Source organism: Candidatus Thiodictyon syntrophicum, assembly GCF_002813775.1.
GTDB classification, from domain to species: domain Bacteria; phylum Pseudomonadota; class Gammaproteobacteria; order Chromatiales; family Chromatiaceae; genus Thiodictyon; species Thiodictyon syntrophicum.
The window spans coordinates 229,778-458,654 of the sequence record NZ_CP020370.1; the positions used below are offsets into that span (position 1 = coordinate 229,778).

The 228,877-nt window shown below is 66.3% G+C and carries 198 protein-coding genes, 2 tRNA genes, 1 other RNA gene and 7 pseudogenes (2 of these 208 cut by a window edge); 103 read left to right on the top strand and 105 right to left on the bottom strand.

Features of this window, described 5'->3' with window-relative positions; all coding sequences use genetic code 11:
* Window positions 1–403 carry the 5' end (the start) of a 2-hydroxy-3-oxopropionate reductase gene (locus THSYN_RS00970; RefSeq protein WP_100917485.1) on the bottom strand. The gene continues 473 nt to the left of window position 1, outside the view, so 403 of the gene's 876 nt are visible here — the first part of the coding sequence; it begins with the start codon at window positions 401–403; its stop codon lies off the left edge, out of view.
* A 123-nt stretch (window positions 404–526) separates the two neighbouring features.
* Window positions 527–1,186 carry a ribose-5-phosphate isomerase RpiA gene (gene rpiA / locus THSYN_RS00975; RefSeq protein WP_100917486.1) on the bottom strand — a complete coding sequence of 220 codons (660 nt, stop codon included), beginning with the start codon at window positions 1,184–1,186 and terminating at the stop codon, window positions 527–529.
* A 356-nt stretch (window positions 1,187–1,542) separates the two neighbouring features.
* On the opposite strand from rpiA, the gene ilvA reads away from it, so the two are divergent.
* Window positions 1,543–3,078, top strand: coding sequence for a threonine ammonia-lyase, biosynthetic (gene ilvA, locus THSYN_RS00980; RefSeq protein ID WP_100917487.1), 1,536 nt, complete (start codon window positions 1,543–1,545; stop codon window positions 3,076–3,078).
* 179 nt (window positions 3,079–3,257) lie between these two features.
* On the opposite strand, the gene THSYN_RS00985 is transcribed toward ilvA, so the two are convergent.
* The 4 genes from THSYN_RS00985 to THSYN_RS01000 all read right to left on the bottom strand — a co-directional run bounded on the left by THSYN_RS00985 (window position 3,258) and on the right by THSYN_RS01000 (window position 4,748).
* Window positions 3,258–3,947 carry a 5-formyltetrahydrofolate cyclo-ligase gene (locus THSYN_RS00985; protein WP_100917488.1) on the bottom strand — a complete coding sequence of 230 codons (690 nt, stop codon included), beginning with the start codon at window positions 3,945–3,947 and terminating at the stop codon, window positions 3,258–3,260.
* 65 nt (window positions 3,948–4,012) lie between these two features.
* Window positions 4,013–4,198: non-coding RNA, 6S RNA (ssrS, locus tag THSYN_RS00990), on the bottom strand.
* Window positions 4,199–4,212: 14 nt separating this feature from the next.
* A complete protein-coding gene (locus tag THSYN_RS00995) occupies window positions 4,213–4,542 on the bottom strand; it encodes a cell division protein ZapA (RefSeq protein ID WP_100917489.1) in 330 nt (109 codons plus the stop codon).
* Window positions 4,539–4,748, bottom strand: a complete 210-nt coding sequence (locus tag THSYN_RS01000) for a TIGR02449 family protein (protein WP_100917490.1) — start codon at window positions 4,746–4,748, stop codon at window positions 4,539–4,541. The genes THSYN_RS00995 and THSYN_RS01000 overlap by 4 nt, the downstream gene beginning before the upstream one ends.
* 71 nt (window positions 4,749–4,819) lie before the next feature.
* On the opposite strand from THSYN_RS01000, the gene THSYN_RS01005 reads away from it, so the two are divergent.
* The 3 genes and pseudogenes from THSYN_RS01005 to THSYN_RS37120 all read left to right on the top strand — a co-directional run.
* Complete coding sequence (locus THSYN_RS01005) at window positions 4,820–5,446, top strand: UPF0149 family protein (protein WP_216644657.1); 627 nt, start codon at window positions 4,820–4,822, stop codon at window positions 5,444–5,446.
* Window positions 5,443–6,747, top strand: coding sequence for an aminopeptidase P N-terminal domain-containing protein (locus THSYN_RS01010; RefSeq protein WP_100917491.1), 1,305 nt, complete (start codon window positions 5,443–5,445; stop codon window positions 6,745–6,747). The genes THSYN_RS01005 and THSYN_RS01010 overlap by 4 nt, the downstream gene beginning before the upstream one ends.
* Before the next feature lie 234 nt (window positions 6,748–6,981).
* Window positions 6,982–7,281 (top strand): annotated as a pseudogene (locus THSYN_RS37120) (Rpn family recombination-promoting nuclease/putative transposase); the annotation flags it as partial.
* A 50-nt stretch (window positions 7,282–7,331) separates the two neighbouring features.
* On the opposite strand, the pseudogene THSYN_RS35595 reads toward THSYN_RS37120, so the two are convergent.
* The 4 genes and pseudogenes from THSYN_RS35595 to THSYN_RS01030 form a co-directional block, all read right to left on the bottom strand.
* A pseudogene (locus tag THSYN_RS35595) lies at window positions 7,332–7,538 on the bottom strand (IS4 family transposase); the annotation flags it as partial.
* A 15-nt stretch (window positions 7,539–7,553) separates the two neighbouring features.
* On the bottom strand, window positions 7,554–10,877 hold the full coding sequence (locus THSYN_RS01020) for a DEAD/DEAH box helicase (protein ID WP_216644658.1): 3,324 nt from the start codon (window positions 10,875–10,877) through the stop codon (window positions 7,554–7,556).
* Window positions 10,878–10,967: 90 nt separating this feature from the next.
* Entirely contained in the window at window positions 10,968–12,113 is a 1,146-nt protein-coding gene (locus THSYN_RS01025; RefSeq protein ID WP_100917493.1) for an SPOR domain-containing protein, read from the bottom strand.
* An 83-nt stretch (window positions 12,114–12,196) separates the two neighbouring features.
* Entirely contained in the window at window positions 12,197–12,610 is a 414-nt protein-coding gene (locus THSYN_RS01030; protein WP_100917494.1) for a DUF2177 family protein, read from the bottom strand.
* A gap of 155 nt (window positions 12,611–12,765) precedes the next feature.
* On the opposite strand from THSYN_RS01030, the gene THSYN_RS01035 reads away from it, so the two are divergent.
* The 5 genes from THSYN_RS01035 (at window position 12,766) to THSYN_RS01055 (ending at window position 16,780) form a co-directional block, all read left to right on the top strand.
* Window positions 12,766–12,842 (top strand) — tRNA-Arg (locus THSYN_RS01035).
* Window positions 12,843–12,909: 67 nt separating this feature from the next.
* Entirely contained in the window at window positions 12,910–13,962 is a 1,053-nt protein-coding gene (locus THSYN_RS01040; protein WP_236848762.1) for a type I restriction-modification system subunit M N-terminal domain-containing protein, read from the top strand.
* 119 nt (window positions 13,963–14,081) lie between these two features.
* Window positions 14,082–14,507 carry a hypothetical protein gene (locus THSYN_RS01045; RefSeq protein WP_157817383.1) on the top strand — a complete coding sequence of 142 codons (426 nt, stop codon included), beginning with the start codon at window positions 14,082–14,084 and terminating at the stop codon, window positions 14,505–14,507.
* 771 nt (window positions 14,508–15,278) lie between these two features.
* The gene (locus THSYN_RS01050) at window positions 15,279–15,521 is read left to right on the top strand and encodes a restriction endonuclease subunit S (protein WP_100917496.1); all 243 of its coding nucleotides are present in this window, start codon (window positions 15,279–15,281) and stop codon (window positions 15,519–15,521) included.
* Window positions 15,518–16,780 carry a type I restriction endonuclease gene (locus THSYN_RS01055; protein ID WP_100917497.1) on the top strand — a complete coding sequence of 421 codons (1,263 nt, stop codon included), beginning with the start codon at window positions 15,518–15,520 and terminating at the stop codon, window positions 16,778–16,780. Before THSYN_RS01050 ends, THSYN_RS01055 begins: the two co-directional genes overlap by 4 nt.
* Window positions 16,781–16,820: 40 nt before the next feature.
* Here THSYN_RS01055 and queE read toward each other — a convergent pair whose 3' ends face one another.
* The 5 genes from queE to THSYN_RS01080 form a co-directional block, all read right to left on the bottom strand.
* Window positions 16,821–17,462: a 7-carboxy-7-deazaguanine synthase gene (gene queE / locus THSYN_RS01060; protein ID WP_100917498.1), complete on the bottom strand. Its 642-nt coding sequence runs from the start codon at window positions 17,460–17,462 to the stop codon at window positions 16,821–16,823.
* Window positions 17,459–18,553 (bottom strand): 6-carboxytetrahydropterin synthase, encoded by a 1,095-nt coding sequence (locus tag THSYN_RS01065; protein ID WP_100917499.1) that lies wholly within the window; start codon window positions 18,551–18,553, stop codon window positions 17,459–17,461. The genes queE and THSYN_RS01065 overlap by 4 nt, the downstream gene beginning before the upstream one ends.
* A 1-nt stretch (window position 18,554) precedes the next feature.
* Window positions 18,555–19,250 (bottom strand): 7-cyano-7-deazaguanine synthase QueC, encoded by a 696-nt coding sequence (gene queC / locus THSYN_RS01070; RefSeq protein ID WP_100917500.1) that lies wholly within the window; start codon window positions 19,248–19,250, stop codon window positions 18,555–18,557.
* Between the two features lie 511 nt (window positions 19,251–19,761).
* Window positions 19,762–20,121: a hypothetical protein gene (locus THSYN_RS01075; protein WP_100917501.1), complete on the bottom strand. Its 360-nt coding sequence runs from the start codon at window positions 20,119–20,121 to the stop codon at window positions 19,762–19,764.
* Complete coding sequence (locus tag THSYN_RS01080; RefSeq protein ID WP_100917502.1) at window positions 20,118–20,849, bottom strand: hypothetical protein; 732 nt, start codon at window positions 20,847–20,849, stop codon at window positions 20,118–20,120. Before THSYN_RS01080 ends, THSYN_RS01075 begins: the two co-directional genes overlap by 4 nt.
* A 284-nt stretch (window positions 20,850–21,133) precedes the next feature.
* Between THSYN_RS01080 and THSYN_RS35600 the strand changes: the two are divergent.
* A pseudogene (locus THSYN_RS35600) lies at window positions 21,134–21,247 on the top strand (hypothetical protein); the annotation flags it as partial.
* 311 nt (window positions 21,248–21,558) lie between these two features.
* On the opposite strand, the gene THSYN_RS01090 reads toward THSYN_RS35600, so the two are convergent.
* The gene (locus THSYN_RS01090; RefSeq protein WP_100917503.1) at window positions 21,559–22,176 is read right to left on the bottom strand and encodes a 3'-5' exonuclease; all 618 of its coding nucleotides are present in this window, start codon (window positions 22,174–22,176) and stop codon (window positions 21,559–21,561) included.
* Between the two features lie 428 nt (window positions 22,177–22,604).
* On the opposite strand from THSYN_RS01090, the gene THSYN_RS01095 reads away from it, so the two are divergent.
* From THSYN_RS01095 to THSYN_RS01120, 6 genes are all read left to right on the top strand, one after another.
* On the top strand, window positions 22,605–23,384 hold the full coding sequence (locus THSYN_RS01095; RefSeq protein ID WP_100917504.1) for a zinc ribbon domain-containing protein: 780 nt from the start codon (window positions 22,605–22,607) through the stop codon (window positions 23,382–23,384).
* A 51-nt stretch (window positions 23,385–23,435) separates the two neighbouring features.
* On the top strand, window positions 23,436–23,648 hold the full coding sequence (locus tag THSYN_RS01100) for a hypothetical protein (RefSeq protein ID WP_100917505.1): 213 nt from the start codon (window positions 23,436–23,438) through the stop codon (window positions 23,646–23,648).
* Between the two features lie 524 nt (window positions 23,649–24,172).
* Window positions 24,173–27,586 carry a bifunctional diguanylate cyclase/phosphodiesterase gene (locus tag THSYN_RS01105; RefSeq protein WP_100917506.1) on the top strand — a complete coding sequence of 1,138 codons (3,414 nt, stop codon included), beginning with the start codon at window positions 24,173–24,175 and terminating at the stop codon, window positions 27,584–27,586.
* 230 nt (window positions 27,587–27,816) lie between these two features.
* Window positions 27,817–28,305 carry a ribonuclease E activity regulator RraA gene (rraA, locus tag THSYN_RS01110; protein ID WP_100917507.1) on the top strand — a complete coding sequence of 163 codons (489 nt, stop codon included), beginning with the start codon at window positions 27,817–27,819 and terminating at the stop codon, window positions 28,303–28,305.
* A gap of 9 nt (window positions 28,306–28,314) precedes the next feature.
* The gene (gene aceK, locus THSYN_RS01115; protein WP_100917508.1) at window positions 28,315–30,063 is read left to right on the top strand and encodes a bifunctional isocitrate dehydrogenase kinase/phosphatase; all 1,749 of its coding nucleotides are present in this window, start codon (window positions 28,315–28,317) and stop codon (window positions 30,061–30,063) included.
* A gap of 394 nt (window positions 30,064–30,457) precedes the next feature.
* On the top strand, window positions 30,458–31,717 hold the full coding sequence (locus THSYN_RS01120; protein ID WP_100917509.1) for an RNA-binding domain-containing protein: 1,260 nt from the start codon (window positions 30,458–30,460) through the stop codon (window positions 31,715–31,717).
* A gap of 177 nt (window positions 31,718–31,894) precedes the next feature.
* Here the strand turns inward: THSYN_RS01120 and THSYN_RS01125 are convergent, their stop codons facing one another.
* Entirely contained in the window at window positions 31,895–32,185 is a 291-nt protein-coding gene (locus THSYN_RS01125; RefSeq protein ID WP_100922254.1) for an encapsulin-associated ferritin-like protein, read from the bottom strand.
* A 272-nt stretch (window positions 32,186–32,457) separates the two neighbouring features.
* Here THSYN_RS01125 and THSYN_RS01130 point away from each other — a divergent pair, with 272 nt between their 5' ends.
* Entirely contained in the window at window positions 32,458–34,716 is a 2,259-nt protein-coding gene (locus THSYN_RS01130; protein ID WP_100917510.1) for a TCAD7 domain-containing protein, read from the top strand.
* A gap of 25 nt (window positions 34,717–34,741) precedes the next feature.
* Complete coding sequence (locus tag THSYN_RS01135) at window positions 34,742–36,265, top strand: esterase/lipase family protein (protein ID WP_100917511.1); 1,524 nt, start codon at window positions 34,742–34,744, stop codon at window positions 36,263–36,265.
* Here the strand turns inward: THSYN_RS01135 and THSYN_RS01140 are convergent.
* Window positions 36,217–39,447 (bottom strand): CHAT domain-containing protein, encoded by a 3,231-nt coding sequence (locus THSYN_RS01140; protein WP_100917512.1) that lies wholly within the window; start codon window positions 39,445–39,447, stop codon window positions 36,217–36,219. The two genes, THSYN_RS01135 and THSYN_RS01140, sit on opposite strands and share 49 nt — an antisense overlap.
* 270 nt (window positions 39,448–39,717) lie before the next feature.
* Complete coding sequence (locus THSYN_RS01145) at window positions 39,718–40,173, bottom strand: DNA polymerase III subunit chi (RefSeq protein WP_100917513.1); 456 nt, start codon at window positions 40,171–40,173, stop codon at window positions 39,718–39,720.
* 307 nt (window positions 40,174–40,480) lie between these two features.
* Between THSYN_RS01145 and THSYN_RS01150 the strand changes: the two genes are divergently transcribed.
* The 5 genes from THSYN_RS01150 to THSYN_RS01170 all read left to right on the top strand — a co-directional run bounded on the left by THSYN_RS01150 (window position 40,481) and on the right by THSYN_RS01170 (window position 45,937).
* Window positions 40,481–41,827: a paraquat-inducible protein A gene (locus THSYN_RS01150; RefSeq protein WP_100917514.1), complete on the top strand. Its 1,347-nt coding sequence runs from the start codon at window positions 40,481–40,483 to the stop codon at window positions 41,825–41,827.
* Complete coding sequence (locus tag THSYN_RS01155) at window positions 41,748–43,484, top strand: PqiB family protein (protein ID WP_100917515.1); 1,737 nt, start codon at window positions 41,748–41,750, stop codon at window positions 43,482–43,484. The genes THSYN_RS01150 and THSYN_RS01155 overlap by 80 nt, the downstream gene beginning before the upstream one ends.
* Complete coding sequence (locus tag THSYN_RS01160; protein ID WP_236848763.1) at window positions 43,484–44,173, top strand: PqiC family protein; 690 nt, start codon at window positions 43,484–43,486, stop codon at window positions 44,171–44,173. The genes THSYN_RS01155 and THSYN_RS01160 overlap by 1 nt, the downstream gene beginning before the upstream one ends.
* 462 nt (window positions 44,174–44,635) lie before the next feature.
* Window positions 44,636–45,085, top strand: a complete 450-nt coding sequence (locus THSYN_RS01165; RefSeq protein ID WP_100917517.1) for a hypothetical protein — start codon at window positions 44,636–44,638, stop codon at window positions 45,083–45,085.
* A 114-nt stretch (window positions 45,086–45,199) separates the two neighbouring features.
* Window positions 45,200–45,937, top strand: a complete 738-nt coding sequence (locus THSYN_RS01170; protein WP_100917518.1) for a hypothetical protein — start codon at window positions 45,200–45,202, stop codon at window positions 45,935–45,937.
* Window positions 45,938–46,236: 299 nt separating this feature from the next.
* On the opposite strand, the gene aceF is transcribed toward THSYN_RS01170, so the two are convergent.
* The 3 genes from aceF to THSYN_RS01185 form a co-directional block, all read right to left on the bottom strand.
* Window positions 46,237–47,895: a dihydrolipoyllysine-residue acetyltransferase gene (gene aceF / locus THSYN_RS01175; protein WP_100917519.1), complete on the bottom strand. Its 1,659-nt coding sequence runs from the start codon at window positions 47,893–47,895 to the stop codon at window positions 46,237–46,239.
* A 34-nt stretch (window positions 47,896–47,929) separates the two neighbouring features.
* Complete coding sequence (aceE, locus tag THSYN_RS01180) at window positions 47,930–50,596, bottom strand: pyruvate dehydrogenase (acetyl-transferring), homodimeric type (protein WP_100917520.1); 2,667 nt, start codon at window positions 50,594–50,596, stop codon at window positions 47,930–47,932.
* Between the two features lie 136 nt (window positions 50,597–50,732).
* Window positions 50,733–52,871, bottom strand: coding sequence for a PAS domain-containing hybrid sensor histidine kinase/response regulator (locus tag THSYN_RS01185; RefSeq protein ID WP_100917521.1), 2,139 nt, complete (start codon window positions 52,869–52,871; stop codon window positions 50,733–50,735).
* Window positions 52,872–53,052: 181 nt separating this feature from the next.
* On the opposite strand from THSYN_RS01185, the gene THSYN_RS01190 reads away from it, so the two are divergent.
* The 8 genes and pseudogenes from THSYN_RS01190 (at window position 53,053) to rsmA (ending at window position 59,201) form a co-directional block, all read left to right on the top strand.
* Complete coding sequence (locus THSYN_RS01190) at window positions 53,053–54,051, top strand: zinc-binding dehydrogenase (protein ID WP_100917522.1); 999 nt, start codon at window positions 53,053–53,055, stop codon at window positions 54,049–54,051.
* A 60-nt stretch (window positions 54,052–54,111) separates the two neighbouring features.
* Entirely contained in the window at window positions 54,112–54,708 is a 597-nt protein-coding gene (locus tag THSYN_RS01195; RefSeq protein WP_236848764.1) for a metallophosphoesterase family protein, read from the top strand.
* 48 nt (window positions 54,709–54,756) lie between these two features.
* A pseudogene (locus THSYN_RS35130) lies at window positions 54,757–55,497 on the top strand (tRNA 2-thiocytidine biosynthesis TtcA family protein); the annotation flags it as partial.
* Window positions 55,498–55,608: 111 nt separating this feature from the next.
* Window positions 55,609–55,923, top strand: coding sequence for a nucleotidyltransferase domain-containing protein (locus tag THSYN_RS35605; protein ID WP_236848907.1), 315 nt, complete (start codon window positions 55,609–55,611; stop codon window positions 55,921–55,923).
* Complete coding sequence (gene hepT, locus THSYN_RS01205; protein WP_100917524.1) at window positions 55,904–56,350, top strand: type VII toxin-antitoxin system HepT family RNase toxin; 447 nt, start codon at window positions 55,904–55,906, stop codon at window positions 56,348–56,350. The genes THSYN_RS35605 and hepT overlap by 20 nt, the downstream gene beginning before the upstream one ends.
* 428 nt (window positions 56,351–56,778) lie before the next feature.
* Window positions 56,779–57,417, top strand: a complete 639-nt coding sequence (locus tag THSYN_RS01210; RefSeq protein WP_100917525.1) for a hypothetical protein — start codon at window positions 56,779–56,781, stop codon at window positions 57,415–57,417.
* 142 nt (window positions 57,418–57,559) lie between these two features.
* A complete protein-coding gene (locus tag THSYN_RS01215; protein ID WP_100917526.1) occupies window positions 57,560–58,075 on the top strand; it encodes a methyltransferase family protein in 516 nt (171 codons plus the stop codon).
* Window positions 58,076–58,361: 286 nt separating this feature from the next.
* Window positions 58,362–59,201 carry a 16S rRNA (adenine(1518)-N(6)/adenine(1519)-N(6))-dimethyltransferase RsmA gene (rsmA, locus tag THSYN_RS01220; RefSeq protein WP_100917527.1) on the top strand — a complete coding sequence of 280 codons (840 nt, stop codon included), beginning with the start codon at window positions 58,362–58,364 and terminating at the stop codon, window positions 59,199–59,201.
* A gap of 98 nt (window positions 59,202–59,299) precedes the next feature.
* Here the strand turns inward: rsmA and THSYN_RS01225 are convergent, their stop codons facing one another.
* On the bottom strand, window positions 59,300–60,280 hold the full coding sequence (locus tag THSYN_RS01225; RefSeq protein WP_100917528.1) for a hypothetical protein: 981 nt from the start codon (window positions 60,278–60,280) through the stop codon (window positions 59,300–59,302).
* Window positions 60,281–60,308: 28 nt separating this feature from the next.
* Window positions 60,309–61,442 (bottom strand): aminotransferase class III-fold pyridoxal phosphate-dependent enzyme, encoded by a 1,134-nt coding sequence (locus tag THSYN_RS01230; protein ID WP_100917529.1) that lies wholly within the window; start codon window positions 61,440–61,442, stop codon window positions 60,309–60,311.
* A gap of 284 nt (window positions 61,443–61,726) precedes the next feature.
* On the opposite strand from THSYN_RS01230, the gene THSYN_RS01235 reads away from it, so the two are divergent.
* The 6 genes from THSYN_RS01235 to THSYN_RS01255 all read left to right on the top strand — a co-directional run bounded on the left by THSYN_RS01235 (window position 61,727) and on the right by THSYN_RS01255 (window position 69,177).
* Entirely contained in the window at window positions 61,727–63,001 is a 1,275-nt protein-coding gene (locus tag THSYN_RS01235; protein ID WP_100917530.1) for a hypothetical protein, read from the top strand.
* Window positions 63,002–63,054: 53 nt separating this feature from the next.
* On the top strand, window positions 63,055–63,858 hold the full coding sequence (locus THSYN_RS33305; protein ID WP_157817384.1) for a hypothetical protein: 804 nt from the start codon (window positions 63,055–63,057) through the stop codon (window positions 63,856–63,858).
* Window positions 63,859–63,937: 79 nt separating this feature from the next.
* A complete protein-coding gene (locus tag THSYN_RS01240) occupies window positions 63,938–65,413 on the top strand; it encodes an oligosaccharide flippase family protein (protein WP_157817385.1) in 1,476 nt (491 codons plus the stop codon).
* A gap of 214 nt (window positions 65,414–65,627) precedes the next feature.
* Window positions 65,628–66,476, top strand: coding sequence for a tyrosine-type recombinase/integrase (locus THSYN_RS01245; protein ID WP_100917453.1), 849 nt, complete (start codon window positions 65,628–65,630; stop codon window positions 66,474–66,476).
* A complete protein-coding gene (locus tag THSYN_RS01250) occupies window positions 66,469–67,626 on the top strand; it encodes an IS91 family transposase (RefSeq protein ID WP_100917452.1) in 1,158 nt (385 codons plus the stop codon). Before THSYN_RS01245 ends, THSYN_RS01250 begins: the two co-directional genes overlap by 8 nt.
* A gap of 462 nt (window positions 67,627–68,088) precedes the next feature.
* Entirely contained in the window at window positions 68,089–69,177 is a 1,089-nt protein-coding gene (locus THSYN_RS01255; RefSeq protein WP_100917532.1) for a sulfotransferase, read from the top strand.
* A gap of 15 nt (window positions 69,178–69,192) precedes the next feature.
* Here THSYN_RS01255 and THSYN_RS01260 read toward each other — a convergent pair whose 3' ends face one another.
* Window positions 69,193–70,653, bottom strand: a complete 1,461-nt coding sequence (locus tag THSYN_RS01260; protein WP_236848908.1) for a hypothetical protein — start codon at window positions 70,651–70,653, stop codon at window positions 69,193–69,195.
* Between the two features lie 657 nt (window positions 70,654–71,310).
* Between THSYN_RS01260 and lon the strand changes: the two genes are divergently transcribed.
* Window positions 71,311–73,710 carry an endopeptidase La gene (lon, locus tag THSYN_RS01265; protein ID WP_100917534.1) on the top strand — a complete coding sequence of 800 codons (2,400 nt, stop codon included), beginning with the start codon at window positions 71,311–71,313 and terminating at the stop codon, window positions 73,708–73,710.
* Window positions 73,711–74,254: 544 nt separating this feature from the next.
* On the opposite strand, the gene THSYN_RS35135 is transcribed toward lon, so the two are convergent.
* Window positions 74,255–74,623, bottom strand: a complete 369-nt coding sequence (locus THSYN_RS35135) for an AAA family ATPase (protein WP_216644659.1) — start codon at window positions 74,621–74,623, stop codon at window positions 74,255–74,257.
* Window positions 74,560–74,958: an ATP-binding cassette domain-containing protein gene (locus THSYN_RS35140; protein ID WP_216644660.1), complete on the bottom strand. Its 399-nt coding sequence runs from the start codon at window positions 74,956–74,958 to the stop codon at window positions 74,560–74,562. Before THSYN_RS35140 ends, THSYN_RS35135 begins: the two co-directional genes overlap by 64 nt.
* Window positions 74,959–74,987: 29 nt before the next feature.
* Here THSYN_RS35140 and THSYN_RS01275 point away from each other — a divergent pair, with 29 nt between their 5' ends.
* Window positions 74,988–75,308, top strand: coding sequence for a type II toxin-antitoxin system RelE/ParE family toxin (locus THSYN_RS01275; protein WP_100917535.1), 321 nt, complete (start codon window positions 74,988–74,990; stop codon window positions 75,306–75,308).
* The gene (locus THSYN_RS01280) at window positions 75,295–75,579 is read left to right on the top strand and encodes a helix-turn-helix domain-containing protein (protein WP_100917536.1); all 285 of its coding nucleotides are present in this window, start codon (window positions 75,295–75,297) and stop codon (window positions 75,577–75,579) included. Before THSYN_RS01275 ends, THSYN_RS01280 begins: the two co-directional genes overlap by 14 nt.
* A gap of 508 nt (window positions 75,580–76,087) precedes the next feature.
* Here THSYN_RS01280 and THSYN_RS01285 read toward each other — a convergent pair.
* Together THSYN_RS01285 and THSYN_RS01290 are read right to left on the bottom strand one after the other, a co-directional pair.
* Entirely contained in the window at window positions 76,088–76,618 is a 531-nt protein-coding gene (locus THSYN_RS01285) for a hypothetical protein (protein ID WP_100917537.1), read from the bottom strand.
* Window positions 76,611–77,381, bottom strand: a complete 771-nt coding sequence (locus THSYN_RS01290) for an AAA family ATPase (RefSeq protein WP_100917538.1) — start codon at window positions 77,379–77,381, stop codon at window positions 76,611–76,613. The genes THSYN_RS01285 and THSYN_RS01290 overlap by 8 nt, the downstream gene beginning before the upstream one ends.
* 1,146 nt (window positions 77,382–78,527) lie before the next feature.
* On the opposite strand from THSYN_RS01290, the gene THSYN_RS33310 reads away from it, so the two are divergent.
* Together THSYN_RS33310 and THSYN_RS01305 are read left to right on the top strand one after the other, a co-directional pair.
* Window positions 78,528–79,049 carry a hypothetical protein gene (locus tag THSYN_RS33310; protein WP_157817388.1) on the top strand — a complete coding sequence of 174 codons (522 nt, stop codon included), beginning with the start codon at window positions 78,528–78,530 and terminating at the stop codon, window positions 79,047–79,049.
* 587 nt (window positions 79,050–79,636) lie between these two features.
* Window positions 79,637–80,584, top strand: coding sequence for a hypothetical protein (locus THSYN_RS01305; RefSeq protein WP_100917540.1), 948 nt, complete (start codon window positions 79,637–79,639; stop codon window positions 80,582–80,584).
* Between the two features lie 555 nt (window positions 80,585–81,139).
* Here the strand turns inward: THSYN_RS01305 and THSYN_RS01310 are convergent.
* The 5 genes and pseudogenes from THSYN_RS01310 to THSYN_RS01330 all read right to left on the bottom strand — a co-directional run bounded on the left by THSYN_RS01310 (window position 81,140) and on the right by THSYN_RS01330 (window position 86,496).
* Window positions 81,140–82,816: a DUF6399 domain-containing protein gene (locus THSYN_RS01310; RefSeq protein ID WP_100917541.1), complete on the bottom strand. Its 1,677-nt coding sequence runs from the start codon at window positions 82,814–82,816 to the stop codon at window positions 81,140–81,142.
* A 679-nt stretch (window positions 82,817–83,495) separates the two neighbouring features.
* A pseudogene (locus THSYN_RS37125) lies at window positions 83,496–83,744 on the bottom strand (lysozyme inhibitor LprI family protein); the annotation flags it as partial.
* A 226-nt stretch (window positions 83,745–83,970) separates the two neighbouring features.
* Window positions 83,971–84,186, bottom strand: a complete 216-nt coding sequence (locus THSYN_RS01320; RefSeq protein WP_100917543.1) for a hypothetical protein — start codon at window positions 84,184–84,186, stop codon at window positions 83,971–83,973.
* Window positions 84,187–84,189: 3 nt separating this feature from the next.
* Window positions 84,190–84,666 carry a type II toxin-antitoxin system VapC family toxin gene (locus THSYN_RS01325; protein ID WP_100917544.1) on the bottom strand — a complete coding sequence of 159 codons (477 nt, stop codon included), beginning with the start codon at window positions 84,664–84,666 and terminating at the stop codon, window positions 84,190–84,192.
* A 354-nt stretch (window positions 84,667–85,020) separates the two neighbouring features.
* Window positions 85,021–86,496: a 2Fe-2S iron-sulfur cluster-binding protein gene (locus THSYN_RS01330; RefSeq protein WP_100917545.1), complete on the bottom strand. Its 1,476-nt coding sequence runs from the start codon at window positions 86,494–86,496 to the stop codon at window positions 85,021–85,023.
* Between the two features lie 331 nt (window positions 86,497–86,827).
* On the opposite strand from THSYN_RS01330, the gene THSYN_RS01335 reads away from it, so the two are divergent.
* Window positions 86,828–87,400: an ATP-dependent zinc protease family protein gene (locus tag THSYN_RS01335; protein ID WP_100917546.1), complete on the top strand. Its 573-nt coding sequence runs from the start codon at window positions 86,828–86,830 to the stop codon at window positions 87,398–87,400.
* 957 nt (window positions 87,401–88,357) lie between these two features.
* Here the strand turns inward: THSYN_RS01335 and THSYN_RS01345 are convergent.
* From THSYN_RS01345 to THSYN_RS01355, 3 genes and pseudogenes are all read right to left on the bottom strand, one after another.
* Entirely contained in the window at window positions 88,358–88,780 is a 423-nt protein-coding gene (locus THSYN_RS01345) for a hypothetical protein (RefSeq protein WP_100917548.1), read from the bottom strand.
* A 404-nt stretch (window positions 88,781–89,184) separates the two neighbouring features.
* Window positions 89,185–90,129 (bottom strand): annotated as a pseudogene (locus THSYN_RS01350) (PDC sensor domain-containing protein); the annotation flags it as partial.
* A gap of 295 nt (window positions 90,130–90,424) precedes the next feature.
* Complete coding sequence (locus THSYN_RS01355; protein WP_100917549.1) at window positions 90,425–91,444, bottom strand: acetyltransferase domain-containing protein; 1,020 nt, start codon at window positions 91,442–91,444, stop codon at window positions 90,425–90,427.
* 368 nt (window positions 91,445–91,812) lie between these two features.
* Here THSYN_RS01355 and THSYN_RS01360 point away from each other — a divergent pair, with 368 nt between their 5' ends.
* Window positions 91,813–93,294 carry a transposase gene (locus THSYN_RS01360; RefSeq protein ID WP_100917550.1) on the top strand — a complete coding sequence of 494 codons (1,482 nt, stop codon included), beginning with the start codon at window positions 91,813–91,815 and terminating at the stop codon, window positions 93,292–93,294.
* A 146-nt stretch (window positions 93,295–93,440) separates the two neighbouring features.
* Here THSYN_RS01360 and THSYN_RS01365 read toward each other — a convergent pair whose 3' ends face one another.
* Window positions 93,441–93,674, bottom strand: coding sequence for a hypothetical protein (locus tag THSYN_RS01365; protein ID WP_172965198.1), 234 nt, complete (start codon window positions 93,672–93,674; stop codon window positions 93,441–93,443).
* Between the two features lie 571 nt (window positions 93,675–94,245).
* Here THSYN_RS01365 and THSYN_RS01370 point away from each other — a divergent pair.
* From THSYN_RS01370 to hybE, 5 genes are all read left to right on the top strand, one after another.
* On the top strand, window positions 94,246–94,869 hold the full coding sequence (locus THSYN_RS01370) for a HyaD/HybD family hydrogenase maturation endopeptidase (RefSeq protein WP_100917552.1): 624 nt from the start codon (window positions 94,246–94,248) through the stop codon (window positions 94,867–94,869).
* Complete coding sequence (locus THSYN_RS01375; RefSeq protein WP_100917553.1) at window positions 94,869–95,165, top strand: HypC/HybG/HupF family hydrogenase formation chaperone; 297 nt, start codon at window positions 94,869–94,871, stop codon at window positions 95,163–95,165. The genes THSYN_RS01370 and THSYN_RS01375 overlap by 1 nt, the downstream gene beginning before the upstream one ends.
* 126 nt (window positions 95,166–95,291) lie before the next feature.
* The gene (locus tag THSYN_RS01380) at window positions 95,292–95,561 is read left to right on the top strand and encodes a CopG family ribbon-helix-helix protein (protein WP_100917554.1); all 270 of its coding nucleotides are present in this window, start codon (window positions 95,292–95,294) and stop codon (window positions 95,559–95,561) included.
* A gap of 341 nt (window positions 95,562–95,902) precedes the next feature.
* Window positions 95,903–96,760, top strand: coding sequence for a hydrogenase expression/formation protein (locus tag THSYN_RS01385; protein WP_100917555.1), 858 nt, complete (start codon window positions 95,903–95,905; stop codon window positions 96,758–96,760).
* Window positions 96,760–97,251, top strand: coding sequence for a [NiFe]-hydrogenase assembly chaperone HybE (gene hybE / locus THSYN_RS01390; protein WP_100917556.1), 492 nt, complete (start codon window positions 96,760–96,762; stop codon window positions 97,249–97,251). The genes THSYN_RS01385 and hybE overlap by 1 nt, the downstream gene beginning before the upstream one ends.
* A 42-nt stretch (window positions 97,252–97,293) precedes the next feature.
* On the opposite strand, the gene THSYN_RS01395 is transcribed toward hybE, so the two are convergent.
* The gene (locus THSYN_RS01395) at window positions 97,294–97,533 is read right to left on the bottom strand and encodes a hypothetical protein (RefSeq protein WP_100917557.1); all 240 of its coding nucleotides are present in this window, start codon (window positions 97,531–97,533) and stop codon (window positions 97,294–97,296) included.
* A 76-nt stretch (window positions 97,534–97,609) separates the two neighbouring features.
* Between THSYN_RS01395 and THSYN_RS01400 the strand changes: the two genes are divergently transcribed.
* The 4 genes from THSYN_RS01400 (at window position 97,610) to THSYN_RS33315 (ending at window position 100,014) form a co-directional block, all read left to right on the top strand.
* The gene (locus THSYN_RS01400) at window positions 97,610–99,088 is read left to right on the top strand and encodes a sigma-54-dependent transcriptional regulator (protein WP_236848766.1); all 1,479 of its coding nucleotides are present in this window, start codon (window positions 97,610–97,612) and stop codon (window positions 99,086–99,088) included.
* 156 nt (window positions 99,089–99,244) lie between these two features.
* A complete protein-coding gene (locus THSYN_RS01405; protein ID WP_100917559.1) occupies window positions 99,245–99,604 on the top strand; it encodes a nucleotidyltransferase family protein in 360 nt (119 codons plus the stop codon).
* On the top strand, window positions 99,601–99,765 hold the full coding sequence (locus tag THSYN_RS34705; protein WP_172965216.1) for a hypothetical protein: 165 nt from the start codon (window positions 99,601–99,603) through the stop codon (window positions 99,763–99,765). Before THSYN_RS01405 ends, THSYN_RS34705 begins: the two co-directional genes overlap by 4 nt.
* Window positions 99,766–99,852: 87 nt before the next feature.
* A complete protein-coding gene (locus THSYN_RS33315) occupies window positions 99,853–100,014 on the top strand; it encodes a hypothetical protein (protein WP_157817389.1) in 162 nt (53 codons plus the stop codon).
* A gap of 26 nt (window positions 100,015–100,040) precedes the next feature.
* On the opposite strand, the gene THSYN_RS01415 is transcribed toward THSYN_RS33315, so the two are convergent.
* The 3 genes from THSYN_RS01415 to tsaC form a co-directional block, all read right to left on the bottom strand.
* Entirely contained in the window at window positions 100,041–100,637 is a 597-nt protein-coding gene (locus THSYN_RS01415; protein ID WP_100917560.1) for a hypothetical protein, read from the bottom strand.
* A 65-nt stretch (window positions 100,638–100,702) separates the two neighbouring features.
* The gene (locus tag THSYN_RS01420; RefSeq protein WP_172965217.1) at window positions 100,703–100,915 is read right to left on the bottom strand and encodes a Trm112 family protein; all 213 of its coding nucleotides are present in this window, start codon (window positions 100,913–100,915) and stop codon (window positions 100,703–100,705) included.
* Window positions 100,916–101,080: 165 nt separating this feature from the next.
* The gene (tsaC, locus tag THSYN_RS01425; RefSeq protein ID WP_100917561.1) at window positions 101,081–101,647 is read right to left on the bottom strand and encodes an L-threonylcarbamoyladenylate synthase type 1 TsaC; all 567 of its coding nucleotides are present in this window, start codon (window positions 101,645–101,647) and stop codon (window positions 101,081–101,083) included.
* Between the two features lie 408 nt (window positions 101,648–102,055).
* Between tsaC and THSYN_RS01430 the strand changes: the two genes are divergently transcribed.
* The 7 genes from THSYN_RS01430 to THSYN_RS01455 all read left to right on the top strand — a co-directional run bounded on the left by THSYN_RS01430 (window position 102,056) and on the right by THSYN_RS01455 (window position 113,124).
* The gene (locus THSYN_RS01430; RefSeq protein ID WP_100917562.1) at window positions 102,056–103,375 is read left to right on the top strand and encodes an extracellular solute-binding protein; all 1,320 of its coding nucleotides are present in this window, start codon (window positions 102,056–102,058) and stop codon (window positions 103,373–103,375) included.
* Window positions 103,376–103,426: 51 nt separating this feature from the next.
* A complete protein-coding gene (locus tag THSYN_RS34710; RefSeq protein WP_172965218.1) occupies window positions 103,427–103,594 on the top strand; it encodes a hypothetical protein in 168 nt (55 codons plus the stop codon).
* A 71-nt stretch (window positions 103,595–103,665) separates the two neighbouring features.
* Entirely contained in the window at window positions 103,666–106,587 is a 2,922-nt protein-coding gene (locus tag THSYN_RS01435; protein WP_172965219.1) for an ATP-binding protein, read from the top strand.
* 284 nt (window positions 106,588–106,871) lie between these two features.
* Window positions 106,872–108,086 carry an ATP-binding response regulator gene (locus THSYN_RS01440; RefSeq protein WP_236848767.1) on the top strand — a complete coding sequence of 405 codons (1,215 nt, stop codon included), beginning with the start codon at window positions 106,872–106,874 and terminating at the stop codon, window positions 108,084–108,086.
* A gap of 32 nt (window positions 108,087–108,118) precedes the next feature.
* Complete coding sequence (locus tag THSYN_RS01445) at window positions 108,119–111,574, top strand: CHASE domain-containing protein (RefSeq protein WP_100917565.1); 3,456 nt, start codon at window positions 108,119–108,121, stop codon at window positions 111,572–111,574.
* Window positions 111,575–111,658: 84 nt separating this feature from the next.
* Window positions 111,659–112,630 (top strand): two-component system response regulator, encoded by a 972-nt coding sequence (locus tag THSYN_RS01450; RefSeq protein WP_100917566.1) that lies wholly within the window; start codon window positions 111,659–111,661, stop codon window positions 112,628–112,630.
* A 41-nt stretch (window positions 112,631–112,671) separates the two neighbouring features.
* Window positions 112,672–113,124, top strand: a complete 453-nt coding sequence (locus THSYN_RS01455; RefSeq protein ID WP_216644661.1) for a hypothetical protein — start codon at window positions 112,672–112,674, stop codon at window positions 113,122–113,124.
* Between the two features lie 655 nt (window positions 113,125–113,779).
* On the opposite strand, the gene THSYN_RS01460 is transcribed toward THSYN_RS01455, so the two are convergent.
* The 7 genes from THSYN_RS01460 to tfpB all read right to left on the bottom strand — a co-directional run bounded on the left by THSYN_RS01460 (window position 113,780) and on the right by tfpB (window position 125,488).
* Window positions 113,780–115,381 (bottom strand): adenosine deaminase family protein, encoded by a 1,602-nt coding sequence (locus THSYN_RS01460; protein ID WP_100917567.1) that lies wholly within the window; start codon window positions 115,379–115,381, stop codon window positions 113,780–113,782.
* Between the two features lie 625 nt (window positions 115,382–116,006).
* The gene (locus THSYN_RS01465; protein ID WP_100917568.1) at window positions 116,007–120,974 is read right to left on the bottom strand and encodes a tetratricopeptide repeat protein; all 4,968 of its coding nucleotides are present in this window, start codon (window positions 120,972–120,974) and stop codon (window positions 116,007–116,009) included.
* Between the two features lie 8 nt (window positions 120,975–120,982).
* Complete coding sequence (locus tag THSYN_RS37130) at window positions 120,983–121,249, bottom strand: toxin-antitoxin system TumE family protein (RefSeq protein ID WP_418219925.1); 267 nt, start codon at window positions 121,247–121,249, stop codon at window positions 120,983–120,985.
* Window positions 121,242–121,511 (bottom strand): hypothetical protein, encoded by a 270-nt coding sequence (locus tag THSYN_RS01470; RefSeq protein WP_100917569.1) that lies wholly within the window; start codon window positions 121,509–121,511, stop codon window positions 121,242–121,244. The genes THSYN_RS37130 and THSYN_RS01470 overlap by 8 nt, the downstream gene beginning before the upstream one ends.
* 244 nt (window positions 121,512–121,755) lie before the next feature.
* A complete protein-coding gene (locus tag THSYN_RS01475; protein WP_100917570.1) occupies window positions 121,756–121,956 on the bottom strand; it encodes a DUF2281 domain-containing protein in 201 nt (66 codons plus the stop codon).
* A gap of 338 nt (window positions 121,957–122,294) precedes the next feature.
* Window positions 122,295–123,605, bottom strand: coding sequence for a hemolysin family protein (locus THSYN_RS01480; protein ID WP_100917571.1), 1,311 nt, complete (start codon window positions 123,603–123,605; stop codon window positions 122,295–122,297).
* A 95-nt stretch (window positions 123,606–123,700) separates the two neighbouring features.
* Entirely contained in the window at window positions 123,701–125,488 is a 1,788-nt protein-coding gene (gene tfpB, locus THSYN_RS01485; protein WP_172965220.1) for a type IV pilus assembly ATPase TfpB, read from the bottom strand.
* 331 nt (window positions 125,489–125,819) lie between these two features.
* On the opposite strand from tfpB, the gene THSYN_RS01490 reads away from it, so the two are divergent.
* Complete coding sequence (locus THSYN_RS01490; protein WP_100917573.1) at window positions 125,820–126,209, top strand: hypothetical protein; 390 nt, start codon at window positions 125,820–125,822, stop codon at window positions 126,207–126,209.
* Here THSYN_RS01490 and THSYN_RS01495 read toward each other — a convergent pair.
* The 4 genes from THSYN_RS01495 to THSYN_RS01510 all read right to left on the bottom strand — a co-directional run bounded on the left by THSYN_RS01495 (window position 126,206) and on the right by THSYN_RS01510 (window position 129,934).
* Window positions 126,206–127,582 carry an FAD-binding oxidoreductase gene (locus tag THSYN_RS01495; protein ID WP_236848768.1) on the bottom strand — a complete coding sequence of 459 codons (1,377 nt, stop codon included), beginning with the start codon at window positions 127,580–127,582 and terminating at the stop codon, window positions 126,206–126,208. The two genes, THSYN_RS01490 and THSYN_RS01495, sit on opposite strands and share 4 nt — an antisense overlap.
* A gap of 1 nt (window position 127,583) precedes the next feature.
* A complete protein-coding gene (locus THSYN_RS01500) occupies window positions 127,584–128,162 on the bottom strand; it encodes a BON domain-containing protein (protein ID WP_100917575.1) in 579 nt (192 codons plus the stop codon).
* A 99-nt stretch (window positions 128,163–128,261) separates the two neighbouring features.
* Entirely contained in the window at window positions 128,262–128,639 is a 378-nt protein-coding gene (locus THSYN_RS01505; RefSeq protein ID WP_100917576.1) for a YraN family protein, read from the bottom strand.
* The gene (locus tag THSYN_RS01510) at window positions 128,636–129,934 is read right to left on the bottom strand and encodes a penicillin-binding protein activator (RefSeq protein ID WP_100917577.1); all 1,299 of its coding nucleotides are present in this window, start codon (window positions 129,932–129,934) and stop codon (window positions 128,636–128,638) included. The genes THSYN_RS01505 and THSYN_RS01510 overlap by 4 nt, the downstream gene beginning before the upstream one ends.
* A gap of 65 nt (window positions 129,935–129,999) precedes the next feature.
* On the opposite strand from THSYN_RS01510, the gene rsmI reads away from it, so the two are divergent.
* Window positions 130,000–130,836, top strand: a complete 837-nt coding sequence (gene rsmI, locus THSYN_RS01515) for a 16S rRNA (cytidine(1402)-2'-O)-methyltransferase (RefSeq protein ID WP_418219926.1) — start codon at window positions 130,000–130,002, stop codon at window positions 130,834–130,836.
* Window positions 130,837–131,066: 230 nt separating this feature from the next.
* On the opposite strand, the gene THSYN_RS01520 is transcribed toward rsmI, so the two are convergent.
* Genes THSYN_RS01520 through ubiE form a run of 4 tightly spaced genes read right to left on the bottom strand, consistent with a single transcriptional unit; the run spans window position 131,067 to window position 134,700 of the window.
* Window positions 131,067–131,624, bottom strand: a complete 558-nt coding sequence (locus THSYN_RS01520) for a Uma2 family endonuclease (RefSeq protein WP_100917579.1) — start codon at window positions 131,622–131,624, stop codon at window positions 131,067–131,069.
* Window positions 131,625–131,627: 3 nt separating this feature from the next.
* Entirely contained in the window at window positions 131,628–133,274 is a 1,647-nt protein-coding gene (gene ubiB / locus THSYN_RS01525; RefSeq protein ID WP_100917580.1) for a ubiquinone biosynthesis regulatory protein kinase UbiB, read from the bottom strand.
* Complete coding sequence (locus tag THSYN_RS01530; protein ID WP_100917581.1) at window positions 133,271–133,951, bottom strand: ubiquinone biosynthesis accessory factor UbiJ; 681 nt, start codon at window positions 133,949–133,951, stop codon at window positions 133,271–133,273. The genes ubiB and THSYN_RS01530 overlap by 4 nt, the downstream gene beginning before the upstream one ends.
* Entirely contained in the window at window positions 133,951–134,700 is a 750-nt protein-coding gene (ubiE, locus tag THSYN_RS01535) for a bifunctional demethylmenaquinone methyltransferase/2-methoxy-6-polyprenyl-1,4-benzoquinol methylase UbiE (protein ID WP_100917582.1), read from the bottom strand. The genes THSYN_RS01530 and ubiE overlap by 1 nt, the downstream gene beginning before the upstream one ends.
* Window positions 134,701–135,126: 426 nt before the next feature.
* Between ubiE and THSYN_RS01545 the strand changes: the two genes are divergently transcribed.
* Window positions 135,127–136,020 carry a MipA/OmpV family protein gene (locus THSYN_RS01545; protein WP_100917584.1) on the top strand — a complete coding sequence of 298 codons (894 nt, stop codon included), beginning with the start codon at window positions 135,127–135,129 and terminating at the stop codon, window positions 136,018–136,020.
* A 52-nt stretch (window positions 136,021–136,072) separates the two neighbouring features.
* Here THSYN_RS01545 and THSYN_RS01550 read toward each other — a convergent pair whose 3' ends face one another.
* The 11 genes from THSYN_RS01550 to THSYN_RS01595 form a co-directional block, all read right to left on the bottom strand.
* The gene (locus tag THSYN_RS01550; protein ID WP_100917585.1) at window positions 136,073–136,876 is read right to left on the bottom strand and encodes an HNH endonuclease family protein; all 804 of its coding nucleotides are present in this window, start codon (window positions 136,874–136,876) and stop codon (window positions 136,073–136,075) included.
* On the bottom strand, window positions 136,873–138,459 hold the full coding sequence (locus THSYN_RS01555; protein WP_100917586.1) for an AAA family ATPase: 1,587 nt from the start codon (window positions 138,457–138,459) through the stop codon (window positions 136,873–136,875). The genes THSYN_RS01550 and THSYN_RS01555 overlap by 4 nt, the downstream gene beginning before the upstream one ends.
* Window positions 138,456–138,665, bottom strand: coding sequence for a hypothetical protein (locus tag THSYN_RS01560; RefSeq protein WP_100917587.1), 210 nt, complete (start codon window positions 138,663–138,665; stop codon window positions 138,456–138,458). The genes THSYN_RS01555 and THSYN_RS01560 overlap by 4 nt, the downstream gene beginning before the upstream one ends.
* A complete protein-coding gene (locus THSYN_RS01565) occupies window positions 138,659–139,333 on the bottom strand; it encodes a restriction endonuclease subunit S (protein WP_100917588.1) in 675 nt (224 codons plus the stop codon). Before THSYN_RS01565 ends, THSYN_RS01560 begins: the two co-directional genes overlap by 7 nt.
* A complete protein-coding gene (locus THSYN_RS01570) occupies window positions 139,330–140,373 on the bottom strand; it encodes a PDDEXK nuclease domain-containing protein (RefSeq protein ID WP_100917589.1) in 1,044 nt (347 codons plus the stop codon). The genes THSYN_RS01565 and THSYN_RS01570 overlap by 4 nt, the downstream gene beginning before the upstream one ends.
* 85 nt (window positions 140,374–140,458) lie before the next feature.
* Window positions 140,459–141,928, bottom strand: a complete 1,470-nt coding sequence (locus THSYN_RS01575; RefSeq protein WP_100917590.1) for a class I SAM-dependent DNA methyltransferase — start codon at window positions 141,926–141,928, stop codon at window positions 140,459–140,461.
* Window positions 141,925–142,365: a putative toxin-antitoxin system toxin component, PIN family gene (locus THSYN_RS01580; protein ID WP_100917591.1), complete on the bottom strand. Its 441-nt coding sequence runs from the start codon at window positions 142,363–142,365 to the stop codon at window positions 141,925–141,927. The genes THSYN_RS01575 and THSYN_RS01580 overlap by 4 nt, the downstream gene beginning before the upstream one ends.
* A gap of 11 nt (window positions 142,366–142,376) precedes the next feature.
* On the bottom strand, window positions 142,377–142,607 hold the full coding sequence (locus THSYN_RS01585) for an AbrB/MazE/SpoVT family DNA-binding domain-containing protein (RefSeq protein WP_100917592.1): 231 nt from the start codon (window positions 142,605–142,607) through the stop codon (window positions 142,377–142,379).
* A 105-nt stretch (window positions 142,608–142,712) separates the two neighbouring features.
* A complete protein-coding gene (gene rimO, locus THSYN_RS01590; RefSeq protein WP_236848769.1) occupies window positions 142,713–144,059 on the bottom strand; it encodes a 30S ribosomal protein S12 methylthiotransferase RimO in 1,347 nt (448 codons plus the stop codon).
* Entirely contained in the window at window positions 144,046–144,273 is a 228-nt protein-coding gene (locus THSYN_RS34715) for a hypothetical protein (protein WP_172965199.1), read from the bottom strand. Before THSYN_RS34715 ends, rimO begins: the two co-directional genes overlap by 14 nt.
* Before the next feature lie 148 nt (window positions 144,274–144,421).
* Entirely contained in the window at window positions 144,422–145,432 is a 1,011-nt protein-coding gene (locus tag THSYN_RS01595; protein WP_100917404.1) for an IS1 family transposase, read from the bottom strand.
* 117 nt (window positions 145,433–145,549) lie between these two features.
* On the opposite strand from THSYN_RS01595, the gene truC reads away from it, so the two are divergent.
* The 4 genes from truC (at window position 145,550) to THSYN_RS01615 (ending at window position 149,120) form a co-directional block, all read left to right on the top strand.
* Window positions 145,550–146,290 carry a tRNA pseudouridine(65) synthase TruC gene (gene truC, locus THSYN_RS01600; protein WP_100917594.1) on the top strand — a complete coding sequence of 247 codons (741 nt, stop codon included), beginning with the start codon at window positions 145,550–145,552 and terminating at the stop codon, window positions 146,288–146,290.
* 113 nt (window positions 146,291–146,403) lie between these two features.
* Window positions 146,404–147,309, top strand: a complete 906-nt coding sequence (locus THSYN_RS01605) for a DsbA family oxidoreductase (RefSeq protein ID WP_100917595.1) — start codon at window positions 146,404–146,406, stop codon at window positions 147,307–147,309.
* A 147-nt stretch (window positions 147,310–147,456) separates the two neighbouring features.
* On the top strand, window positions 147,457–148,533 hold the full coding sequence (locus tag THSYN_RS01610) for an alkene reductase (RefSeq protein ID WP_100917596.1): 1,077 nt from the start codon (window positions 147,457–147,459) through the stop codon (window positions 148,531–148,533).
* Window positions 148,534–148,637: 104 nt separating this feature from the next.
* Window positions 148,638–149,120 (top strand): hypothetical protein, encoded by a 483-nt coding sequence (locus tag THSYN_RS01615; RefSeq protein WP_100917597.1) that lies wholly within the window; start codon window positions 148,638–148,640, stop codon window positions 149,118–149,120.
* A 76-nt stretch (window positions 149,121–149,196) separates the two neighbouring features.
* On the opposite strand, the gene THSYN_RS01620 is transcribed toward THSYN_RS01615, so the two are convergent.
* Both THSYN_RS01620 and THSYN_RS01625 read right to left on the bottom strand, forming a co-directional pair.
* Window positions 149,197–150,582 carry a hypothetical protein gene (locus tag THSYN_RS01620; RefSeq protein ID WP_100917598.1) on the bottom strand — a complete coding sequence of 462 codons (1,386 nt, stop codon included), beginning with the start codon at window positions 150,580–150,582 and terminating at the stop codon, window positions 149,197–149,199.
* A 91-nt stretch (window positions 150,583–150,673) separates the two neighbouring features.
* The gene (locus tag THSYN_RS01625) at window positions 150,674–153,289 is read right to left on the bottom strand and encodes an NACHT domain-containing protein (protein WP_100917599.1); all 2,616 of its coding nucleotides are present in this window, start codon (window positions 153,287–153,289) and stop codon (window positions 150,674–150,676) included.
* A gap of 356 nt (window positions 153,290–153,645) precedes the next feature.
* On the opposite strand from THSYN_RS01625, the gene THSYN_RS01630 reads away from it, so the two are divergent.
* From THSYN_RS01630 to THSYN_RS01640, 3 genes are all read left to right on the top strand, one after another.
* Window positions 153,646–153,915: a type II toxin-antitoxin system Phd/YefM family antitoxin gene (locus THSYN_RS01630; RefSeq protein ID WP_100917600.1), complete on the top strand. Its 270-nt coding sequence runs from the start codon at window positions 153,646–153,648 to the stop codon at window positions 153,913–153,915.
* Window positions 153,912–154,343 (top strand): type II toxin-antitoxin system VapC family toxin, encoded by a 432-nt coding sequence (locus THSYN_RS01635; RefSeq protein ID WP_100917601.1) that lies wholly within the window; start codon window positions 153,912–153,914, stop codon window positions 154,341–154,343. The genes THSYN_RS01630 and THSYN_RS01635 overlap by 4 nt, the downstream gene beginning before the upstream one ends.
* Before the next feature lie 235 nt (window positions 154,344–154,578).
* A complete protein-coding gene (locus tag THSYN_RS01640; RefSeq protein WP_100917602.1) occupies window positions 154,579–155,427 on the top strand; it encodes a hypothetical protein in 849 nt (282 codons plus the stop codon).
* Between the two features lie 120 nt (window positions 155,428–155,547).
* Here the strand turns inward: THSYN_RS01640 and THSYN_RS01650 are convergent, their stop codons facing one another.
* The 3 genes from THSYN_RS01650 to THSYN_RS01660 form a co-directional block, all read right to left on the bottom strand.
* Entirely contained in the window at window positions 155,548–158,499 is a 2,952-nt protein-coding gene (locus tag THSYN_RS01650) for a COR domain-containing protein (RefSeq protein WP_100917604.1), read from the bottom strand.
* Window positions 158,500–158,814: 315 nt separating this feature from the next.
* A complete protein-coding gene (locus THSYN_RS01655) occupies window positions 158,815–159,210 on the bottom strand; it encodes a type II toxin-antitoxin system VapC family toxin (RefSeq protein WP_100917605.1) in 396 nt (131 codons plus the stop codon).
* On the bottom strand, window positions 159,207–159,422 hold the full coding sequence (locus THSYN_RS01660) for an AbrB/MazE/SpoVT family DNA-binding domain-containing protein (protein WP_100917606.1): 216 nt from the start codon (window positions 159,420–159,422) through the stop codon (window positions 159,207–159,209). The genes THSYN_RS01655 and THSYN_RS01660 overlap by 4 nt, the downstream gene beginning before the upstream one ends.
* Before the next feature lie 108 nt (window positions 159,423–159,530).
* Between THSYN_RS01660 and THSYN_RS37135 the strand changes: the two genes are divergently transcribed.
* A complete protein-coding gene (locus THSYN_RS37135) occupies window positions 159,531–159,722 on the top strand; it encodes a 50S ribosomal protein L11 methyltransferase (RefSeq protein ID WP_418219901.1) in 192 nt (63 codons plus the stop codon).
* 280 nt (window positions 159,723–160,002) lie between these two features.
* Here THSYN_RS37135 and THSYN_RS01670 read toward each other — a convergent pair whose 3' ends face one another.
* Window positions 160,003–160,488 (bottom strand): MarR family winged helix-turn-helix transcriptional regulator, encoded by a 486-nt coding sequence (locus THSYN_RS01670; RefSeq protein ID WP_236848770.1) that lies wholly within the window; start codon window positions 160,486–160,488, stop codon window positions 160,003–160,005.
* Window positions 160,489–160,547: 59 nt separating this feature from the next.
* On the opposite strand from THSYN_RS01670, the gene THSYN_RS01675 reads away from it, so the two are divergent.
* From THSYN_RS01675 to THSYN_RS01715, 9 genes are all read left to right on the top strand, one after another.
* On the top strand, window positions 160,548–160,982 hold the full coding sequence (locus THSYN_RS01675; RefSeq protein ID WP_100917608.1) for a hypothetical protein: 435 nt from the start codon (window positions 160,548–160,550) through the stop codon (window positions 160,980–160,982).
* 182 nt (window positions 160,983–161,164) lie between these two features.
* Window positions 161,165–162,070 (top strand): 50S ribosomal protein L11 methyltransferase, encoded by a 906-nt coding sequence (gene prmA / locus THSYN_RS01680; RefSeq protein WP_100917609.1) that lies wholly within the window; start codon window positions 161,165–161,167, stop codon window positions 162,068–162,070.
* A 228-nt stretch (window positions 162,071–162,298) separates the two neighbouring features.
* Window positions 162,299–163,321: a tRNA dihydrouridine synthase DusB gene (dusB, locus tag THSYN_RS01685; RefSeq protein WP_100917610.1), complete on the top strand. Its 1,023-nt coding sequence runs from the start codon at window positions 162,299–162,301 to the stop codon at window positions 163,319–163,321.
* A complete protein-coding gene (locus tag THSYN_RS01690) occupies window positions 163,318–163,650 on the top strand; it encodes a helix-turn-helix domain-containing protein (RefSeq protein WP_100917611.1) in 333 nt (110 codons plus the stop codon). Before dusB ends, THSYN_RS01690 begins: the two co-directional genes overlap by 4 nt.
* Before the next feature lie 77 nt (window positions 163,651–163,727).
* Window positions 163,728–165,293 carry a bifunctional phosphoribosylaminoimidazolecarboxamide formyltransferase/IMP cyclohydrolase gene (gene purH, locus THSYN_RS01695; protein WP_100917612.1) on the top strand — a complete coding sequence of 522 codons (1,566 nt, stop codon included), beginning with the start codon at window positions 163,728–163,730 and terminating at the stop codon, window positions 165,291–165,293.
* Window positions 165,290–166,099 carry an acyl-ACP--UDP-N-acetylglucosamine O-acyltransferase gene (gene lpxA / locus THSYN_RS01700; protein ID WP_100917613.1) on the top strand — a complete coding sequence of 270 codons (810 nt, stop codon included), beginning with the start codon at window positions 165,290–165,292 and terminating at the stop codon, window positions 166,097–166,099. The genes purH and lpxA overlap by 4 nt, the downstream gene beginning before the upstream one ends.
* 24 nt (window positions 166,100–166,123) lie before the next feature.
* Window positions 166,124–167,407, top strand: a complete 1,284-nt coding sequence (purD, locus tag THSYN_RS01705) for a phosphoribosylamine--glycine ligase (protein WP_100917614.1) — start codon at window positions 166,124–166,126, stop codon at window positions 167,405–167,407.
* 258 nt (window positions 167,408–167,665) lie between these two features.
* Window positions 167,666–168,712, top strand: a complete 1,047-nt coding sequence (locus THSYN_RS01710; protein WP_100917615.1) for a quinone-dependent dihydroorotate dehydrogenase — start codon at window positions 167,666–167,668, stop codon at window positions 168,710–168,712.
* 531 nt (window positions 168,713–169,243) lie between these two features.
* Window positions 169,244–169,813, top strand: a complete 570-nt coding sequence (locus THSYN_RS01715; RefSeq protein ID WP_216644662.1) for a formylglycine-generating enzyme family protein — start codon at window positions 169,244–169,246, stop codon at window positions 169,811–169,813.
* A gap of 348 nt (window positions 169,814–170,161) precedes the next feature.
* Here THSYN_RS01715 and THSYN_RS01720 read toward each other — a convergent pair whose 3' ends face one another.
* The 4 genes from THSYN_RS01720 to THSYN_RS01735 all read right to left on the bottom strand — a co-directional run bounded on the left by THSYN_RS01720 (window position 170,162) and on the right by THSYN_RS01735 (window position 174,464).
* Window positions 170,162–171,031 carry an alpha/beta hydrolase gene (locus tag THSYN_RS01720; RefSeq protein ID WP_100917617.1) on the bottom strand — a complete coding sequence of 290 codons (870 nt, stop codon included), beginning with the start codon at window positions 171,029–171,031 and terminating at the stop codon, window positions 170,162–170,164.
* Complete coding sequence (locus THSYN_RS01725; RefSeq protein ID WP_100917618.1) at window positions 171,028–172,761, bottom strand: caspase family protein; 1,734 nt, start codon at window positions 172,759–172,761, stop codon at window positions 171,028–171,030. Before THSYN_RS01725 ends, THSYN_RS01720 begins: the two co-directional genes overlap by 4 nt.
* Window positions 172,762–172,924: 163 nt before the next feature.
* The gene (purT, locus tag THSYN_RS01730) at window positions 172,925–174,109 is read right to left on the bottom strand and encodes a formate-dependent phosphoribosylglycinamide formyltransferase (RefSeq protein ID WP_100917619.1); all 1,185 of its coding nucleotides are present in this window, start codon (window positions 174,107–174,109) and stop codon (window positions 172,925–172,927) included.
* A gap of 73 nt (window positions 174,110–174,182) precedes the next feature.
* Entirely contained in the window at window positions 174,183–174,464 is a 282-nt protein-coding gene (locus tag THSYN_RS01735; RefSeq protein WP_100917620.1) for a cupin domain-containing protein, read from the bottom strand.
* 666 nt (window positions 174,465–175,130) lie between these two features.
* On the opposite strand from THSYN_RS01735, the gene glcE reads away from it, so the two are divergent.
* A complete protein-coding gene (glcE, locus tag THSYN_RS01740; protein ID WP_100917621.1) occupies window positions 175,131–176,225 on the top strand; it encodes a glycolate oxidase subunit GlcE in 1,095 nt (364 codons plus the stop codon).
* A gap of 1 nt (window position 176,226) precedes the next feature.
* On the top strand, window positions 176,227–177,438 hold the full coding sequence (gene glcF / locus THSYN_RS01745) for a glycolate oxidase subunit GlcF (RefSeq protein WP_100917622.1): 1,212 nt from the start codon (window positions 176,227–176,229) through the stop codon (window positions 177,436–177,438).
* Between the two features lie 346 nt (window positions 177,439–177,784).
* Here the strand turns inward: glcF and THSYN_RS01750 are convergent, their stop codons facing one another.
* From THSYN_RS01750 to THSYN_RS01760, 3 genes are all read right to left on the bottom strand, one after another.
* Window positions 177,785–178,354, bottom strand: coding sequence for a Uma2 family endonuclease (locus THSYN_RS01750; protein ID WP_100917623.1), 570 nt, complete (start codon window positions 178,352–178,354; stop codon window positions 177,785–177,787).
* A 247-nt stretch (window positions 178,355–178,601) separates the two neighbouring features.
* A complete protein-coding gene (locus THSYN_RS01755) occupies window positions 178,602–179,729 on the bottom strand; it encodes an inorganic phosphate transporter (RefSeq protein ID WP_100917624.1) in 1,128 nt (375 codons plus the stop codon).
* Between the two features lie 10 nt (window positions 179,730–179,739).
* Complete coding sequence (locus THSYN_RS01760) at window positions 179,740–180,366, bottom strand: DUF47 domain-containing protein (protein ID WP_100917625.1); 627 nt, start codon at window positions 180,364–180,366, stop codon at window positions 179,740–179,742.
* 217 nt (window positions 180,367–180,583) lie between these two features.
* Here THSYN_RS01760 and THSYN_RS01765 point away from each other — a divergent pair, with 217 nt between their 5' ends.
* The 6 genes from THSYN_RS01765 (at window position 180,584) to THSYN_RS01795 (ending at window position 184,176) form a co-directional block, all read left to right on the top strand.
* The gene (locus tag THSYN_RS01765; RefSeq protein ID WP_100917626.1) at window positions 180,584–180,760 is read left to right on the top strand and encodes an AbrB family transcriptional regulator; all 177 of its coding nucleotides are present in this window, start codon (window positions 180,584–180,586) and stop codon (window positions 180,758–180,760) included.
* Window positions 180,761–180,782: 22 nt separating this feature from the next.
* Window positions 180,783–181,406 carry a class I SAM-dependent methyltransferase gene (locus THSYN_RS01770; protein ID WP_100917627.1) on the top strand — a complete coding sequence of 208 codons (624 nt, stop codon included), beginning with the start codon at window positions 180,783–180,785 and terminating at the stop codon, window positions 181,404–181,406.
* A 120-nt stretch (window positions 181,407–181,526) separates the two neighbouring features.
* Window positions 181,527–181,811: a DUF433 domain-containing protein gene (locus THSYN_RS01775; protein ID WP_236848771.1), complete on the top strand. Its 285-nt coding sequence runs from the start codon at window positions 181,527–181,529 to the stop codon at window positions 181,809–181,811.
* The gene (locus THSYN_RS01780) at window positions 181,808–182,038 is read left to right on the top strand and encodes a DUF5615 family PIN-like protein (protein WP_157817392.1); all 231 of its coding nucleotides are present in this window, start codon (window positions 181,808–181,810) and stop codon (window positions 182,036–182,038) included. The genes THSYN_RS01775 and THSYN_RS01780 overlap by 4 nt, the downstream gene beginning before the upstream one ends.
* Window positions 182,039–182,042: 4 nt before the next feature.
* A complete protein-coding gene (locus tag THSYN_RS01785; RefSeq protein ID WP_100917629.1) occupies window positions 182,043–182,315 on the top strand; it encodes a helix-turn-helix domain-containing protein in 273 nt (90 codons plus the stop codon).
* Window positions 182,316–183,078: 763 nt separating this feature from the next.
* Entirely contained in the window at window positions 183,079–184,176 is a 1,098-nt protein-coding gene (locus THSYN_RS01795) for a tetratricopeptide repeat protein (protein ID WP_100917630.1), read from the top strand.
* A gap of 293 nt (window positions 184,177–184,469) precedes the next feature.
* Here THSYN_RS01795 and THSYN_RS01805 read toward each other — a convergent pair whose 3' ends face one another.
* The gene (locus tag THSYN_RS01805) at window positions 184,470–184,661 is read right to left on the bottom strand and encodes a type II toxin-antitoxin system HicB family antitoxin (RefSeq protein ID WP_100917631.1); all 192 of its coding nucleotides are present in this window, start codon (window positions 184,659–184,661) and stop codon (window positions 184,470–184,472) included.
* Between the two features lie 170 nt (window positions 184,662–184,831).
* Between THSYN_RS01805 and THSYN_RS37140 the strand changes: the two genes are divergently transcribed.
* The 4 genes and pseudogenes from THSYN_RS37140 to THSYN_RS01820 all read left to right on the top strand — a co-directional run.
* On the top strand, window positions 184,832–185,125 hold the full coding sequence (locus THSYN_RS37140) for a hypothetical protein (protein WP_418219902.1): 294 nt from the start codon (window positions 184,832–184,834) through the stop codon (window positions 185,123–185,125).
* Entirely contained in the window at window positions 185,076–186,062 is a 987-nt protein-coding gene (locus THSYN_RS01810; protein WP_418219903.1) for an IS4 family transposase, read from the top strand. The genes THSYN_RS37140 and THSYN_RS01810 overlap by 50 nt, the downstream gene beginning before the upstream one ends.
* A 179-nt stretch (window positions 186,063–186,241) precedes the next feature.
* Complete coding sequence (locus THSYN_RS33325; RefSeq protein WP_100918590.1) at window positions 186,242–187,918, top strand: DUF6399 domain-containing protein; 1,677 nt, start codon at window positions 186,242–186,244, stop codon at window positions 187,916–187,918.
* An 89-nt stretch (window positions 187,919–188,007) separates the two neighbouring features.
* Window positions 188,008–188,178: pseudogene (locus THSYN_RS01820) on the top strand (IS4 family transposase); the annotation flags it as partial.
* Window positions 188,179–188,452: 274 nt separating this feature from the next.
* Here the strand turns inward: THSYN_RS01820 and THSYN_RS01825 are convergent.
* The 9 genes from THSYN_RS01825 to thiS all read right to left on the bottom strand — a co-directional run bounded on the left by THSYN_RS01825 (window position 188,453) and on the right by thiS (window position 197,580).
* Window positions 188,453–189,799 carry an IS1380 family transposase gene (locus THSYN_RS01825; RefSeq protein WP_100922257.1) on the bottom strand — a complete coding sequence of 449 codons (1,347 nt, stop codon included), beginning with the start codon at window positions 189,797–189,799 and terminating at the stop codon, window positions 188,453–188,455.
* Between the two features lie 218 nt (window positions 189,800–190,017).
* Window positions 190,018–190,509, bottom strand: a complete 492-nt coding sequence (locus tag THSYN_RS01830) for a PIN domain-containing protein (RefSeq protein ID WP_100917632.1) — start codon at window positions 190,507–190,509, stop codon at window positions 190,018–190,020.
* Entirely contained in the window at window positions 190,506–190,829 is a 324-nt protein-coding gene (locus THSYN_RS01835; RefSeq protein ID WP_100917633.1) for a UPF0175 family protein, read from the bottom strand. The genes THSYN_RS01830 and THSYN_RS01835 overlap by 4 nt, the downstream gene beginning before the upstream one ends.
* A gap of 805 nt (window positions 190,830–191,634) precedes the next feature.
* A complete protein-coding gene (locus THSYN_RS01845) occupies window positions 191,635–192,654 on the bottom strand; it encodes an IS1 family transposase (RefSeq protein ID WP_100917635.1) in 1,020 nt (339 codons plus the stop codon).
* Between the two features lie 311 nt (window positions 192,655–192,965).
* Window positions 192,966–193,292 (bottom strand): short-chain dehydrogenase, encoded by a 327-nt coding sequence (locus THSYN_RS01850; RefSeq protein ID WP_100917636.1) that lies wholly within the window; start codon window positions 193,290–193,292, stop codon window positions 192,966–192,968.
* 750 nt (window positions 193,293–194,042) lie between these two features.
* Complete coding sequence (locus tag THSYN_RS01855; RefSeq protein ID WP_100917404.1) at window positions 194,043–195,053, bottom strand: IS1 family transposase; 1,011 nt, start codon at window positions 195,051–195,053, stop codon at window positions 194,043–194,045.
* 415 nt (window positions 195,054–195,468) lie between these two features.
* Window positions 195,469–195,933 carry a hypothetical protein gene (locus THSYN_RS01860; RefSeq protein WP_100917637.1) on the bottom strand — a complete coding sequence of 155 codons (465 nt, stop codon included), beginning with the start codon at window positions 195,931–195,933 and terminating at the stop codon, window positions 195,469–195,471.
* 545 nt (window positions 195,934–196,478) lie between these two features.
* Window positions 196,479–197,276 carry a thiazole synthase gene (locus tag THSYN_RS01865; RefSeq protein WP_100917638.1) on the bottom strand — a complete coding sequence of 266 codons (798 nt, stop codon included), beginning with the start codon at window positions 197,274–197,276 and terminating at the stop codon, window positions 196,479–196,481.
* Between the two features lie 103 nt (window positions 197,277–197,379).
* Window positions 197,380–197,580: a sulfur carrier protein ThiS gene (thiS, locus tag THSYN_RS01870; RefSeq protein ID WP_100917639.1), complete on the bottom strand. Its 201-nt coding sequence runs from the start codon at window positions 197,578–197,580 to the stop codon at window positions 197,380–197,382.
* 329 nt (window positions 197,581–197,909) lie between these two features.
* On the opposite strand from thiS, the gene THSYN_RS01875 reads away from it, so the two are divergent.
* From THSYN_RS01875 to THSYN_RS01895, 5 genes are all read left to right on the top strand, one after another.
* Window positions 197,910–199,727, top strand: coding sequence for an AMP-dependent synthetase/ligase (locus THSYN_RS01875; RefSeq protein WP_100917640.1), 1,818 nt, complete (start codon window positions 197,910–197,912; stop codon window positions 199,725–199,727).
* Window positions 199,728–199,991: 264 nt separating this feature from the next.
* Window positions 199,992–200,065, top strand: a tRNA-Gly gene (locus tag THSYN_RS01880).
* Window positions 200,066–200,109: 44 nt separating this feature from the next.
* On the top strand, window positions 200,110–200,430 hold the full coding sequence (locus tag THSYN_RS01885; protein WP_100917641.1) for a putative signal transducing protein: 321 nt from the start codon (window positions 200,110–200,112) through the stop codon (window positions 200,428–200,430).
* Between the two features lie 165 nt (window positions 200,431–200,595).
* The gene (gene mutY / locus THSYN_RS01890) at window positions 200,596–201,675 is read left to right on the top strand and encodes an A/G-specific adenine glycosylase (protein WP_100917642.1); all 1,080 of its coding nucleotides are present in this window, start codon (window positions 200,596–200,598) and stop codon (window positions 201,673–201,675) included.
* Between the two features lie 272 nt (window positions 201,676–201,947).
* Window positions 201,948–202,220 (top strand): oxidative damage protection protein, encoded by a 273-nt coding sequence (locus THSYN_RS01895; RefSeq protein ID WP_100917643.1) that lies wholly within the window; start codon window positions 201,948–201,950, stop codon window positions 202,218–202,220.
* 365 nt (window positions 202,221–202,585) lie between these two features.
* Here the strand turns inward: THSYN_RS01895 and THSYN_RS01900 are convergent, their stop codons facing one another.
* The 4 genes from THSYN_RS01900 to THSYN_RS01915 form a co-directional block, all read right to left on the bottom strand.
* Window positions 202,586–203,800: a serine hydrolase domain-containing protein gene (locus THSYN_RS01900; RefSeq protein ID WP_100917644.1), complete on the bottom strand. Its 1,215-nt coding sequence runs from the start codon at window positions 203,798–203,800 to the stop codon at window positions 202,586–202,588.
* A gap of 49 nt (window positions 203,801–203,849) precedes the next feature.
* On the bottom strand, window positions 203,850–204,500 hold the full coding sequence (gene ampD / locus THSYN_RS01905; RefSeq protein ID WP_100922258.1) for a 1,6-anhydro-N-acetylmuramyl-L-alanine amidase AmpD: 651 nt from the start codon (window positions 204,498–204,500) through the stop codon (window positions 203,850–203,852).
* A 276-nt stretch (window positions 204,501–204,776) separates the two neighbouring features.
* Window positions 204,777–205,184, bottom strand: a complete 408-nt coding sequence (locus THSYN_RS01910; protein WP_100917645.1) for a CBS domain-containing protein — start codon at window positions 205,182–205,184, stop codon at window positions 204,777–204,779.
* 2 nt (window positions 205,185–205,186) lie between these two features.
* Complete coding sequence (locus THSYN_RS01915; RefSeq protein ID WP_100917646.1) at window positions 205,187–205,537, bottom strand: P-II family nitrogen regulator; 351 nt, start codon at window positions 205,535–205,537, stop codon at window positions 205,187–205,189.
* 43 nt (window positions 205,538–205,580) lie between these two features.
* On the opposite strand from THSYN_RS01915, the gene THSYN_RS33330 reads away from it, so the two are divergent.
* A complete protein-coding gene (locus THSYN_RS33330; RefSeq protein WP_157817393.1) occupies window positions 205,581–205,754 on the top strand; it encodes a hypothetical protein in 174 nt (57 codons plus the stop codon).
* Between the two features lie 19 nt (window positions 205,755–205,773).
* Here the strand turns inward: THSYN_RS33330 and THSYN_RS36930 are convergent, their stop codons facing one another.
* Both THSYN_RS36930 and THSYN_RS36935 read right to left on the bottom strand, forming a co-directional pair.
* Window positions 205,774–206,574 carry a DUF1538 domain-containing protein gene (locus tag THSYN_RS36930; protein ID WP_335582486.1) on the bottom strand — a complete coding sequence of 267 codons (801 nt, stop codon included), beginning with the start codon at window positions 206,572–206,574 and terminating at the stop codon, window positions 205,774–205,776.
* A complete protein-coding gene (locus THSYN_RS36935) occupies window positions 206,571–207,305 on the bottom strand; it encodes a DUF1538 domain-containing protein (protein ID WP_100917648.1) in 735 nt (244 codons plus the stop codon). Before THSYN_RS36935 ends, THSYN_RS36930 begins: the two co-directional genes overlap by 4 nt.
* A 325-nt stretch (window positions 207,306–207,630) precedes the next feature.
* Between THSYN_RS36935 and THSYN_RS01930 the strand changes: the two genes are divergently transcribed.
* The 3 genes from THSYN_RS01930 (at window position 207,631) to THSYN_RS01940 (ending at window position 211,533) form a co-directional block, all read left to right on the top strand.
* Window positions 207,631–209,796 carry a DUF1631 family protein gene (locus THSYN_RS01930; protein WP_157817394.1) on the top strand — a complete coding sequence of 722 codons (2,166 nt, stop codon included), beginning with the start codon at window positions 207,631–207,633 and terminating at the stop codon, window positions 209,794–209,796.
* 61 nt (window positions 209,797–209,857) lie between these two features.
* Window positions 209,858–210,742, top strand: a complete 885-nt coding sequence (gene nadC, locus THSYN_RS01935; RefSeq protein WP_100922259.1) for a carboxylating nicotinate-nucleotide diphosphorylase — start codon at window positions 209,858–209,860, stop codon at window positions 210,740–210,742.
* A 236-nt stretch (window positions 210,743–210,978) separates the two neighbouring features.
* The gene (locus tag THSYN_RS01940; RefSeq protein WP_100917650.1) at window positions 210,979–211,533 is read left to right on the top strand and encodes a DUF6812 domain-containing protein; all 555 of its coding nucleotides are present in this window, start codon (window positions 210,979–210,981) and stop codon (window positions 211,531–211,533) included.
* A 297-nt stretch (window positions 211,534–211,830) separates the two neighbouring features.
* Here THSYN_RS01940 and prsT read toward each other — a convergent pair whose 3' ends face one another.
* Genes prsT through THSYN_RS01960 form a run of 4 tightly spaced genes read right to left on the bottom strand, consistent with a single transcriptional unit; the run spans window position 211,831 to window position 219,486 of the window.
* Window positions 211,831–214,605, bottom strand: a complete 2,775-nt coding sequence (gene prsT, locus THSYN_RS01945) for an XrtA/PEP-CTERM system TPR-repeat protein PrsT (RefSeq protein WP_100917651.1) — start codon at window positions 214,603–214,605, stop codon at window positions 211,831–211,833.
* Between the two features lie 14 nt (window positions 214,606–214,619).
* Window positions 214,620–215,975, bottom strand: a complete 1,356-nt coding sequence (gene prsR / locus THSYN_RS01950) for a PEP-CTERM-box response regulator transcription factor (RefSeq protein ID WP_100917652.1) — start codon at window positions 215,973–215,975, stop codon at window positions 214,620–214,622.
* Window positions 215,976–215,980: 5 nt separating this feature from the next.
* Window positions 215,981–218,107, bottom strand: coding sequence for an XrtA/PEP-CTERM system histidine kinase PrsK (gene prsK, locus THSYN_RS01955; RefSeq protein ID WP_100917653.1), 2,127 nt, complete (start codon window positions 218,105–218,107; stop codon window positions 215,981–215,983).
* Window positions 218,108–218,112: 5 nt separating this feature from the next.
* Complete coding sequence (locus tag THSYN_RS01960) at window positions 218,113–219,486, bottom strand: TIGR03013 family XrtA/PEP-CTERM system glycosyltransferase (protein ID WP_100917654.1); 1,374 nt, start codon at window positions 219,484–219,486, stop codon at window positions 218,113–218,115.
* 438 nt (window positions 219,487–219,924) lie between these two features.
* On the opposite strand from THSYN_RS01960, the gene tviB reads away from it, so the two are divergent.
* A complete protein-coding gene (gene tviB, locus THSYN_RS01965) occupies window positions 219,925–221,211 on the top strand; it encodes a Vi polysaccharide biosynthesis UDP-N-acetylglucosamine C-6 dehydrogenase TviB (protein WP_100917655.1) in 1,287 nt (428 codons plus the stop codon).
* 21 nt (window positions 221,212–221,232) lie between these two features.
* Window positions 221,233–222,240: an NAD-dependent epimerase gene (locus THSYN_RS01970; protein WP_100917656.1), complete on the top strand. Its 1,008-nt coding sequence runs from the start codon at window positions 221,233–221,235 to the stop codon at window positions 222,238–222,240.
* Window positions 222,241–222,896: 656 nt separating this feature from the next.
* Here the strand turns inward: THSYN_RS01970 and THSYN_RS01975 are convergent.
* From THSYN_RS01975 to THSYN_RS01990, 4 genes are all read right to left on the bottom strand, one after another.
* Entirely contained in the window at window positions 222,897–224,846 is a 1,950-nt protein-coding gene (locus tag THSYN_RS01975; RefSeq protein WP_100917657.1) for a diguanylate cyclase, read from the bottom strand.
* On the bottom strand, window positions 224,843–225,751 hold the full coding sequence (locus THSYN_RS01980) for a PAS domain-containing protein (protein WP_100917658.1): 909 nt from the start codon (window positions 225,749–225,751) through the stop codon (window positions 224,843–224,845). The genes THSYN_RS01975 and THSYN_RS01980 overlap by 4 nt, the downstream gene beginning before the upstream one ends.
* Window positions 225,751–226,935 carry an ISAs1 family transposase gene (locus THSYN_RS01985; RefSeq protein WP_100917659.1) on the bottom strand — a complete coding sequence of 395 codons (1,185 nt, stop codon included), beginning with the start codon at window positions 226,933–226,935 and terminating at the stop codon, window positions 225,751–225,753. Before THSYN_RS01985 ends, THSYN_RS01980 begins: the two co-directional genes overlap by 1 nt.
* Window positions 226,936–227,011: 76 nt before the next feature.
* Window positions 227,012–228,877: the 3' portion of a chemotaxis protein CheB gene (locus THSYN_RS01990; RefSeq protein ID WP_100917660.1), read on the bottom strand. 69 nt of this gene lie beyond the right edge of the window; 1,866 of the gene's 1,935 nt are visible here — the last part of the coding sequence; its start codon lies beyond the right edge, outside the window; the stop codon is at window positions 227,012–227,014.

Here is a 228,877-nt window from a genome sequence, read left to right on the forward strand (position 1 = left end):
AGAGGGTCCCCGCGATCGCCCCGGACTCCCCGCCCGAGACCGGTGCGTCCAGCATGGCCACCCCTTGGCCCTCCAGACGCCCCGCGATCACCCGGGTGGCCGCGGCCGAGATGGTGCTCATATCGACCACGACGGCGCCCGGGGCCGCCCCCTCCAGCACCCCGCCCGGCCCCAGGATCACCTGCTCCACGTCCGGCGTGTCGGCCACCATGGTGAAGATCACCTCGGCCTGGGCGGCGGCCTGCGCGGGGCTGCGCCAGGTCATGGCGCCGGCCGCCGCCAGCGGCTCCATGGACTCCGGGCGGCGGGCATAGACCGCCAGGTCGTACCCGGCGCGCCGCAGGTTGAGGGCCATGGGGCGGCCCATGATGCCGAGTCCGATGAAGGCGATGCGATCAGGCATGTATAAGGTCTCTGTGGCAGGCTGACAGATGCAGTTGTCGTGAGGCTCAGGCGCCGCTCCTGGTGGGAGCGGCTTCAGTCGCGACGAGGCCACGGCTGCTTGCCCCGTCTCCAAGGCGATGACTTACTCGGGCATCAGCGTTTTTGGGCCCTGCGGGGTGCCCAGGATCAGGACATCGGCGGGCCTCAGGGCGAAGATGCCGACCGTGACCACGCCAGGGATGTTGTTGATTTGTTGCTCCAGACTGACCGGCTCCAGGATCTCCAGGCCCTGGACGTCCAGGATCAGGTTGCCGTTGTCGGTGACGAAGCCCTCGCGCCACACCGGGGTGCCGCCGGCCCGGACCAGTTGCCGGGCGACGAAACTGCGGGCCATGGGGACGACCTCTACCGGCAGGGGAAAGCGGCCGAGCAGCTCCACCAACTTGGTCTCATCGGCAATGCAGACGAAGCGAGCGCTCGCCCCCGCGACGATTTTCTCCCGGGTCAGGGCCCCGCCGCCGCCCTTGATCAACTGCAATTGGCGGTTGGACTCGTCCGCCCCGTCCACGTAGAGTGCGAGGTCACCGACCGCGTTCAGGTCGTAGACCGGGATGCCGTGGGCCTTCAAGCGGGCGCTGGACACCTCTGAACTGGACACGGCGCCCTCGATGCGACCCTTGATGGTCGCGAGCGCGTCAATGAAGTGATTGACCGTGGAGCCGGTGCCCACGCCGATGATCCCGCCCTCGACATAGGCCAGGGCCGCGTGGGCGGCCTGTTTTTTCTGCTCGTCCTGGTTCATGGGGTGCCTCGCTGAATTGGTCTCTTAAGGGCTTGGTATCATAGCGCAAGTGATGGGTTTCGCTGCGCTCTACCCACCCCACAATCTACCATCTCGGCGCCTGGTAACCTGGGGCGTCTGGCCCCCGGGGGTGCAATCAGAACTGATGTTTTAACGCACATGTCGTAGGGTACGCATTGCGTACCCGCCAAGAGCTACCGGACGTTCTCGCGGACCGGGCATCGTTGTCGTTGTCGTGGTCGGATTATTCGATTACGACAACGACAACGACAACGACAGCGTACCCGGGATCTCGGTTACCACATCAGTTCTGATCGCACCCGGCCCCCGGCCCCTTGTCTCACTGAGGTTTTCCAATGCCCGACAGCTACATCGAGCGCATCCTGAAGGCCCGTGTCTACGAGGTTGCCCAGGAGACCCCCCTGACCCTGGCGGCGGCCCTCTCGGCCCGCCTGGGCAATCAGGTCCTGCTCAAGCGCGAGGACCTCCAACCGGTCTTTTCATTCAAGCTGCGCGGCGCCTACAACAAGCTGGTGAGTCTGAGCCCGCAGGTGCGCGCCCGTGGGGTCATCGCGGCCAGCGCAGGCAATCACGCCCAGGGCGTCGCGCTGGGCGCGGCGCGTCTGGGGGTGGCGGCCACCATCGTGATGCCGCGCACCACCCCGGGCATCAAGGTCCGGGCGGTGCGGGCCCTGGGCGGGACCGCGGTGCTGTGCGGCGACTCCTACGACGAGGCCTATGCCCATGCCATGGGACTGGTCGCGGAGTTGGGTCTGACCTTCGTGCACCCCTTCGACGACCCGCAGGTGATCGCCGGTCAGGGGACCATCGGCATGGAGATCCTGCGCCAGCACCCGGAGCCCCCCCATGCCATCTTTGTCCCCGTGGGCGGTGGTGGGCTCATCGCCGGCATCGCCGCCTATGTGAAGTGGCTGGCGCCCCAGGTGCGCATCATCGGCGTGGAGCCGGAGGACGCGCCGACCCTGCACGCGGCCCTGGCGGCGGGGCGGCCGGTGGAACTCGCGCAGGTCGGCCTGTTCGCCGACGGGGTGGCGGTGCGCCGCATCGGCACTGAGACCTTTCGGGTCGCCGCCCAGCGGGTGGACGAGGTGATACTGGTCGGTACCGACGAGATCTGCGCCGCCATCAAGGACATCTACGAAGACACCCGCGGTATCGCCGAACCCGCCGGGGCCCTGGCCGTGGCTGGCCTGAAGCGCTATGTGGCGCGCACCGGCTGCCGCGGTGAACACCTGGTGGCGATCGAGAGCGGTGCCAACATGAACTTCGACCGGCTGCGCCATGTGGCCGAGCGGGCGGATTTGGGTGAGCGGCGCGAGGCCCTGCTGGCGGTCGCGATCCCCGAACGGCCCGGGAGCTTCCTGGCCTTCTGCCGGGCGCTCGGCGAGCACCAGATCACCGAGTTCAACTACCGTTTCGCCGACCCCGATCAGGCCCAGGTCTTCGTGGGGGTGGAACTGGGCGGCGGCGACGCCCAGCGCGCCCGGTTGATCGGGCAACTGCGCGACCAGGGGTTGGGGGTGCTCGATATGACGGACAACGAGACCGCGAAGTTGCATGTGCGCTACATGGTCGGGGGGCACGCCCCGGGGGCGGGCGAGACCCCCGGAGAGACCGTGGTCCGATTCGAGTTTCCGGAGCGCCCCGGGGCCCTGCTGGACCTGCTCGGCGGGCTCGGCAAGCGTTGGAACATCACCCTCTTCCACTACCGCAACCATGGGGCCGCCTATGGCCGGGTACTGATGGGGGCGACGGTCCCGCAGGCAGAGCGCGCCGACTTCCGCCGCTCCCTGGACGCCCTGGGTTACCCCCATTGGGATGAAACCGACAACCCGGCCTATCGCATCTTTGCCGGCGGGCTGGCTAACTAGCGCGTCGCCCAAGGTTCGAGAGGAAGAAGAATGCTTGTCGCATCGTTGTCGTTGTCGTAATCGTAATCGGAGAAGCGATGCAACTTGGCGTGCGAGAGAATCCGCTACGATAACCTCGACAACGACAACGACAACGACAACGACAACGACAACGACAATCGAGGCTGGCCGCCAACCTGTTATCTTGTGCGCCGATAGATGCGGCTTTCGGTCGCCACGGCGTCGAGCGGCACGTCCCAGGGGCGGGGCACCAGGCGCGTGACGCGCTGGCATTCGTGGGCGATGCCGATCAGGCGCGGCCGCAGCCAGTGTCGGCGCTGCCGCAGGAAGGCCAGGGTGCGGTCGTAGTAGCCGCCGCCCATGCCGAGGCGGTTGCAGTCCATGTCGAATCCGACCAGCGGGACCAGGATCAGGTCGAGTGCCCAGGCTGGCGGCCGCCCCTGGCGACCGTGCCGGGGCTCGGGTATCCCGAAGCGATTAGTAGTCAGGGCGTCACCCGGTGCGTAGCGGACAAACCACAGTCGGCGCTGCCGCCCCGGACGCAACACGGGCAGAAAGGTGCTTGCAGTGCCGCGGCGGGCCGCCGCCGCGAGCAGGGGTCGCGGGTCCAGTTCGCCGTTCGCCGGCCAGAACGCGGCGATCCGGCGGGCGCATCGGAAGGCGGGCTCCCGCCCCAGCACCCGGGTGAGTGCCGCCGCGTGACGTCGCTGATCGTTGCGGGAAAGCAGGCGCCGTGCCGCGCGGAGTCGGCGACGCAGGCCGCGGAGCGCCGGGCACCCGTTCGGCGCGTGCCGTCCCCACGGCACCTCAGGGTCAGCGCAAACAGCAGAAGTACCGAGTGCCGTGGTGGGGGCGAGGGGAGATTGCATTGGAAGCGAATCGAACACAGGGGCTTGGTACCCGCGGCCCTTTCGCAAGCGACGATAAAGGGGCGACACCCCCCGTCTGTGCCGTCGCTAACCTTTGTTCTTGAACCGTGAGGTTCAAGTGGGGTCAGTCGCGTCGGCTTCAGGCTTTCCGCTCGGGGGCGGACTTGCGCAACGGCCTCGTGGTCATGTCCCCAGGGTACAAAATAGGCTCAAGAAAATACCCAGCCAGCGGTCGAACACTACAGGGGGTGTCTGGGGAAAGAGGCTATACCCTTTCGGCCGACGAGTCCAGGGCCGGTTGCGCGGACAGGGCCTCGCCGATGCGCTCCTGCAGCCGACCGAGCCGCCGGGTGACGGCGGTCTCCCCGCCGCCCTGCGCCTTTTGCAGTTGCAGCAACTCATTGGCGATATTGAGCGCCGCCAGCACCGCGATGCGGTCCGAGCCGATCACCCGCCCGGTCTGACGGATCTCGCGCATCCGCCCGTCGAGCAGCCGCGCCGAGGCGATCAGGTCCTCCTGCTCGGCGGCCGGGCAGGCGATGCGATAGTCCTTGTCCAGGACTTTGATATTGACCCCAATGGGCTCGTCGGTCATAGACTCTCCTCCATCGCACGCAGCCGCGACAGCATGGCCTCGACGCGGCTGCGTGCCTGCTCGGTCTTCTCGATCAGGTCGCCGCGCTCGGCCGCCAGGGCCTCCTGGCGGGCGCGCAGGGAGGCGTTTTCCTCTTGGAGACGTTGACACAGGTGCAGCAGATGCTCCACGCCGCGCTCGAACTGGTCGATGTCGAAACTGGCCAAGATCAGGGCCTCTTTGAGAATTCTTCGCACTATAGAAGGGGCGGCAGGCAGGGTCAATCGGGTCGGTGCCCATGGTATGCTCAAGAGCCGCAACCAGACGGGCATCGACCGCGCCAGGCGCCCCGGAGACCACCACGGACATCGACTACGATCAGATCGGGAACCTGCTCCAGGCAAGCCCGCTCGCCCCGACCCCGAGCGAGGCCCAGGGGATGCTCTGCGGCCTGATCTGCGGCGGGTCCGCGGCCCCGGAGTCGGCCTGGCTCGACCTGTTGTTGCCGATCCCGCCCCTGAACCCGGACGGGGACGCAACCCTGGACCAGGAGGTGCAGCCGGCACGGGCCGTCCTGGGTGCGCTCGCGCGCCGAACTCAGGAGCGGATTGCAGGTCCCGGGCTCGATTTCCCCCTGTTGCTCCCGGACGACTCCCACGCCCTGGCCGAGCGCGCCACCGCCCTCTACGACTGGGTGCGCGGCTTCCTGTTTTCAATCGGTGTCCTGGGCCTCGCCGAGCGCGACCTGTCCGCTCAGGCACAAGAGGTCTTGCGCGACTTCGCGGACATCACCCGCCTGGATCTCAACCAGTTGCGGCAGGACGAGGAGAACGAGGCGGCCCTGACCGAGCTGACCGAGTTCGTCTGGGTGGCCGCCATGCTGATCTACGAGGAGCGGGCGGCCCCCCGCCCGGGATCGCGATGACCATGGCCGAGTATGGACGGCGCCGCCGCGCCCTGCTCAAGGCCATCGGCGCGGATGGGCTCGCCATCCTGCCGGCCGCCCATGAGACGATTCGCAACCGCGACGTCCACTACCCCTTCCGGCAGGCGAGCGACTTCACCTATCTCACCGGGTTCCCGGAACCCGAGGCCCTGGCGGTCTTCGCCCCCGGGCGCAAGAAGGGGGAGTTCATCCTGTTCTGCCGCCCCCGCGACCCGGAGCGCGAGCAGTGGGACGGCTATCGGGCCGGGGTCGAGGGGGCCACGGCGACCTACAAGGCCGACGAGGCGCACCCCTTGAGCGAACTCGACGCCCTCATGCCGGGACTGATCGACGGACGCGCCCGACTCCTGTTCCCCATCGGCGCCGATGCCGCCTTCGACGCCCGCGTCTTCGGTTGGGTCAACCAGGTGCGGGCCAATGTGCGCAAGGGCGCGCTCCCGCCGGAGACCTTCGTCACCATCGAGGCGCTCCTGCACGAGCAGCGCCTGCGCAAGGGCGAGGCCGAGGTCAAGCTCATGCGCCGGGCGGCGCGCATCTCCGCCGCCGGCCATCGCGGGCTGATGCGTCTGTGCCGCCCGGGCCGCGGCGAGGCGGAACTGGAGACCGAGTTCCTGCGCCACTGTGCCGCCGCGGGGGCGCGCTTCCAGGCTTATCCGCCCATCGTCGCCGGCGGGGCCCGCGCCTGCGTCCTACACTACGTCGACAATTGCGCGACCCTCAAGGACGGCGACCTGGTGTTGGTCGACGCGGGCTGCGAATTGCACGGCTACGCCTCGGACATCACCCGCACCTTCCCGGTCAACGGCCGGTTCAGCCCGCCCCAGCGTGAGCTCTACGAACTCGTCCTGGCGGCCCAGCTTGCCGCGATTGCGAAGGCCCGCCCCGGCAACCGCTGGATCGAGCCCCACGAGGCGGCGCTCAAGGTCCTGACCAAGGGCCTGATCCGTCTCGGCATACTCGAAGGCAAGACAGCCAAGCTGATCAAGGACGAGGCCTATAAGCCCTATTACATGCACCGCACCGGTCACTGGCTCGGCATGGACGTGCACGACGTGGGTCACTACAAGGAGCGCGGTGAGTGGCGGCGTCTGGAGCCGGGCATGGTACTGACGGTGGAGCCGGGGCTCTACATGCCGGCCACCGAGGCGGTCCCCGCGCCCTATCAGGGCATCGGCATCCGGATCGAGGACGACGTGCTGATCACGCCGGACGGCAACGAGATCCTCTCCGCCGCGGCGCCCAAGGACCCGGAGGCGATCGAGGCCTTGATGGCCAGCTAGCCAAAGGAAGCATCTTCATACGCCTGGCGCTCCTGATGGCGAGTGATCCGAGTCACCTTTGGCGCTTGCAGCGCCAAGTGAGCCTGCGACCCCACGGACATCGCGAAGGACTTCCTGCGCGTTTATCTGCCGCAAGAGGTGCTCACCGAGGTCGATCTGGACAGCGTGGAGATCAGTAAGGATACCTAGGCGTCGTCCGACCTGCGCACGATCTACTCGGACCTGGTCTATCGCGTGCGCTGGCGGGGCCAGCCCCTGCCGGTCTGCGTCTTGTTCGAGCACAAGAGCCGGCCTGAGCACTGGACCCAACTGCAACTGCTGCGGTACTTCGCGGTCGAGGGCGACGCCTACCGCAAGCAGCACCCGCGGGCACGGCTGCTGCCGCCGGTCATGCCGCTGGTGGTTTATCACGGCAAACGGCGTTGGCGGGTTCCCCGGAACTTCCACGACCTGATCTCCCCGCTTTCGCCCGCGCTGGCACCTTACATACCGAGCTTCACTTACGTCTTGGTGGACATCTCGCCGCAGAGCGACCCTGAGGTCAAGGGTAAGGTCCTGACCCGGCTGGTGCAGCTCGCGATGCGTTCGATGCGGCCCGGACGCAGACCGACACGCAGCTGCGCCATCATGGCCAGCAAGGCCGCCAGGTCGGCCGCCGTGGCGAGGGCGTCGCGGTACTGTTGCCACAGGGTCCACAGTTGCACGGCATGCTTGAAGCTGAGTTGGCGGGGGATCTGGTCGGCCAGCAGTGCCGACTGCGCCATCAGGAGACGGATCAGATTGTAGGCGAGCCGATTAAAGTGGACCTAGGTCTGCGCCAACGGCGCAAACAATGCCTGCAGGTCCGCCCCGCTGAAGCCCAAATCCGGCTCCCCCGCCGCCTCCTGATAGACCCCGGCAGCGAGCGCGCGTTTGCGCTCCTGCATGGAGAGGATGCGCTCCTCCACCGTCTGCTCGGTCACGAGCTTATAGACGAAGACCGGCTTGTCCTGGCCGATCCGATGCGCCCGGTCCGCCGCCTGGGACTCGACCGCCGGGTTCCACCAGGGGTCATAGAGGATCACGGTGTCGGCCTCGGTGAGGTTGAGTCCCACGCCGCCGGCCTTGAGGCTGATGAGGAACAGGCTCACCGCGCCGGAGCGAAAGGCGTCGATGGCCTCGTCGCGCTTGCGCGTCTGGCCGGTGAGCTTGGCATAGGGGATGCCGCGGTCCTCGAGTTCGGTCTCGATCAGGGCGAGCATACTGGTGAATTGGGAGAAGAGCAGGATGCGTCGGCCCTCTTCCAATTGCTCCGGCAGCAGGTCCATCAGCAGTTCCAGCTTGGCGGACTCCTTGACCCGGGCGGCGGCCGGGATCCGCAGCAGGCGCGGGTCGCAACAGGTCTGGCGGAGCTTCAGCAGCGCATCCAGGATCGTGATGTGACTGCGTGCCAGTCCCTGGGCGGCGATCGCCTCGCGCACCCGCTTCTCCATCGACAGGCGAATGCCCTCGTAGAGTGCCGCCTGGGCCTCACCGAGCGTGACGCTCTTGATGATCTCGGTCTTGGGCGGCAGTTCGGTCGCCACGTCCTGCTTGCGGCGGCGCAGCATGAAGGGGGCGATGCGCTGCGCCAGGCGGCCGTGGCGCTCATGGTCGTGGTGCTGTTCGATGGGGGTGCGCCAGAGCCGTTTGAAGCTGCCCTGATCCCCCAGGAAGCCGGGCATCAGAAAGTCGAACTGGGTCCACAACTCGCCCAAGTGGTTCTCCATAGGGGTGCCGGTGAGACAGAGCCGGTGATCGGCCTTGAGCGCCCGGACCACGGCGGCGGCCTGGGACTTGGGGTTTTTGACGGACTGCGCCTCATCGAGGATCAGGCTGTGGAAGGATTGCTCGGCCAGGCGCTCCTGGTCGCGCGACAGCAGGGGGTAGGTGGTCAGCACCAGGTCATGATCGGGCATCCGATCGAAGAGTTGGTGCCGGTCGGAGCCGTGCAGGACCAGGGTGCGCAGGGCCGGGGTGAAGCGCGCCGCCTCGCGGCGCCAGTTGCCCATCAGGCTGGTGGGGGCGACCACCAGGGCGGGGCGGTCGAGCCGCCCGGCCTCCTTTTCCACCAACAGGTGGGCCAGGGCCTGGACGGTCTTGCCGAGCCCCATGTCGTCGGCCAGGATGCCGGCCAGGTTCCAGGCGCGCAGGAACTGGAGCCAGTCGAGCCCGCGCCGCTGGTAGGGGCGCAGTTCCACGGTGAGCCCGGCCGGGGGCTCGACCGACTCGATGCCGGTGAAGTCCTTGAGGCGCCGGGCCAGTTCGCGCAGCCGCTCGGCCCCGCGGATGGCATAGCCCTGGGCCTCGAGTTCGGCTAAGGCCCCCGCGTCGAAGCGCGAGATCCGCAGTTGCCCGTCCGCCCCCGGCGCGGCGCGGTCGAAGAGGTCGCGCAGGATCGCGATGAAGGGTTTGAGACGGGCCGCCGGCAGATCGACATAGCGGTGGGCCGCCGCGGGGTCCGTCCCCGTCGGGTCCAGGGGCAGGCTGATGATCTGCGGCAGTTCCGCGTCCAGACCCAACTCCAGCAGGGGGGCGATGATCGGCAGCAGCGGGATGCGCCGCCCGCCCAGATCGAGATCGAAGCGCAGGCCGAACCAGTCGTTGCCCCCGGACTCGGCCTCCTCCTCCACCTCCAGGTCCCAGTCCGCCGTCTCGAAGCGCAGGCGGAAGCTGTCGGCGATGTCCACCCGCCAGCCGGCCGCCGCCAGGGCCGGGAGGCCGTCGCGCAGCAGGGCCGACCAGTGGCCGGCGCGCTCGATGGGGTTGGTGGCGGCGGGGAGCAGCCGATGGCCGCCGGCGCGCTGCGGGGTGTTCACGGCCGGGACGAAACCCAGCCCCGCCAGGGTGTCCAGGGCGCCGCGCTCCGCGTCCAGGTCGCGATGGATGCGCACGGTGCCGCCGCCGCCGGGCAGGACGCTGTGGGTGAGCGCCGGCAGGCCGGGGACGCGATGGCCGGCGTAGTCGAAATCGAGGTTGAGCTGGTCGGTCGCGGCACCCGCCAGGGTATCGCAGGTCAGGGTCAGCCAGGGGGTGGCCGGGGCGGTCGCGACCTCGGTCACCGGCACCGGCACCGGGGTCGGCAGGGGCAACTGGGGGAACTCCAGCACCAGGGTGCGGGCGATGGCCTCCGCCTGACTGGCGCGCAGGCGCGGGGCGGCCAGGACCTCGCGCAGTTGCGCGGCACTGAGCCCCCCGGACTCCAAGGGGCCGACCAGATGCCCGGCCAGGTCCAGATACAGCGGCGGCTCCAGGAGCAGCAGCCGGGCCGCCGGTACCACGCCGAGCCCCAGGGTCAGGAGCCCGTCGGCGCCCTCGTGCCAGTCCATTTGCAGGTCTCGCGGTGCCCCCAGGCCCAGGGGGGTCGCCTCCACGGCCTGCCAATGGCAGCGGCCGGTGCCGATCATCCGCAGCAGGGCGACCCGGCCATTCAGACCGGTGAGCGGGACGCTGCTGATCCACTGACCGGCGGAGACCGCGCGCAGCATCCCCAGGATGTCATGGTCCGCCGCCACCAGATACTCGGGGGTGGAGTAGCCGTGCAACAGGTTATACAGATTCGCCTGGCGGCCCTTGGAGAGCCCGCCGCGGCGCAGCGGCTTGGCCACCCGTAGTTCCACCGCGACCCCCTGGGGGTCGGTCGGGCCCGGTTGGAGCACATAGACCAGGCGCTCGGCGTCGGCGACCGCGGCCGGCTCCTGGCCGGCCGCCACCACCCTGGTCAGCCAGCGCTTGAGGAACTCGGTGGCGGCGCTGCCGTCCGTCGGCTGGAACTGGCGCTCACGCTCCTCGTAGGCGAGACAGGCGGCGGCCACATGCTTGCAGTTGTAGCCCACGGGGCAGCCGCAGGAGCCGGTGAGGTCGCGTTTGTCGGGGTTCGCGGGGATGAAGATCAACTGGCGATAGAAGCGCCCGCCGCTGCCGCGCACCCGTGCCTGGAGGCTGACGCCCTCGGCGTCGCGCCGCTCCTCCGTGAGGTCGATGACCATCCCCTGCCGGAAATAGTGCAGGCCCCGGTTGAAGGAACTCAGGTCGATCGCGTGGCGGATGTCATCTCGGGTCAGGGGGCGGGGCATGGCGTAGCGCACAAGGCAGTCAAAGCGACCGGCCATTGTCGCCGGTTCCGGCGCCTTTGCCCATGGGGCGAGAAAGATCGGCCTCCCGGCTTCGGGCGGCGGCCTCAGGCCGCTCGCGGCAAGCCGTCAGTGGCGGGCGGCCCCCCGTTTGACGATCTCCAGGTCGGTCCCGCGGGGCAGGTCGCGAATCCAGGGCGACGGTGAGCGCAACCCGGTAGGCAGTTTCGCCAGGGCCGCCTGAGCCTCCGCACGGTTGGCGTGCAGGCTGTGGATCAGCACAAACCAGGGGCGTCCCCGGCGGGTCTCCTCACTCAGATAGACCGGGTCCGGCAGGTCCGGGCGCAGCGCCAGCTCCAGGATCTTGTCCCGGCTGTAGCCGCCCATGAGTTGGAGGGCGAAGGGGCGGTCCGTAATCGACGTCTTGCTAATGCGCGGGGGCACCGGGGCGGCCGCGTCAGGGCCGCTCTCGGGGCGCGCGGCCGGCACCGATGCCGGCTCCGGCTCAGGCGTCGCCGGCTTGGGTGGGCGCGCCCCGGTGTCCGGGGCCGTCACCGGGGGGGCGTCCAAGGTCGGACCCGGGCGGGACGGCATCGCGCTGACCAGTGACTGGAGGCCGCGCTGCAGGGCCTCCAACTCGCCGCTTTGGCGCCGCTGCTCGGCCGCCAGACGCTCCAGGCGTTCCGCCGGGACCGTCCCCTCGGCCCCCGGGCCTGGGTCCTTGCCCCCCCGGCGCGGCCGGCTGGAGAGCTCGCCCACGGTGGCGGTCAGGGTCGCCACCCGCTCTTGCAGTTCGGTCTCCTGCTGGGCGATGCCGGAGAGGCGCTGCACCTCCTGGCGCAGGCTCGCGAGCGCGACGGCGGCGGCCGTGTGGCGTGTGTGGGCGTAGAGCGCGAACAGACCGACCCCGGCCAGGGCCAGGGCGAGCACCAGCAACCCGGCACGGTTGTGGCGGCGCCACCGGGTCTCGAACTCCTCGCGCTGGGCCTGCCACCCGCGCTGCAGTTGAGAACTGGTCAGGCGGCGGTCGTCATCCACATCGGCGATCCGCTCCACCATGGCCTTTTCCTGATCGCGCAAGCGCTCGCGCTGGGCCGCGACCTCGGCGGCCAGTGCCTCCAGGCGGGCGGACTGGTCGGCCAGGTGCCGATCCGCCCCCGGGTGGACGGGGCCTGGCTCCGCCCAAGCGGACTCCAGGGCCCGCAGCCGCTCTTCGAGTGACAAATCCGGTGCAAAGGGGTCGTCAAGGACTCCCGGTCCCAGGGTCTCGGCCATGGTGGTTCCCGCGCCGTTCGATGGAGGTAGCCCATGATCCAGGATTCGCCCCAGCGCCGCAAACACTCAAGAAGCCGTTCCTGTCAAGCGCGCGTCAGGCGCCGACCGATCAGATAACTCAGGGTGGCCACGCTGCCGCACAGGGCCATGCCCCACAGGATGTCGGCCAGCACGACCGTCAGCGGCCAGTTGGGCAGCGTGGCCAGGTTGGTCAGATCATAGGTCGCATAGGTGAAAAGGCCGAACAGGAGCCCGTTCTGCGCCGCGCGCCGCCAGGACCCCTGGGCCAGGGCCGGCGCCACCGCAAAATAGATGATGCCGACCACGAACAGAAGATAGAAGATGATCGCGGCGGGCCAGTTCACCGTGGGGCTCAGGATGTAGCCCAGGTACTGCTGGTAGAAGTCCCGGGAGATGAACCCGAGCCAGACCATGTCGATGGCCAGAAAGACCGGGACCGTCAGTAGGTAAAGCTTCAGGTAGGCGGTGGCAGTCATGGTAAGGACCTCGTGGGGGCTGCGGTTGGAGGGCGTGTCTGACCCGGATGCTACTCCGATCTTGCGGATGCCTCGACCGGCCCGCTCGGTTACACTAGGGGACCGGGCCTGCCCGCTGCCCACGGCAGCCAGCCGCGCCGTCCGTCCTCCCATTTGCCCTCGTAGCTCAGTTGGATAGAGCGATCGCCTCCTAAGCGATAGGTCGTGGGTTCAATTCCCGCCGAGGGCACCACTTAGCGCGCGTTACCTCCGCGGACAGCGCGCCGCGCTGCCTGATCACAGGAAGCCTTCAGACGCCCGTGAACACGGAGACCCACGCCCACCTCGCCGCCTTCATCTGGGACATCTGCAACCTGCTGCGCGGTCCCTACAAGCGCAACGAGTACCGCAAGGTCATCCTGCCGCTGACCGTCCTGCGCAGTTTCGACTGCATCCTGGCGCCGACCAAGCGGGCGGTGCTGGCCGTCCACCGGGCCAACCTGGGAAAGCCGGAGACCCTGCGTCAGCGCCTCCTGCAGCAGGCCGCGGGTTTGAGCTTCTACAACACGAGCCGGCTCGACTTCCCCCGTCTGCTCGACGATCCCAACCAGCTCGCGCCCAACCTCACGGCCTACATCGACGCCTTCTCGCCCAACGTGCGGACCATCATGGAGCGCTTCGGCTTCGAGCAGCAGCTCGCGAAGATGGCCGATAAGAACATCCTGTTCAAGGTCGTCAAGGCGTTCTGTGACCCGCGCGTGGACCTGTCGGCGCAGCGCGTCGACCACATGCAGATGGGCTATTGCTTCGAGGAACTGATCCGGATCGGCGCCGAGCAGGCCAACGAGGAGGCCGGGGAGCACTTCACCCCGCGCGAGGACATGCTGATCAAAGGCGAAGAGGCAGAAAACATCCGGCGCGGCGACATCATGAAGAAGAGCCTGGGGAACAAGCGCAACAAGATCGGGGACCCCGACGAGCCCGGCGAGCCGGACCATATCGGGGAGATCACCCGCATCCATGGCAACTGCCGGCACGACGACAGCCGTGTGTTCAACATCGACGGGCGGGACAAGCGTCTCACGGTCTCTATGGACCGCGCCGAGTTTCAGGCGGCCATCAGCGCCGCGGTGCGCGCGACCGGCTTGAAGCTCTCGTTGCCCGAGCGCAAGCTGATCCTTGCCGCCCTGAGCGAGCGCGACGACCAGGCCGCCATCTGCACCGACGCCCAAGGCAACCCGGAGCCCGCTCTGGAGTTGCGCGATACCGAGATCGTGCCCCTGACTGAAGCGATCCAGACCTACTTCGAGCGCGAGGTCCTGCCCCATGTGTCGGACGCCTGGATCGATCACGAGAAGACCCGGATCGGCTAAGAGATCCCGCTCAACCGCCACTTCTACCGCTACGAGCCGCCGCGCCCGCTGCCCGAGATCGAGTGCGACATCAAGCGGCTGGAGCAGGAGATATTGACTCTCTTGTCGGAGGTGACTGCATGAGTACGTTACGTCCTAGAGTTTTGGACTCCAACCGGTTGAACGCCCGGTTTGACGATCTGTGCAAGCTCCAGAACGGCTGGCTCGACGGTCACGGAGTTGCGCCGAGCCCGCAGGGGTTGCGTTGGCTGGCGCAGTGCATTGAATCCTACTATCACCTCGCGCTTTCGCCGTTCTATCTCTATCCGACCGCAGAGGGCGGCGTGCAGGTGGAGTGGTCGCTCGGCACTCACGAGATTACCCTGGAGATCGACCTGGAGCGCCGGGGCGGCGAGTGGCATTCACTCGACACTCGGACTCAGGAGGTTGACTGGAAGGTGCTGGATTTGGGGCAACCCGGGTCTTGGGCCTTCATCGCTGCGGAGGTCGATCGGACGGGAACTGACGCCAAGGCACCGCGTACCTTGGCCGAAGTCTGGTTTTGAGTCCGGGGAGGTTCTGGCGATGAAATGGCAAGCTTATCCCGAGTATAAGGCAAGTGGAGTCGAGTGGTTGGGTGACATTCCCGCCCATTGAATCAGACTAACGCTCGCGCGCGTAACTCTTGACCGATGCGATGGACCTTTCGGTTCTGGAATAAAGAGCGAACACTACACGGACAGCGGTACACGGGTAGTTCGACTGCAAAATATCAAAGCTGCTGCGTTCGATAACAGAGACGAAGCCTATTTGGATTCGGATTATGCCTTGCTAGAATTGCTGGGGCACGAAGTTCAGGAAGGCGATCTATTGATTGCAGGGCTAGGGGATGATAATAATCTTGTCGGCAGGGCATGTGTAGCTCCAAAGGATATCGCACCATGTCTGGTCAAGGCCGACTGTTTCCGGTTCCGGCTTGACACGAATCGCGTTTCCCCAAAATTCCTTGCGTATCAGCTCAGTGCCGGGGCGATTACTGATGCGCAATTATAAGGCGCTGGATCGACCCGTTATCGAATTCCTCTTTCGGTCATGGCTCGGCGTCCGATCTGTTTTCCCGGAAGAGGGGAGCAGTTGGCGATTGCCGATTTTCTCGACGTGAGTATTGCGAAGGTCAACTGCTTGATCGGGAAAAAGCAGGAGTTGATCGGCCGGCTCAACGACAAACGGAAAGCCCTGATTTCGCGTACTGCGATCCGCGGTTTGCCGTCCGAGAGATCAAGGATTTCGCCTTCCCGCTGCCGCCGCTGCCGGAGCAGCGCGCAATCCTGGACTGGATGGCATTGCAGGAGACCCGTTTCCGGGCCGTCGAAGGGCGGATGCGCGATGCTATCGGCGAATTGGAGGAATACCGCTCCGCCCTGATCACCGCCGCCGTCACCGGCAAGATCGACGTGCGCGGCTGGCAGGCAGCGGGCAACTGTGCCGCTCCCGAGGCCGTCGCGATGGGTTTCGCTGCGCTCTACCCATCCTACGAACGACGAGCGTTGAACATAGACAAGAGGGCAGGATCGCGATGAGCCAGACCAACGAGCACGCCTTCGAGTCCTATTGCGAGCAGATGCTGCTGACCCAGGGCGGTTGGGAGCGGGGCAACTTAGCCGAATGGGATCGGCACCTGGCGCTCTTCCCTGCCCGGGTCTGCGCCTTTCTTGAGGACTCACAGCCGGTCCTGTGGCAGAAGCTCCACGACCTGCACGGCGACGCCTTGGGGACCAGGGTGGCCGCGGCCCTGGCCAAGGAACTGGACCTCAAGGGGATGCTGCATGTCCTGCGCCGCGGCTTCAAGTTCCACGGCAAGACCCTGCGTATGGCCTATTTCAAGCCGGCACACGGGCTGAACGCGACCGTGGTCGAACTCTTCGGCAAGAATCCGCTTACGGTGACGCGGCAGGTGCCGTGCCATGCCAAGGGCGGCGAGACCCTGGATATGCTGCTGGCGCTCAATGGGCTGCCCATCGGGAGCTGCGAACTGAAGAACCCAGGTACTGGCCAGACCTGGCGGCACGCGGTGAAGCAGTATCGCGAGGACCGTGACCCCAATGCCCCCTTGTTCCAGTGCAAGGCGCGTGCCCTGGTGCACTTCGCGGTGGACCCGGACGAGGTGCACATGACGACCCGTCTGCTGGGGGAGCGCACGCGCTTCCTGCCCTTCAACCGGGGCAGTGACCCCGGAACCATCCGCTGCGGGGCCGGGAACCCGGCGCACCCGTCGGGTTATCGCACGGGCCATTTCTGGGAGGAGGTCCTGGCCCGGGAGGGGCTGCTGGAGATTCTGGGCAGCTTCATGTTCATCGAGCGCAAGGATGGAGAAGCAGGAGGACGCCAAGGGCAAGGTCCGGGAACCAAGATCGTCATCACGACCTTGCAGATGTTTCCATTCGTCCTGCGCGGCCTGCTGCGTGCGGCCGGGGCCGCGAGCGTCGATGCACCGTCCGCGAGCGCGCGCGAGCAGGCGGACGCCTGGAAGGCGCAAATCGCCGGCCGCCGTTACGCGATCATCGTGGACGAGGCCCATTCCAGCCAGACCGGCGAGACGGCGCGGGAGATGAAGGCGATCCTGGGTGCGGGATCCGGCCTTTCGGACCTCGAGGGCGAGGCGCTTCCGGCCGCGGCCGAGGACGAACCCGACGGGACGCTGGCGAACGACCGGCACGATGGGCTGGTCGCGGGTCCAATGCCGGGGCAGGATGCCCCGGCTCCGGCCAGCGACTGGCAGGACGGGTATGAACACGCGGCAGAACGACGATCGCTTGTACCTGGTGGTCTGAGACCATGACTACACAACGCTGTGCGGATCAGGACCGCAGGAGGGGCGGTCACGGAATCCCCAACAGCTTGTGTGTCTGCAGACTCAGGCGCCAGCGCGGATGGGCCTTGCAGTAGGCGATGGCGCGCGCGGTATTGGCGGCCAAGTCCGGGCCGTCCATCGGCTGGAGAAAAAAGTGCCGAAAGGCGAGGTTGGTGAAGCGCTCCGGGGGCGCGTCCGCTTGCGGATAGACGAGCTTCAGTTCCTGACCGGCCAGCAGTCGCAGCCCGGCGGCGGCCTTGGGACTGACACAGACCCAGTCGATCCCGGGCGGGGCGGTGCGGGTGCCGTTGGTCTCCACCGCGATCTCGAAGCCCTGGGCGTGCAGGGCCGCGATCAGGGGTGGGTCCAGTTGCAGCAGCGGCTCCCCGCCGGTGCAGACCACATAGGGGACGGCACCGGACGCGGCCGGTGCGGGCCAGGCGGCGCGGACCCGCGCCGCGAGTCGGGCGGCGTCCGGGTAGCGCCCGCCGCCGACCCCGTCGGTCCCCCGGAAGTCCGTGTCACAGAAGGTACAGACCGCCCGGGAGCGGTCCTCGTCGCGTCCCGACCAGAGGTTGCAGCCCGCGAAGCGGCAGAACACGGCTGCCCGCCCGGTGCGGGCGCCCTCGCCCTGGAGGCTGTAGAAGACCTCCTTGACCAGATAGGTCATGACGGCAGGGCCGGCCCCAGGTCGCCCCAGCACAGGCTGACCCCGCAGCCGGGGGTCTCGTACAGGTCGATGCGGTCGAGCGCGGGCAGCGCGGCGGTGCAGTGGCGCCGAATCCAGTGCACGAGACCGGCGCCATCGGCCGCCGCGAGCTCCGGCAGTTCATCGAGCCGGTGGTGGTCGAGTCGGTCATAGACCGGTTTGAACAGCGCCTTGACATCGCCGTAGTCGACCGTCCAGCCGAGCACCTGATCCAGCGGTGCGCTCAGATGCAGGCGCAGCAGATAGCTGTGCCCGTGCAGGCGCCGCCGCGGATCAGCCGCGGGGGCCGCGGTGAGGCGCAGGGCGGCCTCGAAGCGCTGCTCCTTCCAGATGCGGTAATGGGCGCCGTCGTAGTGACAGCCCGCGGTGACGGTCTCGTAGACGCTGACCCAGGACAGGGCCGGCAGGGCGGGTTTGAGGCGCTGCCAGAGCCAGTGCGCGAGCAGTTCGCTGGTGGGGTTCTCCAGGCCCGCGAGGTCGTTTAAGCAACCCAGATGGAGTTCGGCCTGGAGCGGCGCCCAGACCGACCCGAGATGGTCGAAATCCAGCCCCATGTCCTGGCCGGCAAGGTCCTGATCGGCGTGTAATATGACCTCGAACCCGTGGCCGTGCATGCGCCCGCAGGGGTGGCCGGCGGGGACCCGGGGCAGGCAGTGCGCCGCCTCGAAGCGAAAGCGCCGCCACAGGTGGGCGTGGTCCAGCGCGTCCAGGTCCGCGCCCTGGTCGCGGGTGCTGCGGATGCCGACACTCGCAACGCCAGGCACCCCGAGTCTGGCGCGAATCCAGCGGGCCAGGTTCTCGTCGGTGGGGATGGCCAGGTGCTCGTTGAGGTCCCGGTAGTCGAGGTCGGCGACACAGGCCCTGAGTGCATCGCCCAGGGCCACGGTCTCGCCCCCGGGGAAGGGCGCCCAGTGCGCGGGCAGCGCGGCCCGCACCCGGGCGCGGAAGCCGTGCCCGTGCAGGCGCCGCGCGCGGTGCCCCGCCGGGAGTATGGCGACCCGGCGGGCGGCCTCGAAGGGCGCGGCGGCGAGATGGAAGACCCGGTCGTCCATCTCAGGCGCCCCCGAAGCGGGCCGCCAGCGGGTCCGCGATGCCCGCCTGGGCAAAGCCCTTGGCCCGCAGTTGGCAGGAGTCGCACTGGCCGCAGGGGCGCCCGTCCGCCCCCGGGTCATAGCAACTGCTGGTGAGCCCGTAATCCACCCCGAGCGCCAGGCCGCGCCGGATGATCTGGGCCTTGGTCAGGTCGATCAGCGGCGCGTGGATCTTGAGGCGCTGGCGCCCCTGCACCCCGGCCGCGGTCGCCAGGTTCGCCATCCGCTCGAAGGCCGCGATGTACTCGGGCCGGCAGTCCGGGTAGCCGGAGTAGTCGAGCGCGTTGACCCCGATGAAGATGTCGCCCGCCCCCAGGACCTCCGCCCAGGCGAGCGCGAAGGACAGGAACACCGTATTGCGCGCCGGTACATAGGTGATGGGGATGCCCTCCCCCAGCGCCGTCGGGTCGCGCCCCTTGGGCACGGCGAGGTCCGCGGTCAGGGCCGAGCCGCCGAAACGGCGCAGGTCGATGTCGGCGATGACGTGCTCGGCCACGCCGAGCGCCGCCGCGACCCGCTGGGCGGACTCAAGCTCCACCAGGTGGCGCTGGCCGTAGCGGAAGGACAAGGCGTAGGGCGCGAAGCCCTCGTGCTTGGCGATGGCGAGCACGGTGGTGGAGTCCAGGCCGCCGCTCAACAGGATGACTGCGTTTTTCATGGGTCGAGGTCAGGGATCGGGTCGGGGAAGGATAACCGGTAACCGAGGATGGTCACACCCCGCCGGGGTTGAGTGCAAGCGGCCAGGAGTCCAAGGCTTCAGCCTTGGGGGCCGCGAGCCATTTGCTTCGGTGTCTACCCGCGGGGGTCAGGGTAGCGGTCCTCACGCGTGTCCTGCAGATTCCAGCGAGACCGTTGCAATTTGAGCAGGACCCGTCCAGCATCGGCGGCGGTGATCTCGACACCCCCCACAGTGCCTGTCGGCCGCCAAATTGAGCAAGAGTTCAAGAGGCAGTGCACTGCCTGCGGACAGCGATTTGATTGTACGGAGTAGGTGACGCACTTGGGCGGGGCCAGGATTGCAAAACGAATCTAGAATCTTATGGGCAGCAGAATATGTGCGCTTCGAGGATGTACGCGAACATGCTGCTCGTGCGCGGCAAGCCAATGCTCGAATTGCGCCTGCACCTGCGGAAACGCACCAGCTTCCAGGAGTTGGTAACCTAAACGATTCAGTAAGCTTGCATGCCGAGCCTGCGCATCAGAATGACCGCTGTCGCGCCAAGGTTCGTGCGACCCGCCGCGACGTGATGGCTGACCATCGAAACAAAGGCGTCGCCCGATGGTTGGGCGAAAAACAGGTGTCCGACGGCGAATTTCAGATGATTGGCGGCAGGATCGGCGCGACTGATTTCAAACTCGATCCAAATGCGTCTATCGAGTGCTGCATTCTTCAACAGCACATCCGCGCGCGGCGAGAATCCAAGCCTCTTTTCCAGTTCCTTCGATAATAGGGGAACTTCGTGGGAGGACTGCCAGCCCGCCGGGACCTTGGATGCAAGAGAGCGCTGCAGAAAGGTGGTGAGGCTCATTCCGGGATCGACTTGGCCCTTGGCGACGCACGACGGCGGTGTTGTTGGTCACTATCGAGCAGTCCCAAGAGGTCGGTGTCCGGATGGATCAGGGTCGGCAGCAGGTCCGGGGTTTCGGCGAGCCGGGTGAGCAGGCGGGCGGCGATGTCACCCTTGAGTGCCACCAGACCGCAGGAGAAGCGCCTGGCCTCGGGGTTGCCGAGGACGACGGCCGTGAGCCCCGCGAGTGGCGGCAGGTTGCGGCTGGTGGTACTCCCACAAAAGGCGATGGTGGGCGAGGCGAGCCGCAGCCGGGAGTCGATCCCGCAGGCCGCCAGATAGTCGTCCCCCAGTAGCCACAGACAGAGGTCGTAGGGGTCCGCCATCAGGGCGCGGAAGGCGGTGGGGATACCGAGCCGGTCGGCCCAGGCGCGCAGGTCAGCCTTGCCGCGACCGCTGAAGGTGCACTCATAGGGTGCGATCTTTCGCTCCCCGCGGATCAGTCCATAGCCGGCCGAGACGACCTGAAGGTGGGTCTCCAGTCTACCCGCCACGCCCTTGACCCCGCGCATCAGGCGAACATGCTGCTGACCCCGGTAGAGGTCGCGGGCGGGGGTGAGGCAGTCGGCGAGGGCGACCTCGCGCTCCTGCACATGAGCGGAGCCTTGGGCGAAGTCGTCACCGGTCAGCCCTTGCGGATGCGCGACCGTCTTCTGGCCGGTGCAGGATGTCACGATCAGGATGCGCATCAGTTTTGGTTCTGCTGGTTGTCTTTCCACGCCTCGTCCCTCGCAGTGTACTTCTTAAGCACCGATTCCATGCAGGCGGATAGGTGTAGATCATTTCGTCTGCCGGGCGGCTGACCGAGCGGCACGCGGCGGGTCTGGTGCAGTTGGTGACGCTGGCCGGGAACCTGACGCCTGCGCAGCGCGGGTCTCTGGAGCAGTGGCTGCGCGGTTGACGGCGGCTTGGCGGTCCGGGTATGCCAGGCAGGCCGATGTCTTACCAGACAAAGCACTGATCCTAAAGCACAATGACCTTGCAGCCGTGCCCGCGCAGGCAACCGGTTTCAACCCTGTATCCGGGCATCCGCATCACCGTCGGCACCATTATCGGCCTGCCGGCCTGGGGCGAGTCGATCGACAGCGTGCTGGGGCTGCATCCCAGCCTGGAGCGCGAGGACATCTTGGCCGCCCTCGCCGATGCGACTTGGCGGGACGCAGCAACTCGCGCGGTCTCGTCGCGGCTGAAGCCGCTCCCACCGGGGTCCCGGCCGGACTTTCATGGTAAGGCTTCTGTCTTGCATGGCGGCGCCGCGGTAATCTGCAACCTTGGGGCGGTTTGCGAGGCCCCATCGCGGCCGGAGGCCGCTCCCACAACGTCGCTGCGCGACTTTCACGGTAAAGCCTTGGACTGCTGGTGCTGTGGCCGGCGGCGATCGGGCCGCTGCGCCGCCCCTCATGCGCACCGCTGGCCGAACCCGGCAACGCAGTGCTCGAGCCGATTGGCCGGCGTCTTTTGGATCTTGGCGAGCAACCGGCAGGATACCGCAGCGAGGCCAAATCGCCGCATCAGCTCCCGCTCCAGATAGAGCGTCAGATGTGCGGTCATCTCGGCGTCGGCCTGGGCGCGGTGATAGCGGCCGGTGACGGGCAGCTTGGCGAATTCGACGAGGGTGCCGAGCTTATGATTGGGCGCCTGCGGGAGGACGCGGCGGGCCACCAGCATCGAGCAGATGAAGTCTTGCCGCCGCGCGCGGCCGATCCGCGCCAGCTCTGCGTCCCAGAACTTGCTGTCGAAGGAGGCGTTATGGGCAACCAGTGGATAGTCGCCGACAAAGTCCGCGACCTCGGCCATCACCTGCCGAGCGGGCGGCGCCTGGCGGACCATCGCGGTCGTGATGCCCGTGAAGCTCGTGATGAACCCGGGGATCGCCACGCCGGCGTTCATCAGGTTCTGGTACTGGCCGACGATCTGCCCGTCGCGCACCAGGATCGCGGCAATCTCGGTGGCGCGATCTCCGTAATGCGGGGATAGGCCGGTGGTCTCGAAATCGATGACGGCGATGGTTTCCAAGTCGTTCCTCCGGGAAGCGATGGCGCGCGGTGGTAGAGTCCAGGCCGCCGGTCGACGGAACCACTGGGTTCTTCATGGGTCGATGTCGGGGCATGGGGTGTGCGCCGGGGATGGTTACACCCCGCCGGGGTCGAGTACAGGCGGCCAGGCGTCTACGGCTGTTTCCGAAGAACTTTATACCACGAAGTGATCGGGGCGACTCGACCGGTGGCCGACGCCTTAGCGGGCGACGGCACCGGGTCCGGCTGAAGCCTCGACCTCCGGTTTGTCGTATGGGTACGAAGTTATCCAGACCTCACCTAGGCATATCGTCCCCGAAACTCCGGTCCTGGACGCAACGCCCAACAACGCGCGCGTAGCGGTCCTAGACTCAGTGCGGGTTCGCTACAATCGAATCAGCGAGGTTCAGTGGCCTGGAGGGTGTGCCGATGCAGTGTCCCAAGTGTGGTGCCGAACAGGCGGGCGACAGCCTCATCTGTTCCCGGTGCGGTATCGTCTTCGCGAAATACTTCAAATATCACCCCCGCTCCGACGGGGACGATCCGCGGCCCCAGGCCCCTGCGGCGGCGCCGGTGTCCCACGCGCGCCCGTCAGCCGGTGTGGCCCCACGGCCGCTGGGCACGGACTCGCTCTTGCTGCCGGCCGCGCCCGGTGGCGATTGGTTCGCCTTGAGCGGCCGCGCGGTCTTGTGGGCCTTGCTGCTGGTCTGGGGGCTGGTGCTGATGCTGGCCCCGGTGGAGAGCAACGCCGTCGGGGCGTCGTACCTGCATCTGGTCAACCTGCCCTTCCACGAGTTCGGGCACATCCTGTTTCGCCCCTTCGGGCAGTGGATTGCCTCGCTCGGCGGGACCCTGGGCCAACTGCTGATGCCGGCCATCTGTTGCGGCGTCCTGCTCGTCCAGACCCGCGACCCCTTCGGCGCCGCGGCGGCCCTGTGGTGGTTCGGCGAGAACTTTCTGGATATCGCCCCCTATATCAACGACGCGCGGGCGGGGGCATTGCCCCTGCTCGGCGGGAACTTCGGCCATTCGTCCCCCTACGGCTTCCACGACTGGGAGTACCTCCTGGGTGAGACGGGTCTGCTGCACCTGGATCATGGCCTCGCCCAGACCAGCCGCCTGCTCGGCGTACTCGTCATGGTGCTGGCCCTGACCTGGGGCGCCTGGCTGCTGGTGCGCCAGTTGCGATACCTGAACAGGCAGGACTGAGGCGTCCGGATCATCGCGGGGGGTGCTCAAGACTGAAGCGGAGGCCCTTAAATGACAGCATGTATTCATCCGATCGCCGAGATCAATCAGCGCGCCAAGGACGCGCTGATCAGAGAAGTCGGAGTCATCGACACCATCCGCTTCCTGAATCAATTTCGCGCCGGCAGTGGGGACTATACCGCCGAGCGCGCGAGCCTGTTCCGGGACATGACCGCAAGCGAAATCATCGCGGAGATAAAATCGCGACGAACTGGAAGCGTCTGAGCATCCATCGTCGATTGCCCTATACCGTGAAAGTCGCGCCGCGCCGCGGTGGGAGCGGCTTCCGCCGCGACGGGCCGCGTGGGGAACGCGGCGCCACATCGCGGCCGGATGCCGTTCCCACCAAGGAGCTTTCATGTTCCGGGGTCATGGACCGTGGCCGCGACGCGGCCGCGGCGGCTTGCACGATCGCGTCGCGGCTGAAGCCGCTCCCGCCGGGGACCGGCCTGACTTCCACGGTCAGACTGAAGCCTTGCGACACCAGCGTTCATCAGACAAGAAGACCGTTGGTCGACTCCTGTGCGCCTGTTACCATCGCGGCCTTTGCCGATCCCCATCGGCTGACCGTCTGAGCGGCCTCAATCTTGCGGACCGCGCGTGCCGTCGGCCCGATGGCGGCGCCGACCCTTTGTACCGGATACCGACGCGATGTACTGCCGCAGTCCCAACCATCTGCCCGCCCCGGCTTGCGTTCGGTATCGCTTGCGATTGCCCCGGCCCGACCGACGCACCGCAGGAGCGGCACTGTGACACCGGCGGGAAACAATGGCCACAACGGCTGGGCGCCGGTCCTGTGGGTGCTGTTGACGTTGGCACTGTCGGTCGCCGCGGACCTGATCCTGCTGGAGCGCGTCGGCATCCCGCAGCGCGTCCTCGAGGCCCAGTCGCGCGCGGCAGAGCAGATTCTGTCGCGGCAGGCCGCCGCCCTCGATGAGCTGGCGGGCGCTCGGCCGGGGCTCCTGCGGGCGGTCCTGAGTCTGGATGCGGGGCAGCCCTTTCTGCGGGTCCTGGCCTTGGAGGACCCGGACGGGCGAATTTTGACTGCCGTCGGTCCCGGGGCCGACGCGGGACCGAGCGCGGCCCGGGAGCCCTTGTCCGCCGCCGGGGCGACCGGGGGCGCAGCCCTGGACCCTGGGACGCGCCTGTCCCTGCAGCCGGACCAGCGGGGCGGGTTGCTGCGTGCATCCCTCGCACTCGCCCCGGCCGCGCCCGGCCGGTCCGGCGGGCGGCTCTATCTGGAACTCGATCTGCGGGCCGCGGAGCAGGCGGCCTGGGCGGAGCGCCTCGCGCCCGCCGGTTGGCTCCCATGGGTGTACGGGGGTGGACTGGCCCTGGCCCTGTCGCTCCTGTCGGTCCCCTACGGACGCTACCGGCGCCACGCCCGCAAGCAGCGCGACGACGCCGCCCTGAGCGCCGTGGAGCCGGACGCCGCGCCGCCGGCCGATGGGCGTAGCGAACTGACCGATCTGTCCGCTTTGGTGAATCAGTTGGGCCAGCACTGCGCCACTCAGGAGGTCGCCCGGCAGGACGCCGAGGCGCGCTGGGAGGCCGCCCTGTCCGTGGCCGGCGAGGGCCTCTGGGACTGGGACCTGACGACTGACCGGGTCTTCTACTCGCCGCGCTGGAAGGCGCAGTTGGGTGAGCCGCCGGAGGCGATCGGCGATGCCCTCGACGAGTGGACCTCGCGGATGCACCCGGACGACCTGGACGCCTGTCGCAGCGCCTTCGCCCGCCATCAGGCCGGCGTGGTGCCGGGCTTCGAGTGTGAGTTCCGGCTGCGTGCCAAGGATGATGCCTGGCGCTGGTTTCAGTGCCGCGGGCGGATCACGCGCCGGGACCCCGAAGGGCGTGGGTTGCGCATGATCGGGACCCAGGCGGACTTGACTGAGCGCAAAGAGGCCGAGCGCACCCTGACCTATCTGGTCGGCCTGGAAACCATGCTGGCGGAGACCTCGCGCACCCTGCTGGCGGCCCAGCCGGAGGCGGTGGATCAGGTGTTGGACCGGGTCCTGGGGGCCTTGGCCCGGCGTCTGGAGGTGGAGCGCGCCTGTCTCTATGCGTTGAGCGCGGACGGCCAGGGGCTCACCGCCACCCATGAGTGGTGCGCGGTGGACATCCCTGAGCAGCGCCTGGGCGCGGACGCCGTTGCGGTGTCCGCACTCCCCCGCTGGATGGAGACCCTGCGCCACGGGGAGGAGGTCCAGATCGACGACCTGGACCACCTGCCCGAGGCCTGGGGGCAGGACCGGCAGGTCCTCGCAGCCCAGGGTGTGTGCGCGATCGTGGCGGTGCCGCTGCGCGTCGGGGCGGGGCTGGCGGGCTGCGTGGTGGCGGAGATGACGCGCGCGCCGCGCGGGTGGCGTGAGGGGGAGGTGCGCGCCCTGCGCCTCCTGGGGGACCTGATCGGCGCCGCCCTGGAGCGGCGCGGGTTCGCGCAGTCGCTGGTGGAAAGTCGGCAACGCGTCGAGCAGGCGGCGCTCTTCGACCCCCTGACCGGCCTGCCCAACCGTGTCCTGCTCGCCGAGCGCATGCGTACCGCCATGGGCGCGGCCATGGCGGGGGGGACGGAACTGGCCGTCTGCTCGCTGGATTTGGACGGCTTCAAGTCACTGAACGAGGCCCATGGCCAGGAGGTCGGCGATCTGATCCTGCAGGCCGTCGCCGCCCGGCTGCGCCAGCAGGTGCGCGAGAGCGACAGTGTGGCGCGCCTGGGCGGGGACGAGTTCGTCCTGCTCCTGGGCGGCTTCGAGGACCCGCAGGCGTGCGCCCGGGTGCTCGATCCCCTGATCGCGGCCCTGGGTCAGCCCTACCAGGTCGCGGACCAGGAGTTGCGGGTCACCGCCAGTGCCGGGGTCACCCTGTATCCGCACGACGCGGCCGACGCCGACACCCTGTTGCGCCACGCCGATCACGCCATGTACCGGGCGAAGCAGCGCGGGCGCAATCGCTGCCTCTTCTTCAATCCCAGCCGCGATCGGCGCGCCCGCGCCCGTCACTCCCAGTTGGAGCAGATCGGCGCGGCCATCGACGGCGACGAACTGGTGCTCTATTACCAGCCCCAGGTGGACATGCGTCGCCGCCGGGTGACCGGGGCCGAGGGCCTGGTGCGCTGGCAGCATCCGCAGCGGGGCCTGCTGCCGCCGGCCGCCTTTATTCCCCTCCTCGCCGGGACCGCGCTGCAGCAGCGCCTGGACTGGTGGGTGGTGGAGCGGGGTCTGTGCCAACTCACGCAGTGGCGGGAGGCGGGGCTCGACCTGTCGCTGAGCCTCAACATCTCCGCCCGCTCCGTTCAGTGCGAGTCGTTCGTCCACGACCTGGGCGAGCGCCTGGCGCGCCACCCCGGCCTGGCGCCGGACTCGCTGTCGCTGGAGATCCTGGAGTCCGAGGCACTGGTGGACCTGGAGGCGGTGGCCCGTGTCATCGAGCACTGCGCTGGGCTGGGGGTGTCCTTCGCCCTCGACGACTTCGGCACCGGCTATTCCTCGCTGACCTATTTCCGGCGCCTGCCGGCCCAGGTCCTCAAGATCGACCGGACCTTTGTGCGCGATATGCTGCGCTCCCCGGACGACCGCAACATCGTCGAGGGGGTCGTGGGGCTGGCCCGCGCCTTCCGGCGCGAGGTGATCGCCGAGGGGGTGGAGTCCGCCGCCCACGGCCTGATGCTGCTGCGGATGGGCTGTGATCAGGCGCAGGGCTATGGGGTGGCGGAGCCCATGCCGGCGGCCCTGCTGCCGCAGTGGGTGGCGGGCTATCGCTTTCCGCCCCTCTGGCGCCTGAGCCCGGATTTCGCCTGGTCCGGGGCGACCCTGGACCTGCTGAGCGCCGAGTCCGAGTATCGGGACTGGGTGGCGCGCCTGATCCGTGCCGTCGGCCCCGGCGCCAAGACCAGGCCGGCGACCCTGGAGGGCGCCCGCGGCGGCTTCGCGCACTGGTACGAGGGGGAGGGGCGCCGACTCTACGGCGCTCGGGACGACTTTCGCCGACTGGAGCCCCTGCACCGGGCGGTGTCTGAGCGGGGTCTGGCGCTGTGGGCGGCCCGCGACCAGGGGGAGCCGACGGCGGGCCGGATCGCGGACCTCGTCGCCGCGCGCGACCTGTGCATCATCGGTCTGCAGGCCCTGCAGGAGGGAGTACTGGGCCAGGCAGACGCGGCGGGTTGAGATCGCTTTCGCACCTGACATCAGGACCGGCTCCTGGTGTAGGGGCGGGTTTGAAACCCGCGCCTGCGTCCGGCTATCACGTCCGAGGACCATATAATCGGTATTGCCCGCTTTAATTGTTTCCCAGGGACCGGTTCGCCAACAATCGGGCGCTTGGGGACCCTGCGCCAACGCCGTCCCTTGAACGTCATTGGCGTTCATTTTGCGGACAATGACCGGATTCAATCGCCATGAGCTTCAAGACCGCCGACCTTTACGACCAGTTCGAGACCCGGGTACGGGTCTGTGACCCCCTGTTTCGCGACTTCGGCGGACACCGCGCCTTTTGCGGCGCGGCGGTCACCGTCAAGTGCTTCGAGGACAACACCCAGATCAAGTCGGCCCTGGCGGAGCCGGGCGCCGCCCGGGTGCTGGTGGCGGACGCGGGTGGGTCGCTGCGCTGTGCCATGCTGGGCGACCTGATCGCGGCGTCCGCGGTCGCTCAAGGCTGGGCCGGGGTGATCCTCTACGGCTGCGTGCGCGACACCGACGAACTCGCCGGCATGGCCCTGGGCGTCAAGGCGCTCGCCGCCAATCCGCGCAAGAGCCAGCGCCGCGGGGAGGGCCAGCGGGACCTGCCGGTCACCTTCGCCGGGGTCTGCTTCGCCCCCGGTGACTGGGTCTACGCGGACGGTGACGGCATCCTGGTCGCCGCCGCGCGACTGCACCCGGCGGACTGAGAGGCAGCCATGGCCTGGACCGAGGCGAAGCAGATTGCGCAGACCATCCTGGATGGTTTCGATATCCATTACCGACTCTTTCGGGAGATCACCGGCGGCGCGCGCGCGCGTTTCGAGGCCGCGGATTGGCACGCTGTCCAGGCCGCGGCCCGCGAGCGCATCGACTACTATGACCAGCGCGTGCAGGAAACCCTGCGCATCCTGCGCCGGGACTTCAAGCTCAATGACCGTGATGAGCGCCTGTGGCGTCGGGTCAAGGTGGAATACCTGCGGATGCTGCCCCAGCACCGCCAGCCCGAGTTGGCGGAGTCCTTCTACAACTCGGTGTTCTGCCGGCTGTTCGATCGCCGCTATTACAACAGCGCCAATATCTTCGTCTGGCCGCTGTTCTCCACCGAACACCTGGAGGCGGAGAACCCCATCTACCGCCCCTATTACCCGGCACGCGACGGCTTCGTGCGGGTCTTCTCCCGCATCCTGAACCGGCTCGATTTCAGTCTCCCCTTCCGCGACCGGCGCCGGGACATCCGCAATCTAATGCAGGCGGTCCAGGACCGCTTCCCGCCCAATCGCGCCCTGGCGCAGAACTTCCAGCTCGCGGTGCTGTCCGAGCCCTTCTATCGCAACAAGGGCGCCTATATCATCGGCAAGGTCATCAATGGTGCGGATCAGACCCCCTTCGCCGTCCCCATCCTCAATGACGAGCAGGGTGGGCTCTACATCGACGCCCTGCTGGCCGGCGAGGACGAGATCTCCGATGTCTTCAGCTTCTCCCGCGCCTATTTCATGGTCGACACCGAGGTCCCGGCCGCGGTGGTGGACTTCCTGCGGCCCCTGATGCGGCGCAAGACCAAGGCCGAGCTCTATACCGCCATCGGCCTCCAGAAGTTCGGCAAGACCGAGTTCTATCGCGACTTACTGAAGCACCTGCGCTATTCCGCGGACGAGCTGCAGGTGGCGCCTGGCATCCGCGGCATGGTCATGTGCGTCTTCACCCTGCCGTCCTTCCCGTTCGTTTTCAAGGTCATCAAGGACCGGTTTCCGCCGCCCAAGGAGATGACCGCGGCGAAGGTCAAGGAGAAATACCTGCTGGTCAAGATGCACGACCGGGTGGGGCGCATGGCCGACTCCTGGGAGTATTCCCATGTCGCCTTTCCGCTGGCCCGCATCGCGCCGGAGTTGCGCGAACAACTGGAGACCGAATGCGCCGAGAGCCTGGAGCTGGACGGCGATCAGCTCGTCATCACGCACCTCTACATTGAGCGGCGTATGACCCCACTCAATCTCTATCTGCATACCGCGGACGAGGACGAGATCCTCCACGCCGTGCGCGAATACGGCGACGCCATCAAGCACCTGGCCGCCGCCAACATCTTTCCCGGCGATTTTCTCTATAAGAACTTCGGCGTCACCCGCCAGGGCCGGGTCGTCTTCTACGACTACGACGAGATCTGCTACCTCACCGAGTGCAACTTCCGCGAGATCCCGGAACCGCCCTATCCCGAGATGGAGATGTCCGCCGAGCCCTGGTACAGCCCGGGGCCGGCGGACGTCTTCCCCGAGGAGTTCGCCACCTTCCTGCTAACCGACCCGCGGATCCGCAAGATCTTCCTGACCCTGCACCGCGACCTGCTCGACCCCACCTGGTGGCGCGCCCGGCAAGCCGTGATCCGCTCGGGGCGCCTGGATGACATCTTCCCCTACCCGGCGGAGCGGCGCTTCAAGCGGCTCAAGAAGGCGCGGCCAGTCACCGGATGAAGGCCCCGGACGGAACCGTGAACGTCGCGTAGCGACGCTGTGGGAGCGGCTTCAGCCGCGACGAGATTTCGCGGGTTACCCGAGCGTCGCGGGTCACCGCCTCTGGGCCTCTGCGCCTCTGCGCGAGACCTCTTAAGAATCTCACGCAGAGACGCAGAGAAGAATTGCGTCAGTCGGGTTACCGTGAAAGCCGCTCCCGCCGAGGGCTTTCATGTTTCGGGGGTGCCGGACAAGCTTTCATGGCCGTTAGCGGGTGGCGGCTCCCTGCCCCGCAGGCCGGGCTGGCCGCTCACCAGCCTGGTCGGCGACCGCTGCGGTCTCCAGCCGTGCCGACAACCCAACCCAATCCATTCGGGACGGGATGAATACCCAGTCTCGCCAAGGAGCAGCGGGCATGACCCCAGAAGCATTGCTGCAGTTGATACGCCAGGGCGAGAATTCCGGCGTTGAATTCAAACGCGATGACCTGCGACCGGAACAATTGGCCCGGGAAGTCGTCGCCTTTGCCAATTTCCAGGGTGGCCGGGTGCTGATCGGTGTCGAGGACGAAGGCACCTTGAGCGGTATTCAACGCCCGGACTTGGAGCATTGGGTGATGGATACGGTCTTCGGTCGCACCGTTCATCCGCAACTGCTGCCGTATTACGAGGTCGTTTTCCTGGATGGCGGCATGCAAGTGGCGGTGGTGACGGTCTTGCCCGGCACGGCCAAGCCTTATGTCGTCCGGCACCATCAGCGCGAGGACATTGAGGACATCTATGTTCGTGTCGGCAGCACCTCGCGGCTGGCGACCAGGGAGCAGCAGGCGGCCCTGTTTGCCGCGGGCGGCCTGCTTCATGCCGAATTGCTGCCGGTGTCGGGCAGCGCCCTGGCGGATTTGGATCGCGCCCGCTTGACCGATTATCTCGGCCGGGTACTGACGGACGAGATACCCCAAGACGAAGCGGCCTGGCTGGAGCGCCTGTGCGGTCTGGGCTTCATGGCCGAGCGCACCGATGAGGTGCCGGTCTGCACCATCGCCGGCCTGGTCCTGTTTGCGCATCGCCCGCGCCGCCTGTTGAGGCAGGCCGGAGTGCGCTGGATGGCCTTCCGGGGGAACGACATGGATTACCAGTCGCTTGATGATGCGGTGCTCGATGGGCCGCTGGTCGGTCTGTGGGCCACCGCGGGGACCGGACAGGTCTATCGGGCGCAGCCTGGATTGATTGAATCGTTCAGCGAGCGGGCCCAGCCGTTTCTGTCGCACGAGTCGGCGGAGCTGGTGGAAGGTCTGCGCCGTGAACGGCGCTGGCATTATCCGCCCGACGCGGTGCGCGAATCACTGCTCAATGCCTTGGCCCACCGTGATTGGACGCGCCCCGCCGAGGTCGAAGTGGTGAGCTACTGCAACCGACTGACGGTGACCAGCCCCGGCGGACTGCAAAACGGGATGACCATCACCAAGATGCTCGCGGGCCAGCGCTCCGCCCGCAACCCGATCCTGGTGGGGGTACTGCGCGACTACGGCTATGTGGACGCCCGCGGCATGGGGGTGCGGCGCAAGATAGTGCCGCTGATCCGTGAATACACGGGGAGCGAGGCGGTCTTCGAGGCGAGCGATGATTTCCTGCGGACTACCTTGCCGGCCAGGCCGCCTCAGTGGCCGAATCCATGAATTCAGGCGCCCCAGCGGACGGCCCGGCCTTGATCGTCGTTGCGGCCGCCCCGGGTCGGAGTCCAAGGCTTGCGCCTTGGATCGACAGGACCAAGGCGCAAGCCTTGGACTCCGGAAGGTGGCGGCTGGCCGGAACGACGATCAAGGCCGGACCGCCCCGTCGGCAGCTCGCCGCCCTCAGGAATGATGCGTGATCGGCTTATCCGTAAACAGATAGTCCTTGAGTTCCTTGTCAAAGACCGCGTCCTGGCGGCGCACCCACTCCAGCAGCATGGCGGCGTGTTCCTTCTCCTCATCCCGGTTGTGGGCCAGGATATCCTTCAGATCCGGGTCCTTGCAGGCGTCGACCCGCTGGTTGTACCAGTCCACGGCCTCCAGTTCCTCCATCAAAGACTGGATGGCCCTATGCATGTCCTTGGTCTCCTCGGACAGTTCCTCGACCGGCTCGTGATACCCCTCGTTCGCCATGGCATAATCTCCCGGGTGCAGTGGTTGAAGCGGCGGGCGCGCGCCGCGCGCGGCGACCATTGTCGGTCTCCCCCAGGCCCCTGGCAATCGGCTTTCCGGGAACTTGGGCGCGGACCCGTTGGAGCTTTGAGCGGCGCGGGGCGAGCCAGGGCAGGCCGCCGCGCCGCGCGGCCGGGGCCTTCGTCGTGCGGCTTTAGCATACTGGTGCGCGCCGGTAAAGTGCTGCATGATATCCCCTGAGATCCGCCCCGCACTCGTGAGGTGACCAGACGATGCTCATGCCTGCCGTCGTGCTCGATACCGCCATGACCGCCGCGGCGGCCCTGACGCGATTTGCTCGCTACGGGTTCTGGATCGATCCGACCCAGCCGCAGGCGCGAGCCTGGATCGAGGCCAGTGCCGCGCACCTTGGCCTCTCGTTCGATGCCGCGGCCGGGCGCCTGCGCCGCGAGTCGGACGGATTCGGCGCCGCCCTGCGGCGGCAGTGGGGCATGCAGATCCTCTGGTACGCGCGGCCGGTGGCAGAGGTGTTGGCCCGCTGCCATGCCGCACCCCCGGATGAGCCGCTGCTGCGCGTGCTGAACCTGCACGAGGCCGATAGCCCGCCGCGGATCGAGTTGCCATCCGAGGGGAACGTACCCGATCGCACAGGAGTTGTTTTTCTCGGCGACCGGCCGGTAGGTGTGAGCGTCTTACCCGCCAGGTCCGAACCGCTGGGTAGTGACGGCGAGTCCGCGCTCAGAGCCGGCGCACCTGAGTCCTTTGAAGACTACGGCTACCGTGACACTTACGAGCGCAACTACGCCGACACCGATGCTACTGTGCGAGTGTCACGCGGCCCGGGCAGTCCGATCAGCACGCCGGATACGGCCACACCGTTGCCCGCAGCCACGCCGCCGCTGGTGCGCGCCTGGCCCCGCATCGATGCGCCCGACTACGCCCCCGCCCGCACCCCGTTTACGGTGCTCGTCGGCCTGGGTGAGACGGCGCAGGCGCAGGTGACCGGCGGTGAGGTGGTGATCCCCAGGCCGGCGGACGCGCGGTTCGTGGAGGTCGGCGTCGAGCTGATCGCCGATGGCCTCGAGGCCCCCGACGGCTGGTCGCGGACGCTGCGCATCGAGGTCGCGGACCCGACGGCGGCCTCGGTTTCATTCAGGTTCGTGGGGCTTGACCCGACGGGCCCCGAGGCGCTGCATCTCACCACCCTGGAGGTCCGCTACCTGGTGGACGGCACGGTCTGCGGGACGGCCGCGCGCGCCCTGGTGATCGGCGCGGCGGACGCCTTGGCGCCGCCGGCGCGGCTGCCGTTCGGTACGGCGTGGCTCGACCGGCCGCCGGTCGCGACCCCCATCGTGCTGGCGCCTGATCCCACCCCGGCCGATCTCACGATCGAGATCGCCAAGCCCGATGGCAATTCGGCTACCGGCATGTACCAGTGCCGGCTGTTCTCGCCACATCCGCTGCCCGCCGGCCAGGGTCCGTTCGCCATCGACCTGGGGCAGGACGCGCGGACCTTCGCGCAGGCGCTGGTCAAGGACATCCGTACCTTCGCCGATGACCCGCTCGTGGACAATGTGCTGTTCGGGGCGGGCCGCTTGATTGCGGATCGGCTGCCCGCCGCCGTCTTCGACGCGCTCCGTGCCGCGGCCGCGGCCAGCGCGCCGCGCCCACCCGCGGTGCTGCTCGTCTCGGCCGATCCCTATGTCCCGTGGGAACTGGCGGGTCTTGAGCCGCCGCTCGACCCCACCCGGCCGGCCTATCTCGGGGCTCAGGTCGTACTCGGCCGCTGGCTGCGGGACCCGAGTGACAGGGCGGTCGGCGCGATGAACGGCGTCGCCGCGGCGCGCCCCCCGGCCCAGCCTCCCGTCACGCTCGGCGTCCGCAATATGGCCGTGATGGCCGGCCTGTACCGCGCCGCGTCGGGGCTGCGCCAACTCCCGCAGGCCGAGGAGGAGGCGGCCGCCATCGCCCAATCCTACGATGCCGTGCAACTGGCGGCGAGCACGCAGGACGTGAAGCGGCTGCTCGATGCGCAACTCACCCACCACTTCCAACAGATCGGCGGCGTGGAGGCGGTCCACTTCGCCGGCCACGGCGATGTCGATCCGGCCGTACCCGACGGCGCCATGCTGATGCTCAGCAACGGCAGGCCACTGCCGTCGCTGCTCTTTCGCAGCGCGCGGTACGGCGGTGCACGTCAACCACTCTTCTTCCTGAATGCCTGCATGATCGGTGTCGGCGGGGAACTGCTCGGGGACACCGGCGGCTTTCCGGGCCATTGTCTGCACGGCGGCTTCGGTGCCCTCGTCGGGGCGCTCTGGGAGATTGACGACACCGTCGCCCGGCAGTTCGCCATCGCCTTCTGGGAGCGTGCCCTGCCCACGGACGGCACGGCGGCCGTGCCGGTCGGCGAGGTGCTGCGAGACCTGCGATCACATTATGATCCGAACGCGGGGGCGGTCCCGGCCCACACCTGGCTTGCCTATGTGTATTACGGGCACCCGCGCCTCACCCTGCAACGCATTCCCTGACGACTGACCCCAACGGAGAGCTGCGATGGCACAATTGAACGGATCGATACAGGTGGTGGATCTCGGCGGCGGCTACGGCATTCGCGCACCCGGCGTGCATGGAACGGCCGAGCTCAAGTATCCCCGCGGCATGGCCGAGCGCTCGCGCTCGCGCCTGAGCGAAGACGGCACCACCGCGCTCGACACTGCGCTGGCCGCCACCGGCCTGACCGAGGTGCGGCAGGTGGACCTGCGGGTGCAGCGGCCCCCGGCCGTGGCCGCCGCGGCCACGCTGCGCAGCAGCGATGGCTGCCAGGACGTGCTGGAACTCGCCGTCCCCGACCTGGGTCCCGACATCGGCCAACTGGTCCTCGCCGCCGACGAGTTCGGCGTACTCACCTGGCACCTGCCGCTGGACGCGCAGGGTCTGACCGAGCCGAGCACCACGCGCGGCAGCGGCGGGGTGAAGCGCTTTCGCATCCCGGCAACAGTGCTCGGGGCGGCGCCCGCCGCGCCGTCAGCCAATCGCGGGCTGCTGGGCACGCTCGGACACAAATTGCTCAAAGTGCTGGTCTATCCGATCACTGACCCGATCGTCGGGGCCCTGGGCGAGTTCTTCACTGAACGCTGGGAGACCCGCAACCGACCCTATGGCCTGCGCGACTTTGCACCGACGAACTTCCGCGCGGCCAGTGCCGCGCCGCTCGGCGTCGCGGACTGGGCACGCCTCGCGCAGGGGCGCGCCCTGCTGTTCATCCACGGTACCTTCAGCACGGCGCACGCGGCCTTCGCCGGGCTCCCCGACCCGGTATTCGCCGAACTCTACCGGCGCTACGGTGGACGGGTGTTCGCGTTCAACCACTTCACGCTCTCGCATGACCCGCGGCGCAATGTCGCCTGGCTGCTCGATCAGCTCCCGGACCGGCCGCTCGCCGTCGATATCGTCTGTCATAGCCGGGGCGGATTGGTGGCGCGCACCCTGGCCGACCCGGCCGCCATGGGGCTGGGGACACCGAACCTGAGTGTGGGGAAGATCGTCTTCGTCGGCGTGCCCAACGCCGGGACGCCGCTCGCCGATCCGGACCACCTGGTGACCATGCTCGATCGCCTGACCACCGCCCTGAACCTCTTCCCGACCGGACCGGTGGAAGAGACGCTCGAGGCGATCATCACGGCGGTCAAGGTCATCGGCCATGGCACGCTCCAGGGCCTCGAGGGGCTCGCGTCCATGCAGCCGGGCGGCGACTTCCTCGCGCGGCTGAATGGCGGCGCCCCGTCGGGTACGGGATACCATGCGATCGGCGCCGATTTCGCGCCGGTGGGCGACGGGTGGAAGGCGCTCATCAGCGGCACCGTGGCCGACGCGGTGCTCGACCGGGTCTTCGAGCAGGTGCCTAACGACCTCGTGGTGCCCGAGCCCGGGGTGTTCGCCGTGTCGGGGTGCCCGGCCTTCCCGATTCCGGACGCACGGCGGCTGCCCGTGCCCGCGAGCGCGGGCGTCATCCATACGACACTCTTCGGCTACCCCCCGACCGGCGAACGACTGCTGGACTGGCTGACCGCGACCTGACCCGGGGTCCTGCCGTACCGCGGGTTGCGCAGTGAGGTGAGAAAGAACGGCGCCCAGTCGTAGCGGGTCTGCCGGCGCAGCGGGTCCGCCAGGTGTGCGACCAGGGCCGACTGCAGCGCCAGGTCCGGCGCCGCGCCGGCCGCATAGGCGCGGTGGAAGTCCACGAGGATGGCGCGGGCGCTGCGGTCGTCGACCGGCCAGAGCGCGCCCAGCAGGGTGCCGACCCCGGCCTCGAACAGCACGGCCTGTAGACCGAAGAGGTCGTCCCCCGGCAGGCGCGACAGCCCGCGTCCGCTGATGGCGCGCTGCCCGGAATAACAGGCTGCCAGGACGACCAACTCGGCCGGCAGGTCGAGGGTCCCGAGCTGCCAACCGTCGAGGACCCCGTCGGCGAGGGCGATGCCGCAGTCGAGCGGATCATCGAGCGCCTCGCCCGTCAGTACGCTGCTGCCGTGCGTGGCCAGGTGCAGACACCGAACCCCGGGGAGCGGCAACGCCAGGAAGGCCGCGCGCGAGCAGTCGATGGCCGCGCTGCCGGCGGCCCCATGTACCGCCGCGACCTCGGCCGCCTCCAGCGGCGCGTTCTTGATGGCCGGCAGGCCCGAGTCCCCAAAGTTGCCGATGCCGACGGCGAGCACCGGACCCTCACGGCGACCGGACCAGTCGTGGAGCAGGCTCGTGAGGTTCGGGGCATAACGAACGGCGAAGCGCTGGATCAGCCAGGGTCGGTCGTCCCCCGCCGCCGACGCCGCGGTGGCCCCCCCTGCCAGGTCCCAACGCGCGGCATGGAACGGGAACAGATGCAGTGTGCGGTGCGGACTCAGGATGAGTCGTGCCTTCCCGTCGATGACACGCCGCAAGGCGTCGGGCAGCAGGACCGGCGCCAGCGCGTCCACGAGTTGGTCGAGCGCGGGGATGATCTCGGCGGTCGCCGGCTTGGGGCCGCTGAAGGCGCGCATACAGAGCAGCCAGGTAGCGAGGTGTTGCCGATCCCCGCTCGCCGGCTCGATGACGGCCGTTTCAAAGCGCTCGCGGGTGAACGCGAGCCCGATCAGCACCTCATCGCGCAGCCAGAACCAGGAGAGCGCCGCTTCGTCGGCCGCGAGTGCACCCTGTACCGCGGCGACGGTGAGCGTGGGCGCGTCGAGTGGCTGTGCGCGTTGCCTGGCGATGCCGCGGGCGGCCGCGACCCGGCGACGGCGCTCCAGCAGTTGCGTGGTCACCGGCCCGCCCGGCGGCGCGAGCGCGAGTGCGCGGTTGACCTCTGCATACTCCTGGTCCAGCCCGGTCACTTGCGCGGCCGCCGCGGCCGGGAGGCGCTCCAGCGCGACCCGTGGGAGCCGCCAGGCGCCGCTTGCCTTGAGGTGCTCCGTGGTCGCCACCAGCAGGTCGTGGCGGCCGAGCTTCAGCGCGGCGGCCGCGCAGTACTCATAGAACTCGGCGCGCGTCGCGAGGAAGGCCGCTTGCTGATACTGCGCGCTCACCCGCGTGCGCTGTTCCTCGATCTGCGCGATGACCCGGCGGCAGGTGGCGAGCACGGCCTCGTGATCGCGCAACCCGGCCCGCGCTCGCACCTCGAACTGGACGGCCGTCAGGTACAACTCGCGCTCATAGGAGACGCTGAAGGCGTCGAGCGAGGCCGCGCGCGTCGGTGCCAGGGTGCGCAGGGCGGCGGCCGTCAAGTCGGGGACCTGGTTGTAGCGCTTCAGGGCGAGGAGTACGTATCCCAGCTCGAGCTGCGCCTGCACGAGGGGGGCCCGCCACCCGAGTGCCTCGGCCTCTGTGATCAACCGTCGTGCCTTGGTCAGGTGTGCCTCGGCGGGACCTTCGTTGCACGCCAGACGCAGCGCGTAGAGTGCCGCGTTGAGCGCTGCCACGCGCTCCGTTTGGTTGGCCGCCAGGACTTGGTGTGTGCCATCCGGCACGGCCTCCCCCGGGCGGGCGCCGACGATGCCCGCGGTGGTGGACCCGAACCAGGTCGCGAGTTCGGCGGCAACCTCGCTGCGGACCGCGTCGGCGACCTCGAAGACCTGACCGAGCAACGTCGCGATGGCGGCGAGGCTCGCCTCGGCCCGCGCGCCGGCGGCCGCGTCCAGATGCTTGCCGTCACCGAGCGGCGCGGTCGCGCGCGCGCCCATTACGAGGCACCAGTGCGTGCCCACATCGCCTAAGCGTGCGAGGAGCGCATTGCCCTGCAGGGTGTCGGCGGCGGTATCGACCCAGCCGAGCACGGCCGTCTCGACCTGCGGCTGCGGATCGGCATAGCCGGCGGCGGCGAGCAGTTCGGCGAGCAGTTCGGCGAGCCGCACAAACTCGAAGTGATCGCCCGCGTCGTGCGCGGCACTCGCCAGGGCGGCCAAGGACGCGCAGCGTTCGAGCGGTTCCTGCGGCCCCAGCAAGGCGCGCAGCGACGGCGCCGTGACCGCGTCGCAATCGGCCCGCACGCCGTTGTCGATGCCGGTGACCCGCTGGTGCATGTCCTGCGCGTGGTCGGCGGCGCCGGCCCGTTCGAAATGGGTCGCGCCCTCACTGAACGCCGTGCGCGCGCGCTCGACATCGCCGTCACCGAGCAAGGCCGAGCCCAGCCAGTAGAGTGCCATGCCCAGCCACCAGGCGTGATCCAGCGGCAGCGGCGGCGCCCAGGCGTCCCCCCCGTGCCGCCATTGCGCGATGGCCGTCTCCAGGGCCGCCACCTGCTCCGGGCTTGCGCCGGGCCCGGCGCAGTCGCGCATGGCGCGCTGGAGCGCGGGGAGCATCGCGTCGAGCTCCTCGCGCCGCGCGTCGGGGGGCGCGGGCGGTTCGACCGCCGCGGGGAACGCCTGCACGACCTCCCCCACGATGGTCTGGAGCGCGGCGAAGCGCCGGATGTAGCGCTGTTCGGCGGGGGTGGCGGTACCGCCCTGCGAGCGCTCGGCGAGTTGTGTGAGCGCCGCCGGTGAGGGCTCCACCGCAACCCCAAAGGTCTCGCGCCAGAGCCGCGTCGACACGACGGCCTTGGCTTGCAGCAGTGCGCGCGCGGCGGCCTCGTCGTCGACCGCCGCGGCGACCCGCCGCGCGCACTCGGGCGCGGGCAGATCGATCCACTCGCGCAACGCTCGACACGCGCTCAGCAACGGTTGGCCGGTCTCACCGGCACGCACCGCCTCACGGAGTCTCGTCCAGTCCGGGGTTGGTCCCATCATCCGCTCCTCTGCCTGAATTCCAGCGGCCGGCCGCACGGGCAACCAGAAAGCCCGATTGGCTGCCGACTGCGCGCTCGAGCCTAGGTTAGCCTAAGTCCGGCAATTGCTCTCACAAAGACACAAAGACACAAAGAAAACAGATCATTGAAGGCGTTGCGCCGATCACCGCCCGGGTGACCTCCGCGACCGACGTATCGCTTTGAAAATTGCGCAGGGCCAGGTCGCCGATGGCTAGGCGGGGGTGCCGCTGCCCGGGGGCCGGCGGGATTGCTACCAGGCGTCCCCATCACCCGGCGTCAGCCGGACCGGGTGGTGTGCCGGCGGGAAGCCCTGGTCGCGATAGAAGCGGAAGCGTTCGCGGGCGGCGGCGCGCACCGCCGGGTCCTGATCGACTGGCTCGCAGACGCGGGCGAAGCGGCTGAAGAAGGGCGGGGCGGCCGGGGCCAGATTGATCAGGACTTGGGTCTCGGCCTCCGGGGTGCCGTCCAGGCCGATCAGGACCGGGGTAAGTTCATGGTCGGTCTGGCCCACCAGTCCGTGGGGGATAAAGCTGGCCTGGCGCCAGGTCCACAGCAGGCGGTCCAGGTGGCGCGCCGCCGTCAGGTCCGGGCAGTGGATCAGTACCCGCAGGTGTTCGGCACGGGTGCGCTCCACCAGTCGGCAGGTGAGCAGGTAACGGTCGCCGGGGCTGTCGGATTCCAGGGTGTAGAAGTCGATGCGGGGCATTTTTCGAGTGGTCAGCGGTCAGCGGTCGTTGTCGTGGTCGTGGTCGTTGTCGTTGTCGGATTGTTCGATTACGACAACGACAACGACGCCCGGTCCGTGGGAACGTCCGGTAGCTGTAGGGTACGGCTTATCCGGCTCCGGCGGTCGCCGCAGCTTGGCGGGTACGCGATGCGTACCCTACGAGATGTGCGTTAACACATCAGCTCTGATCGCACCCGCGGGCGACGGCGAACTTGCCCCGATCCGGTTCGCCCTGCACTATCCTCTATTCGCCGACCACTGACCACTGACCACTGACTGCCGACCCATGCACGACGACCTCACGCAATGCCCGGAATGCGGCCTGCTCCAGCGCATCCCGGTCCTGCCGCCGGGTGGGTCCAGCGTATGCGCCCGCTGCGGCTGCGTGCTGCATCGGGATCGGCCCGACAGCCTGAACCGGACGCTGGCCTTGACGATCGCGGGGCTTGCGCTCTTTGCGATCGCCAACGGCTTTCCCTTCCTGTCCTTCTCGATGCAGGGTCAGGTGACGCAGACGACGCTCTTCACCGGCGTCCTGGAGCTCTACGGTCAGGGGCAGTGGCAGATCGCCGCGGTGGTCGCATTCACCAGTATCCTGGCCCCCGGTCTGCAGTTGACCCTGCTCCTGGCGGTGCTGATCCCGCTGTACGCGCGGCGCCTGCCGTCCTGGCTGCCCTCGCTGTTCCGCTATGTGCGTAACCTGACCCCCTGGGGGATGATGGACGTCTTCATGCTCGGTATCCTGGTGTCGGTGGTGAAGCTCTCGGAGATGGCGACCATCCTCGCCGGCCCCTCGCTCTTTGCCTTCGCCGTCCTGATCTTCGTCCTGGCGGGGGCCCAGGCGGCCCTGGACCCGGATCTGGTGTGGTCGCGGGTGCCGCGCGGTACCCGGGCCGGCGCGCCGCTGCGGGCTGCGGACTCCATCGGCTGCGAGGTCTGTGAACTGGTGGTGGCGCGGCACCCGGCCCCGGGCGCTGGCCTGAGGCTGCACTGCCCGCGCTGCGCCGCGCTGCTGCGCTACCGCAAACCGGAGAGTCTGGAGCGGACCTGGGCCCTGGTCCTGGCCGCGGTGATCTGCTATCTGCCCGCCAATCTGCTGCCGATCATGACGGTCACGTCGCTCGGGCGCGTCCGATCGGATACCATCCTGAGTGGGGTCGGGTATCTGCTGACCCACGGGATGTGGCCCTTGGCGGCGATCGTCTTCGTAGCCAGCGTCTTTGTGCCGCTGCTGAAACTCCTGATCCTGGTCTATCTCCTGATCTCGGTTGAGGTGCGCTCCGGCTGGCGCCCGCGCGAGCGCACGCGGCTGTATCGGATCACCGAGACCATCGGCCGCTGGTCGATGGTGGACGTCTTTGTGGTCAGCATCCTGGCGGCTCTGGTGCGCCTGGGGAACCTGGCCAGCGTGGAGGCGCAGACGGGGGCCATCTTCTTCTGCGCGGTCGTGGTTCTCACCATGCTGGCCGCCATGTCATTTGATCCCCGGCTGATCTGGGATCGCCTGGGGCCGGACCTGGAATCAGAACGGGCGTTGCAACAAGGGCAGGACCATGTCAGAGACCGAGAACGGGGCGATCCCGGGGCGCGGGGCGCGGACGGCCCCAGCGCCGTCCGCGCCCGGACAGGCTGAGGAGTGGGCGGATTGGCCCGGCGCGCCGCTGCCCGAGGCTGTGACGCGGCGGCGCGACCGGCCCTCGATCGTCTGGCTGATCCCGCTGGTGGCCCTGGTCATCGGCGCCTGGCTCGCCTACAAGACTTATGCCGAGCAGGGGCCGCGGGTCCAGATCCAGTTCAACTCCGCGGCTGGGCTCCAGGCCGGCAAGACCAAGGTCAAGTTCAAGGACGTGGACGTGGGGGAGGTGACCGCCATCGATGTGAGTCCGGATCTGAAGTCGATCCTGGTGACCGCCCAGCTCAAGTACGGATCCAGTGCCTACCTGACCACCGATACCCGTTTTTGGGTGGAGCGCCCGCGGGTGAGTGCGAGCCGGGTGTCCGGTCTGGAGACGCTGCTGTCGGGACCCTATATCGCGATCGATCCGGTGACCGAGGGTAAGTCGGCGCGCCGCTTCCTGGGTCTGGAGGAACCGCCGCTCTTCACCACCTCGGAGGCCGGTAAGCGCTTCCTGCTGCGCTCCCCGACCCTGGGGTCGCTCAATATCGGTTCTCCGGTCTACTACCGGCAGATCCAGGTCGGGCAGGTGGCGGGCCACCAATTGGAGACGGATGGGGGGTCGGTCAACATCGAGATCTTCGTCTCCTCCCCCTACGACCGCCTGGTCTATACCAATACCCGCTTCTGGAACGCGAGCGGGCTGGATTTTTCGATCTCCACCGCGGGGGTCACGGTGGACACCCAGTCACTCCTGTCGGTGCTGATCGGCGGCATCTCATTCGACACCCCGGATACCATCGACGGGGAGCGCAAGGCGGCCGCGGCGGGCGAGGTCTTGGCGCTCTACCCGAGTCGGGAGCAAGCCCACGAGAAGACCTACGCCCACAAGGATCGCTACCTGCTGTATTTCAAGGGCTCGGTGAGCGGCCTGGCGGTGGGCGCCGCGGTGCGGTTGCGCGGCATCGCCATCGGTCGGGTGCTGGACGTGCAGTTGATCTTCAATGTGGACGACTACGACTTCCAGATCCCGGTGCTGGTGGAGGTCGAGCCGGAGCGCATCGGTGTCAGTGGCGACCCGGGGCGGATCGAGCCGGCCGCCGTGGTCGAACGCCTGGTCGCCAATGGTCTGCGCGGCCAGCTCAAATCGGATAATCTACTGACCGGTGCCCTCTATGTGGACCTGGATTTCCATCCTGGCGCCCCGCCGGAGCGCCCCTCGCGGCATGGCGACTATGTGGTGCTGCCGACCGTGCCGGCGCCCTTGGAGGCCCTGACCACCAGGGCGACCAGCGTGCTCGAAAAGCTCGATCGCCTGCCGATCGAGCAGCTCGGCCGCGACCTGGGTCAGGCGGCGGCCGGCGCCAACGCGCTGATCAACTCCCGGGAATTGCAGGGCGCGGTCGCAGAGACGCAAGCGGCCCTGGCCGCGGTGCGCAAGAGCGCGGAGCGCCTGGATGGCGAGCTCGCACCGCAACTGAGCGCGGCCCTGCGCGCGACCTCGACCACCATGAAGTATGCCGGTGACATTGTGGCGCTCAATTCTCCCCTATATATCGAGATGGAACGTATGTTTGCGGAGGTGGGCGCCGCGGCGCGCTCCGTGCGGCTCATGGCGGACTACCTGGAGCGTCACCCGGAGGCGCTGCTGAAGGGCAAGGCGGGGGGGCGCTAGTGACAGCGGCAGTGGTTGGCGACGGGGCCGTCGTCGGGCGCGCGGCGAGGCCCGCGAAGCGGACTCATTTCTCCCTTTGCTGGTGGCTTGGCTGGGTCCTTGCCGTCGCCGGCTGTGCCGGCTCACCCCCGTCGAACTTCTTTACCCTGAGACCACTACCCGCGGCGGACGGGCACGCCGCGGTGACCGGCGGTACCCTGGGCATCGGGTTGGGGCCGGTGACCTTTCCCGGCTTTCTGGATCGGCCGCAGATCGTCTCGCGCGATGGCAACAACCGTTTGGCCCTGGACGAGTTCAACCGCTGGGGCGGGACCCTGCAGGACGACTTCCTGCGGGTCTGGAGCGAGAACCTGGCCTATCTGGTCGGCACCAGCCGGGTCCTGATCTTCCCGACCGAGGTCCGCTTCCCACTGGATTTTCGCATCACCGCGGACGTGCTGACCTTCGAGGGCACCCCGGCGGGCGAGGCCGTGCTGAAGGTGCGCTGGGCGGTGCTGGACCCCCGCCTGGAGCAGACCCTGGCGGCCCGCGAGACCAGTTACCGTCAGCCCCTGCGCCCGCCGGCGGATCAGGCGGCGCTCATCGCTGCCATGAGCGCGGCCCTGGGTGCCTTCAGCGAGGACGTGGCCGCAGTCCTGCGCGGTCTGCCCAAGCCGACGGCGCCGCCGGCCGCGCCGCTCCTGTATTGACCCAGGGCACACGCAGGTGCCGGAAACCGTCGAATTAGCTTTTCCGAATATTAGCGTCGTCTGATGCTATTGCCTCATGTATCGATCCCGGGGACTCGGTCTGCGGGTGTACCAGCCACCGGCCCGGCGTACCTGACCAGCAGGCGGAAAGGCCGGGGACAAAGCGGCGGCAAGGATTGTGTGCGTCCCGGCAATTAGCTCTTGTAAAAGGCGCGCCGGGGCGTTACGTTTTCGCTTCACGGCATGCGGCGACCCGGGAACCGGCCCGCTGCTCTGGTTGCAGGGTATTGGTGCAGTGTCGCCGCCGGCTCAACCGGGGTGGGCCGGCGGCCCGCACGGCCCCGCGGTCATTTTCCTGACCGCCGCGTTGCTTGCGCCTTTCGCCCCCGGTGTGGGGCCGGCGGCGCGATCGGAAATATCATTTTCACATTACCACAAGAAAACCCCGGAGGGCGGAGTAACATGGTCAATTTCGCGAGATGTCACGAACAAAATCACAAGATCACGGAGATCTCCAATGTCTTTCTCTATCTCATTCGCAAGCGCGCCATGTGTGATACCGACTGCGCGCGCCAGCTCTTCTTTGAATACGTAAGCAAGGTTCGCCAGCACATGGAGATGGTGGACGCCCAGTTCTGCGGGCGTCTCATTCAGAGTCAGGACCGGCTCATGGTGAATACCGCCGACCGCTTCCTGTCCGGCTCCGTGGAGATCAAGCGGATCTTCGCCGCCTACCTCAAGGACTGGTGCGACGAGCGTAAACAGGAATTGAAGATCGCCGATCACGCCGCCTTCGTGAGGGACACCAATCAGATGTTCGGGTTGGTGCTCGATCGCATCCAGCGCGAGACCGAGAATCTGTATCCGTTGATTCGGCGCCTGGAGGAAAGGACCGAACGCGTCGCCGCCTGAGCGGGGCCCGGCCCTTGAGGTAGGTCCGGCGCGGTCCCCGCCGCCGGGCGGTCGCCGGGCTCAAACCGTCGCGCAGGGCTATACTCTCCTGCGCCGACCAACCGGAGTCATCCCATGCCCGCCCCGCTGCCTGCCACCGCCGAACGCGTCGATCGACTCGAGGCCTCGATCGACCGGTTCGTCGCGAGTGTGGGGATCGAGTTCAACAAGCTCTATAAGTCCCAGCAGCGCACCACGGCGGAGATGCGCGAGTTCAAGGACGAGATGCGCGAGTTCAAGGACGAGATGCGCGAGTTCAAGGACGAGATGCGCGAGTTCAAGGACGAAATGCGCGAGTTCAAGGACGAAATGCTGGGATTCAAGGCCGAAATGCTGGGATTCAAGGCCGAGTCCATCGCCGAGCGCCGCGAGATGAACCGCAAGTGGGGCGACCTCGCCAACAAGCTCGGCACCATGGTCGAGGACTTGGTCTACCCCAGCCTGCCGCGCATCCTGCGTGAGACGCTGGGCCGCGAATTCGACAGCATCCAGGCCCGGGTGCGGTTGCGTCTGCCCGACGGGCGGGTGCGGGAGTTCGATGCCTTTGCCATCGCCCCCGAGGTGGCCGCCTTGAACAGCACCAAGGCCACCCTGCGCAGTGCGGATGTCGACCGGCTGATCGATGAGATCGCCGCCTTCCGGGAATTCCTGCCCGCGCGCGCCCATTTGCCGGTCGTCGGCATCCTGGCCACCCTGTCGGTGGACGACAGTGTGCTCAACTACGCCGAGCGGCTGGGCTTCCTGGTGCTTGCCGTGGGCGATCAGGTCATGGAGGTCAAGAATCGGCCGGGGTTCGAGCCCAGGTTCTGGTAGTCCAGCGCCCGATCATTTCACTCGTGTCCCCGCGGGACCGGACTCCCACAGGGCAAGGCTGAAGCATCGGACGCCGGGGCGCGGGCAGGGTGCGATCAGATCTGATGTGTTAACGCACATGTCGTAGGGTACGCATCGCGCACCTACAGCTACAGGCTACCGGGCGTTCTCAAGGACCGGGCGTCGTTGTCGTTGTCGTAATCGTGGTCGGATTATTCGACAACGACAACGACAACGACAACGACAACGTACCCACGATCTCGATCACCACATCAGTTCTGATCGCACCCGCGCGGGCATCAGAGCAGCAGGGTGCGGATGTCCCCCAGGAGTCGCCCGAGCAGGGTAGTGAAGCGCGCCCCCGCGGCGCCGTCGATCACCCGGTGGTCATAAGACAACGATAGCGGCAGCATCAGGCGCGGCACGAATTCTTTTCCGTTCCATACCGGCTTCGTGTCCGAGCGCGAAACCCCCAGGATGGCTACCTCAGGGGCATTCACGATGGGGGTGAAGGCGGTGCCGCCGATGCCCCCGAGGCTGGAGATGGTGAAGCAGCCGCCCTGCATGTCGCCGGGCAGGAGCTTGCCGTCTCGGGCCTTTTTGCTGAAATCCATCAGGTCCCGGGCCAGGTCGTAGATGCCCTTCTTGTCCACGTCGCGCACCACCGGGACCACCAGCCCGTTGGGGGTGTCCACAGCGACGCCGATATGGGTGTAGTGCTTCATCACCAGTGCGTCGCCGTCCGGGGTCAGGGACGACTTGACCGTGGGCATGCGGTTCAGGGCCGTGGCGACGGCCTTGAGCAGGAAGGGCAGGAAGGTCAGTTTCACCCCCGCCGCCTCCGCGGCGTCCTTCTGCGCCTTGCGGAAGGCCTCCAACTCGGTGATGTCCGCCTCATCGAACTGGGTGATGTGCGGGATCGAGAGCCAGCACCGGTGCAGGTGCCGGCCGCTGAGCTTCTGGATGCGGGAGAGTTCCTTGACCTCGACGGGTCCGAACTTGGAAAAGTCCACGGCCGCCGCGGCGGGGAGCGCGAAGGGCAGGGCGCCCGCGGCGGACGCCGCGGCCCCCTGGGCCAGGGTGCGCTTGACATATCCCTGCACGTCCTCCCGCAGCACGCGGTCCTTGGGCCCTGACCCCTTGACCAGGATCAGGTCAACGCCCAGCTCCCGCGCCAGACGCCGCACCGTGGGGCTGGCGTGGGCCTTGCGACCGGCAGCACCGATGGCGGCCAGGTCGTCCGGACGCAGGGGCACCGGGGCCTGACGCCGCTCGGCCTCGCCAGGGGCGCGCTGGGGGGGCGTCGGCGCGGGCTTGGCGGGCGGTTCCGCGGCCGGGGCTGGAGCAACTGCCGTCGGCGCCGCCGCGCCGCCGCCATCCACCCGCAGCGTCAGGATCAGGTCGCCCTGGCTCAGTTTGTCCCCGAGTTGGACCGCGATACCCTCTACTACGCCGGCCTGCGGCGAGGGGACCTCCATGGTCGCCTTGTCGCTCTCCAGGGTCAGGATGGATTGATCCTGTTCCACCCGCTCGCCCGGGGCCACCAGGATCTCGATCACGGGCACCTCGGCGTAGTCACCGATGTCCGGGAGCAGGACTGAGATGGTCTCGCCGACCCCGCTCACGGCTGGGGCTGCGGCCTGGGTCGGGGCCGCCGTCGGGCTGGCCGCCGTCGGCTCGGCCACTGGCGACGCCGCGGGGGGCGGCGCCGCCGCATCCTGCGTCGCCAGTGTCATCAGCGGGCTGCCGGCCGCTATCTTGTCCCCGACCTTGACCAGGAGGTCCTGGATCACCCCGCCGCGCGGCGCCGGGATCTCCATGGTCGCCTTGTCGCTCTCCAGGGTCAGGAGTGACTGTTCGGGTTCGATCCGCTCGCCGGGGGCGACCAGGATCTCGATGATCTCGACCTCGGCGAAATCGCCGATGTCGGGCAACAGGATGGTTTCGAGGTGTGCCACGCTGTATTCTCCAAAGCCTGTGTTGCCGGGCGTTTCAGACGGTCACCGGATTGGGCTTTTCCGGGTCGATGCGGTATTTGGCGATGGCCTCCGCGACCCTGGCGGCGGGGATCGCGCCCTCGTCCGCCAGGGCCTTGAGGGCGGCTACCGCCACATAGTAGCGATTGACCTCGAAGAACTTGCGCAACTGACTGCGCATGTCGCTGCGGCCATAGCCGTCGGTGCCCAGCACGACATAGCGACGCGGGCAATAGGGCCGAATCTGATCGGCATAGGCGCGCATATAGTCGGTGGCGGCGATGACGGGTCCGCGGGTGTCGGTGAGTTGGGCCGTCACATAGGGCGCCCGCGGTTCGTCCTCGGGGTGGAGCATGTTCCAGCGCTCCGCGTCGATGCCCTCGCGCCGTAGTTCATTGAAGCTTGTGACACTCCACACCGTGGCGCCCACGTCGAAGTCACGGGCGAGCAGCTCGGCCGCGGCCAGCACCTCGCGCAGGATGGTGCCGGCGCCCAGCAATTGTACCCGGTGGGTGCGCTCCTCGCCCCGCTGGACGCGGTACATGCCCTTCAGGATGCCGGTCACCGTGCTCCCATCAGGCCCCTCCGGCAGGGCCGGCTGGGGGTAGTTCTCGTTCATCGTGGTGATGTAATAGAACCACCGCTCCTTCTCCTGATACATGCGCCGCAGTCCGTCCTGGACGATCACCGCCAGCTCATAGGCATAGGCCGGGTCATAGGAGATGCAGTTGGGGATGGTGGCGGCCAGCAGGTGGCTGTGGCCGTCCTGGTGCTGGAGGCCCTCGCCCGCGAGCGTGGTGCGCCCGGCCGTGCCGCCGATCAGGAAGCCGCGCGCCTGCATGTCACCGGCGGCCCAGGCCAGGTCGCCGATGCGCTGGAAGCCGAACATCGAATAGTAGATATAGAAGGGGATCATCGCCTGGCCGTGGTTCGCATAGGCCGTGGCCGCCGCGATCCAGGACGACATGGCCCCGGCCTCGTTGATCCCCTCCTCCAGGATTTGCCCCTTCTTGTCCTCCCGGTAGGACATCACCTGATCGGCGTCCACCGGCTGATAGAGCTGGCCGACGGAGGAATAGATGCCGACCTGGCGGAACAGCCCCTCCATGCCGAAGGTACGCGCCTCGTCCGGGACTATCGGCACGACCAGGGGGCCGATCTCCTTGTCGCGCAGACAGATGTTGAGGATGCGCACGAACGCCATGGTGGTCGACTGCTCCTTGTCGCCGGTGCCCTCCAGGAGCGGGGCGAAGGCGGCAAGCTCAGGGACCGTCAGCGCCGCCGCCGTGTCGTGCCGGGCCGGCAGGAAGCCGCCCAGGGCCTCGCGCAGTCCGTGCAGGTGGCGCATCTCCTCGCTGTCGACGGGGGGCTTGTAGAAGGGGGTGGCGTCGAGCTGATCGTCCGACAGCGGGATGTTGAAGCGGTCGCGGAAGGCCTTGAGCGCCACCTCGCCCATCTTCTTCTGGGAGTGGGTGATGTTCATCCCTTCGCCGGCCACGCCCATGCCGTACCCCTTGATGGTCTTGGCCAGGATCACGGTGGGCTGACCGGTCGTCTTCACGGCGGCGGCGTAGGCGGCATAGACCTTGGCCGGGTCATGACCGCCGCGGTTCAGGCGCCAGACGTCCTCGTCGGTCATATTGGCGACCATCTCGGCGGTTTCCGGATACTTGCCGAAGAAGTGCTCGCGGACAAACTTGCCGTCTCGGGCCTTGTAGGCCTGGTAGTCCCCGTCCACGCACTCCTCCATGCGCTTTAGGAGCACCCCGTCCTGGTCGCGGGCGATCAGCGGGTCCCAGTAGCTCCCCCAGATGACCTTGATGACATTCCAGCCGGCCCCGCGGAAGTCCGCCTCCAATTCCTGGATGATCTTGCCGTTGCCGCGCACCGGGCCGTCGAGGCGCTGCAGGTTGCAGTTGACCACGAAGATGAGGTTGTCCAGCCGCTCCCGGGAGGCGAGCGCGATGGCGCCCATGGACTCGGGCTCGTCCATCTCCCCGTCCCCCAGAAAGGCCCAGACCTTGCGGTTGCTGGTGTTGACCAGCCCCCGGTCGTTGATATAACGCATGAAGCGCGCCTGGTAGATGGCCATGATCGGGCCCAGCCCCATCGAGACCGTCGGAAACTGCCAGAAATCGGGCATCAGCCAGGGGTGCGGATAGGAGGAGAGGCCCCCGCCGTCCACCTCCTGGCGGAAGTTGAGCAGGTCGTCCTCGCTGATGCGGCCCTCAAGGTAGGCGCGGGCATAGATGCCCGGGGCCGAGTGGCCCTGGATGAACACCAGGTCGCCCCCGTGGTCCGGGGTGCGGGCGTGGAAGAAATGGTTGTAGCCCACGTCGAACAGGGTGGCGGAGGAGGCGAAGGAGGCGATGTGGCCCCCGAGTTCCGTCGACAGCCGGTTGGCCTGCACCACCATCGCCATGGCGTTCCAGCGCACGAAGGAGCGGATGCGCCGCTCCATGGCCCGGTCACCGGGGAAGCGCTCCTGCTGCTGGACCGGGATCGTGTTGAGATAGGCGGTGTTGGCGCTGTAGGGCAGATGGGCCCCCGAGCGCCGGGCCTTGTCGATGAGACGCTCCAACAGGAAGTGGGCGCGGTCGACGCCCTCCTGTTCCAGCACGCCGTCCAGGGCGTCGAGCCACTCTTGGGTCTCTTGCGGATCGATATCGGGTCTGTTGGTCATGACGGTTCCCGGTCAGCGGTCATGGCGGGGGAGGCGCGTAAGGTCCGCAGTATATCAGGGCGAAGCGGCGACAATGGTGAGGATGTGTTGGGGCAATGCTCGGTCGACACGCAAGGCCTAATCCGCGCGAAATCTCTTAGATCTCCACCCACCGTGCCAGCGCCGCCTTGAACCCGGCCGCGTTGGTCGGTTTGGCGACGAAGGCGTCCATGCCGGCGGCCAGGCAGCGGTCCCGGTCCTCGGCACTGGTGTTGGCGCTGACCGCCAGCACCGGGGTGCGCGGCCAGGCGCGCTCGGCCTCCAGGGCGCGCAGGCGGCGGGTGGCCTCGTAACCGTCCATCACCGGCATCTGGATGTCCATCAGCACGATGTCGATACCGCCCTGGGCGAAGACCTCCAGGGCCTGGCGCCCGTCGTCCGCGACCAGGACCTCCAGACCCAGTCCGGCCAGGATGCGGCGGGCGACCTTCTGGTTGACCAGGTTGTCCTCGGCCAGCAGGGCGCGCCGCGCGCGGGGCCGCGGTGGCGGCTCCGGTGCCCGGGCGCTGCCGGGCGCCAAGGGCAGGCGGACCTGCAGCTCCGAACCCCGGCCCGGTTCACTCTGCATCCAGATGCGCCCGCCCATTTGGTCCAGGAGCCGGCGGCAGATGACGAGCCCCAGGCCGGCGCCGCCGTAGGCCCGGGTGGTGCCCCCGTCCGCCTGGGTGAAGGGGCTGAAGACCCGCGCCTGGGTCTCGGGGGTCATGCCGATGCCGGTGTCGCGCACGGTGAGCGCCAGCTCGAAGCGACCGTCCGGCAGGGGCCGCCCGCCGAGCGCGACCGTTACCGTGCCCGCGGGTGTGAACTTGAGCGCGTTGCCCACCAGGTTGCGCAGGATTCGCGTCAGGCATGCCGGGTCCCCCAGCAGGCAATCGGGCAGCCCGGCGGCCAGGTCCACCCGGTAGTCGAGCCCCTTGGCCGCCATCGCGTCGCGAAAGGCGTCGGCGGCGGCCGTCAGCACGGGACCCGGCGCGAAGGGGGTGGTTTCGGCCGCGAAGCGCCCGGCCTCGATCGTGGACAGGACCAGAATATCGTTGATGATGTCGAGCAGGTGTTCGGCGGAGCGGCGGGCGGTGGCCAGATGCGGCGCCTGCTCCGGGGTCGGGCCGCTGTGCTGCAATGACTCGAGCATCCCCAGCACCCCGTTCATGGGGGTCAGAATCTCGTGGCTCACGGTGGCCAGGAATTCGCTCTTGGCGCGGTTGGCGGCCTCCGCCTGCTCGCGCGCCCGGCGCTGCTCGGTCACGTCCAGGTGGATGCCCACCATCCGGTAGGGACGGCCCGCCGCGGTGCGCAGGGCGCGCCCGCGGGCCATGATCCAGAGGTAATGCCCGTCCTTGTGGCGCAGTCGGTGGACGTTTTCATAGATCTCGGTCACACCGATCAAGTGGGCGCGCACCCGCTCCCGGGAGGGCCCCAGGTCGTCGGGGTGCACGCGCGCCTCCCACTCGGCAAAGGTATCCTGCAGCTCCGCGGGGGCATGACCCAACATCGCCTTCCAGCGCGGCGACAGGTGGACCCGATTGGTCTCCAGGTCCCAGTCCCAGAGGCCCGCGTTGCTGCCCTCCACGGCCATGTCGAGGCGCTCCTGTTCGAGTCGCAACTGCTGCATCTGGTGCTCGATGGTCGCCTGATCACTGCGGTTCTGGAGTAGCGCCCCGATCTGCTGGGCGAAGACGGCGAAGGACTCCAGGTGCGCGGCGACCAGCCCGCGATAATGGTCCCGATCGCCCGTCGCCACCCCGCCGATGACCAGCGCGAAGCTGACGCCGCTCGGGCCGACGCAGGCGCTGATGACCAGTTGATGCGTCCCGGCGGGGGCGACGGGCGGGGGGTCGGCGGGTCCCCACCAGCCGGTGCGACTGCGGCGGAAGCGCTCCGCGGCGAGCAACTCGCGCAACGCCGCGCCGGGGATGGCGTCGGGGGCGATGCCGAGCGCGGCCGTCGGGGCGTCCGCCGGGGTTCCGTCCGGGGCGGTCGGCCACAGGAGCGCGAACCCCAGCTCGAACAGTTCCAGGACCGCCTCGGCGGTGATGGCGGCGAACTGCCCGGGGTCGCGTACGGCGATGGCACGGGTATTGTAGGACTGAATGCCCGCGAAGCGTTCCAGCTCACGGTCCAGGCGGTCGCGGGTCTCGATCAACTCCCGGTGAACCACCGACAGGCGCGCCACCTGACGCTCCAAGTCGCTGATCCGGGTCTTGAGACTATTGCAATCGGGGGCCTGGTCGCTCATGGTCGCGGGTGTCCGGCAGCCGCCCGGCGCGTGGCCGCGGCCGCTGGGCGACGCGCGGCGTCGACCGGCACGGCCGCCGCGGGGGCGATGGATGAAGATCCTAGCGTCATGGTGTTGTCATGCCGACCGGTACAAGGCTACTGTTAGACCCTTTGACGAAACGATTCCGGGAGTAGTGCCCATGCGCGCGATCGAGATACAGAAGACCGGCGGACCCGCGGTCCTCCAACTGGTGGAGCGGCCCCGTCCGGAACTGACCGGACCGGATGATATCCTGGTTCGCCTGATGGCGGCCGGGGTCAACCCGGTCGACACCAAGATTCGCGCCAACGGGGCGCTCCTGCCCGCCGGATTCCCGCTGGTCCCGGGTTGCGACGGGGCGGGCGTGGTCGAAGCGGTTGGTGCGGACGTGACCCGTTTCAAGCCGGGCGACGAGGTCTGGTTCTGTCACGGTGGGCTCGGCGGCCCGGTCGGCAACTATGCCGAATACATCTGTCTGGATAACCATCTGGCCCAGGCCAAGCCGCACGCGCTCGGGTTTGCCGAGGCCGCCGCCGCCCCCCTGGTCCTGCTGACCGCCTGGGAGGCCCTGAGCGACCGGGCGGGCCTCGCCGCCGATCAGACCGTGTTGATCCACGCCGGGGCCGGGGGCGTGGGGCATGTCGCGATCCAACTCGCCCGCCTCGCCGGGGCGCGGGTCTGCACCACGGTGAGCGGCCCGGAGAAGGCCGATTTCGCCCATGCGCTGGGGGCCGAGTATTGCATCAACTATCGGGAGGAGGACCTGGTACACGCGGTCATGGAGTGGACCGGAGGGCGCGGGGTCGATGTGGCCCTCGACACGGTGGGTCCGGCGTGCTTCCGCCAGACCATCCCGGCCATGGCTGCCTACGGCAACCTGGTGACCATCCTGGACCCGGGGCCGGACCTGGATCTGAAGGAGGCGCGCGTGCGCAACCTGCGCCTGAGTCTGGAACTGATGCTCACGCCCCAATTGCGCGACCTGCCGCGGGCCCTGGCCCACCAGGGTGAGATCCTGCGCCGTTGCGGCAAGTTGATCGACAGCGGGGAACTCAAGATCCACGTCTCCCAGACCTTCCCCCTGGCCGCCGCCGCGCAGGCCCACCAGCTGCTCGAGGCCGGGCATGTGACCGGCAAGTTGGCCCTGACGATCGATTGACCCCCGGTGCCGGGTCCGGCGTGCGGCCGGGGACACCACGCAGGAACGAGCGCGGACATCATGATGACGGATGTACCACCGACGGGGGCGGCGGCGGGCCCGGCCGCCGCCCCCGGCGACCCCGCCCCGGTGCGGGTCGCAATCCTCTCCGACACCCACGGGTGGGTGGACCCCCGCGTGCTCGCCGTGGTTGCCGACTGCGACCTGGCCGTCCACGGCGGGGATATCGGCAACGCCGCGGTCATCGCCTGCCTGCAACCGCGGCACGGCCCCGTATGGGCGGCGCGCGGCAACAACGATCGCCCGGCCGATTGGCCCAGCGCGGACCGGGCGGTCCTGGACCGGCTCCCGGGCTGGGTCGAGGTGTCCCTGCCGGGCGGCACCCTGGTCGTGATCCATGGCCACCAGACCCCGGCGCGCGGGCGCCACGAACGGCTGCGCCGCCGGTTTCCGCGCGCCCGCGCCCTGGTCTACGGCCACAGCCACCGGCTGCTGCTGGATCAGGAGGCCCTGCCCTGGGTGCTCAACCCCGGTGCCGCCGGCCGTACCCGCACCCACGGCGGCCCCTCCTGCCTGGTCCTGACCGCCGGCGTCGACTGCTGGACGATCCGGACTTTCCGCTTTGCGCCGACCTCTCAGGCGTCGCATAAGGGCTAGTACCGCGAAGCCGAATTCCCGATTGAATTAAGTGGACGGTCATCGGACATGCCCAACCCCGCCCTGAAACCCCCGAAATCACTCCTGCGCCAGGTGGGTCGCGCTATCGCGGACTACCGCATGATCCGCGCCGGCGACCGCCTGCTGCTGGGGGTCTCGGGCGGCAAGGACTCGCTGTCGCTGCTGCACATCCTGCGGCACCTGCAGACCTATGCCCCGGTGCGCTTCGAGTTGGCCGTGCTGACCGTGGACCCGCTGGTCCCGGGCTTCGATCCCTCGCACCTGCCCCAGTGCTACCCGGGGCTGACCTGGCACTATGAGCGCCAGCCACTGATCGCGCAGGCGCGCACCCACATGGATGGCGACTCCTTCTGCGCCTACTGCGCGCGGATGAAGCGCGGCATCATGTACCGCGTCTGTCGCGAGCAGGGCTACAACTGCCTGGCGCTCGGCCAGCACTTAGACGACCTGGCCGAAAGCCTGCTGATGTCGATCTTCCACAACGGCCAGTTGCGCACCATGAAGGCGCACTATGTCAACAAGGCCGGGGACCTGCGCATCATCCGCCCGCTGGCCTATTGCCGCGAGCGCCAGACCGCGGACTTTGCCCGCGCCGCGGCCCTGCCGGTGGTGGCGGACAGTTGCCCGGCCTGTTTCGCCCTGCCCACCCGCCGCGAGCACACCAAGGCCCTGCTGGCGCGGGAGGAGGCCGGGCACCCGCAGTTGTTCGCCAACCTCCTGCACGCCATGCGGCCGCTGCTGACCGAGGGGCCGGTGCCGGGCGAGGGCACCGCGGTCCCGGAACAAACACGCGCCCGGCCGGACCTTGCCGCCCTGGCGGCGGCGCTGATTCCGCTCGCCAGGCGCTACGCCTGGCGGCTGGTGGTGCTGTTCGGTTCGGTGGCCCGGGACGGACAAGGGCGGGACCTGGACCTGGCCGTCCTGCCCCGGGTTCAACCCGAACTGCTGGAGCAGGGCCGCTGGTGGTCCGATCTGGGCGCACTGGTTCCGGGTATCGCCCTGGACCTGCTGGTGCTGGGCCCGGCGACCTCCCCCCTGACCCGGTTCGAGGTCATGCGGGAGGGGCGCTGCCTCTTCGAGGACACGGTGGGGCTCTTTGATCGGGAGCAGGACCGGGCCTTTTTTCTCTACGCGGATACCCAGTGGATCCGCGACCGGATGCGGGAGACAGGCCATGACCGCGGCCAAGCTTGAGGTCATCGAGCGCAAGCGCGCCTTCTTCCGGCAATACCTGCACGACTTGGCGGTCTATGGTGCCCTGGACGCGGCGGGCCGGCGACGCGAGCACTATGCGATTGAGCGCCTCTTGCAACTGCTGTGTGAGTCCGCGGCCGACCTGTCCTTGCAGGTACTCAAGGCGAGTGGTCAAGTGCCCCCGGGGAGCTATCGGGAGATCTTCAGTGCCCTGTCCGATCTGGGCGCCATGCCCGGCGCCATGGCCGCGGAACTGATCGCCGCCTGTGGTATGCGCAACCTCTTGACCCATCTCTACGACGTGATCGACCTCGGGCGCGTCATCGCCGCTGTCGAGCCCGCCCTGGCCCTGTACCGGACCTACGACGCCTGGCTCAGTGATTATCTGGCGCCTGCCGCCGGACCATCAGCGCCGCCGCGTGACTGAGCGCCGGGCCGCAACGAGGCCATCACCCAGGTGCCGCGATTGGTCCTTTGGTGACACAAGGGTCAGCATTGCCCAGGTTGGGGCCGCCGACCAAGGGTGATGGCCGCGCCCGGCGGTGCTCGCGCGCCCCGGGATTGTGTGGGTTCGTCGGAATAAATATCTTACAAAACAAATAATAAAGCCCGTGCTGTCGACTATCTCCGGTTTTACTGTCGGTTAGGTCCAGGCGCTCGCATCCCATTGAAAGAATTGATCTTCGGTCGCCGGGCGGTGCAGGTTCCCGAATGGATGGTATGAGAGTTGCTGCCAAACCAGTGACCGTCTCCTCTTTACCGAGGGCGGTCAGGGGAGGGGCCACTTAGAGCCTCCCCCACCCGGGCCCCGCCGACCGGCGCCCGTACCAGAATGATAAGGTTGGAGATAGACGCATGAACACGCACAGTAACCGGCTTTTTGCCCTGCTGACGGTCGTCGTGGGGAGCTTGTCCCTGGTCTGCACCGACCTGACGCCGGGTACGAACCAACTCCCCGTCGCGTCGGCGGGCCTGTGCAGTTCGGTGCCCGCGCGCTTGCCCCTGCCCGCGCCTGGCGTCGGCGACCCGGCCCACCTGTCCGCGGCCAGCGCCGCGGCGCCTCAGGATCAGGTCACCGGCCTGCTGGGTGCCTTGGGGCAGTTGATCGTCGAGGCCGAACTCAGCCACGCGGCCGTCAGCGGCAGTTTCAATCCGGTCATCAGCGCCTCGGTTGCGGGCTCCGGCTTCGCGCTGGAGGTCTGCCGCGACACTATCGTGGGTGAGGTGTCCCTCGCCAATCAGCCGCGCCTGCGCTTCGTCATCGGTGACTTCGATGGTGACGGCAACACCGACGTGGCGGTGCAGCGGCCGGGTGCGGCGGCTTGGTACGTCGACTTGGGCGCCTTGCGGCGCGCGACCGTCGGCGTCGGTGCCCCGATTCAGTTACGCCTGATCGAGGCCGCGCAACCGGGGGCGGCTGGTGCGGCCCGCGGCCAGGTCGACTGGCTCGCGCAGGGGCCTGGCGCCGCCCGCGGGACGCGGCACAGCAGTTGATTCCAATTCGCAGAGCGAAGAAATCGCGGTCGTCATGGTGCGCACGGTGCACCCGACGGGTGGCGCGGGCCGCCGTCGGCTTGCCAATCGGCCCCCCGGCCGCATCTGGGAAGACTTTGGGCTATAACCCGCAGGAGTCTCCATGCCCCCCGCCCCCATCGATCGCGCCCCACCCCCCGCCGCCTGGCATGGCCGACGCGGCGAACTGCTGGTCGCCCTCCAGTTCGTCCTGTTCTTCGCCTTCGCCCTGATGCCCCGTTGGAACCCCTGGCTGACGCCCGACCTGCTGGCCGCGACCACGGCGCCGCGCCTGGTCATCCTGGCGGCCTGCGCCTTGGTCGCGCTGGCCTTCGGCGGCCTGGGTTCCCGCGCGCTGCGTTCCTATATCACGCCATTGCCTTATCCGGTGGACCACAGTCAACTGGTGACCAGCGGGGTCTACGCCATCGTGCGCCACCCGCTCTACAGCGCCTTGCTGTTCGCCGCGCTGGGTTGGATCTGCTACACCTTGAGCCTCAGTCACCTGGCCCTGCTGGTGGTCGCCTTCCTGTTCTTCGACTACAAGGCCGGCAAGGAGGAAGGCTGGCTGATCGAGCGTCACCCGGAGTACCAGGCCTATGCCGCCCGGGTCAAGAAGTTCGTTCCCTCTATTTATTAGAGACCTGCGTAAATCGCGGGGACGCTCCCCAGGGGGCGCGGGGTGCGATTGGAACTGATGTGTTGACGCCGATCCCGTTGGATACGCATTGCGTACCCTACAGCGATCGGACCTTCCGGAGCGGGCGTCGTTGTCGTTGTCGTTGTCGTAATCGAACAATCCGACAACGACAACGACAACGACAACGATGGCGTACCAGGGATCTCGGTCACCACATCAGTTCTGATCGCACCCGGGTGCGCATTAGGACTCGAATCTCGCCGCCCGTTGGGAGACACTGACGGGTATGCACCAGCCCCGCAAACGTTTCAGCCAGAACTTCCTCCATGACCCCGGGACCATCCGGCGCATTCTGGACGCCGTCCGGCCGCACCCGGGGGAGCGGTTGGTGGAAATCGGCCCCGGTCACGGGGCCATCACCCGCGGACTCCTGGAAGGGGCCGGGTCACTGGACGTGATCGAACTGGACCGCGACCTGATCGAACCCCTGCGCGAGCGCCTGGGGGGGCTGGGAGACCTGCGCATCCACAATGCCGATGCGTTGCGCTTCGACCTGGGTACCCTGGGCGGCGCGCCCGCGTCGCTGCGCCTGGTCGGCAACCTGCCCTACAACATCTCCACCCCGCTGCTGTTCCGCTTCCTGGACCAGGCCGATCGGGTCTTGGACCTGCATCTGATGTTGCAGCGCGAGGTGGTGGAGCGCATCGCCGCGGACCCGGGGAACAAGGTCTACGGGCGGCTTTCGGTGATGGTGCAGACCTGGTGCGAGGCGGAGTGCCTGTTCCGCATCGGCCCCGGGGCCTTCACCCCGGCCCCCAAGGTAGAGTCCGCCTTCCTGCGCCTGCGCCCTCGCCGGCCCCTGCCGCAGCCGCCTGACGACCGGGCGGCCCACGCCCGCCTGGTGGCGGCAGCCTTCTCGCAGCGACGCAAGACCCTGCGCAACGCTCTCATGGGGCTGGCGGACGCCGCGGCCTTTGCCGCGGCCGGAATCGACCCCGGGCTGCGGGCGGAGAACCTGGACGTGGCGGCCTTCGTCCGCCTGGCCAACTGCATCGGTAGGCCAACGCTTGTAACCGAGACGGAGCCCGAGTACGGTGACACCGCCAAACCCCAGCCCAGCCACTGATCTGCGGCAACCATCTATGGCGTGTTAATCAGCCCGGAAGCTGCGGATGGCCACCACGCAGACCCTGGAATCGGCGAACCGCGGGGCTAGCGCTCGCCTCAACGCCCGCCAGCGATTACCGCTAACGCACGGGGCAGGTTTTCGTAAAAGCCGCGCTTCATGCCAAAGTGGGTCGCGATCGATGCCGGCGTCGTGTAGTTGAATCCGTACAGGGCCGGATCGAGTTCTACCGCATCGGCGCGGGACTTGATCAAGTAGCTGTAGCAAAGCTGCTCAAACACCGGCGACGTATACATCAGGTCCGGATTTCCGCCGACCCAGGCTTCGATCCGGTCCAAGTCATAGACTTGGGATTTGCTGAGGCAGAGCAGTCCGGAGTTGAGCGTGCGCGCCACCTTCGGGCCGAACGAGAAGTTGCCATCGCGCCCCCGCTTGGGCGCGTAGCCCTCGACGCTATAGAAAACACGCGTGTCGGCGGGGTCGCTGGCCCAGTCCGCGATCAGGTCCGGGCGGCGGAAGAACAGCACATCAGCGTCGAGGATGATGATCTTGTCAGCGTCCGTGAGCAGGTTCATATCGAACAAGATCAGTGACATGATGAACATGTTATAGCTTTGGCCCCGGTGATTGCCGACCAGCACCTCGCCGAAGCGGAAGCTGGTACAGGCCGGATAGTCGGCGAGGCGCTCACGCACGGCTGCATCGGCGTCGCCGCGGGCGATCATCTGCACCCCTGGAAGGTGTCGGCGCATCAGGGACCTGTCATCCGCATTCAGACTGCCGTCGTCGTGCACCACCACGCCGAATTCGGTCTGGGCCGCTGTGACCAGGCTCTTCAAGGACCACAGGCCCATGCCGACATGGCGATGGCCGAGCAACTGATGAACTTCGACCCCGGCGCCGGTCCCGGCGACCGGAACCGGCGCGGTCGCCTCCACCCATTCCCGATATTTCCCGCGTAGAGCGAGTTCGTTCTTGACCTCCAGGTAATCGGCGAAGCGCCATGGCAGATGACGCTCCAGAAACAGTGTCGTCGTCAACGGCAAGCCGGGGCTCAAGACCCGCGTGGTGTCGCTCATTTCGAGTCCCTCACAACATCAGGAAACGTCAGGCCAGGCATGCGCCGATCGCCCCATCGAGCACAGTGAGCGCCTGCTCCAGGACCGCCGCCTCGATCGTCACCGGCGGCAACAGCCGCAGTATCGGGCCGGCTTGACTGATCAGTACGCCATGGTCATAGCAGGCATCGGCGATGCGCTCGGCCAGCGTGCCGTTACCGCAGTCGATGATGCATAAGGCGCCGAACAGCGTCACCTGAAATGCGGCCGGTGCCGACGCCGCGAGGTGCCGACTGATCTGCGCCTCGATCGCCTGAGCCATCTCCCGAACCGGCAACCGCGCCATCTCCTGCAAGGTACCGACTACCGCCGCCGCCGCCAGGGCATTCTCGGCGTAGGTACTGTAAGGTAGCATCCCCGGCGTCACCTCCAAGTTCCGCCGCATCAGCACGGCCGATACCGGGAAACCACTGCCCATACACTTACCCGCCAGGATGATGTCGGGTTCCAGCGGAAAGCGCTCGTAGAAGAACAGCGGCCCGGTACGGTGAAATCCGGTCAGGATCTCGTCCAGTACCAGCAGGGTACCGTGGGTGCGGCAGAGTGCCGTCAAGTCCCGACAAAACCCGGCATCCACCGTCGCCCCACCGCCGCTGCCTTGCAGTGCCTCCAGGAACACCGCGGCGGTGGTACCCCGCGCGAGTACCGGTTCTATCGCGGCGAGCACGTCCGCGGCCACGTCCTTGGTCGGGAAGGGAAGGCGCGTCACGCCGGGGATCGCATGTCCGTAGACGCTATCCCAGGCCAAGAACGCCGTCGCGATGGATTTCCCATGCATCGACTTGGCAAAACCCACGAAATCCTTGCGTCCGGTCAACACCCGGACCGCACGCAACGCAAACTCAGCAGCCTCCATGCCGGTAGAGTAGAATCCCGACACCTTAAAGCGGGCAGGGATCATCTCCTCCACGAGGCGTGTTGCCAGAACCCGGGTGTCGGTGTCGAGTCTCGCCGTGTTCCAGACTTTCTCGCTCTGCTCGATCAGCGCCTTGACCACGGCCGGGTGGCAATGCCCGAGCAGCAGCGTCCCGTTGGCCGCAAAAAGGTCGATTACCTGGGTATCATCGACATTGCGGAGGATCGCATTCGCAGCAAACGTTACGGTCTTGCGAGGAGTTGACATGTGTAAGCCTATACGCCGTCAGAAATTTGCATTTTGCAGGATTCGCTCCTAAATTGCCAGTGTACGTTACGCGTGCGCCGATTTGAACCGTCTCGCTGTGACCTTGGCACCCTGACCGGCAGTCGCCCCCGCTCGTATTCCCCCCAACGGCGGGCATTCGTAGCCTGGACGCCCAACCACACCCCGCGTGAGTTCGGTTATTTTGAGCAAGCAAAGTGCTTCCAAAAAGGCAGCGCCTTTCCTGCGTATGACAACCCGCAATCTCCAATTCTAAGGGCGGCAGTATGATCGTCGTTTTCGAGCCAACCCTGAGAGGATCCGGTCACAGCGTGCTCAACGCAGGCATCCTGATCACATTACGGCAGGTATTTCCATCGACCCCCATCGCCTTCTTTGGCGACGCCTCCCACCTTGAGAACGTTCGCGCTCACCTCCCCATCGATGTTGCGAGTACCGTGGCCTTCCGCCCGGTGAGCTTCGAACTCCCGTTGGTCGAAAAGTATCGACGTAAGCAAGTCGAAGCCCTGGTTAGCGAACTCTTTAGGGAGACCTTCCAGGCACATGCCTTCGTCTACCTGCTGACGACCTCGTTTTACCGCTTTCTCGTGCCTTTACTCGTGAGAATTGCGGCGGTCCTGGCCCCGGATACCAGGGTCATCACCCATTTTATGCTGCATGGCACCAACCGCGATGAACTCCAACATCGCAGCCGAAATCCTCTCGTGCGTCGCTGGGACGTCCAATCGGCGATTCAGCGGGTCAACCCGAGCGAGGTCAAGTTCCTGGTATTGGACGCCGCCACTATCCCAGCCTGGTCTGACATCTCACCGCAACTGGAGCCGATGCTGCTCGCGCTCGACATCGCCATCATGCCCGGCGAATCCTTACGCAGTGGTATCCGATCGTCATCGTCAACTCCCTTGAAGTTCGGCTTGCTTGGACAGGCCACTGAAGCGAAAGGCTTTTTCGCATTTCGGAACCTTGCTGAACGGGTCGAAGAGCGTACCCCGGGAATGGCGGAATTTCACCTCGTCGGACGACTGTCATCCGCCCTTGCGCGCATTGACACCGGCCCACTGAAATTACATTCGGAGAAGGCGCAGGAACGGGATCGGCCAGCGGCGCAGATGGACCGACACTCTTACATGGCAAAGATTGCGACTCTGGACTACGTCTGCTTGCTGTACACCGGCGACTACTACGACTCCGGCGCCAGTGGCGTATTCTACGATGCAGTGAACCTTGCTCGTCCGATCATCGCGCTGCCAACCCGGTTCATTGAAGATGCCTTTGCCCGCTTCGGCAACATCGGGTTCTTGTGCAGAACCGCCTCGGATGTGGATGAGGTCGTGAGGCGCATCCTTCACGGGGACTACGCAAAGGTCTACCCGGCGCAAGTCCGGGCGCTCCAGACTGCGCGGCAATACTGGCTGCCCGACGCCGTTGCCGCGCGCTTCAAAGCATCGTTGGAGCAAGCCTGTCCGGAACTGGTTAAAGCCTTGCGCGCGACCGCCACCGACATTCGGTTCGAGCCGGTCGCCCGGGCCGCACCGAAGTGATTCGAGACATGATACACTGGAGGGAAAGAGGCCCGCGATGCCACACGCTGTTGATGACGTCGGCCATTCGTCCGCAGCTCGGCGGCCCGGCCCTCGCAATTGCGGATCCCGTCTTGCGACTGCATCAAACCTACTGCTCGATCGTGTTGTGGTGCCGGGAGCCGACCTTGCAGCAGATTGTTGTCTGCGATGGGAGCGGGAGCGCTGACCTGTTGGCTCCGCTGAGTAGTTACGTAGCCGGAGTCGGCAAAGAGCTCGAGGTCCTTTCTTTTGATCTGCCGCCGGCCGACATAATGACAAGGGGCAAGGGCTTCGGCGAAGGACTGATCATTTTACACGCGCTGAAGAACAGCATTGCATTAAATGACGCGCATTCATTCTATAAGGTCACTGGGCGTCTTCACATCGCCAATTTTCCCGCCCTTCAACAACCGGAACGGGCGCGACTTCCCAGCTTTCCCTGCGAGATCGGGTGGTTGAGTCGCATTGCGCTTGGACGGGCATATCCATTGCTAGGTGATGTCCAGCGTATTCAGGAACTGGCACGCGAATGGTGGCCTGGGCTATCGCCCGGCACCCACACCTGGTTTTGGCATTGCCCGAAGGATTATTATCTGAATTATTTAGTGGATAGCTTCCGTCACGTCGATGATCATGGACGCCTTTTCCTTGAGCACGCAATGTTTGTACCGCTTGCAATGCACGGAGTAAGACGATTCTCGCCGTGGCCGGCAGTGACGGGGCGCAGCGCAACGAAAGGGCGCCTCTACGCCGGCCGGGATTACCCTTCGGAGGTGAAAGATCTGGCAACCCAATTGATGACGTCACTCGGACATTCGTGCCGCAACCTGGACTGAATGCCGTGCCCACCGATCGTAACCGCGCGCGCATCGGGCAATCCGGCCCACTAATGTCGATCAAGATAGGCGAAACAGTGTGTCCTTGCTTGGCAGTTCTCTCGCGGTCGTGGCCGGCCGCAGCGTAGGTATTATAATTCAATTCGTGGCCGGCGTTATTCTCGCCCGCCTGCTGACGCCAAATGAGTTCGGCGTCTTTGCCGTTGCGGCCGGCGTTGCCTCTCTGCTCAACGCGCTTCGGGAGTTCGGGAGTTCCACCTTTCTGGTCCGGGCACCCGCGGTCGACCGCAAAACCGTGGGGTCGGTTCTGATAGTCAGCACCGGGATGTCAACCATCCTCGGCGGCATTATCGCATTGAGCGCAAGTTGGTTATCGGCCTTTTTCGGAGACCATCGGCTCGAGTTGCTGCTGTATGTTCTGGCGGGTAACTGCCTTCTGGTCCCACCGGCCATGCTTGGTAACGCGTTGCTGGTGCGGGAGCAACGGTTTCTTGCCCTGACCGCAATCGAGACGGTGAGCGCCGTGGCTGGCGCCCTGGTGATGGTTGGCCTTGCGCTTGTCGGGGCAGGGCCTCTCGCGCTTGCGTTAGGGGCTTCCATCTCCACGCTATCAGTCGTCGTGATGACCATCATGGCCAAGCCTCAGGGCTGGGTCCTTTGCTTCTCTCTGCGCCACGTGAAATCAGTCGTGACCTTTGGCGGCTGGGTAACGGGCATGAGCCTGGTAGCGCAATTTTCCGAGCGGGTTCCCGAACTCGTACTCGGCAGAACCCAGGGCGTCACTGCCGCGGGTTTGTTCGATAAGGCAGGGGCCTTGAGCCGCCTCGTCGGCAGTTTTGCCGGCCCCGTCATCCATAGCGTTCTGTTGTCACAGGTCGCCGAAGAGAACCGCAGGAGCGCGGACATGAGCACAGCCTATTTTCGGAGGCTCGCGGTGCTCAGTTCAGTGGCTTGGCCAGCCTTTCTATTCGTTGCAATCCAGGCGGAGCCCATGGTGCTCTTGACCTTCGGCGCGCAATGGGGCCAAGCCGTCCCGGTCGCCTCGTGGGCGGCCATCAATGCCATGCTGACCACGCCGTTTCTGCTTGCAGACAATCTCTTGATAACGAAGGGCCTGGTCCAAGACCTTTTCTGGCAGAAACTGGTCCTGCTGTGTGGCCGCTTCTTGGTAATACTGTGCGCCAGTCCATTCGGTCTGGTCGTGGTGAGCGCGGTGCTGCTGGCGCCTAACCTCGCGTATCTCTGGCTGAATCAAAAATCGGTATTATCGCTCGTGGGGAGTCGCTGGGGAGTCTTGTTTCGTTCACTACGACAGGCGACGGTACTGGCGGCGGCCGTCGGCGCCGCAACCCTATGGGCTGCGCGGGGCTGTTCGGGAGTGGGGACCGCCGAAATGATCCAAGAGTTGATCATGACGGGCGCGCTCGCGGCTGGCGTATGGGTCCTGGTGAGTCTCCTCGGTGGCGGTCCAATGACAGAGGTGTCGCGCAGAATCATGGTCCGGCTTTGGCGTCGGGCCACGGCCGGATGGCAAACGCGCAACGGTCAAAGGTGACCCTAGTCCTGTAACCGGGCGCTTGCCGGTCGCCCAAGACCCTGTTGAACTAATCCGCTCCGCGGGGCCTTCCGCGGCCATCCCGCAGCGCCATTGAATAGCGAATGAAGCGCGGATAAGCCCAGCCGTCCCACGGTTACCCGCGGCCCCGCCCCGTCCCCCATCGTCCACACTCGTAACGGCCCACTCCGGGTCGTTGACCGAGAACCAGACGATGACACCCCTGCGTCAGCAGATGATCACGGCCATGCAGATGCATGGCTTCTCGCCGCGCACCCACGAAAGCTATCTCGACGCGGTGCGTGACCTCGCCAAATTCACCCGGCGCTCCCCGGACACCCTGGAGCACGCCGATCTCACGCGCTACTTCGAGCATCTGGTGGTGCAGCGCAGTTTGGCCCCGGCCAGCGTGCGGCTGATGTACAACGGCATCCGCTTCTTCTATCTGCGGGTGCTCGGCTGGCCGACGGTCGACCTGGAGGTCACCTTACCCAAGCGCCCGCAGCGCATCCCGGAGCTGCTCACCCGCGGCGCGGTCGCCGCCATCCTGGCCGCCTGCGACAATCCGCGTTACCGCATGATGTTGACGGTCTGCTATGGCTGCGGACTGCGCCTGAGCGAAGTCCTGGCCCTGCGGGTGCAGGACATCGACGGCGAGCGCCGACTGCTGCGGATCACCCAGGGCAAGGGGGCGAAGGACCGCCTGGTCCCACTCTCACCGACCCTGCTGGAGGCGTTGCGGGACTATTGGCGCCTCTATCGGCCAGCGGATTGGCTGTTCGCCGGGCGCGCCGGGACGCCGCTGTCGCCGACCGGCTTGCAGAAGGCCTTCACCGACGCCAAGCGCCAGGCCGGCGTAACCACGGTCGGCGGGATCCATGGGCTGCGCCACGCCTACGCCACCCATCAATTGGCGGGCGGGTTGTCGGTGGAGCGCCTGCAACGGTTGATGGGCCACCGCAGCATCCAGACCACCCTGCGCTATGTGCATTGGCTGCCCAGTGCCAGCGAGGGCGAAGGGACCCTGGACCTGCTTGCCCAATTGGAGGCCGGCCATGGCTAATACCTCCCTGCAAGCGGTCATGGCGGCGTGCCTGTCCGGTTATGCCGAACATCACCCGTTGAGCCCGCACCAATGGCAGGTCTGTCATCACATCCTGGACTGTCGTACCGCCGCGCTGGGCGGCTTCGCCCTGGAATGCGACCAGTGTGGGGATTGCCCCTTCCTCTATCACGCCTGCCGTGATCGCCATTGCCCGCGCTGCCAACGCCGGGCCTCCGAGGAATGGGTCGAACGCCAGCGTGCGGCGGTGCTGCCGGTGACCTATCACCATCTGGTCTTCACGCTACCCGACACCCTCAACGGCTGGGTCGAGGTCCACCCCGAGGTGATCTACGCCTTGCTGTTCGAGACGGTGTGGGCGACCCTGTCCGCCTTCGCTGAGGACCCCAAGCGCCTGGACGGGCAGTTGGGGATGACGGCGATGCTGCACACCTGGGGGCAGACGCTGGTACGCCATGTCCACCTGCACTGTCTGGTGCCGGGCGGGGCCTTTGGCGCCGACGGGACCTGGCATCCGGCCAAGAGTACCTATCTGTTCCCGGTGCGGGCGCTGTCGCGGCACTTCCGCGGCGGTTTGGTCAGCCGGTTGCGCCGGGCCTTCAAAGACGGGCGACTGTCGCGCCTCACGGCCGCGGAGGTTGACCGCGTCCTCAACGCCCTGATGCAGCCCGAGTGGGTGGTCTATTCCAAGCCTTGTCTGGCGCGCACCGACACCGTGATCGAGTACTTGGGCCGCTACAGCCATCGCATCGCCCTGTCGGACCGGCGGCTGCTGGCCTTCGATGAAGAGGACGACACGGTGGACGTCCGCTACAAGGACTACCGCGACGGCAGTCGCAACAAGGTCATGACCCTGACCGGCGAGGAACTGATCCGGCGCTTCCTGCTGCACGTCTTACCCAAAGGGTTCATGCGCGTTCGTCATTTCGGTTTCCTGGCCAACCGCTGCCGGGCGCGCTGTCTGGCGCTGATCCGTGCGGCGCTGGCGGCCCCGCCGCCGACGCCGGAACCCGCCACGGCACCGGCGGCGACGGCGCCCTTTGACGGCTATCCCTGTCCCAAGTGCCGCACTGGGCGCTTGCACGTCACCGCGCACCTGGCCCCGCTACGGCGTGGTCAGGGGGTTTCGCTGATGCCCGCCACCTGCTAAGCCTCAGCGCCCGCCGGCCGTCCGGGACAGGCCGCCCGCGGCCTGCGTTCGCGCTCGCCCAACATCCGGGAAATGGGCTACACTTCGTCCTCAATAGCCCGTTGTCCAGCCCCGCGGAGCCCTGCGGAGGCCCGCTTGGTGCCGCACCGAGCGGCATCCGGGTGCTGCAACGTGGTCCGGGACCGACCGGCGCCCCGGCCTCAGGGATACAATTCCCTCTCTTAAAGAGGACCGCGGCCGCAGCAGGCGTCGTGCCAGGAGCGGATTAGTCCAACAAACGTTTATCCGTCGTGCGCGCGCGGCGTCGCGCTCCGACTCGGGGTCAGTTGGGCGCGCACGACGGATAAACGCTTATTCGTTAGGATTATACGCTAACACATGTACCGTCACACCCCGGCTGCCAGTTGAAGACTAAGCCGGCAAAGTAGACCGCGCATACCAGGCGGCTCAGAGGAGCACGTAATGGCGCTAACCGGGGGAGTCGTTCGGCGACTGTTTCACGGGGCGGTTGACAGCCTGTTGGAGTCTAGCTATGTCCGGCGGCGACTGTGGCGGGCGTGGGGCCCGATTGTCGCCTCCAGAGATCCGGCATTTCGTGCCGACGTCGGTTTGCTGAGCGTCCCCGAGCGATACCGGAACGCGCTCGGAGGATGCGGCCGTCGCTGTCAAACTACCGGACCCGCTCCAATCTTTGTGACCGCACGTTTTCGCTCAGGCTCTACGTTTCTATGGCAGATCTTTCGCAATATTCCGCAATGCACTGCTTACTATGAGCCCCTGAATGAGCGTCGGTGGTTCCTTCAGCGGGCCGGGGACCAAGGGATCGACCCGACACATGTGGGAGTGGACGACTATGCGAAGGAATACGCCGGCCTGTCCGGGCTGGATGGAATCTTCAGCAAGGATTGGGCATTCGATGCGCTTTACATGGACACCTGGAATGCCGACTCACGGCTTTTCTCGTATATTCGCACCCTGATCGACAACGCCCAAGGTCGTGCAGTGCTGCAGTTCAACCGGATTGATTTCCGCCTACCCTGGCTGAGAGCACAGTTCCCGCAGGCGAAGATTCTGCATTTGTATCGAGACCCCCGAGAGCAATGGATGTCAGTGCAGTCCCGCACTGCGCCGGTGCCACTGGACTATCAGTGTACGGAAGGAAGTGACCTGAATTTATTTTACACGCTAGAGTGGGCGCGCGATCTAAGAACAGTCTTCCCGTTTCTTGATCCTGTTGATGCCGGGCACCCTTACGCGGTTCATTATATGTTATGGCGCTTATCGTATAGTTTCGGCGCTTGTTTCGGTGATATCTCGGTCGCCTATGAGGACCTCTGCACCAGGTTTTTCGACACGATGTCCGAAATCGGCAACAATCTCGAGATCGAGATGCCGGACCTGCAGACCTTGAGCACGCTGAACCACGGTACGATAACCGAAAGGTGGCGTGGTTATGCACCAATCGAATGGTATCGGGAGATCGAGCGCGAGTGCGACCGGAAGATGGCAGCCTTTTTTGATCACACGGGAACGCGGGAGGCGCGCGCCTGATCCGCCTGATCTTGCTCACCAACTGATGGTGAGATACCGCCAATGCCCCAGGATCATCGCCCCGCCGATGAACACCGACAGTGCCGCCCACCAGAACAGCAGCGCCCGCGTGCGCTCGGCCGGATAGACCCAGAATAGATTGATCAGGGCGAGGGGTACCATATAGTAACGCGGGTCTACGAGCGCATGGGGCAGCATGAAGATGATGAAAAAGCCCAGCACCAGCAGCAGTTCCACGCGATGGGATTGTTCCCACCAAATCCGCCCAAACGCCAGCACCGCCCACCACACCGCCACGATGCCCAGGACGCGCGCCCACACGAACTCCTGCATGAATACCAAAGGGATGTTGGTCAGGAAACCAAACGACTGATTCCAGGGATGGAAATTGTCATAGCCGAAGAACAGTGCCGCCCCAACCCCGAGCGCCCCGACGACCGCGACCAAGGCCGGCGCAACATGGCGCACAGCCCATCGTCCAAGCCACGACAAATCGGCACCCGCCCGCGGCAACCAGATCGGCGCCCAGAGCAACAGGGCGTAGAACGTGATTGCGAACAGGTTACCCAGATTGGGGCGCGGCCGGTTGGCGGGTACATGGCCCCAGATCAGACTATGGGAAACGAGGAAAAAGCTAGCGAGGAAGAATGCCGCGGCAACAAAGAATGGGTATAACCGCGCGACTATTATGTGAACGAGAAAATCCCGCGCGGAGAGCCGGTCTTCAATCGGGCCGGCGCGCATCTCCTGCCACAATTGCCACGCGGCGATAGCCGGGAACAGTCCCAACCATACCAGGTTCGACTGCCGCAGGTAACAGGACAACAGGACCATCAGGGCGGACCAAACAAAATGCCGCCGACTCAGCGCCAAGAGCCCCGCCAGCACCAAAGCCACCGAGGGTACATCGGTATACGCCGCCGCGCTGTAGGGAAAGATGATCGGCAGTAACGCCAGCGCGATCACTGCATGATCGGACTGTTCGGGCTTGTAGCGTTGCGCCAGGGCATAGTAGACCCACAGCATGGCGACGCTGAGAAGGCACGTCAGCGTGCGCGTGTAGAGCAGGCTCGGCCCCCAGGCTTTGCTCGCCTGTGCCACCGCCCAATGGTAGCCGGGGATAACGGCCAGGACTTGCGTGAAACTCCAGTCGCCGTTGACGATACCGTTAATCGCGTTCTGGTTTGCGTTCTCGTCGCCGAACTTCGTCGGCAGCAACAAATTGAATGCGGCATACCAAAGAATCAGGATGGCCGCCGCCCAAATCCGCGCATCGACGACGATGCTCTCGTGGCGGCCGCGCAGGTGCGCCAACCCGGACATGCTTACGGCCATCGCGAATGCCACCAAGACGAGCCAGGCGACCGCCTCCAATCGCTGCGCAATCGTCCCCCATTGGTCAGGCGCAAGCACCAGACCGTCACCCGCCGACAGCCAAGCGGCGACGCCCGCCCCGACCGCACTGGCCAGCAACACCGCACCCAAGGCGCGAGTCGCGCGCTCCACAGACTGCTGACAGACCGAAACCATGTTGCACTCCGCCCGGGGCATCCCAACAATGCCGTAGCCAGTGAAACCACTGCCCGCTCGTTGGCTCCCACGCCGGGGATAAGACCATGTGAAAGTTAGTATTGCAAGCCACCAGGCATACCGGCAAGCACGCAAATATAGAAGTGAATCAATAGCCGTGCTTTCGACTCGAGAGACTGCTGTCCGCCCTGCCGGGCGCACAATGATAACACCAGCACTGGGCGGCGCCGAAACGGGCAAAGTAGTCGGCGCGCCGGCTCCCGCGGCGTTCAAGGGGTGCTCTCGTACCTGAGTCGCATTCCGTCGCGATCGCACCCGCGGCTGATCAGTCCGGGGCGGCACCGGACGCGCGCTTCGGGACGGACGGTCCCGGTCGTGGCGGGCGAGCGCCCACCGCGAAGATTCACCCGCGCCGACCCCGCCGCTGGCCTGGCTGGGCGTCCCATGCGCCCAGACAGCCGACCTCAGCGACCAAGCCGGCGTCCAGCCAAGGCCGTCGATTCCCGATGGTCGTGGACCCGGCGGGATGACGGTTGCAAAACGCGCGCCTAGGCCTGACATCGCGCAAAGGTAACGGGGTATTCACCAGGCCGGGAGACACGAATGGTTGACACGGAGACTGTGGATTTGGCGAGCGAAGACGCTCAGGACGAAGGCAGCGGCGTCATCCAACTGGCGCGGGCCAATGACATGCTGCCCGGCCAGATCCATCTGTTGCCGGTCGCCTCCCGGCCCTTCTTTCCCGGCCAGGCAGTCCCCTTGATGATGGCCGCCGAGCACTGGTCGACCACCCTGCACGCGGTCGGTGAGACCGAGCACAAGATCCTGGGCGTGGTCCTGGTCAAGAGCGAGACCTCCGAGGACGCCGGCCCCGGGGACTTCTACCCGGTCGGCACCGCCTGCCGGGTGCACCGCGTACACCGCCAGGAAGGCCACCTGCAGGTCCTGGTGGAGTGCCTGCAGCGCTTCCACATCGACGGCTGGGTCCACGACAAGGTCCCCTTCAATGCCCGGGTGTCCTACCTGCCGGAGCCGGCCGGGGCGCCGGACGACCAGGTTCGCGCCTATGCCATGGCGGTGATCAACACCATCAAGGAACTGCTGCCGCTCAACCCGCTGTATGTGGAAGAGTTGCGCATGTTCCTGGACCGCTTCGGCCCGGATGACCCCTCTCACCTCGCGGACTTCGCCGCCAGCCTCACCACCTCCAAGCGCGAACAGTTGCAGGAGGTCCTGGAGGAGGTGCAACTCCTGCCGCGCATGGAGAAGGTCCTGGTGCTGCTCAATAATGAGCTGGAACTGGCCAAGGCGCAGCAGAAGATCCGCCGCTCGGTGGAAGAGCGGATGCAGACGCAGCAGCGCGAGTTCATGCTGAAGGAGCAACTCAAGGCGATCCAGAAGGAGTTGGGGATCGCCAAGGACGACCGCACCGCCGAACTGGACAAGTTCAAGGCGCGCCTCACCACGCTCACCCTGACCGCGGAGGCGCAGAAGCGGGTGGACGAGGAGATGGAGAAGATGGGGATGCTGGAGACCGGCTCGCCCGAATACTCGGTCACCCGCAACTATCTGGACTGGATCACGCTCCTGCCCTGGGGCCAGCACTCCCAGGACAAGCTCGATCTCAAGCGCGCCCGCCGCATCCTGGACCGCGACCACTATGGCCTCAAGGACGTGAAGGAACGGATGCTGGAGTTCCTGGCCGTGGGCATCCACAAGGGCGAGATCGCCGGCTCAATCATTCTATTGGTCGGCCCGCCCGGGGTGGGCAAGACCTCCATCGGGCGCTCGATCGCCGACGCCTTGGGTCGGCGCTTCTACCGCTTCTCCGTGGGCGGTATCCGCGACGAGGCGGAGATCAAGGGCCACCGCCGTACCTATATCGGCGCCATGCCCGGCAAGTTCCTCCAGGCCATCAAAGACGCAGGCACCGCCAATCCGGTGATCATGCTCGATGAGATCGACAAGATCGGCGCCTCCTACCACGGCGATCCGGCCTCGGCCCTGCTGGAGGTCCTGGACCCGGAGCAGAATTCGGACTTTCTCGACCATTATCTCGACCTGCGCTTCGACCTGTCCAAGGTCCTGTTCGTCTGCACTGCCAACACGACCGACAGCATCCCCGGACCGCTCCTGGACCGTATGGAACTCATTACGCTCGCCGGCTATATCGCCGAGGAAAAGCTCCAGATCGCCAGGAAATACCTGCTGCCCCGCCAGATCGATCGCGCCGGCCTGCCCAAGGGCACCATCCGGCTGGACACTACCACCCTGCGCGCACTCATCGACGGCTATGCCCGGGACGCGGGCGTGCGGCGGCTGGAGAAGCAACTCGGCAAGATCGTGCGCAAGGTCGCGGTGCGGATGCTGGAGGGGGCCCAGACGCCCATTACCGTCGGCGAGACGGATCTCAAGGGCTACCTGGGCAGCCCGGTGTTTCGCGACGAGCGCAAACTCTCCGGCCCCGGGGTCGTGACCGGACTCGCCTGGACCGCCATGGGCGGGGCCACCCTCTCCATCGAGGCGGTGCGCGCCCACGAGCAGGGCCGCGGCATCAAGCTCACCGGCCAGTTGGGCGACGTCATGAAGGAGTCCGCCGAGATCGCCTACAGCTATCTCACCAGCCACGCCCGCCAATACAACGCCGAACCCGGCTATTTCGACAAGGCCTTCATCCATCTGCACGTCCCCGCCGGGGCCACCCCCAAGGACGGCCCCTCCGCCGGCATCACCATGGCCTCCGCAATCCTCTCGCTGGCCCGCAACCTGCCGGTGCGGCGCATCGCGATGACCGGTGAGATCACCCTCACCGGCGAGGTCTTCCCCATCGGCGGAGTGCGCGAAAAGCTCATCGCCGCGCGGCGCGCCGGATTCAAGGAGATCATTCTGCCGGAGGACAACCGCGGCGAATACGAAGAGGTCCCGGAGCACATCCGCAAGGGGTTCCTGATCCATTTCGCCTCACGCTTCGAGGATGTGGTACCGCTTCTCTTCAAAGCCTAGCCCGCATTGCTAGCCCGCATTGCGCGCGGAGTTCGGCGCGAGTGCCGTAGGACTGCGCCGCGCAATGTCGGCTCTGAACAAGATCAATGATACCGTCCTCTGGGGACCACGCTCCGGCGTTGCTGCCGTTAAGTTGAGTGCCGCAGCCAGCCCAAGCGCCTGGAGTCCAAGGCTTCAGCCTTGGAGCGCGCCAAGGCTGAAGCCTTGGACTCCAGGCAGAGGCGACGCGGCCGGCGAGTGCGCCTCAACTTAGGAGAAGGCGCGGATGCGCCTGGGTCCATGCGATGCTAACGAAGATCGGCGAGACGCAGTGCCCACTCTGTGCAGGCCGCAATCAGGGATGGCGGGGCATCCGCGAGCGGTCGGTGTTGCGTGCAATGGTCCGCAAGCACTTCGGCAGGCTTGGCGCGGGAATGCCCTTTCTTCATTTGGTTATAGGCCGTGGTTTCATCGACTGGCAGGCCGCTCAGGTACCCGATCCAGGTCTCGATGGGCAAAGTGCCAATGCGCCCGGTCTTCGCAGAGTACGACCGCGCGGACCTGTCTACTCATCGAAGACCCAACCCCGCTCGACCAGGTGATCCATCGACACGCCCGCGGCGCCGGTGCCCGGTGCGATTCGGCGTACCCGCGTCGGTGCCGGCGGGCCGTCGCGGTCGATCCAATACCCGGCGTCGTGGGCGAGCCGGTTGATCGGCCGGGGATGGTGGGAGATCAGGATGCCCTGCTGGGGTGGCTCGGCGCAGCGCTCGTCGAAGCGATCCAACCAAGGGCCGATCTCAGGCAGCGCCAGGAAGTTCTCGGGCTCATCGATGCAGAGGGTGGCACCGCCGTCCGGCAGGCAGTGGATCAGTGTATAGAGTGCGATCGAGGCCCGCTCGCCATCGGAGAGGTCGCCAAGGCGCCAGGCCATCCGCCGGCCGTCCGGTCCCTGCGACGGTCCGGGTCGTGGGAGATCGTCAGCGCATAACGGAAGACGTGGGCGTCGTCCCGCACCATGTCGAGCTCGAAGCGCTGCTCGAACCGCGTTTCCCAGGCCGTCAGGTCCGCGGAAGTGAAGCAGTCGTCGATGCGCGCCCCATCGACCACCAGGCGGCGCAGGCGCTCCAGCAGGTCGAAGAGCGTGGACTTGCCGGCGCCGTTCGGCCCCAGCAGCAGGACGATCCGCCCCAGGCTCAACTCGAAATTGACCAGACAGCGGAAGTTGTCGGCGCGGCAATGGACACCAGCCGCAGGCGCAGTTTGCACCGCTCCGTCAAAGACGTATCATATGTCCCATGTACACCATCGTCGAGACTCCGATCTTTGGCGCGGACGCTAGGGATATCTGGTCCGAGGACGAGCGCGGCGAGTTCTGCGCCTGGCTTGCGGCAAGCCCGCACGCTGGAGACCCGATTCCCGGCTCCGGCGGTTGCCGCAAGGTCCGCTGGGCACGCGCGGGTACTGGCAAGCGCGGGGGAGTCAGGGTGATATATTTCAACCGGCTGGAAAGCGGCGTGATTTACCTGCTGGTGATCTACGCCAAGGCGGTGCGCGGGGATATCCCGGCGCATATGCTAAAGGCCATCCAAGAGTCGATCCAATATGGCAACCGATGACAGCATGACCGGCGAGGAACTGGGAGAGAAGCTACTGGAATCGATCCGCCAGATGAACGCTGGCCTCGGGACTGTGGTGTATTCGCCGATCATCGCTACCCGTCGGCAATCCGGCCTGTCGCAGGCGCAATTCGCCGCGCTCATGGGCGTGTCGGTGCGCACGCTGCAAGAGTGGGAGCAAGGTCGACGCCAGCCGAGCGGTGCCGCCAAGACCCTGCTCAAGGTGGTCGAGCGGCACCCCGAGGTGCTGCGGGAATTGGCCGCGGCCTGACGGCCCCCGCGATTCCCGGGCAGTGGCTCGGAGGAGACGGCACCGCGGCGCGATGATCCCGAGAGCCTATCGCACCACGGGCCTTGATCATCGTGCCGGCCGCCGCCCGGACGGAGTCCAAGGCTTCAGCCTTGGATGGGCAAGACCAAGGCTGAAGCCTTGGACTCCAGAAGCGCACCGCTGGCCGGAACGATGATCAAGGCCGCACTACGCTTGGATCGACCGGCGTCCGTGGGATACTGTCCGGTGGAGCGAGGTCGATGCTCGGCAACCGGTCCGTGGGAATCGCCCGGAAATGCCCATCGAGATGGCCGGATCGTCGAAGACGGGGAAATCGGGCCGGGCTCATTTACGGGGCCGTGCGGGGAGATGAGCCTCGCCCCTTGGCGCAGTTTGGCCCGGCCTCTTTTCCCCTGCGGCCCTTTGCCGCTCGGAAACCGTGGTCTGTCCCAGGTATTCTGTCTCAGGTATTCGCCCGGTATTCGCGTTGGTAGGAAAGCAATCGATGCTAACGAAGATCGGCGAGACGCAGTGCCCACTCTGTGCAGGCCGCAATCAGGGATGGCGGGGCATCCGCGAGCGGCCGGTGTTGGGTGCAATGGTCCGCAAGCACTACGGCAGGCTTGGCGCGGGAATGCCCTTTCTTCAATTGGTTATAGGCCGTGGTTTCATCGACCGGCAGGCCGCTCAGGTACCCGACCCAGGTCTCAATGTTGCGGCATGGTACGAAGATCGCGACATGCTCTGTCGGTTGGCGCTGGTTAGCCGCTTCCAAAGCCTTGATGCGCGTCTCGACACCCTGCCGATCGCCGTCGATGATGACGATGAGACAGATACGCTCACTGGCCTTGCGTCGGTAGGTGCGTAATTCCCCTGGGAACGTGTCGCGAACCCACTGCTCGGCCGCACCTTTGGCGGTCGGCGCGATGCCCGAGGCCAGTTGCCGTTCGTTCCAACCACAAGCGACCAGAAAGGCGCGGGCAAAGTGCCAATGCGCCCGGTCTTCGCAGAGTACGACCGCGCGGACCTGTCTACTCATCGAAGACCCACCCCCGCTCGACCAATTGATCCATCGACACGCCCGCGGCGCCGGTGCCCGGTTCGATTCGGCGTACCCGCGTCGGTGCCAGCGGGCCGTCGCGGTCGATCCAATACCCGGCGTCGCGGGCGAGCAGGTTGATCGGCCGGGGATGGTGAGAGATCAGGATGCCTTGCTGAGGCGGCTCGGCGCAGCGCTCGTCGAAGCGATCCAACCAAGGGCCGATCTCCGGCAGCGCCAGGAAGTTCTCGGGCTCATCAATGCACAGGGTGGCGCCGTCGTCCGGCAGGCAGTGGATCAGCGTATAGAGTGCGATCAAGGCCCGCTCGTCATCGGAGAGGTCGCCAAGGCGCCAGGCCATCCGCCGGCCGTCCGGTCCCTGCATCGTCGCCTCCAGGAGTTTGGCCTCGCCCGACTGGCGCAGGCGCAACACGTCGAAGCCAGGCAGAACCTCACGTAGCGCCGTATTCAGGGCCATCACCGCGCCGGGTTGCTCCTGACTCAGCCAGCGGTACCAGGACGCGAAGTTGCCGAGCCGTGGGTCCGGGCGTGTGACCTCTTCGCGGGTCTCGCCGCCGATCAGCATCGGGTTCGGCCGCACGACCAGCAGGCTCCCGAGGCGACGGCGAAACCAGGTGAGTTGCGTGTTGTCCGGGCGCTCGGGGAGCGCGCCAACGCCGGAGCGAGACCAGTCGAACAGGTACTCCCCGCCGGCGCTTCCGTCGTCCCGGAACAGCCGGGCGCGTGCCTCAGACCCATCCACCGCGAACTCGAACAGGGCCTGCCCGTCGAGATGCAGGGTTTCCCGTTCGATGCGTACCCAGGCTCAACTCGAAATTGACCAGACAGCGGAAGTTGTCGGCGTACAGGCGGCTCAGCATGGTCAGGATATCCGATGAATCGGCGGGGTATGGCAACGCGGCGACAGGGGCCACCGCTGGCCCCGTTATAGTCGCACGAAGGGCGAGGGCCTGCCCAAGTGGACTGCTGGCCCGCGGCTGTCGGCGGCTGACCTATTCAGCGCTTGAACGACGAGTTTCGTAGGGTGGATAAGCGTAGCGCATCCAACATCGGCCCCGAGGCCGGCGCGATACTGGCTGCGGTCACCCAGATTTGGAGTTGCTGGAAAGGGTGGCGCCACGCCACCCCCGGCCTTCTGTGCCACTTGACTTCAAACCCCAGTCCAGACGATGCTGTCGCAAATACCCCATGAGTGAGCTTGACGACAGCTTCGCGAAACTGCTTGCCAGACAGCCAACGGACGCGGAACGGCAACGGCTGTACCAGGTCCGGGATGCCCTCGGCCTGAAGAACAACGGTGCCCTGTGGTTGGTCTTGATGGCCCTGGAACACTGGGCAGCAAGAGCCGCTCCCGGCGAAGATCGCGCAGGCGGCCAAGGACACCTTGACGGGGTTCAAGGCGGCCGCGGAAGCTACGGCGACCGCGGCGGCGCAAGCAGCCAAGGCGGACCTTGCCGCGGCGGTGGCGACGGCGGCTCACCGGGTCGCGGATCAGGTGGCCGGCACCCGAGAACTGCGCTGGGGGGTGGGTCTGTCCCTGGCTCTGGCGGTGCTGATCGCGTGCGCGCTGGGGTTCGGGATCTATACATTGAGCGCGTCGGCCGGGCCTCGGGCTTGGTGGAGGGGTACGCGGCGGCTCGGGACGAGACGGCGGCGGCCTGGGCGAACACTCCGCAGGGGAAGGCGGCCTACCAGCTTGCGCAGGCCGGAAGCATCGACACCCTGACGCGGTGCGATCTGCCGGGTTGGCGGATCGAGCAAGGCGGGCGCTACCCGGACCAAGCGCCTGGGGGTAAACTCTACGGCTGGCGGCTCAAGCCAGAACCTCATGACAAAGCTCAACCACAACAGAGATCGTCTTCGGTACATTGACAACTGTTGCCGGGAAATGGAAATCGATGCAAGAAGAGCAGCTCCCCTTGTATTTGAGACCGTAGAAGGAATCCCAACTAAACCCCACGTATTTGAACAAGTAAAATCGGTTTCTCCGAAACAGGCAAGGTCAGCAGCAGGTTGGGTGAGTCCCAATAAAGCGGCAAGTTCGCTCAAGACGCCATCTATGGCGCTAGCCTCTCGTACCAGTTTTTCAAAATTCAAGAGCCGCGTCGGAGCACTCGGACCATGTGCAAACGAGGACATTCATGTCTATGCTTGTTCAGTAATGGCGCACGTCATGACCTACCGCAATACAACACGGGTTTCTGAATTGATAGGTGCAATGCCAAAGTCTTTCCGCCGCAGGGACCTAATCGACTGGTTTGAGCGGTACATTCCACTGAAGATCGCATACGCGACTGGGAAAGTGACTTACATCTCAAAAGCAGCAAGTGACGAGTGGAAGCAATTTGTCGAAGGATTCGAGGCAACGTGGAAAAAAGCAATCGACACTCCCTTTTGGTTTGTGCAGTGAAAACGGATGGGGTCAGGTTTTGACTATAGCAACACCGAATAATTTGAGTAAATAAGGTAGGCCAAGATGGGAGAAATCCGGCAGCCGAACTCCGATCTATCCGCCGATTTTTCCGCGGACGCTATAGACAGCACTTTGGCTAACACTGAGACCCTGCTTGACGAGAAGAGACGCACTCATCCTCCCCGAGTCAAAGGTGACCGAATACTGCGGTACAGAATAGCCCGCATTATGGAAAAGCGGCATTGCACGGAAGAAGAAGCCGCAGTAATTGTACAATCTCAAAACAAAACAAAATTCACTTCCACAATACAACCGAAGCGTAGCGCTTGGGCTCAGAAGAAGAAGCCCATTACATATATCACTGACGGGCAAGTTGTAACAAGCATAGTCTCTGGTGGCGGCGGCCCGGGGTCTGGCAAGAGAAAATAGAGCTTGGCGCGGTAACGAAAATGGGAACAGAAAAGCGCCTAACTCAATTAGGAATCCTGCAAATGGCCTAACCTTCGATCAAAGAGCGAGCGTACGCTGCCTTGGCTTCAAGTTAGGTGGCGCAAGTTGCTCTACAATGTCAGGAATAATAAGCGATGAAGCCAACACAGTTCTGGAAGAACTTCAAACTCGGAGAAGAACTTGCCGTTTCCGGCACCCTTATCTACAATGGAATGCGTCGATTTCATGAAATGCGGAAGCTAGATCATACGGACGAAGTTTTTGAGGTTCTTTACAATTTGTCCGTTGGTTTCGAGCGGCTTCTGAAAATCGCTGTTATTCTGCTAGAGCACAATGATTCAATCGATCAGGATGATCTGGAAAAGTCTTTGATAACGCACAGCCATCTTGATCTTCTGAATCGAGTTAAGAAGCATGTTCCGGTAAACCTCGACTCACCACATAATGATTTGCTCAATTTGCTAGGGACGTTCTACAAATCCCTCAGATATGAGCGATTCATGCTCTCATCGGTTTATGACTCAAGTAGAGAAGTGGAAGCGCTTTGCGCCTTCTTGAGCAAACACCTTACGATTGATCTTCAACGCAAAGTGCTTTTTCTGGGTAGACAAAATGACGACAGATATCGCCGATTTATGCGGAAGACAGTCCTAAAGATCTCCAAGGCCGTTTTTGACGTTGTGAAAACGCGTGCCAGAGCATCAAACCTCTATACCGATGAGCTACGCTCAGGATCAAAAGCAGAGACAGTATTTCTTGGAGAGATTGATATTTCTCACGAAGATGTACTCTGGAAAGAGCTTCTTTTATTCTTTATGAACACTAAATCCACATCTAGATATCTCGATTTTCTGCGAGGAGTTCCGCCGCTTGATTTCGACCCAGAACGCGCAAGTGACTACCTTGACTGCTTCCAATCCGATGCGGCTAAGGCTTTTGTTATGGGAGAACTCGAGGAACATTACGAAGAATTGGGGGAGAAAGGCAACCGTCTTGAACTGATGGGGGTCATCGGTGCTCCGAATGTTTTCTTCGACTCAATGGAAGACGAAGAGGATATTAGGGATAATGATGAAAATTGAAGTATCAAGGGGAACAAGGACTCCATTTCTTTAACGCACTTTCCCAAGACATCAAGGAAGCTCGAACTGCGGCGGTGCGCCTCGGCCGATTCATTGATCCAACATTGGAAACGAAAAGGAGCTAGGCGGGAGTTGGAATAGGAAAAAGGGCTAGGCTTAATTATGAACTAAGAAAGATCACCTAACCTAGCTCAAAAGCGAGCGCGCGCCTCGTGAACCCACCCCGGTCATGTGGCCCCTTGCGAGGTCTGCCCCCGGCGTCGTGCGTCCGGCTTCTTCGTCGCTGGCCCCGGCGTCGGCTCCAAGGCCAACGCGTAAACAGGGACAGACCACGGTTTCCCGTGCCAATAGAGAGAATCCGTTGTCTGGCTCCAGTTTCCCCCCACTTTCCCCGCCCCAGTTTCCCTTACAGTCTCGGTTTCCAGCGTTGGCTGGCAACTAGATTTCCGTTCTTGAAAGTATAAGTGAGAGTTTTCTTAACGGTTGGATTGATTAGACCATCATTAGGACCAGCAACCAACGCGGTGGCCTTGATCATAACTCCGCCCACCCCCGTCACGCCGCCACCAGCGTCAGCGCCGGGCGCGTGACCGGTCGCGGTCGCCGCCGCCGCGCTGGCGGCGGCAGACCGACGTGCGCCAGCACGTGGTCAAACAGCGCCGGGTGAGCCCGCCCGAAGAAGCGTTCGGCGGCGGTGGTGCCATCGGGGCGGCGGACATAATAGTTGTGCATGGCCGTCAGGGCCGCCAGCTTGCGGTCACTGAGGCGGTGACTGCCGTGATGATAAAGCGACAGGTGGCCGTTGCGCCCTTCCACACAAGAGCTACTGCGCTGGAACAGATCGGCGCAACCGCCGGCGACCGCCTCGATCTGTGCGCGGCGCGTGGGCGCCAGGGCCTGCAGCGGATGCGTCGGCTGGCGCAAGGGTTCGAGCAACTGTGCGCTCAGCGCCGTGAGTCGATGGCGGGTGTCGGCGTGGCTGCTGCGCCCCGCCACCCGCGCCAGGTAGAGGGCCGGAATCAACTGGGTCAGAACCGCCTGCTCCACGTCGGGCGCCAGGTCCAGGGCGTCGACCCGGGTCTGGACGCGCGCCCAGAAGAACGCCAGGGTGGCCAACCACGGCACGGTCAGGCGCTGCGCCTTGGCGAGGTGTGCGCGGGCGCGTGCGGGCAAGTCGGCCGCGTCGGCGAGGTGTGCAAGGCGTGCCCAGACGTCGGCGAAGCGGGCGGCGACCTGCGCCACGGATTGCACCTGTCCGCTCACGAGGTCGTACGGGTGATACAGCAGGCCCAGTTCACGGATCTGCTCACGGGCTTGCGTTTGGCGTGTCAGGGCCTGGGTCTGCTCGGCTTCGGCCGCGACCAGTTCAGTTAAGGCCGCGTCGCTGCGGGCCGCGAAGGCCGGTGGTCGGCCGCGCGGATGAGGGACTTGCGCGTCATACGCCCGTTGCGCGGCCTGCGCCGCGTCCAGCGGCGCCTGGGCCGCCGCGACGGCGGCGCTGGCCTGTCTGACCTGGCGGTCCAGGTGCAGACTGGTCCCCTTGGACACCTCATACTGAGCATGGAACAGGTCCGGGGAATGCTGGGCGCCGAGGTCTTGCTCGTGGTGGTGCCGTAACGCCTTGGCTTCATCACTGGTGCCTTGGATGACGGTCACCGGCATCCCCGCCAGCGCCGTCTCCAGGGCCTGCGTCCAGGTCGCCGCCGTGCGATCGGGCGCGTACTGTTCCAGCAGAATGAAATTCGACACCGGCTCAATGGCGACCAGGCAGACGTCGGGGTGAAAGGTTTCATCCTCAGCGACCGTCAACTCCTGCGGCGGCATGCCGACAGCGAGGGCGACCCGCTGTTCCTGCGCCTGTTTGGCCACGGCCTCCTGCACCTGCACCGTCAGCGCATACTGGCTGCCATAGGAGGCCCCGACGAGCGCCGACAAGCCGCTCAGCTCCAGGAACTCACACACCATCCGCACCCCGGCGCCGGCCCGCAGGGTGATGATCAGATGCATCACCACGACCAGTTGGTGCAGCCACTGCGCCCCCGCCGGGGTCGCCAGGCACGCCGCCACCTCCACCGGCAACCCCGCCAACGGCGCCGCCGCGCGCCAGCCGCGCAACGTGCTGCGCGCCACCCCCAACTCCGCCGCCACCTGCCGCAGCGGGTGTCCCTGCGCCAACTGGCCAGCGGCGCGCCCGCATTGCTCCGCCCGCTCCAAGCGGGTGCAGTGCTTCACCGTGCACCGCCGCGCGCCGGCCAGGCACGGCCGGGTGGCGAATGCCTGGCATCTGGGCTAAAGTCAGTGGCGGCAGGACCTTCGGACATTGTTGACTACCCCGGGTTAGTTTGCACTTCCAAGGGTATGAAAATTCGGAGGTCCTGCCAACCTCCCCGACACCGATGACCGAGTTCAGTGCTTGGTCTTGGGCGGATTTATGATCAAGGCCCAACGCGGTCACCACTATTTTTCCTCCGCTTATTGCTAATGACTGTATTTCTGTTCGATCCCCAAGATAATGACCCAACGTCCCTTTGTTGCCTGCGATTAAAGCAACCAAATACGTGAATCTCCCCGATCCTCCTGTATTGTTTACTATTATTGCTGCCCCATCATTAATGCCGTCCCCAGTGAGATCGCCAAATGCTGTATTCGGTACTTCGGTATAACCCTCATTATAGCTCGAATCCTGTTCCGCGGCTCCATTGGTAGCTTTCGCTTCCGTTTCAGCATCTTCTTCTATGCCAAGCAGCGATAAAGGGTTATTGAAATCTTTTTCAGTAATCGGTCCTGACCGCCTCACGCTTGACTTGGGGCGTGAGTTGCTCCCCGTGGCGGTCGAAGTGAGCTCGCCTATCCGGCTAGTGAACGCATCTGCCACGCAGCGGCGCGTGTCACGGCGTGAGCCGCAGTCGTTGCGGACTCTCAGCCAGGCGATTTGCTCAGCCTTGAGGTTCTGACGCCGATCTTTTGGAATGCTGTTCCGCAACGAGGCATACAGATCGGCCATTTGTCGGTCGAGTGTCGCAAGGTCGGCGTCTTTACAGATAAGTCGCTCTACCGTTTGAGTGGCTTTGGCGCAGTCGAAGCTTGGACCGGCGGCATGAACCTTGCCCGCGATGCAAACAAGTAATGATCCGGCGATGGCAGGTAACGAGCGATTCATGGATGGCTCCGGTTCATGGAAAAACACGATAGGCTCACTGCGATTCCGCGGCGCCAGACCTAACACCAAACACTTATCATGGTGAAGACTAACTCCGCGGGACGCTGTTCGTCATGTCCGGCTTGGGCTTACAACTTTATCTAGTATCATCCCCGTCTCGCACTGATGTCCGAGCCTCTTCACACCGTCACCCGCTCTCCAGACCCGAACTATGATTTTCTCCTGGTTATTTGCTCTGGGAAGCCCTAAAACAGTAGTCTGCACCAGATTTCTGCCCAGCCTCTGTTCTGGGTTTGCGTGGCGGAAACCGGAACAGCTTCTCCCCAGACTGCGCCTGACGCTTAAGGATGTCGTCGAAGATCGCATTGGGATCGTGTCCGAATTCTGCCGCGTAGGCTTCGCGCAGGGCACGGGTTTCGACGACGATGGGGTCTTGCCACATCGGTTAGTCCTCCATTAACTCGGTTGGGGTGCAGATGATTGGCGGCTCGACCCCGTGCGAACGGCAAACGGTTTCGATCTTCGAGCGTAAGCTGGCATTGGCAATATGTGAGCAGTTCCATGTCAGCAGATAGTCGACGGCGTTTACCGCAGCAATGGCAATGTGATAGGCGTCGATCTCGGCCTGACTGGGGAGCGCGCCCTCGGCGACGAGGGCGAGACCGAGCGCTCTGACCTCCTCGGTTGCTTCCAGCTTGGGAATGCGCGCAATCGCGTCGAGCCGACGCGTTGCGGCTTCTGGGTGCCCTTTGCTCGCCTCGGCAACGACGAAGGATGAAACGAAGACCTCGAACTGATTGCGCCGACCATCCCACCAGTCCGTCGTCGCAACCTGGTTTGCCGCCGTCCGGAGGTCGTTACTCGGGCGCGCGGTCAGGTAGCTGATCACTGAGGTTTCAATGTAGACCTTGGGTTTGGACATGTCGCGGTTGCTCGGGGTTCCGGCGGGGTTCCGGGGACAGTATACCTAACCCCTTGGCTTGATCGAGCGTCCGCCTTCAGGCTGATCGCAGACCGATGCAAGCAGGACGCAGGTGTCCGCTCCGGGTCGGCTCCGGTAAGTCAAAAGCCGTCTCTTGATATGCGTGACGACCCGATGCATTTCTGCGCACTTTAACTTCGCCTTCTTGGGGTGCCCGTGGAGTCGGACGTCCTGCCGGGCCAGTGCCCGGGGCTCCCTGAGCAGCGGGAAGTTGCGCAGTCGTCGTTTCAGCGCCCGTGGCTTGATGCGACCGGGGACGGCCCCGCCGCCGCCGTCACCGACGGTTCAACGAGGTCAGGTCTCGGTCCACCGCACCCGCTCGGCCTCGACCCCCCGCTGCGCCAGTCCGCGGCGCAGGCGCGTGAGCAGCGGGGCGGGGCCGGCGAGATAGTAGCGCGCGTCCCCGAGGTCCGCGGCGCTGGGGTCCCGGGCCGCGGCCAGTTCGGCGAGCAGGTCCTCCGGGGTCTCGTGCGGCAGCGCCCGGTACCCGAAGTTGTCCAGCGACTCCTTGAGCGCCCGCGCCCAGTGCGCCTGGTGGTGGCCCTCCGGCTGGGTGGTACCCCACCACAGTTGCAGTGAATCGAGACGGTCGATGGAGACGGCGTGTTCGATCATGCTCTTGAGCGGGGCGATGCCGTCGCCGAGCGCAATGAAGACGGCCGGGTCCGGTGACTCCTCGTCCAGCACGCAGTCCCCCCAGGGGCCTTCCACGAGGATCGGGTCCCCGGGCCGCAGGTCCGCGAAGACGGCCGTGGCGAAGGGGTCCGGGCCGCGGCGCACGAAGAACCAGAGGCTGCGCCCGTCACAGGGGCAGTTGGCGAGTGGGAGTTCGCGGCTGGCACCGTTGTCCAGGGTGAGCCGGACCCGCTGGCCGGCCATGAAACGCAGGGTCTGGGAGCGCGGGGTCTGGAGATTGAGGCTCACGAGGTCCGGGCCGAGCGCCTCGCGCCGGCGCAGCCCGGCGCGGATCTCCTGGCGGGGCAGGTCGTCCGCGCTGCGCGCCTCCACCGCCTCCAGGACCAGGTCGGAGACGGCCGTCCAGGAACACGCGAGGATGTAGCCCTGCGCCCGCTCGCGCTCGCCGAGCACGTAGTCGTGCCGGTGGATCGGGGCGACCTCACCGCTTACCACCCGCGCCCGGCACTGGCCGCAGGTGCCGCTCGCACAGCCGTAGCTCAGGTGGACCCCGGCGCGGACCGCCGCGTCGAGGATGGACTCCTTGCCCTCGACGAAGAAGTCGTGACCGCTCGGGAGCAGGCGGACGTTGGCGGCCATGATCCGCAGGACATTGTCGAGCGCGAAGAGGCGCGCGGCGGGGTCATCGGGCGCCAGGCTCCGGGACTCGCGGCGTGCCGCGGCCAGCCAGTCGCGCAGCGACTCAAGGTCCCGAAACGGGGCGGACGCCGACGCATCGGACGCGAGGGCGGCGAGCCCGGCCTGCACCTGATCGAGCAAGGCCTCCGCCGCCGCCAGGGCCGAGCGCTTGGCCACCAGGGCGTCGCTCAGGCCCCGCAGGCGCCCGACCAGGACCTCGGGGGACGGCAGGGCCGCGTCGAGATGCCGGCTCGGCAGGGCCAGGGCCTTGATCCGGTCGACCCGTGCGAGGGCGCCCTCGCGCTCGAGCACCAGGTCCGGGTAGAGCTTGAGCAGCTCGCGCACGGCCACGCTCCCCTCGAAGGTCGGCAGGTCACCCTGGCGGATGCGCCGCTGGATCTCGGCGCGGGTCACCCCGGCGAGTCGGGCCGCACGGGACAGGCTGAGTGCATTCATGGCTGGGCTCCCCACCGGCCGCGCCGGGTCAATGGTCCACCGATACCGTCCCGAGGGACTGTGCGAGCATTCCGAACCGCCATCGTACCCCATCGTGGAGCGCGCGGGGCGGACGATCGCTTGCCGACACGAAGCGCAGGCTTGCCTTCATCCCCGATAATCAGATGATCGCCGGTACCGGCGTTACGGATGATCGCGGCTGGTTTTGCCGCGCTGTTGTTGAGCGTCTTAACCCCGGTTCCGGTCGTGCTGCTTTCACCGGGCACGCCGACGTTTTTCACGCTGAAGCCATGCAGAGGCGGATAATCCTTTTCCTTGCGGAGGCTGCCAGATGTTGCCGAGCTGTTTTCGTCGGTCGGTACTGGTATTGCAGGCTGTCGCCCTGGCGGCGCTGGCAACATCCGTGGCGCTTGCGCAGACAGGGGGCGAAGATGGCCCGTGCGAGGCCTCGCGGGCGTCCATGCCGGCCGTCATCGGGTGGGCGGAGAACGTGCGCCTCACGGCACTGGGTATAGAACAGGCGGCGCTTATGGATACCGGCGCCAGCCTCGGCGCGCTCGATGCCGCTATTATGCGGATCAGCGGTGGCGATACGCCGGGCACTCCCGAACGCGTCGTGTTCGCCATTACTGACGGCAAGGGCGGGACCGTTGTCGTGCAGCGTGATATCGTCGCTTGGATCAGGATCAAGAACAAAGGCGCGGCTGGTACGACGCGGCGGCCGGTGGTCATGATGGAGATCTGTCTCGCCGGCAAGACGATCACCGAGCGCATGACGCTGACCGACCGTCGGGCCTTTTCCTACCCGATCCTGGTCGGCCGCAATTTTCTCCGCGCCGGGCGCTTCCTGGTCGATGCGGATACGCGTTACACGCAGGCCCCGCGGTGCCGCGGTTTACCCTGAGAGTCGCGCAGCGACGCGGTGGGAGCGGCTTCAGCCGCGACGGGGTTTCGCGGGTTACCCGAGCGTCGCGGGTCACCGCCTCTGCGCCTCTGCGTGAGACCTCTTAAAGAATCTCACGCAGAGGCGCAGAGACGCAGAGAAGAATAGAGCGTTGCAAGCGCTGATCCCGTCACCCGGCGGGTGCGCCGTGCGACAGAGTATCGCATTGAGAAACTGTGCGTCTTTGGTCCCGGTATCGCGCACCTCGCAGCGCCGGACCGGGCCTGCCGGGACCGCCTCCTGCGCCCACAGGCAGTCGAGCTTCTCCCGCCAGCGTCACCGCACCTGCGCTGTCACGGCTCGACCCCCAACTCGCGCAGCTTGGCGCGGCATTCCGCGATCTGCGCGGCGAGTTCGAAGCGCTGGGCTGGGTTGCTGCTCAGCGCCTCCTGCTCCAGCAGGAACTCGAGCTTCTTGCGCCAGATGGCCGCCGCCCGGGGATAGGTCGGCGAGCCTGGGGTGGCCGCCCGCGGCGGGGCCGATTCCCGGGCCGAGGACCAGCCGCAGACCTGGACGGCACCGCCCCAGCCGCGCGCCTTGACCCCGTTCAGCCAGCGTTTGACCAGCGCCGTCTTGCCCGTCCCGCCGGGGGGCGATCAGCTCCACCACCGCGATCCCGGAGCCGGGCGACCAGGCGGCGTCGAGCGCCGCCAGTTCAGGCCCGCGGCCGAGGAAGTGCTCGGCGCCGGCGGGGAGGTGGTGGAGGTCGATGCGGGCGGGGGCCGCGGACGCGCGCAGCCGTTCGCCCCCGGCCGTGGCCCCGGCGTCCTCAGGCCCCGCGTGGGGAGGCTGGTCCCGGTGGCTGTCGCAAACAATGACCCGCGGTGCTCTGTCCATGTCCGGCCTTGTGGCGCTACTGGTGTGTTAGGTGAACTCCGGATAATGTTGTACCCATATCACAGACCGGAGGTCGAGGCTTCAGCCGGACGCGGCGCCGCCCGCTAAAGCGTCGACCTCCGGTCGAGTCGCCTCGCTCACCGCAGGTCGAGCCTCCCTGAAGAGACACTGCGCCGGGGCCTCCAGGTGTTCCGCGATCTTCTGCTGGGCCAGGTCGCACAGGCCGCACTGATGACAGGCGGGGCTGCCGTGGGGGCTCAAGGGGAGCATCGCACGCAGGCGTTGACCCCATACGGCACTGAGGTCGCTGTCGGCGGGGTGGGTTTGAAGAACCTGCTCCGCCTCGGCGCTCAACCGGGAAATGACATCCTCCAACTCCCGGCAATGTTCGCGCCGCCCGGCGGCGTCGATCAGGCTGTTCAGGCACTCGACGAAGGCGCGGTTGCGCCGGTCGGTCTCGGCGTCACCGCTGCGATAGCGGCTGTTCCAGCGGATGGGGCGCATGATCCGGCTCCAGTGTGCGGTGTGGGCGGAAGGTTCTCAGGTGGGTGCGTCGGTGGGCACCAGTACACCCAGATGGGAAAAGCTCGGACCTTTGGCAAGAGCCTGTACCGGTAGGGTGCGCCGCGCGCACCGGGGCCCTGGCCCAGGCTCAGGACGTTTCGTTCAACCGCAGCCTTGGAAGGTGCGCACGGCGCACCCTACGCCAATGGTCTGACGACTTGCGCGGCGTGGTACCAGGCCGCGATGTCGGGCGGCCCGCGTCATGGTGAGTCTGTCCCTTCCCGCCCCGCCGGGGTGTGTTCGTTCGGGGCCGGTGCGGTGCAGTGCCCGGTCGGCGGCGCGGCCAGGCCCCCGGCGGCCGTCCCCGCATGGTTCTCCACCGGCGCGCCGACGGCACAAAACACGCCGGCCCCGATCCAGAAGTCCAGGCTCTTCTCCAGGAACTCATCCCAGCGCAGGTAGTGGGAACCGTCGCAGGAGAAGGTGAGCGAGACGATGCCGTTCATGATGTTGAGCGAGCCGGCGCGCAGGTAGATGTTCTCGTCCATGAAGCGCAGCGCGTGAAAGGCGCGCAAGACCCTGGACACCTGCGCGGCCGGGATCAGCGCCGCGTCCGCATAGTCGCGCCGTGGATAGGCGAGACAACTGCCGGGGTTGCTCAGGTCCTCGAAGTCGAGTACCCGGTAGCGATAGGGGTCGTCGAAGAGCCAGAGGGTGGCCCGGGAGCTGGAGAAATGCAGCTTGGCATGGAAGACGCCGTGGGCCAATACCAGCTCGGTGACGAGGTCGAACACCTCGTCGATGCGGGCGTCCATCAGGCTGTCGACGCGCTGCTGGTAGAAGAGCCCGCCGCGGATGGCCGGGTCCCCCTTCATCTGGAGCCATTGGTCCGGTTGCCGGTAGAGCTCACGGGTCAGCGGCAGATCGCGCAGGTCGAAGTCCGCCCCCAGGAACCCCAGCAGGGCACCGCCGGCGTCGGTCAGGCGCGCGACCGCGGTCAGGGACGGTCGGCGCTGGTTGCGGCTCAGATAGGCCGCGGACAGGGAGAAGGGCGCGCCGGCCAGGGCCTCGGCCAGATACGGACGCCGGCTGCGGTCGCGGCCGAAGTGCTCGGGCAGGACCCCGTCACGGGAGAGGTTGGCGGTCACCTGATGCGCCTGCCGATCCAGCAGGTAGAGGTACTTGCAGTAGGGCAGCGTCTGCAGGGCGGTGCCGAGCAGGCGCTCCAGGTCCCCCCGGGCGCCCCAGGCCTCGCGGCAGGCGGCCGCCAGGCGCGCCAGCACGTCGGCCAAGCGCCCATGCAGCAGCATGCGCTGACGTGCCACCGCGGCCTGCAATGCATCGCTCATGACAATCGACCTCGGGTCAGGGTGAAATCAGACCGCAAAATAACGGCAAGCGGGCCCAGCCAACCTGGCCACTGCATCTGATATAGGGGTCTTCCCGCCCGGAACATCCCGGCACCGGTCAAGATTAGGGTGAGGGATGGGGCATCCGACTGCACGGCGGCTGGGGTCAGGGGGAACGTCGCTGCCAAGGAAGGTGCTCTGCCAGGGCACAATGCGAGTCGACGGGGTTCGTCCGGGAGCAAACCGCTGTTCGGGAGGGCGCTGGGCGGGCTGGCCGCGAGACTGGCTCAGCGCATCACAGATACGAAAGCCACCAGTCCCGACGCCTGGACTTGATGTCGGCAAACCATCGGCAGACCGGGTAGAGCAGGAGCACGCAGGTTACCCAGGCGCCGTAGGTCAGGGGCAGATCCCAGTGAAAATCGTGCGGCCAGTTGCCCCCCGGCGGATTGGCGAACAGCCAGGGCGCCGCCCCGTATCGCCAGGTGGACCAGGCCACGGCCATGGCGTGCAGTAATGGCAGGTGCAGGACGTAGAAGAGGAACGGCACCCGCCCGAAGATGTCGAGCGGGCGGGTGAAGGTGGGCAGGTTCGGACGGTCCAGGGCGGCCAGCAGCATCAGGGCCGGCCCCATGGTCATGAGGACATAGGACAGGGACACCGGGTACTTCTCACAGGCCAGGAAGTTCAGCACGGTGAAGAGCGGATCGGGCTGGGTCGCCCAGGGATGCGGATCGCCATAGCCGTTGAGTCCGCGGATGACCACGAAGGCGATGGTCATCGCCAGCCCGATCAGGAAGACGCGCTGCTGCCGATCGGCCTGGTCCCATTTGAGTGCGAGGCCGCAGCCATAGCCCGCCGCCATGATCCCGATCCAGGGGATCAGCGGATAGACCACCAGGAGGCGCACGTCGCCGAACAGCGGCACATAGCCGGTGCCGTGCAGGACGGTCCAGAGACCGGCAAAGCGCCCGAAGTCCGCGGGGGCCAGGCCGTCGAGCAGGTTGTGCCCGAGGATCATCGCCAGGCCCAGGATCAATACCAGGCGCGCGGGCAGCCAGACGAGCAGCGCCAGGGCGACCATGGACCAGCCCAGTGACCAGATCACGCCCGCCTTGAGCAGGGTGTAATCGAAATTGAAGTACCAGGCAACCCGCAGCACCGTCAGCTCCAGCGCCACCAACCACAGGCCGCGGGTGATGAGCATGCGTGCGACCGCGGCCTTGGGCTTGCCGCGCGAGGCGGAAAGATAGATGCCCAGTCCGGCCAGGAAGGAGAAGGCCGGGGCGCAGAAATCGGTGACCCAGCGGGTCAGGAAGAGAGCCGTTAGCGATGTCCGTAACCCATTGACAGAAAAAGCCGCGCGCTGCGGGGAAACTTTCGTTTACCCCAACCTGGAGCCAGCGCAGAGCGACCGATCAGTGAGTTGCGTGCGCGGCGTGGGGCGCCGGGCGAAAAGTCACCCCAACGCGCGGGGGCCCGTAATCATCATTCCAGCCACCGTCTTCGCGGCGACCCGTCGCGGCCGGGGGTCGCGCCGACCGGGGTCGCAGCGCCCCCCGACCGCGACGAATGTCACCCGCGAGGTCGCCGAAATAGCGATCAAGGCCATGCGGGGACGTGCAAAAGGGTGGCCGCCAAGGGATCATATCGTTATCACGACGATCCTTTGCAGGGGACCCCATGGCGGCCATTGAACTGAGCTTATTTGACTGGTGTGATGTTGACGCGCGCAGCGATCTGGATCGCTTCTACCTGGTGCGCGATCATCTCCCAGACGCGCGGTTGGTGCAATACCTGGAGGTCATGCGTGGGCAGGGACGCGATGACTATCCGGTGCCGGCGATGTGGAACGCGCTCCTGGCCGGGGTGGTGTTCCAGCACCCCTCGAGCGAGTCCCTGTTGCGTGAACTCGGGCGCAATCCGGCGGTGCGGCAAGCCTGCGGCTTCGCGGTGTTGCCGTTCCAGAAGAAACCCCTGGCGCAGTTGCTGCCGGACGCCGACACGGGGCGGATGACCATCGTCTATGCGGCGGCGCCGGCCGCCCACGCCGCGGTGCCCAGCAGCTGGAATTTCTCGCGTTTTCTCGCCAACGTCATCGAACTGGAGGAGACGCTGGGGATGGTGACGGAGATGATCACGACACTGCGTGAGCAACTGATGGCGGTCTTACCGGAATTCGGGTGCCACCTGGGCTACGACGGCAAGGCGATCGACAGCCACAGTACCGGGCGGATCAGTCGAACGACCGGGGCGACCTCCGATCCCGATGCCGACTGGGGCAAGCACGAGACCAGCGGGGTCGACGCGCGCACCGGTAAGTCCTGGAACAAGATCAAGAGTTGGTTTGGCTATGGCGTGCACCTGATCGCCGACACCCAGTATGAAATCCCGGTGGCGATGCACCTGACCCCCGCCTCCCATGCCGAGCAGATCGAACTGCGCGTCATGCTCAAGGAGACCTTCGCCGAGACCCCCGAATTGGCTGAGCGCTGCCGTGACTTCAGCGCCGATCGCGGCCTCGACAGTGCCGAGACCAAGACCCTGCTGTGGGACACCTACGGCATCCGCCCCCTGATCGACACCCGCGAGTTATGGCGCGAGGAGAAGCAACACCCCGACTACGATCCCGGCAAGCCCATCACCCGCCCGCTGTTTCCCGCGCGCGTCGACACCATCGTCCATACCGAAAAAGGCAGCGTCCACTGCATTTGCCCGCAGACCGGAGAACAGCGCGATTTAGCCTTCCAGGGCTTCGAGGCCGATCGCAATGCACTCAAATACCGCTGCCCGGCCGCCGCCTATGGACTGGAGTGCCAGGGTCGTGAGCGCTGCCACCAGGCCGGCGGGGTCACGCCCGGGGACTATGGACGCATCGTACGGATCAGCCTCGACGACCATGATCGGCGCATCTTCGTGCCGACCCCGCATGGCAGCCCCAGTTGGCACCGCGGTTACAACCGGCGCAGCGCCCTGGAGCGGATCAATAACCGCATCGACAACAGCTTCGGCTTCGAGCGGCATTTCATCCGCGGCCTGGCGAAGATGCAAACCCGGGTCGGCTTGGCCCTGGCGGTCATGATGGCCATGGCCCTGGGACACGTCAAAGAAGGCCGCATTGAGCAGATGCGCTCGCTGGTCCAGCCCATCCCGGCCACCGGCTAACCCGCCCCTCATCGTCGTTTCCGGTCAGGCCGCTGGCGCGTCGCCTGCGGGCGCGGCTGTCCGCGGGGCGTGTTTATTGAGAACTCTTCTCATTTGAGTGCTGCGGCGACCCGATTTTGCGCGCACCCGCGCGGAAATCCTGCGCGTCAGGCCCGCCTGAAGCCGATCGCGCCCGGCGGCGCCCGCGAGAAACGCCACAGCGCAAATGTCTCGAAGAAGCCCACGCTGGTCTGGGTGACGTCGATGGGGTTGAAGTAGGCGTGCGAGTTGGAGAAGAAGTCGCGGGAGTGGTCCAGGGCCATGATGACGATCACCAGGCCCCGCAGAACATCGATGCTCTGCAGGCGAGCGCGTGCCGGTGGTGTCAGGACTTCAACCAAGATGCAATCCTCCTCCAGGGACGAAAGCCGGGGCAATGATGCGAAATCGGCGCGCGCCCGGCCGTGACGGGGGTCTCAGGCGGGGCAACCCTGGGTCGGGCGTCGGGTCCCGTGCACTGCCGTCCGGTGAGGGCTGGGAAATCCAACTGCTGGGCGGCTGGGGTCAGGGGAAACCTAGCATCGAAGCAAGCACCTCTGCAAGGGGGCAGAGCGAGCCGACGCCCGGTCGGGTGCGGTCGCGACGGGCGGGGCGTGCGGCCTTGATGAAGACTCCGGCCACCGCGAGGGGGACATCCGTCGCGGCCTGGGGGCCGCTCCTGCGGCGTAGGAGCGGCCCCCAGGCCGCGACGGGTTGCTGCAAGGGTGCGTGGCCGCAGTTATCATCGCGCGGGTCGGATCAGCGGCGGCTGGGCCGGCTCGTCGCTGTGGTTCAGAAGCCGCGCCACTGGGGCCGCTTCGGTGGTCGTTTGCGAGATCGCGCCGCGACTTCGGATCGGCGGCTAAACTAAAGAACCCGGACGGGGCGAGCGCCCGGTCCGCCGCGACTATCAGGTAAACCGGAGCACACCCGATGAACGAGCAACCCAAGATCCTGATCCTCGGCATCGGCAACGTCCTCTGGGCGGACGAGGGATTCGGTGTGCGGGCGGTGGAGGCGTTGGCCGATCGCTACCGCTTCGGCGCCAATTGCCGGCTGCTCGACGGCGGCACCCAGGGGATCTATCTGGTGGACCAGGTGCGCTGGGCCGATGTGCTGGTGGTTTTCGACGCGGTGGACTATGGGCTGGCGCCGGGGACGCTCAAGCGCGTGGAGGGGGCGGAGGTACCCTGCTTCATGGGGGCGAAGAAGATGAGCCTGCACCAGACCGGGTTCCAGGAGGTCCTGGCCCTGGCCGACCTGCTGGGCGAATACCCAAAACACCTGTTGCTCATCGGGGTACAGCCGGTAGAACTCGACGACTTCGGCGGGAGTCTCCGGCCGGAGGTGAAGGCATGCATCGCGCCGGCCATCGCCCTCGCCCTTGAGTATCTGGCCGGATTCGGGGTCGCTTGGGAGCCTCACGAGGGCGGCCGGGAGCGCCCCCTGGACCTGCCCGACGCGGCCCTGCGCCTGGACGCCTACGAGGCCGGCCGCCCCAGCGAGGCCGCGGCCTGGCGCCTGGGTGACCCGCGCTTTGCGGCGGCCCGCCCCTGATGTGCATCGGGGTACCGATGCAGGTCATCGAGGCCGGCCCCTACTGGGCCTGGTGCCAGGGGCCGGGCGATCCCACCCAGGTGGATACCCGGCTGCTTGGGGAGCAGCGCCCCGGCACCTGGCTCCTGGTCTTCCAGGGCGCGGCGCGGGAGGTCTTGAGCGAGGACCGTGCCCGCCTGGTGCTGGACGCCCTGGCGGCCCTGCGCGCCGCGGCGGCCGGCGAGTCATTCGACCATCTGTTTCCCGACCTGGTGGGGCGCGAGCCCCAGCTTCCCGAGTTCCTGCGCAAGGTCTGAAGGGGCGCCCCGGGACTTGCCGTGCGCCTCCGGTCTGCGACACCCGCGCCGAACCGCCCCGGGCTTTCCTGAATCGCTGTCAATCTCTATGATCAAGATTAGTGATTAAGTTCGAGGTACAAGACCATGGCACAGACAGGCACCAAGGTGCTGACCGCGCATGTACCGCTGTTGTTGGCGGACAAAGTCGATTGGTTGGCGGCCCAACTCGACCGCTCCCGCGGGTGGATCGTCAAGCAGGCCTTGGCGGCCTGGATCGACCAGGAGGAGGAGCGCGGCCGTTTGACCCGCGAGGCCTTGGCCGATGTGGATGCCGGGCGCGTCATCGATCACCAGGCGGTGCAGGCGTGGGCCGATAGCCTCGGCACGGCCGAGCCGCTGCCGGCACCTGGCTGATGAAGCTGAGTTTGAGCCGCGCGAGGTCCGCCGGATCATTGTCGGACCCGTCAGGGGGGTGCGATCAGAACTGATGTGGTGACCGAGATCCCGGGTACGTTGTCGTTGTCGAATAATCCGACCACGATTACGACAACGACAACGACAACGACAACGACGCCTGGTCCGAGAGAGCGTCCGGTGGCTGCCGCTGTAGGGTACGCATCGCGTACCCGGCTCCGGCGGTCGTGGCAGCTTGGCGGGTACGCGATGCGGACCCTACGACGTGTGCGTTAACACATCAGTTCTAATCGCACCCCCTTCAGGACACTCTCTTTACCTGTCTCCACTGAGGTCAGCACATGCATCCGATCCAGATCCCCGCCGGCCTCGTTGGCCCCGGTACCCAGCCGACGGAGCAAGACGGGGTGGCCCTCGACTACCTGCCCATGCCCAAGGCGATGGCGACCTATGAACCGCCCCGCCTGCCGGAACCCGCGGCGCTGTCCGGGCTGGGTCCGGCGCTGGCCCTGCTGGAACGGCTCCAGGCAGCACTGGCCGCCCAGCGGGTCGCAGACCCGCCGGTGGTGCTCGACCTGTCGTCGCTGGACCGGCCCAACCGGGAACTGCTGGAGCAGACATTGGGCGACGGCGAGGTCAGTGCCCTGCTCAGCGGCCCCCAGAGTGGGCGCATCCAGGAGACCCGGCTCGCCGGGGTCTGGTGGGTGCGCGCGCTGGGCCCGCATGGCGCCCTGGAGCGCGATCAGTTGGAGGTCGCGGATCTGCCCGGCCTGGTGCGGGCCACCGCCTTCGCGGGGGCGACGGACCAGGCGCCGCTGCCTGACCCGCTCCCGCCCGGCGTGATGAATGCCCCCGGGGTCCTGGCCGAGGTCAACGCCGCGGTCGCCGACTGCCGGCCGGGCGACCTGCCGCACATCGTCAACCTGACGCTGTTGCCGCAGACCCCGCAAGACCTGGCCTGTCTGGAGGCGACCCTGGGTACCGGGCCGGTCACCCTGCTCTCGCGCGGCTACGGGAACTGTCGGGTGGGCGCCACCCGGGTCCGCAACTGCTGGCGGGTGCGGCACTACAACTCGCAGGAGCAACTGATCCTGGATTCGATCGAGGTCACGCCGACCCCGGTGGCGGTGCTGGCGGCCCAGGAGGATCTCGACGACAGTGCCGCGCGCCTGGCCGAGATCCTGGAGGCACTGCGCTAGTGGTCAACGGCGATCCGGCGTCGGTCACCGGGCGCATCGAGCGCTTCTTCGAGCGCGTCCACCGGGAGCGGATGGCGGGCCTGCCCATCCTCAACCCCCGGTTGGCGGTCAAACTGGTGGGGCTGCACGACTGGCAGGGGCTGTGGATCGGGGTGCTGGTCACCCCCTGGACCATGAACCTCATCGCGTTGCCGGGGCCGCACTGCACGAACCCGCCGGGTGGCTTCGGCACCAAGCGAGACCTGGACCTGCCCGCCGGCCGCTATGAATTCATCGCCGCCGCGGACCCGGAGCTGGGCCCCCACGAGACCTGTTCACTGTTCTCCCCCATGGACGCCTTCGCCGACCAGGAGGCCGCCCTGGCCATGGCGCAGGCCATCCTGAGCCTCCTCTTCGACCCCGCAGCCCAGCCCGCGGCAGCGGACCCGGCCCCGCGGCCGGGCCTGAGCCGCCGCGGACTCTTGCGCACCGTTCTGGGCGGGGGCACCTGACGACCTTACCCCCTCACTGCTATCGCTTTCATCTGAATCCTCTCACGGAGACTCGGAGACACGGAGCAAGAACACTATCCTTCTTTGTGCCTCCGTGTCTCCGTGAGAGAAAGTTTTTTTCGAGATGTGGGTAAAGGAAAGGCTCACCAATAAGTTAAATATTTCCATGTTAGGATTGCCTTTCGAGTCATCTTCATTGTCATCTTCGTTGTCGTTGTCGTTGTCGTTGTCGTAATCGAGGTTATCGCAGCGCCCCGGATGCTCTCGCACCCCAAAGTGCATCGCTTCTCCGATTACGACAACGATTACGACAACGACAACGATTGCGTTTAATTTGATCTGTTAGAAAGATATGTCTATGACCACCCCGCGTCCGAGCATCCTGGTGGTGGATGACGAGGTCCTGTCGCTGGACACCCTCGCCCGCATCCTGGACGAGGAGTTCGATGTCCACACCGCCCCCAGCGCGGCGGCGGCACTGCGCTGCCTGGAGCACGACTACATCCAGGCCGTCATCTCCGACCAGCGGATGCCCGAGATGAGCGGGGTGGAATTCCTCGCCCGGGTGCGCGAACGCTGGCCGGACGTGGTGCGCCTGATCGTCTCCGGCTACACGGACGCGGACGACCTGATCGACGGCATCAACCGCGCCGGCATCTACCAGTTCATCACCAAGCCCTGGCACCCGGACCAACTCCTGCTGAGCGTGCGCAACGCCTGCCGCCTGCACCAGCTCCAGCGGGAGAACGAGGTCCTGGCGCTGGAGATGCGGATCACGACGCCGACCCTGGAGCAACGCATGGAGCGCCGCCGCGCCCAGCTCAAGCGCAACTTCCGGCTCGACACCATCAGCCGCACCCCGGCGAGCCCGCTCAACCAGGTCTGCGACCAACTCGCCCAGGTCGCCCCCTACGACGTGCCGGTACTGCTCACCGGCGAGTCGGGCACCGGCAAGGAACTCTTCGCCCGCGCCCTGCACTACAACAGCCCGCGGGCGGACAAGCCCTTCGTGGCCGAGAATTGCGCGGCCCTGGCCGACGACATCCTGGAGAGCGAACTCTTCGGCCACGAACGCGGCGCCTTCACCGGCGCCGTCAACGCCCGCATCGGGCTCTTCGAGCAGGCCGACGGCGGGACCATCTTCTTAGACGAGATCGGCGAGGTCTCGGCGGCCTTCCAGGTCAAGCTCCTGCGCGTCCTCCAGGAGGGCGAGGTACGACCGGTGGGCAGCAACCGGCGCCGCCGGGTCGATGTGCGGGTGGTCGCCGCCACCAACCGGGACCTGTACCGGGAGCGCCGCGTCGGCCGCTTTCGGGAGGACCTCTACTACCGCCTGGCCGGACTCTGCCTCCACCTGCCGCCGCTGCGCGACCGGCGGGTCGACATCCCGCTCATCGCCCGCGCCATCCTGAAGGAACTGGTCGAGACCCTGGGCAAGGGGTGCCGCGGCATTACTGACGAGGCCATGGCCGGTCTCCAGGCCTACGACTGGCCGGGCAACGTCCGGGAACTGCGCAACGAGGTCCAGCGCATGCTCATCATGGCCCCGGGGGACCTGCTCGGGGTCGAATTGCTGGACCCGCGGCTCCTGCGCGGTGCCGTCCGGCGCGACCAGGACCGCACGGGCGCTGAGGCACCGGGCGCGACGCCGGCACCGCCGCCCGTCCCCGGCGGGCTCAAGGAGCAGGTGGAGGCCCTGGAAGAGCGGCTGCTGCGCGCGGCCCTGGACCGCCACGGCTGGAACAAGAGCCACGCGGCCGAGTCCCTGGGGCTGTCGCGCGTCGGCCTGCGCAACAAGCTGGAGCGCTATGGGCTGGTGCCCAAGACCGATGCCTGAGCGCTTGGTCACGCCGGTCCCGGAAGCACCGCTGCCCAAATGCGCGGGCCATTGACTCCGGGCGCCCGACCTGCCGTGATCCCGTAGGGTGCGCCGTGCGCACCCCGGCGCCCGCAAAGACCCCGGCCGCGGCGTGCAACGGTCTACACTGTCGTCATGTCCGCCCCGGTTACACCCGCCGATACCGCCCGGCATCTGCGCCGACGACGCGAAGCCGCCCAGTCTGAAGGTGCCCGCCGTGCCGCACAGTTGCGCGCCCGGCTGCCCGGCGCCGCCGCCCGCCTACGCGACATCTACGGCGTCACCGGCGTTCGCCTGTTCGGTTCCCTGGCCAACGGCACCTGCCGGGCAGACAGCGATGTGGATCTGGCCGTGACCGGTCTCGATCGGGCGCGTTATTTCGAGGCACTCGCGGACCTGATGGAGATCCTCGGCGCCCCGGTGGACCTGATCCGCATGGAAGAGGCACCGCCGACCCTGAGCGAGCGGATCGAAGTCGAGGGAGGAGCGCTGTGAACACCCTTGTGCAACGCCTGCGGGCCGAGCTCCGGTTCGACCGCGCTGCCTCGTCCAACAAGGCATCCGGCACGCCCCGCTTCTTCAACGCGGCGATCAGTCGCGCCGTGGGTCCGAAGGCTGACTTTGCCTCGTCGCGCCGCAGCCCCTCGCTGATGTAGGACTTGAGCAGCGGTTGGTAACCGGAAAAGCCCTTGTAGGGGGCGATTTCCTTGAGCGACTCCACCACATCCACAGAGATACGCAGGGTGATGCTCGTCATGGGCCGGTCCTTCGACAGCCGCGCCTTGCCCATCGCCGGCCGGCAGGTGGCCGCGGGTCCCAAACCCATGGCGGGCCGTTGGCGGTTGCTCGACCAGGCGCCCGGCGGAGGGGGCCGGTTCCGGATGGAGTTGCCGCAGGGGCGGTGAAATGACAGCCCCCAGTGGGAGCGGCTTCAGCCGCGACGAGGCCAGGGCCGCTTGCGAGGTCTGCGCCGACTCATGAGCTGTTTGGCGCCGCGCTCCTTGAGCTTGCGGCGGGCCCAGTTCAGCGCCTTGACCCCGAGCTCGAGCCCGAGTCCGGCGGGGAGCGCCTCGGCCTGGTCCAGCCAGCCCGGGGCATTGTCGGCGATGCTGCCGAGCAGGCCCTCCTGGTCGGTGAGCAGGTCGTTGAAGGCGCGGTTCAGGTCCTCGGTCGGGTAGGCCAGCCCCCAGTAGGTCAGCAGCGCCACGTCGAAGACGGTGAAGGCGCAGCGCCCGGACTTGCACAGGCTGCGGCGCAACTCCAGCAGGCCGCGGGCGGGCTCGCGCAGCGGTTCCACCGCCAGATCCAGGTCGCCCCAGACCTGCCGCCGCGGGTCCTGCGCGGCGAGGATGGCGCGCAGCCAACGGCACAGGGCACTCTTGCCCGTCCCGCCGACACCGTAGAAGCACAGGAGGTAGTGACGGTCATGGGCCAGGTCCGTGCGGGCGGCCTCAAAGGCGGCGATGGGCCGCTCGCGGTTGGTGAAGATCCGGTTCGCGACCGGGCGGGCGTAGCGGGAGCGGGGCATCGCGGCGTCCCTCCGGCACTGGGGGTGGCGGGGATTATCCCGAGCGCATGGCCCAGCCGCGCGGTTCAGATTTCTGCACTCCCCCCCTTGCGGTAGGCGTCCGCCTCCTCGGCCGTGAGGACACGCGCCTCCTCCTCGAGCATCACCGGGATGTCGTCACGGATCGGGTAGGCCAGGCGGCCGGAGACCGAGATCAGTTCGCCATGCGCCTTGTCGTAGATCAGCGGTCCCTTGGTGACGGGACACACGAGGATTTCCAGCAGATTCTTGTCCAGCATCCTGATTCTCCGGTTTCTTGGGCGTTGCCATCGGGGTTGGGTGGGAGCGGCCGGCGGCGCCGCCGCGGTACCGGTCCGGTGGACCGGGATGATGGCCTCAGAGCCATGCCGCGGTAAAGCGCCGCGTCGCCCTGCGCGAGGGACAATCGACGATGCCTTGCGGGATCACGGGCGCAGCACCCGCCCGGTGCGCCCGTCGCGGATGCTGGAGGGGCGGTCCGCCCCGGCGCAGGCCCCGACGAGGATCAGGTCCGGGCCGCCCGGCAGGTCGCGGCGGACCCTGAAGGCGGAGCGCGCCGGCGGGCGCTCTGCCACATTGGCGCTGGTGGAGACGATGGCCCCGCCGCAGGCGCGGCACAGGCCCGCGGCCAGCGGGTGATTGGTGACCCGTACCGCCAGGGTGTCGAAGCGGCCGCTGAGCCAGCGCGGGGTCTCGGGCCGCACCGGCAGCAGCCAGGTGTGGGGGCCCGGCCAGGAGGCCAGAACCACCGCCATGCGTGGCGGCGGCAGCCAGGCGACGAAGGGGGCCAACTGCTCCGGCCGGGCGGCGATCAGGATCAGACCCTTGGCCGGGTCGCGCCGCTTGAGCGCCAGCAGGCGCATGACCGCCGCCCGGTTCCAGGGGTCGCAGCCAAGCCCATAGACCGCCTCCGTGGGATAGGCGACCAGACCGCCGCCCGCGATGACCCGGGCGGCAAGGCGCAACCGGTGATTGAGAAAAGGTGCGGTCATGGTCCTGGGCGGCCCTCGGTGCCGGGGTTGATGGGAGGTGGCGGACAACGCGACGGCTTCGGGCTTATTCTACGGGCTGGCCGTCGGTGACGAAAAACCCGGCGTGGTCCCTGCCGCCGGTCGAGGCGGTGGCCGGTCTGCTGTGCGTTCGCCACCGGTTCCTGTTGGACCGCCGCCGCTGGCCGCAACGAGTGACTTAGGAACGGTTCACGATAAGTTAAGCAAATCCATTCGGGACTGCCTGTAGCGCCATTTTCGTTGTCGTTGTCGTAATCGAGGTTGTCGTAGCGCCCCGGATTCTCTCGCACCCCAAAGTGCATCGCTTCTTCGATTACGACAACGACAACGATTGTGTTTAACTCGATCTTGACTCGTTACATATCCATAACGGCTGCCCTGATGATGTCCATGGCTGTGACCTTACCCCGCCCCCTGCGCGCCCTCGGCGCGGCCTGGCTGCTGTGTTGCGGCCTGGCCCCCGCCTGGGCGGCCGACCTTACCATCGCCTGCGGACGCGACGCGCAGACGACCGACCTGTGCCGGGACGCCGCCGCGGCCTGGGCCACCCGGACCGGCCACCGGGTACTGGTGCTCGGGACCCGGCCCGACGACGCCCAGCGCCTCGCGCGCTATCAGGAGTTGCTGGAGGTCGGTGCACCGGAACTGGACGTGCTGGAGATCGACGCCCTTTGGTGCGGCCGCCTGGCCCCCCATCTGGCCGACCTGCGGCCGCTGCTCGGCGGGGCCGAGTCGGGTTTTCTGCCCCCCTTGATCCGCAACGATACCGCCGGCGGCCGTCTGGTCGCGCTGCCCTGGTACCTGGAACTGGGCCTGCTTTATTACCGCTCGGACCTGCTCGCGCGCTACCAGTTGCCGATACCCAGGACTTGGGCGGAACTGGCCGAGACCGCCCTGCGGCTCCAGGAGGCGCAACGGCTGCTGGGCAATCCCGGCTTCTGGGGCTTCGTCTGGGCCGGCGGGGAGGACGAGGCGCTCACTGCCACCGCCCTGGAGTGGATCGCCAGCCAAGGCGGCGGCACCCTGGTGGAGCCCGATGGACGGGTCTCGGTGAACAATCCCCGCGCCCAGTTCGCCCTGCAGCGGGCCGCGGACTGGGTGCGCGGCATCACGCCGGAGGCGGCGCTGCACGCCACGCCGCCGGACAACCTGGCCGCCTTCGGCGCCGGGCAGGTCGCCTTCATGCGCCATTGGTCCGGCGCCTGGACGACCCTGCAGGGGGTCGCAACACCGGTCGCCGACCGCTTCGCGGTAGCACCCCTGCCCCAGGGCGAGGGCGGCGGCGCCCGCCCTCCCGCCCTGGCCGCGGGTGCGGCCCTGGGCCCGGCCGCGACCCTGGGCGGCGGTCAGTTGGCGGTGTCGCGCTACAGTCACCACACCCCGCAGGCCGCGGACCTGGTGCTGTATCTCACCGGCGCCGCAGTGCAGCGGCAGCGCGCGCTGGCGGCCGGGTTCAACCCGACCCGGGCCGACCTCTACACGGACCCGGACCTGCTGGACGCCCGGCCGCACCTGTCCGACCTGGCAGGTGCCCTCCCCGGGCTGGTCGCGCGCCCCTCGACCGCTACCGGGCGGCAGTATCCGCAGGTGAGCGCGGCCTTCGCCGCGGCCGTGCGCGCGGTCCTGAGCGGCCGGCAGACCCCGGACGCGGCCCTGGCGGGGCTGGCCCGCCGGCTCAATGACCTGAGCCGCGATGGCAGCGCCTGGTGAGCGCGGTCCGGGGGCCTCAGCGATGATCCTAAAATCCACAGATGAACACAGATGAACACAGATGAACACCGCTACGATCAGGTAGTGTACGTCGATAGCCACTGGCGATGGCTCACTGCCCGCAGTGGCGCCAACCTGCTCCAATCGGCCGGCACCGGCTTGCGCCCCTTGGCGGCGATCCCCAAGAAATTGGGCACGCCGCCCGGCAGCCCCTTCTGAAGCAGGACCCAACGCCGCCCCGCGGCCGGCCCCCCCGGGACGGCGCGGACCCGCTGCCCCCGCCGCGGGTGGTGACCGCCGAGCGGTGGCTCTTCCTCGGAGTCACCCTGGGCGTCGGCCTCGCCATGGCCGTGGCGCTGGCCTCGTTCCTGGCGATCTTGCGACTCCAGGAGGACGGCGCCCGGGTGGCCCAGACGCAGGAGGTCATCGGGGCGCTGGAGGGCGTGCTGACCACGGCCGCCGAGGCCGAAGCGGCGGCCCTGAACTATGTCACCCTCGGCGACGCCGACTTTCTGCGTCTCTACGACGACGCCGCCCGGGACCTGAATGCGAACCTTGGCCGCGTCGGGCGTCTGGTCACGAGCCCTGAGCAGGTGCGGCGCTTACCCGTGCTGGCAATCCTGAGCGAACAGCGCATGGCCCATCTCGCGGTCCTGCTCGAGGTGCGGCGGCGCGAGGGATTCGGGGCCGCACAGGAAGGGATCGCCCAACGCGATCAGGAGCGGTTGCATCAGGCCATCCGGGGCCTCGTCACCGACCTGAAGGCCGCGGAGCGGGGGCTGCTGAAAAAGCGGTTGAGCAACTCCGAGCGCAGTGCCTCGGTCGCCCTGACGACCGTCGGTTTGGGCAGCCTGCTCTCGATCGGACTCACCGGCCTGGGCCTGTATTGGATTCGGCGGGGGCTGGCCGACAGCCGCCGGGCCCAGGCGGCCTTGGAGACCACCAACACGGCGCTGGATCGGCGCTTCGCCGAGCGCACGGCCGAGTGGCACGCCAGCCGCGAACTCTTGGGGCAGATCATCGACAGCGCGCCCTCCGCCATCTTCGCCATGGATCGGTCACACCGCTACACCTCGACCAATGCGGCGCACCTGCGGATCTGCGGTAAGCCCGCCGACCTGGTGCTCGGCCGGACCGAACGCGAGGTCTTCGCGCGGGCCACGGCCGACCGGCTCTGGGCCGACAATGAGGAGCTGATGGAGCAGGGCCTCACCCGGCAATTCGAACAGGAACTGCTGCGCGAGGACGGCAGCACCATTACCGTGATGTCCACGAAATTCCCGTTGCGCAATGCGCAGGGGGAGGTCGTCGGACTGGGCGGCGTGACCACCGATATCACGGCACGGCGCGAGGCGGAGGAGGCGATCCACACGCTCAATGCGGAACTGGAGCAGCGGGTCACGCGCCGCACCGCCGAGGCGGTGGCCGCCAACGCGGCCAAGAGCCGGTTCCTGGCCCATATGAGCCACGAGATCCGCACGCCCATGAATGCCATGCTCGGCCTGACGCAGGTCCTGGAGGCGGACACGCTGGCGCCCGCGCAGCGGCAGATCGTGCAGCGGATCCGTTCCGCCAGGCGTTCGCTGCTCGGCATCATCAACGATATCCTCGACTTCTCCAAGATCGAGGCGGGCCAGATCCGGGTGGAGACCTGGCCCTTCGAACCGGCGCCCCTCTTCGCGCAAGTCGAGAGCCTGATGGGTGAGATGGCCCGCGCCAAGGGGCTTGGGTTCCGGATCGAGACACCGCCGGACCTGGCGCCCCGCGTCCTGGGGGACCCCTTGCGACTCGAACAGGTCCTCGTCAATCTGGTCGGCAACGCGGTGAAATTCACCGAGCGGGGCGAGGTCCAGGTCCGGGTGCGCCAACAGGAGACCCCGGCCGCCGCGGTGCGTCTGCACTTCGAGGTCACCGACACCGGGATCGGGATCGCGCCCGCGGACCTGGGCACCCTGGGGCGGCCCTTCTTCCAGACCGACGCCACCATCACGCGGCGCTTCGGCGGCACCGGGCTGGGCCTGACCATCAGTAAGCACCTGGTGGAGTTGATGGGCGGGACCTTCGGCTGCGAGAGCACCCTCGGGGTCGGCAGCCGCTTCTGGTTCGAGCTGTCCTGCGCGCGGGCCGCCGGGGAGGAGTCCCGCGCGCTCCCGGCGACGCCGGCCGCGGACCGGACCGGGCCGCGCCTGCACGGGTTGCACTACCTGGTGGTGGACGACAGCGACATGAACCGGGACCTGCTCGAACGGGCGCTCGGGCGGGAGGGCGCCCGCGTCACCCTGGCCGCCGACGGTCGCCAGGCCCTGGAGCAACTGCGCACGCAACCCAACGGCTTCGCCGCCGTCCTCATGGACATTCAGATGCCGGTGATGGACGGACTGGCCGCGACCCGCGCGATCCGCGCCGAGCTCGCCTTGCCCGACCTGCCGGTGATCGCCGTCTCGGCCGCGGTGCTGGCCGAACAGCAGCAGGCGGCGCATGCCGCCGGGGTCAACGACTTCCTGACCAAGCCGATTGACCTGGAGGAATTGGTCGCGGTCCTGCGGCGCTGGGGCGAGCCCCTGCCGGTGGCCGCGGTCCCGGCACCGGCCCCCGCGCCACCCGAGGACCCAGGCACCGCGGCCCCGGCGGAGTTTCCCGAGATCCCCGGCCTCGACACCCGCGGGGCGGCCGTCTTGCTCGGCCACGACCGGACCTTCTTTCTCAGTTTGGTGCGCCGGTTTGCCGCCCGCTTCGGCGTGGAGACGCGCCAGATCCGCGACGACCTGGCGCATGGTCAGGGGTCCGCGGCCGCCCGCCGGCTGCATGCGCTGCGGGGAATCGCGGGCAACATCGGCGCCCGCGACCTGGCGGCGACCGCCTTGGCGCTGGAACTGGGCATCACCGCGGGAGGCCCCGAAGTCGCGGGCCTGCTCGCGCAGTTCGAGGCGCAACTCCACGCCCTGCTGGCCGCCCTGAATCCCTGGCTGGAAACCCCGCCCCCGGGAGCCGCGGACCCGGGCGGCGCCGCACCGCTCGACCCGGCGGCGCTCGCGGCCCTGTGCGCCGCCCTGCGCCGCCGTGACCTGGCGGCCCGGGACCTGTTCAGCGAACTGCGCCCGGTCCTGACCAGGCACCATGGGGAGGCGGCGACCCAGGCCCTGGCGGAGCTGATCCAGACCCTGCGCTTCGATGCCGCACTGGCCCAACTGGAATCCGATCCGCAGCAGTAAACTGCTTGATTTCGAACCGGGGGCGACGGGCGCTCTGTGCGCCGCCGAGACCAGGCCGCCGCCATAAGGTAAATTATTGTAAATAAGGGACTTAATCGCAGGACAACAGGCTCGCGCGAAGCGGGGTCCCGGACTATTGCACGTATAATTGCGCAAGAACCTGTTGATTCTGCTTATTCCCCCAGCCGGTGGCGCGTCTTTCGATGCCTGGCGTGCGAGCCGCGGCTCGTTGGTCTGAGGCGAGGCCTCGCCGATACGGGAAGACAGACCATGAGGCCTTGAACATGTCTGAAAACGACCCGGCACGCATTCTGATCATCGACGATGAGCCCATGGGCATCGAGATCATCGCCCGGGCGCTCGCCCCGGACTATGCCTGCGAGTTCGCCCTGTCCGGGCCCGAGGCCCTGGCGCGACTCGGAACGGGGGAACTGCCGGCCCTGATCCTGCTCGACGTCATGATGCCGGGCATGGACGGCTTCCAACTGTGCCGGTGGCTCAAGGCCGAGCCCGGCACCCGGGAGATTCCCGTGATCTTCATCACGGCGGCCCAGAACAGCGAGAGCGAGACCAGCGCCCTGCTGGCCGGCGCGGCGGACTTCATCAACAAGCCGGTCAACCCCCAGGTGCTGCGGCTGCGCGTGGGGATGCAGATCCTCCTGCGGGAGCGCGAACAGACCTTACGCGGGCTGAACGCCGGACTGGAGCAACGTGTGAGCGAACGCACCCAGGCGTTGCGCGAGAGCCTGACCCAGGTCGAGGCGGCCAATCGGGCCAAGGATCGGTTCCTGGCCAACATGAGTGTCGAGCTGCGGACCCCACTCAACGGCATCGTCGGCCTGCTCGGGCTCCTGCACCAGGAGGAAACCGATGCGGACAAACAGGAGCGGCTCGCCGGCGTACTGGATATCGCCGCGGCCCTGTCCCGGCTGTTCGGCGACATTCTGGAGATCTCCTCCTTCGAGACCAACCAGGTGCTGCTCAATCCGCACGAATTCGCGCCGGACGACCTCTATCGCCGCCTCTACGCGGCCGTGGGTCCGTCGGCCGCGGCCAAGGGCCTCGACCTGCGGCTCGATCTGGCGGGCCTGCCGCCCTGCCTCTGGGGCGACCTGCAACGGCTGTCGCAACTGCTGATCCAGTTGCTGGGCAATGCGGTGAAGTTCACCGCGGCCGGCTCCGTCACCCTGCAGGTCCGGGTCGCGGGCGAGGCCGGCGAGCGACTCCGCCTGGCCTTCGAGGTCGCGGACACCGGTTGCGGCATCCCGAGCGAGGCCCGGGCGCGGGTCTTCCTGCCCTTCGAGCAGGGCGATCAGGCCGATCTTGCGGGCGTCGGCGGCGCCGGGCTCGGCCTGACCATCGCCCGGCACCTGGCTGGCCTGATGAACGGCGGACTGCGGCTGGCCGCGAGCGATGCGACGGGCAGTACCTTCGTCGCCGAGGTCTGGCTGGACCGCCTGGCCGAGTCGGCGGCGGACCTGAAACCGCGCACGCACTGAATGCCCCCGTGCACGGCAGCCACCTCGCACCCATGAAACGTATCACCGCGATTGCCCTGGCGTATGCACTCTTGGGGGCCGCCGGCCTCACCCTGGCGATCCCGCCCGGTTACGCCAGCCCGGTGTTCCCGGCCGCCGGCCTGGCGCTCGCCTGCGCGCTCTGGTTCGGGCGCGCGGCGCTGCCCGGCGTCTGGCTCGGCTCCGCGCTGCTCAATCTCGCGCAGACCTGGCTGGGCGGCACGCTCAACCCGACTACGGTCGGCGTGGCGCTGGTGATTGCCGCCGGCGCGACCCTGCAGGCCGAGGGCGGGCGCCGGCTGGTGACCCGGTGGCAGGGGAGCGCCTGGCGCGCCTTGGAACGCGACCAGGACGCCTTCGCCTTTCTCCTGCTGGGGGGCGTGCTGGCCGCGGTGGTCTCGGCGTCCATCAGCGTCACTGCGCTCGCCGCGACCGGGGTGGTCGAGCGCGCCGAGGTGCCCTTCACCTGGTGGAACTGGTATGTCGGCGACTGCCTGGGCGTGCTGGTGTTCGCGCCGCTGGCGCTGTCCCTGCTCAACCGGCAGGACCCCCTGTGGCGGGAACGTCGCCGCCGCTTCCTGATCCCCATGCTGCTGACCCTGGGCCTGGCCGGGCTCGCCTTCTACGGCGCCGCGCGCTGGGAAAGGCTGTCGCAGGACGGCCAGTTGCAGGGTGATGGCGAGACCATCGCCAGGCGCATCAACGACCGTCTGATCACGCACCGGGAGGTGCTGTCCTCGCTGCGCCATTTCATCGAGGCGACGCCGGACTTCAGCTTCGCTCAGTTCGAGCAGTTCACGCGCCTGACCCTGCACGACAACCCCGACATCTTCGCACTCAGCTTCAATGACCTGGTCACGGAGGCCGAGCGCCCGGCCTTTGAACGTCGGCTGAGCGCCGGGTCGCCGTTCGGCCCCTACCGGATCACCGAGCGCGACCGCGAGCGGCGCCTGATCCCGGCCGCCGCCCGGCCCGAATACGTGGCGGTACGCTATATCGTGCCCCTGGCCGACAACCAGCCGGCCCTGGGCTATGACATCTATTCCGAACCGGTGCGCCGGGCGGCCATCGAGCGGGCGCGCGCCAGCCGTGCCATGGCCGTCACCGCGCCCATCCGTTTGGTCCAGGAGCAACAGCCGCGGGCGGGGGTGCTGGAGCTGCTGCCCGTCACTGAAACGCCCGCGCCGGGCGGCCCGCGGGAGGGTCGCCTGAGCGGTTTTGCCGTCGGGGTGGTCAAGGTGGACGAGTTGGTCGAGATCGCGACCCGGGGCCTGGTGCCGGCCGGGCTGGTGCTGCGCTTGACCGATCCCGCGGCGCCCGTGGCCCAAGGCCTGCTCTACCAGTCGCAGCCCGGGGACGCCGGGCCCCGCCCGCAAGCGGCGCTCCATTGGGGCACCGTGCTGCGCCTGGGGGATCGCGACTGGGACCTGTCGGTCACGCCCACCGCGGACTACCGGCAGCAACACCGGCCCTGGCTGGCCTGGGCCGTGGGCGTGGCGGGGCTGATGTTCGCCACCCTCCTGCAGGTGCTGATGCTCGGCATGACCGGGCGCACCGCCGTGATCCAACGCTATCGCGACAACCTGGAGGAACTGGTCGAGGAGCGGACCGGACAACTGGCCGAGCGCACCCGTCAGGCCGACGCGGCCAATCGGGCGAAAAGCGAATTCCTTTCCAACATGAGCCACGAGATCCGCACCCCGATGAATGCCATGCTCGGCCTGGCACAGGTGCTGGAGCGCGACACGCTGTCAAGCGAGCAGCGGCAGATGGTGCAGCGCATCCGCGCGGCCGGGCGGACACTGCTCGGCATCATCAACGACATCCTCGACCTCTCCAAGATCGAGGCGGGACAGATCCAGGTGGAAACGCGCCCCTTCGAGCTGCTGCCCATCCTGGCGCAGGTCGAGAGCCTCATGGGCCAGTTGGCCCGCACCAAGGGGCTCGGTTTGCGGATCGACGCGCCGCCGGGCCTCGCCAACTGGCTGCGCGGCGACCCGTTGCGTCTGGAGCAGGTCCTCGTCAATCTGGTCGGCAACGCGGTGAAATTCACCGAGCGGGGCCTGGTGCAGGTGCGCGTCCGCCAGCCCGCTGCGGACGCCGACCGGGTGCGCCTGCGCTTCGAGGTGGCCGATACCGGCATCGGCATCGCACCGGAACACCTGGCCACCTTGGGCCAGCCCTTCACCCAGGCCGACGGCACCATCAGCCGCCGGTTCGGCGGCACCGGGCTGGGACTTGCGATCAGCAAGCACTTGGTCGAGCTGATGGGCGGCACCTTCGGCTGCGACAGCGCCCTGGGGGTCGGCAGTACTTTCTGGTTCGAGTTGCCCTACGCGCGGGCCACCGAGGACGACGCCCTCCCGGCCCCGGTCCCGGCGCCCGCGCCGGGGGTCGGGCCGCGGCTGCGCGGGCGACACTACCTGGTCGTGGATGACAGTCACATGAACCGGGACCTCCTGGAGCGCGCGCTCACCCGCGAAGGCGCCCGCGCGACCCTGGCCGCCGATGGCCGACTGGCGCTGGAGATCCTGCGGGCGCAACCGCAGGGCTTCGCCGCTGTCCTGATGGACATCCAGATGCCGGTGATGGATGGACTCGCCGCCACCCGCGCGATCCGCGACGAATTGAAGCTGGTCGCGCTGCCGGTGATCGCCTTCACCGCCGGGGTGCTGCTGGAGCAACGCCAAGCCGCGCGCGACGCCGGGGTCAACGATATCCTGAGCAAGCCGGTGGACCTGAATGAACTGGTAGCGGTGCTCCAGCGCTGGAGCGCGCCCGCCGCGGCCGAGGCCCCGGCGCCCGCACCAGCACCGGCATGGGCGTCACCGGGGAAGCACGACCCGGAGCCCCCGGCGGACTTTCCCGCCATCCCCGGCCTCGACACCCGCCGCGCGGCGCTCCAACTCGACCACGACTGGGACTTCTTCCTGGCAATGCTGCGCGACTTTGCCGCCGAGTACGGCGATGCGGCGCAACGGATTCGGCTCGACCTGGAGCGCGGCCGCTGGCCCGAGGCGGCGCGCGCCCTGCATACGCTGCGGGGCACCGCGGGAAATCTCGGCGCCCACGACCTGGTGCAGAGCGCGGCGGTCCTGGAGACGGCGATCAGCGCCCGGCAACCGGATCTGACCCCCTTGCTCGATGCCTTCGGCACACAGTTCGCCGCGGTGCTGGCGGGCCTCGGCCCCTGGCTGGAGGAACCGGCCGCCGACGTGCCGGACGCGGCCGTGGCGATCCCGCTCGACCCGGCGCGGCTCGCCGCCTTGGGCGCCGCCCTCGCCCAGGGTGACCTGGCGGCCCTGGACCTCGTGCGCGCCTTGCAACCGGCCCTGGCCGAGGCCCAGGGCCAGCCGGCGGCACAGACCCTGGCCGCGGCGATCCACCGCCTCGACTTCGACACGGCACTGGCCCTGCTCCACGCGCATTGGCCTGAGTCCGCGCACCCCGGACCCCCGGGGTCGGCATGACCCAAGGGCGAGTGCCGCCGGCAGGCCGTCCCGCACCCCGCGGCACGCGGCGCAATCGCACGTCAGACTGGAGGAACAGAGTCCTTGAACACCCCGCACGACACCAAGGCACGGATCCTGATCATCGACGACAGCCCGGCCAACATCCACATCATGGCCCGCGCGCTCGCCCCCGAGTTCAGTTGCGAATTCGCCCTCTCCGGGCCCAAGGCACTGGCCCGCCTGCACGGCGATGACCTGCCGAACCTGATCCTGCTCGATCTCATGATGCCGACCATGGACGGCTACGAAGTGCTGCAGCACCTCAAAGGGGACCTGCGCACCCACCAGATTCCAGTGGTCGTCATCACGGCCAATAACGACCCGGAAAGCGAAACCCTCGCCCTGCTGGCCGGGGCGGCGGACTTCATTCAGAAACCCGCCAATCCCCATGTGCTGCGCCTGCGGGTCGGGACACACATTCTGCTGCGGGAGCGGGAAGAGGCGCTGCGCCGGATCAACGAGGAGGTCAGGCAACTCGCCTTTTACGACCAACTGACCGGTCTGCCCAACCGGCGCCTGCTGCTGGACCGCCTCGAACAGCCCAACCGCCGCCAGGATTTCGGCGCCCTGATGTTCATCGACCTGGACGACTTCAAGGCTTTCAACGATACCCTGGGCCACGCCGCGGGCGACCTGCTGCTCCAGGAGGTCGCCAGGCGCCTGACCGGCTGCGTGCGCCGCAGCGACAGCGTCGCCCGTCTCGGGGGCGACGAGTTCGTGGTCGCACTGGAGAATCTGAGCCGGCCCCTGGACGTCGCGGCCGCCCAGGCCGGGCTGGTCGGCGGCAAGATCCAGGCCGCACTCAACCAACCCTATCGCCTGGCCGACGGCGACCACCTGTGCTCCGCGAGCATCGGGGTCGTCATGTTCGACCAGGATCAGGGAACCGTGCAGTCGTTGCTGGAGTGCGCCGATATCGCGATGTATCGCGCCAAGGCGGCCGGCCGCAATACCCTGCGTTTCTTCGATCCGGACCTGGAGGCCCGCTTCGCCGCCGTTGCGATCAGGACCTGATCGCCCAGAAGGCCCTGACCGCGGCCGGGACCCTCCCGCCGGTGCTGCCGGTGGTCCTCGACAACGGCGAGTCGCGCTGGACGGCGCCGACGCAACTGTCCGCGCTGATCGACCCGGCCCCGGGCGGGCTGGCACACTATCGCCCCCACTGGTCCTACCTGCTGCTCGACGAAGGGGCGATCGTGGGCGGGGAGACCTACCCGGCCGAGGTCCAAAACCTGGTCGCGGCCCTGTTCCAGTTGGAGAAGGCGCGCGACGAGCCGACCTGGCTCGCGGTTTACGCCCGGCTGGTGGCGCTGTTGGACAGCGGCGCCTTGGACAGCCTTAAGCGCGCCTTCGGCCGCTGGATCTACCGCAGTTTCATCCGCAAGAAGCGCCCGGGCATCCGTTTACCGGACATCAATGATTTTCAAAAGGGTCGAATGCGAGGGAGCGGCGGCGTGGCCTTCGGTGGACTGCGCTATCGCTTGTCCACCCTAAGGCCGGAACGATGACCATTTGGCGGCCAAGGCTTCAGCCTTGGCCGGCCGATCCAAGGCTGAAGCCTTGGACTCCTCCCGAAAACCCCGAGAGACCCCGAGATGTCGACACGCGGCTGAGAAGCGCGCGGATTTTCAGTGGCTCAAGCCGCAACGGCCACTGGGAGCGCCGCACCCCAGTGCGGCGAGGCATCTGCTCAACCCACACCGGCAGGGTGATCCGCGAGATCGCGCCGCACTGGGGTGCGGCGCTCCCAGGCCGGACCGGACTCCAAGTGAGGCCTGGGGCGATTTCCGGAAAACTCCGTGCTGCGAAGGCTCGACCGGCGGTAAGCGAGGCGACTCGACCGGAGGTCGAGGCTTCAGCGGGCGGCGCCGCGTCCGGCTGAAGCCTCGACCTCCGGTCTGTGGCCTGGGTACGAAATGATGCGGAGTTCACCTCCACGACAACGGTTACAACCGGGAAGGCTAACGGGGTCTCCGCCGTCCCGCACTAAGGCCCCGCCGGCCTCGATCATCGTTCCGGCCACCGCGGTGTGTCGGTCGGCCTTCAGGCCGACCGACTGGGAGCGCCGCACCCCAGTGCGGCCCGGCCTGTCCGCAGCACGCAACGCAGCGGTCGCCAGCGAGATCGCGCCGCACTGGGGTGCGGCGCTCCCAGTGGCCGGGATTATGATCGAGGCCGCCCCGCTGCCCAGTCCTCCGCGCGCTCGAAGGACTGAAAGGCCGCCTCCAATGCCCACTGCCGACCGGCCTTCGCGCTCCCGGCGAGCCAGTCGCGGCAGGTCTGCGAGGGTGTAGCGCTCCCGGGTTCATCGTGCGCGCAGGCGGCGACGGGCGCGGTGTGCGCCGGGTCGCGCCACAGGCTCGCGCCCGCAAGGAAGCTGTAGGTCAGTCCGTTGCGCGAGAGTTGCTTGACCTGCGCATAGGAGAGGCCGTAGTCCCTGACGGCGCGCAGATACTCGTTGGTCAGGTCGATCCGCGACACCCCGGCATCGTCGGATGCCAAGACCACCGGGACCCCCGCGGCCAGGTAATCGGGGAAGGGATGATCCTGGCCTTTCACCCCCAGGATGAGGTCGTTGCTGGTCAGACAGACCTCCACGGCCGTGTCCCGGTCCGCCATGATTCGGAGCGTCTGAAACGCCGAATCTTCATAGCCGATAACGACCCCGTGGCCGATCCGCTCGGCCCCGGCGACCGTCACTGCCTCGCGGATGTGGGTGCGCAGACGCTCCGGCGGCACCAGCCCCAGGGTCAATTCACCGGCGTGCAGGGCGATCCTCACCTTGGGTGCCCGCCGGGAGAAGAATGCCACCATGCGCATATGCAGGTCGTAATCGCGCAGGGCGACCGGGTCGTCCTCCGGGGCGACCAGATTGATGGCGGCGACCCGCGGGTTCACCCCGGCCAGCGCAAAGGCATAGGCAAGTTCGGTGAACACCCGCTGCGGTGGCTGGGTGCGGATGGTCTCCTGCTCCCAGAGCAGGCTCACGGCACAACCGGGTTTGGCCGAGGGGCCGCCGCACCCTTGAGACTCTGCGTAGGACGCCTCCAGCGCGTCCAGGGCCTGACTGGCCTCGGCAGCCAGCGCCGGCAGTCCCGCGGCGCGCAACTGGTCCTCCATGCGGGCGAACTCGGCGGTGAGGTCCTGGCCGGGGCGCCCGTCCGCCGGTTCCGGCCACGCGAGTGTTCCGGCCAGGTGGGCGATACAGGTGTCCCGTGCGTCCCGGCACTCGCGCTGAATGCCTGAGATCAGTTCGAGGTGCGCAATGTTCTCCGCCGCGGCCCGGTTCCTGATCTCTGTCAGCATGGCGGTGCCGTGGCGTGGGTCGTCGCCCACGAGACCGAAGACATCGAAGGTGCCGAAGAACTGATCGTGGCCCGACCGCCCCGACTGGCTGAGATCCTTGGTGGACATCCGATCCACCATCGCGTCGTAGGTATCGTCATCCAGCCGTCCGGCCGCCACCAGGTTGCCGCCCGGCCGGCACGGGGCCGCCACCAGGACCAGCCGCGCCTTGTCGATGCAGTCCTGATCCGCGGCGGCCCAATCCAGAAAGCTCTCGGCATAGATGGCGCCCGAGAAGTGCGAGTGCAGGTCCGCGCCCTTGGGCAGGCGCGTGAGGAACTGTCGCAGCAGCGGTGGCCGATCCCGATGGGCATCGAACCACAGGGCGGCGGCGCTGCCGTCGGGCTGCGCGCTCGTGGGGGCGCTTGCGGCAATGCTGAAGGCCAGCAGCGCGGCGACGATGGGGGTGTGTCGGTTCATCCTGGAAAGAGCAGTCAGCCGTCAGCGATCAGCCGTCAGCCATAAGTGCATCAGCATCTTACGAGCCGTCTTGGAGCCGCAGGCGCCCACCCGACAGGTGATGCACCGGGTGGTCAGGAACTCTTGAAACGCAGAGCCAAATGCTGAAAGCTGATCGCTGACTGCTCTTTTTAGGTTCATAGGTTACAGATGAACGGCGTTTTGAGGTTGGCGCAGGCCCGGTTGCCGAGTGTTTTCTTGCTTCCAGGCTCCGGCGTCACTGCGATTAAGTTAAGCCCTTCTGGCTCCCACGCGGAAGCAGGGGAGCAAGTGCGGGCGCTCCGCGTCCATTGCCAAGACCGGACGCGGAGCGCCCGCGCGGCATTCCCACGCTGGAGCGTGGGAACGAGAAGCGAAACAAAGCCCTGAAGGGGCGTGACATACCAGCCCAGGGCAACGCCCTGGGAAATGGTCGTAAAATCGGTACAGCCCTGAAAGGGCGTGACATCGCGGCGGGGCTGCCGATGTCACGCCCTTTCAGGGCTAGCAGGTTTTACGACGCAACCCCGGGGCCTTGCCCCGGGCTGGTATGTACGACCCCGTTGGGGTCGCCCGACAAGATAAGCCGAAACGGGGTACTGGCATCCTACGGCCCTTGCGGCGGGTCCCACCCGAAGGCCTGGCAGACGGGCAGGGCCTGCTCGCCCAGCGCGACGAGGAGCGCCGCGCGCTGCTCGGGGTCCAGGTCTTGGACCGCGGCGGCGAAGCCGCGGACCTCGCCCATCCAGGGCGGCTCGCCGTCCCAACCGCCCGACTCCCAGGCGGCTTGCAGTCGCTGAAACGACTCGAAAAAGCGCAACAGTGTCCCCGCCGCACCCGGCCAATCGGCCAGGTCCCGGCAGCCGCCGAGCAGCCAGGCGAGGGCGCGCAGCAGCGGCACCGCGGCGGCCAGCCAGCCACGCTCGACCAACTCGGCAAGCAGGCTTGCGCCTGCCACCCAGTCCGCGACGGCACCGGCCGGATCGCCGGACTGCTCGCGCGCAAGACCAAGGTTCAGGTACGCCAGGGCCAGGTCGTTGCGCAGCCCCGCCTCCCAACGCCCCTCGGGCTCCAGCAGTCGGCGCAGGTCCTCCATCAGGGTGATGGCCGAGTCGAAGTCGGCGATGGCCGCCCCGGGTCCATGGCCGGTGGCGCGCTTCTTCGCGTTGCCGCGATTCATGTAGGCATTGGCCAGGCCGTTGCGCAGCCCCGCCTCCCAGCGCCCCTCGGGCTCCAGCAGTCGGCGCAGGTCCTCCATCAGGGTGATGGCCGAGTCGAAGTCGGCGATGGCCGCCCCGGGTCCATGGTCGGTGGCGTCCTGCTTGGCGTTGCCGCGGTTCATGTAGACAATGGCCAGGGCATCGCGCAGCCTGGCCTCCCAGCGGCCCTCGGGCTCCAGCAGTCGGCGCAGGTCCTCCCTCAGGGTGATGGCCGCGTCGTAGTCGGCGATGGCCGCCCCGGGTCCATGGCCGGTAGCTTGTGCCTTGGCGTTGCCGCGGTTCATGAAGGCAGTGGCCAGGTCGTCGCGCAGGACCGCTTCCCAGCGCCCCAGGGGCTCCAGCAGTTGGCGCAGGTCCTCCATCAGGGCGATGGCCGAGTCGCAGTCGGCGATGGCTTCCCCGGGTCCATGGCCGGTGGCGTTCTGTTTGGCGAGGCCGCGGTTCGTGTAGGCACTGGCAAGATCGTTGCGCAGCCCCGCCTCCCAGCGCCCCTCGGGCTCCAGCAGCCGACGCAGGTCCTCCCTCAGGGCGATGGCCGCATCGTAGTCGGCGATGGCCGCCCCGGGTCCATGGCCGGTGGCGTCCTGCTTGGCGTTGCCGCGGTTCATGTACGCACCGGCCAGGGCGTTGCGCAGCCCCGCCTCCCAGCGCCCCTCGGGCTCCAACAGCTGGCGCAGGTCCTCCATCAAGGCGATGGCCACGTCGCAGTCAGCGATGGCCGCCCCGGGTCCGTGGCCGGTGGCGTCCTGCTTGGCGTTGCCGCGGTTCATGAAGGCAGCGGCCAGGTCGTCGCGTAGCCCCGCCCCCCAGCGCCCCTCGGGCTCCAGCAGTCGGCGCACGTTCTCCATCAGGGCGATGGCCGCGTCGTAGTCGGGGATGGCCGCCCCGGGTCCATGGCCGGTGGCGTCCTGTTTGGCGTTGCCGCGGTTCGTGTACGCATTGGCCAGATCGTTGCACAGCCCCGCCTCCCAGCGTCCCTCGGGCTCCAGCGGTCGGCGCAGGTCATCCATCAGGGCGATGGCGGCGTCGAAGTCGGCGATGGCCGCCCCGGGTCCATGGCCAGTGGCTTGTGCCTTGGCGGTGCCGCGGTTCATGTAGGCACCGGCCAGGTCGTTGCGCAGCCCCGCGGCCCAGCGCCCCTCGGGCTCCAGCACCCGTCGCAGGTCCTCGCTCAGGGCGATAGCCGCGTCGTGGTCGGCGATGGACGCCGCGGGTCCATGGCCGGTGGCGTGCTGCTTGGCGTTGCCGCGGTTCAGGTAGGCAGCGGCCAGGTTGTTGCGCAGCCCAGCCTCCCAGCGCCCCTCGGGCGCCAGCCGCTGGCGCAGGTCCTCCATCAGGGCGATGGCCGCGTCGTGGTCGGCGATGGCCGCCGCGGGTCCATGGCCGGTGGAGCCCTGCATGGCGTTGCCACGGCTCATGTAGGCACCGGCCAGGCGATTGACCCAGAGTGGATCGTCACACCCCTGCATGGCCTCGGCCTGACGCAGCGCCAGGGTGTTCCAGCGGATCGACTCAGCGAGCCGATGGGTTCCGTAGGCGGCATTGCCCTCATCGACGATCCTCCAGAACAGCCCTTGATCCCCGGCAATGCGCCCAGCCAGCCCCGCATCCCCGCTCAGGTTGCCATGGGCCAGCGCATAGCGCAGCCGCCAGGGGTCCGGTCGGGTACCGGTGGCCGCGGCGCTCGGCGGCTCGGCGCCGTCTCCAGCTGGCGGGCTGACCAGTGCCAGCGCGTCCTCGGCCAGTCGGCGGTGGGTGGCCCGCAGGGCCGGGCCCCAGTCGGGGTGGTCGGCGATGACGGTCGCCAGGTCCTTGAGGCCCAACCGATAGCGGGAGCTGTCCGCGGACTCGCCGCGCCAGGCGCCCAAGACCGACTTGAGGCGCAGCAGGACATAGAGCAGCTCGCCGTCCACCCCCGGGTGCTGGATCAGGTCGGCCAGCGTCTCCAGCGGGACGCCGCGCCAGTCCGGGTCTACCGGGTAGGGCGCCTCGCGGCCTTCGACATACCAGGCGTTGGCCTTCTCCAGTGCGGCCAGGGCGAGCAGCAGGGTGCGACCGAGCTCGGCCTGTTTGGGGGCGAGGTCGTCCTTGAGACGCTCGAGGAAGTCGGTATAGAGCTGCGCTTGCCCGGGCTGGCCGGCCAGCGCGTCCAGCGGCAGGTCGCGCTCCAGGATGCGGTCGATGAGGAAGGCGAAATAGAGGAAGAGCCCGTTGGAGCGCTCGATGAGGAGCGGGAAGCGTTCGTCGAAGTGTCGCCTGGCCTCGGACCGGGCGGTCTTGGGGTCCAGACCCGTGGCGAGTGCGTCGGACTCCAGTCGGGCACGGGCGCCCGCGGTCTCGCGCGCCAGATAGTCGCGCAGCAGTTGCACGTAGCCCGGGTCGCCCTGGTCCACCCGATGGACGCGCACGCACTCGCCCTGACGTGGGCCCTGACCTGGGCCCAGTCGCGGGACCAGACGCGGACCCAGCCAGGTCGGGCAGGCCTGTGCGTCATCCAGTGGGCGGGAGGTCAGCAGCAGATAGACGCCGTCCGGCAGGGTCGCGGGGGCGGGGATGAAGTCCAGGGCGCTGCGCGCGTGCTCGGGCGGGCGCAGCTCGTCGAGTCCGTCCAGTGCGATCAGCAGCCGGCCGCGGTGGCGGGTGAGCCTCATGCACTCGGCGACGAAGCCCAGGAAGGCGGCGGGCGGGTCGGCGGCCTTGTCGTCGATCTGGAGGCGCTCGTAGGCGGGCTCGGCGAGATCGAGGACGCGCGGGTCCTTGATCGCGCGCTCCAGTTGGTGCAGGAGTTGGACATGGCCGTAGCGGTATTCGCGGCGGATATAGACGGCGGCGACCTTCAGATCGTTGGGGAGCGGGTCTTTGTTCTCGAAGCCGCCGAGCGGGTCGAGTCCCTGCACGAACAGGCTCTTGCCCAGGTGGCCGGGGGCCTGGAGCCAGACGATGCCGCGGCGCTCGCCGGAGAGGAAATCACGTAGGGGTTGGCGCAGATAGCCGGGGGAGAGATAGCGCCGGTCCAGCGCCGTGTCGTCCAGCAGGGCGACGATGCTGGCGTTCGTCAGGGACGGTCGATCGCCCCCGTCGGCGCCGAATCCGGGTGCCGGGGCGTCGGACTGCTCCATGGAGGCCAGGTGCAGGTCCGGGGCGCAATGCCAGGGCTGGCGCATGCGGTGGCCGATCTGGTAATCGAGCAGGTCGAAACGGCCGCGGTCGCGGTCCCAGCCGTTGAAGAGGAAGACATCGCGGTAGTTGCAGAGTGCGCAGACGCGGGCGGTCAGGTAGGGGCCGAGCGGGAGAACCCTCCCGTCGGCCGATGCGTCGCCCGGGTCCTCGGCCCGGCTAACCAGTAGGAGCGGGGCCGGGTCCTGGGTGTGCCCCGCCCCGGGGGCGGCGCCGCGGTGGTGGGCCTCCTGTCCCTCGGCGCCGATCAGCGGGCACCTGCCGCCGGGGCCATCGACCTCCAGGGTCAGATGGGCCCAGGGGTTCAGCGCCTGGGCATAGTCCAGACCCTCGGCCAGGGTGGTGACCTCGGGCAGGTTGAGCGCCTTCCGCAACCTGGCATCGAGACCGCCGATGAGATAGTGGCGCAAGGTGTCGGTGACCTCGCTTGCGTCGAACCGGGTGGCGCCGTGGCCGAGCAAGTCGTTGCGCAGGGTCACCAGATGGTTCAGTGCCTGCTGGTAGGGGCTGGGCTTCTTGGGGGCCTTCCAGAAGAGCCGGGCCAGCCCGGGGGCGACCAGCCCACTGCCCGCGCCCTGCATCACCGCCCGTGACAGTTCCCGGGCCAGACCCATCCAGGTGCCCATGGACAGGTCGGTGCGGAAGAAGGTGCCGCGGATCTGCTGCTGGATCGCGGGCGGGCCGCCATGGTCCAGCAGGTCCCGGGCCAGGATGGTCGCCGGGACCTTGATCAGTACCTCGGCCGCGTCGCGCAGTTGCCACAGCACCCCGACCGCATGACCGCGTTCGAGGAGCGGTCCCAGCATCCCGACCTCGTGGGCGATGGGTCCGGGCCAGGCGGCGACCAGCCCGGCGAGCCAGGGTTGCGCCCGCCAGTCGCGGCCCAGGGCGCGGCAGTGCTCGGCCTCGCTGTCCAGTTCGGCCTGGGTGAGTGCCGGGGCCAGGGCCAGGCGCAGACGCCGTAAGGGGTCGAGCCAGCGCCGCAGCTTCGCGAGCGAGTCCCCGGCGATGGCGTCGAGCAGCCCCCAATCGGCATCCAGCAGCGCCTGGCCCCAGAGACCGCGCTCGATCAGTGGCGAGGCCAGGCGCCCGAGGCCCAGGTCGTCGAGCCAGAGCGTCAGGGCCTCCGGGGTCGCGATGTCGGCAAAGAGGTCGTTCTGGGACGGTGCGTCGCTCATCGTGAATCTCACTGGGCCCTGAGGCTTGCCGTCTGTCGCAGCAACGCTTCTATTTCCGGAATCAATTTCAACAGATTGGGCTGCACGAAACTCATTCCCGGCGCTGGGACGCGATTTCGCTTCGGGTCCGGCGGACTGTGCTTGTGATGCGGATGGGTACTCTGGAGCGACGGCTCATCGGGATGTGGCTGGGAATCGTACCAATAGCGCTTTTCGTCGTCCTTCCAGATCTCGTATCCATACCAATCGGCGTGCGAAAATGCTCGCTCATGCAGCGATCCGAATCAATCCGGTGAGACTGGGGGCATTGCGCTGAATGCGCTGAATCTCATTGCGGTACTCGGCCTGACGGGACAACCAGGTTCGATAAACGCTGGCCCATTCGCCGAAATCCAAGGTCCAACTGTCGTCTTCCGGTTCTTCTCCATTCAAATAGGCGGGGAAAAACGTCTCGGAACGCAGCCCATACTTGCGCTCGAACTCAAGAAGATCCTCTTCCAGGGCATGGATGTCGGCCAGAATTTCATGATGCCCCATCGCCGGAACCTCCACCTGAGTGACTCGCGTTGAACAGTGGTGTACGGTGCGCAGGGTACGGCGGGCGCATCGGTTAGACAAGCGCAGAGGTCGTTGCGGCCCCGGGGGACGCGATTATTCTCGGCAGCCGAGAGTTTTGCAGATCTCCGCCTGGATGCGCTCGAATGCAGGTTTCCGGAGTCGCCCGACCCGACGCACGACCAGGGATTGATTGAGCGTAAAGACCTTATCGGACCGGACGATGTCACACGGCTGGGGCATGGTTCCAGGCGTCGTCCTGCGCAGTGTCCCAATCGCCTAAGTCGCTCTGTTGGGCGAGCATGAGTGCCCGGTCATCGCGCCTGGCCTCGCGCTCGGCGAGGAAACTTGCGAAATCGAGCACTTCCTGCGCGGCGGTTGCAGGCAGTCCTTTGACCGATTCGTAAACACGCTCGGCGATGGCCATCACGGATCTCCTCGGATTGATGCGCGTCAACGGCGCGGCTACGCTCAACAGGATAGCACCCGGCGGCTCTCAGACAAGAGCCGACGCGAGTCCAGGCCGCAGCCCGAGCTGCGGTCAGGCCCCGCGGCGGCGCTGCGACCTCCGGGCGCCCGGCTGCCCTCAGTGGTGTTCAGCAGACCCGATGCCCACAGGGATGGGCGCTGCAACCTGTTCGGAGGCAGTGGCAGTTGGCCGCGCAGACTGGTTCGATCGATCATGAATCCGTGGCCGTGATCAAGGCGGGTTCGGACGTATCGGGATCGAGGTGCTGTATGCCTTGGTAATCCAACCCGCAGCACTCAGGTCAGCGGCTCCTCCGAAACCTGGCGCTCCGGCCTGGGCGAGGCCAGCACCTTGTCGATGCGCCGACCGTCCATGTCGATGATCTCCAGGTCCCAGCCCTCCCAGTCCACCAGGTCTCCGGTCTGGGGTACCCGGCCCAGGAGCCACAGGAGCATGCCGCTCAGGGTGTGGTAGCGGCCCTTGTCCTCCTCCGGCACCGTCTTCAAACTCAGGCGGTCCTTCAGTTCCATGATCGGGATCAGCCCGTCCAGGAGCCAGGAGCCGTCCGGGCGTGCGACCGCCCAGGCGTCCTCGGGATCGCGGGGTTGGAACTCGCCGGTGACCGCCTCCAGCACGTCCTGCAGGGTGACGAGCCCCATAAGGTCGCCGTATTCGTCGATGACGAAGACCATCTGGGCGCCGTTGGCGCGGAATTCGCCCAGCAACTGCATGCCGGTGAGCGACTCCGGCACATAGACCGCCGGCTCCAGGTCCGCGGCCAGGTCGACACCCTGACCACGCAGCGACTGGCTGAACAGGTGTTTCATCACGGCGACGCCGACCACGTCGTCCAGGCCGCCCCGGCAGACCGGAAAGCGGGAATGGACCGAGCCGGCGATGCGCGCCAGATTCTCCTCCAGGGGCGTGTTGAGGTCGAGCCAGGCGATCTCGCCCCGCGGCACCATGAGCGAGCCCAGTTGCCGGTCGTCCAGGCGGAAGACGTTGCGCACCATGTGGTGCTCGGAGGCGTCGATCACCCCGGCCTGCGACCCCTCCAGCAGCAGGGCATGGATCTCGTCCTCGGTGACCCGGGAGCCGACCCGATCGCGCTGACCGAGCAGGCGCAGCAGGGCGCCGGTGGACCAGGAGAGTAGCCAGACGAAGGGGCGGGCGGCGACGGACAGGGCGTGCATAGGCCGCGCCACCACGCGCGCCACCCCCTCGGGGTCGATCTGGCCCAGGCGCTTGGGCACCAGCTCACCGACCACGATCGAGATATAGGTGATCAGGACGACCACCAGGACGGTGGCGGCGATCCCGGCCGGGTGCGGATTCACCCCCGCGACCTCCAGCAGGTCCGACAGGGGTTGCGCCAGCGCGGCCTCGCCCACGATGCCGCTTAAGACCCCGATGGAGGTGATGCCGATCTGGATGGTGGAGAGGAAGCGGGTCGGGTCCTCGCCCAGCTTGATGGCCATCAGGGCGGCGGCGTCGCCCTCCTCTGCCCGGCGCGCCAGGCGGGTGCGCCGGGCGGTGACCAGGGCGATCTCGGACATCGCCAGGGCGCCGTTGAGGAAGATCAGGCCGATCAGAAACAGGACTTCCATGGATGGGGTCTCGGGGGTGGGTACATAGGGTCGGGCAAGCGTTGGACTGCGGACGGGGCGGATGCCCCGTCCGGCGTGTCTGGTCGGGCCCCGAATCAATCCGCCCGGATCGGCGCGACCTTGAAGACCTCTTCCATGCTGGTCACCCCGCGGGCGGCCTTGAAGGCGCCGCTGATGCGCAGGGGACGCAGGCCCTTCTGGTAGGCCATCCGGCGCAAGGGGGTCTCGTCGAAGGCCGGGGTGATGAGGTCACGGATCTCGGCGTCCAGGGTCAGGATCTCGTAGAGACCGATGCGCCCATAATAGCCGGTGTTGCGGCATTCCAGACACCCCTTGGGCTGCCACAGGGAGCCCGGGGGGCTGAGCTTCCAGGGATTGATCAGCGATTCCCACAGGTCCAGGTCGGCGGTGACCTCCTGTTTGCAGTGGGGACAGAGGGTGCGCACGAGACGCTGCGCGACCACGCCGATGACGGTCGCCTTGATCAGGTAGTGGGGCACGCCGATGTCCAGGAGGCGGGTGATGGCCGACGGGGCGTCGTTGGTGTGCAGGGTGGACAGGACCAGGTGTCCGGTGAGGGACGCCTGGACCGCCATCTCCGCGGTCTCCCGGTCGCGGACCTCACCGACCATGATGATGTCCGGGTCCTGGCGCATCAGGGTGCGGATGCCGCTTGCGAAGTCCAGCCCGATGTTGTGCTGCACCTGCATCTGGTTGAAGGCCGGCTCCACCATCTCGATGGGCTCCTCCACGGTGCAGACATTGACCTGCGGCGTCGACAGGGTCTTCAAGGTGGAATACAGCGTCGTGGTCTTGCCGGAACCGGTGGGACCGGTCACCAGGATGATGCCGTGGGGCCGCCCGACCATAGCCTGCCAGCGCTTGGCGTCTTCCTCGCCGAAGCCGAGATCGGCGAAGTTGCGCAGCAGCACGTCCGGGTTGAAGATGCGCATCACCAGTTTCTCGCCGAAGGCGGTGGGCATGGTGGACAGACGCATCTCCAGTTCCCGGCCGTCCTCGGAGCGGGTCTTGATGCGCCCGTCCTGGGGACGGCGCTTCTCGGCCACGTCCATGCGCCCCAGAATCTTGATCCGGCTGGTAATGGCGGTCATCACCAGGGCCGGGACCTGATAGACCGGGTGCATGACTCCATCGATGCGGAAACGGATGTTGCCGACCTCGCGCCGCGGCTCCAGGTGGATGTCGCTGGCCCGCTGGTCGAAGGCGTACTGGAGCAGCCAGTCGACGATGTGTACGATGTGGCTGTCGTTGGCGTCGATCTGCCCCGACTTGCCCAGTTCCACCAGGGCCTCGAGGTTGCCCAGTCCGACGAAGCGCCGGGTCCCGTCGGTGACGCTCGCCCCCTTGACCGAGTTGGAGACGCCGAAGAACTCCTTGCGGTAGCGCTCGATATCCCGGGGGTTGGCAACTACCCGCACGATCTCGCGCTTGATGATCCCGCCCAGTTCCTCGATCCAGCCGGTGAGATAGGGCTCGGAGGTGGCGAAGACCGCCCGCACCGGGGAGATGGACACCGGCAGGATGCGGTTCCAGGTCGCATAGGAGGCGGTGACCAGGTCACCCACGTTGGGGGCGTCGATCTTCAGTGGATCGATGCGCAGGTACTCGAGCCCGGCGCGCTGAGCGAGCCAGAGGGTCAGCTCTTCCAGGGTGATGATGCGCTTGGAGTTGGCGTGGTGGAGCTTGGCGTCGGCTACCAGTTCCAGCGCGTGGTGGTCCGCCCGGTCCTTGGGGGTGACACTGAACAGCACGGTCTGGGCGCTCGCGGGCACGATCATGCCGTCGGCGACCAGGTCATCCAACACCTCCTCGACACTCAGGCGATGGTCGGGACGACTCTCGATCTGTTTCGCTGACGCCACCTTCGATTCCTCCCGGCGGGATGGGACCCGCGACGCTGTAGAATACATGGCTTGCCATGAACCAGGGTGGTGCAATCCGCCCGATGGGCGCACCCGGCAGTTGCGGCGGTTGCCGTAGCGCGTCCCGTGCATCGCAGTTTGCAAGTCCCGCACCACCGATTGCAATGCCTTCCCGCAGCCCGGCGCCGCCGCCACCGCCCCCGGGGGCTGCGGCTTGCGGGCGGATGGCGCAACGGTCCCGTAATCGCGACGAACGGCGCCCTTGGATGCTGGCACGCCGAATGCTGTAGCTCAGGCAAGGGTCCCCCACCCGGGGGCCGGGAGCAGCAAGATGTACACCCAGTCACTACAACTCATTATCGCCGTGGTCCAACCCCAGCAACAGGAGCGCTCACGCCGTCGGCAGGGCGCCCTGACCGAATTGTCACTGCGCGACGAAAACGTCCTCTTCGAGCACACTCGGGGCATCAGCCGGAATAATGACCGCCAGGGTTTTGCGCCCGGTTTCCGCCTCAGCGCGACCGGCGAGTTGGCCGCCTCCCGCTACGCCGACGGCTCCCCGGCCCCGGTCCATGTCCTGGACGGGCTGCCGGAAGACTGGATCGCCACCCGCGATGACGCCGGCCACGTCACCAGCACCAAACCGGGGCTGGTCAGCGGCTTCATCCGCGACGGACGCTTCTACACCCGTGAGGAGGCCGCCCGCGCCGCCGCCCATTAGCTCGGCAGGGCCTTACCCGGATTGAGTATCCCCGCCGGGTCCAGGGCCTGTTTGATCGCGGCCATCACCGCCAGGGTGGGGGCGTCGAGTTCCCGGTCCACGAAGTCGCGCTTCTCCAGCCCCACCCCGTGCTCCCCGGAGAGGGTCCCGCCCAGCCCCAGGGTCAGGGAGAAGACCGCATCCAGGCAGGCGTGGGCGCGCGCCATCTCCGCCGGGTCGTCGGGATTCATCAGCAGGTTGACATGGATGTTGCCGTTGCCGGCATGACCGAAGTTGACGATGCGGATGCCGGTCTCCCGCGCCAGGCGCGCCAGCCCATCGATGAACTCCGCCAGGCGCGAGACCGGCACCACCAGGTCCTCGTTGATCTTCTTGGGGGCCACCTGACGCAGCGCCGGTGACAGCGCACGGCGGGTGCGCCACAGCGCCTGGACCTCGGCCGCATCGCGCGCGTGGCGGACCTCCAGCAGTCCCTCGTTGCGGGCGGCGGCGGCCAGGGCCGCCGCCGCGTCCTCGATCCCGGCGCGGGCACCGTCCACCTCGATCATCAGCAGGGCGCCGGTCGCCGCCGGTACGTCGACCGCCGCGTAGCCGCGCACCATGGCGATGGCGGCGGCGTCCATGAACTCCAGGGCGCAGGGCGTTACCGGCTGGGCCATGAGGGTGGCGACCGCCGCCGCCGCGCTCTGGATGTCCCGGTAGGCGGCGCGCAGCGTCCGGGTCGCCTCCGGGAGCGGGGTCAGCCGCAGGGTCGCCTGGGTGATCAGGGCGAGCGTCCCCTCGGAGCCGATGATGAGCCGGGTCAGGTCATAGCCCACCACCCCCTTGGTGGTCAGGACCCCGGTGCGGATCGGCTCCCCAAGCCCGGTGACGGCCGTCAGGCCCAGGGTATTCTCCCGCGGGGTACCATACTTGACCGCCCGGGGCCCGGCGGAGTTGTAGGCCAGGTTGCCGCCGATGGTGCAGACCGCGGCACTGGTCGGGTCCGGCGGCCAGAACAGGCCCGCGGCGCCCGCTGCCCGCTGCAGGTCGGCATTGACCACCCCGGGCTCGCAGATCGCCAGCCGGTCGCCGGGGGCGATGCGCAGGATACGATTCATGCGCTCGAAGGAGAGCACCACCCCGCCCCGGTCCGGCACCGTCGCCCCGGTGGTGCCGGTGCCCCGGCCGCGGGCGATCAGCGGCAGACCTTGCGCCGCGCACAGGCGCACCAGGGCGGCGACCTGTCCGGTATCCGCGGCGAAGACCACCGCCTGGGGCAGGGCCTGACGGCGGCTGTTGTCGTAGCCATAGGGCCAGCAGTCCGCCGGATCGGTGAGCAGCCGGCCCGGCCCGGCAATGGCGGCCAGGTGGGCGCGCAGCGCGGGGCTCACGTCAGGTCTTGGGTTCCTGGTATTCAAAGAGCTTCACCACCTGCACGACCCCCGGAACATAACGGACCTGCTCCACGGCCGCATCCCCCTCCGCGACCGAGACCAGACCCAGCAGATAGACCACGCCGTTCTCGGTGACCACCGTGACCCGGGTGGGGTCGAAATCGGGGACCTCGACCTTGAAGAGGGCGAGCTTCGCCCGCGAGGTCAAGAGGACATCCTCGCTCTTGCGCGCAAAATCGATATCCGGTCCGATGGTCACCTCGTTGACCACCTTCCTCACCTTGGGCAGCCGACTCACCACCCCGCCCGCCAGGGCCACCTCCGCCTCACTGCGCACCTGACCGGTGAGGAGCACCAGATAGTTGTAGCTGGTGACCGACACCCGTCCGCGCCCCTTGAGCCCGGGCTCGTCATCCAACGCGGCAGTGGCGACGAAGTCGATCTGCTGGTCGTCGATGAAGGTGGTGTAGTCGCGCCGGTCATGGGCCGCCGCGGCGCCCACCGCGACCCCGCCGACCAGGAGCGGGACGCAGCCGCCGAGCACGGGGACGAGCCCGGCCAGGAGGAGCGCCGCCATGGTTCGCAGCCGTCGCGGTGGCCGCACTGTCTTTCGATCACTCAAAGCGGTTCCGCCTCTGGGGAGTTGGGGCAGCGGTTGCCAACAACCGTTGCAAGCTCAAAAGGCCGCGTCGAAGGCATTCCTGAACCACTGGATGCGGTCTTGGGCGCCGATCGCCACCACATCGAAACGGCAGGCCAAGGGGCTCGGGTGCGCCTGGAGGTAATGGCCGGCGGCGGCACAGAGACGCCGTTGTTTGTGATAGTCCACGCTCAGTTCGGCGCCGCCGAAGCGGGTGCCGGCGCGGTAGCGGACCTCCACGAAGACCAGGTTCTCACCCTCCTGCATGATGAGGTCGATTTCGCCGAAGCGACAGCGATGATTGCGCTTGATCAGGCGCAATCCCTGGTCCCTGAGCCAGTCGGCGGCGAGCCGTTCCTTGTCGGCGCCGACCGCGGTCGGGGACGGCGCGCCCGGGCGCCCCGGGTCCTTCACCCGCCCCGGGACACCGGTTCCGGCCGCGGGCGACTGGGCTCGGGCTTGGCCAGCGGCTTGACGGCAGCGGCCGGGGCCGCTTCGGCGGGCTTCGTCGGCGCGGTCTCAGCGCCGGCCTTGGCCGGGGGCGGCGCCTTGGCCGCCGCGATGGCGGTCACCGGCTTGGGACCGCCCGCGGTGAACTGGGCCAGCATCAGTTGGCGCTGGACCCGGCCTTGCGCGTCGATCGACAGGGTACCGGTCACACCCGGGAAGGTGGCGCCCGCGTCCTTCATCAGGGCCGCCAGCCGCGGGGTCAGTCGGTAGGCATCGATCCCCATGGCGAAGAGCCGCAACCCAAGCGGGTTGGCCAGCGCGGCACTCTTCTTGAGCTTGGCGCGGGCCAGCGGATCATCCGCCGCCCCCACCCCCAACACCCAGGGGGCATCGACGAAATAGAGCCCCGCCAGGGCCTTGTCACGCGCCGCGTCCGCCGCCCCCGAGTAGACCGCGGAGGTGGCGACCACCGGGAGCGCGACCGCCGCCGTACGCACGGCGGGGTAGACCTGGCGCGCCTGCTCCCCATCGGCCGCCAGGAACAGGAAGTCGGCCTTGCCCTTGTCGAGCAGCGCGCGGACCGCCGCGGCCGGGTCCGCGGCGGCCGGGTCGAAGCCGGCCTCCGCCACCAGGGTCCCGCCGAGCCTTTGCCACTGGCCGCGGAAGGCGTCCGCGCGCCGCTGACCGGCCTCACCCTGGGGGATCAGCATCAGGGCGCGGGTGAGGCCCTGGGCCTTCGCCTTCTTCGCCACCTCCACCGCCTCGGTCTCCGGGGCCAGGGCAAACTGGTAGAGGTTGCCCGCGGCCTTACCGGGTTTGGTCGCCCGATTCAGGGCCAGCGTGGGCACCTTCAGGGCCGGACCGCTCGCCAGGATGTCCACGGCGGGTTTGAGCAGCGGCCCGATGACCTGGGTCGCCCCGCCGGCGACGGCCTTCTTATAGGCATCCGCGATCTGGTTCGGCTGGTCGCTCGCGATGAAGGTCAGGGTCGGCTTGGCGGCGGTGTCGTCCGCCGCGTTGGCCGCCCGCAGGCCCTCGCGGACCGCGTTGGCCGCATCCGCGACCGGACCCCCGGCGGGCAGGATCACCGCCACCTTGTCGCCGCTCGCATAGCCGCCGCGCGGGCTCGGCGCCTGGCCCGCGAGGAAGCCGGCGCAGCCGCCCAGGAGCAGGGTCGCGCCCAGGACGCCGATGAGCGTCGGCACACGCAAGCGCGGGAGCGCGCAATAAGGGAGAGCGGGGGCGCGGTCTTGGTGCATGATAAGGGTTCCGTTGCAGACGTCGGGGGGACGGTCAGTTGGAAGAGAGACGCGGCGTACTATACGTGGTGGCAACACCCATCGGCAATCTTGGCGACCTGAGCGAACGCGCCCGTAAGACGCTGACGGACGTGGACCTGATCGCCGCCGAGGACACCCGCCAGACCCGGCACCTGCTCGAGCACTGCGCGATCAACACCCGGCTCACCGCCTACCACGACCACAACGAGGCCAGGGCCGCCGCGGGCCTTATCGAAACCCTGGAGTCCGGGCGCAGCGTCGCCCTGGTCTGCGACGCCGGCACCCCCCTGATCAGCGACCCCGGCTACGACCTGGTCGCCGCCGCCCGCGCCAAGGGGCTGTCCGTGGTCCCGATCCCCGGGGCCAACGCCGCCATCTGCGCCCTGTCCGCGGCGGGCCTGCCCAGCGACCGCTTTCTGTTCCTGGGCTTCCCGCCCCGCACCAGTGCCGCGCGCCGCGCCTGGACGCAAACCTTCGCGCGCGAGCCCGGGACCCTGGTGTTCTACGAGAGCGGCCGCCGGGCCGCCGCGACCCTCACCGACCTGGCGGCCGTACTCGGGGAGACCCGCCGCGCCGTGGTCGCCCGCGAACTCACCAAGCGCTTCGAGACCTTCCTCTTCGGCACCGCCCGCGAACTGGCCGGCCGCCTGGAGACGGACGACGAACAGCGCCTGGGCGAGTTGGTCATCCTGGTGGAGGGCTGGCAGGACCCGGGCGGCGCGGACCAGGCGGAGCAGGAGCGCGTCCTGCGCATCCTCGCCGCCGACCTGCCGCTGCGCCAGGCGGCCGGGCTCACCGCCCGTTTGACCGGGGGGCGCAAGAACGACCTGTATCGGATGGGACTGGATCTGGGGCTGGGGGCGGGGGAGCGGGACCCCTGAGGCCCCGGGTGCCGTCCTGACCGGCGGCGGAGCGAAAGCTCGCGGCTGCCTGCCGGCTGAGCGTTCCCATCCTTGGTCGCAATGGTGCTGACTGTGGAGAATGACCATGACCGGGCGTCGCTGGGGCTGACGGGCGGCACCGTCGGGCGGCCAGCGGGGGCGGAGGGCACCGGCGGGGGCTTGCGCGCATCGGCAACACTGATTGGCGGAACCTACTGCGGAGTTCCGCCTTACCCCCCGAACAGATACCCCAGGTCGATCTCCACCGTTTCAAACGGCGGGATGCGCGCGCGTTGTTCCTCCGGACCAGGCGCGGCGATACTGGCAACGACGCGATAGGCGTTGCGGTCGAGTTGGTAGGCGACCAGGGTCCGGTCCTCGGGCCAGATCAGCCAGTACCAGGGTACGCGATGGCGCTGCAACAGCAGGAAGATGGTCAGGGTGTCCTTGCGCTCATGACCGGGGGAGACGATCTCGCAGACCCAGTCCGGGATGACCTCGAGAACCCCGCGGGGGCGTTCGGGCAGGCGTTCCTTGCGCCACCCGGCGAGGTCATGGCTCGGACACTGATGGGCCTCATAGTGGACGCTGATCTCGCTGGCGATCCACCAGCCGCCGGGACCGGCAGTCCGTCTGAAGCTGTCCAACTCGGCGACGGCGTTGCCCTGCACGAAGCCGTGCTCGGCCCGCGCCATGGGCCGGCGCACGATTTCGCCATCGATCAGCTCGACGCGCTCATCCGGGCTTGCCAGCAGGTCGTCGAGCGTCTTGAGCTTGAGTGCCTCCATCGTTCAACGGCCGGTGGAGAAGAGCAGCCAGGCGCCGCCGAACCAGGAGGCCCCTACCAGCCCCAAGGCGAGTTGCGGGGGCAGCCACTGGCCGGGGCCCAGGACCAGCACCAGGGTGCCGCAGACGGCGAGCGTGGCCCCGGCCAGGGCGCGGGCGGAGAGTCCGGCGCGCGCCTCCGCGGCCCGGTCGTGGTCGTTGACCGTCTTGGCGGCGGCGAGGGTGCGGCGGGCGTCCAGGTCGGCGGCGTGCAGGATGCGGTGCACCACCAGCGGCAGGTCGGGCAACTGGTCGGCGATGGTGAGCAGGTTGCGCCGGGTGCGCTTGGCCAGGCCCTTGACGCCGATCTGGTCGCGCATCCAGCGCTCCATGTAGGGCTTGGCGGTGGTCCACAGGTCCAGTTCCGGGTAGAGCATCCGGCCCAGGCCCTCGATGTTGAGCAGCGTCTTCTCCAGCAGGACCAGTTGGGGCTGGACCTCCATGTCGAAGCGCCGGGCGGTCTGGAAGAGCCGCACCAGAAAGTGCCCGAATGAGATCTCGGAGAGCGGCTTCTCGAAGATCGGCTCGCAGACGGTGCGGATGGCGGACTCGAACTCGTCCACCCGGGTGCCGGGCGGGACCCAGCCGGACTCCACATGCAGTTCGGCCACGCGCCGGTAGTCGCGCTCGAAGAAGGCGAGGAGGTTCTCGGCCAGATAGCGCTGGTCGTCGCTCGTCAAGGTGCCGACGATGCCGAAGTCGACCGCGATGTAGCGCCCGCTGGGCTCGACGAAGATGTTGCCCGGGTGCATGTCGGCGTGGAAGAAGTTGTCGCGGAACACCTGGGTGAAGAAGATCTCCACGCCGCGTTCGCCCAGGAGCTTCATGCTCACGCCCTGCGCCTTGAGCCGGGGCACATCGGCCACCGGGGTGCCGTAGATGCGCTCCATCACCAGTACCGAGGCGCGGGTCCAGTCCCAGTAGACTTCCGGGATATAGAGCATCTCGCTGTGCAGCCAGTTGCGCCGCAGTTGCGAGCAGTTGGCCGCCTCGCGTTGCAGGTCCAACTCGTCGAAGATGGTCTTCTCGTACTCCTGCACCACCTCCACCGGGCGCAGGCGCCGGCCGTCCGGCCAGTAGCGCTCGGCCAGGCGGGCGATGGTGTAGAGCAGATCGATATCCTGGCGGATGGTCTTCTCGATCCCCGGGCGCAGCACCTTCACCACCACTTCGGTTCCGTCCTTGAGCCGCCCGGTGTGGACCTGGGCGACCGAGGCGGAGGCGAGCGGGCGCAGCTCGAACTCGTCCAGGACCTCGCCCACCGGGCGGCCCCAGGCCTTCTCGATCAGGGCCTGCGCCTGGGCCCCGGGGAAGGGCGGGACCCGGTCCTGGAGCTTGGCCAGTTCGACCGCCAGGTCATCGGGGAGCAGATCGCGGCGGGTGGAGAGGATCTGGCCGAACTTGACGAAGATCGGCCCCAGGTCCTCCAGCACGAGGCGCACCCGCACCGGATAGGCGGGCAGATCGCGGCGCAGCCAGTACCAGGGGGTGAGATAGAGGACCCAGCGCAGGGGGCGGAACAGGTGGGTGGCGAGGATGACCTCGTCCAGGCCGTGACGCAGCAGCACCCAGTTGATTCGGAACAGGCGCAGTGCCTGACGCGCGCCGATCATCGCGGGCTGCCGCGCTCCGCGTCCGCGCGGGCCGCGAGCCGCGCGATCCGTGCGGCCAGGCGCTCGACGTCGTCGCGCAGGGTGTCGACCTGGCGCAGGAACTCATCCACCTCGTAGCGCGTGGGCAGCAGGCGCGACTCCTCCTCCAGATACTCCTTGAGATTGGCCCGCGCGGTATCGCGCGTGCGCCCGCCCCAGTCGCCGGCGGCGCGCAGGGCGCGCCCGATCTGGTTGGCGATGGGGTCGCCGAGCACCCGGGCCAGTTGCTCCTCCCAGTCCACGTCGAGCCCCGCCAGGGCGTCGCTCAGGGCTTGGGCGACGGCCGCATCGCCCTCGATCCGCACCGCGCCGGAGGACAGTTGGGACTCCTTGCGCCCGGCCGTCATCATGCGCAACAGGGCGAGCGGGGCGCCGCGGATCAGACAATCCGGGGTGGCGTCATAGGCGCCGAAGACCTGGACCCGGTCAGGGCCGGGGATCAGGGTCAGACGGGCGCCCAGGCCCTCGATGTCGATGCAGATGATGTGCCCGTAGGTCGGCGCGAAGGCGCGTGCGCCCTCCGGGTCCAGGGCGATGTACTGATTCAGGGCCGCCTCGATCGTGGCCAGCAGGCCCGCGGGGATCGTGAAACCCGCCGCGGGGTCGCGCCCCGGGTCCAGTGTGTCGTCGTCGCTCATCACAGCTTGTACCCCCGATGGATGGCCACCACCCCGCCGGTCAGGTTGAAGTAGGTGCAGCGCTCGAACCCGGCCCCCTCCATCATGGTGCGCAGACTCTCCTGGTCCGGGTGCATGCGGATCGACTCGGCCAGGTAGCGGTAACTCTCCGAGTCGTTGGTGACCAGCCGGCCCAGGATGGGCAGCACGTTGAAGGAATAGAGGTCATAGACCCGGCTGAAGGCCTTGCTCGTGGGGTGGGAGAACTCCAGGATCAGGGCGCGCCCGCCGGGGCGCAGGACCCGATACATCTCGGCGATGGCCCACTCCTTGTGGGTCACGTTGCGCAGCCCGAAGCCGATGGTCACGCAGTCGAAGTGCTCGCCGACGAAGGGCAGGCGCTCGGCGTTCGCCAGGGCATAGTTGAGGTTGCCCACCCGCCCCTGATCGAGCTGCCGCTCCCGGCCGCGCGAGAGCATCGCCTCGTTGATGTCGGACATCACCACCTGCCCGCTGGGGCCCACGATGCCGGCGAAGCGCGCCGCCAGGTCCCCGGTGCCCGAGGCCAGGTCCAGCACCCGCTGCCCGCGGCGCACCCCGGCCAGCGCGATGGCGTGGCGCTTCCAGAGTCGGTGGATGCCGAGCGACATCAGGTCGTTCATGAGGTCGTAGCGCGAGGCCACGGAGTCGAAGACCTCGCGCACCCGCACCGCCTTCTCCTCGACCGGCACCTGCTGGTAGCCGAAATGGGTCGTCTCTTGTTCCGCCATGGCCTCGTTACTCTTGCGCGTGTCCGCCGGCCCCTCGCGGGGGCCCGTCTTGGGGTGCGATTCTACATGATGGCGGGGGCGGCCCGGGGGCGCGTGACGGGGCGGCGCTCGGTCGGCGCGCTCGGTCCGCACAGCGGACCCTACGGGCGGACCCACCGCGCCGGGGCCGCGGCGCGAGTCGTTGTCGTTGTCGTTGTCGTAATCGTGGTCGTAATCGTGGTCGGATTATTCGATTACGACAACGACAACGACAACGACAGGGTACCCGGGAACTCGGTCACCACATCAGTTCTGATCGCACCCGGCCCGGGGCCTGGGCTTGTTGTCCACCCCCGGCAAGGCTACAGTCCCGCGTAGCGCCCGAGGCGCTTAACCGTGCCCATCTTGCGGATACCCAGCCTTCATCAGGATAACCGGAGCCACCGCGTGCCCATCAGACCCCCACGATTCCGCCTGGCCGCCGCACTGTGCCTGGCGGTCGCCCTCGGCGCCCCGGTGACGGCCAGCGGATCGGACTCGCAGTCCGGTTCAGGCCCCATCATGGAACCGCTGTGGGAACTGGGTCTGTTCAACTTCGTCGCCGACCTGCCACACTACCCCGGGTCCGATGAATCGCGGGTCTATGCCTTCCCCACCCCCTTCCTGACCTACCGCGGCAAATATCTGCGCGCCGGCCGCGAGGGGGTGCGGGGCATCTTCTACCAGGGCCCCCAGATCGAGACCAGCATCTCACTCTCCGGCAATCCGCCGGTGGACGAGGACAACGAGGCCCGGGCCGGGATGCCGGGCCTGGACGCCATCGGTGAGCTCGGCCCCTCCATCAAGTGGTATTTTCTCGGGCGCGACCCGGTGGATCGGGTCTATCTCCAGGCCGCCGCCAGGGCCGCTGCCGCGATCGACTTCGCCTCCGGCCTGCAGGTTCGCTACCAGGGCGTGGCCGGGAGTCTGAACGCCGTCTATTATAACCGCAGCAGCTTGCGCGACCAGCGGATCAAGTTCCAGTTCGGGCTCGGGCTCCACGCCGGGGACCGGGTCTACAACGGCTATTTCTATGACGTGGCCCCGGCCTATGCCACGGCGACCCGCCCCGCCTATCACGCGGCCGGCGGCTACAGCGGGGCCTCACTGTCATTCTCCATCCAATACGACATGACGCCGCGGGTCTCGTTCGGCTTCTACTCACGCTGGGACAACTTGAGCGGCACGGCCTTCGCCGACAGCCCACTGGTGAAACAGGAAAACAACTTCGTGGTCGGGGCGGTCCTGATCCTGCGTCCGCTGCGCTCCGCAACGCTGGTGTCGTCCGAGGCATTCGACTGAGCGGATGCCAGGCTGACGCGGGGGCTACGGAGCGGCCAGCCAGGCGCCGAGCCTATCGCAGCAACCCCAACACTCGCGGGTCGCCGGAGCTTAGTACGCAGGCGCGGGCGACAGCGGTAAACTCCTGGTCCTCGCGGATGAGCCTCCGCACATTTCCAGCCGCTTCCTTGTATCCGTTCTTCGCTATTGCGTTGCTCTTGTCCGCATGGTAGCGCTCGAGTTCTTCAAGATACTTCTGTATCCTGCCCCAGCACTCGGACCACACGACTTTGCGCTTGTCCATGAGCGTCGGAAAATCGAGACTGCACCTCTCCACCGAATACTCTACCCGCTCCCTTTCCCAGTCATCAGTGATATGAGCCGCCGGCACCGCGCGGCCCTCTATGTTGAATGATAATAGGGTAGGATCGTGCTCGTCTGCAGGGTCCAGCAACATCGGGTCTTCGTACCGATGATCACCCTGTGCCATGCATCGCAAACACCCCGGACGTAGCGGAAAATAGGTGCCCTTCTTGCCGTTCCCCACGTTGCCGCAGATTCGGAAGTTCCGCCACTCGAAGGCGAGCCACCAGTACCCGTCATGTTTGGTGCCATCGGCATCCTTGGCCGACTTCTTCGGGCGGTAATGTTCCACATGCCAATGACTGAAGCAGTCCTTGGCCTCGGAAAACCAGCACTTCCCGTGAGAAAGATCCAAGAGCCAGGACTTGAGTTCGCCCCAGACCTTTTCATGAGCATCAATGATCGCATTCCGTGCGGTGGCATCGGGAGCCGACTTCAGTTCAGCCAGCAGTGCTTTCGCCTTTGCTTCCCAGGCTGGGTCCGGCGACCTGTCCCGCAGCGGAATATACCTCACGCCCTACCACCGTTAACAGCGGCCTGCTCCTCGGCCAACAGTTCGGCAATCACCGCATCGGCCAACTCCGCCTGAGCGTCAATGTCTTCTTTCGACAGCGGCGCATGACGTTCCGCCGGGCGGCGCCTCGCCATGGCATTGGCAAAGGATTCAAAATAGGGATTTGGATGGGTGCGTGATACCCCAAGCGCATTCAGTTCCGCGGCAAGGCGCATCAATTCGCCCTGTTCTGCCTCGGTCTTTTCCGGTTTTCCAAGCAGATCATAATGCCGGTCGAGCTTCCCAAGGACCTCCGGCGCCAGTGTCGACGGCAACCCATACAACTCGGTTTTCAGCAATCCTTCCACACCGATCCCGATCGGATCGAAGTCGGGCTCGATTGCAGCGATGGCGCCCTCCGTGGAAACCAGCAAGCGGACCTGGTTCCTGCGCAGACTGCCGATCATCAATGGATTGTGGGTCGCAACGATCAGTTGGCCTTTCTCGGCGCGGATGTTCTCCTGCAAGAGCCTCAAGAAATCGTAGGTCCAGACCGGGTTGAGGTGGGTATCCGGCTCGTCGAGGAGATAAAGCGATTCGTCGTTTTGGGTGAAGAGCAAGAGCCCGAGCACGGTGAGGAGTTGTTGTTCCCCCTCACTCATCTGCACGAACTTCACGCGCTCGCCGTCGGTCCGCTCTACCGTGACCCGGACCTCGTCGATCAGGTCGCAGAGGAAGAGGCTCTCCAGGTAGCCGAACAGGGTCTTGGGGTCCTCGCCCGGCTCCATCAGTGCTGCAAGCTCGGCCTCGTTCTTGATGAACAGATAGAGCCTTTCAGTAGTTTCGCCCTGCCGACGCACGTCGCGCTCGATCGTCTCGGTATTGCGGATCGGCGCCAGGGCGCGTTTCCACAGACGGTCCAGGAAGCCCTTGAAGGCGCCGCGGGCATACCAGAAGCGCGGGTCGCCATCGGCCTGACGCGTCTTGGTGGGCGAGCCGCTGCCCCGCCACCAAGGGGTCTTGAGCACGAACAGTGCCGACTCGAAGCGCGCGATGCCCAGATAATCCCGCAAGACCTGGTGACCGGCAGCCGATCCCGCCAGGAAAAAGGCGAGCAGTACGAGTTGACTGTACTCCATACGGCAGAAAAACAGGCGCCGCAGGGGGAGTTTGCCGTCCGGGCTCTTCAGGATGTGATCGTAGTGCCTACGCGTCGGGCGGTCGAAATGCCGCTCCAAGCGGCTGCTCCAACCGGAATAATAAGCAAAGACGTAATTGGGCAAATAGGTGTCCAGGTCGCGCTGAAAGGCCGCCTGGGCCAACGGGCGGCCATCGACGCTGATCTCGAGACGCCGGTTGGAACGGGCCGGGTCGGCATCGATATGGATAGCGTGGTCGCGACAGACATAGTCCAGGGTATAGGCGAAGAGCGGGGGGACGCCCAGTTCCAGGTCCCGAAAGATCTCGACGATCGCCTCCATCAGGTTCGACTTGCCGGTACCGTTGCGACCCAGGAGCACCGTTGTCGGCTGCTGTTCGTCGAACTCGATCTCGAAACCGCGCAGATTGCGGTAACGCGGGATTCGCAGCCGATCGAGTCTCACGCTGCCACCTCCAACAGGCGCGGCGCTGTGACCGAATTACCCTGGCGCTCTTTCAGGAAACCCCGGGTCTCTTCATCCTTGAGCTGATTATAAAAGTCGTCAATATCGAGTTGTGCGGCGGACCACAGGGCCTCGGCCGTGAGCGGGCCGCGCTCATCCAGAATGGCCGCCAGATGGTTGCTTTCGATGTCGTGGCGATTCAGCATGGTGGTTTCGGGCTTCTGAGTCTTGGCCGCGCGACGGCCACCACGCTTTCCGGGCCTGGTTGGCTCGAACGCGCGGGCCGCGCGGACGCGTTCGAGGAGTAGTCCTGCGGGTTCGTCATCCTGAGGGTCGCAGGCACGCGGTCGAGGCGCTCGCGGCAGGCGTCCACCCGCGCGAGGATCGTGTCGAGTTTGTCGGCGATGCGTCTCTGCTCATTGATTGGGGCGAGCACGAAAGGGGCATCCCTTCCCGACTTGGTACCGAGCCGAGGCATATTCAATCCATGACTTTCGGCCGTTACGTAATCAAGAAACGTCGGGTGCCTCAACCAATAGAAAAGATACCGGCCGTCCAGCCACACTGACGGCTTTAGCGGAATGATCTCCGTCGTGCAGAAGCCGGCCCCATCGGCGCAGACTACCTTGTTCAGATAGGGTCGAAGCTTGCCGTAAAGCACATCACCTGCAGCAAAGCGGTTCTTGGTGCTTTTGGATTGGCGCTGCGCGAACGTGAGTCGCTGGAGAATCTTAGACGTGCCTTTCTCAATATCTTCAAGCTCCAGAACCCAGGCATCGGCTGGAATGGCGTCAGGCTCTGCCTTGTCTGGCGTGCCATAGTCGACGACATCGCCGAGTCTGCAGGTCGTCCAACTCTCCGGCAGCCCGGTCATTCCTGCTCTTCTCCCCCTAACTCCCGCTCGATCTGCTCGATCGTCGGCAGGCTGGACTGTAGCTCGTCCGGCAGGGCTGCGGTGAGTTGGTATTCCGCGACACCCATAGGCTTATTGATGTCCCGCAGGGCGTACTCGGCCACCAGGCGGTTCCGGGTCTTGCATAAAAGCAGCCCGATGGTCGGCCCATCCTGGTTGGTGGCAATTTGGGCATCCACGGCACTCAGGTAGAAGCCGAGCTTGCCGGCGTACTCCGGCTTGAAAGCCCCTGCCTTCAGTTCGACGACCAGATAACAGTGCAATTTGAGGTGATAGAAGAGCAGGTCCAGTACGAAATCCTCACCGCCAACCTCCAACGGAACCTGGCGACCCACATAGGCAAAGCCCGCACCCAACTCCAGCAGAAAGCGGGTAATATGTTCCACCATGGCGGTTTCGATGGCGCGTTCGTTGGCCTCTTGGCCGATATCGAGGAAGTCGAAGATGTAGGGGTCCTTGAGGAGATTACGGGCAAGGTCGGACTGGGGTGCGGGCAGTTGCAGCGCGAAGTTGGTGATGGCCTGACCTTCACGTTCCAGCAAGCGAGTCTCTATGTGGATGCCCAAGGTATTACGGGACCAGCCCTGTTCGAGGGCCCGCCGGGCGTACCGAAGGCGCCGGTCCGGCCCCTTCAACTTACTGAGAAGAAAGAGATTGTGACCCCACGGCAAAAGTCCAACAAGCTGTTGGACAATTGTCTCGTCGGGCCAAGCCTCGGCGAAGGCGCGCATGTAGAGCAGGTTAGAGCGCGAAAATCCTTTCATCTCGGGAAAGGCGGTTCGCAGGTCGTGTGCCAGACGCTCGATGATCTTGGCCCCCCAACCCAGTCGCGCCTGACGCTCCAGAATATCTCGACCAATCTCCCAGTAGAGAGAGACCAATTCGCGGTTCGCTGCCAACGCGGCCCGCTGGCGCGCGGCGTGGATGCGTGACTTTAGGGCCGCGAGCCAATCCCCATAGCCTTCAGGCGTGGTGAGCAGGGAGGGGTGATCCGAAGTCACTCTTGCACCTCCACTGATAGGGATCGCCTGCGCACCGATGGTCGTAGCAGTGCTGCAATCATCAGACTGCCCGGGGGGAGGTAGGTCATTCTACAACCTCTTCTTCCTGGCCTTCCCCTAACTCCGCCAGGATACCGCGCAGTTCTTCGATCGCGGCCTCCAGTTCGTCCATCGCCGCCACCGCGAGCACGGCGGGTTCGGGCAGATCCTCGCCGGTGTCGGCGCTGTCGTCCTTGAGCCAGGCAATGTCGAGGCTGTCGCCGCGGGCGGCGATCTCCTCGCGGGTGAAGCGGCGGAAGCGGCCGGTTTCTCCGGTGTCCTCGCGGCGGCTCAGGATCTGCGGGCCACCCAAGGAGTCCTCACCGAAGGCGGCCTCGAAGTCGGCGAAGTGTTCGCGGGTGAGTTGGGTGCGCTTGCCGAACTGCGGCATGTTGGCCCGGAGATCATAGACCCAGGTTTCGCGCGTATTATCCTTCTGCGTTTCGCCGCGGGTGAAGAAGAGGACATTGGTCTTGACTCCCTGGGCATAGAAGATGCCAGTGGGCAGGCGCAGCACGGTGTGGAGGTCGCACTTGTCCATCAGGTCGGCGCGGATGGAGCGGCCGACATTACCCTCGAAGAGCACGTTGTCGGGCAGGACCAGGGCGGCGCGCCCGCCGGGCTTGAGGCCCAGATAGCAATGCTGGAGAAAACAAAACTGCTTGTTGCTGGTCGGGAAGCTTAAGTCGGTGCGGGTCGGCAGGCCGCCGCCTTTCTTGGTGCCGAAGGGCGGGTTGGTGAGGATCAAGGTGGCGCGGGGGAGCGCCTGACCCTCGGGCGAGAGGGTGTCGCCGTAGCGGATGCCGGCGCCGCGTGGCGCGGAGTCGAGTCCGTGGAGCATCAGGTTCATGAGGGCGAAGCGGTGAACGTCCTGGACGTGCTCCATCCCGTAGAAGGTGTTACGCCGGTACTTGCGTTGCTGCGCCTCGGTCCAGCCGTCCGGGTCGCCGTGCGCGCGCAGCCAGTGGGCGGCGGCGATGAGGAAACCGCCGGTGCCGGCCGCCGGGTCTTGGATGATGTCGTCAATGGTGGGGCGCATGACCGCGACCATGGCATCGATCAGGGGGCGCGGGGTGAAGTATTGGCCGGCGCCGGATTTCTTCTCGTTGGCGTTCTTCTGCAAGAGCCCTTCATAGAGGTCGCCCAGGCCCTCCTGGCGGGCGCTGTACCAGTCGAGCTTGTCGATCTCTGTGACCAGGGCGGAGAGGGTCGCGGCCTTCTTTATGAATGAGCTGGCATTTCCGAAGATCTGACGAACCAGCGGCGAACCGTGGTTCTCCAGGTGGATCAGTGTGACCTTGTAGATCTCCAGCCGCCGGGCGGCGGACTTGGCCTCTAAATCGTCCCAGCGGTAGCCGTCCGGGATCTGGTCCTCGGTGCCGGTCTCCTTGGCCATCTTGAGGAACAGCAGGTAGGTCAGCTCGGTGACGTACTGGTGATAGGTGACGCCGTCGTCCTTGAGCAGGTTGCAGAGGGTCCAAAGCTTGGCGACGATATCGTGGGTGACTATGGTCATGCCGCTCGTTCCAGTGATTCGAGCAGGCGGGCCGCCGTGATGATCCGGGGGGCGAAGGCGTCCGCCAGGGTCAGCAGGTCGGCATCGCCCGTCACGAGGACGTCGGCCCGGCCGGCGGCGGCCAGGTGCAGGAAGGGCTGATCGAAGGGGTCGCGGCAGGCCGGCGTTGCGGGCGGCGGGTCCGGGACTGCGACCGTTTCGCACCAGGGCAGATAGTCGGCCAGGAGTTCTTTCTGCTTGGCGGCAAACAGGCTGAATTTGGGATAGCCCAGGGTACGCAGTAATTCGGTCGCGGTGACGGTCGAGATCAGCGGTATGACACGCCGCTGCTGCCAGGCCCGGCGCAAGGCGCCCGGCCGGGCGCCGCCGAAGACCAGGGCGGACAGGACCAGATTGGTGTCGATCACGACACGCGGGGGGCGGTGCGCCGCGGCCACGGGCCTGCCCGTCAGGCCCGGTCGCCCTGCCGCGCCCAGGCGACGGCATCGTCGATGTCCGCTTCGGTCAGGTTCAATTCGGCCAGCTTGGCCCGCACGGCGTCCGCCCGCTGGACGCGCACGGGCGTGAGTATGATCTGGCCGTCGCGGGTTTCCACCTGGAAATACTCGCTCCGACCGACCGCCTCGGTCACGGCCTTGGGCAGGGTGAGTTGGTTCTTGGCGGTCAGCTTGGCGAGCATCGGATCGACTCCAGGTAAGGATTCCTTACTTTAGCGCTTGACGGCGGCATCGGCAATGGCGGCGGCCATTACGGCAGGCTCCGGGATAACCCGGACGCGAGCGAATCAATCCTCCACCGGCTCGGCCCACAGATCATGGTCGCCGGAGTCGGTCACCACGACCTCGATGAAGTCGCCGGGGTCCAGTTCCCAGGCGCCGGGGATGACGACGACGCCATCGATCTCCGGGGCGTCCCCGACGCTGCGGGCGATGACCTCGTCATCGTCCACCTCGTCCACCAGCACCGTGAGACGCTGCCCGATCCGTTGGGCGAGTTTGTCCCGGCTGATCTGCGCCTGGATCTCCATGAAGCGCGCCAGGCGCTCCTGTTTGACCTCCTCCGGCACCGGGTCCGGCAGCTCATTGGCCGCCGCCCCCGCCACCGGCGAGTAGGGGAAACAGCCGACCCGGTCCAGGCGTGCGGCGCGGATGAAGTCCAGCAGGCACTCGAACTCCGCCGCCGTCTCCCCGGGGAAGCCGACGATAAAGGTGCTGCGCAGGATGAGTTCCGGGCAGGCCGAGCGCCAGCGCTCCAGCCGCTCCAGGACGCGCTCCGCGGCGGCCGGTCGATGCATGGCCTTGAGCACGCGCTCGGCGCCGTGCTGCAGCGGCATGTCGAGATAGGGCAGGATCACCCCCTCCGCCATCAACGGGATCAGTGCGTCCACATGGGGATAGGGATAGACATAGTGCATCCGCACCCAGGCCGGCAGTTCACCCAGGGTGCGGGCCAGCGTGACCAGATCGCTGGTGAGCGGCCGGCCCTTCCAGAAGTCCGGCCGGTAGCGCAGATCCAGGCCATAGGCGCTGGTGTCCTGGGCGATGACCAGAATCTCACGCACCCCGGCCTCCACCAGGCGCTCGGCCTCGGTCAGGATGTCGCCCAGCGGGCGGCTCACCAGGTCCCCGCGCAGGCTGGGGATGATGCAGAAGGTGCAGCGGTGGTTACAGCCCTCGGAGACCTTGAGATAGGCATAGTGGCGCGGGGTGAGCCGCACCCCCTGCGGCGGCACCAGGTCCAGGAAGGGGTCATGGGGGGCCGGCAGTTCCCGGTGAACGGCGGCCATCACCGCGTCCAGGTCGTGCGGGCCCGTGACGGCGAGCACCCGCGGGTGGGCGGCGCGGATCAGGTCCGCGCGTGCCCCCAGACAGCCGGTGACCACCACGCGGCCGTTTGCGGCCAGGGCCTCGCCGATCGCCTCCAGGGACTCCTCCACCGCCGCGTCGATGAAGCCGCAGGTGTTGACGATAACGAGTTGCGCCCCGTCATAGCTCGGGGTGATCGCATAGCCCTCGGCCCGCAGGCGGGTGAGGATGTGCTCCGAGTCCACGGTCGCCTTGGGGCAACCCAGGCTGACGAAGCCGATGCGGGGCGGGCCGGCAGGGGCCGGGGTGCGGTCAGGTGTGGCCAAGGCAGGGCTCCGGGATGGCGGGCAATGGGCAGGGCAGGGCGTCGGCGCGCGGCGGCCGGCGGGCGAGTCGGATCGGGTTGCCATGGTATGGGGCCGGGGGCGCGGACACAAACGCGCGCACGGCGACGGGTGCGATCAGAACTGATGCGGTGACCGAGATCCCGGGGACGCCGTCGTTGTCGTTGTCGTTGTCGTAATCGAACAATCCGACCACGATCACGACAACGACAACGACAACGACAACGACAACGACGGGCGGGGGACCAGGACGCGAAATCTGCGGCGCAGGACCTACGGCAACCCGGTATGCTCGGCACTGGTTCAGTTTGGTTCTTCCTTATCCTTATGTTTTTGTAGTATTTTTATAACCTGGGCTGTCGAACTCTAAGGACCTCATCCCACGAGAGTCCCTGCTGGAGAATCCCCAGAGCCACCGCAGGAACCTGTTTTGTCGTGAAGTGGCTGCGAATAAAGTTATGGACAATCCACAACATATCCAATGTTCTTTGCAAACCAGAAATGCTCTTCGCGTACGTATTCGTTCGGCGGCGATAAGCAGAATTCTTTCGCCGAAATGAAGCGTTCGATGCTTCCAAATGATTAGCATGAATATCGGCTGGCGTCACATCTTGATCGGTTTCTGGATGCTCCGGATGAGGGGTTTCGTATTTGGGACGCGAGTGCCCCGTTCTATCAGTTCCTTTCCCTTTATTCTTAAGGCGCACCTTCACACCGCGACGAAGCACTTTCGGTGGGCGGCCGCGTTTTCCGGTTCGCAATACTTCGTGGCAAATTTCAAACAGGAGATTGCCATACCGACGTTCCCCGTCGGTGACTAGAGTGACATCGCCAGTACGCAGGATGACATCTCTAAGTATTTGTATGGCATATGAAAATAGGCTGCGATCCTTTTTCCCGCACTGAAGCGCCCAGATAAATCGACTTGCCCTTTCCATCAGTACGATCGTCCAGCCTTCACAATCCTCCGGGGGGACATTCCTATTCACTTTCGTATAAAGCTCATCACCTTCGATCAGTTGCTCAATAAAGGTGTGCGTCAGGGCATATATGACCAGCACATCCTTGCAATCGGCCAGGCGACGCTCCCATAGGAGCAACGTATTCTTCGCAATCGCGAAGGCCCGGCAGGCGGCGTTCAAGCCGATCCCCTCAGTGCGCGTTTTGAGCACTTGAATGATGAAGCTGGTCGGTTTCCTGAGCCCCTCGATAAGGGTGGCTTTGGTCTCGGAAAAGAGCCTATTGCAACTTTGACATCGCCACAGCAAACGCGTACCGTTATGACCGGTTTGATACGTCTTGTGATGCCGACAATTCTGTGAATTGCAATGAGGGCATGTCCATTGTCCGTTCAAGAAGTTCTCACTTATTCAAAAAGTGACGGAAACCCGCGCCGAACTAGATATATTACATATATTTCAATGTCTTGTAAACAGGAATTAAACTGAACCAGTGCCGTATGCTCGGTGCGCATGGAAATCCTGTACTTAGACGACGTCATGATCGCGGTGCACAAGCCGTCCGGCTTGCTCGTCCACCGCAGCCTCATCGACAAGCACGAGACCCGCTTCGCCCTGCAACTGGTGCGCGACCAGGTCGGCCGGCGCGTCTATCCGGTGCATCGCCTCGATAAGCCCACCTCCGGTATCCTGGTGTTCGCCCTCGACCCGGCGACCGCCCGCGCGCTCAATGACCAGTTCACCGCGGGGCTGGTGCAGAAGACCTACCGCGCCATCGTGCGCGGTTACACGGATCAGGCCGGCGTGATCGACTATGCCCTGCGCGAGGAGCTCGATAAGATCGCGGACGCGCTCGCCGATCCAGACAAGGCCCCCCAGCAGGCGATCACCCACTATCGGCGTCTCTGCACCGCCGAGCTGCCGCATCCCGTTGGCCGTTATGGCACCGCCCGTTACTCGCTCGTCGAGCTGCAACCGAAAACCGGTCGCAAGCATCAGATCCGCCGGCACCTGAGGCACATCTTCCATCCCGTCATCGGCGACACCACGCACGGCGACGGCCGCCACAACCAGTTCTTTCGCGATCACTTCGGCAACCAGCGCCTGCTGTTGGCAGCGACCGCGCTGCATCTCATCCATCCGCACAGCGGAGAGCCGCTGGCGATGAGGACAGCCCCGGGGGCAGACTTCGCGCGTATCGTCAACGCGCTCGGCTGGGGAGAGGTGGCAAGAGTGTCCGGCAAGGATTGCTGACACGAGGACATCGTCGCGCCTCAGTGACGTCGAGCGCAGTCAAAGTTCGGGTACCGGCGGTGCCGTGGTCCAGGTCCACTGAGCACCAGCAACCAAGACCCCAGGAGCACCCCATGGAAATCCAGCAGACCCTTGAGATCCTTGCCTTCACCGACCCGGTCTGCACCTGGTGCTGGGGGGCCGAACCCGTGCTGCGCAAGCTGCAGGTCGGATATGGCGATCAGGTGCGGATTCGGCCCGTGATGGGCGGCCTGGTGGAGGACATCCGCGCCTTCTACGACAGCGCCAACGCGATCGGCGGCGACCCGGAGCGGTCCAATGCGCAAATCGCCTCTCACTGGCTGGAGGCGTCGCAGCGGCACGGGATGCCGGTGCGTACCGAGGGCTTCCGGTTGTTCACCGCGGAGGTCGTCTCCACCTACCCGCAGAACATCGCCGTCAAGGCCGCGGAGCTGACCGCACCGGCGCTGGGGGGCAGCTATCTGCGCCGGCTGCGTGAGGCCTCCGCTGCCGAGGCGCGCGAGACCGGTCGGCGCGAGGTCCTGATCGAGCTGGCCGGCGACGTCGGTCTCGACCTCGCAACCTTCATCGGTCACCTGACGGACGGTTCCGCCGAGCACGCCTTCCGCGCGGACCTGGAGTTGACGCGCCAATTCGGGGTGCGTGGTTTCCCGACCTTCGGCCTGCGCTTTGGCGAGCGTGCGCTCGTGCTGCGGGGTTACCAGAACTTTCAGGCTATGCAGGCGGTCATCGAGACGCTGAGCGAGGGCGCCCTCCAGTGGCGGGCACCGATGCCCGATGCCGCCGGCCTGCTCGGTTTCCTGCGCACCTTCGGCCGGGCGGCGCCGGTCGAACTGACCACGGTCTTTGACCTGTCGCCTGCCGACCTGGAACGGCTCCTCGCCGGCCTGGAGGCGGCCGGGGACATCCGCCGGGTGGCCGCGGGCCAGGGGTGTTTCTGGGAGCCCATGGCCGCCGGCCCCGGCTGCGATTCAGTGACCGGCCTCTGTGCGACCTGATCGGGCACGCCATGACGAGCCCCGCTGGACGGCAATTGCATATCGGGCGAAGCTGCGGCTGTTTGCGAGGCCCCGTCGCGGCCGGAGGCCGCTCCCACAGGTTCCCCGCCGGACTCAATAAACTCTCGCGTCTTTCTGGAGGTTTCCATGCTCTTTGAACCCGTTCGCATCCGCTCCCTGCAACTGAGCAACCGGATCGTCATGGCGCCGATGACGCGCAGTCGCGCCGTCGAAAGCAACACCCCAAACGCCCTGATGGCACAGTACTATGCCCAGCGCGCCGCGGCCGGCCTGATCGTCTCCGAGGCGACTGCGCCCTCGCCCGACGGGCTCGGCTATCCCCGCATCCCCGGGCTCTACAATGCCGGGCAGGTCCGCGGCTGGCGGCTGACCACCGACGCCGTCCATGCCAAGGGCGGGACGATCGTCGTGCAGTTGATGCACACGGGGCGTGTCGCACAGGTGGCGAATCTGCCCGCTGGTGCGCAAGTGCTGGGTCCCGTCGCCGGTGTCTGTCCCGGGGAGATGTATACCGACACGCTGGGCCTGCAGCCCTTAAGCCCCGCCCTTGCGATGACCGAGGACGATATCGCGCAGGCCGTGGCGGAGTTCGCCCGGTCGGCGGGTCTTGCGATGGAGGCCGGGTTCGATGGCGTGGAATTGCATGGGGCCAACGGTTATCTGATCGAGCAATTCCTCAATCCCAACGTGAATCAGCGCACCGACGGTTACGGGGGCAGTATTGAGGGTCGGAACCGGTTCGCGATTGAGGTGGTGCAGGCGGTTGCGGCGGCGATCGGCGCGGATAAGGTCGGCCTCCGCCTGTCGCCCTACGGGGTTTTCAACGGCACCGGGCCCTTTGCGGACGTCGATGCCCAGTACCTCGCGCTCTGTGAGGACCTTTCGGCGCTCGGACTGCTCTATCTGCATGTCCTCGACCACGCGGCGATGGGTGCACCCCCGGTGCCGGAGGGACTGAAGGTTCAACTGCGCGAGCGCTTCGACGGACCCTTCATCCTGGCGGGCGGTTTCGACCGGGCCACCGCGGAGGCGGCGCTTGCCGAACAGCGGGCCGACCTCATCGCCTTTGGCCGTCCCTTCCTGGCCAATCCCGATTTGGTCGAACGGATGCGCGTCGGTGCCGCGCTGAACGCCCCCGATATGGCGACCTTCTACACGCCTGATGCCAAGGGCTACACCGACTATCCGGCGCTGGGGTCTTGAACCCGACGGGGGCGATGTGCAGGCGGTCGATAGCGCCGCGCTGGAGCTGAGCCGCCCGCGGAGGGTCGGCGTGGAGTCGGTGGCGCCGTGGCTTGGGGGAATTGATGGAGGTCGACTTCGAGGCCATGCCCCTGGCGCCGCGCTACCGCGCGCCGGACCTGTCGATGCGTCACCAGGCGGTGATTGAGCAGCCCACTGGGAGCGCCGCACCCCAGTTCGGCGCGATCTCGCACGAGGAACTGATCGGTCACTATGTCAACTATCTCAAGGTCTTCGCCGCCGCCGCGCCGCCCGCGGACTTTTGGCTCTATGCCGTGACCACGCGGCGCCCGCGGGGGCTGTTCGGTCAAACCGAGGTCGTGGCGGTCAAAGAGGGCGTCTATCGTTTGCCGGTCGTCAGTCGCTCGGTCAGCATCATCTTGGAGTTGGTGCAAGAACTGCCGCCTGAGGATCGCCTGCGCGGGCTTCCGATCGAGGAACTCCTGCGGGGGCTCGACGATGCGGGGGCGTGCCCGGCTCAAGGAACTCCTGGACGCTCAGGAGACTGCCGACCAGAGTCATTAGGGCCTCGGCGGACAGAGCCTTGAGCATGGTCCGGGCCATCCAGGCTCCGACTGGAATCGCTTGGTTCGCGGACTGCAAGCGTCGCGTCTCGCAAGGCGCTCATCGGCTGAACGCCTCGATCGCCTTGTCGGCACCGTAACCGCCCACCTCCAGCAGTCGGTCGAATAAGTCCAGGCATTCTCGACGCAGATCCGGGGCGTCCTCGGCCTGTCGGTAGGCGCGCAAGACCAGTTCGCTCAGTTGCTCGGCGGCGAAGGCGTTGGTTCCGGCGACGTTACCGGCATCGGTTCCGACTACATCGACGAATCGCTGGCCGGCGCGCAGCAGGAGGGCGGGGGATATGTCCGCGGTACCCTCCATCCTCCGGAAAAAATTGCTCGCGGTCAACCTGAATGCGGGGCTCTTGATGTATGCCTCCAGGACCCCGACCAATGCCCCACCCTCTGCTACTTCCTTGAGCCGTCTCGTCCAGTCTCCAGCAAGGCGTTGCACAGTGACATCCGGATCCGAGAATAACTCGATGAGGCGCGAGTGAGCGTAGCTTAAGTCAGGAGCAGTCAGGACGTTGAGTGCCAAGACCTCGGCCGCGCCCTGGCGCATTTCAGCATCACCGTTCAGCGCCGCATCCGCCAGGGCGCGCGCACTTTCATGCGACAAGGCGACGAAGGTAGCCTGCCTGGCAGCCGCCTTTCTTGCGGCCCCCTGGGACGATTCCAACATGCGCTCGATGATAGGGCGCAGCGACTCGAGGTCAGTATGCGCCGTGTAGTAAATGAATTTCTCAATCGACCGGGCGGCGAGCAAGACGTCCTCGGTATCACAAAGCCGCAGGAAAAGGCCGATCGCGAGCGGGCGGTCGTACCTCAATATCTCGATACAAGCATCGGCCACACAGGTCCGCACAGCAACCGACGGATCGCAAACCATACGTTCCAGAAATTGGCTGAAGTATCCCCAATAGACGACATCCTGGGCGATGAGTGACGCAATCGCATGGGCAGCGGTGCCGCGAACGCTGTTGATTCCGTGAAAGCGGGGGTCGCCGCCATCGGCGGGCTCTTCGCCCGCCGCACCACTCCGCCAATGCTCGTCGGTCGGGTCCGGGTCTTCGGTTGCATACCAGGCGATCATGTCGAGCAGTTCCGGCGAGAGTTGAGCGCCGCCATGACTTGCGATGGTCTGAGGCAGCCAGTGTCCATGGGGACGACCGGGCCGATGGTGCGCTCGCTCTGCGACCCGGGCCAAGAGGTCCAGCGGCAAGGCGCTGTCCTTCAGGCCACGAACGATCGCCCCGTAGTACGCCTCGTTGGCGTCTTCCGGCAAGGTCAACAAGAGTCTGGCAAAACGCTCTGGCTGCGCCTTGGTCCGCGCTTCGAGTGCGCCAGCGAGTTCTCTGGCTCCGCCGAGGACGCGATCCTCGAACCACTGTTTTTCCGAATCGTCCCTATACCTCCGAATCGCGGACATCCACTGGGAATCGCTCATCAGGGCCGTCGCCTTTCTTGGCACTGGAGAGATGACTGTCCCGCCCCGGGTGCCCCATGGGGCCTCCAGCTTCCATCCCATCGATTGTGCCTTACGTTCCAATTCGCCGATGCGGCGGCGCCCGATCGGAGAAAGTTTCGAGTCTGGCAGGGCGCTTAATAACGTGAGCTGGCGAATCCCCAGATCCGAACGATGCCACTGGGCCTGTCGGCGGCGGCTGGCGGACCGGTCGGATTCGTCTGCTGGCTCCCAGGGCTCCCATCGTTTCCAATGATCGTTCCGGTATGGCCCCGGAGCCTCCCCTGTCTCGGGAGAAGGACTCAACACGATCGGGATGACCAGCAATCAGTCCCAGCCAGCGGCCCAGGGCACGGCATGCGACCATCGCACCGCGCTTGTCCCCATAGCTGTGGGTCTCGATAAACGCGCGATACGCCGAGCAGATGGAGTCCCAATCGCGGCCCGGCCCGGCGGCCAGACGATGAAAAAGTGCCTCGATCCGCCCCGAATGGACCGCCGCCTCGTGTCGCGCCGCGATGGCAAGCACGCGCTCGTCCTGCTCCGGTGAGCGGTTGGCCTCCCCCTCCAGCAGTTCCGCGACCGAGTCCGGCTCCGCTTCGACCAGGTTCCCCAACCAATTGAAGGCGAAATTGGCAACCTCGGTCCGCGGGTCGTTCAGCCATTGGGGCAGGACTCCCCGATCGCGAAGAAATCGAAGCCAGGCCGCCGACGGCCACAGGGCCTCGCGCACCGTGCCCGCGAGACGCATCTTTCCGTCTCCCAGGTGCTCGACGAGGATGGACCATTCCTCCGGGCGCGGATCAGTCGCCAACCCGACGACCCCGATCGCCAGCTTTTTGATGTGGAAGCGAACGTCGTCGGCCTCCAGACAATCGCTCAGGTCGCTGAGATAGGCGTCGAAGTCCTCATCGCGTCGGTAGACCAGGATTTGACGGACCTGGGAGCGGCGAAACAGGTCCTGCTCGCCGGCCGACCGCAGCAGATGCAGCAGGGGCTCCCCAAGCTCGCAGAACCGCCGGGCAAAGACATAGTCGAAGAACCCCTCGTGGAAGAACGCGATCCGAAGCCCCTGGCGAATTAGCACATTGGCAGCGACCAGGCGTTCGAGATCGGCGTCCCCGGGCGGCAGCAGGCCACGCGGTACCGATAGCGCCTGACGGTCGTTCATGACATCGCAGAGTCGCTGGAGCAGGGTCTCGAAGGCGTTAGGATCGGCCAGCACCGGCCGCAGGTCGGTGCGCTTGCGTAGCCAATAGGCGTCATACAGGTCCTTGGCGGTCGCGAAGGTCAGCCCCTTGCCGGTCTCCCCGGCGATGACCCCCGCGAGCAGGGCAAGGTGAAGGGGCAAACGCAGGAGATCGAGCTGGCGGGTGTCGAGTCGGCTCGGATCGATCCCCAGATGGACCAGGACGTCCTTGACCGCTGCCTCATCAAACGGACCCACGGTGATCCGCCGGGTGCCCGGCCCGTCCTGGCGACTCAGTTCGCGCAGCCTCGGGTCGTTCTCAAGGTCGAAGGTCCGGCAGACCAGTAAGACCCGGAGTTTCGGATGCGCCCTGGCCTCGCGGATCATGGCGGCCACGGCGTTGAAGACCTGCGGGTTGCGACCGGACACGATGCTGACGGCATCGAGTTGGTCGAGGACCAAGAGGCAATCGCGCCCCGCGGCCAATCCGGCGAGCAGCGCCACGGGGGACTTGTCTCGCCCGAGGAGTTGACGGCCGATCTCCGCGGGCCTTTGGGTCGGGTCGATCAGGTCCAGCCGAATGGGGAGCATCGGCCAACCCGCCTCGGCCATGTGCTGTACGACCTGGGCGACCACGCCGGATTTGCCCACACCAGCCGGCCCTTCCAGGAAAACACTGCCGGCGGCGGCTTCTGGATCGAGCAGGGCGCGGGCGACCCGCTCCGCCTCGGCCCGCGGGACAGTCAGATCCCCGATCCCGTAGGGTCGGGATTCCAGGAATTCAGAAGCGCACTCGCGCACGCGAACGGCGAGGCTCTGGTCCCGGCCCAGTTCGGAAGGCCGGATACCGCGCCGGTCCAATTCCTTCCAGATCTCGTCCGGGGCAAGGCGCCGATGCACCGAGTCAGTAGCAAACCGGGCGAGGCCGTCGAGGGCGGTCTCCGGATCGCCGGTGAGGTACGCGCCCAGAAGCGCCAGCACCGTGTCGGCGAGCCCCTGCTCGTCTTGGTTCTTCCAATCGCTGTTGCAGAGCGCCTTGAGGGCTTGGGCATTGCTGACGTTCCCGAGTCGCCACTCCAGATCGCTGAACTCGCCCGACAAGTCAGGGGTCAGCGCGGCTTGGAAGGCGGTGAGGTCGCCATTGGCACCCAGGGCTCTGTGGACAAGCTCCGGAAGGGACTTGGCGGCCTGGGTCGAGACGAAGACGAAGGCGGCATCGCCATCCACGGCGTGCTTGCGCAACCCATCCATCACGCCGATCTTGGCCAGCTCCGCGATGGTCCAGTGCCCCTTGCCGGACTGCTGCCGCTTGGCCTGATGGGCCTCGATCCGGCCGTCCGCCCTGCCGAGCAGAAACTCGATCTTGTCACCCTCGTCCCCAATGGGCTCCAGGTGAATCCACTGCGCCTGCCCCGTCAGCAGTCGAATGAACTGCCGAACCGTCCAGCGCAGCTCAAAGCGGTTACCGACCTTGTCTGCGTCGCCGCCAGGTAGTGGCATGGGGTCTCCGGGGGCATGGGAAATAAAGGGATTAAGCCTACTCGTCGGCGCCGCCATCCCCCGATGGTCGCGACCGTTACTCCTGCGGGCAAGGCTTCCTGTGCCCATGCCGAGCGATTATGCCGATAATCCGCTGCCCGGGGCGCAGAATCCAAGAGGGCCACTGTGCACGCGCGCTCGAGGTCACTTCGGCCCCACAACGGTCGCGGGCCATGCTCGCACCCCCGCACCGAGCCCCTGACACGACGAACAGGGAGCGATTCCCCGGTGGCCTGCAACCGCCCCCGCTGAAATCAGGGTCACATTATCCCTAGCGCACCTTATGATGTGACTAGACTACATCCAGGGGTCCCACCATGCCTATCGCCGTTCGTGAACTGAAGGCCAGCCTGTCCCGGGTACTGCTGCGCGTCCAAGCGGGTGAGGTCATCACGGTCACCTCGCACAACCGACCGATCGCACGCATCGTCGGCATTGCGGCGTCGGCGGGAGACGGCGGATTGCGCGGTCTGATCGCCGCGGGCGCCTTGTCTTGGAACGGCAGCAAGCCCCAATTGGCGCCACCCCTGGGACTGACGGAGGGTGTGGCGGCGGTTGGCCCGATGGTGTTGGAGGATCGCGGTTGATCCTGTTCTGCGACACCTCCGCGCTGGTCAAGCTGTACCTGAGGGAGGATTCCAGCGACCTGATGATGGCGCTCGCGGCGGCGGCTCCCGCCATCGCGGTCTGCCGGATCGCCTGGGCCGAGACCATGGCGGCCTTGGCGCGCCGCGTGCGCGAGAGCCCGCCCGATGCGCGGCCGATCGATGCGGTACGCAAGCGGCTGCGCACCGACTGGTCCGACTATGCGATCGTCGAGGTGACGCAACCCTTGGTGGAGCTGGCCGGTGACTATGCCGATCTCTTTGCCTTGCGCGGTTACGACAGTGTGCAACTTGCCGCCGCCCGCATCTTGCAGGAGGCGGCCGGGGAGGAGTTGCATTTCGCCTGTTTCGATACCCGTCTGGAAAAGGCTGCCAAGGTGCTGGGAATGTTGACTTTGGCAAGGGATTAGGGACCCGGCTCGAGGTCTGGTGACTGGGGTGCAATCGAGAGTGATGTAGCCGGCCAAATCGCCCCTCGGGTGGATAAGGCGCACGGGCCTTGATCATCGTTCCGGCCACTGGGAGCGCCGCACCCCAGTGCGGCGCGGCCTACCCGCAGCACGCAGCGTCGCGGTCGCCCGCGAGGCCGCGCCGCACTGGGGTGCGGCGCTCCCAGCGTTCGACCCAGGCATGATGGAGGAACCCATGAGGCGATTGAAAAAATACGTTTTTCTTTTGGCTTTGCTGGTGGCCGGATGCGGCGGGGGAACGGCGCAACAGGCCGGCCCGCCGCTCACCGGCAAACAACCGCAAGCAGCCCGCGCCGCCGCGTCGGCGACCCCGTCGAGCGCAACCGCTGTTGCCGACGGAGACCGCGGCGCACCGACGCCGACCATGGCGCCCCGCCCGGGGCTCGGCACCCTGTGGGGCGAGGATCGGGATAGCCGCGTCAACCAGGTCCAGTTCACGCGCCGGACACCGGCGTGTCCCGTGGCCGTCCTGTCGCTCTATTACAATGACCGGGCGGGCGTCGCCGCCATGATCGGGTCGGGCCGGCGACCGGACTCTGTCGACAACGTCTTTACCGACGCGGACAGTCGGCTTGCGGTCCGTCTGCTGGACGGCAAGGGCGTTCCCTTGCCCAGCGTGCGCGCGGGCGGGCGGACCTACGTGGTGGGAGAGAACGGTCAGCGGTATGTCATTGAGGTCAAGAACCCCACCGCCAATCGTGTGGAGGTCGTGGCGACGGTAGACGGACTCGACGTGCTGGATGGTCGCCCGGGGTCTTACGCGAAGCGCGGATACCTGCTCGCGCCAGGCGCCAGCCTGCAGATCGACGGCTTTCGCCGCAGCGCGGACAGCGTGGCCGCATTCCGTTTCGGTGCCGTGTCCAATTCCTATGCCGAACTCAAGGGCGAGGGTCGCAATGTGGGCGTGATCGGGGTCGCGTTCTTCGACGAGGCCGGGTCCACCTGGCCCTGGACCGAGCGGGAAATCAGCCGTCGCAAGAGTGCTGATCCATTCCCTGGGCAATACGCGCAGCCACCCCACTAGCACCACCAGGCGCAATGGCTCGGACCCTTGGCGTAGGGTGGACAAGCGCAGTGCAGTCCACCAGCAGCGGCGCGGGGTTCGGTGGACTTCGCTCCCGCTTGTTCACCCTGCCGGCCTCCATCACCGGTCCGGATGGCGCAGTCGGTAGGCCTCCAGGATCAGTCCCGCGATCTGTTCGGCCGTTCGGCCTTTGGGCTTGATCCCGAAGCCCACGGCTGGCCAGCCGGGGATCGCGGTGTCGTCGAGATGGACCGGGATCACGGCATCATCAGCGCGGCGGGTCAGCAGAATACCGCGGATTGTTTCCCACTCCAGCGCGCACCAGGGCTTGGCGTAGTGTTTAGAGAAGAAGGGCACGACGAGTTCGGCCTGCTGATAGCACTCCTGGAGCTTCAGGTCGCCGCCGCTGCCGAGCAGCCGGGCCTCGTACCAGGCGTCGTAGAAGACCCGGTGGCGTCCGAGGACGGCGGCAAGACGCTCGACGACTTCCAGCACCAGGCCCCGATGCTCGCCAGGGAACGACACCGCGACGGCAAAGGGCGCATCGGGTGCCGCCGGTTCGCGCGCCCACTCCGGCCACCGCGCAGGCTCCAGCCCGTCGAGCAGTGCGAGCACCTCGACGTCGGCGTAATCGGGCGGCTTGGGACACTCGATGGTCCGCTTGCCCCGCGCCTTGCGCTCGATCAACTCCTTCTGCGCGAACATCGCGGGCTCCGTCAGCCCCGCACAGGTCCGGCAGCCGCACGGCACCCACTTGCCGACCTTTGCCTTGAGCCCCGGGAAGCTGTCGTTGAGCGCATCCAGGTCGCTCGCGATGACGCAGAGCAGCGCCTTGTGCTCCGGACCCCGCCCGCGTAGCGCGATCTCGTTGCCGCGCGCGGTCGTCTCCACCAGCACCGCCGTCCCGTCGTGCTCGAACAGCGCCCCGCGCGACCAGCACAGGTCCGGCTGCCTGACGAAACGGTGCATCCGCACGATGAGCCGGCTCACCAGTCCGCGGGGCAGGAAGGCGTAGCGATAGGTCAGCATCAGGTCGCCGGTCCTGGCCCAATCGCTCAATTCGGGCGGCTTGGACGGCGACAGGTGTTGCGGGGCCAGCCAGGTCTCCGGGTCGGCGTCCGGCAGGCGATAGCAGAGCTCGAACCGGGCCATGAGGGCACGCAGTTCCAGGTCCTTGTCCGCGTAGCCGTGGTCAGACCACAAGCGGTCGCAGTCGGCCAGCGTGAACCGGCCTCGCCGTGCCTTCACCTGCTCGTCGTCCAGGATGCGGAACACCGCATCCGTTACCCACTGGTTCTGCAGGAACACCGTTCGGCGCAACTCCCGCGGCTCCCGGAAGTGCAGGAAGACGCCCAGGTCGTGCAGGTATTGGCTCAGCATCAGCGCCTTCTCGCGGTCCACTGTGAGATGGCGCCCGTAGAGCGCAAGATACTCATCCAGCGAGATATAAGGCCGGAACTGCGCCAACTCCTCCAGGTCCCGGCGAATCGCGACCCACTTGGCCGGCACGTCCTCGCCGATGTGCGGCAGGCGCCGGGCGAAGTATTCCACCGCCTGGAGCAGGCCGTCCGCCGTCCCCGGATGCTCCAGGTTGCCCCGGTGGACCTCCTGCACATTGGGAAAGCGCCCCTTGATGCCCGCCTCGTCGATCTGCTTGCTCCGCCCGGCCTTCTCGTTCTGAAAGATCAGCAGTGGGCTTGCCTCACTGAGCGTCTCGACCACCTCCAGCCAGAACTTGAAGCCCTCGTCATGGATGGAGTGGTGGTCGCTGCGCGTATCGTCGACCAGCACATACAGCGAGCGCCTGGTCAGAAAGAACTGGTGCGTGGCGTGATAGATCTGCTGGCCGCCGAAGTCCCAGGCGTTGAGCCGGAAGCTGCGTCCGTCGGCGATCGGGAATTCATGGCGGTGGATGGCGATGCCGCGGGTGGTCTCGTCCTCGGCGGGCAGGTCCATCTCGGGCAGGAACAGGCGGCGCAGCAGGCTGGTCTTTCCGGCCCCGCCCTCGCCGACGATCAGCAGTTTGGCCTCGAAGAGCCGATCCGTGCCTTGGGCTTCGATCTCACGGAAGTAGTTGAGCACGGCCTCCGGTCCCTGCTGAACGACTTCGGGCGACGGATGGGTCAGCGGGCAGTCCTTCACATAGATGCCCGGTCCCTCCCACATGCTATCGGACCATTTGACCTGCAGCCCGGACAGGGCTAGCCCCTTTAGCGGCGACAGGTCCGTCACGCCGGTTCCTGCCAGGTTCAGCCTCGAGAGTGGAAGATGCGCCAGCGGAGCGATCGTCTTGATCCGCGCATTCAATCTTAGGTCGAGGATGTCGAGGCGACTCAGATGTTGCCCTACGGCCGCGACGGCTTCATCACCCAGATCGGTAGCGCTCAAACGGAGCCGAACGAGCCGGCCGAGGCGCTCGGCGATCACCCGGGCGCCGACATCGCCCACCGGGTTGTCCCACAGATCGAGTGACGTAAGTCCACCAAGTCTCTCGGCGATCACCCGCGCGCTGAGATCGCTCACCTGGTTTTGGCCCAGATCGAGCGAGCAGAGTTGGCCGAGGCGCTCGGCGACCACCCGGGCGCCGACATCGCCCACCTTGTTGACGCTGAGATTGAGCGACGTGAGCTGTCCGAGGCGCTCGCCGATCGCGCGGGCGCCTCGCTGGCCCACGCGATTGCTACCCAAATCGAGCGAGGTCAGTTGGCCGAGGCGCTCGGCGATCGCCCAGACGCCAGTCTCGCCCACCTGGTTGCCGCGGAGATCGAGCGAGGTGAGGTGGCCGAGGCGTTCAGCGATCGCGGCGGCGTCCGCGTCTTGCAGGCCGAGCGACCACAAAGCGAGAGCTTGCAGCCGCCCCAGCCGCCACAGCTCACGGGGCAGCCCGGACAGATTGCCGGTCAGTTGAAACACCAGATGGCCCTGCAGCCCCTTGGGCCAGTAGTCCAGCAGGACGCGCCAGACGCGCGGTCCGATCAGTGCCAGGCCGATCGTCTCCTCGGCGTCGAGCCCCGCCAGCAGGCCCGGCAGCTCGTCCGGGGCAACAGTCCGCAGCGTCGATTCTCTCGTCATGTCGCGAATCCCCTCAGTGTCCGACAGCGAATCCGACCGATCCTTCCGCGCCCGTCGGCAAGCTCCGGGGCTCGCCGTCGATGCGTATCAAGCGATCCAGCCGGCCAAGCGTTCCGAGCGCCTGCGGCGACGTAGGCCCGGACCTGGGTATCGGCCGCGCCCGATCGGGTTCAAAAGGCGGTTCACCCTTGCCGACAATGCGCTTGTCGAGACCCACAGCGGCAACGCCAGGATCTCGGACTGTTCAAACAAGTCGTCCGCGCTGCAAGCATGCAACAGGTCTCACCTTTATCTTGGCACGGTCATGACACTACCCTACATCTTGGGTCGACCAGGAGGGGACTTGGCGAAATAGCGCACCCCCGGCAGGTCCTCGAAGTCGTCATCCTGGGTCCAGACGGTGGCCCCACGGGACTGTGCGGTGGCGTAGATGATACTGTCGGCGGTCGGCAGCTTGTGCCGACGGGCCAGGCGTGCCGCCGCGATGGCGAGGTCCGCATCCAACACCACGACCGCGCCCTCCTGCATCGCGAGCATGATACGGTTGGCCGCCGACTCGCCCCCCTCGCGCTCGGCCCAGCGATAGACCTCGTGCAGCACGATGGTCGGCACCAGCAAGGTGGCGGTTGCGGTCGCCACCGATGCAAAGTGCCCGGCATTGGGGCCGTTGGCGAAATACTCGATCCAGCCGGAGGAGTCGAGCAGGTTCATACCCGGTCTTCCCGGGTGCGGATGTCGTCGAGACCGGTGTCGGCCCCCTCCAGAAAGCCGCGCAACGCGGACACCGGCTCGCATGGGACCAGTTCAATCCCGTGTTCGCATGCACGGACCATGAACCGCTGTCCCGGCTTGAGATTCAGTGACTCCCGGATCGCCTTCGGCAGGACCAGTTGATACTTGGTCGATAAGGTTGTGGTTTCCATGGCGCGATCTCTTGCGGCGTCGATCGATGGGTTTGGTAGGTCGCAGTGTAGTCGATGCGGGCGCCCGCGGCTCCTGGAGTGGACTGTCGGTCGCTGGAGCCCACCGCCGTGCGGCGGTATCCCGTCGGCTCCTTCCCCGAGCACCCCCTATGTCCTTCACTGGCGGCGCTCAGCCTGACGGCGCCGCTGATCGAGCAGATCGCCGATCGCGCCTGGGAGCGGGTCTGGCTGGAGGACTTCCGGCCGACCCGCTTCGGGCGCCGGCTCTGGGTCTGCCCGGTGGGCCAGCCGGTCGCGTGAGCAGCGCGGCATCGGAGTTCGCCGCGGCGCCGCGGCGCGGCCGGAGGCCGCTCCCACAAGGAACTTTCATGTGGCGAGCGTCTTGGCCGCCGCCGCGGTGCGCGCGGCGCACCCTACGCGTACAAGCACGTAGGGTAGACAAGCGCCGCGCAGTCCACCAGCGGCGTGCGGTTCGGTGGACTTCGCTCCCGCTCGTCCACCCCACGGGCCTGCGTCACCGCGATTTCTTTGCCCCTCGATGTCCCTTGGAGGGACCGATCGCCCCCGACGGCGCAATGGCTCAGGCCGCGCCGTCCTGCCCTCGCGTCGCGGTCGGCTCCACTTGCAGACCAGCGATAACCCTGCGGATCAGCCCCAAGAAGATGGCGCGCTCGGCGGGCGCGAGCCCTGCCAGTGCCTTTTTGTTCACCGCCTCGGCCGCCGCCGTCGCCAGGCCCTCCAGTGCGCGCGCCGCCGCGGTCAGCCAGATGCGCTGCGCCCGGGCGTCGGCAGGGTCCTTGCGGCGCTCGATCAGCCCGTCGCGCTCCATGCGCGCCAGGGTGTTGGCCATGGTCGGCTGCTCGATGTCCAGGTGCTCGATCAGCTCGCGCTGGGTCAGGCCGTCGCCTTCCCACAGTACCAACAGTGCCGGAAAGGTCCCGGTACTAAGACCTAATGGCTTGATTCGCAACTGAAGCTCGCGCGCGAACAGGCGCGCCAGATGGTTGGCGAGATAGCCCGCCGAGTCGTCTTTGTTGAAGCCCATGCCCCACGCTAACACTTGCATAGCTTGGAATGCAATGTTATATAGCACGCTATCTTTCACCCTCAGACGGAGCCGCATCCATGTTGAAACGCCTTCACCCCGTCGCCGGCGTGCTCGCGCTGCTGACCATCCTGACCTTCTGGATGGCCACGATCCTCGCCGAAACGTTCGGCGCGACGGCGACCGTGGTCGCCGTCAAGACCGCCATCCCGTGGGGCTTTCTGCTCCTGATCCCGGCCCTCGCGGCGGCCGGCGGGTCTGGCTTCGCGCTCGGGCGTCAGCGCTCCGGGGCACTGATCGCGCGCAAGCGCCGACGCATGCCCTTCATTGCCGCAAACGGACTGCTGATCCTGATCCCAAGCGCGCTCTTTCTGTCCTTCAAGGCCCAGGCGGGCGAGTTCGACTGGCCCTTCTACGCCGTCCAGGCGCTCGAACTGATCGCCGGCGCCGTCAATATCGCGCTGCTCGGTCTGAATCTGCGTGATGGTCTGCGGCTGCGCCCGCGCGCCACCTGACAAGATCGCTGCCACTGCACCGTTGTCGTTGTCGTAATCGTGGTCGGATTATTCGATTACGACAACGTACCCGGGATCTCCCTCACCACATCAGTTCTGATCGCACCCAGCAGACCGCCGGCCGCTGGAGCGTACCGCGGCAGGGCGGTATCCTATCCGCCCCCGTCCCCGAGCGCTCCCCTATGCCCTGGCTGCAACTCTCACTCACCGTCGACCAGGACCAGGCGCCGCTGCTGGAGGCGGCCCTGGAGAACGCCGGGGCCCTGGCGGTGACCCTGGGCGACGCGGGCGATGACCCGCAACTCGAACCCCCGCCAGGGGCCATGCCCCTGTGGGCCGCGGTGCGGCTGCGCGCCCTGTTCGCGGACGATGCGGACGGCGCGCGACAGGTGGAGACCCTGGCCGCGTCCCTGGCCGCCTTGAGCCTGACACCGCCGCTGATCGAGCAGATCGCCGATCGCGCCTGGGAGCGGGTCTGGCTGGAGGACTTCCGCCCGACCCGCTTCGGCCGCCGACTCTGGGTCTGCCCGGTGGGCCAGCCGGCCGGGGACCCGGACGCCGTGGTGGTGGACCTGGACCCGGGGCTCGCCTTCGGCACCGGCCATCACCCGACCACGGCCCTGTGCCTGGAGTGGCTGGACGGGGCCGACCTGCGGGGGCTGACGCTGCTCGACTACGGCTGCGGCTCCGGCATCCTGGCCATCGCCGCGCTCAAGCTCGGGGCCGCCGCGGTGATCGCGGTGGACCACGACCCCCAGGCGATCGAGGCGACTGCGGCCAACGCCGCCGCCAATGGGGTCGCGGACGGCCTGACGCTGTGCCTGCCGGATGAACTGGCGGGGGTCGCGGCGCGCCTGCCGGTGGACTGCGTCGTCGCCAATATCCTGGCGGGCCCCCTGGTGGACCTGGCGCCGCGGCTGCTCGCGGCCCTGGCCCCCGGGGGCCGGCTGGTCCTCTCCGGGGTCCTGGCCGAACAGGTACCGGGGGTGTGCGCGGCCTATGCGGGGCAGTTGGACCTGGCCCCGGTGCAGTTGCGCGAGGGCTGGGCACTCATTGCGGGTACCCGGCGCGCCGGGCCATGCCCTTGACCACCCGCCGCGGGCACCGGCCGGCCGCGCCGCCGCCCGGCTTCAGGGTGCGGCCCCAATGACCCTGGAAAGAGCAGTCGTCCACAGATGAACACAGATGAACACAGATTATTCATTGACTTACGCTTGGTCGGGGGCTCACCTTGCGGGTGATTGCAACAATAGCGATAAGCGCATGACAATCGGAAGAAAATCTGTGTTCATCTGTGTTCATCTGTGGATTTTTGGATGACCCCGGCACCCCCGGCGCCGCCGCGGCCCTTCGTGATCGGCCCCTACCGGTTCGCCAACAACCTGGTCCTGGCACCGATGGCGGGGGTCAGCGACCGCCCCTATCGCGCCCTGTGCCGACGTTTCGGCGCCGCGCTTGCGGTGTCTGAGATGGTCTCCTGCGACACCAGTCTGCGCGGCTCGGTGAAATCGGTCCGGCGCCTGGACTTCGCGGGGGAGGCGGGACCCGTCTCGGTGCAGATCCTGGGCACCGACCCGGGCGCGATGGCCGAGGCGGCGCGCGTCAACCTTGGCCACGGCGCCCAGATCATCGACATCAATATGGGCTGCCCGGCCCGGAAGGTCTGCCGGGTCGCGGCGGGCTCGGCGCTGCTGCGCGACGAGTTGCTGGTGGGGCGCATCTTGAGCGCCGTGGTGCAGGCGGCCGCGCCCGCCCCGGTGACACTCAAGATCCGCACCGGCTGGTCCCCCGGGGAGCGCAACGCGCTGGCCGTCGCCCGTCTCGCCCGCGAGTGCGGGGTCAGTGCGCTCGCGGTCCACGGACGCACCCGCGCCTGCAACTATGCCACGCCGGCCGAACACGAAACGCTCCGCAACCTCCGCTCGCAGGTGGACATTGTGTTGATCGCCAACGGCGATATCGACTCCCCCCAGGCGGCCCGGCGCGTGCTGGACTCCACCGGTTGCGATGCTATCATGATCGGGCGCGCGGCCCAGGGACGCCCCTGGATCTTCCGCGACATCGCCGCGTATCTGGCCACCGGCGCCATCCCGACCGAGCCCCCGCGAGACTGGATCAGGGACCTGCTCCTGGAGCACCTGACGGGGCTCTATGACTTCTACGGGACCTGGGCCGGGGTGCGGATCGCGCGCAAACACATTGCCTGGTACTGTCGCGGCCTCCCCGGGGCCGCGGTCTTCAGAGACTCCGTCAATCGGTCGGACAGCACGCTGGACCAGCGACGGAAGGTTATGGCCTTCTTCAACGAACACCCCGAGCGGGAGGATGAGGCGGCATGACGACAGCGGTTACGGACGATACTCTGGCCCCGGAGCCGGTACACCCAGGGCCTGCGACAGTGCCCGGCGGCGATTTTCAGGTGGTCCAGGCGGATCGCGCCGATCCGCTGAGCAAGTGCGTGCAGGACGCCCTGGCGACCTATCTGCACAATATGGACGGGCACCGGGTCGTCGACCTGCATCGGCTGGTCATCGAGGAGGTGGAGCGCCCACTGTTCGAGACGGTGGTGCGCCACGCCGGGGGTAACCTGACCCTGGCCGCGCGCATGCTGGGGCTCACCCGCAGCACCTTGCGCAAGCGCCTGACGCACTACTCCATCAACCGCTAGTAAAATCGCCCGCTGGGCGATTTTACTAGGTGTAAAACCTTTTACTTGGTCTCTGTGGCCAGGCGGGATTTCAGTCTATGCAAGCGATACGACGGGCGTTGATCAGTGTTTCGGATAAGACCGGGGTGGTGGAGTTGGCGCGGGGGCTGGCGGCGCTGGGGGTCGAGATCCTCTCCACCGGGGGGACCGCGCGGCTGCTCGGTGAAGCGGGGATCGCGGTGACCGAGGTCTCGGACTACACGGGCTTTCCGGAGATGATGGGGGGGCGGGTCAAGACGCTGCACCCGATGATCCACGGGGGTATCCTGGGGCGCCGCGGGACCGATGAGGCGGTGATGGCCGAACATGGGATCGCGCCCATCGACCTGGTGGTGGTGAACCTCTACCCCTTCGAGGAAACGGTCGCCCAACCCGGCTGCGATCTTGCCACGGCGATCGAGAATATCGACATCGGCGGCCCCACCCTGCTGCGTGCTGCGGCCAAGAATCACGCGGGCGTCACGGTGCTGGTGGATGTGGCGGACTATCCGCGGGTGCTGGCGCAGTTGACGGAAACCGGCGGCGTCGATGACGCCACCCGCTTCGACCTGGCGGTCAAGGCCTTCGAGCATACCGCCGCCTATGACGGGGCCATCGCCAATTACCTGGGGGCGGTGATCGAGCACCCGCAGGGCAAGGCCGAGGGCTTTGGGCGCACCTTCAATCTCCAGTTCCACAAGCGCCAGGGGATGCGCTACGGCGAGAACCCCCATCAGCAGGCGGCCTTCTACGTCGGCCGCAATCCGACCGAGGCCTCCGTCGCCACGGCCCGCCAACTGCAGGGCAAGGAGCTTAGCTATAACAATATCGCCGACACGGACGCGGCCATCGAGTGCGTCAAGCAATTCGACGAGGGCATTGCCTGCGTCATCGTCAAACACGCCAACCCCTGCGGGGTGGCCATCGGCACCAGCCTGCTCGATGCCTATGAGCGTGCCTTCAGCACCGACCCCGAGTCCGCCTTCGGCGGCATCATCGCCTTCAATCGGGAACTCGATGGTGAGACGGCGCGGGTCATCTGCGAGCGCCAGTTCGTGGAGGTGATCGTGGCCCCGCGGGTCTCGGCGGCGGCCTCGGCGGCGGTGGCGGCGAAGAAGAACGTGCGCCTGCTCGAATGCGGCGAATGGTCCGCCGCGGCGGGCGCGCGGCTGGACTTCAAGCGGGTCAACGGCGGGCTCCTGGTGCAGGACGCGGATCTCACGCTGATCGACTCATTGCGCACCGTGACCCGGCGCGAGCCGACGGCGCAGGAGTTGGCGGACCTGCTGTTCACCTGGCGCGTGGCCAAGTCAGTGAAGTCCAACGCTATCGTCTATGGCCGCGACGGCATGACCATCGGCGTGGGGGCTGGGCAGATGAGCCGGGTCAACTCGGCGCGCATCGCCGCCATCAAGGCGGAGCTCGCGGGGTTGACGGTAAAGGGGTCGGTCATGGCCTCGGACGCCTTCTTCCCCTTCCGCGACGGCATCGACTCCGCCGCCGCGGCGGGCATCACCGCCGTCATCGAGCCCGGCGGCTCCATGCGCGACGAGGAGGTCATCGCCGCCGCGGACGAGCACGGCATGGCCATGATCTTTACCGGGATGCGGCACTTCCGTCATTGAGCGTACATCCGGCCGCGATCATCGAGGACGGCGCGCTGGTCCATGAAACGGTCAGCGTCGGCCCTTGGTCGATCATCGAGGCGGGGGCCGAGATCGGGGAGGGGTGCCGGATCGAGAGTTGCGTGCGTATCTTTGCGCCGACCCGCCTGGGCGCCTTCAATCGCGTCTGCCACGGGGCCACCCTGGGCGCCGAGGCCCAGGATTTGAGCTTCGACCCGGCACGGGCGCGCCCCCTGGTCATCGGGGACCACAATCACTTCAAGGAGGGGGTCAATATCAGTTGCGGGATCAAGTCCGCGGAGGGCACCCGCATCGGCAGCCACAATTACTGGATGGCCTATACACACGTCGGGCACGACTGCGTGGTGGGGGACCACAACATCTTCGCCAACACTGCCGGTCTGGCTGGCCATGTGGAGGTGCAGGACCACTGCTTTATCTCTGGAGCGGTGGCGGTGCATCAATTCTGCCGGATCGGCTCCTATGCCATGGTGGGAGGGCTGACCGGCGTCGCCCAGGACGTGCCGCCCTTCGCGCTGGCGGACGGGCACCGGGCGCGCCTCGTCGGCCTCAACGTCGTGGGCCTGCGCCGCGGCGGCTTCACCCAGGAGGCCCGCAACCGCATCAAGGCCGTCTACCGGCTGGTCTTCCGCTCGGGGCTGCGCCAGGCCGAGGCCCTGCTCCAGGCCGCGACCGAGCACCCGGGCCCGGAAACCGACCAACTCGTCCAATTCATCCAGTCGAGCCGGCGGGGCCTCATCTCATTCGCGGCACGTCCGGCGGCGGGCACGAGGGGAACCGAATAATCTCTCACAAAGACAGAGATCGTTATGAAGATACTCATCATCGGCGGCGGCGGCCGTGAACATGCACTCGCCTGGAAGGCCGCCCAATCGCCGCTCGCGCGGCGCGTCTTCGTGGCCCCCGGCAATGGCGGCACCGCCCTGGAGCCGGGGGTGGAGAACGTGCCGATCGCCGCGGATGACCTCCCCGCCCTGGTGCAGTTCGCCACGGACCAGGGCATCGGCCTCACCATCGTCGGCCCCGAGGTACCGCTGGTGGCCGGGGTGGTGGACGCCTTCGCTGCCGCGGGACTGCCCTGTTTCGGCCCGCGCCGGGCGGCCGCCCAACTGGAGGGCTCCAAGGCCTTCAGCAAGGCCTTCCTCGCGCGTCACGGGATCCCTACGGCCGCCTATGGCGTCTTCACCGAGGTGGCACCGGCCCTGGCCTATCTGGATCAGGTCGGGGCGCCCATCGTGGTCAAGGCCGACGGGCTCGCGGCCGGCAAGGGGGTGATCCTGGCCCAGGATCTGGCGACCGCCCAGGCGGCGGTGCGCGACATGCTGGGGGCCGGGCGCTTCGGGTGCGCCGGGGCGCGGGTCGTGATCGAGGAGTTCCTGACCGGCGAGGAGGCGAGCTTCATCGTCATGGCGGACGGCACCCACTGCCTGCCGATGGCCAGTTCCCAGGACCACAAGGCGCGCGACGACGGCGACCGCGGCCCCAACACCGGCGGCATGGGGGCCTATTCCCCGGCACCGGTGGTCACGCCGGCGCTCCACGACCGGGTGATGCGCGAGGTCATAGCCCCCACCCTGGCGGGGCTCGCGGCCGAGGGGATGCCCTATGTCGGCTTCCTCTACGCGGGCCTGATGATCGGGCCGGACGGCACCCCCAAGGTCCTGGAATACAACTGCCGCTTCGGCGACCCCGAGACCCAGCCCATCCTGCTGCGCCTGCGCTCGGACCTGGTGGCCCTGTGCCTCGCCGCCCTGGACGGGCGCCTGGATCAGGTCCAAGCGGACTGGGACCCGCGGGTCGCGCTCGGCGTGGTCATGGCCGCCGGCGGCTATCCGGACACCTACGCACAGGGGTTGCCGATCAGCGGTCTGGCGGACCAGGATGACCCGGACGTCAAGGTTTTCCATGCCGGCACGCGCCGCGCCGCCGACCAGACCCTGACCGCGGGCGGCCGGGTGCTGTGTGTCACCGCGCTGGGCGCGACCGCCCGCGAGGCCCAGGAGCGCGCCTACCGCGGGGTGCGGCGCATCCACTGGCCGGACTGCTATTACCGCACCGATATCGGCTATCGGGCCATTGCGCGGGAGGCGTGAGTCAATCCTTAACCCGAAAAAATGCAGTTTAGCCGCAAATGAACGCCAATTGACGCAAATAATCAGAGACTTGGCCTTTGCTGCATGTTCACCGTCCGGGTGACGCCCGCGACGATGCTAACCGATAGATTTATTTGCGCTTATTTGCGTTCATTTGCGGCCAAATACTCTTTTTGGGGTTAACCGTCGCGTGCGCGACGCCGATCTACCGGGACTTGCGCCCACGCCGGTGCAGCGGGAACACGAACAGATATCCAATTGAAAAACGAAGAACCTCCCGACCTTTGGCGCCTGCTCCGACCGCTCATCTTCCGCCTCGACCCGGAGTTGGCTCACCGGCTCACGCTCGCGCTGCTCGGGCGCTGGTCCAGGGTCTTCGACGGGCGCCTGCCGGACCGGGACCCGGCGCGACGGCCCGACCTGGCCCCGCGTCTGATGGGGCTCGAGTTCCCGAATCCCATCGGGCTCGCGGCCGGCCTCGATAAGGAGGCGCAGGCGGTCCCGGCCTGGCAGCGGCTGGGCTTCGGCTTCATCGAGGTCGGCACCGTCACCGCCCGGCCCCAGCCCGGCAACCCGCGGCCACGGCTCTTTCGCCTGCCCGCGGACCAGGCCATCGTCAATCGCATGGGGTTCAACAACGCGGGCGCCGCGGCCATGCAGGTGCAGTTGGAACGGCTGCGCGCGCGCGGCCTGCCGCGAGTACCCTTGGGTGTGAACCTGGGCAAGTCCAAGGTGACCCCGGCCGAACAGGCGGCGGCGGACTATCGCGAGAGTTTCGAGCGCCTGGGCGCACTGGCGGACTATGTGGTGGTCAATCTCTCCAGCCCGAACACCGAGGGGCTGCGGGCACTCCAGACGGTGACCGAGGTGCGGCGCATCGTCGCCGCCATCCAGGGCCCCAATCAGCGCCTCGCGAACCCCCGGCCCCTGCTGCTGAAGCTGGCACCGGATCTGACCGACGGCGACGCCATCGACTGTGCCCGGGCCGCCCTGGACGCGGGCTGCGCCGGGCTCGTCCTGACCAATACCAGCATTGACTTTGCGGGGCTGACCAGTCCCACCGCCAGCTTGAGCGGTGGGCTCTCCGGCCGACCCCTGTTTGCGCGCAGCACCCAGTTGCTCCAGACGGTGCGGACCGCGCTCGGGGCGGGGCCGGTGCTGATCGGTGTCGGCGGCATCATGGACGCGGCGGACGCGCGGGCCAAGCTCGCCGCCGGGGCCGACCTGGTGCAGGTCTATACCGGGCTCATCTACGGGGGGCCCAGATGGGTGCGCTCCCTGTTGCGGGGGCTGCCCCGAGGCTGACGGGCCCGCCGGGATTGCGCGCCGCGGCTCGCGGCTTCAGCCGTAAGCGGGCGCTGTCTCGGCGGGCCGCCGCCCCCAACGCAATGGCCAGCGGTTCTTGAGGCCGTCCCGCTTACGCGTGACACCGCGCAGCAGACCGGGCGGGTATTCGCCGCGACCTCCCCGTAGCCCGGATGGAGCGCAACGGAATCCGGGAGCGGCCGCACGCATAAAGCGGTGAGGGGCGCGCCGATGCCGCTATACAACAGCCGCACGGCACCAACAGTTTGCTGGGACCCTTTCAGGCGCCTCCGTGTTACGCTTGAAAGAACCTGGTTTTCGACGAGCACACCGCAATGCCGCTGGACCGCCACGGGTTCTTGCAGTTCAAGTCACTCCTGCTGGGCCTGGATTGCTGGAACGATCCAAGCCAGCGCCGGGCCTTTCTGCTGGACGCCTTTTGGGGCGAGGAATGGCTCAATCGGCTGCACCGGCAGAGTGCGGGCGAAGAGGCCGCCGTGGAACTGGTCGTACTCCTTCCCCGCCTATCCGGTGACCTATGCCCAGTACCGGGCCTTTCTCGACGCCGCAGACGGCTATCAGGATGCCCGCTGGTGGGTAGGACTCACGCAAGCGTCGGAACCCGGGCGACAACAACGGCCCTACGCGAGCTACCCGGCGGATCACGTCTCCTGGCATGACGCGACGGCCTTCTGCCGCTGGCTGAGCGCGCGGCTGGGTCATGAGGTGCGGCTGCCCGACGAGTGGGAGTGGCAGTGGGCGGCCAAGAGCGCCCGGCACTGGGGGTCCGAGTGGCGGGACGGGGTCGCAAACACCTATGAGGCCGGGATTGGGCGTACCACCGCGGTAGGGGTCTATCCAGGCGGACGCAGCCGGCAGGGTGTTTACGACCTCTGCGGAAACGTTCGTGAGTGGTGCAGGAACCAATATTCACAACGCCAGGACAGGAGACCGGCGAAAACCGGGTCGCGGGTGGTGCGCGGCGGCTCTTGGAGCGGCACCCGGCACGAGGCGCGCGCGGGCGACCGCAGCGGCGTCGGTCCGCACGGCCGCTACGACGACCTTGGTTTGCGTGTCCTGTGCGTCCCCCCCATTCACTGACCACTGAATCACTGACCACTGGCCACTGATCCTCTGTTCACTCTTCCCCGCGCGCCGCGCGGTTTTCCCCGGCCTCAACCAGGTCGTAGGGCCGGAATCCGCGGCTGTACCCCTCGCTGCGGGGTTCACTCGTGCTCAAGTGGGGCAGGGACCGGAGGTCGAGGCTTCAGCCGGTCCCCGCCGCGTGCCCTCGCTTCCTTTCGGTCGGCTCAGGGTGCGCCACCGGCTGAAGCCTCGACCTCCGGTTGCTGCTGCCGCGTAGTGACTGCAACGGCGCCTGGAGTCCAAGGCTTCAGCCTTGGGCGCCGCGCCAAGGCTGAAGCCTTGGACTCCAGGACGCTCGCCCCCTCAGGTCAGCGCCTCATAGATCGCCAGGGCGACCTTCGGATCATCCAGATAGCCGACGATGCCATGGCGGTTGTCGGTATGGTTCTTGACCTTGCCATAGTTGGTCACCGCCGGGGTGACCGGGAAGTTCTTCTTGTCCAGGGGGTAGAGGGCCACCACGTCCCGGTCGTCGTAGGCGTTGTACCAGGCTCTGGCGGGTGTGGGGAACTTGAGCGGCTTGAATTGATCGCGGATCGGGCGCAAGCCGAGCGGGCAGCCGACGGTGAGGTAGAGCGGCACCTTGAGCGCTCGCGGGTCCTCGCGCAGCACGCTGTAACCGACCACCGATCCCAGCGAGTGGCCGACCACGACCATCGGTTCGGTGTCGGTCAGGTCCGCGGCGACGATCTTGTCGATCTCGCTCTTGACGTTGGCGCGGCTCGTGTAGAGATAGACGTCGCGCGTGAAGGCTTCCAGGACCTTGTCGCTGATTCCCGGGGTGTGGGTGTCGAGCGCGCGGAAGATCGCCTGCACCCATTCCCAGTTCTGTGGTCCCTTCGGCTTGGGGTTGGCGCCGTACTCGGCATTGATCTGCTGGTCGGTGATACCGGCGCCTTGGCGCAGGGCCTCGGCCATCGCCGCCTCGAAGGCCAGGAAGTCGGCGTCCGCCGCACCCCCGCGGGTATTGAGGTCGTCCGTGAGGGGCACCGCGGATGCCTTGGTGAGTGCATCGAGCCGATCGCCGTAGAATGGCAGCCGGACCTCGACGGCGGCGGGCAGGGACAGGCCGTTCTGCGCGAGCCCTTTATTCAGTGCCCCCAGCCATTCGTGCTTGAGTGCCAAAGGGTCCTTGCCCTGCTGGCTACGCCCATGAATGAAGACGAGTCTCATGTCAGTTCCCCCTGGTGAAAGGCCGCCTCGATGATGTCCATCCCCGCGGACTCGAAGGTCGTCCACAGGGCGGACCGCAAGTGTTCGCCGGCCGCGGCGAGGGCCAGCGGTAAGTGCACGCCCTTGACCCGCAGCAAACCCCAGCCCTGGGTGAGCATGGGGCAGCCCGGTACCGCCCCCGCGGGCCTGCCGGACAGGGTGCCCGCCAGCATGGCAATGTCGAAGAGGTCGGCGCCGAGATCCCCGCGCAGGTACTCCTGCACCGAGCGGATGCGCTCGCGCAGGCCGGCGTCCGAGTAGGCGTAGGCGGCATAGAGTCCCAGGCTGGGGTCGATGCACTTCAAATAACGGATCTCGTCCGCCATGGCGGCGGCCCGGTCCCGGTCCAACTGGAAGACGCCCAGACCGGCGGCGGCGGCGACCACTGCGCGCAGGCGCTCCAGGCGCGGGCGCTGCTGTTGATAATCGGCCCAGCGCCAGTTGTTGTCCGCGGGGACATAGCTCAGGCTCATGACGCGCCCGCCATCGACGACCAGGCTCCCGACGAACCCGTTCAGCGTCGCGAGCAGGGTCCCGCTCCCATCGGCGAAGCGCAGGATCAGGCTGCCCGTCGGCCGCGCGCCGGGGTGGACCCGCACCAGTGCGGGAGCGCCTGGGCCGCCCGGGGTCACCACCTCGGCGCCGACACCGATCCCGTGGACTGCTGCGACCTCGGCCCCGACGACGGCGAAACCGGTTTGGGTCTCGAAGTGGCCCGGCGCGTCCGCGCGTTCAATCACCGCGAGCGAGGCGTCGAATGCGGAACGCGCCGGCGTGTCCTGCATTGCGATGGAGAAAGACGCGGCCGCCGGTCCGTTCTCCGCGCTGCGGCGCAGTTCAAAGCGCGCCACGTCGGTGACGCTCAATACCGTCGGCATCGGCGGCGCGGCTAAGCCCCTGGCGGCGGCGCTGCGGCGCGGCGCCACGCGGCCCAAATAGCATGCTTCACCGGACTCCACGATTGACTGCGGCAACTGTCGAAGCCGGATCGCCTTGTCCTGGGCGAGCTGGTTCACCTCGCGCCTGAGGTAGGCCTTGAGGCCGCGGTTCGGTACGACCCGGACGGTCTTGCCCTCGACCGACAGGGTCCGGATCATGTCCGGGTCCGGCTGCTGGAAGGCCTTGAGGAAGCAGGTGGTGTAGATGCCTTCAAATTGCCCGGCGCTGTCCGGCAGCGGCATCTCCAGGGCCGGATCGCCGGGCAGGGTGGCAAGAAACCGGTCGACCTCGACCTCGACGCCCGCGGCGGCCCCTTGATTGGGAAAGATCAGGCTGCCCCGGACCCGGTCGGCCCTGAGATCCTGCGGTACGGAGCGGCAGGCATCGGAGATGAAGACGACGCTGGGGATGCCGCACTCGCGGGCCAGCAGGGCGCTTTCGGCGAGGCTGACCGCCTGATTGGGGTCAGCGGGCGCGCCGGACAGCATCCAGTGCTCGGAGCCGTTGTTGAGGAAGCCGTGGCCGGAGAAATAGACGACCAATTGCTCCAGGGTCCCCTGGTCGACCAGTTCGGCGATCTTCTGAAAAAGGTCCGCTGCGGTGACGGGGCCTCGGGTATCGAGACACTTCTCGACGTGAAAGCCCTCCCGGCGGAGCCAATCGCCCACCTTGACGGCCCCTGTCACGGCCGCGGCGAGTACCGGCAGGTTGCCGGTCCTGTTGACACCAATGACGATGGCGGCCTTGTTCATGCTGCTCACTCCCCTTGTCCGTTTAGATGCTGGCACAAGTGCGTGACGGCGCCGCGCCCCGCCGGGCTCAGCCGCCGTCGGGAGACCGCCGCCAAGGTTGAAACCTCGGACTCCTGATCCTCTGCAAACCGCGGCTACTTGTCGAATACCCGCGGCCGAACCCTCAATCCAGGCTGACCTGCACCTGCGCCGCGACCCGCAGTGCCTTGGCCTTGGCCTCTTCGATGTCCGCCCCGCGGGCCAGGGCGACCCCCATCCGCCGCCGTCCGCGGACCTCGGGCTTGCCGAAGAGGCGCAGGTCCGTCCCCGGTTCAGCCAGGGCGGCGGCGAGGTTGCCGAAACGCGGCCGGTCGGACTCGCCCTCGACCAGGATCGCGGCGGAGGCGGCGGGGCCGAGCTGGCGGATCGCCGGGATCGGCAGGCCCAGGATGGCGCGGGCGTGCAGCGCGAATTCGGACAGGTCCTGGGAGATCAGCGTGACCATGCCGGTGTCGTGGGGGCGCGGCGAGACCTCGCTGAAGATGACCTCCTCGCCGCGCACGAACAGCTCCACGCCGAAGATGCCGCGCCCGCCCAGGGCCTGCGTCACCTGACCGGCAATCTCCCGGGCGCGCGCCAGGGCGGCGTCGGTCATGGGCTGGGGCTGCCAGGATTCGCGATAGTCGCCGTCCTCCTGGCGGTGCCCGATGGGCTCGCAGAAGCTGGTGCCGTCGCGGTGGCGCACCGTGAGCAGGGTGATCTCGTAGTCGAAGGGGATGAAGCCCTCGACGATGAGCCGCCCCGCGCCGCTGCGCCCGCCGCCCCGGGCATAGTCCCAGGCGTCGCCGATCTCCTCGGGGAAGCGGACCAGGCTCTGGCCCTTGCCGGAGGAGCTCATGATGGGCTTGACCACACAGGGCAGGCCGATGTCGGCGAGCGCGATGCCGAACTCCTCCGGGGTGTCGGCGAAGCGGTACGGGGAGGTGGGGATGCCCAGTTCCTCGGCCACCAGCCGGCGGATGCCCTCCCGGTTCATGGTCAGGCGCGCGGCGCGGGCGCTGGGGATCACGGTGAAGCCCTCGGACTCCAGCGCGACCAGGGTATCGGTGGCGATCGCCTCGATCTCCGGGACCACATAGTCCGGGCGCTCCAGTTCGATCACCCGCCGCAGTTCGGCCCCGTCCAGCATGGAGAAGCTGTAGGCGCGATCGGCGACCTGCATGGCGGGGGCATGGGGGTAGCGGTCACAGGCGATGACCTCGACCCCGAGGCGTTTCAGTTCGATGACGACTTCTTTGCCGAGTTCGCCGGCGCCGCACAGCAGGACCTTGACGGCGGTGGGGGTAAAGGGGGTTCCGATGGTGGGCATGGGGGCTGTTCTCTAAGTCATTCGGGGTGTTGCGTGGCCGGCTTCGGACGCTTGCACCGCCCGGCGGCGCGGCTCAATCCAACCGATACTGCTTCTCCACCGCCTCCTGGATTTCCCAGGTGCAGGCGAGCCCGGCCGGGAAGCGGATCAGGTCGCCGCGGGTGAAGGCCTGGGGTGTGCCGCCCTCGGGGGTGACCAGGAAGCGGCCGCGCAGGACATAGCAGGTCTCGGTCCTCGTATAGCGCCAGGGCAGGACGCCCGGCTCCCCGCGCCAGAGCGGCCAGCCGTCGACCCCGATCACCTCCAGTTTGGCAGGCGATGGCTTATGTTCCACCAGGATTTCCAGGTCGTCCACTGCATGTTTCTCCAGGCTTGCGGGGTGCGGGCCCTTGATTGTGACGATGCCGCCGCGACTTTGCCACTTTCCGCCCCTGCCGGTCGCTCCCTGTGCCCCCTGAGCGGTGTGTCTGGCGCCCGGCCGGCAGTGGAGCCTGAGCCGCGGTGCCCCGATCCCGCGCGCACGGGCGCAAGGCCGGTCAGCGCGCGGACCTTAAGCAAGAATAGCGGCTCGAGGGGCCAGGACCGACTGATGTCTGAGCGCTGGTTTTTTGGCCTGTGGCCGGACCCGGCGACAGCACAGGCCCTGGCGGCACAGGCCAGGCCGCTGATCCCGCACGGCGTCCGCGCCGCCCATCCGCTGGATCTGCACCTGACGCTGCATTTCCTCGCGCAGGTTTCGCGTTACTGCGTCGTTGGATTGGGGTCTGACGGTGGAGTGGGAGGCCCGGGAGTTCGTCCTCGCTCGCGGGCGCGACGGACAGGTCCCGCGCTATGCGGCGGCGCACCGCTGGTCGCTCGGGGCTGGGCCCTGAGGGCCATGATTTCACCCAAATCTCAAGCCAGGAACATGACCAGGTAAACCAGCCCTGGTGGTTGTAAACCGGCCGCGTGCCTCCCATTGAGGACCTGTGCAAACAGTCTCTCGTCCCATCCAGGCCGACCTCAGGGGTAACCAGCGCGTATGACCGCCGACCGGAATCAAGACTTGCAGGGCGAACTGACCGAGCGCGTGCGCGCCGCGGCTGACGCTGGCCGCCCCCTGGCGCTGCGCGGCGCCGACACCAAGACCTTCCTCGGTCGGGTGACGACGGGCGAACCCCTGGCACTGTGCGGGCACGCCGGGATCATCGACTATCAGCCCAAGGAGCTGGTCATCACCGCCCGCGGCGGGACCAGGCTCGATACCATCGAGGCCGTGCTCGCCGCGGCGGGCCAGCAACTCCCCTTCGAGCCGCCGCGCCTGGGGGCCGGCGCCACCCTGGGCGGCACCATCGCCTGCGGACTCTCCGGGCCCGCCCGCCCCTACGCCGGTTCCGCCCGGGACCTGGTGCTGGGCGCCCGGGTACTGACCGGCCGGGCCGAGGTCCTGCGCTTCGGCGGCGAGGTGATGAAGAACGTCGCCGGCTTCGACTGCTCCCGCCTCATGGTCGGGGCCTATGGCACGCTCGGGGTGCTCCTGGACCTGAGCCTCAAGGTCATGCCCATCCCGCCCTGCACGGCGACCCTGGTGCAGGGGTGCGACCAGGCGCAGGCCCTGGACCTGATGAACCGCTGGGCTGCCAGACCCTTGCCCATCACCGCCACTTGCTGGGCGGACAGCGGCGACGGCGGGCGCCTCTGGGTGCGACTGGCCGGCGCCGCGCAGGGGGTTCGGGCGGCGTGCTCCGTCATCGGCGGCGAGCCCCTGCCGGACGCGGACGCCACGGCCTTCTGGGCCGGACAGGTCCGCGAGCAGCAGCACGGATTCTTCGGTGGGGACCTGCCCCTGTGGCGGATCGGCCTCCCCCGGGCCATTCCATCGCTGGACCTGCCGGGCCCCCAACTCCTGGAGTGGAACGGCACCCAGCGCTGGCTGCGCAGCGCCGCCCCGCCCGCCGTCATCCGCGCCCTGGTCACCCCCGTTGGCGGACACGCCACCCTGTTTCGGGGTGGCGAGCGCACCGGCGCGGTCTTCCAACCCCTGCCGGAGCCGCTGATGGCACTGCACCGCAACCTCAAACACGCCTTCGACCCCCAGGGTATCTTGAACCCCGGGCGGCTGTACCCGGAGCTTTGACGTGCAGACCCAGATACTTGCGCAGTTCCTCGCCACCCCCGCGGGCCGCGAGGCGGACGCCATCCTGCGCAGCTGTGTGCATTGCGGCTTCTGCACCGCCACCTGCCCCACCTACCAACTGCTGGGCGATGAACTGGACGGGCCGCGCGGTCGCATCTACCAGATCAAGCAGGTCCTGGAGGGTCAGACCCCGACCCGCATCACCCAGGGGCACCTCGACCGCTGCCTGGGCTGCCGATCCTGCGAGACCACCTGCCCATCCGGCGTGCGCTATGCCCGCCTGGCCGACATCGGCCGGCACCTGGTGGACGAGCGCGTCGCCCGCCCCTGGACGCAAAGGCTGCTGCGCACCGCCCTGGTCGGCCTGGTGCCCCACCCGGCGCGCCTCGCCCCGCTGGTGCGGCTCGGTCGTTTGGTCCGGCCGCTGCTCCCCGCCGCGCTCGCCGCCAAGGTCCCGCGGCCCCGTCCCGCCGGGGACTGGCCGGCGCCCCAGGGCCGCCGTCGCGTCCTGGCCCTGGCCGGTTGTGTTCAGGCCATCGCCACCCCGCTCACCAACGCCGCCGCCGCCCGCGTCCTGGACCGCCTCGGCCTGGACCTGATCGAGGCCCCCCAGGCCGGCTGCTGCGGGGCCCTGGCCTATCACCTCGGGGCCCAGGCCCAGGGTCTGGACGCCATGCGCCGCAATATCGACGCCTGGTGGCCCGCGATCGAGTCCGGCTGCGAGGCCATCCTGATCACCGCCAGCGCCTGCGCCGCCACGGTCAAGGACTACGGCGATCTGCTGCGGGACGACCCCGCCTATGCTGAGCGCGCCGCCCGGGTCGCGTCCCTGGCCCGCGACCCCACCGAGTGGCTGTCCGCGGCGGACCTAAGCCCGCTGGGCACCCCCGGCCGCGGCCGACGCATCGCCTTCCACGCCCCCTGCAGCCTCCAGCACGGCCAGCAGATCAAGGGCCTGGCGGAGTCCATCCTCACCCGGCTCGGCTTCGTCCTGACCCCGGTCCCCGACCCCCATCTGTGCTGCGGCTCCGCCGGCACCTACTCACTCACCCAGCCCGTGTTGTCCCGGCAATTGCAGGCCAACAAGGTCGCCGCGTTGGAGTCCGGCGCCCCGGAACTGATCGCCACCGCCAATATCGGATGCCAACTGCACCTGGAGGCCGGGAGCCGGTTGCCGGTGGTTCATTGGCTGGAATTGCTGGATGGGGGCTAATATGGCGCGGGCGGCCTCGATCATCGTTCCGGCCACTTCGGTCACGACGAGGTCGCTGGTCCGCACAGCGGACCCTACGGGCGCGGCGCCTTCCCGTAGGGTCCGCTGTGCGGACCGTGCGCGCCGGCCGGAACGATGATCAAGGCCGCGCGGGCGATGCCGCGTCGCACCCGGCTGCCGATTCGATTAAGCGATGAATTTGTCCTGGGAAGCGTGACCGCCGCTCCGGATTCATTGGATGCCATCCGGCGCATCAATGCCAATCGGAACTGCGCGGACCTAACGGTGGGCAGGTGGGTGATTTATCGTGGCACGTCCCCTACTTCACTCGGAATGGCGACGCCTGTCAAAACAGCACGGCGAGTTGCACCGAGCATCCCGGCAGCCCTGGCAGGGCGATTGGGGCCTGAAGATCGATGGGACCGTGGTCCCGGTAGGTACCGCCCTCCGGTCGACTGAACCGCAGCACCTTGCGGTGTGCGATGTCGACCACCCAGACCTCGGGGATGCCCTGCCGGGCATAGAGTGGGACCTTCACATGCAGATCGTAATGCAGCGTGCTGTCGGCCACCTCGATCAGCAGCAGGACGTCGGCAGCCTCGGGGTGCGAGTGGGCGTAAAAGTCCGGGCGTGGGCGCAGGAGGGCGATGTCGGGTTGGGGCTCGGAACGGGGGCGTAGTACCACCGGGTCCTGAACCGCGACGATGGCGCGCTCGCCGACCGCTTGGGCCAGCAGTCGATTCAGGTGCTTGACCCCGCCCCCGTGGGGGCTGCCGATGGGTGGCATGCTGACAATCTCTCCTTCGATCAGTTCGACCCGGTCGTCCTCGCGCAGGATGCCGGTTTCTCCCATGCGTTGGTAGTCATCGACGGTGAACAGCCAGTGGCGGGTCTGTGCTTGCGCGGTCGCGGGCATGATCGGAACCTGCGTAGATGTGCCGGTGCCAAGGGTAGGCATCCAGCCGCCATCCTAGGACGGATGCTCGGGATCGGCAAGCGGATCAGAGTTGGAGCGGCCCTTGGAGGACGTGCGGTTCTCCCGGCCCAGGCGACAGCAGCGGTTACCGGCAGTGTTGACGCGCGAGGAGGTGCGGCGGTTGTGCGAGGCGATGGACGGGACTTTCGGTATGTCCAAGCCTCCGACCGCCCCGTCAATTCGCGATTCAATCCAACCCAAACGCCTGCAGCACTTTCACCAATCCATAGGCAATGCCGCCAGCCGCCGGGATGGTCAGAAGCCAGGCCCATAGCATCCGCTCGACCACGGTCCAGCGCACGGCGGAGAAGCGCTTGGCGGCCCCCACCCCCATGATGGCGGCGGAGATGTTGTGGGTGGTGGAGACGGGGATGCCGAGGCTGGAGGCAATGGTGATGACGGTGGCGGCGGAGGTCTCGGCGGCGAAGCCGTGGATGGGGTGCAGGTGCACCAGCTTGTGGCCCAGGGTCTTGATGATCCGCCAGCCGCCCACCGCGGTCCCGGCGGCCATGGTGACGGCGCAGGTGAGCTTGATCCAGAGGTCGATGTCGCCGTGGGCGAGCGCCGTTTCGCTCGGGCGCATCCAGTCGAGCCAGGTCGGCAGGGTGGCGAGGGTCCCGGCCTGGTGGGCCGAAACCAGCGCGAGGGCGATGATGCCCATGGTCTTCTGCGCGTCGTTGAGGCCGTGGGCCAGGCCCATGTAGCCCGCGGAGACGAGCTGCGCCTTGCCGAAGAAGGCGTTGCCCCAGCGGGGGCGGGCGATGCGCATGAGGACCCCGCCGCTGCGCGACATGGCCCAGAAGAGGGCGAACAGCACCCCCATCAACAGGTAACCGCCGACGAAGCCCGCGACCGGGCTGCTGACCATCGGTACCACCACCTTCCAGAGGATCCCGGCGCCTTTGTACCAGGGGTCGGTGGGCTGGGACCAGATCACGGCCCCCCATTGTCCATGGGCGGCGGCAATCGCGGCGCCGCACAGGCCGCCGATCAGGGCGTGGGAGGAGGAGGACGGCAGGCCCAGGTACCAGGTCACCAGGTTCCAGACGATGCCGCCGATCAGGGCGCAGATGATGACCTGGGAGGTGACCTCGACGACGCCCTGGTCCAGCAGTCCGGTGGCGATGGTCTTGGCCACGGCGGTGCCCCAGAGGGCCCCGATCAGGTTGGTGGTGGCGGCGAGTGCAACCGCCTGCATCGGCGCCAGCACCTTGGTCGCGACCACCGTGGCGATGGAGTTGGCGGTGTCGTGGAAGCCGTTGATGTACTCGAAGACGAGGGCGGTGAGGACCACCGCGATGAGAAGCGTCAGCACGGCGGCGTCCTCAACTGTTCTTCAGCGCGATCTGGTAGGCGACTGCCCCGGCCTCGCGGCAGCGGTCGATCGCCTTTTCCAGGATCTCGAAGAACTCCTTGATCAGGAACATCTGCTGGCCCTCGTAGCGGCCGGAGTAGAGGTCGCGGTAGAGTTCCAGCATCAGCCGGTCGGCCTCGCTCTCGATCGAGCGCAGGCGGTCGTTCAAGACCCGCATCTTCTCCAGCTTCATGCGGCGCAGTTGCCGGACCATCTCGGCCACCACCAGGGCGGCCTGTTCGAGCATGGCGGCGCGGGGGGCAAAGTCGATCCCTTCCAGGAGCCGGGTGGCCAGTGTGTAGCGTTCGGCGAAGCGCTCCACCTGCTTGGGGATGCGCACCAGGGCGGAGCTCAGGGCCTCGATGTCCTCGCGCTCCAGCGCGGTGACGAAGCTGTTGACCAACTCCTCGTTGATCTTGTCGGCGATGGCGCGCTCGCGCTCGCGGGCGTGCCGGAAGGCGTCCAGCGCCGGGGCCTTGTCGTTGCTGCGCAGCATGACATACAGGGCCTTGGTGCTGTCGGCCGCGGCGGTCGCCGCCTGTTCGAGCAGCCCGAAGAACTGGTTGCCCTTGCCGAAGATCGTCTGGAGCGAAAACATACTGGCGCCTCGGAAGTCAATGGGGGCGGGGCCGCCCGGATGGGGGCCCACGGCCGGTGCGTGCGGGCGCTATGTTACAGTCCGGTTACACCGGTTGTCCTGCCGCCGGACACAATATCGGGAAGTTCCCGCGGCGGGGGGCGAGCGGCTTGGCTTGGCCGTTGGGCGGTGGTGAATTACACTTGAGGGATATTCGTAATTCAGGGTTCGGGCCACCATGCGCAGCCGCTCCAAGTTGGGCCCCGCCGACCGTCGGGAGCGGCCGGAGGAGACGGGTCGATTCCGGGCGATTCCGGTCCGGGAGGACCCCATCGCCGCCTTGCGCGCCAGCGGGAAGGGGGGCGCCACCGCGCGACTGCTCGCCGACCGTCAGGCGGACCGCGAGGGGCAGTGAGCAACTACCTGCTGGATACCCCATGCCCAGAGTCGACACCGATACCTTCTACCGCAACGCCCTTGAGCGCTACGGCCACAATGCCCAAGGCGCCCACTGGGAGTCCGCCCGCACCCAGCGGGTTCGCTTCGCCGTACTGCGCCGCCTGCTGCCCGCCGACCTGTCGGCCCTGACCCTGGTCGATGTGGGCTGCGGCCTGGGCGACCTCTTTCGTTACCTGGAGGTCCAGGGCGACCGGCCGGGCGCCTATGTAGGTATCGATGTGGTTGAGCCGATGGTGGAGATCGCACGCCTGCGCACCGACGGGGAGATTCTGTTGCTCGATGCGCTGCGTGACCCCTTGCCCGGGGCGGACTACTACCTGTGCAGCGGCGCCATGAATACCCTGACCCGGGAGGAGACCCGTCTCTTCATCGAGCGCTGTCTGGCCGCCTCCCGGCTGGGGTTCGTCTTCAACCTGCTGCGCGGCGAGGACGACTGCGACACCTTCAACTACTGGGAGCCGGAAGACATTGAGGCCCTGGCCCAGGAACTGGGGACCGACTGCGCGATCGAGACCGGTTACATGCACCGGGACTTCAGTGCCGCCTTGCGCCACCCGGTGCAGGGTGCGATCAGCACTGATGTCGTCGCGAAGACGGTGTAGGTGTAGGGCGGATGCCCGCAGGGCGATCCGCCATTGCTCAGGCACCGAAGGGGCGGAACCGCCTGCGGCATTCCGCAGCCCAAGGTTTCCGCTCTGATGCGCGGGAGACTGTCCGGTTAATTGTCGGGCCTACCCTTGCCGACCCTGCCCGCCTATTCGGAGTACGCGACCATGGCCCACCGATTCGACCGCATCACCACCGATCCCGCCCGCATGAACGGCCAGCCCTGCATCCGCGGCCTGCGCCTCACCGCCAGGCGCGTGGTTGCGGCCGTCGCACTCTACCCGGACCGCGATGAACTCAAGCGCGAGTACCCGGAGTTGGAAGACGAAGACATCCGCCAAGCCCTGGAGTACGCGGCGGAATGCATCGCTGACGAAATCCTCGCCCTGGACGCGGCGTGACGCCCCTGATGCTCGATCAGGGGTTGCCGCGCAGCACGCCCAGGCACCTGCAACAACTCGGCATCCAGGCTACTCACGTCGCGGATATCGGACTGAGCCGGGCCAACGACAGCCGGATCATCGACCAGGCGCGGTCGGACGGGACCACCATCGTCACCCTTGTGAGAGCCAGGCTCAAGCGGGCGCAAGCGCATTATGCGGCATGGTTAGCGGAGCAGAGGAGATAACGCTATGAGCGATGAACACGACATCCCCGTCCAGGCCAGTAGCGGCAATGTCTTTTCAGACCTTGGCCGACCTGATGCCGAGGAGGCATTGGCGCGTGTGCGGCTGGCCCAACAGATTGCGGAGGTCATTGAACGCAAAGACCTCAGTCAGATCGAAGCCGCGGCCCTGATGGGCATTGACCAGCCCAAGGTTTCCGCTCTGATGCGAGGGAGGTTGTCCGGTTTCTCGACTGACCGACTGTTCCGTTTTGAGTTTCTTCAGCCGGATTGCGGGTAAACGTTTCAATCTTGGAACAAGAGAATCCGTTGCACCTGTATCAACCAGAAACAGCCCTTCCCATGATCTCTCCGGGCTTGCAGGATTCCTGATTGTCACCGTCACATGCGTTGCACCCATAAGTCACCTCAACATTTGCCCGTATCGAGCTTCGCCGAAAGGACGCCGCCCAAGGCGCCAGGAAGTATAAGAATTCTCTCACAAAGGCACAAAGACACAAAGAAGAAAAGGAATGATCACGTCAAGGCGCCAAGCTCGCCAAGACCTACAATACGCTGGATGCAGTATCCGAGTCATCCGCTGGTTGAATTGCCCAACGCCGATAAGGTACTGAAAAGCCTTGGCGAGCTTGGCGCCTTGGCGTGACGACTGCTTGTTCCAGGGTGAAGCCCGAGGCGACCCGGCAGCCCTGTCGGGCGGATGCCCGCAGGGCGATCCGCCATTGCTCAGGCACCGAAGCGGCGGAACCGCCTGCGGCGTTCCGCCCTACGCGGGCTGGTCGTGGAGTCGACGCCGGGGCCGGCGACGAAGAAGCCGGGCGCACGGCGCTGGGGGCAGACCTCGCCAGGGGCGGCATAGGGGGTGACTCAACACTGTGTCGTGAGCCACCTTCGGGCGCCGGTGGCTCGGTGGCCGTCTACCATCGACAGCCCTGCAAACGACCCCAGGTGATCCGTCGGTGTTGATCGATCGTCTCGGGTTACACTCATACTCCTGGTGGTCGAGGCCACCCTCAATTCCCGTCACGTCCGATTCCTAACTCATGAAAATCAAGCCTCAAGCCCCAGAGATCCTCCGCATTCCGTACGCGTCGTTCGATGTGTCGGTACTCCCGAGCAATGCCCGCGAGCCAGGCAGCGACGCGTTCGACAACGCGGTACTCATCTACTTCGCCGCCAAGTATGCGGCGAAGAACTTCGATGCGGCGGTCACTTGCAGCGATGGCATTATCCGGGTGCTGGCGTGGGCGCGCGGCGGGTTGGAGCCGAAGGCGTATGTGGTCGGGCTGCTCCAGCACCGCGCACTTGCGGAAGCGTTGCCGCTTCTCGAAACCATGGACGAGATGATGGAGGACGCGGATATCGCCTATAACCGAGGTATTTGTCTGAGCGAGATGGGGCGGCTTGAAGAGTGTATCGAGCCGCTTGAGCGCTGCCTGAGGATCGACCTGAACTACGGGAACGCCCGCGTTGGTCTTGGTGTGGCATTGGCGCGTCTGCGCCGATCCGAAGAGGCCGAGCAGGTGTTACGTCAGGCACTCGCGGCCGAGCCCCATAACAACTTCGCTGCCCGCAACTTGGCCGCGGTGCTGGCCAATCTCGAAAAGTATGCCGATGCGGTGCCCCTGCTCCGCCAGGTGCTCGCGACGGAACCCGACGATCCCACCGCGAGCTTGGCCCTCGGCGAATGTCTCGAAGCGCTTGGCCCCGACCATAAGAGTGAAGCGATCAAGGTCTACAAACGGATCATGACGCACTTTCCCAATACGCCGCTGGCGGATGCGGCTGTTGCTGGACTCAACCGTCTCGCCAGCGACGATCTACACCGTGCCGGCGCCGACAAGCCGCGGCTTGACGCGATCATGTATATGCAGAGCACGCTGGAGCGCTTCGCCGACCTACCGCAACAGGAAGTCGGCCAGATCGTGTTAGAGATTGCCCGGCTCGGCCAATCCGGGCTTGCCGTCAACGACCCGAGCAAGCGCTATCACCTGAAGACGCTGCCGGGCGATTTCTCGGGTCTTGAGTTGGTCAGTATGATGCATGTGGGCGTGCTGATGTTTGATCCAAACGCCAAGATGCAGACCGGCCTTGATCGGGAATACGAGATCGCTGTCAGCTTATATGGTGATAAGCGCTGATACTGTGAAGGTTCGCGCGAATGTGAGTACAACCGAGGAACCGGATGCGGGAAAACTGCACGTCCGGGTCTGTGGCGGAGGCTCCGGGCAACCGGAGTCCCTACGCCGGAGGCTATTCTTGGAAATTAGCTTAACTTCTTGAGAATGTTCGTTGCCAGATGTTCATTTATCTCGACATGCCGCGGTACGGGCTGAGATTCCCGTCTTCGGATTCTGATACCAGTCGTGCCTGCCGCCGTGGCGTATCAAGACGCAGCCCATTTGTTGTAGCCTGGCGATGAGTTGGCGCCTCTTCATGCGACGGCGAGTTCTCCGACACGGCGTACAGAAGGGATGGCACCGCTAGTCATGTCCTTGTAAAGGTCTCGCAGGTTTTCCTGGAGGTCTTCCAGCGTTTCACCTTGCGTCATGTAATCTGGGTATTCTTCCAGATACCCAAGCCACATGCCTTCATCTTGCCAATACCTATACTTGAGCACTGTCATTGCATGCCCTTACTAGTTAGGATCTTTTACCAATAAAAGGGCTCTGACCCGAATAGCACTGACTTAAGGCGCAACTCTCCGAAAAAGAGAGAAAAAACAGGGGCCGACCGCCGCGCGTGGTAGGCTGTAGGCTGCGATCGAACAACCCGCCACCCGAGGGGCCAGCCACGATGCATTGCGGACCACAGACCAGCGCCGTTCAACGGCATGTCCAGAACTGCACGCAGCAGCCCGAGGCCGACGTCTTCTTCAACCTGCTGACCGGCCCGCGGTTGCTGGAGCGCGCCGCCGCATTGGCCCCACCCCATCGCAACCGCTTGTTTCCGCCTGTGAAGGTGCTGTCGATGTTCTGCACCCAGGCGCTGTCGGCGGACGGCTCGTGCCAAGAAGCCGTCGATGCCGAGGCGCTCGAGGATGGCCCATGGTCTGCCGCGTTGCAAGAGCGACACCGGCGGCTATTGTAAGGCGCGCCAGCGCCTGCCGACGGAGATGCCCAGGACGCTGGCCCGAGAGACCGGCGCGCTGGTATCGGACGCGATCCCGCAGCACTGGCAGTGGCAGAACCGCCGGGTGTGGTTGGTCGATGGCACGATCGTGTCGATGCCCGACACCCGCGCGAACCAGATCCGTTGGCCGCAGCCCGCCACCCAGGCGCCGGGGTTGGGGTTTCCGCACTGCCGCCTGGTCGGGCTCATCGGCTTGGGCAGCGGCGCCCTGTGCGATGCCCTGATCGCCCCCTGCGAGGGCAAAGGCAGCGACGAGCAGACGTTGCTGCGCCAACTCCTCCCGCGCCTGAAAGCGGGCGATATCTTGGTCGGCGACGCGTTCTTTCCGACCTATTTCCTGCTGTGCGCGCTGGTTGCAGCCGGTATCGACGGCGTCTTCGAGCAGTACGGCGCGCGTCGGCGTAGCACGAATTTCTCTGTCGGTCAGAGGCGTGGCCCACGCGACCATCTCATCGTACTGCCTAAGCCGAAGCGTCCCGAGTGGCTGAGTCCAGCCGACTACGCCCGCGTGCCGGCCACTCTGACGGTGCGCGAACTGGCGGCCGGCGGCAAGATCCTGGTGGCGACACTGTTGTGCCCCAGCCGCTATCCGAAGTCGGCGATCAACGCCCTCTACCGGCAGCGTTGGAGTGTCGAACTCGACCTGAGGAACATCAAAACCACCCTCGGGATGGACCAACTCTCCTGCAAAACCCCGGCGATGGTGGAGAAGGAGATCTGGATCTACCTGCTCGCCTACAATCTGATCCGTCTCCTGATGGCACAGTCGGCACTGCTGGCCGACCAGATCCCGCGCCAACTCAGCTTCAAGCACACCGTGCAACTGTGGACCCTGTGGCAACCGTACCGCGACGCCCTCGCCACGGCCTTGATCATAAATCCGGCCAAGACCTAGCGTAGGGCTTGGTTAACCCCCACTGGAGAGCGGCAGGACCCGCGAAATTGTGTACCCTTGGAAGTGCAAACAAACCGAGGGAGAAGCACGATGTTCGAAGGTCCTGCCGGGATCGACTTTAGCGCAGACATCGGGTCGACGCCATCGGGCGTGGTCCGGCGGTCGGCCGGCGGTGGGTCGTGAAGCACCGCTCGCGCCTGGAGCGAGCCGAACAGCGCGGGGCGGCCGTGGCCCGCTTGGCGACGGGGCAGCCGCAACGCCACGTCGCCGCCGAACTGGGCGTGGCGCGCAGCACCTTGCAGGACTGGTGCAAGCCGACCCCGGTCGGCGCGGCCCCGGCGGTGTTGGCAGCCTTCGTGGCGACCCCTGAGGGCGTGCAGTGGCTGCACCAAGTGGTGGTGGCGGCGCACTTCGTCATCACGCTGCACGGCGGTGCCGGGGTGCGGATGGTGTGTGAATTCTTGAAGTTGAGTGGGTTGTCGGCGTTCGTCGGCGCGAGCTATGGCACCCACCAGGCCCTCAATGCGGCCTTGGAGGAGATGGTGGTCGCCGTGGCGCGTGAGCAACGGGCGGCGTTGGCGGTGGGCATGCCGCACCGCGCGATCACGGCGTGCGAGGATGAGACCTTTCATCCGCAGATTTTGTTGGTCATGTTGGAGCCGGTGTCGAACTTTCTGCTGCGCGAACAGTACGCCGCCGATCGCACGGCGGCCACCTGGACGCAGGCGTTGCGCGCGGGTCTGGACGGCTTGAACGTGACCGTGATCCAGGGCACCAGCGACGAGGCCACAGCGTTGCGCCGCCATATCCAGACGGATTGTGCGGCCCATCATTCCCCGGACCTGTTTCATGTGCAACAGGAGGTGTCCAAGGGCACCAGCCTACACTTGGTCCGCCACGTGAAACAGGCGGGCGCCAGCGTCGCGGCCGCCCAGACGTCGCTGGACGCTGAGCGGGCGACCGCGCAGGCCTATGACGCCCAATCCCCGCGTCCGCGCGGGCGCCCACCGGCGTTCGCGCCCCGCATTGAAGCCGCCCTGGCGGTCGTGGTGCAGGCCGAAGCCGATCAGGTACAGGCGCAAGCGCGTCAGGCCGAGGCCCGTGAACTGGTGCGTGAGTTGGGGACCCTCTATCACCCCTATGAGTTGGAGCAGGGACAGGCGCAGCCCGTGGCGCGCATCGCGCAACGCTTTGCCGACGTGTGGACGCGGCTGCAACAGCTGGCCGACGCGGCCGATCTGCCAACGCGCGCCCGTGAGCGCCTGGCCAAGGCGCAGCGCCTGACGATTCAGTTCCTTGCCACCATTACCTTTTTCTTTGCGACCGTGCAGGCCAAGGTCGAGGCGCTGAATCTGCCGCCCGCCGTGGAACTGGCGTTGCTCACGCAGCTGATTCCGGCGCTCTACCTCGAGCGCGTCGCCAATCGCAGCACGCTCGCTGAACCGCGCCACCGTCTGCACGCCCTGAGCCGGCAGTTGCTCGAACCGCTGCGCCAACGCGATCATCCGCTCCAGGCCCTCCCAGAGGCCGAGCGCGCGCGCCTCGAACAGGTGGCCGGTGACTGCGCCGACCTGTTCCAGCGCAGCAGTTCCAGCGTGGAGGGGCGCAACGGCCAACTGTCCCTACATCACCATGGCCGACATCGCCTGAGCGACCGCAAGCTCGAGGCACTGACCGCCGTACATAACTTCCACCTCCGTCGCCCCGACGGGACCACTGCCGCTGAGCGCTTCTTCGGCCGGGCCCACGAAACGCTGTTCGCGCAGGTGCTCCAGCGCATGCCGTTGCCCCCGCCGCCAGCGCGCCGACGACCGCGCCCGCCCAAGCCGCCCGCGCTCCTGCCGGTAGCGGCGTAACGGGGGTGGCCGGAACGATGATCAAGGCCGCCGACCGACACACCGCGGTGGCCGGAGCGATGATCGAGGCCCTCGCCACGGCGTCCGATCTGATGGCCTTGCTGGCCATGATGGCGGAGCAGCGGGTCGGTCTGCGTCCCGGCCGCATCGAGCCACGGGCACTGAAACGACGACCGCGCAACTTCCCGCTGCTGATGGAGCCCCGGGCACTGGCCCGGCAGGACGTTCGACTCCACGGGCACCCCAAGAAAGCGAAGTGAAAGGGCACAGAACTGCATCGGGTCGTCAGGCATAACAGTAACCTGAATCCGTGAACTAATACGGTGCCGTACTCAGGCACACGGCTATCAAAGGGGTTGGAGTCGAGATTTGTGGCGCAGAACTGCGCTAGCGGTCGCGACAAGGTCGCCGGTGCGGCAATTTTGAGCTGGGGAGACGCATGTCAGGGGCCGACCGCATACGCCAGCCAATAGGGTGGGTCCACCGTGCGCATAGCACGGCGGCGAGCGGACCGCACTGCATTCGTCGCAGGGATCAGGGACCGGCCAATTGGGCGTACAAGCGACGGAAGACAGGGACGATCCGGCAACCATAGCCGAAGGCCAGTTTGAGGCGGCGGCCGGTGACGATCAGGCGGGCGGCAACGTACATCAGTTCCTGCATCACGGTGCGCAGGCGTCGCCGCTTAGCCGGGTGGCGGGGCGGGGCATCCGGCCCAAAGAGACCGGTCTGGCCGATCCAGCGCAGGACGTTGTAAGCGAATGCGGCACAGGCCAATACCAGTGCGTTGGTCACAAACTTTCCTGAGGGGAGTCGCTCAATGTCCAGGTCGGTCTTAAATTCGCTGTGGAATTGTTCGGAGGTGGCATGGTCGGCATAGAGCGCAATGATGGTTTCTTCATCGAATTCCAGGCTGCTCCACCAGCCTTCGATTTCAATGTCGGGAATCAGGAGGTGCTGACCATGCTTGTCGATGGTGCGCTCGATAACGCGCATGACGCGGCGCAGAGGGTACTCGTACCCGTCCAAAAAGCGGGTGTCGCGCACCTCGAACAGGGCCACGCGCTTACCCGGGCGCGGCGTGCTCCAGTCGCCGTACTCCTCGGCGTAAGTCAGCCACTGCGTTGGACTTTCTTGGCGCGGGTTCCACTTGATCAGGTAGTGCACCGGGGCGGCGTCCGGGTGCGCCTCATTGTGCGCAATGACCGTGGCGATGTTGTCGAGCGCGTCATTGCCGCTGTCCAGGCGCAGCAGCAACGGCAGCGCGGTCAGTCGGCGGGCCCGCGTCAGCACCCGCTCCAGCAACGCGGGGGTGTCCTTCTGGCAGTGCTGGCTACCCGCCCGCAACTCCCACTCCAAACAGTACCCCTCTTGGCCAAGATAGGCCGCCATTGGGGCGAACCCGTCGTCACCCTTGTAGGTGCGCGAGACACCCTCTTTCTTGGTCTTGGCGTTGTTCAGCGGGGTGACATCCGCATCCAGCGCGACCAGCCCATTGGCCAGCGGCGTAATCGGTGCCGCGATACGCTGCAGAAACGCGATGGATGCATCGAGTATCGGCGCCATGAACACCGCCGCGTGGGCATCAAGGCGCTGGCGCAACGTGACGGCCGAGGGAACCTGGTCGACACCCAACGCCTCAGCGAAATACGGGTCCTGCCGGAACGCCGTGATCGCTTCAAAGTCGCTCTTGCCCAAACACAGCAGCCCGATGTAGCTAGTCAGGATCTTCACATGCGGTATGGCATCGCTCCGGGCCGGCGCCGCTGCGGTCGCATCTTTCGCTAGGTCGGTGTGCTGACTAATCGCCATCCCGATCAGTCCCAATCCCGCGTGGGAAGTAAAATCAGCCTCGGATTTCGCAATGATGAGCCGTCGCACCATGTCACCTGCGGAGTGAGTCTCAAGAATGCGCCATTTTAACTCTATCTCGCTGAAATTCCAACAGATCAACGATTCCGCGGCTCATTTAGATCACTGGCCGAGGAGTAAGATTTAAATGGAGAATTAGCTTAAGTCAGTGCTATTCGGCTCTGACCCCTTTTCCCCGAAGCGGCGGAACCGCCTGCGGCGTTCAGCCCTACGGGGGCTGTACAATGTCACTCGCCCGCTTCATGCAAAACTGCCGCAACAAGTTTGCCTGACAATCGGTAATCATGGAGCAATAATGCATCAAGGACGGGTTTAACGGCATCGATAATTCCAATCCGTTTGGCCTGAAGTAGTGTACCTAGCACGCCGAAAAGGGAAATACCCAATTCGGTCGCGACCAGACGGCCGCGGCGATCATCCAGTAAGACTGCGCACTGGAGAGTGCGGGCCAAGCTTAGCGCTTGGGCTTCGCCTTCGTCCAGTACCATTCGCGCGTCACGAAACAACTCGTCGTCGCGATTCGGGTGAACCTGGGCAAATTCTTGTACAAAAGAAGATACGGCTAACGCGCCCGGCAACGCGCTATCACCCGCCGCCTCACGCAGCACCGCCTGCGGCAGGTGAATGTGGCCGAACACCTGTGGCAGCAACGCGAGTTGACCGCACTTCGCCAGTGCGATCAATGGACCCGCATCGGCAACGATAACGGGCTTTGTCAATCGAAGCCTGCCATCTCTGCCTTGATCTCGTCGGCAGGATAATCCACCACCGGAATCCCCAGGCGACTTACAAACTCTATAAATGCAATTTTCGACATGCGTGCCAATTCCGCGGCCTTACCCGACGAAAATTCACCGGACTTGAATAGATTCACTGCAAGTGCGACATGTACTCCTTCGCGCAACATCGTTTCATCGAAAGGCACGCTGACGAAGAGCGGCTGCCCCTGGTTGGTTACCAACGCAAGTTGCCCGGCCTGTGCCGATTCAGCTAAGGCTTCGGGATGCATCTGAAGGTCGTCTACACTGAAAGCTTGCATATATTCTCCGAGAACCGTAGGGCGGATGCCCGTAGGGCGATCCGCCATTGCTCAGGCACCAAAGCGGCGGAACCGCCTGCGGCGTTCCGCCCTACGCTGGCGGCCATTTTTCTGCTTCATAATTGAGGCTGCCCGCTTTCCCTTAGCCCTAATTATTGCGCAACGGCAGCAGGCCGAGCCCCTTCGATTATCCATTTCCCCGTTCGAAGTTGCTCGTTTAAACATGCTGAGCAAACATTGATTTGCGTTCGATTGGGCACCGTCCAGACGGCAGTGATGGGGGCGCCCTCTTTAGCAACACATACGCTCGTTTGCACGGCGCAGATTCCGAACATGACAACGCCGCTTGGTTCGATTTTCATACTCTTTCTCTCATCAGAATGATGGCGATGTGGCGGACCAAGCCAACCAGCGCATCAGGCGGTCCCTGGCATCCTCGACCAGGTCCTCACGGTCTCGTCGGCCAAGGACTCGATGAAACGATGCGTGAATGCTGGTTTCTGCTTCGTCAAGCAGAACATCGGGAAGTTCTTTGGGCCGACTGTAAGCCAGTGCATGGCGTTCGACGTGGGCATACTCATGCGCAAGGCACGCTAGAACTGACATCCGCGCGTTGGCGTCAACTGCATTTGAACCCGGATAGGCGTTGGCCCCCAAGAATACCTTACGATCAGTCTCACTGTATCCGGTTGTGGTGAAGCCTGAACTCGCGCGACTCAAGTCCAACGGAACAATCAATCCTCCTTCCGTGATCAGCGCCCACGGGCACTGGTTCAGTTTGGTTCTTCCTTATCCTTATGTTTTTTTAGTATTTATATAACCTGGGCTGTCGAACTCTAAGGACCTCATCCCACGAGAGTCCCTGCTGGAGAATCCCCAGAGCCACTGCAGGAACCTGTTTCGTCGTGAAGTGGCTGCGAATAAAGTTATGGACAATCCACAACATATCCAATGTTCTTTGCAAACCAGAAATGCTCTTCGCGTACGTATTCGTTCGGCGGCGATAAGCAGAATTCTTTCGCCGAAATGAAGCGTTCGATGCTTCCAAATGATTAGCATGAATATCGGCTGGCGTCACATCTTGATCGGTTTCTGGATGCTCCGGATGAGGGGTTTCGTATTTGGGACGCGAGTGCCCCGTTCTATCAGTTCCTTTCCCTTTATTCTTAAGGCGCACCTTCACACCCCGACGAAGCACTTTCGGTGGGCGGCCGCGTTTTCCGGTTCGCAATACTTCGTGGCAAATTTCAAACAGGAGATTGCCATACCGACGTTCCCCGTCGGTGACTAGAGTGACATCGCCAGTACGCAGAATGACATCTCTAAGTATTTGTATTGCATATGAAAATAGACTGCGATCCTTTTTCCCGCACTGAAGCGCCCAGATAAATCGACTTGCCCTTTCCATCAGTACGATCGTCCAGCCTTCACAATCCTCCGGGGGGACATTCCTATTCACTTTCGTATAAAGCTCATCACCTTCGATCAGTTGCTCAATAAAGGTGTGCGTCAGGGCATATATGATCAGCACATCCTTGTAATCGGCCAGGCGACGCTCCCATAGGAGCAACGTATTCTTCGCAATCGCGAAGGCCCGGCAGGCGGCGTTCAAGCCGATCCCCTCAGTGCGCGTTTTGAGCACTTGAATGATGAAGCTGGTCGGTTTCCTGAGCCCCTCGATAAGGGTGGCTTTGGTCTCGGAAAAGAGCCTATTGCAACTTTGACATCGCCACAGCAAACGCGTACCATTATGACCGGTTTGATACGTCTTGTGATGCCGACAATTCTGTGAATTGCAATGAGGGCATGTCCATTGTCCGTTCAAGAAGTTCTCACTTATTCAAAAAGTGACGGAAACCCGCGCCGAACTAAATATATTACATATATTTCAATGTCTTGTAAACAGGAATTAAACTGAACCAGTGCCCGCCCACGCCATCGTGCAGTATTCGACTTGGGTCCCGGTAAGGGGAGATGTATTTCGTGTTGCGAACATACTATCAAGCCAGGCTTAAGCAATACGGAATATCAACAAAATATTGCTACCGTTCGGGTTTACTGCAGTCGTTAGAGCGGGAGAGTCCATCGCTAGGGCGCTAAGTCGGAAACCGTGCTCTGTCCCCAGTTTCCCCTTAATTAGCTCCCGAAAAGGTAAGAAAGCTCTTGTTCTGAAACACCATAAATTTTGACAAGAGTCGTACCTTTATGCTGAATGGTGCATATTTTGATTGTTTTTCCATCTTGCCATTCCTCAGTAACATATACACATGAGGAATGACGCCTTGACGAAGGGTTGTACCTATTATCACCATCCATCTGCTTGATTTTGTCGTCTTTAAAGATTGTTATTAAGGTTTCTTCACTATCCTCCCGTCTATCGAAAAGTACCGTCGCAAACTGCTGACTAGAACAGACCTGAAAATCTATGTCATCAAAATTTAGTTCTTTCAACAAATCGCTCATTATATCCCCCTATAGATGCAACAGAACATGAATAACCCAGCAAGCTAGAACGCCGTCTGCGGCGCGCGTTCGCTGTTGACGCTTAGGTTAACAGATTATCTTTCACGCATTCTCGGACAGATTTAACAGATACGCAAGCGCTTGAAACTTCGAGCCTCTTTTTTTGTCCGTAAAAGGATGTTTTGCGAGATTTTTCCGCACGTGGATTGATTAAATTTCACGAAATGGCGTCTCGTTCTACCACTAATTGCTTCCGGTACTATTCTCGTTGATTGCTTTCCTGATAGCCCCTGCCCATTCAAAGTGTAAATCTGAACTGGCCATATCAAACGAGTTAGTTGTTCCCACAGTATGATTCGAGAATCTCCCTTTTCTAAGCATAACAATGAGAGTAAACCTGTCTTTTGACTTTAGTTCGATATTATTATTATCTTTTTGATCTATAGAATAATATAAATTAGAATATAAAGGAGAGGCGTATACTGGCAATGCAATTACCCTCTCTGCGCCGTTCGCATCATAAGATCTAATTGTTACTTTCGTTATATCGAATATAGATCCATGCCTTGTACGGCCGTCTCGGGATTGTCTCTTCGTTCTAGCTGTACCGTTGTAAGCAAACAAATCTTCTTTGCACCGAGGGCAGAACAATAAATACAGTGATCCATTTGCGGTGTCTTTTATTTCAGTAAGAGATCCGGGCACTGGTTCAGTTTGGTTCTTCCTTATCCTTATGTTTTTGTAGTATTTTTATAACCTGGGCTGTCGAACTCTAAGGACCTCATCCCACGAGAGTCCCTGCTGGAGAATCCCCAGAGCCACCGCAGGAACCTGTTTTGTCGTGAAGTGGCTGCGAATAAAGTTATGGACAATCCACAACATATCCAATGTTCTTTGCAAACCAGAAATGCTCTTCGCGTACGTATTCGTTCGGCGGCGATAAGCAGAATTCTTTCGCCGAAATGAAGCGTTCGATGCTTCCAAATGATTAGCATGAATATCGGCTGGCGTCACATCTTGATCGGTTTCTGGATGCTCCGGATGAGGGGTTTCGTATTTGGGACGCGAGTGCCCCGTTCTATCAGTTCCTTTCCCTTTATTCTTAAGGCGCACCTTCACACCGCGACGAAGCACTTTCGGTGGGCGGCCGCGTTTTCCGGTTCGCAATACTTCGTGGCAAATTTCAAACAGGAGATTGCCATACCGACGTTCCCCGTCGGTGACTAGAGTGACATCGCCAGTACGCAGGATGACATCTCTAAGTATTTGTATGGCATATGAAAATAGGCTGCGATCCTTTTTCCCGCACTGAAGCGCCCAGATAAATCGACTTGCCCTTTCCATCAGTACGATCGTCCAGCCTTCACAATCCTCCGGGGGGACATTCCTATTCACTTTCGTATAAAGCTCATCACCTTCGATCAGTTGCTCAATAAAGGTGTGCGTCAGGGCATATATGACCAGCACATCCTTGCAATCGGCCAGGCGACGCTCCCATAGGAGCAACGTATTCTTCGCAATCGCGAAGGCCCGGCAGGCGGCGTTCAAGCCGATCCCCTCAGTGCGCGTTTTGAGCACTTGAATGATGAAGCTGGTCGGTTTCCTGAGCCCCTCGATAAGGGTGGCTTTGGTCTCGGAAAAGAGCCTATTGCAACTTTGACATCGCCACAGCAAACGCGTACCGTTATGACCGGTTTGATACGTCTTGTGATGCCGACAATTCTGTGAATTGCAATGAGGGCATGTCCATTGTCCGTTCAAGAAGTTCTCACTTATTCAAAAAGTGACGGAAACCCGCGCCGAACTAGATATATTACATATATTTCAATGTCTTGTAAACAGGAATTAAACTGAACCAGTGCCGAGATCCGCACAGGCACCTAAATTCTTTCTGCTCCATATGTTCATGGTCGGGCATGACCTCGTTTAGCGCGGACTTAACCTCTTCGATCCCGTATCTATTTACCAATTCACTAATCGAGCATCGCACATCGTCGACATCATTCATATTCTGTTCCAAATGTAGTTCGGGTAAATCTTGTTACACAATAAGAGGTTTTAGCACATTTTGCTTTTGTCCAAAAAAGGATGGATTCTAGGACACGCGGGCTATCAAGGGGAGCCGTCCCCATACCGCTGATAATGTTCTTTCCTGCCTCAGAGACCTCGAACACCTTTATGTGCTGGTTCTTTTGCGTACTACAATTTGATTGACTATTCGTCTGTTGATTTTTTTCTTCCAACTCAGTTGACTCACAGAAAGATTTCGTTTTAATCTGGTTTCCATTAAGAAGTTATACTCTTCCTTAAAAATGTAACCAGATTGGTAAGCATGAAATATTAAATCCTCGTTTGCGTTTGCCGTTTCATCGTCAATTATTCGCCTCAATCCAGAGAATAAGTTTCCAGTATCAATTCCTAAAAATCTCTTTACGCAGACATTTCCGACATAGGTCGTTTTTCCATTGAGCTGGTTTTTAATGTAACAAAGTTCTTTTATTTCTTTTCCGCACGGGCAGTTATCCCAATCCTCTTGCACCTGTATTCTAATGAGCCGCCATTCATTCTTGGCATCATTCCATTCATTAGCGTTGGACAACGGCAAAATGTGTGCCTTCAATCTTTCGAGATTATGCTCCATAATAGCGGTCCCGTACGTAATGACACTTAACGGCTGACCCTAAAGCAGCGTTACCCTTTAAGTTTTTTGGGAACGCCTACCCCCCAAGACACGCCGCCTTTGCCGCTTCGCTTGGGGAGTTCCGGGGACAGTTTACTCAATTCCGCGTGCCGCAGAGCATGAAATAAGTAAGCTGCCCCCGGGACTTCACTGAAGTTTACCCCCAGGCGCTTGGTCCGGGTAGCACGCCCCTCTCTCCACCCGCCAACTCGGCAGATCCCACAGTGTCAGGGTGTCGACGCTACAGGTCTGCACAAACTGGTAGGCCGCCTTCACCGCGGCTTCCGCGGTCGCCTCGAACCCCCCCAAGGTCTCCTTGGCCGCCCGCGCGATCTTCGCCGGAAGCGGCCCTTGCTGCCCGGCCTTCCAGCCGGATGTCGGGTTACGGCGCGTCCGGCTCCGCGACCGATAACGAGGTCCGGCCCGCGCGCCTGACCCGACCTAACAGGGCAACACCCCACCAGCACCTGGAATCCAAGGCGCTAGCCTTGGATTCCAGGTGAGGATCAGAAGAACAGCCCCGTCAGTGGCGACGAGGCGGAGGCGAAGCGCTTGGGGGCCATGCGTCCGGCGAGGAAGGCCTCGCGCCCGGCCTCGATGGCCTTGCGCATGGCGCTCGCCATGAGCACCGGGTCCCGGGCGGCGGCGATGGCGGTGTTCATCAGTACGCCGGCGCAGCCAAGTTCCATGGCTACCGCGGCGTCGGAGGCGGTGCCGACCCCGGCGTCGACCAGCACCGGGACCTTGGCGTTTTCGACGATCGTCAGGATGTTTAGGGGGTTGCGGATACCGAGCCCGGAGCCGATGGGGGCTGCCAAGGGCATCACCGCCACGCAGCCCAGTTCTTCCAGTCGCTTGGCCATGATGGGGTCGTCATTGGTGTAGACCATGACGTCAAAACCGTCCTTGACCAGGATCTCCGCCGCCGCCAGTGTCGCGACTACGTCCGGGAACAGGGTCTTTTCGTCGCCCAGGACCTCGAGCTTGACCAGGTTGCGGCCGTCCAGGAGTTCGCGGGCCAGGCGGCAGGTGCGCACGGCGGTGTCGACGTCGTAGCAGCCGGCAGTGTTGGGCAGGATGGTGTAGCGCTCCGGGGGCAGCACATCCAGGATGTTCGGTTCCCCGGGGGTCTGGCCGATGTTGGTGCGGCGCACGGCGATGGTGACGATCTGCGCGCCGCTCGCCTCGATGGCGCGGGCGGTCTCGGCCAGGTCCTTGTATTTGCCGGTGCCGACCAGGAGGCGTGAGCCGTATTCCTGGCCGGCGATGATGAGGCGATCGGACTGGGCGGGGGCTTGGGACATAACGGGGACTCCGGCTGAGATGCGATTGGGGGATCAGGATAAACCCGCAGGCGCCCGGCCGTCAGCCTTCAACCTTCAACCTTCAACCTTCAGCCTTCCACCGTCAGCCCCCGCCGACCGCCTGGATAATCTCCACCCGGTCCCCGGCCCCGAGCAACTGCCGGTCAAAGCGGCTGCGCGGCACCAGTTCCCCGTTCAGTTCCACGGCGATGCGCTTGCCGGTCAGGGCCAGGGTTGCGATCAGGGCGGCCATGGGGATGGCCTCCTCGACCTCGGCGGCTTCTCCGTTGATTTTGATTTGCATGAGGGGCTGGTCTCCAGGCGGCGTGGGTGCTGGGGCGCGATTCTATCCCAGCCGGGGCCGCGGGGGATGAAGGATGAAGGATGAAGGATGAAGGATGTAGGGGGCTGGACCTCGCGGGTGGGTCGCCTGGCTCCGCGCGCTTCGCTGTCGGCTCTTTCAACGGGTTGGCGCGATTGCAAAATCATGACAGCCTCGCTACCTTACGCGCCGCCCATTCACGCGGGCCGCCCCGGCGTCGCCCCGCCTTGGCGGGCACCGCCAGGCAGGTGCCCGCGAGACCCACCGCCGCGCGTGGCAAACCGAGAAACCCACTCGATGAGGACACTGCCGTGAGCCAATGGTCAGAGGACCTGATCTCGATCGAACGCGCCGGAACCCTGGACGGGCTCTTTTTTCACCGGGTTCGACGCTCCCCGGAGCGTGTCGCCTACCGCTTCCATGACCGGGATGCGGGCTGGCGGCAACTGACCTGGCGCGAGTTGGGGCAGGCGGTGGCGCGCTGGCGCGCCGCCCTGGCGGGCGAGTCGCTGTCCGCCGGCGACCGTGTCGCCATGGTGCTGCGCAACTGCCCGGAGTGGGTGATGTTCGACCTGGCAGCCATGTCGCTGGGGCTGGTCACGGTCCCGCTCTACACCGATGACCGGGCGGACAATGCCGCCTATATCCTCCAGGACGCGGCGGTCAAGGTGCTGCTGGTGCAGGACGCGGGCCGCTGGAAGCGCCTGGCGGAGGCGATCGGGCGCGCGCCCTGGCCGACGCGCGTGGTGCTCCTGGACGGCGGGGCCGAGGCGCTGCGCCTGGCGGGGGTGGACCCGCGGGTCCGGGTCGCCGAGGCCTGGCTGCCGGATACCGCCCCGGAGCCGTCCCAGCGGGAGGCCGATACCGGCTCGCTGGCGACCATCGTCTATACCTCCGGCACCACCGGGCGGCCTAAGGGGGTGATGCTCTCGCATGGCAACCTGCTGTCCAACTCACACGCGGCGGTGACCATCATCGACTGCTATCAGGAGGACGTGTTCCTGTCCTTCCTGCCCCTGTCGCACGCCCTGGAGCGCACCGGCGGTTACTACCTGCCGATGATGACCGGGTCCTGCGTCGCCTTCGCCCGCTCCGTGGCCCAGCTCGCGGAGGACATGCAGAGCATCCGCCCGACGGTGATGATCGCCGTACCCCGCGTCTTCGAGCGGGTCTACGCGCGGATCGCGGACCAGTTGGCCACCCGCCCGGCCCCGGTGCGCTGGCTCTTCCAGTTGGCCGTGGCGGCGGGCTGGCGCAATTTCCAGCGCGTCCAGGGGCGCGCCGGCTGGCACCCCCTGTTGCTCTTGTGGCCCGCGCTGCGCCGCAAGGTGGCGGCACCGGTGCTGGACAAGCTGGGCGGGCGCATGCGCGCGGCGGTGAGCGGCGGGGCCCCACTGCCCTACGCGGTGGCGCGCTTTTTCCTGAGCCTTGGGCTGCCCCTGTTGCAGGGTTACGGGTTGACGGAGACCAGTCCCGTGGTCACGGTCAGCCCGCTGGAGGACAATATCCCGGAGAGCGTGGGCGTGCCCATCCGCGGTGTTGCGGTACGCATCGGCGCGAACGACGAGCTGCTGGTCAAGGGCCACAACGTGATGCTGGGCTACTGGAACAACCACGCCGCCACTGCCCGGGTCCTGACCCAGGACGGTTGGCTGCACACCGGGGACCAGGCGCGCATCGACGGCCGGCATGTCTACATCACGGGCCGGATCAAGGACATCCTGGTCCTGTCCAACGGCGAGAAGGTGCCCCCGGCGGACCTGGAACTGGCGATCAGTATGGACCCCCTGTTCGAGCAGGCCATCGTGCTTGGCGAGGGCCGCTCCTATCTCACCGCCCTGATGGTGCTCAACGGCGACCTGTGGAACGGCCTGGCCCAGGAGTTCGGGCTCGACCCGGAGTCGTCCAAGAGCCTGGACGACCCGCACCTGCTGCGCGAGATGGTCAAACGGGTGCGCCTGGCGCTGCGCGACTTCCCCGGCTACGCCAAGATCCGCCGCACCACCCTGACCCTGGAACCCTGGACGGTCGAGAACGGGCTCATGACACCGACGCTCAAGGTCAAGCGTGCCCAGGTGGTGGAGCGCTACCGCGAGGCGATCGAGCAGATGTATACCATGGACGCCTGACGCCCGCCGCCGAGCGGCAAGCGCGGGGTGCGATCAGAACTGATGTGGTGACCGAGATCCCGGGTACCCTGTCGTTGTCGTTGTCGTAATCGAACAATCCGACCACGATTACGACAACGACAACGACGCCCGGTCCGTGAGAACGTCCGGCGGTCGTGGCAGTGTCCTACGGCCGAAATGTTGATCAAGGCTCGCCCGCCGACGCGCCGCGAGCGCGCCGGGTGTTGCACCGCGGCCCGGGAGTGCCTAGAATCCTCCTCCGACGCGGGTGTAGTTCAATGGTAGAACTTCAGCTTCCCAAGCTGATAGCGTGGGTTCGATTCCCATCACCCGCTCCATCTTTCCCCCGCCCCCTCGTCCGCCCCTTGCCCTGGGCCCGGCTATGCAGCGTCTCTACCAGGCCGCGAACCGGATCGAGGCGCAACTCCTGTTGGACCTGCTCGCGCGCCACCGGATCGACGCCGCGGTGTTCGGTGACTACCTGGCGGGCGCCGCCGGTGAACTGCCCGCCGACATCCTCCCCACCCTGTGGCTGACCGACGAGCGGGACCTGGCGCGCGCCAGGCAACTGCTCACCGACTTCCTGAACCCGCCCCCCGCGGCCCCGGCCGCCGACTGGGACTGCCCGGCCTGTGGGGAGCAGGTCGAGGGCGATTTCGACCTCTGTTGGAACTGTGGGCGGGCGCGGGTTTCCTCTCATTAAGAGCAGTTTAGCCGCAAATGAACGCAAATTGACGCAAATAATCACAGGCTTGGGTTTCGTCGCCTGTTTGCTGTCCTGATGACGCTCGCGACGAGACTAACCAGCAGGGTCATTTGCGCTTATTTGCGTTCATTTGCGGCCAAATACTCTTTCTAAGTTAACGACGTGCCCCCCGACACCTTCTCCCAGGCCCTGCTCGACTGGTTCGACCGCCACGGGCGCCGGGACCTGCCCTGGCAGCGCGAGCCCACGCCCTATCGGGTCTGGGTCTCCGAGATCATGCTCCAGCAGACCCAGGTCGCCGTCGTGATCCCCTATTTCGAGCGCTTCATGGCGCGTTTTCCCACACTCGCCGAACTGGCCGCGGCCCCGCTCGATGCGGTCCTGGCGCACTGGTCGGGGCTCGGCTACTACGCCCGTGCCCGCCACCTGCACCGGGCCGCGGTGCTGATCCGGGAGCGCCACGGCGGGGACTTTCCGACCGCTATCGCGAGTGTCGAGGCCCTGCCCGGGATCGGCCGCTCCACCGCCGGGGCCGTGCTCTCGCTGGCCCTGGGCCAGCGCCACCCGATCCTGGACGGCAACGTCAAGCGCGTCCTGGCGCGCTCTTTCGGGGTCACGGGCTGGCCCGGCCAGGCGGCGGTGCAGGCCGAACTGTGGCGGCTGGCGCAGCGGCTCACGCCCGCCCTGCGGGTGGACGCCTACAACCAGGCGTTGATGGACTTGGGCGCCACTCTCTGCACCCGCACCCGCCCCGCCTGCGAGCGCTGCCCGGTCGGCGAGCGCTGTGTCGCCCGGCGCCAGGGACGCCAGGCGCAACTGCCCACACCCAAGCCATCCAGGCGCCTGCCGGAGCGCGCCACCCTCATGATCCTGGCCCGCGACCCCCAGGGCGCCGTCCTGCTGGAGCGTCGCCCACCCACCGGTATCTGGGGCGGCCTCTGGAGCCTGCCGGAGACCGACCCCGGGCGGGACCCGGCCGATTGGTGCCGGGAGCGTACCGGCGCCGCACCCCTGCGCCTTGAAATGCACCCGCCGCGCCGTCAAACCTTCAGCCACTTCGCGCTGGCCATGCGCATCGCCCAGGTCTGGACGCCGGCTGCCCCCATGGGCATCGCCGACACGGACCGGGAGGCCTGGTGGCAGCCCGGCGCCCTGGCCGCCTTGGGCCTGCCGGCGCCGGTGCGGACCATCCTCGCGGACCTGGTCCCGCCGGACCCCGGGCAGCCATTGCCGCGGGAATAAACGAGGTGAGGTCGTAGTGGACAAGCGCCAGCGCAGTCAACCAACCCCCGCCCCATTGGCGCCTTCAGGCCCCGATCAACCTAGAAAGAGTATTTGGCCGCAAATGAACGCGAATAAGCGCAAATAAATCCGCTGCTTAACATCGTCGCGGGCGTCAACCGGACGGTGCAGATGCAGTAAAGGCCAAGTCTCGGATTATTTGCGTCAATTAGCGTTCATTTGCGGCTAAACTGCTTTTTCTGGGATCAACCATCGCTACAGGAACAAATCAGATGAGCCGTACCATTCACTGCATCAAACTCGGCGCGGACGCCGAAGGCCTGGACCGCCAACCCTACCCCGGCGAACTGGGCAAGCGCATCTTCGAGCAGGTCTCCAAACCGGCCTGGGCCCAGTGGCTGCGCCATCAGACCATGCTGATCAACGAAAACCGCCTGAGCCCCATGGACCCCAAGGCCCGCAAATTCCTCGAAGAACAGATGGAACGCTACTTCTTCGGCGACGGGGCCGAGCTGCCCGAGGGCTATGTCCCGCCGACCAGTTGAGCCGCTCAGCATCGCGGTAGTCCTGCCCGGCCGGCAGGGCACGACCGGTTGCAACTGCGCGACAAGCATTCCCTGAGATGAACTTGTTTAACTTATACGTGAACCGTTCCTAAGGTGCGGCAAGACCGTGGGCGAGCCTGGTGCCCCGTTTCAGCTATTCTTGCGAGCCCCGAAGGGGCGTGATATACCAGCCCAGGGCAACGCCCTGGGATAGCGTTGTTTATTCGGCCTAGCCCTGAAAGGGCGGGACATAAGGAAACGCCGATTAAACCTGGGCTGGTATGTTCGACCCCGTTGGGGTCGATACGCAAGATAAGCTGAAATCGGGTACGAGTGCCTTGGCGTGAGAATTGTTCGTTCCGGGATTACTGGTGCGCTGAGGTAAAAACGCCGTCCTGGAGTGTCCCCAAGGCCGGCCACTGGAAGGCTCGAGCGAGCGCTTGGATCACCGCTTGCGCCAGCGCACTGCCGCCGTCGGAGTTGGTCATCACCACGGCCCCCTGTCCCGTGTTGGGACAGCCGACCAGCCAATTTTGATAGCCGGTATTATGCCCCTGCTTGAGAAAGCAGAGGCTGCGCCCCGTGCCCTGCACCACAAAGCCGAGGCCGTAATAGTCATTGGCTTGCCGGGTCAGCATTTCAGTTGCAATCGCCTGATCGAGCAGCCGGCGCGAGGTTCCGCGAAAGGCGTCCATCATGGCGATGACAAAGCGCGCCAAATCGGCGGGCGTGCTCCACAGCCCGGCCGCGGCCAGTTCCGGGAATACGCGCCACTGTCCCGCCACCGGTTGGCCGTTTTCCAGGTGCCCTGAGGCTGCGTGCCTCGCCAGGTGCGGCGGCAGGGGCTGCAGGAAGAAGCTGTGTCGCATCCCGGTCGGTTTGAAGATCAGCCGCTGCGCCATGTCGGCCAAGCCTCGCCCGGTGACATCCGCAATCAACTGCTCCACTATCTCATAGCCGCCCCCGGAGTAAGCGTACTGAGCGCCGGGACTGGCAACCGCCTGCACCGATACCGATTCCGCCGGCGGCTGCCCATTTAAGATCTCAACGAGTGTGGGCAGCGGCCGGTGCCGGGCGTATCCGGCGAAGCCGCTGAGATTGATCCCCGCGGTCATGCCGAGCAGCCGGCGTAGCGTGACCCGCTCCGCGGGGGCAGGGGAATAGTCCCGAAGCTGCCAGGACTTGAGTTGTCGATTGACATCGCCGTCGAGGCTCAGCCGCCCCACTTGCACCAGCTTCATGGCCGTTGCCGCGGCGACCGACTTGGAAATGGACGCGGCCTGGATCAGGGTGTCCGGGGTAACCGGCGCGCGTCGGCCGGCCTGTTTGACACCATCGGCGAAGGTGCCGACGATCCGGTAATCGGCGATCAGGGCGATACTGATCGCGGGCACCCGGTGGCGCACCAGCGCCTGGTGCAGCGTCAGTGTTTCGCCATCCAGTGCAATCTCCTGTAGCGCTGTTTCCAGGTCCGGCGCTCGCCACGTTGGCGCCGCGGCGGCTGGCCGTAACGACACCAGGAGGCTGGCGGCGAGGCACAGCAGCAGGGCCAGGGTCATCTTGCTCAGCATCGGCGCCATGGTGTCGTCGCTTGCGTTGCCGGGTCGCGCCCTTCTGGAGTCCAAGGCTTCAGCCTTGGCCCGATAAATCCAAGGCTGAAGCCTTGGACTCCGGCCCGGGACGGCCGCAACGATGATCGAGGCCCGACCGCCGCGCCGCGCCAGACTGCTCGGTGCGGAGCAGTTCGCGATAGCGTTGCCAATCAAAGCAAGGCCCCGGGTCCGTCTTACGGCCAGGGGCGATGTCGCTGTGACCGGCGATGCGCTCGGCCGTGATCGCCGGGTAGCAGTCGAGGATGACCCGGGTGCAGCGGGCGAGGACCTCGTATTGCACGGGAGCAAAGGGTTCGGTATCCGTTCCTTCCAGTTCGATGCCGATGGAGAAGTCGTTGCAGCGCGCGCGTCCGTCGAAGCTGGAGCGGCCGGCGTGCCAGGCGCGGCGTCGGCAGGGGACGTATTGAATCAGGTGGCCGTCGCGCCGGATCAGGAGGTGGGTGGAAACGGGGCCGGCGGCCGCGGCGATGGCGAACCAGGGGTGGGCCGCGGGGTCGAGGCGGCCGAGAAAGAGGTCGTCGATGGCGCCGCCCCCGAACTCGCCCGGCGGCAGGCTGATGTTGTGGATGACCAGCAAGTCGATAGGGGCGCCGTCCGGGCGGTCGTCGCAATGCGGCGAGGGGCGGCGGGCGGCGCCCGCGAGCCAGCCGGCGGGATCGATGGCCATGGCCGGGCGGTTGGCCGACGGGTCAGGGGGGCAATGCGGATTCATGTCGGGCCTGCTATCTCATTCATCCCAGGAAGAGCAGTCATCCACAGATGAACACAGATGAACACAGATTATTCATTGGTTACGTTTGGTCGGAGGCTCACCTTGCGATCGATTGTGACAGTAGCGATAAGCGCATGACGATTCGAGCAAAATCTGTGTTCATCTGTGTTCATCTGTGGATTTCAGATTCATCGCTTTGAGTTGCGTTGCGGACCAACCTGCGGCGCGGACTCAGAGATAAGGCAACATCCCCTTGATGACCAGATCGGTCATGCTGACGATGCCCACCACCTCGCCGTCCTCCACGACCGGGGCGCGGGTGAGGAGGAAGCGGGTGAAGAGTCGGGCACAGTAGCGGATGTCCATGTCCGGGGACACCGAGATGACCGGTTTGGCCATGATCTCATAGACATTGACGCGCTCCGGCGCCCGGTCGGGGGCCAGCACATGGCGGGCGATATCGGAGATCAGCACCATGCCGATCTCATCGTCCGCGTCACGCCGTTTGACGATGAGGGTCTTGTTCTCCACATGACGCATGGTCTCCAGGGCGGTGGCCACGGTCGCCATGCCGTCCACCAGGTCGAACTTGGTCTTCATCACGTCGCGCACGCGCACCAGGGGTTTGTCTCGCTGCATGGTCAGATCTCCTGCTCCACGACCTCGGAGAGCTTGCGGATCTGGTGGCTGATGCCGACCGCGTCCTCCACGTCGATCTGTATGGCGATGCCGGTGCCCGGCCGCTCTTCAAAACGACCGACGCGCGCAATGGTCTCCAGGATGGTGCGGCACAGGTGCTCCTCCACCAGCATCAGGATCATGTCCCGCTGGGCCTCGAGCGCCAGGCCGAAAAAGGTGCGGGTCTTCTCGGCGCCCTCACCGCGCGCCTGGCTGATGACCGTGGAGCCGGTGGCGCCGGCCTCTCGGGCGGCCTTGAGTACGGACTCGGTGTCGCTGCTTTCGATGAACACGATGATGAGCTTGAAGTGCATCGCGCTAGTCTCCGTGGGTTAGGAACGGTTCGCTGATAGCTAAATGAGCTTATTAGAGAATGCTCTTAGCGCCGTGGTCGTGATCGTTGTCGTTGTCGTTGTCGTAATCGAGGTTATCGTCGTGCCTCGGATTCTCTCGCGCCCGAAATTGCATCGCCTCTCCGAATACGATTACGACAACGACAACGACAACGACAAGGATTGGGTTTATGTTTAGCTCGTTCTTGACTCGTTGCTCAGGCGCGGGCGCGCCGGGTATACCATTCAGTCAACTGGGCATAGCCCATGACCGTCATGATCGGGAACAGGCTGGCGAAGGCGATGAGCCCGAAGCCGTCGAAGACGGGATTGCGTCCGGGAATCTGACTCGACAGCCCCAGGCCCAGGGCGGTGACCAGGGGGACCGTGACCGTGGAGGTGGTGACGCCCCCGGAATCGTAGGCCAGGGCGACGATGGCCCGCGGGGCGAACCAGGTCTGGATCAGGACCAGCAGATAGCCCGGGATGATGTAGTAATGCAGGGGGGTGCCGGTGATGATGCGAAAGGAGCCGAGCGACACGCCCACGGCCACGCCGATGGCCACCGTGAGCCGCAGGCCCCAGGTGCCGATGGAGCCGCCCGCGACCTGGTTGGCCTTCAGCGCGACGGCGATCAGGGCGGGCTCCGCCACCGTGGTGGTAAAGCCGATCGTAAAGGCGAAGCAATAGACCCAGCCATAGGACCGCCAGTCCTGCAGCGCCGCGGTGTCCGTGGGCGCGAGGCCGAGAAACGCGGGAGCCGTGAGTTGGCTGGCCATCATGTCACCCAGGGGGAAGAGCGCCCGCTCCAGCCCCTCCATGAAGAAGGCGAGCCCTACCACCACCAGCACGAAACCGAACACCACGCGCCCCACCTGAGGGATGGGCCGACGCAGCACCAGGACCTGGAAGCCCACCAGCACGCCGATGATCGGCAGGACGTTACCCGCGGTGTCGAGCAGCATCTGCCCGAGTGAGAGCGCCAGCGAGAGCATGGTCGAAGGACCTGATGCCGTCATCGCAGCATCCCGTAGCCCAGGACGAAGATGATTGGCGTCAGTGCCGCGAAGGCGATCAGCCCGAAGCCGTCGGTCAGGGCATTGCGGCCCTCGATACTGGAGGCCAGCCCCACACCCAGGGCGGCGACCAGGGGTACCGTGATGGTGGAGGTGGTGACCCCGCCCGAGTCGTAGGCGATGCCGATGATCTCCGGCGGGGCCAGGGCGGTCATGCCGACCACGCCGATATAGGCGCCGATGATCAGGTACTGCACCGGCCACCCGCGCAGGATCCGCAGCACCCCGATGACCAGGGCGCAGCCCACGGACAGTGCGATGGTGTAACGCAGGCCGCGCGCATAGTCGGCTTGGGTCGCGGGGGAGGGTTCGATCAGGTTCCCCGCGGCGGCCACTGCGGCCGCCTTCTGCGCCACTGCCATCAGGGCGGGCTCCGCCATGGTGGCGCTGAACCCCAGGGCGAAGACAAAGAGGAAGAGCCACATCAGGCTGCCTTTGCGGGCGAAGTCCCAGGCCATGGTTTCACCCAGCGGGAACAGCCCGAGCTTGAGCCCCTGCACGAACAGGCTCAGACCCAGCACCACCAGGGCGGTACCCCACAGGAGGTCGCCCGGATCGGGGAGCGGCTGCCCCAGGACGACCACCTGAAACAGGCCGATCACGCCGAGAATCGGCGCCAGATCGCGCAGGCTCTCCGCCAGGGAACGCAAAAATTGGACCAGCAGACCTTTCATCGTCGCTGCATCTCGGGGGCGGCTTTACGTAACTTAACGGCGTCCGATTGTGACCAAGTCTGGCCCGAAGCCGCTTTCAGTGCCATGCTAACCCAAGGATGCCCGGGGCGTCGCGCCCGATCGCCGCCAGGGTCAAGGTGCGCCTGGTCAGCGGGCCCGGCCGGCAGGGCGCGGGCCCGGGCGACGGCGACCCACGGCCTCCCGGGGCCGTCCAGGACGCAGGCACAAAAACTGCTTCCCTTTAGCAACGAAGAGCCTAACCATGGAGGGTGATCGCGACCGAGGACCCCAGTACGCCGTTCCGGTTGAAGTCCCCACGAAACCAATGACGACCAGCTTAAAACAGTGCCCGCCCCGCGGACGTGGTGCCTTCCCTTCACCGCTCGCCGGCCACTATATTGCCGGGTGCAGTCAGGTCTTGGGCGGCGTCCTGCCCCCCTTGTTGGCGGTGTTGTTCATCCGGCTCGACGATGCCCTCTATGACCTTGCCGACAAGGCCACGAACAGCCGGCCCTACCCCGTCTATTTCGAGGCGATGCGGATCATCCGCAAACAAAGCCAGGCCATCCAGGCGAGCTTCCTGCGCCTGCTGCGCCAGACCGCGGACAGCGCCGCGGCGGGCCTGCTCGAATGTGATCTGCTGTGCGATGCGGACTCCGAGACGCTGAGCCAGGACCTGTCGCTGTCGCAGGACGCAGACCTGGAAGAGACCCTGGCGGTCAACAACCTGGTTTCCAAGGCCGAGTCCAGATACTGCGCCGTGCTCCTGGAAGTCAACGTCTTTCTGGCGCGTCTGCTCGACCGCGAGCAGCTCGACATGCGGTCCAACCCGTTCGGACCCTTCGCGGTCTGCGAGGCGTTTCGCGGCGCACTCAAGGTCGCCCGCCAATTGGAACCTCAGATAAAGCTTGTTATCTACAAGTGTTTCGACAAACAGGTCATGGACCACCTGGGGGACTTTTATCGCAACTGTCTGGACGCGGCGCTGGCGGCGGGACACGTCCCCGCCGACGCAGCCGCGGCGGGTGCCGCGGCTCGCCTGGCGCCCGCCACGGACCAAGGCGAGCCCGGGGCCTTCCGCATCCTGCAGGATTCGGACGGGGTCATCGTCCTGGACCCGGAGTCGGTCGAGGACACCACGGCGGTCGCGTTCGAGACCCTCCAAGGCCTCTTGGAGCGCCGCCGCTCCCCGGCGGGTGCCCCGGCGGCCGCGCCGCTGGTGCTCCCGACCCGCGAGTTGCAGGCCCTGTTGACGCAACTGGGCGCCGCGGTCCTGGCCGCTGGGAATAGCGCCGGGTTGCAGGTGCGCCAACGCCTGCGCAGCGCGCTGGAGTCGCCGGGCGCGCGACCGCGCAGCCTGGAGCCCAATGACCAGGACACCCTGGACCTGGTCTTCATGTTTTTTGAACAACTGTTCGAGGGCAATGCCCTGCCCGAGCCGATCAAGGTCCTGCTCGGGCCGGTGCAGTTCCCCATCGCCAAACTCGCATTGCTTGATAAGAGTTTTTTTTCCCGGCACGAGCACCCGGCCCGGCAACTGCTCAACCATATCGGCGAGTCCGCGGCGGGCTGGAGTGAGGCCGATGGCCGTGGCCCGGAGACCCTCTTCGGGATGATCGAACGGGTCGTCGAGCGCCTGATCCTCGACTTCGACGGTGATTGCCGGCTGTTCGCCCAGATGGACCGGTTCTTCGTCGCCTACATCGCCCACGACCAGGCGCGCACCCGGGAGGCCGAGGCGCGGGTGCTGGCCGGGGTCAGACCCGCCGCCGAGGGGACGGCACAGCAGGCCGTGGCGGCGGCACTGGAGGCCGCCCTGATCCGCTATGCCCAGGTCCCGACGGTGGTCGAGTCCATCCTGCGCCAGGGCTGGCAACCGGTCATGCTCGCCACCTACCAGGGCGGTGGGGCCGACAGCCCCGACTGGCGCGCGGTCCTGGACCTGGTCGACCGGCTCCTGTGGAGTGTGCAACCAAAGACTCACTCCGAGGAGCGTCGGCAGCTCCTGCGCCGAATCCCGGAGATCCTGCGCGCGCTGCGCTCGCGGCTCACCGCCAGCGGCTGCGACCAGCGCCAATTGGCACGCTGGTTCAGGGATCTGCAAACCCTGCACTTGGCCGTCCTGCAGGGTGATACGCACACGGGGTTCGCGCCGACGCGTCCGGCCCGGCCGTCTCTCGTCCCCGCGGTGGCCGCGGTGCCCGCGTCGGGCGACGCACCCGTACGGCCGGCGGCACCCGCCGTTACCCTGGGAGGCTGGATCGAACTGACCCGGGACGATGCGACCCGAGTCCGGCTCAAGCTCGTCTGGCGCAGCCCGGACGGGGCGCGCCTGCTGTTCGTCGATCGGGCCGGCCAGCCCGGTGCGGAGTTCTCCGGCCCGGAACTGGCAGGGCTGATCATGCGTCGGCGGGTGATCCTGCTCGGTCGCGATCATGACCAGTTGGCAGACTGCGCCATGCGCTCAGTGATGGGGCGGCTGGCTTCTTAGCATCGTAGAGCGCAAATTCCGATACCATTCGAGAATAACCATGAGCTTGAAGGAGATCCTGATGGACACTGAAGCGGTGCCCGTGTCGGTCCCGAGCCCCTCGGTGCTGCGCGCCCAACTCCCCGCGGCGGCCCTGATCGAATCCCAGGTCCGCGCCGCGCTGGCGGAGGACTTGGGCAGCGGTGACCTTACGGCCGCCCTGCTGCCGGCCGAGCAGCGCGCCCGGGTCGAGCTGATCACCCGGGAGTCCGCGCTCTTGTGCGGCTGCGCCTGGTTCGAGGCCGTGTTTCGGCTGCTCGGGGCCGGGGTCGCGGTGAACTGGGAGGCGCAGGACGGTGAGCCGATTCGTGCCGGTCAACGCCTGTGCGTCCTCACCGGACCCACACGCGCCCTGCTGACCGGGGAGCGCACTGCCATGAACTACCTGCAGACCCTGTCCGGGACCGCCACCACGGCCGGCCGCTACGCCGCGGCCGTCGCGGGGCTGCCGGTGCGCGTGCTGGATACCCGCAAGACCCTGCCGGGGCTGCGCATCCAGCAAAAATACGCTGTGCGGTGCGGCGGCTGCTACAACCACCGGATCGGCCTCTATGACGCCATCCTCCTCAAAGAAAATCACATCCTCGCCGCGGGCTCCATCCCCGCCGCCCTGGACGCCGCGCGCGCGGCCAACCCCGGCGTTACCATCCAGATCGAGGTCGAGGACCTGGCGGAACTGGCGCAGGCCCTGGCCGCCGGTGCACTCCTGATCCTGCTGGACAACTTCAGCCTGGATCAGCTGCGCCAGGCGGTGGCGCTCAACGCCGGCCGCGCCCGGTTGGAGGCGTCCGGCGGCGTGGATCTCAACACCGTGCGGGCCATCGCCGAAACCGGCGTGGACCGCATCTCGGTGGGCGCACTCACCAAAGACCTGACCGCCGTGGACCTCTCCATGCGCTTTGTCTGAATCCTCCCGCAAGCGCCGCCGCGTCGGCGCTGCGCGCTGTCGGCGCCGCTGCGCTCGACGCGCGGCTAGCGGGGGTCTGACCGTTGGTAAGGCACTCTGACCCTGCGGGCGCCTCGGCCGTCCCGGCGCCCTTGCGCCGGGATATAGTCATATTGACGCGATCCACATCAGGCCCGGCCTGCGGCCGGGCGATCGCACCGCCTCGGGTCTTGAGCCCGCAACCTATGGGGTAGAGTGTGCAGGACCATCGGGCAGACCACAGCAGTGCGCTGCATTTCTTCACCTCGACCCAGGTGTTGAGCGGGTATGTGCAGTGCCCGAAAGAGATGCGGCTGCTCGATCTGTTGAATGGCGGGCCCCGCCTCGGCGCGACCCGCGACCGGGCCTTCTTGGAGATCTCCCCCGCTCCGTCCGGCAACGGCGTCGCTGCACCGCAGGTCCCCAAGACCTATGTGAGCAAGCCAAGCATCCAGTTGGTTGCCGTCGATGACCCCAATCTGGCGCGGGGCGTCGGCGCGCAACCCGACATCAAGCCATACCCGTTTACGCACAAGTCGGCCGTGCGGGTGCACTTACAGTTGCAGGACTACTGCGTCGCGGGAGACCTGCACCTGGCCGCCGGCCAGAGCATCGCCGCCGTCCTCAACGAGGATGCCCAGTTCATCCCCCTGACGGACGCCACCGTCGGTCGCGAGCATGGCCGCGGCGAGCGCCTGTTCACCTCCCGCCCGCTCGTGTTGGTGAACAAGGGGCAAATCGTCTCCTTGCGCCGGGAGTCGGCGGCGGCGTGATGGCGGAAATCAAGCAGTCAGGGAACAACGAATAGGAAATGCCAGTCGCGTCGTTGTCGTTGTCGTTGTCGAGGTTATCGTAGCGCCCCGGATTCTCACGCGCGCCAAACTGCATCGCTTCTCCGATTACGATCACGACAACGACAACGACAACGATAGTGTTGTGCGGGGGGGCAGGTCTTGCGTCTTGCCAGGCCGGAAGCAAGAAGCAAGATCCCATCCCCTACCGGGGGGCGACGCCATCACTGCCCTGCTACGGGAATGTTTGGAAACCGTCGAACCACCAACCACCAGCCATCATCCCCCCAGTTTCTTGAGCAGTGCCGCGGCGTCCGCGGCCTGATCCGAGTTGGGATTGTCACGCAGTACCTTGCGTAGGATCTGGACCGCCTCGTCCTTGCGTCCCAGGGCGTCCAGGGCCACGGCCACGTGATAACCGATCTCCGATTGGGTCGGGAAGGCCAGATAGGCCTGTTGCAGGATCGACAGACCCTCCGTCTTCTTGCCCGCCGTGAAGAGTATCCAGCCGTAGGTGTCGGCGATCTCCGGGCGGCTGGGCGCCAGGTCGTAGGCCTCCTTGGCCACGGCCTGGGCGCGCGCGTTCCCTTCCTTGTGGTAAAGCCAGGCGAGGTTGTTGAGGAGCAGCGGATTCTTCTTTGCGTCGCTGTTCACCACGCCCTCATAGACCGTGATGGCCTCCTTCGGGCGCCCCACCTGCTGCAGGAAGAGCCCGAGCATGGCTTGGGCCTCCAGGTCCTTGGGGTTGTCCTTGGCCCAGCCGGTGAGTACCGCGACCGCCCCGGCCGTGTTCCCGCTCTGGTTCAAGGCATCGGCGAGTTGCCGCGCAATGGTGCTGGTCTTCTCCAGTTCAAAGGCCTTCTTGAAGGGCGTGGCGGCGGACTTGAAGTCGCGTTTGGCGGCAAAGACACTGCCCTCGATGCGATAGCCGACGGCCGATTTCGGGTAGGACTTCTGCAGGGCCTTGGCGCTCTGCATGGCGGTCTCCGGGTCACCGGCGTCCAGCGATACCGAGGCCAGCGCCACCTGGGCATCGACGAAATCGGGTTTCAGCTCCAGGGCGCGCCGGAAGGCCGCCTGCGCCCCCGTATGATCCTGGTCCTTCCAGCGCGCCCCGCCCGCCAGATAGTTCAGTTGCGGGTCCTGCGGGTTCTTGCGCAGGAGTTGGTCGAAGGAGCGGATCGCATTGGGCACCTGGCCGCCCAGCGTCTGGGCGCGGGCGAGCATCTGGAGCGTCGGTTCATCGTCCGGGAAGCGGGTCGCCAGTTCGTTGGCGACCGCCAGTGCCTTGAGATAATCACCGCGGGTGATGTAGAAGCGGGTGAGCAGAAGCCCAGGCTGGGTCACCGTCGGGTTGGCGTCTTTGGCGCGTTCCAGGGCCGCCACCAGGGCCTCGGGATCGTTGCGCAACTCGGCCAGGGCGGCGAGACCCAACAGGGCCCCCAGGTGTTTCGGGTTGGTCTTGAGCACCGTCTCGTACCGACGCTGTGCGGCATCGAGATCCTTGCCGGCCACCTCGATCCGGGCCAAGTTGATCTCGGCGGTGACGAACGCCGGGTCCACCTGCAGCGCCTTCTCGAAGCGCTCCCGCGCGCTCGGCAGGTCGCCCTTGGCCATGTAGGCGAGCCCGGTCAGATTGTAGGGGATGGGCGACTGTGCACGGCGCTGTTCCAGCCCTTTGCTGGCCTCCAGGGCAGCATCGAAATCCTTGTTCTTCAGGTGGGCCAGGACCAGCAGGACATCGGCCTGCAAGATATCCTGGCCCAGGTCCACCGCGGATTGCAACTCATTGATCGCTTTGTTTGTTTGTCCGCCCGCCAAGAGCGTCAGGGCGAGTTGGGTGCGCAGTGCCGCGACATCGGGAGCGCTTTCGACGGCCCGGTTGAGCCACTCCTGACCGCGCTCCAGGTCACCTTGGAGCATGTAGGCGCTGCCGAGCAGGGCCATGGTCTGGGGGTCGGCGCCCTGGACCACGGGCTCCAGGACCTCGATGGCACGGGCGGGCTCGCGCATCTTGATGCGCGCCGCCGCCAACACCTTGCGCGCCTGCAGGTTCTCCGGCGTCGCCTTGATCACATTGGAGAGGTATTGGTCGGCGGTTTCCAACTCCCCCTCACTGTAACGAATGATGCCAAGCAGGAGTTGGCTCTGCAGGTGGCCGGGGACCGCGGTCAGGACCCGGTCCAGATAGTCGCCCGCCTGTTTCCAGTTCTTGTCCTGGAACTCGATGACCCCGCGCAGGTAGATGGTCATCGGTACGTCCTTCTGGATCTGGTCGGTGGCGGTCAGCTCTTTGCGCGCCCCATCCGTGTCCTTCATGCCGATCAGGGCCGTGGCCCGGCCCAAATGCGCCACCAGGTTTTGCGGCTCGGCGCTCAGTACCCGATCGAACAGGGCCAAGGCCGCCGCGTTCTCGCCCTCCGCCCGATGGTACTCGGCGCGCATGAGCAAGGCCTCGGTGTTATTCGGGAAGCGCTCGAGAAACGCATCCGTGGCCTTGATCGCGGCGGCCTGGTCGCCTTCCTTCAAGGCGACGCGCAACAGCCCAAGGCCCGCCCGTTCGCTGCCGGGGTCGGCCGCGGACGCGGCCTGATAGTGCTCGCGCGCCTCGTCAGGCTTGTTCTGCCCCAGGGCCGCATCACCGCGCAGCGTCAGGGCGCGGGCCTGATCAGCGGCCGGCAGTTCGCCGGCCGCCTCCAAGCGCTGCACGGCGTCGTCGAACTTGCCTTGGGCGATCAGGGCCTCGACGAAGTCGAGCCGCCACAGGGAGGCCTCCACCCCCAGGTCGATCGCGCTGCGGATCTCCTTCTCGGCCGCTGCACCGTTACCGATGCGCAGGTAGAGCCGTGCGAGCAGCAGGCGTGCGGTCGCGTCGTTCGGGTTCTTCTGCAGCGCGTTCTTCAACTCGATGGTCGCCGCGCGCAAATCGCCCTGTTCAAGGAAGGTGCTCGCCTTGTCGGTGGCCTCCGAGGCCAGGATTGAGGTGCCCGCAAGACCCGCCAACAGGGCCAGGGTAGCAGTCAGTGTACGTGCGCTGATCCGTCCGGAAGCCATACCAGTTACCTCGTTCAATCGGATAGGTTGTGTTTTTTCATCAGGTTGTAGAGGGTTGGGCGCGTCACACCCAAGAGGTCCGCGGTGCGGGACACATTATTGTCGGTAAAGATCAGGGCCCGCTGGATCGCCCGCTGCTCGGCCAACTCGCGGACCTCGCGCAGATTGAAGGGCTCCTGCGGGACTTCAGTGTCATCCAGATCCAGGTCCGCGGGGCCGATCTCAGTACCGTCAGCCATGATCACGGCCCGTTTGATCCGGTTCTCCAACTCCCGGACATTGCCCGGCCAGGGGTACTGCTCGATGAGCCGCAAGGCGTTGGCGGTGAAGTCCCGGATCGGGCGCTTATGTTGTTCGGCGAAGCGGCGCAGGAACGCCCGCGCCAGGACGACCGTGTCGCCGTGGCGCTCGCGCAGCGGCGGCACCACGATGGTGGTCTCGTTGACGCGATAGAAGAGGTCCTCCCGGAAGCGGCCGGCCCTGATCAGGGCCTTCAAGTCCTGGTGAGTCGCGCACACGACCCGCACGTCCACCGGGATCTCCTTGCGGCCACCGACCCGCTCGATCACCCGCTCTTGCAGAAACCGCAGCAGCTTGGACTGGAGCGCCAGGGGCAGGTCGCCGATTTCGTCCAGAAACAGGAGCCCCCCGTCGGCAAGTTCGATCTTGCCCAGGGTGCTCTTGAGCGCACCGGTGAAGGCGCCCTTCTCGTAGCCGAACAACTCACTCTCGAGCAGGTTCTCGGGGATGGCGGCACAGTTGATCGCCACCAATTTCTTGTCGGCCCGGCCGCTCAATGAATGCAGCATCCGTACCAGCACCTCCTTGCCGGTGCCGCTCTCGCCCAGGATCAGGGTGGTCGCGTCGGTCGGTCCGAGTTTCTCCACCGTGCGGCAGACCTTGAGCATCTCGGGGCTCGCGGCGATCAGATCGCGAAACGGCGAGGTCGAGGCCGCCGACGACAGCTTGCGGTTCTCCGCCTCCAGCCAGTTCAGGCGCCCGGCCCGCTCGACCGCCAAGGTCAGGATCTCCGGGTCGATGGGCTTCTCGAAGAAGTCGTAGGCGCCCATGCCGATGGCGCGGACCGCGTTGCACCGATCGTCATGACCGGTCACGACGATGACCTTGATGGTCGGGGCGATGGTGAGGATCTCCTCCAGGGTGTGAAAACCCTCGCTGGTGCCGCCGGGGTCCGGCGGCAGCCCCAGGTCCAGCGTCACCACCCCCGGCTCGAAGCGCCGCACCTCCGCCAGGGCGGTCTCGCGCTCGCTCGCCACCGCGATCTCGAAACCGTCGAAGCTCCAGCGCAGTTGTCCCTGCAGCCCGGGGTCGTCCTCGACGATCAACAGCCGGTTATTCTTCTCGTTCATCCTCATCAACCCGCGGCCATGGTGAGCCCGGCGGGGGCCGGGGACACCTCGATCGGAACAAACAAGCGGAAAACGGTGCCGTGCCCCGGGACGCTGTCCACCACCACGCGCCCGCCCATGGAAGCCACGAATTCACGGGTCTCATAGGCCCCGACCCCCATCCCGGTGAGCCCCTTGGTGGAGTCGAACGGCTTGAACAGCCGTTCGCGCACGAAGTCCGCATCCATGCCGACGCCGGTGTCGCGCACCTCGATCACCGCCTGACCCGCGCTCCGACCAAGGTGTACGACCACCCGACCGTCGCGCGGCGTTGCCTCCTGGGCGTTCTGCACGATGTGGGAGATCACGGCCGCCAGGCGATCGGGGTCGGCCCGCACGCGCAGGGGCGTCGTGAGCGCCGGCTCCAGGACCGGGGCCGGTTCCTGGGCCGCACGGGTGCGCACCACCTCCGCGACGATCGCGCGCAGATCCACGCCGACGCCGGCCGCGCTCGCGATCGGGCCGCGTAACTGCCCAAGCAGCCGATTCATCTTGTCTACCGAGTTCTTGATGGTCGCGATTGCGTCATCCACGAAGGCCGGGTTGTGGCGGTGCCGCTCGGCATTCTTCGCGACCAGGGAGAGCTGCGCAATCAGGTTCTTGAGGTCATGGACCACGAACGCCGACAAGCGGTTGAAACCCTCGAACTGGCGCGCGTCGGCCAGGGCGCGGGCCGCCCGGTCCAGCGCCAGATAGCTCGAGGCCTGGCGCGCCGCGGTCTTGAGCATATCCATGACTTCCCAATTGACCACTTGCGCGGCGCGTGAGCGCGCCAGTATGACGAAGCCCATGAGTTCATCGTCGTGTCGCAGCGGCACGATCAACCACAGTCGGTCATCGGCGTAGACCGCGGGAGGCAGCTCGAGCGCGTCATAGGCATCGGGATCGCGGCGCAGGTCGGTCAGGTTGATCACCCAGTGGCGGTGCGTCAGGAAGTCGGTGAGTTTGGTGAAATCGGTGGCCTTGTCGAGCGTGTCCTCCGCCAGATTCCAGACTCGCGCATGCTCGTAGTGTCCGCCCTCGTTGCGCAGCCAGAGGATGCCGCCGGGGCTGTCGACGAGTTCGCCCAGGGCGAAGATGACCCGCTCCGGCAGGCAGGCCTGAAGCACCCGCCCGGACAGCACATCGATCAGATGCAGCCACTCCTCCCGATAGTCGTAGCGGTAATTGAAGAAATGCTTGTTGACCAGGACCTTGAGTCGTGACCGCAGGTGCCCGGAGAACAGCAGCACGACCAGAACCATGCCGGCCCCAAAGAAAAACACGGTCTGGATCACCGAACTCCACTCGCCGCCATAGTAGCGGATGTAGTACCCGACGAGCGACATGACGAGCAGATAGACCCCGGCCGCGAACAGCGCGGTGGAATGAAAGACGACCTTGCGGGAGACGAAGAGGTCGAAGGACCACTGGGGATTGCGCGCCGCCGAGACACCGATCAGCGGGGCCGCCAGGGCGCTGACCGCACCCCGGGCCGCCCAGAGGTCCATATCCAGGCGTTGAAACAGCAGCGCGTCCGCAAACAGAAAGAAGTCGAACGCGAATAGCCCGCCGACGCCCAGGCACAGGAATTTGACCCCCCACCGGTGTTGCCAGGGTGTATTGCGGAACACCTGCTCGACGAGCACCAACCCGCCGATCGCGGTCAGCAAACGCAGGATCAGCCGCAGCGACGCCAACTGCGACTCGACGCCGGGCGGCAGCGCCCACCAGAGCTGCGTCGGCGGTAAGACCAGGATCAGGGTCAACAGCAGGGCCGCCAGCCGCGCCTGCCCCAGGCGCCGACCGCGGGGCCCCCGCCCCCCCGCCTGAAGCTCCAGCAGCCGGATCAGAAACAGGATCCAGGCGAGGTTACGCACCGCCTCCGAACCCCAGATCCATTGCACCGGGATGCTCTGCCAGGCCGCTTGAACGGCGAGCACGCCTGCCCACAGCATGCTGGCAAGGACCGCGAAGACCAGCAGGCCGCCCTGCAGGCGGCCACGCCAGCCGGTCAGCAGGACGACGCCCAAGAGCGCGAACAGTGCTGCGCACAATCCGTACCCGAAAACGCCGACGAGGCCGGTACTGGTCAGGGCGTGCGCCGCGGGCATGGGGATCAGCGCGCCCCCTTGCCGAAGACGACGACCTCGACGGTCTGGAGCAGGATCACCAGATCCAGGATCAGGCCGGCGTGCTTGACGTAGTAGAGGTCATATTCCAGTTTGCGTCTGGCGTCCTCGTCATCGGACCCGTAGGAATACAGGAGCTGCGCCCAACCGGTGACCCCGGGTTTGACGCGATGACGCTCGGAGTAATAGGGGATACTGGCCGCGAGCCGCTGCACGAACTCGGGACGTTCGGGGCGGGGCCCGACCAGACTCATTTGGCCCTTGAGGACATTGAAGATTTGGGGTAATTCATCGAGGCGGGTCTTGCGCATGAACGAGCCTAAGGCGGTGACGCGGGAATCGTTCTTGGCGGCCCAACGCGCCACCCCATCGGCCTCGGCATCGACCCGCATGCTCCGGAACTTATGGACATGAAACAGGGTGCCGTGCTGCCCCACCCGCACCTGATGGTAAAGGATGGGGTCGCGCCCCCGCGACTCGATCAGGCTGGCGGCCGCGACCAACACCATCAGGGGGCCGGCCACGACCAACATCACGGCCGCGGCCGCCAGGTCGAACAAGCGCTTGCTGAGCCGCGCCGCGGCACCCATACGAAATCCCCGCGGGGAGAAGAAGATCCAACTCGGATGCAGCAGGTCGATCTTGATGATCTGGAGTTCCTTTTCAAAAAAGGAGAGCAGGTCCAGCACCTCGAAGCCGCTCAACTTGCAGTCGACCAGATCATCCACCGGCAATTTCCCGCGCCGGTCGTCGGCCGCAACCACCACCTCATCGACACCATACTCGATGGCAAGCTCAACCAGGGGCCGATCCGAGCGCAGCAGTTGGGCGCCGTCGAGCATGTCGTGGCTGCGGGGCAGGGGCACGTATCCCACCACCAGGAAGCCCAGGGGACCGCCCCGGGCGACGACCTCGGCAATGCTGTAGGCATTGACACCGGCCCCCAACACCAGGACGCGGCGGCGACGCGACTCAATGTTGACCAGGCGTGCGAACAGTTCGCGCACCACACTGATGCCGATGAAGGAAAAGACGAGCCCCAGTCCGAGGACCCCGCGTCCCATAAACAGGAAGGGGACGGCGAAAAAACCGACCGAGAGCAGGGCCAGGCCGAGGACGAAGGCCAGGCCGATCCGCACCACGAAGGCCGCCTCCTGTTCCTGGGCGTCGCGCTGGTACAGCCCCATGGAAATCATGGCGAGGCTCATGCAGAGGGTGAAAAAGAGCCCGGTGGCGAGAAAAAAGACGAGTGGGACCTCGGTGGGCAGGGCGCTGCCGAAACGCGCGTAGACACCCAACTGCGAGGCGAGGAAAAAGACGATCGCCTCAACCACTCCGAGGTAGACGTAGGTTCTCGACACATTCGTTCCAGCGTTGTTAGGCCTGGCCCACCGGCGCGGCCCGTGATGGTGGTCGGGGCAGCGCGGCAGCAATGGTGCCCCCGTGCGGGTCCCGCGGGTTCGTAATCTGCCGCGAGCGCCTGCGGCGATCACCCAAGCGGCGAAAAACAGAACTGAATTTAGAGGTTTGTCGTGACTGCGCCCGACCGCTCGCCGCGTGCGGGGTGGCCGACGCGGGGGTCGACGACGCTCCCTGGCAGGACCGATTCAGGACCTAATCGTAACACACTAGCGACCGGGGCCGGGCGGGGCGGGGCGGGGGTCGGCGGGCGCGCCGCGCGGCGGGCCGGCACGGTCGCACCAACCGCGGCACGCTGGTAACATGCCGGCCGTTATACCAGCCCACTCCCACTCCCGCTCCCGGCGCCGGCACGCGGGAATCGCCTGAGGCATCGGCTCATGACCCTTGATGTGAATCTGCACAACGCCCGCGTCGGCGTCGTCGGTCTCGGCTATGTGGGGCTGCCGCTGGCGGTCGAATTCGGCAAGCACTATCCAACGATCGGCTTTGATATCAACGCGGCGCGCGTCGCCGAACTGCGCGCGGGGCGCGACAGCTCGCGCGAGGTCGAGCCGGACGACTTGCGGGGCGCGACCCACTTGAGCTACACCGGGTCGCCCGCGGGCCTCGCCGACTGCAACCTCTACATCGTGACGGTCCCGACCCCCATCGATGCCCACAAGTCACCCGACCTGCGGCCGCTGCAATCCGCCAGCCGGATGCTCGGCGGCGTCATCCGGGCCGGCGAGGTCGTGGTCTACGAGTCGACGGTCTACCCCGGCGCGACCGAGGAGGTCTGCGTCCCCCTCATCGAAGAGGTCTCCGGGCTCAAGTACAATCAGGATTTTTATGTCGGTTACAGCCCCGAGCGGATCAACCCGGGCGACAAGGAGCACCGACTCACGACGATCAGGAAGATCACCTCCGGCTCGACCCCGCAGACGGCGGCCCTCATCGACTCGCTCTATCGCTCGATCATCACCGCGGGCACCCATCTGGCCAGCAGCATCCGCGTGGCCGAGGCGGCCAAGGTCATCGAAAACACCCAGCGCGATGTGAACATCGCCCTGATCAACGAACTGGCGTTGATCTTTCACCGGCTCGGACTCGATACCCAAGAGGTCCTGGAGGCCGCCGGGAGCAAGTGGAACTTCCTGCCGTTTCGTCCCGGCCTGGTGGGTGGACACTGTATCGGCGTCGATCCCTATTACCTGACCCATAAGGCCCAGGCCATCGGCTACCACCCGGAGATCATCCTGGCCGGCCGGCGGCTCAACGACAGCATGGGCGCCTATGTGGTCAAGCAGGTCATCAAACTCATGACCCGGCGCGGCTGCCTGTCGGCGGCGGCGCGCGTGCTGATCCTGGGACTGACCTTCAAAGAGAACTGTCCGGACCTGCGCAACACCCGGGTGGTCGATATCGTTGCCGAATTCAAGGAATACGGGATCGTCTGCGACGTCCACGACCCCTGGGTCAATCCGGCCGAGGCCCGCCACGAATATGGGATCGAGGTCATCGCCGAGCCGCCGACGGCGTTCTATGATGCGATCATCCTGGCCGTCGCCCACCGCCAGTTCCGTGACCTGGGCGTGGCGCAGATCCGCGGCTTCGGCAAGCCCGCCGCGGTGCTCTACGATGTCAAACAGATGTTTCCCAAGGAGCAGGTCGATGGCCGTTTGTGAAGCGCTGCCGAGGCACCCCCAATGAGAGTATTAGTCACCGGAGCCGCGGGTTTTATCGGCGCTGCCCTGTCCCTGCGCCTCTTGGAGCGCGGGGATCAGGTCATCGGGGTCGACAACCTGAACGACTACTATGACGTAGCCCTGAAAGAGGCGCGTCTGGCCCTCCTTACCGGCCACCCGGCCTATACTGACCTGCGGGTGGATATCGAGCACGGCGAGGTCCTGCGCGGGGTCTTCGACACCTATGGACCCGAGCGGGTGGTGAATCTCGCGGCCCAGGCCGGCGTGCGCTATTCGATCGAGAATCCGCTGGCCTATGTCGCCACCAATCTGGTCGGCTTCGCCAATGTCCTGGAGGCCTGCCGCCATACCGGCGTCGAGCACCTGGTGTATGCGTCCAGCAGTTCAGTCTACGGCGCCAACACCACCATGCCCTTCTCGGTCCACCATAACGTGGATCATCCGGTGAGCCTCTACGCCGCGAGCAAGAAGGCCAACGAACTGATGGCCCATACCTACAGCCATCTCTATGGGCTGCCGACCACCGGACTGCGGTTCTTTACGGTCTACGGTCCCTGGGGTCGCCCGGACATGGCGCTTTTCAAATTCACCCGGGCGATCATCGCCGGTGAGCCCATCGACGTCTTCAATTACGGCCGCCACCGGCGGGACTTCACCTATATCGACGACATCGTGGAGGGCGTGATCCGGGTCCTGGACCGCCCCGCCGCGGGCAACCCCGACTGGTCAAGTGCGGCCCCGGATGCCGCCACCAGCCGTGCCCCCTATCGGCTATATAATATCGGCAACAACAACCCGGTGGAATTGATGGAGTACATCGCCGTACTCGAAACCAGCCTGGGTCTGAAGGCGCAATTGAACCTGCTGCCGCTGCAACCCGGGGATGTTCCCGACACCTACGCCGACGTGAGTGAACTGGTACGCGACATCGGCTACCAACCGCGCACCAGCGTCGCCGATGGCGTGGCCCGCTTCGTCGACTGGTATCGCGGGTTCTACAAGATATAGCCTTCGCACCTGACATCCGGACAGGCCCTTGGTGTAGGGGCGGGTTTGAAACCCGCCCCTACGTCCGGCTATCACGTCCGAGGGCTGTATGACCCCAGGTGATCAGCGCCGAAACGCACACAGATTCCATGGCCCGCCCATGTCACGCCCTTTCAGGGCTAAGACCAGATACAACAGAGCACCCAGGGCGTTGCCCTGGGCTGGTAGATCGCGCCCCTTCGGGGCTTGTGATCGCCGCGATTGCAGATACACCCTTCCCGGGCCGGACGGGGCATTCGCCCCGTCCGAAACGTTTTCTCCGCACCTGCGGGCTAGTGCCAACGATCGGCGTCGGAATAAACGTTGGGGACGGGGCGAATGCCCCGTCCCGCCGCGGGTACACCCTTCCCGGGCCGGACGGGGCATTCGCCCCGTCCGAAACGTTTTCTCCGCACCTGCGGGCTAGTGCCAACGATCGGCGTCGGAATAAACGTTGGGGACGGGGCGAATGCCCCGTCCCGCCGCAGGCAACGCCCTGGATGGTGCTTGGAGCGCTCCCGCGTGGGAGCAAGTGCGGGCGCTGCGCGTCCCGTCTGGTTACTGGACGCGCAGCGCCCGCTCTTGCTTCCCTGCCCGCGCGTGGGAGCCGGCAGCGCTTAACTTAACGGCATTGATATCTACCGATATCGCCCGCTCCCCTCGGCGGCCTTCCACTGGTTGCGGCCGGCCCGTTTGGCTTCATAGAGCCGGTCGTCGGCCTCGCGCAGGGCGGCGTCCTCATCGGGTTGTGCCGGGTCGGCGAGTGCGACACCGAGGCTGAGCGTAATGGGGTCGGCGATGGGGTAAGGCGTGGACGCGACCGCCTGGCGCAGCTTCTCGGCCACCAGGGCGGCGGCGGCGAGTCCGGTGGCGGGCAACAGTGCCAGGAACTCCTCCCCGCCATAACGGGCAACGAAATCGCTTTCGCGCAGCGTCGCCTCCAGGGCCTGCGCCACCCGCTGCAAGACCTGATCGCCGACGGCATGGCCATGGGCGTCGTTGACGCGCTTGAACAGATCGATATCCATGAGCAACACCGCATAGGGGTTGCCTGAGCGCTTCATGGCCACGAATTCGCTGCGCAGGCGCTCATTGGCGGCCAAGCGGTTGTGCAGCCCGGTCAGCGCGTCATGCCGGGCAAGATGGCGTAACTCCTCATTGGCCAGCGCCAATTCGGCGGTGCGCGCCGCCACCTTTTCCTCCAGTTCGGCATTGAGCGTGCGGAAGCGCTGCTCACTGTCGCGTAGATCGTCTTCCGTCTGCCGGCGCGCGGTCACGTCGACACTGATGCCCGAAAAGCGCAGCGGGGCACCGGACGCCTCGTCGTAAGTCACCTGACCATAGGCATCGAGCCAGCGGATCGCGCCCGTGGGCAGCGGGATGCGGTAGGTTATCGTAAAGGGCCGCCGCTCACGGATGGACTCGGTCATTGCGCGTTCGGTCGGCGGCCAGTCGTCGGGTTGCATCGCGGCGCGCCAGGTGTCCAGACTCGCCTGATTGATTGAGGGGTCCAAACCGAAGAGCCGAAAGAGCGCGTCCGACCAATGCAGCCGGTCATTGACCATGTCCCAGTCCCAGGCGCCCGCCCCGGCCGCGCGTTCGGCCATCGCCAGCAGGTCGTGCGCCTGGCGCAATTGCTCCTCCTGTCGCCGCTGTTCAGTGATGTCCAGCACCACCGCCACGTAATTCGACGCCTGGCCGGCGGCGTCCCGGAGCACCGATACGGCCACGCTCGCCCACACCGTCCGTCCATCGGCGTGCACATAGCGCTGATCGATCATGTAACTGCGTCCGCCGCAGAGCAGGCGTTGGTACAGTTCATCGCTGCGCGCCCGGTCGTCTGGGTGCGTGATGTCCTGCATCCGCAGCGACAGCAGTTGCTCGCTCGTGCGCCCGACCATGGTACAGAAGCGGTCATTGACGAAGGTCAGGCGTCCGGCGGCATCGGTCTCGGTCAGGCCGGCGATGTCCTGGTGGGCCAGGGCGCCAAACCGCTGGTCGACCTCGAACCGGATGGCCGCCTCGCGCGCCTGCGCCAGCGCCTGTTCCATCCGCACGCGCTCGGTGATGTCGAGCAGGATCGCGCGAGCGGACCGTCCATCGGCCGCCCGCAGGGCCTCGATGTCGACGGTTAGCGCCGGTTGGTCGCCGCTCGCCAGTTCGATCCGACAGTGGTGCTTGGACTCGGAGGCAAAGACCCGCTCCAGCAGTGAGTTGAAGGTGGGACGATGCCGCTCGGCCACGAAGGTCCCGAAGCGCTTGTCCTGCAGGCGGGCGCGTTCATAACCCAGCAGGCGTGCCGCGGTCAGGTTCAGGTCGGTCATGGTGCCCCGCGGGTCCAGCGTAAAATAGCCCACGGGCGCGAAGTCATAGAGTTCCATATAGCGTTGCGTTGCCGCTTCCAACTGCGCCTGCGATTCGCGCAACTGCTCGTTCTGCATCTCCAACTCGATCTGGTGGACTTGCAGCTCGAGCAGCAGGCGCCGTGTGTCATCGGTTGACCCTAGGGCCTCCCCGCCCGGCGTGCGTTGGCGCAGGCGCTCTTCCGCCTGGCGGCGCAGTGCGGCGGCATCGCGGTCATGGTTCATGGTTCCTGCCCCGCCGACCCATCGGCACGGGCCGCGGGCAGTCCCTCCGTCCGCTCCGCGAGGCGCTGTTCCAGAAGCGACCGCGCGGTCCGCAGTTCGCCTTCCCGCTGCCTAGCCGCCTCCAACTCGGCGTCCTGGTCGGCGACGCGGCCCCGCAAGACCGACATGGCCTCGCCCATCTTCGCCTCCAGTGACTTGGCGTCGCTGATATCGACAAAGGTGACCACCACGCCATCGATCCGGTTGTCCTGGGTGCGGTAGGGGATGATGCGCACCCCAAACCAGCGCCCGTCATGGGTCGGGGCCTGTTGCTCATGAAAGACCAGCGAGCGCAGCACCTCGCGGCTGTCCGCGATCAAACCGGGATAGTCCAGGCTGCTCACCAGGTCGCTGATGGGGCGGCCGACGTCGCCCGGGATCAGTTTGAAGATGCTGCTGATCTCGGTAGTGAAGCGCCTGACGTGGAGTTGGTTGTCCAGAAACAGGGTCGCGATATCGGTACTGTTGAGCAGATTGGTCAGGTCGTCGCTGACCCGCGACAGGGCCTCTACCCTGGCCTGGAGTTCGTGGTTGACCGTCTGCAGTTCCTCGTTCATCGACTGCATCTCCTCCTTGGAGGTGGTCAATTCCTCGTTGGTGCTTTGCAATTCCTCGTTGGTGGATTGGAGTTCCTCGTTGGCGGAGCGCAGTTCCTCCTGTGAGGTCTGCATCTCCTCGCGCGTGGTCTGCAATTCCTCGCGGGAGCGCAGCAGTTCCTGGGCCATCTCGGCCTGGCGGGCGTCGCCCGCGGCCGGCGCGCCCGGCGCCGGTGCGGTGTGAACCTCCGTGAATACGATCAACACCATCCCCCGGAGCACCGCCGGCTCGGCCAGCGGTTGAACGGTCAGGTCCCAGGGCAATCGCATCACGCTACACTAATATTCGGAGAATCTGATACACGTGTTTTTGGCTTGGCATCCGGTGCTTCAAAAAGCAGCTTCGTCAAGTAGCGTTCATCCCAACCGGCCTTCAAGCGTTTGTTCTTGATGCCGAGCTTGGTGTTGTCGTTCTTCAGCCGCGTCAGCGCGATGTGGCGCAGTACGGCCAGGTTCTCGCGGGCGCCCGGTTCGCGCACGCGGCAGTCATCCTCGCGGAAGGCCACATCGAGACTCCAATGCAGATCGTTCTCCACGCCCCAGTGATCACGCACGGCACGGGCGAAGCGGGCCACGTCGGTGGCGATACTGCCGATGTAGAAGCGAGTTTCGCGGGTGATCTTGCCAGCGACTTCGCGCTGCGACTCGACCATGCCGATCATGTTCATGCCCTTCCACAGGGCGCTGCGCGGTACGCCGGAGAGATCACCCAAGGTCCGGTAGCGGCGGGTCTCCACCCGTCCATGGCCATGCTCGTGGGTTTCGTGCATCTGCGTGTCGACCCCCGCGTAATCCCGCGCGTCGGCATCGATAAACGCCTCCTCGACTTCGGTGGCCAGCGTGCCCTGGTTGCCCTTGAGCGCCAGCACGTAGTCGGCCCCCTGCTCGATGATCTGCTCGGCGATCTTGGTCTGACAGCCCATTGCATCAATGGTGACGATGCAGCCTTGGAGACGCAGCAACGCCAGCAACTGCGGGATCGCCGTGATCTCGTTGGACTTCGCGTCGGTGGCGACTTGCCCAAGGACGACGCGGTTGGCCGTCGCCCACGCGCTGACCACGTGCAGCGCGGCCAGACCCTTGGCCCGATCGTGGGAGCGGCGCAGCGTCTTGCCGTCGATGGCGATGATCTCGCCGGGGATCACTTCACGAATCGACGCCACCCAAGCGCGAAAGCACGTCTCGAATGCTTCCGGCGCCAGCAACCCGAACACCCGCCCGAACGTGTCGTGGGCCGGGATGCCCTTGGGCAACTCCAGAAACTGCGCAAACCACGGCCGTTTCGTGCGTCCGAACTGCGCGATGGCCACCCAGCCGTCCGCGCCGCAGAGCGTTGCCGCAATGGCGATGACGATCATGTCGATCAGGTTGTGGTGGCGCTTGATCGGGCAGCGCGGGTCTTCCAGCGCGGAAAAATGCCCGGCCAGCGACCGATCCAGGGTTGTTTCGCACATCGTCGCCACTCCACAAGACAGAAAAGTCAGTGGATTGTCACGTGATCCTCGTGTTTCGTCTAACAGTAATTGCTAATTATCTGATGCGATTGCCCTGGGTCAGGTCCACGAGCCGATCGCCGTCGGTACCCGTGACCTTGACCGCCTTGACGGAGATGCCGGCCTGCTGCCGCACGGCCTTGTGAAAGACCTCGCTCAAGGCGGTCTTGAGCCCATCGCGGGCCATGGCGAAGAGGTTCAGGTCGACCTTGCCGACCGCCGGCTCCAGGTATCTGCCCGTCTTCCCGCTGATGTACACCAGGTCGCCCTGCTCGGTGGTCAGCACTGCCGCCGGGCCATAGTGCCGCAGCAGCAGGGGTTCGATCAGCGACTGCAGACTCAGGGCCGACAAGGGCACGGGCGCCGTGGGGGGGCGGACCGCCGCGGGGGCGGGCGCAAAGACGCTGGGAAATTCGACCGTGTTCCCCCGCGCGACGGCACGGCGTTGGTAGATCCGGGTCTTTCCGGGCAAGGGGGTAAAGAGATCCTGGTGCTGGCCGATGGTCTCCGAGTTGCCCAGCACCAGGATGCCGCCGGGGTTCAGGCTGTAGTGAAAGAGTGGGATCAGCTTCTTCTGCAGGCTCGCGTCGATGTAGATGAGCAGGTTGCGGCAGACGAGCAGGTCGAGCCTGGTGAAGGGCGGGTCCATGACCAGGTTTTGTGTGGCAAAGATCAGCATCTCACGGATGTCTTTCTTCACCCGGTAGCCGTGGTCATCCTGTACGAAAAACCGCTCCAGGCGCTCCGCCGAGCAATCGGCGGAGATATTCGCGGGATAGCTGCCGACGCGGGCCTTATCGATGGCATCCCGGTCCAGGTCGGTGGCAAAGACCTGGAAGGCAAAGCGCACGGGCAACTGCACCTGCTCCAGTGCCTCGTGCAGGATGATGGCGAGTGAATAGGCCTCCTCGCCGGTCGAGCAGCCGGCGCTCCAGAGGCGCAGGGTCGCGCCATCGGGATGGGCGGCCAGCAGCCCCGGAATGACCGTGGTCTTCAATTGTTCCCAGACCGCGGGGTCGCGGAAGAAGCTCGTCACACCGATCAGCAGTTCCTTGAAGAGCAGGTCCAGTTCCTGGGGATTCTCCCGCAGGTAGTGGACATAGTCCGCGATCCGGTCCAACTGGTGCAGGCCCATCCGCCGCTCGATACGGCGGTAGAGTGTGCTCTTCTTGTAGGCGGAGAAGTCGTGGCCGGCTCGGGTGCGCAGCAGCACCACGACCTTCTCCAGGCCGCTCTGATTGGGGTCCGCCAGCGTCAGGTCGGACGGAAGCACCAGGGGCGACAGGTGCTTGAGATAGGCGAGGATCCGCCCGGCCAGTTCCTCAGCCGGCGCGATGACATCGGCCAACCCGGCGGCGATGGCGCTGCGCGGCATGCTGTCGAACCTGGCCGAGGCCGGGTCCTGGACGAAGACGGCGCCGCCCCGCTCCTTGATGGCGCGCAGCCCGAGGCTGCCGTCCGAGCCCATACCCGAGAGGATGACACCCAGGCCGTGCTCGTGCTGATCCTCGGCTAAGGCGCGCAAGAAGAAATCGATGGGCAGGCGCAGTCCGCGGGGCGCGACCGGTTCCAGCAGGTGCAGCACGCCGTGCAGAATGGACAGGTCCCGGTTGGGCGGGATCACATAGACGTGTCCGGGCGCGACCTTGAGACGGTCCGTGATCTGGGCGACCGGCATGGCGGTGACACGCTGGAGCAGTGCCGCCATGTTGCCCTGGTAGGTCGGGTCCAGGTGCTGGACGACGATGAAGGCGAGTCCGCAGGCCGGCGGGACCGCGCCCAGGAAGAGCTCCAGCGCCTCCAGTCCACCGGCTGAAGCGCCGATGCCGACAATGGGAAAACCCTGGTCGAGCGGCGGGGCGTCGTCCGGGGCGACCAGGGGAGACGCGGCGGGGGCGCCGGG

Excerpts from the sequence above, each read along its gene's own strand:
- THSYN_RS01660 (WP_100917606.1), bottom strand. The coding sequence starts at position 159,422 with ATGGAAACCACAACCTTATCGACCAAGTATCAACTGGTCCTGCCGAAG.
- truC (WP_100917594.1), top strand. The coding sequence starts at position 145,550 with ATGGAAATCCTGTACTTAGACGACGTCATGATCGCGGTGCACAAGCCG.
- THSYN_RS01785 (WP_100917629.1), top strand. The coding sequence starts at position 182,043 with ATGAGCGATGAACACGACATCCCCGTCCAGGCCAGTAGCGGCAATGTC.
- lon (WP_100917534.1), top strand. The coding sequence starts at position 71,311 with ATGGTTGACACGGAGACTGTGGATTTGGCGAGCGAAGACGCTCAGGAC.
- THSYN_RS01970 (WP_100917656.1), top strand. The coding sequence starts at position 221,233 with ATGAGAGTATTAGTCACCGGAGCCGCGGGTTTTATCGGCGCTGCCCTG.
- rpiA (WP_100917486.1), bottom strand. The coding sequence starts at position 1,186 with ATGAACCAGGACGAGCAGAAAAAACAGGCCGCCCACGCGGCCCTGGCC.
- THSYN_RS01520 (WP_100917579.1), bottom strand. The coding sequence starts at position 131,624 with ATGGAGGCACTCAAGCTCAAGACGCTCGACGACCTGCTGGCAAGCCCG.
- THSYN_RS01885 (WP_100917641.1), top strand. The coding sequence starts at position 200,110 with ATGCAGCGTCTCTACCAGGCCGCGAACCGGATCGAGGCGCAACTCCTG.
- prsR (WP_100917652.1), bottom strand. The coding sequence starts at position 215,975 with ATGAACGAGAAGAATAACCGGCTGTTGATCGTCGAGGACGACCCCGGG.
- THSYN_RS01895 (WP_100917643.1), top strand. The coding sequence starts at position 201,948 with ATGAGCCGTACCATTCACTGCATCAAACTCGGCGCGGACGCCGAAGGC.
- THSYN_RS01170 (WP_100917518.1), top strand. The coding sequence starts at position 45,200 with ATGCCCGCCCCGCTGCCTGCCACCGCCGAACGCGTCGATCGACTCGAG.
- hepT (WP_100917524.1), top strand. The coding sequence starts at position 55,904 with ATGACCGCGGCCAAGCTTGAGGTCATCGAGCGCAAGCGCGCCTTCTTC.
- THSYN_RS01255 (WP_100917532.1), top strand. The coding sequence starts at position 68,089 with ATGGCGCTAACCGGGGGAGTCGTTCGGCGACTGTTTCACGGGGCGGTT.
- THSYN_RS33330 (WP_157817393.1), top strand. The coding sequence starts at position 205,581 with ATGAGCTTATTAGAGAATGCTCTTAGCGCCGTGGTCGTGATCGTTGTC.
- THSYN_RS01135 (WP_100917511.1), top strand. The coding sequence starts at position 34,742 with ATGGCACAATTGAACGGATCGATACAGGTGGTGGATCTCGGCGGCGGC.
- THSYN_RS01980 (WP_100917658.1), bottom strand. The coding sequence starts at position 225,751 with ATGCGATTGCCCTGGGACCTGACCGTTCAACCGCTGGCCGAGCCGGCG.
- THSYN_RS01095 (WP_100917504.1), top strand. The coding sequence starts at position 22,605 with ATGCAGTGTCCCAAGTGTGGTGCCGAACAGGCGGGCGACAGCCTCATC.
- THSYN_RS01330 (WP_100917545.1), bottom strand. The coding sequence starts at position 86,496 with ATGAATGCACTCAGCCTGTCCCGTGCGGCCCGACTCGCCGGGGTGACC.
- THSYN_RS33310 (WP_157817388.1), top strand. The coding sequence starts at position 78,528 with ATGGAAATCGATGCAAGAAGAGCAGCTCCCCTTGTATTTGAGACCGTA.
- THSYN_RS01480 (WP_100917571.1), bottom strand. The coding sequence starts at position 123,605 with ATGGAAGTCCTGTTTCTGATCGGCCTGATCTTCCTCAACGGCGCCCTG.
- ubiB (WP_100917580.1), bottom strand. The coding sequence starts at position 133,274 with ATGATCGGCGCGCGTCAGGCACTGCGCCTGTTCCGAATCAACTGGGTG.
- THSYN_RS01415 (WP_100917560.1), bottom strand. The coding sequence starts at position 100,637 with ATGCCCCGCTCCCGCTACGCCCGCCCGGTCGCGAACCGGATCTTCACC.
- THSYN_RS01020 (WP_216644658.1), bottom strand. The coding sequence starts at position 10,877 with ATGGCCGGTCGCTTTGACTGCCTTGTGCGCTACGCCATGCCCCGCCCC.
- nadC (WP_100922259.1), top strand. The coding sequence starts at position 209,858 with ATGGACACTGAAGCGGTGCCCGTGTCGGTCCCGAGCCCCTCGGTGCTG.
- THSYN_RS01250 (WP_100917452.1), top strand. The coding sequence starts at position 66,469 with ATGGCTAATACCTCCCTGCAAGCGGTCATGGCGGCGTGCCTGTCCGGT.
- THSYN_RS01750 (WP_100917623.1), bottom strand. The coding sequence starts at position 178,354 with ATGCCCGCGACCGCGCAAGCACAGACCCGCCACTGGCTGTTCACCGTC.
- THSYN_RS00985 (WP_100917488.1), bottom strand. The coding sequence starts at position 3,947 with ATGCAATCTCCCCTCGCCCCCACCACGGCACTCGGTACTTCTGCTGTT.
- THSYN_RS01225 (WP_100917528.1), bottom strand. The coding sequence starts at position 60,280 with ATGAGCGACACCACGCGGGTCTTGAGCCCCGGCTTGCCGTTGACGACG.
- THSYN_RS01610 (WP_100917596.1), top strand. The coding sequence starts at position 147,457 with ATGCTCTTTGAACCCGTTCGCATCCGCTCCCTGCAACTGAGCAACCGG.
- THSYN_RS01500 (WP_100917575.1), bottom strand. The coding sequence starts at position 128,162 with ATGGCGGCGCTCCTCCTGGCCGGGCTCGTCCCCGTGCTCGGCGGCTGC.
- tviB (WP_100917655.1), top strand. The coding sequence starts at position 219,925 with ATGACCCTTGATGTGAATCTGCACAACGCCCGCGTCGGCGTCGTCGGT.
- THSYN_RS01235 (WP_100917530.1), top strand. The coding sequence starts at position 61,727 with ATGATCGTCGTTTTCGAGCCAACCCTGAGAGGATCCGGTCACAGCGTG.
- THSYN_RS00995 (WP_100917489.1), bottom strand. The coding sequence starts at position 4,542 with ATGACCGACGAGCCCATTGGGGTCAATATCAAAGTCCTGGACAAGGAC.
- THSYN_RS01805 (WP_100917631.1), bottom strand. The coding sequence starts at position 184,661 with ATGACAGTGCTCAAGTATAGGTATTGGCAAGATGAAGGCATGTGGCTT.
- THSYN_RS33305 (WP_157817384.1), top strand. The coding sequence starts at position 63,055 with ATGACGTCGGCCATTCGTCCGCAGCTCGGCGGCCCGGCCCTCGCAATT.
- THSYN_RS01375 (WP_100917553.1), top strand. The coding sequence starts at position 94,869 with ATGTGCATCGGGGTACCGATGCAGGTCATCGAGGCCGGCCCCTACTGG.
- THSYN_RS01125 (WP_100922254.1), bottom strand. The coding sequence starts at position 32,185 with ATGGCGAACGAGGGGTATCACGAGCCGGTCGAGGAACTGTCCGAGGAG.
- THSYN_RS36930 (WP_335582486.1), bottom strand. The coding sequence starts at position 206,574 with ATGACGGCATCAGGTCCTTCGACCATGCTCTCGCTGGCGCTCTCACTC.
- THSYN_RS01475 (WP_100917570.1), bottom strand. The coding sequence starts at position 121,956 with ATGGCCATCGCCGAGCGTGTTTACGAATCGGTCAAAGGACTGCCTGCA.
- THSYN_RS01810 (WP_418219903.1), top strand. The coding sequence starts at position 185,076 with ATGGCCCATGGTCTGCCGCGTTGCAAGAGCGACACCGGCGGCTATTGT.
- THSYN_RS01075 (WP_100917501.1), bottom strand. The coding sequence starts at position 20,121 with ATGAGCCTCACCACCTTTCTGCAGCGCTCTCTTGCATCCAAGGTCCCG.
- rraA (WP_100917507.1), top strand. The coding sequence starts at position 27,817 with ATGAGCTTCAAGACCGCCGACCTTTACGACCAGTTCGAGACCCGGGTA.
- purD (WP_100917614.1), top strand. The coding sequence starts at position 166,124 with ATGAAGATACTCATCATCGGCGGCGGCGGCCGTGAACATGCACTCGCC.
- THSYN_RS01850 (WP_100917636.1), bottom strand. The coding sequence starts at position 193,292 with ATGAGCGATTTGTTGAAAGAACTAAATTTTGATGACATAGATTTTCAG.
- THSYN_RS01245 (WP_100917453.1), top strand. The coding sequence starts at position 65,628 with ATGACACCCCTGCGTCAGCAGATGATCACGGCCATGCAGATGCATGGC.
- THSYN_RS01345 (WP_100917548.1), bottom strand. The coding sequence starts at position 88,780 with ATGCGCCCCATCCGCTGGAACAGCCGCTATCGCAGCGGTGACGCCGAG.
- ilvA (WP_100917487.1), top strand. The coding sequence starts at position 1,543 with ATGCCCGACAGCTACATCGAGCGCATCCTGAAGGCCCGTGTCTACGAG.
- aceE (WP_100917520.1), bottom strand. The coding sequence starts at position 50,596 with ATGACCAACAGACCCGATATCGATCCGCAAGAGACCCAAGAGTGGCTC.
- THSYN_RS01490 (WP_100917573.1), top strand. The coding sequence starts at position 125,820 with ATGTACACCCAGTCACTACAACTCATTATCGCCGTGGTCCAACCCCAG.
- THSYN_RS01795 (WP_100917630.1), top strand. The coding sequence starts at position 183,079 with ATGAAAATCAAGCCTCAAGCCCCAGAGATCCTCCGCATTCCGTACGCG.
- tsaC (WP_100917561.1), bottom strand. The coding sequence starts at position 101,647 with ATGACCGCACCTTTTCTCAATCACCGGTTGCGCCTTGCCGCCCGGGTC.
- THSYN_RS01305 (WP_100917540.1), top strand. The coding sequence starts at position 79,637 with ATGAAGCCAACACAGTTCTGGAAGAACTTCAAACTCGGAGAAGAACTT.
- THSYN_RS01510 (WP_100917577.1), bottom strand. The coding sequence starts at position 129,934 with ATGCACCAAGACCGCGCCCCCGCTCTCCCTTATTGCGCGCTCCCGCGC.
- THSYN_RS01370 (WP_100917552.1), top strand. The coding sequence starts at position 94,246 with ATGAACGAGCAACCCAAGATCCTGATCCTCGGCATCGGCAACGTCCTC.
- THSYN_RS01765 (WP_100917626.1), top strand. The coding sequence starts at position 180,584 with ATGCGCAGCCGCTCCAAGTTGGGCCCCGCCGACCGTCGGGAGCGGCCG.
- THSYN_RS01670 (WP_236848770.1), bottom strand. The coding sequence starts at position 160,488 with ATGCAAGTGTTAGCGTGGGGCATGGGCTTCAACAAAGACGACTCGGCG.
- THSYN_RS01460 (WP_100917567.1), bottom strand. The coding sequence starts at position 115,381 with ATGAACCGACACACCCCCATCGTCGCCGCGCTGCTGGCCTTCAGCATT.
- THSYN_RS01195 (WP_236848764.1), top strand. The coding sequence starts at position 54,112 with ATGATGACGGATGTACCACCGACGGGGGCGGCGGCGGGCCCGGCCGCC.
- THSYN_RS01915 (WP_100917646.1), bottom strand. The coding sequence starts at position 205,537 with ATGCACTTCAAGCTCATCATCGTGTTCATCGAAAGCAGCGACACCGAG.
- THSYN_RS01975 (WP_100917657.1), bottom strand. The coding sequence starts at position 224,846 with ATGAACCATGACCGCGATGCCGCCGCACTGCGCCGCCAGGCGGAAGAG.
- THSYN_RS01130 (WP_100917510.1), top strand. The coding sequence starts at position 32,458 with ATGCTCATGCCTGCCGTCGTGCTCGATACCGCCATGACCGCCGCGGCG.
- THSYN_RS01620 (WP_100917598.1), bottom strand. The coding sequence starts at position 150,582 with ATGAGCGATTCCCAGTGGATGTCCGCGATTCGGAGGTATAGGGACGAT.
- THSYN_RS01930 (WP_157817394.1), top strand. The coding sequence starts at position 207,631 with ATGACGACCAGCTTAAAACAGTGCCCGCCCCGCGGACGTGGTGCCTTC.
- THSYN_RS01140 (WP_100917512.1), bottom strand. The coding sequence starts at position 39,447 with ATGATGGGACCAACCCCGGACTGGACGAGACTCCGTGAGGCGGTGCGT.
- queC (WP_100917500.1), bottom strand. The coding sequence starts at position 19,250 with ATGAAAAACGCAGTCATCCTGTTGAGCGGCGGCCTGGACTCCACCACC.
- THSYN_RS01625 (WP_100917599.1), bottom strand. The coding sequence starts at position 153,289 with ATGCCACTACCTGGCGGCGACGCAGACAAGGTCGGTAACCGCTTTGAG.
- ampD (WP_100922258.1), bottom strand. The coding sequence starts at position 204,500 with ATGGCCATCGATCCCGCCGGCTGGCTCGCGGGCGCCGCCCGCCGCCCC.
- THSYN_RS01655 (WP_100917605.1), bottom strand. The coding sequence starts at position 159,210 with ATGAACCTGCTCGACTCCTCCGGCTGGATCGAGTATTTCGCCAACGGC.
- THSYN_RS01675 (WP_100917608.1), top strand. The coding sequence starts at position 160,548 with ATGTTGAAACGCCTTCACCCCGTCGCCGGCGTGCTCGCGCTGCTGACC.
- THSYN_RS01080 (WP_100917502.1), bottom strand. The coding sequence starts at position 20,849 with ATGCGCATCCTGATCGTGACATCCTGCACCGGCCAGAAGACGGTCGCG.
- THSYN_RS01470 (WP_100917569.1), bottom strand. The coding sequence starts at position 121,511 with ATGGGGCATCATGAAATTCTGGCCGACATCCATGCCCTGGAAGAGGAT.
- ubiE (WP_100917582.1), bottom strand. The coding sequence starts at position 134,700 with ATGGCGGAACAAGAGACGACCCATTTCGGCTACCAGCAGGTGCCGGTC.
- THSYN_RS01335 (WP_100917546.1), top strand. The coding sequence starts at position 86,828 with ATGTTGCCGAGCTGTTTTCGTCGGTCGGTACTGGTATTGCAGGCTGTC.
- THSYN_RS01045 (WP_157817383.1), top strand. The coding sequence starts at position 14,082 with ATGAGTACGTTACGTCCTAGAGTTTTGGACTCCAACCGGTTGAACGCC.
- THSYN_RS01025 (WP_100917493.1), bottom strand. The coding sequence starts at position 12,113 with ATGGCCGAGACCCTGGGACCGGGAGTCCTTGACGACCCCTTTGCACCG.
- THSYN_RS35135 (WP_216644659.1), bottom strand. The coding sequence starts at position 74,623 with ATGGCCTGGCGCCTTGGCGACCTCTCCGATGGCGAGCGGGCCTCGATC.
- queE (WP_100917498.1), bottom strand. The coding sequence starts at position 17,462 with ATGACCTATCTGGTCAAGGAGGTCTTCTACAGCCTCCAGGGCGAGGGC.
- THSYN_RS01055 (WP_100917497.1), top strand. The coding sequence starts at position 15,518 with ATGAGCCAGACCAACGAGCACGCCTTCGAGTCCTATTGCGAGCAGATG.
- rsmA (WP_100917527.1), top strand. The coding sequence starts at position 58,362 with ATGCACCAGCCCCGCAAACGTTTCAGCCAGAACTTCCTCCATGACCCC.
- THSYN_RS01185 (WP_100917521.1), bottom strand. The coding sequence starts at position 52,871 with ATGAGCGACCAGGCCCCCGATTGCAATAGTCTCAAGACCCGGATCAGC.
- purH (WP_100917612.1), top strand. The coding sequence starts at position 163,728 with ATGCAAGCGATACGACGGGCGTTGATCAGTGTTTCGGATAAGACCGGG.
- THSYN_RS01010 (WP_100917491.1), top strand. The coding sequence starts at position 5,443 with ATGACCATGGCCGAGTATGGACGGCGCCGCCGCGCCCTGCTCAAGGCC.
- THSYN_RS01640 (WP_100917602.1), top strand. The coding sequence starts at position 154,579 with ATGAGGCGATTGAAAAAATACGTTTTTCTTTTGGCTTTGCTGGTGGCC.
- THSYN_RS01215 (WP_100917526.1), top strand. The coding sequence starts at position 57,560 with ATGCCCCCCGCCCCCATCGATCGCGCCCCACCCCCCGCCGCCTGGCAT.
- THSYN_RS01190 (WP_100917522.1), top strand. The coding sequence starts at position 53,053 with ATGCGCGCGATCGAGATACAGAAGACCGGCGGACCCGCGGTCCTCCAA.
- THSYN_RS01865 (WP_100917638.1), bottom strand. The coding sequence starts at position 197,276 with ATGTCCCAAGCCCCCGCCCAGTCCGATCGCCTCATCATCGCCGGCCAG.
- THSYN_RS01210 (WP_100917525.1), top strand. The coding sequence starts at position 56,779 with ATGAACACGCACAGTAACCGGCTTTTTGCCCTGCTGACGGTCGTCGTG.
- THSYN_RS34710 (WP_172965218.1), top strand. The coding sequence starts at position 103,427 with ATGAACACAGATGAACACCGCTACGATCAGGTAGTGTACGTCGATAGC.
- THSYN_RS01275 (WP_100917535.1), top strand. The coding sequence starts at position 74,988 with ATGTACACCATCGTCGAGACTCCGATCTTTGGCGCGGACGCTAGGGAT.
- THSYN_RS01725 (WP_100917618.1), bottom strand. The coding sequence starts at position 172,761 with ATGAACAAGGCCGCCATCGTCATTGGTGTCAACAGGACCGGCAACCTG.
- THSYN_RS01150 (WP_100917514.1), top strand. The coding sequence starts at position 40,481 with ATGCACGACGACCTCACGCAATGCCCGGAATGCGGCCTGCTCCAGCGC.
- THSYN_RS01565 (WP_100917588.1), bottom strand. The coding sequence starts at position 139,333 with ATGACCGGGCTGCCGGAGAGTTGGACGACCTGCAGACTCGGCGATGTC.
- THSYN_RS01360 (WP_100917550.1), top strand. The coding sequence starts at position 91,813 with ATGGCGGCCATTGAACTGAGCTTATTTGACTGGTGTGATGTTGACGCG.
- prsK (WP_100917653.1), bottom strand. The coding sequence starts at position 218,107 with ATGCCCGCGGCGCACGCCCTGACCAGTACCGGCCTCGTCGGCGTTTTC.
- THSYN_RS01430 (WP_100917562.1), top strand. The coding sequence starts at position 102,056 with ATGGCTGTGACCTTACCCCGCCCCCTGCGCGCCCTCGGCGCGGCCTGG.
- THSYN_RS01325 (WP_100917544.1), bottom strand. The coding sequence starts at position 84,666 with ATGTCCAAACCCAAGGTCTACATTGAAACCTCAGTGATCAGCTACCTG.
- THSYN_RS01155 (WP_100917515.1), top strand. The coding sequence starts at position 41,748 with ATGTCAGAGACCGAGAACGGGGCGATCCCGGGGCGCGGGGCGCGGACG.
- THSYN_RS37140 (WP_418219902.1), top strand. The coding sequence starts at position 184,832 with ATGCATTGCGGACCACAGACCAGCGCCGTTCAACGGCATGTCCAGAAC.
- prmA (WP_100917609.1), top strand. The coding sequence starts at position 161,165 with ATGCCCTGGCTGCAACTCTCACTCACCGTCGACCAGGACCAGGCGCCG.
- THSYN_RS01465 (WP_100917568.1), bottom strand. The coding sequence starts at position 120,974 with ATGAGCGACGCACCGTCCCAGAACGACCTCTTTGCCGACATCGCGACC.
- THSYN_RS01120 (WP_100917509.1), top strand. The coding sequence starts at position 30,458 with ATGACCCCAGAAGCATTGCTGCAGTTGATACGCCAGGGCGAGAATTCC.
- purT (WP_100917619.1), bottom strand. The coding sequence starts at position 174,109 with ATGCCCACCATCGGAACCCCCTTTACCCCCACCGCCGTCAAGGTCCTG.
- THSYN_RS01835 (WP_100917633.1), bottom strand. The coding sequence starts at position 190,829 with ATGCAAGCTTTCAGTGTAGACGACCTTCAGATGCATCCCGAAGCCTTA.
- THSYN_RS01615 (WP_100917597.1), top strand. The coding sequence starts at position 148,638 with ATGGAGGTCGACTTCGAGGCCATGCCCCTGGCGCCGCGCTACCGCGCG.
- THSYN_RS01530 (WP_100917581.1), bottom strand. The coding sequence starts at position 133,951 with ATGAGCGACGACGACACACTGGACCCGGGGCGCGACCCCGCGGCGGGT.
- THSYN_RS01630 (WP_100917600.1), top strand. The coding sequence starts at position 153,646 with ATGCCTATCGCCGTTCGTGAACTGAAGGCCAGCCTGTCCCGGGTACTG.
- THSYN_RS01760 (WP_100917625.1), bottom strand. The coding sequence starts at position 180,366 with ATGTTTTCGCTCCAGACGATCTTCGGCAAGGGCAACCAGTTCTTCGGG.
- THSYN_RS01690 (WP_100917611.1), top strand. The coding sequence starts at position 163,318 with ATGACGACAGCGGTTACGGACGATACTCTGGCCCCGGAGCCGGTACAC.
- THSYN_RS36935 (WP_100917648.1), bottom strand. The coding sequence starts at position 207,305 with ATGAAAGGTCTGCTGGTCCAATTTTTGCGTTCCCTGGCGGAGAGCCTG.
- THSYN_RS01285 (WP_100917537.1), bottom strand. The coding sequence starts at position 76,618 with ATGAGTAGACAGGTCCGCGCGGTCGTACTCTGCGAAGACCGGGCGCAT.
- THSYN_RS01395 (WP_100917557.1), bottom strand. The coding sequence starts at position 97,533 with ATGCACTTTGGGGTGCGAGAGCATCCGGGGCGCTGCGATAACCTCGAT.
- aceK (WP_100917508.1), top strand. The coding sequence starts at position 28,315 with ATGGCCTGGACCGAGGCGAAGCAGATTGCGCAGACCATCCTGGATGGT.
- THSYN_RS01380 (WP_100917554.1), top strand. The coding sequence starts at position 95,292 with ATGGCACAGACAGGCACCAAGGTGCTGACCGCGCATGTACCGCTGTTG.
- THSYN_RS01770 (WP_100917627.1), top strand. The coding sequence starts at position 180,783 with ATGCCCAGAGTCGACACCGATACCTTCTACCGCAACGCCCTTGAGCGC.
- prsT (WP_100917651.1), bottom strand. The coding sequence starts at position 214,605 with ATGGCTTCCGGACGGATCAGCGCACGTACACTGACTGCTACCCTGGCC.
- THSYN_RS01165 (WP_100917517.1), top strand. The coding sequence starts at position 44,636 with ATGGTCAATTTCGCGAGATGTCACGAACAAAATCACAAGATCACGGAG.
- THSYN_RS01320 (WP_100917543.1), bottom strand. The coding sequence starts at position 84,186 with ATGTGGCAAGACCCCATCGTCGTCGAAACCCGTGCCCTGCGCGAAGCC.
- THSYN_RS01560 (WP_100917587.1), bottom strand. The coding sequence starts at position 138,665 with ATGCTGAATCGCCACGACATCGAAAGCAACCATCTGGCGGCCATTCTG.
- dusB (WP_100917610.1), top strand. The coding sequence starts at position 162,299 with ATGACCCCGGCACCCCCGGCGCCGCCGCGGCCCTTCGTGATCGGCCCC.
- THSYN_RS01985 (WP_100917659.1), bottom strand. The coding sequence starts at position 226,935 with ATGTGCGAAACAACCCTGGATCGGTCGCTGGCCGGGCATTTTTCCGCG.
- THSYN_RS01100 (WP_100917505.1), top strand. The coding sequence starts at position 23,436 with ATGACAGCATGTATTCATCCGATCGCCGAGATCAATCAGCGCGCCAAG.
- THSYN_RS01400 (WP_236848766.1), top strand. The coding sequence starts at position 97,610 with ATGACCACCCCGCGTCCGAGCATCCTGGTGGTGGATGACGAGGTCCTG.
- THSYN_RS01145 (WP_100917513.1), bottom strand. The coding sequence starts at position 40,173 with ATGCCCCGCATCGACTTCTACACCCTGGAATCCGACAGCCCCGGCGAC.
- THSYN_RS01405 (WP_100917559.1), top strand. The coding sequence starts at position 99,245 with ATGTCCGCCCCGGTTACACCCGCCGATACCGCCCGGCATCTGCGCCGA.
- THSYN_RS01385 (WP_100917555.1), top strand. The coding sequence starts at position 95,903 with ATGCATCCGATCCAGATCCCCGCCGGCCTCGTTGGCCCCGGTACCCAG.
- THSYN_RS01280 (WP_100917536.1), top strand. The coding sequence starts at position 75,295 with ATGGCAACCGATGACAGCATGACCGGCGAGGAACTGGGAGAGAAGCTA.
- THSYN_RS01050 (WP_100917496.1), top strand. The coding sequence starts at position 15,279 with ATGGCATTGCAGGAGACCCGTTTCCGGGCCGTCGAAGGGCGGATGCGC.
- THSYN_RS01575 (WP_100917590.1), bottom strand. The coding sequence starts at position 141,928 with ATGACCATAGTCACCCACGATATCGTCGCCAAGCTTTGGACCCTCTGC.
- glcE (WP_100917621.1), top strand. The coding sequence starts at position 175,131 with ATGACCGCCGACCGGAATCAAGACTTGCAGGGCGAACTGACCGAGCGC.
- THSYN_RS01720 (WP_100917617.1), bottom strand. The coding sequence starts at position 171,031 with ATGAGACTCGTCTTCATTCATGGGCGTAGCCAGCAGGGCAAGGACCCT.
- THSYN_RS01440 (WP_236848767.1), top strand. The coding sequence starts at position 106,872 with ATGTCTGAAAACGACCCGGCACGCATTCTGATCATCGACGATGAGCCC.
- THSYN_RS01860 (WP_100917637.1), bottom strand. The coding sequence starts at position 195,933 with ATGGAGCATAATCTCGAAAGATTGAAGGCACACATTTTGCCGTTGTCC.
- THSYN_RS01900 (WP_100917644.1), bottom strand. The coding sequence starts at position 203,800 with ATGGCGCCGATGCTGAGCAAGATGACCCTGGCCCTGCTGCTGTGCCTC.
- THSYN_RS01005 (WP_216644657.1), top strand. The coding sequence starts at position 4,820 with ATGGTATGCTCAAGAGCCGCAACCAGACGGGCATCGACCGCGCCAGGC.
- THSYN_RS01230 (WP_100917529.1), bottom strand. The coding sequence starts at position 61,442 with ATGTCAACTCCTCGCAAGACCGTAACGTTTGCTGCGAATGCGATCCTC.
- THSYN_RS01585 (WP_100917592.1), bottom strand. The coding sequence starts at position 142,607 with ATGCTCGCCAAGCTGACCGCCAAGAACCAACTCACCCTGCCCAAGGCC.
- THSYN_RS01650 (WP_100917604.1), bottom strand. The coding sequence starts at position 158,499 with ATGACGAGAGAATCGACGCTGCGGACTGTTGCCCCGGACGAGCTGCCG.
- THSYN_RS01605 (WP_100917595.1), top strand. The coding sequence starts at position 146,404 with ATGGAAATCCAGCAGACCCTTGAGATCCTTGCCTTCACCGACCCGGTC.
- THSYN_RS01065 (WP_100917499.1), bottom strand. The coding sequence starts at position 18,553 with ATGGACGACCGGGTCTTCCATCTCGCCGCCGCGCCCTTCGAGGCCGCC.
- THSYN_RS01910 (WP_100917645.1), bottom strand. The coding sequence starts at position 205,184 with ATGCAGCGAGACAAACCCCTGGTGCGCGTGCGCGACGTGATGAAGACC.
- thiS (WP_100917639.1), bottom strand. The coding sequence starts at position 197,580 with ATGCAAATCAAAATCAACGGAGAAGCCGCCGAGGTCGAGGAGGCCATC.
- THSYN_RS01030 (WP_100917494.1), bottom strand. The coding sequence starts at position 12,610 with ATGACTGCCACCGCCTACCTGAAGCTTTACCTACTGACGGTCCCGGTC.
- THSYN_RS01420 (WP_172965217.1), bottom strand. The coding sequence starts at position 100,915 with ATGCTGGACAAGAATCTGCTGGAAATCCTCGTGTGTCCCGTCACCAAG.
- THSYN_RS01445 (WP_100917565.1), top strand. The coding sequence starts at position 108,119 with ATGAAACGTATCACCGCGATTGCCCTGGCGTATGCACTCTTGGGGGCC.